This is a genomic window from Pseudomonas sp. BNK-30, from assembly GCF_047456185.1.
Lineage (GTDB): Bacteria > Pseudomonadota > Gammaproteobacteria > Pseudomonadales > Pseudomonadaceae > Aquipseudomonas > Aquipseudomonas putida_E.
This window is the reverse complement of sequence record NZ_CP179904.1, coordinates 5,049,453-5,276,032: the sequence shown is the minus strand read 5'-3', so window position 1 is coordinate 5,276,032 and position 226,580 is coordinate 5,049,453. Positions and strand designations below refer to the sequence as shown.

The following is a 226,580-nucleotide window of genomic DNA, read 5'->3' as shown; positions in this document are numbered from 1 at the left end:
ACCGCGAACCGGCAGACCTTTACGATGACGCAGGCCGCGGTAGCAACCCAGGTCCATCAAGCGCTTGATCTTCATGTTGACGTCACGACGCAGGTCACCTTCGGTGGTGAACTTCGCAACTTCGCCACGCAGGGTTTCGATTTGCTCGTCGCTCAGATCCTTGATCTTAGCGGCTGGATTTACACCAGCATCTGCACAGATCTTCTGTGCAGTTGTGCGACCGACACCATAGATGTAGGTCAGCGAGATAACAGTATGCTTGTTATCTGGAATGTTGACGCCTGCAATACGGGCCATTCAGTGGGACTCCAATTGACAGCTACCTACGCCCCGGAAGCCAAGAAATAGGGCGCGAGATAATATCGCTGTAGAAACGAATAATCAACCCAGCAGCACACTAGCTGCTGGGTTTGAAACGCAGATCACACTCAGCCTTGGCGCTGTTTGTGACGCGGTTCCGAGCTGCAGATCACTCGTACGACGCCTTCGCGACGGATGATCTTGCAGTTGCGGCACAGCTTTTTCACCGATGCACGAACTTTCATTACCGACTCCTCGAACCTTAGGGGCGTATCAGCGCAGCAAACCGCTGCCACCGTAGCCTTTCAGGTTGGCTTTCTTCATCAGGGATTCGTACTGGTGCGAAACGAGGTGCGATTGTACTTGGGACATGAAGTCCATCACAACCACTACCACAATCAGCAACGAGGTCCCGCCAAGGTAGAACGGCACATTTGCTGCCACCACCAGGAACTGGGGCAGAAGGCAGACGGCCATCATGTAAAGAGCACCGAACATGGTCAGACGAGTCAGAACGCCATCAATGTAGCGCGCCGACTGCTCACCAGGACGGATACCCGGAATAAAGGCACCGGACTTCTTCAGGTTTTCCGCTACGTCTTTCGGGTTGAACATCAACGCTGTGTAGAAGAAGCAGAAGAAAATGATCCCTGCACTAAACAGCAGAATGTTCAACGGCTGACCAGGAGCGATCGACTGCGAGATGTCCTGCAGCCAGCCCATACCTTCGGACTGACCGAACCAGGCACCCAGCGAAGCCGGGAACAGCAGAATGCTGCTCGCGAAAATGGCCGGGATAACCCCCGCCATGTTCACTTTAAGCGGCAAGTGGCTGGTCTGCGCTGCAAAGACCTTGCGGCCCTGCTGACGCTTGGCGTAGTGAACGGCGATACGACGCTGACCACGCTCAATGAACACCACGAAACCGATAATCGCTACTGCCAGCAAACCGATAGCGACCAGGGCGAAAATGTTGATATCGCCTGTGCGCGCAGACTCGAAAGACTGCCCGATTGCTCTCGGAAGACCGGCAACGATACCTGCGAAAATCAACATCGAGATACCGTTGCCCACACCGCGCTCGGTGATCTGCTCACCCAGCCACATCATGAACATCGCGCCTGCCACAAACGTGGAAACCGCGACGACATGGAAGCCAAGGCCCGCAGAAAACGCCACGCCCTGGTTGGCCAGGCCAATGGACATGCCAATGGCTTGAACCAGCGCCAGAATAACGGTGCCGTAGCGGGTGTACTGGCTGATCTTGCGACGGCCAGCTTCACCTTCCTTCTTCAACTGCTCCAGTTGCGGGCTGACCGCGGTCATCAGCTGCATGATGATCGATGCCGAGATGTACGGCATGATCCCCAATGCAAAGATGCTCATGCGCTCAAGCGCGCCACCGGAAAACATGTTGAACAAGCTAAGAATGGTCCCCTCATTCTGCCGAAACAGATCCGCCAGACGGTCCGGATTGATGCCTGGAACCGGGATATGCGCACCTATCCGATAGACGATGATCGCCATGAACAGAAAGCGCAGACGAGCCCAGAGTTCCGACATCCCGCCCTTACCGAGCGAAGAGAGAGCACCTTGCTTAGCCATTTATTCCTCGAATTTGCCGCCAGCTGCTTCGATAGCCGCACGCGCACCCTTGGTGGCTGCGATACCCTTGATGGTGACTGCGCGAGTAACTTCGCCAGACAGCATGATTTTCACACGCTGAATGTGCTGGTTGATCACGTTGGCATCCTTCAGGGATTGCACGGAGATCACGTCGCCTTCCACTTTGGCCAGCTCGGACAGACGCACTTCTGCGCGGTCCATGGCCTTCAGGGAAACGAAGCCGAACTTCGGCAGGCGACGGTGCAGCGGCTGTTGACCGCCTTCGAAGCCCGGAGCGATCGAACCACCCGAACGGGAGGTCTGACCTTTGTGGCCACGGCCGCCGGTCTTGCCCAGACCGCTACCGATACCACGACCCGGACGATGCTTTTCGCGACGGGAACCCGGCGCTGGACTCAGATCATTGAGTTTCATCGATTAACCCTCGACGCGCAGCATGTAGTAAGCCTTGTTGATCATCCCGCGGTTCTCGGGAGTATCCTGGACTTCTACAGTGTGACCGATGCGACGCAGACCCAGACCTTTAACGCACAGTTTGTGGTTAGGGATACGGCCCGAGACGCTCTTGATCAGCGTTACTTTTACGGTTGCCATGATCAGAAGATCTCCTCAACGCTCTTGCCGCGCTTGGCAGCAATGGACTCAGGAGATTGCATGGCTTTCAGACCCTTGAAGGTGGCGTAAACCACGTTCACTGGGTTGGTCGAACCGTAGCACTTGGCCAGGACGTTCTGAACACCAGCAACTTCCAGGACAGCACGCATGGCGCCGCCGGCGATGATACCGGTACCTTCCGAAGCAGGCTGCATGTAAACCTTCGAGGCGCCGTGGGCGGCCTTGGTGGCGTACTGCAGGGTGGTGCCCTTCAGGTCAACCTGGATCATGTTGCGACGAGCAGCTTCCATGGCTTTCTGAATCGCGGCAGGTACTTCGCGCGATTTGCCACGGCCGAAGCCGACGCGACCTTTACCATCACCAACCACGGTCAGCGCGGTGAAGGTGAAGATACGGCCGCCTTTAACGGTTTTAGCTACGCGGTTAACTTGAACCAGCTTCTCGATGTAGCCTTCGTCGCGCTTTTGATCGTTATTTGCCATAACTTAGAACTCCAGCCCGCCTTCACGAGCAGCATCAGCCAGCGCTTTGACGCGGCCATGGTACTTGAAGCCGGAACGGTCAAAGGCAACTTGAGATACACCGGCGGCTTTCGCACGCTCAGCTACCAGCTTGCCAACCTTAGTGGCCGCGTCGATGTTGCCAGTGGCGCCATCACGCAGGTCTTTGTCCAAGGTCGAGGCGCTTGCCAAAACCTTGCTGCCGTCGGCCGAAATGACCTGGGCGTAGATGTGCTGCGAGGAGCGGAACACGCACAGGCGCACGACTTCGAGTTCGTGCATCTTGAGACGTGCTTTGCGAGCGCGACGCAGTCGAGTAACTTTTTTGTCGGTCATTTGCTAGGCCCTACTTCTTCTTGGCTTCTTTACGACGGACTACTTCGTCCGCGTAACGCACACCCTTGCCTTTGTAAGGCTCTGGCGGACGGAAGTCGCGGATTTCAGCGGCCACCTGACCTACCAGCTGCTTGTCGATACCCTTGATCAGGATGTCGGTTTGGCTGGGAGTTTCAGCAGTGATACCGGCTGGCAGTTCGTAGTCCACTGGATGCGAGAAGCCCAGAGCCAGGTTCAGGACGGTGCCTTTAGCCTGTGCCTTGTAACCAACACCGACCAGCTGGAGCTTGCGCTCAAAGCCTTGGCTTACGCCCTGGACCATGTTGTTGACCAGAGCACGGGTAGTACCGGCCATGGCGCGAGCTTGCTGATCACCGTTGCGAGCGACGAAACGCAGTTCGCCGGACTCTTCGGTAACTTCAACAGACGAGTGAACGTTCAGTTCGAGAGTGCCTTTGGCACCCTTCACCGAAAGCTGCTGACCGGCGAATTTGACTTCGACACCAGCTGGCAGCTTAACGGGGTTCTTAGCGACGCGAGACATGCCTATCTCCCCTTAGAACACTGTGCACAGAACTTCGCCGCCGACACCGGCAGCGCGCGCAGCGCGGTCAGTCATCACACCTTTGTTGGTGGAGACGATAGACACGCCCAGGCCGCCACGAACTTTCGGCAGGTCTGTGACGGACTTGTACTGGCGCAGGCCAGGACGGCTGGAACGCTTCAGTTCCTCGATGACCGGACGGCCTTCGAAGTACTTGAGTTCGATCGACAGGGACGGCTTGGCCTCACCAGTAACCTGGTAGCCAGCGATGTAACCTTCGTCTTTCAGAACTTTGGCAACCGCGACCTTCAGAGTGGAGGAAGGCATGCTTACGACGGACTTTTCAGCCATCTGGGCATTACGGATGCGAGTTAGCATGTCCGCTAACGGGTCCTGCATACTCATGGGCTAGATGCTCCTGATACAAGAATTATTAGCCTTGCGGCTATCACAACCACCCAAGCAGGCAGGGTAAAAACCCGGGCTCAGGTGAGCCGGTCATTCTAGACACAAGACAGAAACGAAACAAGCCCCATGAAGGGGCTTGTTTGTTGGCGAGAACACCGGCGGTCGGAAGATTACCCCCCTTCCGCCAGGGTCACACCTGCAGCGATTACCAGGAGGCCTTGACCAGACCTGGTACGTCACCGCGCATTGCGGCTTGACGCAGCATGTTACGGCCCAGGCCGAACTTACGGTATACACCGTGAGGACGACCGGTCAGGCGGCAACGGTTGCGCAGACGCGCAGCGCTGGCATCACGTGGCTGCTTCTGCAGAGCGACAACGGCAGCGAAACGCTCTTCAGGAGAGGCGTTCAGGTTGACGATGGTCGCTTTCAGCTCAGCACGCTTTTTGGCGAACTTGGCTACCGTGAGCTGACGCTTCAGCTCGCGGTTTTTCATGCTCTTCTTGGCCATTTTCCTACTCCAATCAGTTGCGGAACGGGAATTTGAATGCACGCAGCAGAGCGCGGCCTTCGTCATCCGAACGAGCAGTGGTGGTCAGGGTGATGTCCAAACCGCGCAGAGCATCGATCTTGTCGTAATCGATTTCCGGGAAGATGATCTGCTCTTTCACGCCCATGCTGTAGTTGCCACGGCCATCGAAGGACTTGGCATTCAGGCCGCGGAAGTCGCGGACCCGAGGCAGGGAGATCGCCAGCAGGCGGTCCAGGAATTCGTACATCTTTTCGCGACGCAGGGTCACCTTGACACCGATCGGCCATCCTTCACGGACTTTGAAGCCCGCGATGGATTTACGAGCGAAAGTCACAACCGGCTTTTGACCGGTGATCTTTTCCAGGTCGGCAACAGCGTGCTCGATGACTTTCTTGTCGCCGATCGCTTCGCCCAGGCCCATGTTCAGGGTGATCTTGGTAACGCGCGGAACTTCCATCACGTTCGACAGCTTAAGTTCTTCCTTAAGCTTAGGAGCGATTTCGTTCCGGTAAATCTCTTTCAGTCGTGCCATGGTCTTCTACCTAGCAGTGTTCAAGCATCAACCGCTTTTTGGGTCGACTTGAAGACACGAATTTTCTTACCGTCTTCTACTTTGAAACCAACGCGGTCAGCCTTGTTGGTTTCGCCATTGAAGATGGCAACGTTGGAAGCGTGCAGAGGCGCTTCTTTTTCGACGATACCGCCCTGAACGCCCGCCATCGGGTTAGGCTTGGTATGACGCTTGACCAGGTTCACACCACCGATGACCAGACGGTCGTCAGCGAGAACCTTCAGCACCTTACCGCGCTTACCTTTGTCTTTGCCGGCGATCACGATGATCTCGTCGTCACGACGAATCTTTTGCATGTCGGATCTCCTTACAGCACTTCAGGGGCGAGCGAGACGATCTTCATGAACTTCTCAGTACGAAGTTCACGGGTCACTGGCCCGAAGATGCGAGTGCCGATCGGCTCTTGCTTGGTGTTCAGCAGAACAGCAGCGTTGCCGTCGAAACGAATGATGGAACCGTCAGCGCGACGTACACCGTGACGGGTACGGACGACAACAGCGGTCATCACCTGGCCTTTTTTGACCTTACCGCGCGGAATTGCTTCCTTGACGGTTACTTTGATGATGTCACCGATGCCGGCGTAACGGCGGTGCGAACCACCGAGCACCTTGATGCACATGACGCGACGAGCGCCGCTGTTATCGGCCACATCGAGCATGGATTGAGTCTGAATCATAAAATTTCTCCGACCCCTAGCCCTTAGACTTCAACAGCGCGTTCGAGGACTTCAACCAGTGCCCAGGACTTGGTCTTGGCCAGCGGACGGGTTTCACGGATGGAAACCTTGTCGCCGATTTTGCACTGGTTGGATTCGTCGTGCGCGTGCAGCTTAGTCGAACGCTTAACGTATTTACCGTAGATCGGGTGCTTGACGCGACGCTCGATCAGAACGGTGATGGTCTTGTCCATTTTGTCGCTGACGACACGGCCAGTCAGCGTACGGACGGTTTTTTCAGCTTCAGCCATGATCACTTACCTGCCTGCTGGTTAAGCACAGTTTTCACGCGAGCGATGTCACGCTTAACTTGCGAGAGCAGGTGCGACTGCCCCAACTGGCCAGTTGCCTTCTGCATACGCAGATTGAACTGGTCGCGCAGCAAGCCGAGCAGTTGCTCATTCAGTTGCTGTGCAGATTTTTCACGAAGTTCATTCGCTTTCATCACATCACCGTCCGCTTAACAAAGGAGGTGGCGAGAGGCAGCTTTGCAGCAGCCAGGGCGAAAGCTTCGCGCGCCAGCTCTTCAGAAACACCCTCGATCTCGTACAGGACTTTGCCTGGCTGGATCTGGGCAACCCAGTATTCCACGGAACCCTTACCTTTACCCATACGAACCTCGAGAGGCTTCTTGGAGATCGGCTTGTCCGGGAAGACACGGATCCAGATCTTGCCGCCACGCTTAACGTGACGGGTCAGAGCACGACGTGCCGACTCGATCTGGCGGGCGGTGAGGCGACCGCGAGCAACAGCTTTCAGGGCGAATTCGCCGAAGCTGACTTTGCTACCGCGCAGTGCCAGACCACGGTTGTGGCCGGTCATCTGCTTGCGGAATTTTGTACGCTTTGGTTGCAACATTTGGCGTACCCCTTACTTAGCAGCTTTTTTACGAGGCGCTGGTGCTTGTGGTTTCAGTTCTTCTTGGCGACCACCAATAACTTCGCCTTTGAAGATCCAAACCTTCACACCGATCACACCGTAAGTGGTGTGAGCTTCGTAGGTGTTGTAGTCGATATCGGCACGCAGGGTGTGCAGAGGCACACGACCTTCGCGATACCACTCGGTACGAGCAATCTCAGCACCGCCGAGACGACCGCTCACCTGGATCTTGATGCCCTTGGCACCAATACGCATGGCGTTCTGTACGGCGCGCTTCATGGCGCGACGGAACATTACGCGGCGTTCCAGCTGCTGAGCTACGCTCTGCGCAACCAGCATAGCGTCGAGTTCCGGCTTGCGGATCTCTTCGATGTTGATGTGCACAGGCACACCCATCTGCTTGGTCAGGTCCTGACGCAGCTTCTCGACATCCTCACCTTTCTTACCGATAACGATACCGGGACGAGCGGTGTGGATGGTGATGCGTGCAGTTTGAGCCGGACGATGAATATCGATACGGCTTACGGACGCGCTTTTTAGTTTGTCTTGGAGGTACTCACGCGTTTTCAGATCCTTCAAGAGGTAATCTGCGTAAGTAGCACCGTCTGCGTACCAGACGGAGGTGTGCTCCTTGACGATTCCCAGGCGAATGCCAGTGGGATGTACTTTCTGACCCATCTGATCGACTCCGTTACTTGTCCGCAACCTTGACAGTGATATGGCAAGACCGCTTGACGATGCGATCAGCACGGCCTTTGGCACGTGGCATGATGCGCTTCAGCGAACGCCCTTCGTTGACGAAGACGGTGGAGACCTTCAGGTCATCAACGTCTGCGCCTTCGTTGTGTTCGGCGTTGGCAACGGCCGACTCGAGGACTTTCTTCATGATTTCAGCGGCTTTTTTGCTGCTGAAGGCCAACAGGTTGAGCGCTTCGCCCACCTTCTTCCCGCGGATCTGGTCGGCGACCAAGCGGGCTTTCTGGGCGGAGATGCGAGCGCCCGACAACTTAGCGGCTACTTCCATTTCCTTACCCCTTAACGCTTGGCTTTCTTGTCAGCCACGTGCCCGCGATAGGTGCGGGTACCGGCGAACTCGCCCAGTTTGTGGCCGACCATGTCTTCGTTCACGAGAACTGGAACATGCTGGCGACCGTTGTGAACCGCGATGGTCAGACCGACCATTTGTGGCAGGATCATCGAACGACGCGACCAGGTTTTAACTGGCTTGCGATCATTCTTCTCCACCGCCACTTCGACCTTCTTCAGCAGGTGAAGATCGATAAAAGGACCTTTTTTCAGAGAACGTGGCACTGTCGTATCCCTCTAGTTACTTGCGACGACGGACGATCATGTTGTCGGTACGCTTATTACCACGGGTTTTAGCACCCTTGGTTGGGAAGCCCCATGGCGATACCGGATGACGACCACCGGAGGTACGACCTTCACCACCACCATGTGGGTGGTCAACCGGGTTCATGGCAACACCACGAACGGTTGGGCGAACGCCGCGCCAGCGTTTGGCACCAGCTTTACCCAGCGAGCGCAGGCTGTGCTCGGAGTTCGAGACTTCGCCCAGGGTCGCACGGCACTCAGCCAGTACTTTACGCATCTCACCGGAACGCAGACGCAGAGTCACGTAGACGCCTTCACGAGCGATCAGCTGAGCCGAGGCACCAGCGGAACGAGCGATCTGAGCACCTTTACCCGGCTTCAGTTCGATGCCGTGAATGGTGCTACCTACTGGGATGTTGCGCAGCTGCAGGGAGTTACCGGCCTTGATTGGGGCCAGAGCACCTGCGATCAGCTGGTCGCCAGCACTCACGCCTTTAGGGGCGATGATGTAGCGACGCTCACCGTCTGCGTAGCACAGCAGGGCGATGTGAGCAGTACGGTTTGGATCGTATTCGATACGCTCGACAGTGGCTGGGATGCCATCTTTGTCGTTGCGACGGAAGTCGACCAGACGGTAATGCTGCTTATGACCACCACCAACGTGACGAGTGGTGATGCGGCCATTGTTGTTACGACCACCAGACTTCGATTTCTTCTCGAGCAGCGGTGCGTGAGGAGCGCCTTTATGCAGCTCCTGGTTGACCACCTTGACCACGAAACGGCGGCCAGGGGAAGTCGGTTTGCATTTAACGATTGCCATGATGCACCCCTTCCTTACTCAGCACTGCTGCTGAAATCGAGATCTTGGCCTGGCTGAAGGGAGACGATCGCCTTCTTCCAGTCATTACGCTTGCCCAGACCACGTGCGGTACGCTTGGTTTTACCCAGAACGTTAACAGTCGACACGTTTTCAACTTTTACGTTGAACAGGCCTTCGACAGCTTTCTTGATTTCCAGCTTGGTTGCGTCAGTAGCAACCTTGAATACGAACTGGCCTTTTTTCTCAGCCAGAACGGTAGCCTTCTCGGAAACGTGCGGGCCAAGGAGGACTTTGAATACGCGTTCCTGGTTCATCCCAGCAGCTCCTCGAATTTCTTCACGGCCGAGACAGTGATCAACACTTTCTCGTATGCGATCAGACTGACCGGGTCGGAACCTTGAACGTCACGTACATCGACGTGCGGCAGGTTACGAGCAGCCAGGTACAGGTTCTGATCAACAGCGTCCGAAACGATCAGAACATCGCTCAGACCCATGCCGTTCAGCTTGTTCAGCAGATCTTTGGTTTTCGGTGCTTCAACAGCGAAGTCCTGAACCACGACCAGACGGTCGCTACGCACCAGCTCAGCGAGGATGGAGCGCAGAGCTGCGCGGTACATCTTCTTGTTGAGCTTCTGCGAGTGATCCTGAGGACGAGCTGCGAAGGTTACACCACCGCCACGCCAGATCGGACCACGAGTGGTACCAGCACGAGCACGGCCAGTACCCTTCTGACGCCATGGGCGCTTACCGCCACCAGCCACGTCGGAACGGGTCTTTTGCTGCTTGGTGCCCTGACGGCCGCCGGCCATATAGGCCACGACTGCTTGGTGTACCAGCGTCTCGTTGAATTCGCCACCGAAAGTCAGTTCGGAAACTTCGATCGCCTGAGCGTCATTTACATTAAGTTGCATGTCAGTTTCCCCTTAACCGCGAGCCTTGACAGCCGGACGTACAACCACGTCGCCGCCAGTAGCGCCAGGAACGGCACCCTTGACCAGCAGCAGGTTGCGCTCAGCGTCTACGCGAACTACTTCCAGGGACTGAACAGTCACGCGCTCGGCGCCCATGTGACCGGACATTTTCTTGCCCTTGAACACACGACCAGGAGTCTGGCACTGGCCGATGGAGCCTGGGACACGGTGCGACACGGAGTTACCGTGGGTGTTGTCCTGGCCACGGAAGTTCCAGCGCTTGATGGTACCGGCAAAGCCTTTACCTTTGGACTGACCAGTAACGTCTACCAGCTGGCCTGCAGTGAAGAGTTCAGCTTTGATCGAGTCGCCAGCCTGGAACTCGCCTTCTTCAAGGCGGAACTCCCAGACACCGCGACCAGCGGCAACGTTGGCCTTGGCGAAGTGACCTGCCTGAGCGGCAGTCACACGCGAAGCACGACGCTCGCCGACAGTGACTTGCACTGCACGGTAGCCATCGGTTTCTTCAGTTTTGAACTGGGTGACGCGATTCGGCTCGATCTCAATGACCGTGACCGGAATGGAGACACCTTCTTCGGTGAAAATGCGGGTCATACCGCACTTGCGACCGACTACACCAATAGTCATGTTGTAAACCTCATGAGTGTACGGGGCTTTCACCCGCTATGGCCGCCCATTTCAGAGCGTTACACGACAAGACCGAAGTCTTAGCCGAGGCTGATCTGCACTTCCACACCTGCCGCCAGATCAAGCTTCATCAGCGCGTCAACGGTTTTATCCGTCGGCTGGACGATGTCCAGAACACGCTTATGAGTGCGGATCTCGTACTGGTCACGCGCGTCTTTGTTGACGTGCGGGGAGACCAGAACGGTGAAACGCTCTTTGCGGGTAGGCAGTGGAATTGGACCACGCACTTGTGCACCAGTACGTTTCGCGGTTTCCACGATTTCCTGGGTGGATTGGTCGATCAGGCGATGGTCGAAAGCCTTCAACCTGATTCGGATTTGCTGATTTTGCATTGGATTTCAGACTCCAGGCTGTTCCCAACGGACGCACTACGCCCGCTAAAAGGAGGCGTGATTCTATAGACGCCCCTATTTAGTGTCAACCCAATAAAAAAAACCCCCGCTGAGCGGGGGTTTTTTTCAATCGGTCGAGTGATTACTCGATGATTTTGGCTACGACGCCGGCGCCGACGGTACGACCGCCTTCACGGATAGCGAAGCGCAGACCGTCTTCCATTGCGATGGTCTTGATCAGGGTAACAGTCATCTGAATGTTGTCACCTGGCATTACCATTTCAACGCCTTCCGGCAGTTCGCAGTTACCGGTCACGTCAGTGGTACGGAAGTAGAACTGAGGACGGTAGCCTTTGAAGAACGGAGTGTGACGGCCGCCTTCTTCCTTCGACAGAACGTAGACTTCTGCGGTGAACTTGGTGTGCGGCTTGACCGAACCTGGCTTGACCAGAACCTGGCCACGCTCAACGTCATCACGCTTGGTACCACGCAGCAGAACGCCGCAGTTCTCGCCAGCACGACCTTCGTCCAGCAGCTTGCGGAACATCTCAACACCGGTGCAGGTGGTGGTGGTGGTGTCACGCAGACCAACGATTTCCAGCGGATCCTGAACGCGGACGATACCACGCTCGATACGACCGGTAACAACGGTACCACGACCCGAGATCGAGAATACGTCTTCGATCGGCATCAGGAACGGCTGGTCGATGGCACGAACTGGCTCAGGAATGTAGCTGTCCAGAGTTTCTACCAGCTTCTTGACAGCGGTAGTGCCCATTTCGTTGTCGTCTTTGCCTTCCAGGGCCATACGAGCAGAACCGATGATGATCGGAGTGTCGTCGCCTGGGAAGTCGTAGGTGGACAGCAGGTCGCGAACTTCCATCTCGACCAGTTCCAGCAGCTCGGCGTCGTCTACCAGGTCAGCCTTGTTCAGGAAGACCACGATGTACGGAACGCCAACCTGACGGGACAGCAGGATGTGCTCACGGGTTTGTGGCATCGGACCATCGGCGGCCGAGCAAACCAGGATCGCGCCGTCCATCTGGGCAGCACCGGTGATCATGTTCTTCACGTAGTCAGCGTGACCTGGGCAGTCAACGTGAGCGTAGTGACGAATGGTCGAGTTGTACTCAACGTGAGCGGTGTTGATGGTGATACCGCGCGCTTTTTCTTCCGGAGCCGAGTCGATCTTGTCGAACTCAACGATTGCCGAACCGAAAACTTCGGAGCAAACGCGAGTCAGAGCTGCGGTCAGAGTGGTCTTACCGTGGTCAACGTGGCCGATGGTGCCAACGTTAACGTGCGGAAGGGAACGATCAAATTTTTCTTTAGCCACGACAGTGAACCTCTTGCCTAAAGGGGATTAGCCTTGTTTTTTAACGAGTGCTTCGACGATGTTCGACGGAGCTTCGGCGTATTTGGAGAATTCCATGGAGTAGCTTGCGCGACCCTGAGACATGGAACGAACGTCGGTCGCATAACCGAACATTTCTCCGAGCGGTACTTCAGCACGGACGACGCGGCCGGAGACCGACTCATCCATACCCTGGACCAGACCACGACGACGGTTCAGGTCACCCATCACGTCACCCAGGTAGTCTTCCGGGGTTACAACTTCGACCTTCATGATCGGCTCGAGGACCACGCCACCGCCCTTCTGGGCCAGCTGCTTGGTTGCCATCGAAGCAGCGATCTTGAACGCCATTTCGTTGGAGTCGACGTCGTGGTACGAACCGTCGAATACCGTGGCCTTCAGGCCGATCAGAGGATAACCGGCAACGACGCCGTTTTTCATCTGCTCTTCGATACCCTTCTGGATCGGGGCGATGAATTCCTTAGGAATCACACCACCAACGACTTCGTTGGAGAACACCAGACCTTCGGTGATGTTGCCTTTCTCGTCCTGATCTGGCTCCGAGAAACGGATCCAGCAGTGACCGAACTGACCACGACCACCCGACTGACGAACGAACTTGCCTTCGATCTCAACGCCGGACTTGGTGATCTTCTCGCGGTACGAAACCTGCGGCTTACCGATGTTGGCTTCGACGTTGAACTCGCGCTTCATGCGGTCAACGAGGATGTCCAGGTGCAGCTCACCCATGCCCGAGATGATGGTCTGGCCAGTCTCTTCGTCGGTCTTGACGCGGAACGACGGGTCTTCCTGGGCCAGCTTGCCCAGAGCAATACCCATCTTCTCCTGGTCAGCCTTGGTTTTCGGCTCGACGGAGAGCGAAATGACCGGCTCAGGGAAGTCCATACGCTCAAGAATGATTGGCTTGTCGGCGTTGCACAGGGTTTCGCCCGTGGTCACGTCCTTCATGCCGATCAGTGCCGCGATGTCGCCAGCGCGCACTTCCTTGATCTCTTCACGCTGGTTGGCGTGCATCTGCACCATACGACCAACGCGCTCTTTCTTGCCCTTGACCGAGTTGATGACCGAGTCACCGGAGCTCAGAACGCCGGAGTAGACGCGAACGAAGGTCAGAGTACCAACGAACGGGTCGGTCGCGATCTTGAACGCCAGAGCAGAGAACGGCTCGTTGTCGTCGGCGTGACGCTCGTCTTTACGAACAGCCGGATCGTCTTTGTCCAGGTCCTTGTCGTCCGGGTTGATACCCTGGATTGCAGGGATCTCGGTCGGAGCAGGCAGGTAGTCGATGACGGCGTCGAGAACCAGGGGAACGCCCTTGTTCTTGAACGACGAACCGCAGACAGCCGGTACGATTTCGCTGGCCAGGGTGCGCGCGCGCAGACCGGCCTTGATCTCTTCGACGGTCAGCTCTTCGCCTTCCAGGTACTTGTTCATCAGCTCTTCGCTGGACTCGGCAGCAGCTTCAACCATGTTGGAGCGCCACTCTTGAGCCAGCTCCAGCATATCGGCAGGAATTTCTTCCTCGCGATAAGTGGTGCCTTTGTCGTCGTCGTTCCAGTAGATAGCCTTCATCTTGATCAGGTCGACCTGACCCTGGAAGTTATCTTCCGAACCGATGGCCAGCTGAACAGGAACCGGGGTGTGACCCAGACGGTTCTTGATCTGACCTACGACGCGCAGGAAGTTTGCACCGGCACGGTCCATCTTGTTCACGTAAACAACACGTGGAACGCCGTACTTGTTGGCCTGACGCCATACGGTTTCGGACTGAGGCTCAACGCCGGAGGTACCGCAGAACACAACGACCGCGCCGTCGAGTACACGCAGCGAACGCTCTACTTCAATGGTGAAGTCAACGTGGCCAGGGGTATCGATGACGTTTACACGGTAGTTGTCGTACTGACCAACGGAACCCTTCCAGAAGGTGGTAACGGCAGCGGAGGTAATGGTGATACCGCGCTCCTGCTCCTGCACCATCCAGTCGGTGGTCGCGGCGCCGTCGTGCACCTCGCCCATCTTGTGGCTCAGACCTGTGTAGAACAGGATCCGCTCGGTAGTGGTAGTCTTGCCCGCGTCAACGTGAGCACAGATACCGATGTTACGGTAGCGGTTAATTGCTGTAGTACGAGCCATAAAGCCCTCGCAAAAATGTTGATGCTTGAATTAGAAGCGGTAGTGCGAGAACGCTTTGTTGGCTTCAGCCATACGGTGCACGTCTTCACGCTTCTTGACTGCAGCACCCTTGCCTTCGGCAGCATCCAGCAGCTCGCCAGCCAGGCGCAGAGCCATCGACTTCTCGCCGCGCTTGCGGGCGTAGTCTACGAGCCAGCGCATTGCCAGAGCGTTACGACGGGATGGACGAACTTCAACCGGAACCTGGTAAGTGGCACCGCCGACACGACGGGACTTTACTTCGACCAGCGGAGCGATGGCGTCGAGAGCTTTCTCGAAGATTTCCAGGGGGTCGCTGTTCTTGCGTGCTTTGACGGTATCCAGGGCACCGTAAACGATGCGCTCGGCTACGGCCTTCTTGCCGCTTTCCATCACGTGGTTCATGAACTTGGCGAGGATCTGGGATCCGTACTTCGGATCGTCAAGGATCTCACGTTTTGCTGCTACACGACGTCTTGGCATGATAAGCCCTCAAACGGTCTTCAGGTTAGCCCGGGACGTGGGTCTTCGACCCCTGCCCGACCTTACTCTTATCGACTCAAAAAAATGGATGTCTGCAAACGGCCGATTACTTCGGACGCTTGGTACCGTACTTCGAACGACCCTGGTTACGGCCTTTGACGCCCGAAGTATCCAGAGAGCCGCGAACGGTGTGGTAACGAACACCTGGCAAGTCTTTTACACGGCCGCCACGGATCAGGACGACGCTGTGCTCTTGCAGGTTGTGGCCTTCACCGCCGATGTACGAGGAAACCTCGAAACCGTTGGTCAGACGCACACGGCATACTTTACGCAGTGCCGAGTTAGGTTTTTTCGGCGTGGTGGTGTACACGCGGGTGCACACGCCACGACGTTGCGGGCAGTTCTGCAGCGCAGGAACGTCGGACTTTTCGACCGAACGCTTACGCGGCTGACGTACCAGCTGGTTGATAGTTGCCATCTACTAGCTCCACTGATTGTCTTGCGACTCTATTGTCTTGCAAGAAAGCCAAAAATTGGCGAGACGGAGCCTCACCAAATTTAAGGGTACAAAAGTCTAAAGAGGATCTTGCACCCAGTCAAGACAAGGCCCCGGCCCTCCCCGCCCGATCATCGGCAACATTTCATGTCTCCGATGACCGTTCGGGGCTTGCCGGGGCCCTGCCCTGTACTTAGTTACCGCTGGAATTCAGCGCTTCGGTCAGTGCGGCTTCCACCTCACTGGCACTTACGCGCAGCGGTTTGTCGGCTTCACGGCGACGCTTACGCTCGCTGTGGTAGGCCAGACCGGTACCGGCCGGGATCAGACGACCCACGACCACGTTCTCTTTCAGGCCGCGCAGGTAATCGCGCTTGCCGGTTACGGCCGCTTCGGTCAGCACGCGGGTGGTTTCCTGGAAGGAAGCCGCGGAGATGAACGACTCGGTCGAAAGCGACGCCTTGGTGATACCCAGCAACACACGGGTGAACTTCGAGACGAACTTGTCATCGGCGGCGAGACGCTCGTTCTCGACCAGCACCTGAGTCAGTTCCATCTGGTCGCCCTTGATGAAGCTGGAATCGCCCGACTCGGAGATCTCGACCTTACGCAGCATCTGACGCAGGATGGTCTCGATGTGCTTGTCGTTGATCTTAACGCCTTGCAGACGGTAAACGTCCTGGATCTCGTTGACGATGTATTTCGCCAGCGCGCTCACACCCAGCAGACGCAGGATGTCGTGCGGATCGCTCGGGCCGTCGGAGATAACTTCACCGCGGTTTACCTGTTCGCCTTCGAAGACGTTCAGGTGACGCCACTTCGGAATCAGCTCTTCGTACGGATCGCTACCGTCGGTCGGGGTAATGACCAGGCGACGCTTGCCTTTGGTCTCCTTGCCGAATGCGATGGTGCCGCTGACCTCAGCCAGAATCGAGGCTTCTTTCGGACGACGCGCTTCGAACAGGTCGGCAACACGCGGCAGACCACCGGTGATGTCACGGGTCTTCGACGTTTCTTGCGGGATACGCGCAATAACGTCACCAACGCCGATCTGCGCACCGTCAGCAACACCAACCAAGGCGTTCGCTGGCAGGAAGTACTGTGCAGGTACGTCGGTACCTGGCAGGTACAGATCCTTGCCATTGGCGTCGACCATCTTGATTGCCGGACGGATTTCCTTGCCTGCGGCAGGGCGATCCTTGACGTCCAGCACTTCAATGTTGGTCAGGCCGGTCAGCTCGTCGGTCTGGCGCTTGATGGTGATGTTTTCTTCCATGCCCACGAAGGTCACGGTACCTTTCAGCTCGGTAACGATCGGGTGGGTGTGCGGATCCCACTTGGCGACGATGGCGCCAGCTTCGACCTTGTCACCTTCCTTGACCGAAATCACCGCACCGTAAGGCAGCTTGTAACGCTCGCGCTCACGGCCGAATTCATCGGCAATGGCCAGCTCACCGGAACGCGATACGGCAACCAGGTTGCCATCGGCACGCTCGACCTGCTTCAGGTTGTGCAGACGCACCATACCGCCGTTCTTCACCTGGACGCTGTCGGCAGCCGAAGTCCGGCTTGCAGCACCACCGATGTGGAACGTACGCATGGTCAGCTGGGTACCAGGCTCACCGATCGACTGGGCAGCGATAACGCCGACAGCTTCACCGATGTTCACCTGATGACCGCGGGCCAGGTCACGACCGTAGCACTTGGCACAGATACCGTAGCGGGTTTCGCAGTTGATCGGCGAACGTACGACAACTTCGTCGATGCTGTTCAGCTCGATGAACTCGACCCACTGCTCGTCGACCAGGGTACCGGCAGGAACGATGACGTCCTCGGTGCCTGGCTTGAACACGTCACGGGCGATGACACGGCCCAGTACACGCTCACCCAACGGCTCCACGACGTCACCGCCTTCGATGTGCGGAGTCATCAGCAGGCCGTGGTCGGTACCGCAATCGATCTCGGTTACAACCAGGTCTTGCGCAACGTCCACCAGACGACGGGTCAGGTAACCGGAGTTCGCAGTCTTCAATGCGGTATCCGCCAGACCTTTACGAGCACCGTGAGTCGAGATGAAGTACTGGAGTACGCTCAGACCTTCACGGAAGTTCGCAGTGATCGGCGTCTCGATGATCGAGCCGTCCGGCTTGGCCATCAGGCCACGCATACCGGCCAGCTGACGGATCTGTGCTGCGGAACCCCGCGCACCGGAGTCAGCCATCATGTACATCGAGTTGAAGGACTCTTGCTCGACTTCTTTGCCCTCGCGGTCAATGACCTTCTCTTTCGAGAGGTTGGCCATCATCGCCTTGGACACTTCGTCGTTCGCCTTGGACCACAAGTCGATGACCTTGTTGTACTTCTCGCCCTGGGTTACCAGGCCGGAGGCGTACTGGCTCTCGATTTCCTTCACTTCATCAGTGGCGCTGCCAATGATGCGTGCTTTTTCATCAGGGATGACGAAGTCATTCACACCGATGGAAACGCCGGAAATGGTCGAGTAGGCGAAACCGGTGTACATCAACTGGTCGGCGAAGATAACGGTCTCTTTCAGACCAACCACGCGGTAGCACTGGTTGATCAGCTTGGAGATCGCCTTTTTCTTCATCGGCTGGTTGACCACATCGTACGGCAGGCCTGCCGGTACAACCTGGAACAGCAGTGCACGGCCGACAGTGGTGTCGACGATGCGGGTGTTCTTGGTGATGCTGCCATCACGGTCTTTCACGGTCTCGTTGATACGGACCTTGATTTTCGCGTGCAGAGCGGCTTCGCCGGCGCGGAATACACGATCGACTTCCTGCAGGTCGGCGAACACGCGACCTTCGCCCTTGGCATTGATGGCTTCACGGGTCATGTAGTACAGACCCAGTACAACGTCCTGCGACGGAACGATGATTGGCTCACCGTTGGCTGGCGACAGAATGTTGTTGGTCGACATCATCAGCGCGCGCGCTTCAAGCTGTGCTTCCAGGGTCAGAGGCACGTGAACGGCCATCTGGTCACCGTCGAAGTCGGCGTTGTACGCAGCACAGACCAGTGGGTGCAGCTGAATGGCCTTGCCTTCGATGAGCACAGGCTCGAACGCCTGGATACCCAGACGGTGAAGGGTCGGTGCACGGTTCAGCAGTACGGGGTGTTCGCGAATCACCTCAGCGAGAACGTCCCATACCTCTGGCAGCTCGCGCTCGACCATCTTCTTGGCAGCCTTGATGGTGGTCGCCAGACCACGCATTTCCAGCTTGCCGAAAATGAACGGCTTGAACAGCTCGAGGGCCATCTTCTTCGGCAGACCGCACTGATGCAGACGCAGGGTCGGGCCTACGGTAATTACCGAACGGCCGGAGTAGTCCACACGCTTGCCGAGCAAGTTCTGACGGAAACGACCTTGCTTACCTTTGATCATGTCGGCCAGGGACTTCAGCGGACGCTTGTTCGAGCCAGTGATGGCGCGACCGCGACGGCCGTTGTCCAGCAGGGCGTCTACCGCTTCCTGCAGCATGCGCTTTTCGTTGCGCACGATGATGTCCGGCGCCGACAGATCGAGCAGGCGCTTCAGACGGTTGTTACGGTTGATCACCCGACGATACAGGTCGTTCAGGTCGGAGGTCGCGAAGCGGCCGCCATCCAGCGGAACCAGCGGACGCAGGTCCGGCGGCAGTACTGGCAGAACGGTCAGGACCATCCACTCAGGCAGGTTGCCCGAGCCCTGGAAAGCTTCCATCAGCTTCAGGCGCTTGGACAGCTTCTTGATCTTGGTTTCCGAGTTGGTCTGCGGAATCTCTTCGCGCAGGCGACCGATCTCGTGCTCCAGGTCGATAGCGTGCAGCAGCTCGCGGACAGCCTCGGCACCCATGCGGGCGTCGAAATCGTCACCGAACTCTTCCAGCGCTTCGAAGTACTGCTCGTCGTTCAGCAGCTGACCCTTCTCGAGGGTAGTCATGCCTGGGTCGATGACGACGTAGCTCTCGAAATAGAGAACGCGCTCGATGTCACGCAGGGTCATGTCCATCAGCAGGCCGATACGGGACGGCAGCGACTTCAGGAACCAGATATGGGCAACCGGCGAGGCCAGCTCGATGTGCGCCATGCGCTCACGACGAACCTTGGCCAAGGCAACTTCAACGCCGCACTTCTCGCAGATCACACCGCGGTGCTTGAGGCGCTTGTACTTGCCGCACAGGCACTCGTAGTCCTTGACCGGGCCAAAGATCTTGGCGCAGAAAAGGCCGTCACGCTCAGGTTTGAACGTACGGTAGTTGATGGTTTCCGGCTTCTTAACTTCACCGAACGACCACGAACGGATCATTTCAGGCGACGCCAGACCGATGCGGATGGCGTCGAACTCTTCGACTTGACCCTGGTTTTTCAGCAAATTCAGTAGGTCTTTCAAGGCCTTTCCTCCTGGCGGAGCAGGAAGCGGGCTGTACCAGCCCCACTCCCCTTCGCGTCACGTGTTATTCGGTTTCCAGATCGATATCGATACCGAGCGAACGGATCTCTTTGATCAACACGTTGAAGGACTCGGGCATGCCCGGCTCCATACGGTGATCGCCATCCACGATGTTCTTGTACATCTTGGTACGGCCGTTCACGTCGTCCGACTTCACTGTGAGCATTTCTTGCAGGGTGTATGCCGCGCCGTATGCTTCCAGCGCCCACACTTCCATCTCCCCGAAACGCTGACCACCGAACTGCGCCTTACCACCCAGCGGCTGCTGGGTAACCAGGCTGTAGGAACCAGTGGAACGCGCGTGCATCTTGTCGTCCACCAAGTGGTTCAGCTTGAGCATGTACATGTAACCAACGGTCACAGGACGCTCGAACTTGTTGCCGGTGCGACCGTCGAACAGCACCATCTGGCCGCTCTCTGGCAGGTCAGCCAGCTTCAGCATGGCCTTGATCTCGCGCTCCTTGGCACCGTCGAAGACCGGAGTAGCCATAGGCACGCCTTTCTTCAGGTTGTGCGCCAGGGCGAGGATCTCTTCGTCGGTGAACTCTTCCAGGTTCTCCTGACGACCACCGATCTCGTTGTAGATCTCGGTGAGGAAGCCACGCAGCTCAGCGGCTTTGCGCTGTTCTTCGATCATGCGGTCGATCTTCTCGCCCAGACCTTTGGCCGCGAGGCCCAAGTGGGTTTCAAGGATCTGACCGACGTTCATACGCGAAGGTACGCCCAGAGGGTTCAGTACGACGTCGACCGGAGTACCGTTGGCATCGTGCGGCATGTCTTCTACCGGCATGATGACCGAGACCACACCTTTGTTACCGTGACGACCGGCCATCTTGTCACCCGGCTGGATGCGACGGCGGATGGCCAGGTAAACCTTGACGATCTTCAGTACGCCCGGTGCCAGGTCATCGCCCTGCTGCAGCTTGCGCTTCTTGTCTTCGAACTTGTCGTCCAGCAGGCGACGGCGATCGACGATGTACTGCTGAGCCTTTTCCAGCTGCTCGTTCAGTGCATCTTCAGCCATGCGCAGCTTGAACCATTGGCCGTGCTCCAGACCGTCCAGAACTTCGTCAGTGATCACGGTGCCTTTCTTCAGGCCCGCACCACCGTCGACCACCTGGCCGTTCAGGGCAGAACGCAGACGCTCGAAGGTTGCACCTTCGACGATACGGAACTCTTCGTTGAGGTCCTTGCGAATCTCGTCCAGCTGCATCTTCTCGATGGCCAGTGCGCGGCTGTCGCGCTCTACGCCATCACGAGTGAAGACTTGTACGTCGATGACGGTACCCTTGGTGCCAGTCGGCACGCGCAGGGAGGTGTCCTTAACGTCGCTGGCCTTCTCACCGAAGATCGCGCGCAGCAGTTTTTCTTCCGGAGTCAGCTGGGTTTCGCCTTTTGGCGTGACCTTGCCGACCAGGATGTCGCCAGCGCCGACTTCAGCACCTACGTAGACGATACCGGCTTCGTCCAGCTTGTTCAGCGCAGCTTCACCCACGTTCGGGATGTCCGCAGTGATTTCCTCTGGGCCAAGCTTGGTGTCACGCGCCACACAGGTGAGTTCCTGAATGTGGATTGTGGTGAAGCGGTCTTCCTGAACCACACGCTCGGACAGGCAGATGGAGTCTTCGAAGTTGAAGCCGTTCCACGCCATGAACGCGATGCGCATGTTCTGACCCAGCGCCAGTTCACCCATGTCGGTGGACGGGCCGTCGGCCATGATGTCGCCGCGCGCAACCTTGTCACCTTTGCTAACCAGCGGACGCTGGTTGATGCAGGTGTTCTGGTTGGAGCGGGTGTACTTGGTCAGGTTGTAGATATCTACACCTGCTTCACCGGTCTCGACTTCGTCGTCAGCTACGCGAACGACGATACGGCTGGCGTCGACGGAGTCGATCACACCACCGCGACGAGCAACCACGCAGACACCGGAGTCACGGGCAACGTTGCGCTCCATGCCGGTACCGACCAGCGGCTTGTCAGCACGCAGGGTTGGTACAGCCTGACGCTGCATGTTCGAACCCATGAGGGCACGGTTGGCGTCGTCGTGCTCGAGGAACGGAATCAGCGAGGCAGCAACGGAAACAACCTGCTTCGGCGATACGTCCATCAGGGTGACGTCTTCCGGCGCCTTGACGGTGAATTCGTTCAGGTGACGAACGGCCACCAGTTCGTCGATCAGTTGCTTCTTGTCGTTCATCGCGGCCGAAGCCTGGGCGATGACGTGATCAGCTTCTTCGATCGCCGACAGGAACACGATGTCATCGCTGACCACGCCTTCCTTCACCACGCGGTACGGGCTTTCCAGGAAGCCGTACTGGTTGGTGCGGGCATAGGCCGCCAGAGAGTTGATCAGACCGATGTTCGGACCTTCAGGGGTCTCGATCGGGCACACGCGGCCGTAGTGGGTCGGGTGTACGTCACGGACTTCGAAGCCAGCGCGCTCACGGGTCAGACCGCCCGGGCCGAGTGCGGAAACACGGCGCTTGTGGGTGATCTCGGAGAGCGGGTTGTTCTGGTCCATGAACTGCGAAAGCTGGCTGGAACCGAAGAACTCTTTCACCGCCGCCGCAACCGGCTTGGCGTTGATCAGGTCCTGCGGCATCAGGCCTTCGCTTTCAGCCATCGACAGGCGTTCCTTGACCGCGCGCTCGACGCGCACCAGGCCAACACGGAACTGGTTCTCGGCCATCTCGCCGACGCAACGTACGCGACGGTTACCGAGGTGGTCGATGTCGTCGACAATGCCTTTACCGTTACGGATATCGACCAGGGTCTTGAGAACCTCGACGATGTCTTCCTTGCTCAGCACGCCCGAACCTTCGATCTCGGTACGACCGATACGACGGTTGAACTTCATGCGGCCTACGGCCGACAGGTCGTAACGCTCAGCGCTGAAGAACAGGTTGTTGAACAGGGTCTCGGCAGCATCCTTGGTTGGCGGCTCGCCTGGGCGCATCATGCGATAGATCTCGACCAGCGCTTCCAGTTGGTTGCTGGTGGTGTCGATCTTCAGGGTGTCCGAGATGAACGGACCGCAGTCGATGTCGTTGGTGTACAGCGTCTCGATGCGAACGACCTGAGCCTTGGCGATCTTGATCAGCAGCTCGGTGGTCAGCTCGGTGTTGCACTCGGCGATGATCTCGCCGGTGGCCGGATGCACGATGGCCTTGGCGGTGGTGCGGCCCAGGACGTATTCCATCGGAACGTCCAGCTGGTTCACACCGGCCTTCTCGAGCTGGTTGACGTGGCGCGCGGTAATACGGCGGCCCTGCTCAACGATGACCTTGCCGGTTTCGTCATGGATGTCCATGACCGCAACTTCACCACGCAGACGCTGAGGCACCAGTTCCAGGCTGAGTTTCTCGCCGGAAATATGGAACACGTTGGTGGTGTAGAAGGTGTTCAGAACCTCTTCGGTGCTGTAACCCAAGGCGCGCAGCAGTACCGAGGCCGGCAGTTTGCGACGACGGTCGATACGGACGAACACGCAGTCTTTCGGGTCGAACTCGAAGTCCAACCAGGAGCCGCGGTACGGAATGATGCGAGCGGAGTACAGCAGCTTGCCGGAGCTGTGCGTCTTGCCACGGTCGTGGTCGAAGAACACACCAGGCGAACGGTGCAGCTGGGAAACGATCACACGCTCGGTACCGTTGATAACGAAGGTACCGTTCTCAGTCATCAGGGGGATTTCACCCATGTAGACTTCTTGCTCTTTGATGTCCTTGATCGCTTTGTTCGACGATTCCTTGTCGAAGATGATCAGGCGCACCTTGACCCGCAGCGGGACCGCGAAGGTCACGCCACGCAGGACACATTCCTTCACATCGAAGGCGGGTTCGCCCAGGCGATAGCCTACGTACTCCAGGGCAGCATTGCCGGAGTAGCTGATGATCGGAAATACCGATTTGAAGGCCGCGTGCAGGCCGACGTCGCGGAACTGATCCTTGGATGCTCCCGCTTGCAGGAATTCGCGATACGAATCCAGCTGGATGGCCAGGAGGTAAGGCACATCCATGACGTCCGGCAACTTGCTAAAGTCCTTGCGGATACGTTTTTTCTCAGTGTATGAGTAAGCCATCAGCGTTCCCCAGCTTGGTCACCTGCTTGTTTGGCTTCTCCCGGCGGGAGCAGCCAGAAAATCGTGCAAACCCCTTGGTTTGCGCCACCCACATGGGTGTCTTGCAGCTTGTTATCGGGGCCGACCTGATCGGCCACCAATAACGGAAAAAGGCCGGTGGCATAAGCCACCAGCCATCAGCCTTTGCTCAACGCTCCGGCTGGAGTCGCAAAGTCGAGATTACTTCAGCTCGACTTTAGCGCCTGCTTCTTCCAGCTTCTTCTTAGCGTCTTCAGCGGCTTCTTTCGAAACGCCTTCAGCTACGACCTGAGGAGCGCCATCGACTTTCTCTTTGGCTTCTTTCAGGCCCAGACCGGTCAGCTCGCGAACGGCTTTGATCACGTTCACTTTCTTGTCGCCGGCTTCAACCAGAACAACGTTGAACTCGGTCTGCTCTTCAACAACGGCAGCAGCAGCAGCTGGGCCAGCAGCGGCAACAGCAGCGGTAACGCCGAAGGTTTCTTCCATAGCTTTGATCAGCTCAACAACTTCCAGAACGGTTTTCTGGCCGATTGCTTCGATGATTTGCTCGTTAGTCAGGGACATGACTTAAATCCTGTATTGGGGTGACAGCCTACGCAGCCATCAAATTAAACATATGATTTTGAAAGAGGTTACGCGGCCTTAGGCAGCAGCAGCTTCTTTCTGGTCGCGAACGGCCGCCAGAGTACGAGCCAGCTTGCTGGTAGCGCCTTGAATAACGCTCATCAGACGTGCGATAGCTTCGTCACGGGTCGGCAAGGTAGCCAGTACATCGATCTGGTTGGCGGCAATGAAATTGCCGTCAAACGCAGCTGCCTTGATCTCGAACTTGTCCTGACCCTTGGCGAACTCTTTGAACAGACGAGCAGCAGCGCCCGGGTGTTCGTTGGAGAAAGCAATCAGGGTCGGGCCTTTGAACGCGTCGTTGAGGATCGAATACTCGGTGCCTTCAACTGCGCGCTTGAGCAGGGTGTTACGTACGACACGTACGTATACGCCAGCTTCGCGGGCCTCTTTACGGAGTCCGGTCATTGCGCTTACAGTCACACCACGGGCATCGGCCACGACAGCGGACAGAGCGACTTTGGCAGCCTCGTTGACTTCAGCGACGATGGCTTTCTTGTCTTCGAGTTTAATTGCCACGGGTTTACTCCTGGTTTTTACCGTTTCATCTGGCCGAAGCCGGATGTCGTTTTGGTGTCTGATTCGGTAACGAATCGGGAGCACCATCTGCGTAGGCTTGAGGTTTAAGGCTTGCGCCGCCTACGGTCTTGGATAGCCCCCGCCAGGCAGGGACCCCAATTTTGCTGATGGCGCGACGGATCGCGCCATCATTGCCTTACGCGTTCAGCGAGCTCTGATCGATGACCAGACCTGGGCCCATAGTGGTGCTCAGGGTAACGCGCTTGACGTAGATACCTTTCGAAGAAGCCGGCTTGATACGCTTCAAATCAGCGATCAGGGCCTCAACGTTTTCCTTCAGCTTGCCAGCTTCGAAGCCGACCTTGCCAACGGAGGTGTGGATGATACCGTTTTTGTCGGTGCGATAGCGAACCTGACCGGCCTTGGCGTTTTTCACAGCCGTGGCAACATCAGGAGTCACAGTACCGACTTTCGGGTTAGGCATCAGGCCGCGAGGACCCAGAACCTGACCCAGCTGACCCACAACGCGCATGGCATCTGGCGATGCGATGACTACGTCATAGTTCAGGTCGCCGCCTTTCATTTCGGCAGCCAGATCGTCCATACCTACACGGTCAGCGCCGGCAGCCAGAGCGGCCTCAGCAGCTGGACCCTGGGTGAAGACAGCAACGCGTACGGTCTTGCCAGTGCCGTGTGGCAGCACAGTAGCGCTACGTACGACCTGGTCGGATTTACGCGGGTCAACACCGAGGTTGACAGCAACGTCGAAAGATTCGCTGAACTTCACGGTGGACAGTTCAGCCAGCAGCGCAGCTGCGTCTTCGAAGTTGTAAACTTTGCCAGCTTCGATTTTCGAAGCAATAGCCTTTTGGCGCTTGGTCAGCTTAGCCATTACACACCCTCCACGTTCAGGCCCATGCTGCGGGCAGAGCCAGCGATGGTGCGTACAGCAGCGTCCAGGTCAGCAGCGGTCAGATCAGCCTGTTTAGCTTTGGCGATATCTTCCAGCTGAGCACGGGTCACGGTACCGACTTTGACGGTGTTCGGGCGAGCCGAACCACTGGTCAGGCCAGCAGCTTTCTTCAGCAGAACCGAGGCAGGGGTGCTCTTGGTTTCGAAAGTGAAGCTACGGTCACTGTAAACAGTGATGATCACAGGAGTCGGCAGGCCGGCTTCTTGACCCTGAGTACGGGCGTTGAAGGCCTTGCAGAATTCCATGATGTTCACACCGTGCTGGCCCAGTGCTGGACCAACGGGTGGGCTTGGGTTGGCCTGGCCGGCCTTAACTTGCAGCTTGATGTAAGCCTGAATCTTCTTAGCCATGAGCTACTCCAATATCGGGTACGAACGCCAGATGGCTCCCCGGATGACTTGCGTTTTATCCCAGTGACGACAAAACCCCGCAGCACACAGGGCTGCGGGGTATGGGATGCTTCGTCCGCCTAGACCTTTTCGACCTGGCTGAACTCGAGCTCTACCGGAGTAGAGCGACCGAAAATGAGCACCGCCACCTGGAGGCGACTCTTTTCGTAGTTAACCTCTTCGACGTTACCATTGAAGTCAGCGAACGGACCGTCAATGACTCGAACCACTTCACCGGGCTCGAACAACGTCTTCGGCTTCGGCTTGTCACTACCATCGGCAACGCGACGCAGGATAGCCTCAGCTTCTTTATCAGTGATCGGTGCAGGCTTATCTGCAGTGCCACCAATAAAGCCCATCACACGAGGGGTGTCCTTGACCAAGTGCCAAGTCCCTTCGTTCATCTCCATCTGGACCAGAACATAGCCAGGGAAGAATTTACGCTCACTTTTGCGCTTCTGGCCGTTGCGCATTTCGACGACTTCTTCGGTCGGGACCAGGATCTCGCCGAAACCGTCTTCCATGCCTGCCAGCTTGACGCGCTCTATCAGGGAGCGCATAACATGCTTCTCGTAACCCGAGTAAGCATGCACAACATACCAACGCTTAGCCACGGGACACCTTTAGCCAACGATCAGGGAGACCGCCCAGCCGAGCAGGGAATCAAGACCCCACAGCAGCAGTGCCATAACCAGCACGACAGCCACGACAATCAGCGTGGTCTGGGTGGTTTCCTGGCGGGTCGGCCACACGACTTTACGGATCTCAGTACGAGCTTCCTTCGCAAGCGCAAAGAACGACTTACCCTTCGCAGTCTGCAGAGCTACAAAGCCTGCAACAGCAGCCAGGGCGAGAAGCGCAAGAACGCGGTACAGGATTGGGGAGGCGGAGTAATACTGATTACCCACTACACCAACAACCACCAAAGCCACTACAGCCAGCCACTTGAACAGATCAAAACGCGATTCTTGGGCTTCAGTTTTGGGAGTCATCGGGGAGGATCCTGTAAGAAGAAAGCCAATCACACTGAGGTGAATGGCAGGTCAGGAGGGAATCGAACCCCCAACCTACGGTTTTGGAGACCGTCGCTCTGCCAATTGAGCTACTGACCTGTAACGCTGTATCAGGCCGGCCATTATACCGGCCTGATCAAGTAAATCAACTACTTATTCGATAATTTTTGCTACGACGCCGGCGCCGACGGTACGACCGCCTTCACGGATAGCGAAGCGCAGACCGTCTTCCATTGCGATGGTCTTGATCAGGGTAACAGTCATCTGAATGTTGTCACCTGGCATTACCATTTCAACGCCTTCCGGCAGTTCGCAGTTACCGGTCACGTCAGTGGTACGGAAGTAGAACTGAGGACGGTAGCCTTTGAAGAACGGAGTGTGACGGCCGCCTTCTTCCTTCGACAGAACGTAGACTTCTGCGGTGAACTTGGTGTGCGGCTTGACCGAACCTGGCTTGACCAGAACCTGGCCACGCTCAACGTCATCACGCTTGGTACCACGCAGCAGAACGCCGCAGTTCTCGCCAGCACGACCTTCGTCCAGCAGCTTGCGGAACATCTCAACACCGGTGCAGGTGGTGGTGGTGGTGTCACGCAGACCAACGATTTCCAGCGGATCCTGAACGCGGACGATACCACGCTCGATACGACCGGTAACAACGGTACCACGACCCGAGATCGAGAATACGTCTTCGATCGGCATCAGGAACGGCTGGTCGATGGCACGAACTGGCTCAGGAATGTAGCTGTCCAGAGTTTCTACCAGCTTCTTGACAGCGGTAGTGCCCATTTCGTTGTCGTCTTTGCCTTCCAGGGCCATACGAGCAGAACCGATGATGATCGGAGTGTCGTCGCCTGGGAAGTCGTAGGTGGACAGCAGGTCGCGAACTTCCATCTCGACCAGTTCCAGCAGCTCGGCGTCGTCTACCAGGTCAGCCTTGTTCAGGAAGACCACGATGTACGGAACGCCAACCTGACGGGACAGCAGGATGTGCTCACGGGTTTGTGGCATCGGACCATCGGCGGCCGAGCAAACCAGGATCGCGCCGTCCATCTGGGCAGCACCGGTGATCATGTTCTTCACGTAGTCAGCGTGACCTGGGCAGTCAACGTGAGCGTAGTGACGAATGGTCGAGTTGTACTCAACGTGAGCGGTGTTGATGGTGATACCGCGCGCTTTTTCTTCCGGAGCCGAGTCGATCTTGTCGAACTCAACGATTGCCGAACCGAAAACTTCGGAGCAAACGCGAGTCAGAGCTGCGGTCAGAGTGGTCTTACCGTGGTCAACGTGGCCGATAGTGCCGACGTTAACGTGGGGAAGGGAACGATCAAACTTTTCCTTAGCCATCGATACAATCCTCCGCAGAAGAAATAGTCTTACGCTGATAAAACAAAGGCAGATATTTTCATATCTGCCTTGTTTATATGGAGCTCTTGAGCGGACTTGAACCGCTGACCTCACCCTTACCAAGGGTGTGCTCTACCAACTGAGCTACAAGAGCGAAACACATTGTGCAAAATCCGGCAAACTTGGAGCGGGTAGCGGGAATCGAACCCGCATCATCAGCTTGGAAGGCTGAGGTTCTACCACTAAACTATACCCGCGGAGCTTGCGGCTCTCGCTAAAACTGGTGGAGGGAGAAGGATTCGAACCTTCGAAGCTCTCGCAACGGATTTACAGTCCGTCCCCTTTGACCGCTCGGGAATCCCTCCAGATGTGGCCGGCATTCTATTTGTCTGCCGCCCTAGTGTCAAGCTTATTTTCAAATTTTTTCAATCAAATCTGAAGCTTAGCAACTTTGACACTGCCTCCAGCTCTACCACCTCAGTGGTGTTCCCTGTGAAGCGGGCGCCATTCTATCAAGCTATTCGCCAGTTGCAATACCCTGGCAGAAAATAATTTTATGTTTTAAGTCTTTGAAATCGTTGGAAAGAGTGGCGAGGACCGTTTGATCCAGCAAACGCTCGCTTTCCGGGGAAATCTTGAGCCAGAGGCCATCAGCGCCGGGCAGCTGCCCAGATACCGGCAATGCACTGATATCCAAGCTCAACAAGCGCTGGCGCAGGGCATCGATTTGATCTCGCCCTGCCAGGCCGCCCACCACCAGACATTCGTCGCGGCGACGGGGCGGCGTGGCCACACCCGTTTCACGCAAGAGACGAATCTCCTGCTGATTGCCTTTGTACAACGAGAGCGGGGCGACATCCTTGGCTTTTAGCGGGGCTTCCTGTTGGTGCCAGACGTAATAGAAGACGTTGAGCACCAGCAATAGCAGAAACAACCAACGCATAAACACCTCAGCTCAAAGGGCAGGCCATTGCCAAGCCAACGAATACCAAGTCGGGAACCACGCGCGCCTGCGGTACTGCTTCACGCACCAATGGTGCATCCCCCCCAGTGAGGAATACAGTAAAGTCCTCCCCCCACAGCGAGCGTGCTTGCTCCAGCTGCGTACGAGCAAAGCCCTGCAGCATCAACACGCAGCCACGCTCGACCGCCTCGACGGTCGAGCGCCCAGGAGCAAGGCTGGTCAAGGCACGCTCCGCAGATGCGTCGTCGTAGCGGATGCGTCGAGTGTGCGTGCGCAACTGGCTGCGCATCAGTGGCATACCTGGGCAGATGTACCCCCCAAGATGCTCGCCATCAGCGCCAATGAAGTCGGCCTTGGCAGCTGTACCCAGGTCGATCACCAAGCACGCACCCTTGGCCAAGTGGAAAGCGCCCAACGCCGCGAGCCAGCGATCCATGCCCAGGCGCTGGAAATCTTCATATCCATTGCGCACCCCGGCCATCTCACGAGCCGGTTCCGCGACACGCGGCAACACAGAAAACGCCTGAGCGATCAGCGTACAGAGCGCTGCCGTTTCTTCCTCGCTGCGCACACTGACGATACGACAACCCGACAAACGCAGCGAAGCCAAAGTACCGACCTCGGCCACAAGCGCCTGATCCGAATCCACAATGCCGCCACCCACGATAGTAGCGTCGACAGCATGAATGACTCGCCATTTGATGAAGCTGTTACCGCAATCGAGCTCAAGAATCATCACGCAACCTCAAACTGAGCTCACCACCACTGAAGCTCTTCTCCACGCCATCGATCTCCAGGCGCAAGCCACCCTGCCCATCCACTCCAAGCACTACTCCATCGATCTGGGTACTGCCGGCAACAAGCGATACGTTACGCCCCTGCCATAGATGTGCTTGCTCCCATTCCTCCTGAAAAGCGGCAAAACCATAACGTCGGTGACGCGCCAGCTCGTGCTGCAGTTGCTGGCTGAGCATTGCCACCAGGCGATTACGATCGATGGGAGAGCCAACCTCACGCCGTATGGATGTCCACTGCTGATCGACCTGGACGTTTACCTGCATGTTCACATTGACGCCAATGCCAAGAACAACGTGACAGACGTCCGCCGGATCACCGACCAACTCAAGCAGGATGCCGGCGATTTTCTGCCCACGCACAAGAACATCATTAGGCCACTTGAGCCCAACTTCCTTAACACCGAAGCCTTCCAAGGTGCGCATTACCGCCAAGCCGACCACCAGACTCAGCCCTTCGAGCTGTCGCATGCCGCCTTCGACACGTAACACCAGGCTGTAGTAAAGGTTTTCCGCGAAAGGACTTACCCACTGACGACCGCGACGGCCACGCCCAGCGCTCTGTCGCTCGGCAAGCACCAGAAAGGGAGCTGCCAGCCCCTCCCCCACGAGCCGCAACCCTTCAGCGTTAGTCGAGCCGATGGTTTCGTGGATGAACATTGGCCATTGCTCACCACCAGCAAATTCGGCAATTGCCTTTGCTTCGAGCAAGGCCAAGGGCGCCGCTAGCTGATAGCCACGCCCACGAACCTTGTGAATGGTGAGATTCAGCTCACTCTCCAGATGCTGCAGCTGCTTCCAAACGGCGCTGCGGCTCACCCCGAGGGCTGCCCCCAAGGCTTCTCCGGAATGGAACCGGCCATCCTTGAGGAGATTCAACAACTTCAGCATGCCAGTCTCGACTTGGAATAAGGCTGGCATGATAGCTATGGGTAGTGGGCTTGCATAGGAAAAGGGCCGCCCGAAACGAGCCAAATCCCGTGTATAAAGCCAGAAAAGACAAAACCCCTACCTGCTTGCGCAGATAGGGGTTTTGCGAAATGAATCTTGACGATGACCTACTCTCACATGGGGAAACCCCACACTACCATCGGCGATGCATCGTTTCACTACTGAGTTCGGGATGGGATCAGGTGGTTCCAATGCTCTATGGTCGTCAAGAAATTCTGTAGCCAGAATGTCCAGATGGACAGCCCAGCGAATTCGGATATGCGATATTTGTGATGTTACGAACTTTCGGTTCTTTCGTCTTCACCACCACAATCTGCAGCAGCAAATTGCTTGGGTGTTATATGGTCAAGCCTCACGGGCAATTAGTATTGGTTAGCTCAACGCCTCACAGCGCTTACACACCCAACCTATCAACGTCGTAGTCTTCGACGGCCCTTTAGGGGATTCAAGATCCCAGTGAGATCTCATCTTGAGGCAAGTTTCCCGCTTAGATGCTTTCAGCGGTTATCTCTTCCGAACATAGCTACCCGGCAATGCCACTGGCGTGACAACCGGAACACCAGAGGTTCGTCCACTCCGGTCCTCTCGTACTAGGAGCAGCCCCTCTCAAATCTCAAACGTCCACGGCAGATAGGGACCGAACTGTCTCACGACGTTCTAAACCCAGCTCGCGTACCACTTTAAATGGCGAACAGCCATACCCTTGGGACCGGCTTCAGCCCCAGGATGTGATGAGCCGACATCGAGGTGCCAAACACCGCCGTCGATATGAACTCTTGGGCGGTATCAGCCTGTTATCCCCGGAGTACCTTTTATCCGTTGAGCGATGGCCCTTCCATACAGAACCACCGGATCACTAAGACCTACTTTCGTACCTGCTCGACGTGTTTGTCTCGCAGTCAAGCGCGCTTTTGCCTTTATACTCTACGACCGATTTCCGACCGGTCTGAGCGCACCTTCGTACTCCTCCGTTACTCTTTGGGAGGAGACCGCCCCAGTCAAACTACCCACCATACACTGTCCTCGATCCGGATAACGGACCTGAGTTAGAACCTCAAAGTTGCCAGGGTGGTATTTCAAGGATGGCTCCATGAGAACTGGCGTCCCCACTTCAAAGCCTCCCACCTATCCTACACAAGCAAATTCAAAGTCCAGTGCAAAGCTATAGTAAAGGTTCACGGGGTCTTTCCGTCTAGCCGCGGATACACTGCATCTTCACAGCGATTTCAATTTCACTGAGTCTCGGGTGGAGACAGCGCCGCCATCGTTACGCCATTCGTGCAGGTCGGAACTTACCCGACAAGGAATTTCGCTACCTTAGGACCGTTATAGTTACGGCCGCCGTTTACCGGGGCTTCGATCAAGAGCTTCGCTTGCGCTAACCCCATCAATTAACCTTCCGGCACCGGGCAGGCGTCACACCCTATACGTCCACTTTCGTGTTTGCAGAGTGCTGTGTTTTTAATAAACAGTCGCAGCGGCCTGGTATCTTCGACCGGCATGAGCTTACGGAGCAAGTCCTTCACCCTCACCGGCGCACCTTCTCCCGAAGTTACGGTGCCATTTTGCCTAGTTCCTTCACCCGAGTTCTCTCAAGCGCCTTGGTATTCTCTACCTAACCACCTGTGTCGGTTTGGGGTACGGTTCCCAGTTATCTGAAGCTTAGGAGCTTTTCTTGGAAGCATGGCATCAACCACTTCGTCGCCTAAAGGCAACTCGTCATCAGCTCTCGGCTTTGAGATCCCGGATTTGCCTAAGATCTCAGCCTACCACCTTAAACTTGGACAACCAACGCCAAGCTGGCCTAGCCTTCTCCGTCCCTCCATCGCAATAACTGGAAGTACAGGAATATTAACCTGTTTTCCATCGACTACGCTTTTCAGCCTCGCCTTAGGGACCGACTAACCCTGCGTCGATTAACGTTGCGCAGGAAACCTTGGTCTTTCGGCGTGCGAGTTTTTCACTCGCATTGTCGTTACTCATGTCAGCATTCGCACTTCTGATACCTCCAGCAAGCTTCTCAACTCACCTTCACAGGCTTACAGAACGCTCCTCTACCGCATCACCAAAGGTGATACCCGTAGCTTCGGTGCATGGTTTGAGCCCCGTTACATCTTCCGCGCAGGCCGACTCGACTAGTGAGCTATTACGCTTTCTTTAAAGGGTGGCTGCTTCTAAGCCAACCTCCTAGCTGTCTAAGCCTTCCCACATCGTTTCCCACTTAACCATGACTTTGGGACCTTAGCTGACGGTCTGGGTTGTTTCCCTTTTCACGACGGACGTTAGCACCCGCCGTGTGTCTCCCATGCTCGGCACTTGTAGGTATTCGGAGTTTGCATCGGTTTGGTAAGTCGGGATGACCCCCTAGCCGAAACAGTGCTCTACCCCCTACAGTGATACATGAGGCGCTACCTAAATAGCTTTCGAGGAGAACCAGCTATCTCCGAGCTTGATTAGCCTTTCACTCCGATCCACAGGTCATCCGCTAACTTTTCAACGGTAGTCGGTTCGGTCCTCCAGTCAGTGTTACCTAACCTTCAACCTGCCCATGGATAGATCGCCCGGTTTCGGGTCTATACCCAGCGACTAAACGCCCTATTAAGACTCGCTTTCGCTACGCCTCCCCTATTCGGTTAAGCTCGCCACTGAATATAAGTCGCTGACCCATTATACAAAAGGTACGCAGTCACCTAACAAAGTAGGCTCCCACTGCTTGTACGCATACGGTTTCAGGATCTATTTCACTCCCCTCTCCGGGGTTCTTTTCGCCTTTCCCTCACGGTACTGGTTCACTATCGGTCAGTCAGTAGTATTTAGCCTTGGAGGATGGTCCCCCCATGTTCAGACAAAGTTTCTCGTGCTCCGTCCTACTCGATTTCATTGATAAGAGATTTTCGTGTACGGGGCTATCACCCACTATGGCCGCACTTTCCAGAGCGTTCCACTAATCTCAAACCAACTTAAGGGCTGGTCCCCGTTCGCTCGCCACTACTAAGGGAATCTCGGTTGATTTCTTTTCCTCAGGGTACTTAGATGTTTCAGTTCCCCTGGTTCGCCTCTTGCACCTATGTATTCAGTACAAGATACTCAGCTTATGCTGAGTGGGTTCCCCCATTCAGAGATCTCTGGATCACAGTCTGTTTGCCGACTCCCCAAAGCTTATCGCAGGCTACCACGTCTTTCATCGCCTCTGACTGCCAAGGCATCCACCGTATGCGCTTCTTCACTTGACCATATAACCCCAAGCAATCTGGTTATACTGTGAAGACGACATTCGCCGAAAATTCGCATGTTGCTCTTTCGAGCAGAACTCACAAATTTTACCTTAGCCTGATCCACCAGCAGTGAAACTGGTGTTCAGTCTATTTCTATCACATATCCGAATTTTTAAAGAACGATCTGACAAAAGTCAGAAATCAACATTCAAGCCAAATGTTCATTTCTGAGTTCTGATCAGGAACAGCGCTGGACCTATATTTAGGTCCTGATCGCCTTTTACAAAGAATCAAGCAATTCGTGTGGGAGCTCATCAGCAGGCTGATGTCGTCGATTAAGGAGGTGATCCAGCCGCAGGTTCCCCTACGGCTACCTTGTTACGACTTCACCCCAGTCATGAATCACACCGTGGTAACCGTCCTCCCGAAGGTTAGACTAGCTACTTCTGGTGCAACCCACTCCCATGGTGTGACGGGCGGTGTGTACAAGGCCCGGGAACGTATTCACCGCGACATTCTGATTCGCGATTACTAGCGATTCCGACTTCACGCAGTCGAGTTGCAGACTGCGATCCGGACTACGATCGGTTTTGTGAGATTAGCTCCACCTCGCGGCTTGGCAACCCTCTGTACCGACCATTGTAGCACGTGTGTAGCCCAGGCCGTAAGGGCCATGATGACTTGACGTCATCCCCACCTTCCTCCGGTTTGTCACCGGCAGTCTCCTTAGAGTGCCCACCATAACGTGCTGGTAACTAAGGACAAGGGTTGCGCTCGTTACGGGACTTAACCCAACATCTCACGACACGAGCTGACGACAGCCATGCAGCACCTGTGTCAGAGTTCCCGAAGGCACCAATCCATCTCTGGAAAGTTCTCTGCATGTCAAGGCCTGGTAAGGTTCTTCGCGTTGCTTCGAATTAAACCACATGCTCCACCGCTTGTGCGGGCCCCCGTCAATTCATTTGAGTTTTAACCTTGCGGCCGTACTCCCCAGGCGGTCAACTTAATGCGTTAGCTGCGCCACTAAAATCTCAAGGATTCCAACGGCTAGTTGACATCGTTTACGGCGTGGACTACCAGGGTATCTAATCCTGTTTGCTCCCCACGCTTTCGCACCTCAGTGTCAGTATCAGTCCAGGTGGTCGCCTTCGCCACTGGTGTTCCTTCCTATATCTACGCATTTCACCGCTACACAGGAAATTCCACCACCCTCTACCGTACTCTAGCTTGCCAGTTTTGGATGCAGTTCCCAGGTTGAGCCCGGGGCTTTCACATCCAACTTAACAAACCACCTACGCGCGCTTTACGCCCAGTAATTCCGATTAACGCTTGCACCCTCTGTATTACCGCGGCTGCTGGCACAGAGTTAGCCGGTGCTTATTCTGTCGGTAACGTCAAAACACTAACGTATTAGGTTAATGCCCTTCCTCCCAACTTAAAGTGCTTTACAATCCGAAGACCTTCTTCACACACGCGGCATGGCTGGATCAGGCTTTCGCCCATTGTCCAATATTCCCCACTGCTGCCTCCCGTAGGAGTCTGGACCGTGTCTCAGTTCCAGTGTGACTGATCATCCTCTCAGACCAGTTACGGATCGTCGCCTTGGTGAGCCATTACCCCACCAACTAGCTAATCCGACCTAGGCTCATCTGATAGCGCAAGGCCCGAAGGTCCCCTGCTTTCTCCCGTAGGACGTATGCGGTATTAGCGTTCCTTTCGAAACGTTGTCCCCCACTACCAGGCAGATTCCTAGGCATTACTCACCCGTCCGCCGCTAAATCAAGGAGCAAGCTCCCGTCATCCGCTCGACTTGCATGTGTTAGGCCTGCCGCCAGCGTTCAATCTGAGCCATGATCAAACTCTTCAGTTCAATACTGCTTGGGTTTTTAAGAAACCCTAAACTTGGCTCAGCAATCTCAAATGACTATGTGATTTCTCGCATGGTCACTTGTGATGCTGATAATCTTTCTGACTATCAGTCCGTACTCACAAGCACCCACACGAATTGCTTGATTCGATTTGTTAAAGAGCGTTTGGTTAAGAGCTTTTCGTCTCAACCGAGGCGCGCATTCTACGCTTTCCTCAGAGCCTGTCAAGCGTTTATTTTGAAGTTTTTTGCGAGAAACTCGTTCAACTTCAAACACTTGGCTCGCTGCGATCTCTCGTAGCGGGAGGCGAATCATACAGCGTTTAGAAGCGCTGTCAACCACCATTTCAACCGCTATCGATCAGGCGATCGAAGCACCACCAGTACTACCTGGATTAAGCAACTCTTTGAATTTCAAGGAGTTTCTCGTTCCGACTACGCTGGAAGTGGGGCGCATTATAAGGGGATTAGAACCCCCGTCAAGGCTTAATTTCAATAAACTTTGATATCGCCTAAAACAAAGCGGGGAGGCCTGTCGGCCTCCCCGCTTCTATATATAGCTACGCCACCAGACACTCACTCCGCCTTGAGCGTAACCCGGGCAAACGCCTTCTTGCCCGCCTGACACACATGAGTGGCGCCAATCGCAAACAAGAAGTCACGCTCGACCACCACACCATCAACCTTGACCGCACCACCATTGAGCAGATCGCGCGCCATCGCCGAGTTCTTCACCAGGCCAGCACGGTTCAGCACAGCAGCGATCGGCAAGTCTTCAGCCGCGGCCACTTCAATCTCGGGCAGATCTTCCGGCAACTCTCCCTCTTTCATGCGATTACCCGCCGCACGGTGGGCGTTGGCAGCCGCCTCTTCACCATGGAAACGCGCAACGAGCTCTTCCGCCAGCTTGATCTTGATGTCGCGCGGGTTCGCACCATTGGCGACATCAGCACGGTACTGCTCGATCTCCTCCATGGAGCGGAAGCTCAGCAATTCGAAGTAACGCCACATCAGCGTGTCCGGGATCGACACCAGCTTGCTGTACATCACCCCAGGCGCTTCCTGGATACCTACATAGTTGCCCAGCGACTTGGACATTTTCTTAACGCCGTCCAGCCCTTCGAGCAGCGGCATGGTCACGATGCTCTGCGCTTCCTGGCCGTAGGCGCGCTGCAGCTCGCGCCCCATCAGCAAGTTGAACTTCTGGTCGGTACCACCCAGCTCCACATCAGCCTTGAGGGCTACCGAGTCGTACCCCTGCACCAGCGGGTAAAGGAACTCATGGATGGCGATCGGCTGATTGGTGGTATAGCGCTTGTCGAAGTCGTCGCGCTCAAGCATGCGCGCCACCGTGTACTGCGACGCCAGGCGAATGAAGTCCGCCGGTGTCAGCTTGTCCATCCAGGTGGAGTTGAACGCGACCTCGGTCTTGGCCGGGTCGAGAATCTTGAACACCTGCTGCTTGTAGGTCTCGGCATTATCCAGCACCTGCTCACGGGTCAACGGCGGGCGCGTCGCGCTTTTGCCACTCGGATCACCGATCATTCCAGTGAAGTCGCCGATCAGGAAGACGACCTGATGACCCAGCTCCTGGAACTGGCGCAGCTTGTTGATCAGCACGGTGTGCCCCAAGTGCAGGTCGGGCGCAGTCGGATCGAAACCTGCTTTGATACGCAGAGGCTGGCCGCGCTTGAGCTTCTCGACCAGTTCCGACTCGACCAACACTTCTTCCGCACCGCGCTTGATAAGCGCCAGCTGCTCTTCAACCGACTTCATAGACAGACCCGCAAGGCTCAGATTCAAGGGGAGCCAACCATACAAGATCGGCCATCAAATACAAGTTTCGCAACGGGATGTGACCTGACCGCAGCCTCGCGGCGTCTACGCGCCCTTGCGTGAAATTGGATTTGGTTATATTTTATACAGTTATTTCATCTTCATCATGTCATTCATCTTTTCCATATTCACTTTTCTTCAAAAAGCCACCTTACCTATGACCGACGAAACGCCTAAAGCGCCACCGCTTTATCCGAAAAGCCATCTGCTGGCCGCCAGCGGCATCGCCGCCCTGCTCAGCCTGGCTCTGCTGGTATTTCCGTCCAGCGAAGTCGAAGCCAAGAAGACCACCCTCAGCCTCGAGCTGGAAAGCCCGGCAGAGCAACTGAAGGGCGAGCCCGGTGCCGCGCCACTGGTGCAGAGCGAAGCAGATCAAGGCTCACCGTTCGCACAAATCGAAGGTGCCGACTCCAAAACCGAGCAAGCTACTCAAGAACTCCCAGCCCTAGAACAGAAACCAGAGGCCAAGGAGCCTGGGCATCGCGAAGTCACCGTGGCGCGTGGCGATACACTGTCCACCCTGTTCGAAAAAGTCGGCCTGCCAGCCAATGCGGTGCACGACCTGCTGGCCAGCAATAAGCAGGCCAAGCAGTTCAGCCAGCTCAAGCATGGCCAGGTGCTGCAATTCGAACTCGACAAGGACGGCCAACTGGCCAGCCTGCAAAGCAAGGTCAGTACCCTCGAGACCATCCGCCTGACAAAGACCGCCAAGGGCTACAGCTTCGACCGCGAAATCAGCAAGCCGTTGGTACGTACTGCCTACGCCCACGGCGTGATCAAAAGTTCGTTGTCGGCCTCGGCCCAGCGTGCCGGCCTGTCGCACAGCCTGACCATGGACATGGCCAAAGTACTGGGCTACGACATCGATTTCGCTCAGGACATCCGCCAGGGTGACGAATTCGACGTCGTCTACGAGCAGAAAGTCATGGATGGCAAGGTGATCGGTACAGGCAACATCCTGTCCGCCCGCTTCACCAACCGCGGCAAGACCTACACTGCGGTGCGCTACACCAACAAGCAGGGCAACACCAGCTACTACACAGCCGACGGCAACAGCTTGCGCAAGGCGTTCATCCGTACCCCCGTGGACTTTGCCCGTATCAGCTCGCGGTTTTCCGCTGGCCGCAAGCACCCGATTCTGAACAAGATCCGCGCACACAAGGGCGTCGACTATGCCGCGCCACGCGGCACACCAATCAAGGCAGCCGGTGACGGTCGCATCGAGCTGGCCGGCCGTCGCGGTGGGTACGGCAACACAGTGATCATCGCCCACGGCAACCGGTACAAAACTCTCTACGGGCACATGCAGGGCTTTGCCAAAGGCATCAAGACCGGCAGCAGTGTGAAGCAGGGGCAGATCATCGGTTATATCGGTACCACCGGCCTGTCTACAGGGCCGCACCTGCACTATGAGTTCCAGGTCAATGGCGTCCACGTCGACCCGCTGAGCCAGAAGGTACCGATGTCCGATCCGATCGCCAAGGCCGAACGTCAGCGGTTCTTGCAGCAGAGCAAGCCACTGATCGCGCGCATGGATCAGGAAAAGGCCACCATGCTCGCAGCGAACAAGCGCTGAGCTATGGCGCTCTACCTGGGAGTAATGTCTGGCACCAGCCTCGACGGCCTGGACATTGCACTGATCGAGCAAGGCGAGCAGCTGAAGCTGCTCGCCACCCACTACCTGCCAATGCCCGCCGACCTGCGTCAGCAACTGCTAGCCCTGTGCGCCAGCGGCCCTGACGAAATCGCACGTGCAGCGTTGGCGGAAAACCGCTGGGCCAGCCTGGCCGCGGAAGGTATACAGCAGCTACTGAAAACACAGGGGCTGCAGCCTGACGCCATCCGCGCCATCGGCAGCCATGGCCAGACCATCCGCCACGAGCCTGCCCGTGGCTTTACCGTGCAGATCGGCAACCCGGCATTACTCGCCGAGCTGACCGGGATCACAGTGGTAGCCGACTTCCGCCGGCGCGATGTGGCTGCTGGCGGCCAAGGCGCTCCGTTGGTGCCCGCGTTTCATGAAACCCTGTTCGGCCGTCTTGGCCAGCGGCTGGCAGTGCTCAACGTAGGCGGTTTCAGCAACCTCAGCCTGATCGAGCACGACAAGCCGGTCCACGGTTTCGACTGCGGCCCCGGCAATGTATTGCTGGATGCCTGGGTCGAGCGTAAACGCGGCCAGGCTTATGACGCAGACGGCGCCTGGGCAGCTACTGGAGTGGTCCAGACCGATTTGCTGGACGCGTTGCTGAGCGACCCTTTCTTCGCCGGCAGCGGCCCTAAGAGTACTGGCCGCGAAGTGTTCAACCTGCCTTGGCTGGATGGCCATCTCGCTCGCATGCCGCATTATCGTGACGAAGATGTTCAGGCCACGCTGCTTGAGCTGACGGCGCGCAGCATCATCGAGTCCTTGCGCGATGCACAGCAAGGCACAGAAGCGCTGCTTGTATGTGGCGGCGGTGCACGCAACGGTGCATTGATGGCTCGCCTTGACGCGCTGCTACCCGATGCCCGGGTCACCAGCACCCAGGCATATGGCGTAGACCCCGACTGGGTCGAGGGCATGGCATTTGCCTGGCTGGCCCACTGCTGCCTGGAAGGCATCGCCGCCAACCGCCCCAGCGTGACGGCAGCCAAGGGGCTGCGGGTTCTCGGCGCGATCTACCCGGCCTGACCTTGCGATCGCAACGAAAACGCCGCGCAAATGCGCGGCGTTTTTTGTACCACCGGGCTTCAGATCGAGAAGGAAGAGCCGCAGCCACAAGTGGTAGCGGCATTCGGGTTCTTGATCACGAAGCGCGAGCCCTCAAGGCCTTCCTGGTAATCCACCTCCGCGCCCGCCAGATACTGGAAGCTCATAGGATCTACCACCAGAGATACACCTTCGCGCTCGACGATGGTGTCATCTTCGGCCACATCTTCATCGAAGGTGAAGCCGTACTGGAAACCCGAGCAGCCGCCACCGGTCACGAAAACCCTCAGCTTCAGACGATCATTGCCTTCCTCGCAAACCAGGGTCTTCACCTTTTGCGCGGCGCCGTGAGTAAATTCCAAAGCCGTGGGGGTGAAGGTTTCGACGCTCATGTTGATTCTCCCGGCGCAGTAGCCGCCATAAAACTCGATGACGCGCATTATCCGCTTCTCCGAGAAAATCGGTCAACAATACGTAAGCAGCAAGTGACAAGCTCCAAGCTGAACGCAATACGCTCACTTGCAGCTTAGAGCTTGCCGCTTGCCGCTTGTGGCTGCTGTCAGGGCAGCAGGCCCGCATGGGACAGGCCCATGCGCTCGTCCAGGCCGAACAGGATGTTCAGGTTCTGCACCGCCTGGCCTGACGCGCCCTTGACCAGGTTATCGATGACCGACAGCACTACCACCAGGTCACCACCTTGCGGGCGATGAACGGCGATACGGCAGACGTTGGCACCGCGCACGCTACGGGTTTCCGGGTGGCTGCCCGCTGGCATCACGTCGACGAACGGCTCGTCTGCGTAGCGCTTCTCGAACAGTGCCTGCAAGTCGACCGACTTATCGGCCACTGTCGCGTACAGGGTCGAGTGAATGCCGCGGATCATCGGGGTCAGATGCGGCACGAAGGTCAGGCCGATGTCCGTGCCTGCAGCCAGGCGTAGGCCTTGGCTGATTTCCGGCAAGTGACGGTGGCCCTTGACCGCGTAGGCCTTCATGCTCTCGCCAGCTTCGCAGAACAGCGAACCCACGGCGGCGCCACGACCGGCGCCGCTGACACCCGACTTGCAGTCGGCGATCAGGCGCAACGGGTCGGCCAGGCCAGCTTCAAGCAGCGGCAGGAAGCCCAACTGGGTAGCGGTCGGGTAGCAGCCCGGCACAGCGATCAGGCGCGCCTGGCGAATTTTCTCACGGTTGACTTCAGGCAGGCCGTAGACCGCATCCTTGAGCAACTCCGGCGCGCCGTGCGGCTGCCCGTACCATTTTGCCCACTCGGCAGCGTCCTGCAGGCGGAAGTCGGCGGACAGGTCAATGACCTTGGTCCCGGCAGCCAGCAACTCACCGGCCAAAGCGTGGGCGACACCGTGCGGGGTGGCGAAGAAGACCACGTCGCAGGCTGACAGAGCCTTGCTGTCCGGCACGCTGAAAGCCAGGCCGTCATAGTGGCCGCGCAGGTTCGGATACATGTCGGCGACCGCTACGCCCGCCTCGGAGCGCGAAGTGATGACCGCCACCTCGGCCTGTGGATGCTGTGCCAGCAGACGCAACAGTTCGACGCCGGTGTAACCCGTGCCGCCGACGATACCGACCTTGATCATAACGCTTGCCCCTTATCAACGAGCCGTCTGGAAAGCGCACGATGATAGGGGCGCAAGGCGCCTGTAACAACTCTTCGGGTGACCCTTCGGGCGCTTGGCCTCTACTATCTGACGACCGTGAATACCTGAAGGAACTCTCTCCATGCTTTACCTATGGATAAAAGCGCTGCACATCGTCAGCGTCGTCTGCTGGTTCGCCGGTCTGTTCTACCTGCCCCGGCTGTTCGTCTACCACGCCCAAAGCCAGGACAGCATCAGCCAGGACCGCTTCGTGACCATGGAGCGCAAGCTGTACCGCGGCATCATGAACCCGGCGATGATTGCCACCTACGTGTTCGGCGCCTGGATGCTCTATCTCACGCCAGGCTGGCTGAGCCAGGGCTGGCTGCACGCCAAGCTGACACTGGTGCTCCTGCTCACCGGCTACCATCACATGTGCGGCGCCCAGCGCAAACGCTTTGCCACCGGTGCCAACACCCGCAGCCACGTTTACTACCGCTGGTTCAACGAGGTACCCGTGCTGTTCCTGCTGGCCATCGTGATTCTTGTGGTGGTCAAACCGTTCTGACGACAATCGCACTGTACAGGAGCCCCGCCCATGTCATTGCCTGCTTCGCTCGAACAACGCCTGCGCTTGCCCGTGGTGGCGGCGCCGATGTTCCTGATCTCCAACCCCCAGCTGGTCCTGGCCTGCTGCGGCAACGGCGTGGTCGGCAGTTTCCCCGCCCTGAACCAGCGCGACAGTGCCGGTTTCAAGGGCTGGCTCGAGGAGATCGAAGCGGGCCTTGGGCAGCTGCAGGCGCCAGCCCCTTATGCGGTCAATCTGATCGTCCACCCATCCAACCCGCGCCTGCAGGCTGACCTTGCCCTGTGTGTCGAGCATCAGGTGCCTATAGTCATCACCAGTCTTGGCGCGGTGAAGGAAGTCGTCGATGCCGTACACGGCTATGGCGGCCTGGTGTTCCATGATGTGACCACCCGGCGTCACGCTGAGAAAGCTGCACAGGCCGGCGTCGATGGCCTGATCGCGGTGGCGGCAGGTGCAGGCGGGCATGCTGGCACCTGGAGCCCGTTCGCCCTTGCGGCCGAAATCCGCCAGTTTTTCGACAAGACCCTGCTATTGGCCGGCTGCATCAACCACGGCCATGAAATACTCGCCGCCCAGTTGCTTGGCGCGGACCTGGCCTACATGGGGACTCGCTTCATTGCCACCCAGGAGAGCCATGCCCAAGAGGCGTATAAACAGATGCTGCTCGGCGCCCATGCAGCGGACATCGTCCATACCTCAGCGGTTTCCGGCATACCGGCAAGCTTTTTGCGCCAGAGCCTTGAACAGGCTGGGTTTGACATGGCCGCACTGAAGGCCGGCCAGGAACAGGGCAAACTCAAGCCAATCGATGATGAAGCCAAGGCCTGGAAGACAGTATGGTCTGCCGGGCAAGGCGTCGGAGATATCCATGACCTGCCCGGCGCCGCAGCACTGATCGAGCGCCTGCACGGCGAATACAGAGCAGCCCTGGAGCGCAGCCAGGCGTTACGCGCCAAGGCCTTGTAGCAAAAGGCAACACCTGGCCTGGCCACGCTGTACACTAGGCGCCCTCTTTAGCCCTCAGGAGCCTTGCATGACCCGTTACGCCATGATCACTGGTGCTTCCAGCGGCCTGGGCTTGGCCCTGGCGGAAGCTCTGGCGCGGCGCGGGCGCAATCTGATCCTGGTGGCACGCCACCGTGAAACCCTTGAGCCGGTAGCCATCGAGCTGACCCAGCGCTTCGGCGTCGAAGTACTGCTACGCGCCTGCGACCTCAGCCAACCGCTGCGCCTGTCCGGTTTCGTACTCGAGCTGGAAGAGGGCGAGCGGCGCATCGACCTGTTGGTCAACTGCGCCGGCCAACGTACCTATGGCCCGTTTCTCGCCCACGAGTGGGCAGACGAGCAGGACCTGCTGGAGGTGAACATTCTCGCCATGAGCCGCCTGTGCCATGCCATCGGCAACCTCATGGCAGTACAGGGTGGTGGGCAGATCCTCAATGTCGCCGGCCTGGCCGCCGTAGCGCCAGGCCCCTGGATGGCCACCTATGCCGCCAGCAAGGCCTATGTGCTGCATTTCACCGAAGCCCTGCGCGAAGAGCTCAAGCCCACGGGCATCAAGGTTTCGGTCCTTTGCCCCGGCCCGGTGCGCTCTTCGCGCCGGCGTATTCCCAGGCTCGAAGGCAGCAGCCGCTGCCTCAGCCCCGAAGAGGTGGCGCTGTACACCGTGCGCGCATTGGCGAAAAACCGGGCGCTGATCATTCCGGTTCGCCGCAACCGCTGGCTGGCATTCGCCCCGCGCCTGTTGCCCCGCTGGTTGGCGCGCAAGCTTGCAGGCTTCATCCACCGCCGTTACTGCCCGGTCGGAATGGAATAGCCCACTGGGCGAGCGGCGCCTGGCTAAGTACACTCGGCCAGGACACTCACCTTGGAGCAAGTGCTGTGGACGATTTATTCATCAAGATCATCAACCGGGAAATCCCGGCGAAGATCATCTACGAGGACGACCAGGTTCTGGCCTTCCACGACATCGCGCCCCAGGCGCCGGTGCACTTTCTGGTCATCCCGAAAAAACACATCCGTACGCTCAATGACCTGACCGAAGAGGACAAGGGCCTGGCCGGCCACATCCTGTTCACCGCCCAGCGCCTGGCCAAGGAGCTTGGCTGCGACGATGGCTTCCGCGTGGTCATGAACTGCAACGAGCAAGGCGGCCAGACCGTCTACCACATCCACATGCACGTGCTCGGCCAGCGCCAGATGCACTGGCCACCGGGCTGACCCAAGGCAAGCCCACCCCGGGCGATTGAGGTAAACTGTCGGGCATCACTTCAGCGGAGGTGCCCGATGGCTACCGAACGTCACTATTCGCCGCTCGACCGCTTGTTGCTGCAGGCCGATACCGCCATGCGCACCTTGCTGCCCTTCAGCGGCCAACCCTCCCGGCCGTCTCCGGCCATTGTCCAGCCCGACGTCGAGCTCGACGAAAGCCAGACCCGCCACATCGCCGGGCTCATGCGCATCAACCATACCGGCGAAGTCTGCGCCCAGGCGCTGTACCAAGGCCAGGCCCTGACCGCCAAGCTGCCCCAGGTGCGCAAGGCAATGGAGCATGCAGCCGAGGAAGAAATCGACCACCTGGCCTGGTGCGAACAGCGCATCCGTCAATTGGGCAGCCACCCCAGCGTGCTCAATCCGCTGTTCTACGGCATGTCGTTCGGCATCGGCGCGCTCGCCGGCATGGTCAGCGACAAGGTCAGCCTGGGCTTCGTCGCTGCCACCGAGCATCAGGTGTGCAAACACCTGGACGAACACCTGGAGCAGATCCCCCATGAGGACGAAAAGTCCCGTGCCATTCTCGAGCAGATGCGCGTCGACGAAGAGCAACACGCCGATTCGGCCCTTGAAGCAGGTGGCTATCGCTTCCCCGCGCCCGTACGTTTCGGTATGAGCATGCTGGCCAAGGTCATGACCAAAAGCACTTACCGCATCTAAGGGCACGCCAATGACGGACCGTATCGACGCCAAGGACCTGGCGCGCGCCGTACAAGCAGGAGTTCTCCAGCCGGGCCAGGACAAGGCCCTGCTGGACTTTCTGCGCCAGCAGCCAGCAGCTCGTGGCAGTTTCCAGCTGGCACACGTCGCCTTCTATTTCGGCGCCCTACTGATCATGGGGGCGATGGGCTGGCTGCTGACCGAAGCCTGGATGCGAATCGGTGATTGGGCGCTGCTGGCCATCGCCGTTCTTTACATCGGTCTTCTCACCCTGTTCGCCCTCAACCTGCAAAAACGCCAGCAACCCATCGCAGCTGGCGTCTTGGCGGCGGTCGCGGTAAGCATCGTGCCCCTGGCTGTCTTTGCCATCGAACGCCTGGCCGGGTGGTGGCCACTGGACGATCGGCAAACGGACTATCACCAGTACTACACCTATGTGCAGGGCGGATGGCTGATGATGGAGGCGGCCACGGTGGTCGCCGGTTTGTTGATGCTGCGCCTGATCCCCTACCCGTTTATCGTGATGCCGATTGCCGTGGCCTTATGGTTCATGTCGATGGACCTTAGCGAGTGGGTGTTCGGCTCGCCGTTCAGCTGGGAACAGCGGCGCACGGTTTCGCTGTGGTTCGGGCTCGGGCTGCTCATGGTGTTTCTGGTGGTCGACGGGCGCACGCATGAGGATTACGCCCACTGGGGTTACCTGGCAGGGCTGGCAGCGTTCTGGGGTGGGCTGACGATGATCGAAAGCGACAGCGAGCTGGGTAAGGCGCTGTACTGTCTGATCAACCTGGGTCTGATGGCAATGGCGGTGCTGCTGCGCCGGCCGGTGTTCATGGTGTTCGGGGCGCTGGGGGTGGCGGCTTATCTTGGCTACCTGTCTTACGAGGTATTTGCCGAGTCGCTGCTGTTCCCGGTGGTGCTGACCTTGATCGGGTTGGGGGTGATCGGGCTGGGGCTGGGTTATCAAAAGCGCCGGGAGCACCTCAGCCAGTCATTGAGGCGTTGCGTACCTCGTTGGCTGGTAGTGGCTCTCCCAGCCTTGCGCAACTGAAGAGCGCCGGGGCCGCCTTGCGGCCCTTTCGCGACGCAAGGCCGCGCCCACAGACCGCGAACCTTCGAGCGGCCTTGTGTCGCGAAAGGGCTGCGCAGCAGCCCACAAGTCTCAACCCAGCTCAACGATCTCGTAGCCGTGGGTGATTTCCACGCCCGCGCGCTCCAGCATGATCGACGCCGAGCAATATTTCTCTGCCGACAGCTCCACCGCACGCTTGACCTGAGCCTCTTTCAGCCCGCGCCCTTTGACCACGAAGTTCATATGAATCTTGGTAAACACCTTCGGGTCTTCGCTGGCGCGCTCGGCCTCCAGGAAGGCTTCGCAGCTTTCCACCGCTTGGCGCGATTTCTTCAGGATACTCACTACGTCGAAGCTGCTGCAGCCACCCAGGCCGAGCAGGAGCATTTCCATCGGGCGCACGCCCAGATTGCGGCCCCCAGCCTCGGGTGGGCCGTCCATCACCACGACGTGCCCGCTCCCCGATTCGCCAAGGAACATCGCTTCACCGGCCCATTGGATGCGTGCCTTCATCTGTCCGTACTCCTGAATCTCGCAAAAGGGTGTCAGCTTAAGCCTTGTGTGGCTGTCGGAAAAGCTCCACACGTTTGGCATTTGTGCCGAAACATCCTGCAGTGTCTGATAAGCTGGCGCCAATTGACTGACGCGTCGCGTTAGCCGACTCCCCACCAGAGCCTATGGGTCGTATCGAACAGGATTTCGTGATGGTTGCCTCAGCCCTACCCGCCAAGATCAAGAACATCGACAAGCTGCTGATGCACTGCCAGCGCCGCCGCTACACCGCCAAGAGCAACATCATCTGCGCGGGTGACCGGGCCGAAACGCTGTCGTTCATCATCAAGGGTTCAGTCACCATCCTCATTGAGGATGACGAAGGCCACGAGATGATCATCGCCTACCTCAACAGTGGCGATTTCTTCGGCGAACTGGGTTTGTTCGAACCCGCCGGCAGCGATCAGCAGCGCAGCGCCTGGGTGCGCGCCAAGACCGAGTGCGAGGTGGCGGAGATCAGCTATGACAAGTTTCGCGACCTGGCCCGCCAGGACCCGGAGATTCTCTACGCCCTCGGCAGCCAGATGGCCCAGCGCCTGCGCAACACCACGCGCAAGGTGGGCGACCTGGCCTTCTTCGACGTTACCGGCCGGGTCGCCCGTTGCCTGCTGGACCTGTGCAAGCAGCCAGACGCCATGACCCACCCGGACGGCATGCAAATCAAGATCACCCGCCAGGAAATTGGCCGTATCGTCGGGTGCTCGCGAGAAATGGTCGGCCGCGTGCTCAAGGACCTCGAGGAACGCAGCCTGGTCCAGGTCAAGGGCAAGACCATGGTGGTTTACGGTACCCGTTAGTCCTTGGGCAGCGCTGCAAGCACTTCGCTGTAAGCCTTCGACAGGCGCTCGAACCAGGGTACAGCGGGCGCCACTTCGTGCAGGGCAATATGACTATCGGCCCGGCAACGCTGCTCGAGCCCGCAACATTCATTGAAACGGTTGACCGCCGCGACCATCGACTCGCGCTCGTTATCCAGCAACAACGCACCATGCACCAGCACCACCGGCCGTTTTCCACCCAGCCCCTGGCGCCAGCGCTGGGCAGTCCCCACCAGCTTGCGGCCATTGAGGTTGACGTTATAGCGGCCGTCGCAGAAGGCCCCGTCGATCTCGCCCACCGAAGCCACACCGCCCCATTCGCGCAGTACATCGCACAACGGCAGGCAGAGGCGTTCATACGCGTTCTCGATACGGCCATGGTCGCCTTCGCTGCGTGGAGCGACATACACCAGCGCCACATTCACTGTCGAATGCGACTGAGGGACCGGCTCCCCACCGGTTTCACGCAACAGCACTGGCCAGCCAGCGATCGCCAACTCCGAGCAGGCTGCCTCGAAGTTGTCCAGGCGGCTCATGCGCCGAGGCATGACCAGCGCATGATCCGTCGGGCGCCAGAACAGCACACCACTTTCGGTTTCGCCACGGCAGACCGCAGCCAAAAGATCTTGCTCGGCGTGCAGGCCCTGCTCGACGGTGAGGGCCAGGGGTTGATCGGTCATTGATCCACCTTCGATAAAGCCGGCGATTGCCGGCTTCAACGTTGCTTAGTCCAGTTGCTGCACAGTCTTCTTCACCTGTTCAGGGAAGAACAACCGCTGCAGTTCCAACCCCGGCTGCTCGGCCCGCATGAACGCCTCACCCACCAGGAACGAGTAAACGTCATTGATTTCCATCAACTCGACATCGGCACGGTTGAGAATGCCACTCTCGGTGATGGCCAGGCGATCCCGGGGGATGCGTGGCAGCAGGTCAAGAGTGGTCTCCAGGCTGACTTCGAAAGTATGCAGGTTACGGTTGTTGACCCCCACCAGCGGGGTATCAAGCGTTTTCAACGCACGCTCCAGCTCGTCACCGTCATGTACTTCGACCAGCACGTCGAGACCGACGTCCTTGGCGGTAGCGGCCAACTCGGCCATCTTGACGTCATCGAGCGCCGACACGATCAGCAGCACGCAGTCTGCGCCCAAGGCGCGTGCTTCGATGATCTGATAAGGGTCGACCATGAAATCTTTGCGGATCACCGGCAGCGAAACAGCGGCGCGCGCCTGCTGCAGGTACTCATCGGCACCCTGGAAATAGTCCACATCGGTCAACACCGACAGGCAAGTCGCCCCGCCCTTTTCGTAACTGACGGCAATTTCCGACGGCACGAAGTTTTCGCGGATCACGCCCTTGCTCGGCGAGGCCTTCTTGATTTCGGCAATCACCGCTGGCTGCTTGCGCTTGGCTTGCTCGATCAGGGCATTGGCAAACCCGCGCGGGCCATCCGCCGCCTTGGCCAGGCGCTCCATTTCGGCGAGGCTGACGCGCGCGCTGCGCTCTGCCACTTCCTGGAACTTGCGGGCAATGATCCTTTCCAGCACCGTCGGGACACTCATGCTTCGTTCTCCACCTTGAATACCGCTGTAAAGGCACCCAGCTCCTGCAGCTTTTCCCAGGCCAGCCCGGTGTGCAGCACATCGTGGGCCAGATCCACACCAGCCTTCAGGCTCATGGCGTGGTCAGCGGCGTACAACGCAGCGCCCGCATTGAGCACTATCATCTCGGCAGCCTTCTGGCCATTCTCGGTCTTGCGCCGGCCCAGTGCATCACGGATCAACTCCAACGACGCCTGTGGGTTCTCGACTGCCAGGCCATGCAGGCTCTGGCTCTTGATGCCAAGGTCTTCAGGCTCGACCCAGTATTCGCTGATCTGGTCGTTCTTCAGTTCGGCGACAAAGGTAGGCGCGGCCAGGCTGAACTCATCCAGGCCATCCTTGGAATGCACGACCAGCACATGCTTGCTACCCAGGCGTTGCAGCACTTGCGCCAGCGGGCGGCACAAGGCCTGGCTAAATACACCAACCACCTGGTGTTTCACCCCAGCCGGATTCGTAAGCGGGCCGAGCATGTTGAACAGGGTACGCAGGCCCAGGTCGCGGCGCGGGCCTGCGGCATGTTTCATGGCCGAGTGATGGCTCTGGGCGAACATGAAGCCGATACCGAGGCTGTCAATGCAGCGCCCCACTTGGATAGGTGTCAGGTTCAGGTAGATGCCGGCAGCTTCCAGCAGGTCAGCGCTGCCGCTCTTACCGGAAACTGCGCGATTGCCATGTTTGGCCACGGTGCAGCCTGCCGCCGCCAGGACGAACGAGGAGGCGGTGGAAACGTTGAAGATGTTGGCGCCATCACCGCCCGTACCGACGATGTCGACTACGCCATCAAGGCTTTTCAGCTCGACCTTGTCAGCCAGCTCACGCATGACCGAAACCGCGCCAACGATCTCGTCGATGCTCTCGCTCTTCATGCGCATGCCCATCAGGAAGGCGCCGATCTGCGCCTCACTGCATTGGCCGGTCATGATCTGGCGCATCACATCGCGCATTTCTTCGGTGGAAAGGTCCAGGTGGCCGACAATACGGCTCAACGCGCTTTTGATATCCATGCTCGGTCCTTAGCGGCGGCCGCCGGTCTGCTTGAGGAAGTTGGCGAACAGCTCGTGGCCCTGCTCGGTCAGGATGGACTCGGGATGGAACTGCACCCCTTCAATGTTCAGTGTCTTGTGGCGCAGGCCCATGATCTCGTCGACCGAACCATCGTCATGTGCAGTCCAGGCAGTCACTTCCAGGCACTCTGGCAGGGTCTGGCGCTTGACCACCAGGGAATGGTAGCGGGTTACGGTGAGCGGGTTGTTGAGCCCGGCGAACACGCCCAGGTCGCGGTGATATACCGGGCTGGTCTTGCCGTGCATGACCTGGCGGGCACGCACTACATCGCCGCCAAACGCCTGGCCGATTGATTGGTGGCCCAGGCAGACCCCAAGGATCGGCAGCTTGCCGGCGAAATGCATAATGGCCTCGATGGACACACCGGCTTCGCTCGGCGTGCAAGGGCCAGGGGAGACGACGATGCGCTCAGGGTTGAGGGCTTCTATCTCGGCAACGGTGATTTCGTCGTTGCGAATGACTTTGACCTCGGCACCCAACTCGCCAAGGTATTGAACGACGTTGTAAGTGAATGAGTCGTAATTGTCGATCATCAGTAACATCGGGCTAAACCTCTAGAATCTACTGACTTTAAAAGTCGAACCTTCCTACACCAAAAACAGACACGGCGTTGCCACTAGGGGCGCTCGGAAACGGACAGGAAGGCAAACGGGGGCGGGCCGGACAGGCCGGCAAGAGATAAAGTCAGGCGCGCCAACGCCAACGGGCGTGGGCCTTGATAACGCGCATCAAGAGTTTGCTGACGATCAACACGGGATAGGTCTCGCTCATACTTGCAGGCACAGTAGCCTACCGGCGCGGCGGGCGCAATATGCCCGTAAATACGGGAAACGAATGGACTTGGAAGGCATGCCCCGCGATTTGCTAAGGTCGATCGGGTTGTCCTCATAAAAACAATGAAAAGGATGTTCCCAGATGCGAAAAGCACCTTTGCTACGTTTCACCTTGGCTACGTTGGCGCTCGCCTGCAGCCAGGCTTTCGCAGCCCCCTCGCCTTACTCGACAATGATCGTCTTCGGCGACAGCCTCAGCGATGCCGGGCAATTTCCTGACCTGACCGGCGGTACTGCCGGTATGCGTTTTACCAACCGTGATGAGAATGGCAACTTTGCACCTGTCTCGCCGATGATCCTCGGCGCACGCCTGGGTGTGAGCGCGGAAGATCTCAATCCGTCCACGTCCCTCGGCATACGCCCCGACGGCAACAACTGGGCCGTTGGCGGCTACACCACGCAGCAGATCCTGGATTCGATCACCACCACTTCCGAGACAGTCATTCCGCCAGGCCAACCTTTTGCCGGCCTGGTACTACGCGACAAGCCCGGGTATCTGGCCAATGGCTTGCGCGCAGACCCCAATGCCCTCTACTACCTGACCGGTGGCGGCAACGACTTTCTGCAAGGCCTGGTGAGCAGCCCTGCCGATGCCGCCGTCGCAGGATCGCGCCTGGCCGCCAGCGCCCAGGCCCTGCAACAAGGCGGTGCCCGCTACATCATGGTCTGGCTGCTACCCGACCTCGGCCAAACGCCGAATTTCAGCGGCACGCCGCAGCAAAACGCCCTGTCGCAACTGTCCAGCGTGTTCAACCAGTCACTGGTCAGCCAACTGGGCCAGATCGATGCCGAAATCATTCCACTGAACATTCCCGTACTGCTGAACGAAGCACTGGCCAGCCCGACGCAATTCGGCCTGGCCAGCGGGCAGAATCTGGTCGGCACCTGCTACAGCGGCAACAGTTGCGTGGAAAACCCGCTGTACGGCATCAATGGCACCACGCCCGACCCCACCAAGCTGCTGTTCAACGACTCGGTACACCCAACCATCGCCGGCCAGCAACTGATTGCCGACTACGGCTACTCGATCCTTTCCGCACCCTGGGAGCTGACGCTGCTGCCGGAAATGGCCCACGCCAGCCTGCGCGCGCATCAGGACGAACTACGTAATCAATGGCAGGCGCCCTGGCAGGCGGCTGGCCAATGGCAGGCCTTTGTTGCCACTGGCGCGCAAGATCTGGACTTCGACGGCGAGCGCAGTTCTGCCAACGCTGACGGGCGCGGCTACAACCTCACCCTGGGTGGCAGCTACCGGCTGAACGACGCTTGGCGCTTAGGGCTTGCCGGCGGGGTCTATCGCCAGAAACTGGAGGCAGGCGAACAAGACTCGGACTACAAGCTCGACAGCTACCTGGCCAGTGCCTTCGCCCAGTTTCGTGAGGACCGCTGGTGGGCCGACGCAGTGCTGAGCGCAGGGCACCTGGACTATCACGACCTCAAACGCACCTTCGCCCTAGGCGTGAATGACCGAAGCGAGAAAGGTGATACCGACGGCGAAGCCTGGGCTGTGACCGGTCGACTGGGATACAACCTGGCAGCCGATAGCAGTGACTGGCAGCTGGCGCCGTTCATCAGCGCCGACTACGCGCGAGTGAAGGTGGATGGTTATGACGAGAAGAGCGGACGTTCGACGGCCCTGGGCTTCGATGACCAGGAACGCACTTCGCGTCGCCTGGGCGTAGGGTTGCTGGGCAGCGTGCAAGTACTGGCCAGCACCAGGCTGTTTGCCGAGGTGGCGCAAGAACATGAGTTCGAGGATGACCAGCAGGATGTGACGATGCACCTGACGACACTGCGAGCCAATGACTTCACGCTGACCGGGTACACACCGCAGAGCGACCTGACTCGTGCCAGCCTTGGGGTCAGCCATGAGCTGGTGGCGGGGGTGCACCTGCGCGGGAGCTACAACTGGCGCAAGAGCGACGAGTTGACCCAGCAAGGAATAAGCTTGGGCGTCAGCGTCGACTTTTAACCGGATGGGGCCGCCATGCGGCCCCACGCCTGAGAATTACTCGGCAGGACGTTGCTCAGCCAACGCCACCGCACGGAACATCGCCCGGCGCTTGTTGATGGTTTCTTCCCACTCCAGCGCCGGCACCGAGTCGGCGACAATGCCGCCACCTGCCTGCACATGCAGTTCGCCGTCCTTGATCACGGCCGTGCGAATGGCAATCGCGGTATCCATGTTGCCATTCCAGGCAAAGTAGCCCACCGCACCGCCGTAGACGCCACGCTTGACCGGCTCCAGTTCGTCGATGATCTCCATCGCGCGGATCTTCGGTGCACCCGACAAGGTACCCGCCGGCAGAATCGCCCGCAGTGCATCCATCGCGGTCAAGCCTTCGGCCAGTTGCCCGGTAACGTTGGAAACGATGTGCATGACATTGGAGTAGCGCTCGATCACCATCTTTTCGGTCAAGCGCACGCTACCGGTGGAGGACACACGGCCCACATCGTTGCGGCCCAGGTCGATGAGCATCAGGTGCTCGGCGATCTCCTTGTCGTCCGAAAGCAGGTCATCTTCCAGCGCTCGGTCGGCCTCCTCGTTGGCCCCCCTTGGACGGGTACCGGCAATCGGGCGTACGGTGACCAGATTGTCTTCCACCCGCACCAGCACTTCCGGCGAACTGCCAACAACGTGGAAGTCCCCGAAGTTGAAGAAGTACATGTATGGCGTCGGGTTGAAGCAGCGCAGCGCACGGTACAAGTCTATGGGCGCTGCCTTGAAGTCGATCGACATGCGCTGGGACGGCACCACTTGCATGCAGTCACCGGCCAGGATGTACTCCTTCACGGTGTCCACAGCGCGCTCGTAATCCTCTTGGGTGAAGGAGGAGCGGAACGCCGGCTCTGCCGCCATGGGGCCGCTCAGGTCCAGGCCGCGTCGCGGCGTGATAGGTTCGCGCAGCTTGGCCAGCAGCCCTTGCAGGCGCGCCTGGCCTTGCTCGAAAGCCTGCTCTTCGGACGGATCGACCAGTACGATCGCATGCATCTTGCCGGCCAGGTTGTCGAACACCACCACGGCATCCGAAACCATCAGCAGGATATCCGGCACGCCCAGAGGGTCAGGGTTGGGGCAAGCGCCCAGGCGCTTTTCCACGTAGCGAACGCAGTCATAGCCAAAGTAGCCGACCAGGCCACCGTTGAAACGCGGCAGGCCGGCAATGTCAGCGACCTTGTAGCGGTCCTTGAAGGTTTCGACGAATGCCAGCGGGTCTTCGACATCATGGCTTTCGACCTGCACGCCATCGTGCAGAATGCTCACGTGATAGCCATGCACACGCATCACCGTGCGCGACGGCAGGCCGATCATCGAATAACGGCCCCACTTCTCACCGCCCTGCACCGACTCGAGCAGGTACGAGTTGGCCTGGTCTGCCAGCTTCAGGTAGATAGAAAGCGGGGTATCGAAGTCGGCCAGGGTTTCACAGGCCAAGGGGATGCGGTTGTAGCCGGCAGCGGCCAGGCGCAGGAATTCTTCGCGGGTCATGAGTAGCCTCGGAGCAACAATGAGAGTCGGGCAAACGGACGGGCCGGCAAAGGCCGGCGGGCAGAAGTCAGGCGCGCCAACGCCAACGGGCCAGGGCCTTGATGACTTTCATCCACAATTTGCCGGTAACCACCACGGTGGGCTCTCTGTCTTGTGAGGCTTGAAGGTCCGCCAACGTTATCCCAGTGTCGGTGACTACGCAACCAGGCAGCAGCAGGCGCAGGTCGCCTATGACCAGGCTGGGCGCTTCCTCATCGATCGGCCGGCCGTGGTTATAGCCATAGCTCAGCCCAACGCACTGCACGCCGGCGGCCTTGGCCGCCAGCACATCACTGCGCGAGTCCCCCACAAACAGCGCCTGGCCGGGCTTCACGCCGGCCATTTTCATGACGAACAGCAACGCAGCAGGGTCGGGCTTCTTCTGTGGCAGGGTATCGCCGCCAATGATCCAGCGGAAATAACGGCCGATCTTCATCTGGTCGAGCAACGGTGCGACGAAGCGTTCAGGCTTGTTGGTGATCAGCGCCATCTCCACGCCCTGCTTGCGCAGCCAGCGCAAGGTGTCGTGCACACCAGGGTATACAACCGTCAGATCATGGCTTTCGGCGTACGCCTCCATGAACAGTGCAAGGCCGCGCTCGGCCAGCTCATCGTCTACGGTCGCGTGGTCCAGGCCGCCGGCAAGTGCGCGGCGCACCAGCACCGGTGCGCCGTTGCCTACCCAGTGCCGCACGGCGTCAAGGCCGGCGGCCGGACGGCCAAGTTCGAGCAGCATGCGGTCAACGGCTGCGGCCAGGTCGGGGACTGAATCGATCAGGGTACCGTCCAGATCGAACATCACCAGCCTGGGCAGCGTCCCGGGGAACAGCTGCTCGAAGCCGCTCATGGGCGGGCCTGAGCCAGTTCGGCGCGCATCTTGGCGATCACTTCCTGATAATCCGGCGCGTTGAAGATCGCCGAGCCGGCGACGAAGGTATCTGCGCCAGCGGCAGCGATTTCGCGGATGTTGTTGACGTTCACCCCACCGTCGATTTCCAGGCGAATATCACGGCCACTGGCGTCGATCAGCGCACGGGCTTCGCGCAGCTTGTCCAAGGTGCCGGGGATGAATTTCTGCCCGCCAAAGCCTGGGTTGACGCTCATCAGCAGCACCATGTCGACCTTGTCCATCACGTACTTCAGCGCGTCCAGGCTGGTAGCCGGGTTGAACACCAGGCCGGCCTTGCAGCCACCGTCACGGATCAGCTGCAGCGAGCGGTCGATGTGCTGCGAGGCTTCCGGGTGGAAGGTGATGTAGCTGGCACCGGCTTCGATGAAGTCACCGATGATGCGGTCTACCGGGCTGACCATCAGATGCACATCGATCGGCGCGGTCACACCGTACTTGCGCAAGGCGGTGCAGACCATCGGGCCAATGGTCAGGTTGGGTACGTAGTGGTTGTCCATCACGTCGAAGTGGACGATGTCGGCACCCGCGGCCAGTACCTTGTCGACATCCTCGCCCAGACGGGCGAAATCGGCGGAGAGAATGGAGGGGGCAATAGCGTAGGGCTGCATGGCGCACCTGTTGGCAGAATCTAGGTGGCGCGCATTGTAACTCAGCGAACTGGATAGGGGCTGATTGGCATCAATCCGTGTGAAGGGGTCACTGCGACGCCAGCATCGGCCTTTTCGCAGGCAGTCCTGCGAAAAGGCCGATCAATCACGCAGGCTGCTGAGTCCTCAGCTTCTCACTGCGCCCGCGCAACCACTCCAGGGTCAGCAGCAGCACCACCGAAAAACCGATCAGCAAGGTCGCCGCCGCTGCAATCGTCGGGCTCAAGTTCTCGCGAATGCCGCTGAACATCTGCCGCGGCAGGGTGGCCTGTTCTGGCCCGGCGAGGAACAGCGTCACCACCACCTCATCGAACGAGGTCGCGAAGGCGAACAGCGCCCCAGAGATCACTCCGGGGGCGATCAGCGGCAAGGTGACCCTGCGAAACGCAACCACCGGTGAGGCCCCCAGGCTGGCAGCCGCACGCACCAGGTTGTAATTGAAGCCTTGCAAGGTCGCCGACACGGTAATGATGACGAACGGCACACCCAGCACCGCGTGCACCAGGATCAGCGAAATGAAGCTGTTACCCATCCCCAACGGGGCAAAGAACAGGTAGCTGGCTACACCAATGATCACCACCGGCACCACCATCGGCGAAATCACCAGCGCCATGACCAGCGACTTGCCCGGAAAATCGGCGCGGGTAAGCCCGATCGCTGCCAGCGTACCGAACACCATGGCCAGCAGCGTGGCCGCCGGGGCGACGATGACGCTGTTCCTCAGGGCGCGCATCCACTCGGCCGAGGCGAAGAAATCGTGATACCACTGCAGGGAAAAGCCTTGCAGTGGGTACACCAGGAAGCTGCCACTGTTGAACGACAGCGGCACGATCACCAGTACCGGCAACACCAGAAACAGCAATATCAGGCCACAAAGGATACGCAGGCTGTAGAACCACACCCGTTCCACGGGCGACATGTATGGGCTAAGCATCACTAGGCTCCTCAGCTCAGGCGCAGGCGGCTGGCACCGACCAGCCAGCTATAGATCAGGTACAGCAGCACGGTCGCCAGCAGCAACAGCCCGCCCAGCGCGGTAGCCATGCCCCAGTTGATGCTGGTGTTGGTATAGAAGGCCACGAAGTAGCTGACCATCTGGTCGTTCGGGCTGCCGAGCAGCGCCGGGGTGATGTAGTAACCGATGGCCAGGATGAACACCAGCAGGCAACCGGCGCCCACGCCCGCGTAGGTCTGCGGGAAGTACACCCGCCAGAAGCTGGCGAACGGGTGGCAACCCAAGGAGATCGCTGCACGCATGTAGCTCGGCGAAATGCCCTTCATCACGCTGTATAGCGGCAGGATCATGAACGGCAAGAGGATGTGGACCATCGAGATGTACACGCCGGTGCGGTTGAACACCAGCTCCAGCGGCTGATCGATGATGCCCATGGCCATCAATGCACTGTTGATCAGGCCGCCTGACTGCAGCAGTACGATCCACGCTGCCACCCGCACCAGAATCGACGTCCAGAACGGCAGCAACACCAATATCATCAACAGGTTGCCCTGGCGGGTCGGCAGGTTGGCCAGCAGGTAAGCCAGCGGATACGCCAGCACCAGGCAGATGGCCGTGATCACCACACCCATCCACAGGGTGCGGGCAAAGATGTCCAGGTAGATGGACTGGTCGGGGGTGGCCTTGGCCAACTCGCCGAGGTCATCGATACGGTGGTCGACCGATGCCAGCAGGTAATAAGAAGTCACGCTGCTGGTGTTGCGGCGGATCGCCTGCCAGTAAGCCGGGTCGCCCCAACGTTCATCGAGGGCCTGCAAGGCCTCTTTGTAAGAGGCAGGTTCGGCCTTGAACGGCAGCGCCCGAGCGGTCTTGGAGAGCAGGCTGCGGTAGCCGGCCAGCTCCATGTTCAGGCGTTTGGACAGGTCGCCCAAGGTCTGGTTCTTGCGCGATTCGGCCAGGTCCTGGCTCAGGGCCTTGTAAACCTCCTCGCCAGGCAGGCTCTTGCCATCCCACTGCGACACAGCCTGGACCGTGCGCGGCAGGCCGCCGACCACTTCCGGGTTGTCGACGCTCTTGAACAGCAGCGCCGCGATGGGCACCAGGAACACCAGCAGGAGAAACAGCGCCAGCGGCGCGATGAGCGCCTGCGCCTTCCAGCGGTTGACCCGCTCGGCGTGCTTGAGGCGCTGCTTGAGACTTGGACCTGCGCCTTCGTTGAGGGGCACTGCAATGGCCATGGCGAACTCCGCAAAAACAGGGGAACAGGGAGCGCCAGCCAACGGGCCGGCGCTCCTTCGAGGCGCCTTACTTCTTCGCCGCCCAGGCGTTGAAGCGTTGCTCCAGTTGCTCGCTGTTGTCGGCCCAGAAGGCCACATCGATCTGCACCTGGTTGGCGATGTTTTCAGGCGTGGTCGGCATGTCCTTCTTCACCGCGTCCGCCAGCAGCGGCACGGCTTTGGAGTTGGCCGGGCCGTAGGCGATGTTCTCGGAGTAGGTCTTCTGCTGCTCGGGCTGAACGGTATAAGCGATGAATTGCTTCGCTTCCTCGACATTCTTGGCCCCTTTCGGGATGGCCCAAGCGTCGAAGTCGTAGATGCCACCGTTCCACACCACCTTGAGGTTGCTCTCTTTCTGCACCGCAGCAATGCGCCCGTTGTAGGCCGAGCTCATGACCACATCACCCGAGGCCAGGTACTGCGGCGGCTGGGCGCCCGCTTCCCACCACTGGATGCTCGGCTTGAGTTCGTCGAGTTTCTTGAAGGCGCGGTCCACGCCGCCCTTGGTGGCCAGCACCTGGTACACATCCTTGGGCGCAACGCCGTCGGCCATCAGGGCGAACTCGAGCGTGTACTTCGCGCCCTTGCGCAGGCCGCGCTTGCCCGGGAATTTCTTCGTGTCCCAGAAATCGGCCCAGCTGGTCGGGGCTGTCTTGAGCTTGTCAGCGTTGTAGGCCAGCACCGTGGACCAAACGAAGAAGCCCACGCCGCACGGCTGGATGGCGCCCTTCACATAATCGCTTTCGTTGCCGAACAGAGCCGGGTCGAGCTCCTCGAACATGCCTTCATCGCAACCACGGGCCAGTTCTGGCGACTCCACCTCCACCAGGTTCCAGGACACGCTGTTGGTGTCGACCATGGCTTTGATCTTGGCCATTTCACCGTTGTACTCGCCAGCGACGATCTTGCCCTTGCCGGCCTTCTCCCATGGCTCGTAGAACGCCTTGACCTGGGCCGCCTTGTTGGCGCCGCCGAAGGACACTACGGTCAGGTCTGCCGCCATGGCCTGGCCGGCGGCGAACAGGCCAAGGGCCAGGGCGGTCAGTTTCAGCTGCTTGCGCATTATTATTCTCTCCACAGTACAGGGTTGGTGAAGCAATCCATCAGTGGGCTTCGGCAATCGGATCGAGCGCGCGCGCGTGCTCCACCTCCCAGCCCAGCGGTACCACATCGCCCACGGCCAAGGCCGGGTCGAGCTCGGCAATCGGCTGTTTCACGAAAAAGTCAGCCTTGCCACAGACTTCCAGACGTACCCGTACATGGTCGCCCAGGTAGATGAACTCGGCCACGCGGCCGGAGAAGCGATTGACGCAGCTTTGGCTGTGGCCATTGAGGCGCACGCGCTCCGGGCGTACCGACAGGGTCACCGGCTCCCCAGCCTGGCCGACGTTCACCGCCAGCGCCTCGACCCGCTCGCCGCGGGCCAGCTGCACCTGGCAACGATGACCGTCACTGGCCAGCAGCGTGCCGTTGATGCGGTTGTTCTCGCCGATGAAGTTGGCGACGAAGGTGTTGCGCGGCTCCTCATAAAGAGTGCGCGGGTCGGCGATCTGCTGGATCTCGCCCTCATGGAACACGGCCACACGGTCGGACATGGTCAACGCCTCGCCCTGGTCGTGGGTTACGTAGACCACGGTTACACCCAGGCGCTGGTGGATATGCTTGATCTCCATCTGCATGTGTTCACGCAGCTGCTTGTCCAGCGCGCCGAGCGGCTCGTCCATCAGCACCAGCTGCGGCTCGAACACCAACGCCCTGGCCAAGGCCACGCGCTGCTGCTGGCCACCGGAAAGCTGGCCAGGGTAGCGTTTGGCGAAGGCATCGAGCTGCACCATGTTCAGTACCCGCTTGACCCGCTCACTGATGTCGGTCTTGCTCAGGTTGCGCACGCTCAGCGGAAAAGCGAGGTTTTCCGCCACGGTCATGTGGGGGAACAGTGCGTAGTTCTGGAACACCATGCCAATGTCACGTTTGTGCGGCGGCACGTTATTGATGGAGCGCCCGGCCAACTGGATTTCACCGGCGGTCGGGGTCTCGAAACCCGCCAGCATCATCAGGCTGGTGGTCTTGCCCGAGCCGGAAGGGCCGAGCAAGGTGAGGAATTCACCCTTGCGAATGTCCAGGTTGAGGTCTTTGACGATCAGCGATTCGCCGTCGTAGCTCTTCTGCACACCACGGAAACTGACCAGCGTCTCACCGGTGGTCGCGTTCGAATTCGCCTCGCTCATGCCTGCACCTTCTTGTTGGAATGACTGCGTAGGCAAAGACTAAAGAAGACGCAAGCGCCCGGAAATCGGGGGCGCTGAGAGAATGCCATCATCCGGTTGGAAGAGTTTGTGTAGGGATTGCCCTACACCGATGGCGGGATTGGAATGCAAGTCTCAGCCAGCCAGCGGGAAAGCGGTGCCTGGCAGATAACCTATGTCGCAAACAGAACGGTCATACCAGCTTGTGCTCCATGGCGTACTTCACCAGTTCAGCCAGCGAGTTGACCTTGAGTTTCTGCATCAGCCTCGCCTTGTGGGTGCTGATGGTCTTGCTGGAGAGCGCCAGCTGCTGAGCGATATCGTTGACGTTGGCACCTTGAGCCAAGCGTTCGAACACCGAGAACTCGCGCTCCGACAGCAGAGTATGCAGCGGCCGAGTTTCGGTCAGGCCAACCTCGAAGACCATGCGGTCGGCCAACGCCGGATCGATGTAGCGCCCGCCGCCGGCCACTCGGCGGATTGCGGTCAGCAGCAAAGCAGGGTCACTGTCCTTGGTGGCATAGCCGGCAGCGCCGGCCTTGAGCGCGCGCGCGGCCATCTGCGCTTCGTCGTGCATCGACAGCATCAGGATCGCCGGCGGGTTGTGCAGCGCGCGGATCCGCGCAATCGCCTCCAACCCACTGACACCGGGCATCGAGATATCCAGCAACACCACTTCGCAGGCGGTGTGGCGCAGGGTTTCCAGCAGCTGTTCACCATTACCGGCCTCCCCCACCACCTGCATGTCCTTGGCCAGGCCGATCAACTGCTTGATACCTTCGCGGACAATGGTGTGGTCTTCGGCCACCAGCACTCGAATCACGATCGTTCTCCTAATCCAACGCTATGGTCACGCTCAGGCTGGTACCTTCACCTGGCTCGCTATTCAACACCATGCTGCCACCGAGCATCAGTACCCGCTCACGCAGCCCCACAAGGCCGAACGAGGTTGGCCGTGGCTGGTCCAGGCAGAACCCGCTACCGTCATCACTGACCGTCATACGCAGTTTTTCGCCCTCGCGCACCAGCTCTACCTCGACACTGTGCGCCTGGGCGTGGCGCATTACGTTGGTCAGAGCCTCCTGCAGGATACGGAACAAGCCGATAGCTTTTGCATCGCTCAATGCTGGCAGATTATCCGGTACCTGCACCAGGCAAGGGATCTGCGTGCGCGCTTCGAAGCGCCGTGCCTGCCATTCGATGGCCGAGGCGATACCGGCGTCCAGGATCGGCGGGCGCAGCGCCGTTGCCACATCGCGCACCAGTTGGAACAGCTGAGCGATCAGGCGCTTCATGCTGGCCAGGCGCTCGTTCAGCGCAGGGTCAAGCTCGGCAAAAGCCAGTTCGCACATCGACACTTCAAGCTTGAGCACGGTCAGCATCTGCCCCAGTTCATCGTGCACTTCGCGGGCGATACGGGCCTTTTCTTCCTCGCGCACGCTCTCCAGGTGTGCCGACAGTTCACGCAGTTGCTCCTGGGACCTCGCAAGCGCCAGCTCCGCGCGCTTGCTCTGGGTAATGTCCCAGACAATACCGTCCCAGACCACCCGGCCGTTGGCCAGGCGGCGGGTACTGGCCTTGATGTCGGCCCACCGCTGCTCACCTTCACGGGTGAGGATTCGCCCTTGCCAGGACCAGTCCTGATCGCTGGCAATGGCCAAGTCCTGCACCTGGTGGTAGTCAGCACGATCTTGCGGGTGGACCAGATTGCGCAAGCCCATCTGCGGGTGCTGGATCTGCGCGGGCGTATAACCCACCAACGCCTCACTGCCCTCGCTGATGTAGGGGAACTCCGGGTCCCCTTCCGCTGGTGCGGGTTCCAGACGGAACACCAGCCCCGGCACATTGCCAGCAATACCCTTGAGCCGCGCCTCGCTTTCACGCAGCGCCGCCAGGGCGCGGTGGCGTTCGGTGACATCGGCAAGGTACACCACCAGGTACTCGGCATCGCGAAAGCGCAGGAAGCTCAACGACAACTCAACAGGCAACAGACTGCCGTCGGCGCACAGGCATTGGGTTTCGAACTGCCGAGCCCCGGCCTCCCCGGCTCGCGCGGCCCGCCACAACTGCAGCCAGCGGTCCATGCTCAGGTTCGGCTCGAAGTCGCTCAGCGGACGCTCCAGCAACGCCGCCTCGGCATAACCCAGCATGCGCCCCACCGCGTGGTTGGCGTAACGCACGTGGCTGTCCCAGTTGACCCAGAGGATGCCCACCGTACTCTGGTCGATGGCGAACTGGCTCAGGCGCAGTGCCTCCTCGCGCACCTGCCGCTCAGCCAGGTGCTCCCGCGCCGCCAGCAGGCTACGCTCGAGCTGGCGCTGCTGGCGGCGCTGCCACACCAGGGTGGCCCCGGCACACAGCAGCAACATGCCGAACAGCAACGCAAGGTTTTGCCAGAAACCGGTGGAGTCGCTCAGACGCGGGTATTTGGGCTGCAACCAACGCTGATGCAGTTGCTCCAGCTCTTTGGCGGGCATGGCCTGCAGGCCCCGTTCAAGCACATCGGCCAGCAACGGCCAGTCACGCCGCGAACCCACGCGCAATAATTGCGGCAGGCCGATATCGCCGAGCACTGCCAGGTCACCGAACTCGCTTTCACGGGACAACCGGCTGAGCTGGGCTTCATCCAGCACCGCGTAGCTGGCCTGGCCCCCTACCACCAGTTGCAAGGCCTGGCGCTCGTTGGGCACACCTTGCAGGTTGAGATTGGCGTAATTGCCCCGCAGGTAATCGGCCAGCACGCTGGGCATGCGTACCGCCACACGCTCGTTGGCTTCAAGCTTTTCCAGCTCGACGGCCAACGCACCGGTCCGCGGCCCCACCACAAGTTGCGGCACACGCATATAGGGGTCGCTGAACAACCACAGACGCAAGCTGGCCGGTGTTTGTGTAAGGCCCGGGGCAAAGTCGATTTCACCCGCCTGCAGGGCGTGTTCGAGGCTGGCCTGGTCAGTGAAGTTACGCCAGGTGAGGTCCAGCTTGAGCGCCTGCGCCAGCCAGTTCACCAGCTCGACATTGGCCCCGTAGAGTTGCTGCAGACGGCGGTCGAATTGGGCATAGGGCGCCTGCAGCACCAGGCCGACCCGCAGGCTGCGATGGGTGTCCAGCCATTGCTGCTGGGCAGGTTCGAGTACCACCGCAGGTGCTGCCTCAGGCCTTGCCAAGGCAATCAAGGGTAGCCACAAGCAGCCGATAACCAACAGGCGACGCAATCGCTTCATCTACACGCTCGTCTTGGCAAGGGCGGCCATGCAGCATGGCCGTCGCGGGCAAATACTATTAGGCTGCCGGTATCATTCTGGCCTTGGGTTGATTCATGTTCACACTTTATCGCACGACGCTGGCAATGTGCTGCCTTGCCTCGCTCCTACCACTTGGTGCCCTGGCCGCCGACGCCGAAAAACCAGCAACCGAAGAGGCTGCCGCCGCACCTGCGCCACGCCCACCGCTGCTGGAGCGTAGCCAGGAAGATGCGCAGGCCCTTGAACGCCTGTTGCCCAAAGCCGAGCAGCAAACGCTGGAAGCCGGGTCCGACAGCTTCCTGGCCCTGTGGAAACCAGCCAACGACAGCGACCCGCAAGGCACGGTGATCATCGTCCCTGGCGCCGGAGAAACCGCCGACTGGCCCAATGCGGTCGGCCCGTTGCGACGCAAGTTCCCTGACGCCGGCTGGAACAGCCTCAGCGTGAGCCTGCCCGACCTGCTCGCCGATAGCCCACAGGCACGGGTCCAGGCCACGCCAGCTGCCGCACCGCAGCCAGAGCAGGGCGAGAGCGCACCGGCAAAGGAAACCCCCGTCGATGCCAACGCCAACGTGGCCCAGGCTACTGCGGCGGATGCCGACACGGCAGAAAGCACCGATGCCGAACAGGCCAGCGAACAGAACGATCAGGCTGATGCCGAACGCATCTTCGCGCGCCTGGATGCTGCGGTGGCGTACGCTCAGCAACAGAACTCACGCAGCATCGTGCTGATCGGCCATGGCAGCGGCGCCTACTGGGCAGCCCGCTACCTGGGCGAGAAGCAACCACCGCAGGTACAGAAGCTGGTGATGATCGCCGCGCAGACCCCGGCAAGGGTCGAGCACGATCTGGAAAGCCTGACACCTACCCTCAAAGTGCCGACTGCCGATATCTACTACGCAACCCGCACCGGCGACCGCAATGCCGCCATGCAACGCCTGCAGGCCAGCAAGCGCCAGAAAGACAGCCAGTACAAGCAGCTTTCGCTGATTGCGATGCCGGGGAACAAGAGCGCGGAACAGGAACAGTTGTTCCGCCGGGCCAGGGGGTGGATGAGCCCGCAGGAATGAAGTGACGGGCCAGCTCCGGCCGTTGCACCAGCAGGCTGGCTGCCACAGGTACAGCGCCGCTCGCCGGTGACAGGGGCCTTAGAGCCCCCGCCGTTTACGGATCAACGCATAAGCCTGGTGCAGCTCTCGAGTGCGTTCGGTCGCCTCTCTGAGCTGCGCTTCACTGGCACCGCTCCCGGCCAGCTTGTCCGGATGGTGCCGGCTGACCAGCCGGCGATAGGCCTGCTTGACCCGGTCGCCTTCCGTATCGGCATCTATCCCCAGCAAGCGCAGCGCAGCCGCATAGGTCATGACGCTACTGGCCGTGCTCATTTTGCGTGGCTCATATTCCAGCGACATGGCCTGCACCTGGCGCCGGCTGAGCCCCAGCTTCTGCCCCCAGTCCAGCAGCAGTTCCCGCTCATGATCCCCGGCCTTGCCGTCAGCCCAAGCCATACGCCAACACGCCCGCAACGTGCCCTCGGCCGCATGTGGCTGCAAGCGAATGCGACGCAGGTGGTGGGCCAAGCGGTCCTTGCCCGCCTTGCCGCGGTTGAAGGCGGCAATCGCGCGCATCCTGGCGGCCTCGGCCAGCCCCAGCCGGACCATCTCCTGGCGCGCCTGCTGAATATGCTGTTCGCCCACTCGCCCATCGCTTTTGGCCAGCCGCCCAAGCAGGACGAACAACAACTCTTCGTCACGCAGGGCCGGCCGGCCTCCCAACCGTTCGCGCATGTCTTCCCAACCCTGCACACGCAGGCGCCGATCCATGGCTTGGCCAAGCAATGCCCCCAGCAGCGCGCCAGGGATGCTGGCGACAGCGAAACCCGCGCCTAGCCCGATTACCGTGCCTGGCCACCACATCTCAGGCACGCTCGCGTATAAGGCGTTCGGCCTCGGCCAGGCGCTCCTGGGTACCGACATCGACCCAGGCGCCACGGTAGTGCTCGCCGGTCACCTTGCCTGCCGACATGGCTTGGCGCAGAAGTGGCGCCAGTTTGAAGGCCCCCGCCTGGCAACCTGCGAACAAGGCTGGATGCAGCACTGAAAGGCCGCTGAAGGTCAGGGTGCCAGGGGGCTCGTCACCGTCCACCACCTGCCCACCTTGCAGGCGGAAGTCGCCCCGCCCGTGATGGCCAGGGTTATCGACCAGCACCAGATGCGCCAGGCCCTGCAGCGGTGCACGCAAGCGCGCGAACGGGTAATCGGTCCAGACATCGCCATTGACCAGCAGGAACGGGGCGTCGCCCAGCAAAGGCAATGCCTGGAATATCCCGCCCCCCGTCTCCAGCGGCTCGCCCTCAGGGGAGTAGCGAATGCTCAGGCCGAAGCGGCTGCCATCGCCGAGGTGATCCTCGATCTGCTGGCCAAGCCAGGCATGGTTGATCACCACGTCGGTAAAACCGGCCGCCGCCAGGGCACGCAGGTGGTATTCGATCAACGGCTGGCCGGCCACGGGCAGCAACGGCTTTGGCGTGTGCAGGGTCAGCGGGCGCATGCGCTCGCCCTTGCCTGCGGCGAGAATCATCGCTTTCATGCACGCGCTCCGGCCTTGAGTTCGGCGATCAGCTGGCCGAGCTCGGCCAGTTCAGGGCGACGGCCGACCACTTCGTCTATATAGGCGAAGAAACGCGGCACATCAGCCAGGTAGCGCGGCTTGCCGTCACGGTGGCAGATACGCGCGAAGATACCGATCACCTTCAGATGGCGCTGCACACCCATCAGGTCGCTGGCGCGCTGGAAATCTTCGAACGACGGCTGAACCGGGATCCCGGCGGCTTGCGCTTTGTCCCAGTAGTTGCGCAACCAGCCTTCGACTCGCGCTTGTGGCCAACTGAGGAAAGCGTCCTTGAACAGGCAGGTAATGTCATAGGTGACCGGACCGTACACCGCGTCCTGGAAGTCGAGCACGCCCGGGTTCGGTTCGCTCTGCATCAGGTTGCGCGGCATGTAGTCGCGGTGCACCAGCACCTTGGGTTGGGCAAGGGCACTGTCGATCAGCAACTGGCTGATGCGCTGCCAACTGGCCTGCTGCGCCTCGTTGAAGGCCAGGCCGAGCTCACGCCCGACATACCACTCGGGGAACAGCTCGACCTCACGGCGCAGCAAGGCGTCGTCATAGCTCGGCAACGGCGCTTCCATCGGCAGGCGCTGGAACGCCAGCAGGGCGTCGATCGCGTCGGCAAACAATGCATCGGCGTTATCCGGGTTAATGATGTCGAGGTATGTCTGATGGCCCAGATCCCCCAGCAACAGGAAACCACGGTCCAGATCTTGGGCATGAATCACCGGTACATGCACGCCCGCACTGGCCAGCAGATGGTCGATGGCAACGAACGGGCGGCAGTTTTCCTGTGGCGGCGGCGCATCCATGATCACAAAACTGTGGCCTGCGCCCTGCCAGCGGAAGTAACGGCGAAAGCTCGCATCGCTGCTGGCGGCGGTCAGGCTGCCTTCGGGCACCTCGCCCCAGGCGTTGTTGCGGAAAAGAACATTGAGCTGCTCGGCGAGCCAGACAGTCAGTTGTTGCAGGCGTACATCGTGGTCAGGCATTACAAGGGTCTCCGACGGCCCTAGCCGTCAAGCGGGTCATGCTTTATTATCCAGCATCTTTTTCAGACCATCGAGAGGCGTGCGGCCCCACACGCGGGCAGATGGCACGCAGGAAGCCCGGACTAATAAGATGGCATTGAAATCCCCCGCGTTTCGTAGAAAGTTTCCGTTGCTGGTCACCGGCGGTCTGCTGGCCCTGCAACCTTTTGCCACCTCGTACGTGGTAGCAGCCGAGCAGTTCGACTGCCAAGTGTCCGCCTCCGGTGGTTGGGACTGCAAGCCCAAGAGCCCAGTCAACAACTTGCCACCGCGCCCAGTGCATGACGGCGCTGCGCTCACTTCCGGCACCGAGGCCCCATCGGCCGAGGCCGAAAGTGCTGACAAGCCGGTGCTGGTCACCGAGAGCAAAGGCCGTGGCCTGAAGTCGCGCAGCGAGGATTACAGCCATCTCGATTGGGTCCCGCGCGAAAAGCTCACCGCTGCCCAGCTGGCCGAAACCGGCCCGTACTGCGGTGGCGCGTACATCGAGCCGACTCGCCCTGGCATGGCCGACACCACGCCCAAGGACGAATCGCCGACCTACATCAACGCCAAGGTCTCCAAGTACCAGCAGGAGCAGCAGATCGCTACCCTCGCCGGTGACGTGGTCATGCGCCAAGGCAGCATGCAGGCCGAAGCCGATGAGGCCAACCTGTACCAGGCCGAGAACCGTGGCGAGCTCAAGGGCAACGTCAGGATTCGCGACAACGGCTCGCTGGTCGTGGGCGACGAGGCGCAGATCCAGCTCGACACGGGCGAAGCCCAGGTCGACAACGCCGAATACGTGATGCACAAGTCGCACATCCGCGGCAACGCCCTGTACGCCAAGCGTAGCGAGAACGCCATCATCCGCCTCAAGGATGGTACCTACACCACGTGCGAACCGGGCAGCAACGCCTGGCAGCTCAAGGGCAACAACATCACCCTGAACCCGGCCACCGGCTTCGGTACCGCGACCAACGTCACCCTGCGGGTCAAGGATTTCCCGGTGTTCTACACACCGTACATCTATTTCCCGATCGACGACCGTCGCCAATCCGGCTTCCTGCCACCGTCGTTCAGCAGCACCAGCGACACCGGCTTCATGCTGGTCACGCCGTACTACTTCAACCTGGCGCCCAACTACGACGCCACGTTGTACCCGCGTTACATGACCAAGCGTGGCTTGCTGATGGAAGGCGAATTCCGCTACCTGACCAAGTCCAGCGAAGGCCAGCTCGGCGGCGCGTACCTGAATGACAAGAACGACGATCGCAAAGAGCAGACTGATTACGAAGATCAGCGCTGGATGGTCAACTGGCAGCACAAAGGTGGCCTGGACGAGCGCCTGTTGGCCGAGGTGGACTACACCGACATCAGCGACCCGTTCTACTTCCAGGACCTGGAGTCTGACCAGATCGGCGTCGAGAGCAAAGATGCGCTGAACCAGCAAGGCGCACTGACCTATCGCGGCGACAGCTACCAGGCTCGCCTGAACTTGCAGGCCTACGAGATGGCCACCATCTCGAAGATCACCCCATATAACAAGCTGCCTCAAATCACCCTGAACGGCATGCTGCCGTACCACCCAGGTGGCTTCGACTTCAGCTACAATACCGAAGCCGTGCGCTTTGATCGCGACCTGAAGAACGGCCCCGTCTTCAACGAAGATGGCCAGCTGGACACTACTGCCGGTGCCAACGGCCAGCGTCTTGACGAGAACATCTTCGGCCTGGCAAGGGCCAACGGTAACCGCCTGAACATCGCGCCGGCCATCAGCCTGCCGATGGAGGCCAGCTACGGCTACGTGAAGCCGAAGCTGACCTACATGTACACCAACTACGATCTGGACCTGGACAGCGAAGGCAAATCTGACCTGGCCAGTGCCTCGCAAGCCACACGCGACCTGCGCGGTGACTTCTCGAGCAGCCAGAGCCGCGACATCCCGATTTTCAGCGTAGACAGCGGCCTGTACTTCGACCGCGACACCTCGCTGTTCGGCACCAACTACCGTCAAACCCTCGAACCGCGCCTGTTCTATCTCTACGTCCCGTACAAAGACCAGATGGACATCCCGCTGTTCGACACGGGTGAAACGCTGTTCAGTTACGACTCCCTGTTCCGTGAAAACCGCTTCAGCGGCACCGACCGCATCGGTGACGAGAACAAGCTGTCGCTGGGGCTGACCACGCGGTGGATCGAAGAAAACGGCTTCGAGCGCCAGTTCCTGAGCATTGGCCAGGCTTACTACTTCAAGGATCGCAAGGTCCAGCTGCCAGGCATCGACTATCGCACCCGCACCGACTCGCAGGCAGATGTGTCGCCTTACGCCCTGCTGTACGGCTACCGCTTCAACCGCGACTGGCGCTTCAACGCCAACTACAACTGGGACCCGGAAACCAGCAGCCCACGCTCGGGTGCCGCGATGTTCCATTACCAGCCGGAAGACAACCCGAACAAGGTCGTCAACCTGGGCTATCGCTACCGCAACGACACCATCGCCTACGACTCCACCACCGGTACCTGGAAAGTGGGCGGCGGCGACTATGGCACGCCGGGCAGCGCGAACTACATCAAGGATTACTACAAGATCCAGCAGCACGACTTCTCGGTCATCTGGCCGATCGTGCCGCAATGGAGCGTGATCGCCCGCTGGCAGCACGATTACAACCGCAACCGCACCCTGGAAGCCATGGGCGGTTTCGAGTATGACAACTGCTGCTGGAAACTGCGTCTGATCAACCGCTACTGGATCGACTACGACGACTTCAGCCAGGCTACCCCACAGAACGAGAAAGGCGACCACGGCATCTTCCTTCAGATCGTGCTCAAAGGTCTCGGTGGTGTGGTAGGCAACAAGGTCGAATCGTTCCTCGACGAAGGCATTCAAGGTTACCGTACACGTGAAGACCAAGCTTATTGATCGTCTGCGCCCAGTGTTGCTGGGCGCTGTATTGCTGAGTGGCGCGGTGCATGCCGCGGTGCAACCCCTGGATCGTGTGGTGGCCATCGTCGACAACGACGTGGTCATGCAAAGCCAACTGGACCAGCGCGTCCAGGAGGTTCAGCAAACCATCGCCAAGCGCGGCGGCGGCGTACCGCCGACCAGCGCGCTGGAGCAGCAGGTACTGGAACGCCTGATCGTCGAGAACCTGCAGCTGCAGATCGGTGAACGTTCGGGCATCCGCATCACCGACGAGGAACTCAACCAGGCCATCGGCACCATTGCCCAGCGCAATGGCATGTCGCTGGACCAGTTCCGCGCCGCGCTGGCCCGCGACGGCCTGTCGTTCGACGACGCCCGCGAGCAGGTCAAACGCGAGATGATCATCAGCCGCGTGCGCCAGCGCCGTGTGGCCGAGCGCATCCAGGTTTCCGAGCAGGAAGTGAAAAACTTCCTCGCCTCGGACCTGGGCAAGATGCAGATGTCCGAAGACTACCGTCTGGCCAACATCCTCATCCCAACCCCGGAAGGCGCCAACTCGGACGACATCCAGAAGGCTGCGCGCAAGGTCGGTGACGTGTACCAGCAACTGCGCCAGGGCGCTGACTTTGGCCAGATGGCGATTGCCAACTCGGCCAGCGAGAACGCCCTTGAAGGTGGCGAGATGGGCTGGCGTAAAGCTGGCCAGTTGCCGCCTGAATTTGCCAAGCTGCTCAGCAGCATGGCCACGGGCGACATCACCCAGCCACTGCGCATCCCTAGCGGCTTCATCATCATCAAGCTCGAAGAGAAGCGCGGCGGCAGCGAAAACGTGCTGCGTGACGAAGTGCATGTACGCCACATCCTGATCAAGCCAAGCGAAATCCGCAGCGAAGCCGCCACCGAGCAGCTGGCTGAGCGCCTGTACGAACGGATCAAGGACGGCGAAGACTTCGCCGAGCTGGCGAAAAGCTTCTCGGAAGACCCGGGTTCAGCGCTTAACGGCGGTGACCTCAACTGGGTCGATCCGAACAGCCTGGTACCGGAGTTCCGCGAGCAGATGGCCAACGCCCAGCAGGGTGTCGTGACCAAACCGTTCAAGACCCAGTACGGCTGGCATGTCCTGGAAGTGCTGGGCCGTCGTGCCACCGACAGCACCGAACAGGCACGCGAGCAGCAGGCAATGAACGTACTGCGTAACCGCAAGTACGACGAAGAGCTGCAGACCTGGCTGCGCCAGATCCGCGACGAAGCCTACGTTGAAATCAAGCTGCCTGGCGCTGACCAGGCCGCACAGTGAAGCCCCTGCGCTTCGCCGTCACTCCCGGCGAACCGGCCGGCATAGGCCCCGACCTGTGCCTGCTGCTCGCCGCCGAGCCCCAGCCTCACCCCCTGATCGCCATCACCAGCCGTGACCTGCTCGCCGAGCGGGCCACGCAGCTGGGGCTGGCCGTCAACCTGCTTGCGGTAGCGCCGGGCCACTGGCCTGACCAGCCGGCGCCGGCAGGTAGCCTCTACGTCTGGGATACTCCCCTGGCCGCCCCCGTGGTGCCGGGCATGCTGGACAAGGCCAACGCGGCTTTTGTCCTGCAGACCCTGACGCGGGCCGGGCAAGGCTGCCTTGAAGGGCATTTCGCCGGTATGATCACGGCCCCTGTGCACAAGGGCGTGATCAACGAAAGCGGCATCGCCTTTTCCGGGCATACCGAATTCCTGGCAGAGCTGACCCACACCGCCCAGGTCGTGATGATGCTGGCGACCCATGGCCTGCGCGTGGCGCTGGTAACCACGCACCTGCCACTGCGCGACATCGCGGACGCTATCACCCCTGAGCGCCTGGAGCGGGTTACCCGCATCCTGCACGCCGACATGCGCGACAAGTTCGGCATCGCCAACCCACGCATCCTGGTCTGCGGGCTCAACCCGCATGCCGGCGAAGGCGGCCACCTGGGCCGCGAAGAAATCGACATCATCGAACCGGCACTGGCCCGCCTGCGCACCGAAGGCATGGACCTGCGCGGCCCGCTGCCGGCCGATACCCTGTTTACCCCCAAATATCTGGAGCACTGCGACGCGGTGCTGGCGATGTACCACGACCAAGGCCTGCCTGTACTCAAGTACAAAGGTTTCGGCGCTGCAGTCAACGTGACCCTGGGCCTGCCGATCATCCGCACGTCGGTCGATCACGGCACCGCCCTGGACCTTGCCGGTACCGGCAACGTCGACACCGGCAGCCTGCGCGTCGCCCTGGAAACCGCCTACCAGATGGCCGAGAACCGACCATGAACGAGCATTATCAACACCGGGCGCGTAAGCGCTTCGGTCAGAACTTCCTGCATGACGCTGGCATCATCGACCGCATCCTGCGCGCCATCAATGCCAAAGCCGGCGAACACCTGCTGGAGATCGGCCCGGGCCAGGGCGCCCTGACCGAGGGCCTGCTGGGCAGCGGCGCACAGCTGGACGTCGTGGAGCTGGACAAAGACCTGGTGCCGATCCTGCAGCACAAGTTTGCCGGGCGCGACAACTTCCGCCTGCACCAGGGCGATGCCCTGAAGTTCGATTTCAACCAGCTGGGCGTGCCGGCACGCAGCCTCAAAGTCGTAGGTAACCTGCCCTACAACATCTCCACGCCGTTGATTTTTCACCTGCTCAGCCACGCCGGGCTGATTCGCGACATGCACTTCATGCTGCAGAAGGAAGTGGTCGAGCGCATGGCCGCAGGGCCTGGCGGCGGTGACTGGGGCCGGCTGTCGATCATGGTGCAGTACCACTGCCGGGTCGAGCACCTGTTCAACGTAGGCCCAGGTGCGTTCAACCCGCCGCCGAAGGTGGACTCGGCCATCGTACGCCTGGTACCGCATGAGGTGCTGCCGCACCCGGCCAAGGACCACCTGCTGCTGGAACGCGTCGTGCGCGAAGCCTTCAACCAGCGCCGCAAGACGCTGCGCAATACCCTCAAAGGCCTACTCGACAGCCAGGCCATCGAGGCCGCTGGCGTGGATGGCAGCCTGCGCCCCGAGCAGCTGGACCTGGCCGCATTCGTACGCCTGGCAGACCAGCTGGCAGACCAGCAAGCCTGACAGCGCTGGCACCGGCGTCTTCGCGGGCAACCTGCGAAGACGCTGCCACAGCCCAAGACTTTAAAGCCCCCTCCCTCCCCGACACCACTGGCCCTCCCCCCCGCCAATGGCCTAGACTGCATGTATCGCCGTATTCGCTTGTTTGACCAAGGCCCATGCATGTCCGATCCCCGTTACCAGATCGACGTCAGCGTCGTGACCCGCTATCTGAAAGACCAATCCGACCCCGAAAGCGATCGCTTTGCATTCGCGTACACCATAACAGTGCAGAACAATGGCTCGATCAAAGCCAAGCTGATGTCTCGACACTGGCTGATCACCAACGGTGATGGTGAAGTGGAGGAGGTACGCGGCGCAGGTGTGATCGGCCAACAACCGACCATCGAGCCGGGCCAGAGCCACACGTACAGCAGCGGTGCAGTGATCAGCACCCGCGTGGGCACCATGCAGGGCAGCTACCAGATGTTCGCCGAGGACGGCAAACGCTTCGAGGCCGACATTGCCCCCTTCCGCCTGGCGGTGCCGGGGGCCCTGCACTGATGGCTACCTACGCCGTCGGTGACCTGCAAGGCTGCCTGCAACCCCTCAAGTGCCTGCTGGAGCGCGTCAAGTTCGACCCGGCTGTCGATCGCCTGTGGCTGGTCGGTGACCTGGTCAACCGCGGGCCTGAATCGCTGCAGACACTGCGCTACCTCTACTCGATCCGCCACTCGCTGACCTGCGTGCTGGGCAACCATGACCTGCACCTGCTGGCTGCATGGCAAAATGTCGAACGCCTGAAGAAAAGCGATACCCTGCGCGAAATCATCGAGGCGCCAGATGCCGATCAACTGCTCGACTGGCTGCGCCAACAGAAACTGCTCCACTATGACGAGCCGCGCGGCATTGCCTTGGTGCACGCTGGCATCCCCCCCCAGTGGACACTGGGCAAAGCCCTGGAGCTGGCTGGCGAAGTCGAGGAGGTGCTGCGCGATGACGAGCGCCTGAAGCTGTACCTCGATGGCATGTACGGCAACGAGCCGAACAAGTGGAGCAAGAACCTCAGCGGCGTCGAGCGCCTTCGGGTGATCACCAACTACCTGACCCGCATGCGCTTCTGCACTGGCACAGGCAAGCTCGACCTCAAGAGCAAGGAAGGGCTGGGCACGGCACCGAAAGGTTACAAGCCCTGGTTCGCGCACAAGGACCGCCGCTCGCGGCATGTGAAGATCATCTTTGGCCACTGGGCCGCACTCGAAGGGCGCGTCGAGGAGCCCGGCATCATCGCCCTCGATACGGGCTGTGTATGGGGTGGCACCATGACCCTCTACAATGTCGACAGCGGTGAATACCTGCGCTGCGACTGCGCCGACGACGGCACCCTGCGCCCGCCGGCACAACCGACTAAACTTAACGATCAGCCCTGAAGGAAAGCCCTACCCATGAGCGAATTCAAACGCATCCCTCCCGAGCAGGCCCTGGCCTTGCGCGCGCAAGGTGCGGTCGTCGTCGACATTCGCGACCCGCAGGCCTATGCCGCCGGCCACATCGCCGGCGCCCGGCACCTGGACAATCATTCGGTTGCCGACTTCATCCGCAATGCCGACCTGGATGCCCCGACCCTTGTGGTCTGCTACCACGGCAACTCCAGCCAGAGCGCGGCCGCGTACCTGGTTGGCCAAGGTTTTTCCGACGTTTACAGCGTCGATGGCGGCTTCGAGCTGTGGCGCACCACCTACCCGGACGAGACCGCGCAAGGCACCCCTGAATAATTTTTTAATTCCACTCCAGCCCGCGCCCCACGCGGGCTCGCGCCTCACCTGACGAACGGTCGCCGACAACTTCTGCGCCGCTTGCCCTTGACCTTGCGGATAACCAACTATTCTTAAGCGCAGGCCATCCAAAAAAGGGGAGAGCCGGTACACCGGCGTGCGGGTCATCGGTAGCGTTACAGGGTGTTCTGGGGGGTATACAGCAATCGGCAAGCCCGGTTGCATGCCAGCATCAGCTGACTGATCCGGCGTCGTCTCCACGTATCGAGCGAGGTGACGTCATGAGTATTTTTAGCCACTTCCAACAACGTTTCGAGTCTACGCGCCAGGAAGAACTCTCGCTGCAGGAGTACCTCGAGCTGTGCAAAGAGGATCGCAGTGCCTACGCATCGGCGGCTGAACGGCTGTTGCTGGCCATCGGCGAGCCGGAACTGATCGACACCTCAAGCAACTCCAGACTGTCGCGCATTTTCTCCAACAAGGTGATCCGCCGGTATCCGGCCTTTGCCGACTTCCATGGCATGGAAGAGTGCATCGACCAGATCGTTTCCTACTTCCGCCACGCCGCCCAAGGCCTTGAAGAGAAGAAACAGATCCTCTATCTGCTGGGCCCGGTGGGTGGCGGCAAATCGTCGCTGGCCGAAAAGCTCAAGCAGCTGATGGAAAAGGTCCCTTTCTACGCGATCAAGGACTCGCCGGTTTTCGAGTCGCCGCTGGGCCTGTTCAACGCCACTGAAGATGGCGCCATCCTCGAAGAAGAGTACGGCATCTCGCGGCGCTACCTGAACACCATCATGTCGCCATGGGCCACCAAGCGCCTGCAGGAGTTCGGTGGCGACATCAGCAAGTTCAGGGTGGTCAAGCTGTACCCCTCGATCCTCAACCAGATCGCTATCGCCAAGACCGAACCAGGCGACGAAAACAACCAGGACATCTCGGCCCTGGTCGGCAAGGTGGATATCCGCAAGCTCGAGGAATTCCCGCAGAACGATGCCGACGCCTACAGTTACTCGGGCGCGCTTTGCCGGGCCAACCAGGGCCTGATGGAATTCGTCGAGATGTTCAAGGCGCCCATCAAAGTCCTGCACCCGCTGCTGACCGCCACCCAGGAAGGCAACTACAACAGTACCGAAGGCCTGGGCGCGATCCCTTATTCCGGGATCCTGCTGGCCCACTCCAACGAATCGGAGTGGCACACCTTCCGCAACAACAAGAACAACGAGGCGTTCATCGACCGGATCTACATCGTCAAGGTGCCGTACTGCCTGCGCGTCAGCGACGAGATCAAGATCTACGACAAACTGCTGGTCAACAGTTCGCTGGCCAAGGCCCATTGCGCACCCGATACGCTCAAGATGCTCGCCCAGTTCACGGTGCTCTCACGCCTGAAGGAGCCGGAAAACTCCAACATCTACTCCAAGATGCGTGTCTACGATGGCGAAAACCTCAAGGATACCGACCCGAAAGCCAAATCGATCCAGGAGTACCGCGATTCTGCGGGTGTCGATGAAGGCATGAACGGCCTGTCCACGCGTTTTGCCTTCAAGATTCTCTCCAAGGTGTTCAACTTCGACCCGCACGAAGTGGCGGCCAACCCCGTGCACCTGCTCTATGTGCTGGAACAGCAGATCGAACAGGAGCAATTCCCGGCGGAAGTGCGTGAACGCTACCTGCGCTACCTGAAGGAATACCTGGCGCCACGCTACATCGAGTTCATCGGCAAGGAAATCCAGACCGCCTACCTCGAGTCCTACAGCGAATACGGTCAGAACATCTTCGACCGCTACGTGCTGTACGCCGACTTCTGGATCCAGGATCAGGAATACCGCGACCCGGAAACTGGCGAGATCCTCAACCGCATTGCCCTGAACGAAGAGCTGGAAAAGATCGAAAAACCGGCTGGCATCAGCAATCCGAAGGATTTCCGCAACGAGATCGTCAACTTCGTACTGCGTGCCCGTGCCAACAACAACGGCAAGAACCCAAGCTGGCTCAGCTACGAGAAGCTGCGGGTGGTGATCGAGAAGAAAATGTTCTCCAACACCGAAGACTTGCTGCCAGTCATCAGCTTCAACGCCAAGGCCAGCAAAGAAGATCAACAGAAACACAACGACTTCGTCACGCGGATGGTGGAGCGTGGCTACACCGATAAACAGGTGCGCCTGCTGTCGGAATGGTACCTGCGGGTCAGGAAATCGCAATAAAGCGGCAAGCTGCCCCTGCAGCAAGCTCCAAGCCGCCAGCAGCAAGCTGCAAGTTGTGCGCGCTCGGTTCAAACCCGACGCCACAGCCTGCAGCAGCGCTGGCTGCTCTTTCTTGAAGCTTGTGGCTTGAAGCTTGTGGCTTGCAGTTGCAGCTGCATCCAGTCACCGGAGGGACCATGAGCTACGTTATCGACCGACGCCTGAACGGCAAGAACAAGAGCACGGTCAACCGCCAGCGTTTCTTGCGGCGCTACCGTGAACACATCAAGAAAGCCGTCGAAGAGGCCGTAAGCCGTCGCTCCATCATGGACATGGAGCACGGCGAGCAGATCAGCATCCCGGGACGTGATATCGACGAACCGGTGCTGCACCATGGCCGCGGCGGCAAGCAGACCATCGTGCATCCGGGCAACAAGGAATTCACTGCTGGCGAACATATCGCCCGGCCGCAGGGCGGTGGCGGCGGTGGTGGCCGCGGCAAGGCAGGCAACTCCGGCGAGGGCATGGACGACTTCGTCTTCCAGATCACCCAGGAAGAGTTCCTCGAGTTCATGTTCGAAGACCTCGAGCTGCCCAACCTGGTCAAACGCCACCTGACCGGTGCCGACACCTTCAAGACCGTGCGCGCCGGTATCGCCAACGAAGGCAACCCGTCGCGCATCAATATCGTGCGCACCCTGCGCTCGGCCCATGCCCGGCGTATCGCCTTGACCGGCAGCAGCCGCGCACTGCTGCGCGAGGCGCAGAAGGAACTGGCCCGGTTGAAAGTCGAGGAGCCCGACAACTTCACCGACATCCAGGAGGTCGAGCAAGAGATCGAGCGGCTCAAGGCCCGTATCAACCGCCTGCCGTTCCTGGATACCTTCGACCTCAAGTACAACCTGCTGGTCAAGCAGCCCAACCCCAGTTCCAAGGCCGTGATGTTCTGCCTGATGGACGTGTCCGGCTCGATGACCCAGGCCACCAAGGACATCGCCAAGCGGTTCTTCATCCTGTTGTACCTGTTCCTCAAGCGCAACTATGACCGCATCGAGGTGGTGTTCATCCGCCACCACACCAGTGCCCGCGAAGTGGACGAAGAAGAGTTCTTCTATTCCCGCGAGACCGGCGGCACCATCGTTTCCAGTGCACTCAAGATGATGCAGGAGATCATGGCCGAACGTTACCCGGCCAGTGACTGGAACATTTATGCCGCCCAGGCTTCCGACGGCGACAACTGGAACGACGACTCGCCCATCTGCCGTGAGATCCTTTCCAAACAGATCATGCCGCACGTGCAGTACTACACTTACGTGGAGATCACCCCCCGCGAGCATCAGGCGCTGTGGTACGAATACGAGCGTATCGGCGAGGCTTTCCCCGACACGTTCGCCCAGCAGCAGTTGGTTTCGGCCGGTGACATTTACCCGGTCTTCCGTGAACTCTTCCAGCGCAGGTTAGCCACATGAGCGCCAGAGAACAGAGACGCCAACCCATTTCCACCGGGTCCGAGTGGACGTTCGAGCTGATCCAGACCTACGATCGGGAAATCAGCCGTTTGGCCGAACGTTATGCCCTGGACACCTACCCCAATCAGATCGAAGTGATCACAGCCGAGCAGATGATGGACGCGTATGCCTCCGTCGGCATGCCGCTGGGCTATCACCACTGGTCCTACGGTAAACAGTTCCTCAGCACCGAGAAGTCCTATAGCCGCGGCCAGATGGGCCTGGCCTACGAGATCGTGATCAACTCCGACCCCTGCATCGCCTACCTGATGGAAGAAAACACCATGTGCATGCAGGCACTGGTGATTGCCCACGCCTGCTATGGCCACAACAGTTTCTTCAAAGGCAATTACCTGTTCCGCACATGGACCGATGCCAGTTCGATCATCGACTACCTGGTGTTCGCCAAGCAGTACATCGCCCAGTGCGAAGAGCGCCACGGCATCGATGCTGTCGAAGACCTGATCGACTCCTGCCACGCCTTGATGAACTACGGCGTGGACCGCTACAAACGTCCCTACCCGATCTCCGCCGAGGAGGAGCGGCGCCGCCAGAAGGAGCGCGAGGAGCACCTGCAACGCCAGATCAACGACCTGTGGCGCACCATTCCCAAAGGCGCAGAGAAAGGCGGCGACCGCGATGATGCGCGCTTCCCCGCCGAACCGCAGGAAAACATCCTTTACTTCATCGAAAAACACGCCCCGCTACTCGAGCCTTGGCAGCGCGAAGTGGTGCGTATCGTGCGTAAGATCGCGCAGTACTTCTACCCTCAACGCCAGACGCAGGTCATGAACGAAGGCTGGGCGACCTTCTGGCACTACACCCTGATGAACGACCTGTACGACGAGGGCCTGGTAACCGACGGTTTCATCATGGAATTTCTTCAGTCGCACACCAGTGTGGTGTTCCAGCCCGGCTTCGACAGCCCTTATTACAGCGGCATCAACCCTTATGCCCTGGGTTTCGCCATGTACACCGACATCCGCCGCATGTGCGAAAACCCTACCGAGGAAGATCGCCGCTGGTTCCCGGACATTGCCGGCAGTGATTGGTTGTCGACCATCAAGTTCGCCATGAGCAGCTTCAAGGATGAGAGCTTCATCCTGCAGTACCTGTCTCCCAAGGTGATCCGCGACCTCAAGCTGTTCAGCATCCTGGATGACGACCAGCGCGACGACCTGCTGGTGCCTGCGATCCATGACGAAGCTGGCTACCGGGCGATACGCGAGCAACTCGCGGCCCAGTACAACCTGGGCAACCGCGAACCCAACGTACAGATCTGGAGCATCGACCGCCGCGGCGACCGCTCCCTGACCTTGCGCCACCAGCAACACAACCGCAAACCGCTGGGTGACTCCACCGAGGAGGTGCTCAAGCACCTGCACCGCCTTTGGGGCTTCGACATCCACCTGGAAACCGTGCAAGGCGATCAAGTGGTCAAGACCCACCACATGCCACCGCGTGGCGAGCATGGCGAAGCCGGCGACTACGGCCGCATGGACCTGGCCGTCATCCATCACCTCTAGCCTGCACACCACCATTGCTGCCGACAGGGTATCCTGTGGGCAGTAATGGAGGCTGCACATGCAAATCTACAAAGTCGGCGGCGCCGTACGCGACCGCCTGCTCGGGCGCCCGGTCAGTGACATCGATTGGCTGGTGGTGGGTGCCAGCGTCGAAGAAATGCACGCCAAGGGCTTTCGCCCAGTTGGCGCTGACTTCCCGGTTTTCCTGCACCCCAAGACGGGCGAGGAATATGCCCTGGCGCGTACCGAGCGCAAGAGCGGGCGCGGGTATGGCGGTTTCACCTTCCACGCCAGCCCCGAGGTGACCCTCGAAGAAGACCTGATCCGTCGCGACCTCACCATCAATGCCATGGCCGAGGATGATCAGGGGAACGTTCTGGACCCCTTTCACGGTCGGGCCGATCTTGAGCAACGCCTTCTGCGCCATGTGTCCCCGGCATTCGCCGAAGACCCCTTGCGCGTACTGCGTGTTGCCCGCTTTGCCGCACGCTATGCCCCGCTAGGGTTCAGGGTCGCCGATGAAACACTGGAGCTGATGAAGCAGATCGCGACTTCTGGCGAACTGCAGGCGCTGACGGCTGAACGCAGCTGGAAAGAGATCGAGCGAGCGCTGATGGAAGATGAGCCACAGGTGTTCATCAACGTACTGAGCGACTGTGCAGCACTGAAACAACTGATGCCTGAGCTTGAGGGAGATGCGGCTGCGCTGGCGGCACTCACGCAAGCAGCCAAACATCATCAGCCACTGCACATTCGCTGGGCCTGCCTGCTGCATAGCCTGGAGCCAGCCTCGATCAAAGCGCTCAACCAGCGCTTCAAGGCGCCGCGTGAATGCCAGGAACTGGCCATGCTGGTGGGTGAATGCGCCAGCAACGGCCACAGGGCCTTGCAGCTGGAGCCAGAAGACATGCTGGCATTGCTTCAGAAGTTCGACGTGTATCGGCGACCACAACGCTTCGAGGATTTCATTTCCGTGTGCCAGATGGTTGCCCAAGGAAGCGCACAGGCTTATCCACAGGCTGATTACCTGCGCGCAGCGGCAGCGGCCGCCAGGGCGGTAGAGGCGAAGCCCCTGGTGGAAGCAGGGCTGACCGGGCAGGCATTGGGGGAGGCGCTGAAGCATCAGCGCCTGGAGGCACTGAAGGCCTACAAGGCCAATGCCGAAAACTGATCCAACTGCTCGTACCTACCCGTGAAGGGGCCAGTACGAGCAGCGATCACCCCGGCTCAGACGCTGGTAAGCTGCAAACCGCGCCATTCAAACGCGACCGGCGCCAACACCTGGTCGATATTAGCCTCCTGCCACAACCGGGCCATGCTCTTACCCTCTCCCGGATGCACCAGCTCAGGCGCCAGCAGCGCCAACGGCCATAGCACGAAAGCGTTCTTCAGAATCTCGGCCCTGGGCAACACCAGCCCATCGAACGTGCCATGCAGATCGTCATACATCAGCACATCGATATCCAGCGGCAGGCCCTTGCGGTCGGGCGCGTAGCGGCCATTGTCAGCCTCGATGAACTTGAGCCGGCGGTCCAGCTCCATCAACCCAAGGTCGGTCTTGCCCGTCACCACGAAATTGATGAATGGGCCGCTCTTGATCCCCACAGCCTGGCTTTCGAACGCCGGAGAACAACGCATGTCACAGAGGATCGCCGCCAATGCATCGAGCCCTGCGCACAGGTGCGCATGGCGATCGATGTTGCTGCCCAGGCCCAGGTAAACCGTGCTCAGAGACATCCGCGCTCGATCTCCACGCCAACACCGCCTCGGGCCGCAGGGACCGCACCCGGCTTGGTCAGCTTGAGCCGCACCCAAGGGATGTGGAACTCTTCCATCAGGGCCGCGACCAGCCGTTCGGCGAACGTCTCCACCAGTTCGAAACGCGCCTGCTCGGCAAAGGCCTGGATACGCGCCGAAACACTGGCATAGTCCAACGCCAGGTTCAGATCATCGCCAGCCGCTGCCGGGCGATTGTCCCAGGCGAAACTCAGGTCCAGGCGCAGGCACTGGCGAATATCCCGTTCCCAGTCATAGGCACCGATGACGGTATCGACTTCCAGGCCTTCGATGAACACTCTGTCCAAGCACTTCTCTCCACAGCACGACAAGGGCGACTGGCGCCGTTAGAATCAAGGCGTCCTCGCCCGGAATAGTTAGCATGTTTTGGTTACTGGCGCTGCTCGCCTACCTGCTCGGCTCGCTGTCCTTCGCCATCGTCCTCAGCCGCCTTTCGGGCAGCCCGGACCCGCGCTCCTGCGGTTCGGGCAATGCCGGCGCCACCAACATGCTACGCCTGGCGGGCCGCAAAATGGCGATCCTGACCCTGCTTGGCGACCTGTGCAAGGGCTTGCTGCCCGTAATGCTGGCACGCCTGGCCGGGCTCGACCTGCAAGAGCAGGCCTGGGTAGGCGTCTGCGCGGTGCTCGGCCACCTGTTCCCAGTGTACTTCCGTTTCCAGGGCGGCAAGGGCGTGGCCACGGCGGCCGGCATGCTCATGGGCCTGTACTTCCCCGCCGCGCTACTGGCCATCGCCGCCTGGCTGCTGACGTTCTACCTCACCCGCACCAGCTCGCTGGCCGCGCTGATCGCCACACCGCTGACCCTGCCACTGCTGGCCTGGCGCGAGCCAGCGGCCCTGCTGCCGATCAGCGTGCTGACCGTGATGATCGTCTGGCGCCACCGCAATAACCTGCGCGACCTGTTCGCCGGGCGCGAACGCCACTTCTGACGCACACGCAAGCGGCTTACAACGGTGGCAACTGCTCCATCGGCCAGCGCGCCTGCACGCTGATCGCCAGGTCCTGCTGCTGCCCGGCCAACAGCCGCTGGCAACCGGCATAGGCGATCATCGCGCCGTTGTCGGTACAGAATTGGGGACGCGCGTAGTACACGTTGCCTTTGATACTGCCGAGCATGTCCTCGAGGGAGGCACGCAATGCCTTGTTGGCGCTCACGCCACCGGCAATCACCAGACGCTTGAGGCCGGCCTGCTTCAGTGCGCGCTTGCACTTGATGGTCAGAGTCTCCACCACAGCCTGCTGGAACGCCAGGGACACGTCGCAACGGGTTTGCTCGTTGTCGTCACCAGCATCGCGGCACTGCTGCCAAGTGTTCAGGGCAAAGGTCTTCAGGCCACTGAAGCTGAACGCCAGGCCCGGACGGTCGGTCATCGGCCGCGGGAACACAAAACGCCCCGGTACGCCCCGTTCTGCCAGGCGAGCGATTTCCGGGCCACCCGGGTAATTGAGGCCGATCAGCTTGGCAGTCTTGTCGAACGCTTCGCCAGCAGCATCATCCAGGCTCTCGCCCAGCAACTCGTACTGGCCGATGCCATCGACCCGAACCAGCTGGGTATGCCCCCCAGACACCAACAAAGCGACGAACGGAAACTGCGGAGGATTTTCCTCAAGCATGGGCGCCAACAGATGGCCTTCCATATGGTGCACGCCGATCGCCGGAATATCCCATGCGAAAGCCAGAGCCTGGGCGCAGGACGCACCCACCAGCAGCGCTCCGACCAGGCCAGGGCCTGCGGTGTAGGCAATGGCGTCGATCTCGGTGGCCACGCAGCCCGCCTCGTCCAGCACCTGGCGGATCAGGGGCAGCATGCGCTTGACGTGGTCCCGTGAGGCAAGCTCGGGTACCACCCCGCCAAACACGCGGTGCAGGTCGATCTGGCTGAACAGCGCGTCGGCCAACAAACCGCGTTCGCTGTCGTATAATGCGACGCCGGTTTCGTCGCAGGATGTTTCCAATCCCAGTACTAGCATGGGCTCGTCCCTTGTGGGGGCTGATTTCGAAGCCGCGCATGATAGTCCCCGTGCCGGGTGCCGACCAGCGGTTTTCGATCAGAGGCTTTGCATTCCGGCTTGCTAAGGGTTAACATCCGCAACCCTTGAAAACCGACGTTCTCCAGCACACCTTTGTTTTGCCAGGAGCACGTCTACCCCGGTAATGAATTAAGGTAGCCCTGGATGCCAGCCGTCAAAGTTAAAGAGAACGAACCCTTCGACGTAGCTCTGCGTCGTTTCAAGCGCTCCTGCGAAAAAGCCGGTGTACTGGCTGAAGTTCGTAGCCGCGAGTTTTACGAGAAGCCGACCGCCGAGCGTAAGCGTAAAGCAGCTGCTGCTGTTAAGCGTCACGCCAAGAAAGTTCAGCGCGAACAGCGCCGCGCCGTTCGTCTGTACTAATACAGTACAGCCGTTCTACGCAAAGCTTCTGCCCTGCCCGGCTCACCGCCGGGCCGATGGCAGCGGTTTGTTTCAACCTTGAGCAGCTAGTTCAAGGCGTCCATCGCAACCTGCAATGGGCAAAGCGCATCAAAACGTCAGAGCTGGTTTCGACCAGTCGTGCACGTCCTCACTGACGAGCCCCTGGTTACCTGGAGGCTACCGACGAGCACACATTCCCTCGCACATCCCCTAGCAGCTCTTGCCCCTAACGGCGCGCTAGCGTTTAGACTTGCCAGTTGCCAGATGACGAGACTGCCATGGCCGGGCTGATTCCCCAAAGCTTCATTGACGACCTGATCAACCGCCTCGACATCGTCGACGTGGTGAGTTCGCGCGTCCAGCTGAAAAAGGCCGGCAAGAACTACTCTGCCTGTTGCCCGTTCCACAAAGAGAAAACCCCGTCCTTCACGGTCAGCCCGGACAAGCAGTTCTATTACTGCTTCGGTTGCGGCGCAGGCGGCAACGCCCTGGGCTTCGTCATGGACCACGACAACCTGGACTTCCCCCAGGCCGTCGAGGAACTGGCCCGTGCCGCAGGCATGGAAGTGCCCCGCGAGGAAGGCCGTCGCGGCCAGAAGCCGCGACAGCCTACAGACTCGCCGCTTTACCCGCTGCTGGATGCAGCCTCGGAATTCTACCGCCAGGCCCTGCGCAGCCACCCGACCCGAAAAGCCGCAGTGGACTACCTCAAGGGCCGCGGCCTGTCGGGCGAAATTGCCCGCGACTTCGGCCTTGGGTTCGCACCACCCGGCTGGGACAACCTGCTCAAGCACCTCGGCGCGGACACCCTGCAACAGAAGGTGATGATCGACGCCGGCCTGCTGATCGAAAACGCCGAAAGCGGCAAACGCTACGACCGCTTCCGCGACCGGGTGATGTTCCCGATACGCGACAGCCGCGGGCGCATCATCGCCTTTGGCGGCCGCGTTCTGGGCGACGACAAGCCCAAGTACCTCAACTCCCCGGAGACCCCGGTATTCCATAAGGGCCAGGAACTTTACGGGCTGTATGAGGCACGCAAGCACAACCGCAACCTCGACGAGATCATCGTCGTCGAGGGTTACATGGATGTCATCGCCCTGGCCCAGCAGGGCCTGCGTAATGCCGTAGCGACACTCGGCACCGCCACCAGCGAAGAACACCTCAAGCGTCTGTTTCGCGTGGTGCCCAGCGTACTGTTCTGCTTCGACGGCGACCAGGCCGGGCGCAAGGCCGCCTGGCGCGCCCTGGAGTCGACCCTCTCGGCACTGCAGGACGGGCGCCGTGCGCGCTTCCTGTTCCTGCCCGAAGGCGAAGACCCGGACAGCCTGGTACGCGCAGAGGGCACCGATGCCTTCATGGCGCGCATCAACCAGCACGCCCAGCCGCTGGCCGACTATTTCTTCGAGCAACTGAGCGTCGAGGCCGACCCGCGCTCGCTTGAAGGCAAGGCGCACATGGCGACCCTGGCTGCACCGTTGATCGAAAAAATCCCCGGCGCCAACCTGCGCCAGCTGATGCGCAATCGCCTGAAGGAAATTACCGGCCTCGATCCACAGCAGGTCGAGCAGTTGGCCCAGCAGGCGCCTGCCGCCAACAGCGTGCCGGACTATGACCCTGGCTACGACTACGACGCCATGGCCAGTTACACCCCCGACTATGGCGACATGCCGCAACACGACTACGCCCCGGCGCAGCAGGAGCAGCAGTGGAAGCCGAACAAGGGGGGCGGCAAGAAGCCGTGGAGCGACAAGCCCTGGGACAAGAACCGCAAGGGAGGCAAGCCGTGGCAGCAGCGCGATGAAGCGCCGCCACGCACGCCGGCACCGGTGGAACCCCCGACCCTGGCGGCCTTGCGCACGCTGCTGCACCACCCGTTGCTGGCCGGCAAAGTCGAGGACGCCAGCCACTTTGCCGACGAAGAGCATCTCTACAGCCAGTTGCTGGTGGCGCTGATCGAGGCCGCGCAGAAAAATCCTGGGCTAAGCTCAATGCAGCTGATCGCACGCTGGCACGGCACTGAACAGGGCCGCTTGCTGCGGGCCCTGGCAGAAAAGGAATGGCTGATCGTGGCCGACAACCTTGAACAACAGTTTTTCGACACTATAACTAGCTTGTCCGCCCGCCAACGCGAGCGCAGCCTGGAACATCTGCTCAGGAAAGCACGTCAAAGCGAGTTGAGCAGCGAGGAAAAATCTCAGCTTCTCGCCCTGCTGAGCCGGAATGTTCCCGCACAAACGCCGACCTCATCTGGCGCGTGAGGCCCATGCTCGGGTATAATCCTCGGCTTGTTTTTTGCCCGCCAAGACCTTCAGTGGATAGGGTGTTATGTCCGGAAAAGCGCAACAGCAGTCTCGTATCAAAGAATTGATCACCCGCGGTCGTGAGCAGGGCTACCTGACTTACGCGGAGGTCAACGACCACCTGCCTGAGGATATTTCAGATCCTGAACAGGTGGAAGACATCATCCGCATGATCAACGACATGGGGATCAACGTATTCGAGAGTGCTCCGGATGCGGATGCCCTTCTGTTGGCGGAAGCCGACACCGACGAAGCCGCGGCCGAAGAAGCCGCTGCTGCGTTGGCGGCCGTTGAAACCGATATCGGCCGCACGACCGACCCAGTGCGCATGTACATGCGCGAAATGGGTACGGTCGAGCTCCTGACCCGCGAAGGCGAAATCGAAATCGCCAAGCGTATCGAGGAAGGCATCCGTGAAGTGATGGGCGCTATTGCCCACTTCCCGGGCACAGTTGACTACATCCTCGGTGAATACGACCGCGTCACCACCGAAGGTGGCCGTCTGTCCGATGTTCTCAGCGGTTACATCGACCCTGACGACAATATCGCCGCTCCGACCGAAGAAGTGCCGATCCCTGGCGCCAAGGCCGCTGCCACGAAGGAAGAGGCCGAGGACGAGGAAGAAAGCGACGATAGCAGTGACGATGAGGAAGAGACCGAGAGCGGTCCGGACCCAGTCGTTGCAGCCCAGCGTTTCGGCGCGGTATCGGATCAGCTCGCCATCACCCTCAAGGTGCTGAAAAAGCATGGCCGCAGCCACGCCGAGAGCATCGGTGCAATGCAGGCCCTGGCCGATCTGTTCATGCCGATCAAGCTGGTGCCCAAGCAGTTCGAGGTACTGGTCGAGCGCGTTCGTGATGCCCTGGCCCGCCTGCGCCAGCAAGAGCGTGCCATCATGCAACTGTGCGTACGTGATGCGCGCATGCCGCGTGCCGACTTCCTGCGCCTGTTCCCGAGCAACGAGACCGACCAGACCTGGAGCGGTGACCTGGCCAAGCGCAACACCAAATGGGCTGCTGCCCTGGGTGAAAAGGACGCCGCCATCGTCGCCTGTCAGCAAAAGTTGATCGACCTTGAGACCGAGACCGGCCTGACCGTTGCCGAGATCAAGGACATCAACCGCCGCATGTCCATCGGTGAGGCCAAGGCTCGCCGCGCCAAGAAAGAAATGGTCGAGGCGAACCTGCGTCTGGTGATTTCCATCGCCAAGAAGTACACCAACCGCGGCCTGCAGTTCCTCGACCTGATTCAGGAAGGCAACATCGGCCTGATGAAAGCGGTGGACAAGTTCGAATACCGTCGCGGTTACAAGTTCTCGACCTACGCCACCTGGTGGATTCGTCAGGCGATTACCCGCTCGATCGCCGACCAGGCACGCACCATCCGTATCCCGGTGCACATGATCGAGACGATCAACAAGCTCAACCGTATTTCCCGGCAGATGCTGCAGGAAATGGGTCGCGAACCGACCCCGGAAGAGCTCGGTGAGCGCATGGAGATGCCTGAGGACAAGATCCGCAAGGTCTTGAAGATCGCCAAAGAGCCGATCTCCATGGAAACCCCGATCGGTGACGATGAAGATTCGCACCTGGGCGACTTCATCGAGGACTCGACCATGCAGTCCCCGATCGACGTGGCCACGGTCGAAAGCCTCAAGGAAGCGACTCGCGACGTGCTTTCGGGCCTGACCGCACGCGAAGCCAAGGTGCTGCGCATGCGTTTCGGTATCGACATGAACACCGACCACACCCTCGAAGAAGTGGGCAAGCAGTTCGACGTGACCCGTGAACGGATCCGTCAGATCGAAGCGAAGGCGTTGCGCAAATTGCGCCACCCGACGCGCAGCGAGCACCTGCGATCCTTCCTCGACGAGTGATGACGAACCCCGGCCCAGGCCGGGGTTTTTCTTATGTGACAAAAGGTCGTGGCAAGTAGCTACCCTTCGCGGCGATTGCCCGTCTACACTCGAATTCAGACCACCTGAATGCGAGGCTGCCATGCCGCCAATGCCGGCCATTCTGTTGCTGCTCCTGATCCTGTGGAACACAACGGCCGGCGCCCTGACCCTGACAGACGAGGAAAAAACCTGGCTCGCTGCCCACCCGCAGTTGAAGCTGGGCGTCGACGCCTCCTGGCCACCGTTCGAATTTCGTGACCAGCAAGGCCGGTACCAGGGATTGGCCGCCGATTACATCGCCATGCTCCAGGACCGTCTGGGCGTGGCATTCAAGCCGGTCGAACCCAGCACCTGGACCGAGGTACTTGAACAGGCGCGCGAAAGCCGCATCGACCTTTTACCCGGCGTCATGTCAACCCCCGAACGCCAGGGCTTCCTGGCTTTCACACGCCCTTATCTGGATTTCCCCATCGTCATCCTGGCCCATGAAGGCGGCCAGCAACCCCGCACACTGAAGGACCTGTACGGCCTGAAAATCGCTGTGGTGGAGAATTACGCTCCACACGAACTGCTGCGTACCCACCATCCAGATCTCAACCTGGTCGCCATGCCCAATGTCAGCTCGACCTTGCAGGCACTGGCCACCGATGAGGTGGATGCTGTGGTCGGTGACCTCGCCTCGAGCATCTGGAGCCTGCGTCAGCTCAAGCTGGACGGCCTTTATGTCAGCGGCGAAACGCCCTATCGCTATCAGCTGGCCATGGCCGCACCGCGCGACAAGAAGGTCCTGGTCGGCATCCTCGACAAGGTCATGGCCGACATGTCGAGTGACGAGATCAGGCAGATCCAGCAACGCTGGGTCGGCAATGTGGTCGATCAACGCACGTTCTGGAATGACATGCTCATGTACGGACTGCCCGGCGTCCTTTTGCTGATCGCCATCCTGGCCGTGGTGATCCGCATCAACCGCCGCCTCAGCTCGGAAATATCCAGGCGCATTGCCCTGGAACAGGAACTGCGCAGCAGCGAGTACCACTACCGCGGGCTGATCGAAAGCCTCTCAGCCATCGCCTGGGAAGCTGACGCCAATGACTTCACCTATAGCTACGTCTCACCCCATGCCGAAGACCTGCTTGGCTACCCTTTGCATGAATGGCTCAAACCAGGCTTCTGGCGCAGCATCCTGCACCCGGAGGACGCACTCTGGGCCCAGGCCTACTGCGAAAGTGAAACAGCAGCCGGGCGCGACCACAGCCTCGATTACAGGGTGATGCGTGCCGATGGCCATTCACTCTGGGTGCGCAACATCGTCAGCATGATCGAGCACGGCCACCGGCCTGTGATGCGCGGGCTGATGATCGACATCAGCGAAACCAAGCGCACTGAAGACGCCCTGCGCCTGTCGGAGCAGAAGTTCGCTTCGGTATTCCAGCAATGCCCCGACATCCTGTTGATTGCGCGCCACAGTGATGGGTGCCTGCTGGAGGTCAACGAAGCTTTCGAGGAGCAGATCGGCCTGACCCCAGGTCAGGTGGTCGGCCGCACCGCTACAGAGCTGAACCTGTGGGGTGCGCAAGGTGCCGGGCCATTGCTGCTCGAGCGCCTGCACCAGGGAGGTATCCGCAACCTGGAAATGAGCTTCCGTCGCAGCAATGGCCAATTGTTCACGGGCCTGACCTCTGCCGAAACCTTCGAGCTGGATGGCACCCTGGCTTTCGTCGTGGCGGTTCGCGACATCAGCCAACTGAAAGAAACCCAGCAGCAACTGCAAACCTCCGAAGAGAAATTCGCCAAGGCCTTCCACGCGTCTCCGGACGGCCTGCTGCTGTCGCGCCAGAGCGATGGCCTGCTGATCGAGGTCAACGAGGGCTTCTGCCGGCTGACCGGCTATGACCTCGATCCTGCCCTGGACCAGACGTCTTTCGACCTGGGCATCTGGGTCGACCTCAACGAACGTAAACGCCTGATCGCTCAACTCTCCCACGATGGTTTTGTGCGCGATTTCAGCTGCCATATCCGCCGCAGCGACGGGCAGATACGCCTTTGCGAGCTGTCCGCACGGCCACTACCGATTGCCGGCGTCGACTGCATGCTGACCATCGCCCGTGACATCACCGAGCGCCACCTGATGCAGGAAAAACTGCAACTGGCCGCCACCGTGTTCGAAAACACCGCCGAAGGCGTGCTGATCACCGATATCGACCAGCGCATCAGCGCGGTAAACCGTGCGTTCAGCGAAATCACCGGCTACAACGAGACCGAAGCCCTGGGCCAGACTCCGCGCCTGCTTGCCTCCGGTCAGCATGACAGCGCCTTTTACGCCGCCATGTGGCATCAGCTCACAGCCGAAGGCCATTGGCAGGGCGAGATCTACAACAAACGCAAAAATGGCGAACTTTACCCGGGCTGGCTGACCATCAGCGCGGTGCGCAATAGCGACCGCGAGATCACCCACTTTGTCGCCGTGTTCGCCGACATCTCCAGCCTCAAGCACGCTCAGGCCAAGCTCGACTACCAGGCTCACCACGACCCGCTCACCGGCCTGCCCAACCGCGCGCTGTTCGAAAACCGCCTGCAGGCCGCGCTCACCTGCCCGCAAGCCTCCAACCGCCAGGGCGCGGTGCTGTTCCTTGACCTTGATCGCTTCAAGCACATCAACGACAGCCTCGGCCATCCGGTCGGCGACCTGCTGCTCAAGGGCATCGCCCAGCGTCTCAAGGAGCAAGTGCGCGACGTCGACACCGTGGCGCGCCTGGGTGGCGACGAGTTCATCATCCTGCTGCCCGGCCTGCACAAACCCAGTGACGCCAGTGCCATCGCCAACAAACTGCTGTCCTGCTTCAGCGCCCCCTTCCAGGCCGGCGAACACGAGTTTTTCACCAGCGCGAGTATCGGCATCAGCCTCTATCCCCAGGACGGCACCGACGTTGCCACACTGATCCGCAACGCCGACGCCGCCATGTACCGCTCCAAGGCCAAAGGCCGCAACCGTGTCGAAGCCTACACCCGTGACCTCACAGCCCAGGCCAGCGAACGTATTGCCCTGGAGCACGAGCTGCGCCGCGCCATAGAACGCAACGAAATGAGCCTGTGCTACCAGCCCAAGTTCAGCCTCAAGACCCAGACCCTGGTTGGCGCCGAAGCGCTGATCCGCTGGAGCCACCCCAGCTTCGGCGAGGTGCCGCCAGAGCACTTCATCCACCTCGCCGAAGAGAATGGCACCATCCTGCAGCTCGGCGACTGGGTGCTGGAGCAGGCCTGCCGGCAGATGCACCATTGGAAGAAGCACTACCAGGCCTTCGGCCCGCTTTCGATAAACCTCGCCGGGGCGCAGCTGCGCCACCATGGCCTGGCCAAGCGCATCGAGCAGTTGCTCAAGACCTACCAACTGAAGGCAGGCGACCTGCAGCTGGAAATTACCGAAAACTTCATCATGAGCCAGGCCGAAGAAGCCCTGGCCGTGCTGCACCAGCTAAAGCAGCTGGGTGTGCAATTGGCAATCGATGATTTCGGCACCGGTTACTCATCCCTGAGCTACCTCAAGCGCCTGCCACTGGACATCCTCAAGATCGACAAGTCGTTCATCCGCGGCTTGCCGGACGACCCGCACGATGCAGCCATCGCCCGCGCCATCATCGCGCTGGGGCGTAGCATGCAGTTGACCATCATTGCCGAAGGCGTGGAGAACCAGGCGCAGCAACGGTTCCTGGCCGCCGAAGGTTGTGAACAGATCCAGGGCTATATCGTCAGCCTGCCGCTGCCACCAGATGATTTTGCAGCGGCGTTTCTTCGCATAGCACTAACCGATCTTTCGGATGGCACGCTTTCGAAACCCTCGTTATAATCCGGGCACTTACTGAGGGCCTATAGCTCAGTTGGTTAGAGCAGAGGACTCATAATCCTTTGGTCCACGGTTCGAGTCCGTGTGGGCCCACCAAACTCAAAGCCGCGCATTGCGCGGCTTTTTCATGTCCGCTGTGCGCAGAAGGAAATAGCACGCCAGGGCTGTGAGGTAGGGCGCGCAAAAGCTAACAGCACCGGAAACCGATGCAGATGCTGAGCAATACCTGTGTCCTTGTAGCCCCTGAGCCACAAAATCACGCTGACCCACGCACTATGTAGCCTATGAGCTACAAAATTTGTCCCGGCGACACTTGTTCGAATGTAGCTTACGGGCTACATTTTACAGCATTACACCTATTTTTGATGCCCAAGGGCTACAAATGACTTCTCTCTACGATGTCTCCGAAATGCTGAAACAGGCGCGTGGTGAGGCGAAGCTGAGCCAGGAAGCGCTGGCCGGACGTGCCGGCGTCTCGCGCACGACCGTGGCACGTATGGAAACACTGGCCAAAGGCGATATGAGTGTTTCAGTGCTGGTTCGCCTGCTGGAAGCGGCCGGCTACGACCTGAAGCTAGTCAAAGCCGGACACCAGCGCACTGTTGAAGACATCCTCAGCGAGCAGCGGTCAGGGAGCGCGTGAGCATGATTCTCGATGTCCACGTCAGCTCAAGGCTGGTGGCCAAGCTCTATCGGGAGCGCGATGAATACGTGCTGAAATACCTGCCAGGCAGCGCAGCGGAAGACTTCGTCAGCCTGACTATGCCGGTTCGCGAAGAAGCATGGCGCTGGCCCCGTGACCTGTTCCCGTTTTTCCGCCAGAACCTGCCCGAAGGGTATTTACTGGGCGTTATCCGCGAAGAGTTCGGCCCGCTGCTTGATGGCACCGACCTGTCGCTGCTGGGCGTCGTGGGTGGCACCGGCATCGGCAGAGTCTCAGTGACGCCTGAAGGCGTCCAGCCTGGCGTCGAGATCGCCCCGCTCGAGATAGAACACCTACTCAAGGCAGAAAACACCAACGAACGCTTTGCCGCACTGGTGCGGCAATACGCGCGGGTAGCCGTGTCGGGGGTCGTGCCAAAGTTCATCTCCAGCGACGCCGCCGAACCTCGGGAGCCGCTGGGTAAACCGACACTGCGCACCGGTTCGCACATCATCAAGGGATCCGACGACACGACCCCTTTTCTAGGCTTCAACGAGTTCTACACCATGCGCGTACTGGCCCGGCTGAATGTCGTGCCTGTCACCACCTGTCGTATGTCAGAAGACGGCAAAGTCCTGGTAGTGGATCGCTTCGACGTGGACGCGCACGGCATCCCCCGCTACGGAGTCGAAGACGCCTGTGGGCTGCTTGGTTTACCACCACATGAAAAGTACGCCCCCACCACCGAGCGGGTGTGGAAGGCCACGCGGGCCTATATCCCCGCTGATCGTCTGCAGACGCAACGCGAGCATCTAGGCTGGCAGCTGCTGACCAACTACGTGGTACGCAATGCTGATTGCCACGCGAAGAACATCGCGCTGTTTTACACCTCGCGTGCTGACGTGGCCTTTACTCCGGCCTATGACCTGGTGACCACTCAGGCCTACCCGCGCTTCGCCAGCAACCCACCTGGCCTGTCCGTAAGCGGCAGACAAACCTGGACACCGGGCCGTTCGCTGGAAACCTTTTTCAAAGCCGTCCTAGGTATTCCACCGCGCCAGTATGCCACCATGGTCGAGCAACTCTGCGAGTCCGCCGTAGCGGTCGGTAGAGAAGTGATCGAAGCCGCGAAAAACGAGCCTGCCTGGCGCGATGTGGCCAAACACATGGTGCATGCCTGGAACGAGGGAATGGAGACATTGCGCAGCCCCAACGCCGCCCCGCACTTTCGCGGCTTGGATACCGCCATTGAAGACGCCGGCTTCTCCGGGCCGCGCAAACCACAATGCAGCCGAGAGGTGATTGGCCGCTCTGAGTTGCTGGCAAAGAAGCGCTGAATTCATGGCGCAGGGCCAATGGCTGCAGATCCCCCCGAAGCTGTGCGCTAAGACGCCACAGTGAGCTGATTGGCCTTAACTATTCGACTCACGAAATGAGCCGAATACAGCCAATAAATATCATCGCGCCTTTACGCCAGATTTCGGTACTATTTGGTTAACTCAGGATTGCTGAAGGTTGGAAAATGGAATTCACCCCCGTCATTGCGCAAGTCTAAAGCATGCTGATCTGGTTTACTCCAGCAGCACTGTTGATCGGTCTACTTAAATCGCCCTGGAACAAGGGCCATATTGGCGAACTCCTGGTGCGACTGTTTACCCATTGGCAGCTGGATCAGCAGACCCACCGCCGCCTGCACAACGTCACCCTGAGCACACCCGACGGCACCACGCAGATCGACCACATATTCCTTTCGCCCTACGGCATCTCGTGCTGGAAACGAAGAACATGAGCGGCTGGATTGCGGATTCCACGCCATTCGGACACTCAGCCCACGAACATCCGGACACTCGTTCCACGCTCATTCGGACAGGCAGTCGGAGCGCAGGGACGCAGGTTTGCATTGTTAGTCTGAAGCCCCTGTCGTCGTCAATTTCGTTGCGCGCCTGCGCATCGATTCGCCCTTCAGTTCGATCCGGTAAGCGTTGTGCACCAGCCGGTCGAGGATCGCGTCGCCCAAGGTCGGATCGCCGATCAGTGCGTGCCATTTGTCTACCGGCATCTGGCTGGTCACCAGCGTCGAGCGGTTGCCGTAGCGGTCGTCCAGCAGTTCGAGCATGTCGCGCCGTTGTGCGGCGGTAAACGGCGCCAGGCCCCAGTCATCCAGGATCAGCAAGTCGGTCTTGGCATAACCCGCCATCTGGCCTTCTCGGCGGTACGTCGGGGTTCGAGGAAGCCAGGAAAGTAGCTGCCTTGGCGCAGCTTCGGGATCTTCAGGTCAACGTCGCCGGCGCGGGTTTGCCAAAGGCGATCACGGTAGCCATTACGGCTATTTGTCCGGTCTGGGCTTTTGACATCGAAGCCAGCACCGCACAGGCCTTCGACGTCGAACTCCATCATGCGCTGGGCAACGAACTGGATCATTTGCTTGAGCAGATCAGCATCTGCCCCTTTCTCAACCAACTCGGTCAATGCGATAGTGGGCTTGGTCATCGTGGTTTCTCTGGTGAATGTTAAGTCCGCAAACTCAACGTTAGCCAAGAACCACGATGACCATCCTCTTTCGCCCGCAGGGCGCCTTCGGCTGGTTCAGTTACACCACTTCCCGGGACACGATCGATATTGCGCACGGACAGGCCGGCGTCGAACTTTAGGCGTAGTACCTCTCGGATTTTACGCATGGATAAACGCTCCACGACGACCACTTCGCTTCGATAAAAGAGGCCGATGGTAGTGAATAATCCTGCGTTGCTGCCTGCCTGAAAGTGTCCGGATGGCCGTGGAATCGGTGTCCGGATACTTGTGGAATGAGTGTCCGGATCAACGTGGAATCAGTGTCCGGATGTTGGTGGAATGGGTGTCCGGATGGTCATGGAATCCCCAGTTCGCCACCTGGTTCAAGCTTGCGCGCAGGTCGGCACGCCTTGCGACGCAGGCGCATTTGTTGCTGAGCCTGGCTGGCAGAATAGGGCGAGGTACTGGCGGCGTTACGGCGAAGCTCACGACTAACGGTCGAGGGGCTGCGATCAAGCATCCGGGCGATCGCTCTTTGGCTCAGGCCCTGAAGCTGGCCGAACTGGATCGTGATGCGTTCTTTTATCGATTCAAGAGTGTTTCTGAATTGCTGGAAGCAGTCGCGTGAGCTGGCTCAACACCCACAAATCAGGTGCACTCATTAAGTCAGCCAACCTGGCTTTAAAATTAGACAGGGAGCCGAATAGCCGGCATTATCGGCTCACCAAATGAGCCGAATAAGCTCGTTAATCGGCTCAAAAAAGAGCACCCCTCCATGAATGAACCGCTCTGGATCTGGCAGCAGCCCAACTGGGCGCACTTTAGCTGGCAAGCCGATGCACTTGCCCCGCTGCTGCGCGCTTGCGGCCAGGCTCAAGGCCGCTTGCTCGGGATGCTGGGAGCTGTAAGTAGTGACACGCAAGTGCAGAGCAGCCTGGATGCCCTACTGCAGAATATCGTCACTTCATCCGCCATCGAGTGTGAGCAGCTGAATGTCGGCTCGGTGCGCTCGTCGCTGGCACGGCGCCTGGGGCTGAACGAGGAAGGTCGCACCACCTCTCGATCCGAAGGCCTGGCGCAACTGCTGCTCGATGCCACCCGCGCCTATCAGCAGCCGCTCGTTCTGCAGCGGCTGTTCGCCTGGCATGCTTGGCTGTTCCCCAGCGATGACCACTTGATGGCCCGCCCGCTACGCGTCGGCATGCTGCGCGGCGAAGAGCCCATGCAGGTAGTTTCCGGTCGTCTCGCGCGCCCTACCGTACATTTCCAGGCCCCACCTCGCGCCGGGCTGGAAGCGCAACTGGACGACTTCTTTGCCTGGTTCCAGAGCAGCCGCAGCGATGCGAGCCTCGACCCATTCTTGCGTGCCGGCATTGCGCACTTCTGGTTCGTTACCCTGCACCCATTCGATGACGGCAATGGTCGTCTTACACGCGCCATCACCGACTTGGCTTTGGCTCAGGGCGAACAGCAGGCTATCCGCTTTTACGCCATGTCGGCTAGCATCCTCGACGATCGTGCCGGCTATTACCGCATCCTGGAGGCCAGCCAGAAGGGCACGCTGGATATCACCGCCTGGCTGCAATGGTTCCTCGCAACGCTGCTCAAGAGTCTGGAGCAAGCCCTTGCTCGTATAGACCGCGTGCTGGCCAAGGCGCGCTTCTGGCAGGCTCACCGCAGCCAAGCTTTATCTGCCGAGCAGGTCAAAGTGCTTAACCGCCTGCTCGATGGCGGCGAGAGAGGTTTCGAGAACGGCATCAGCGCCGCGCAATACCAGGCCGTGGCCAAGGTCTCGAAAGCCACCGCCACGCGCCACCTGAGCGATCTTGTCGAGAAGGGCTGCCTTGCCCGACTGCCCGGCGGCGGGCGCAGCACGCGCTACCAGCTACAGCACCCGGAAAACGCTCAAGGCTGACCTCGCAGCGACAAAACAGCGCAACGCGACACGATCCTGCCATTACGCCAATTCGAGTCCGTGTGGACACCCGATACAAGAAAGCCGCGCGATTGCGCGGCTTTCTTCATTTTCAGGCTCTCAAGAATCCTGCCGTGGCTGTAGGTTCCGCTGGCGCGGGTTGTAGAAGGTGCTATCGGGAGGAATGTCTCGGGTCACCAGAGACATGGCCCCAATGACCACGTTGTTGCCGATGCTGATGTGGTCAGCAACGATGCAGCTATTGGCACCGAGGCTGACGTTCTCGCCTATGCACAGCGAGTAATGGTCCAGGCCAAGGGTCTTGATCCCGACCGAGCAATTCTGCCGTATGAAAAAATTACGCCCGATGCTTGCGTGGCGAGTGATCACCACGCCTGGCAGATGGGCGATACGAAGGCCGGGAGCTATTTGCGCGCCGATGTCGATGTCCACGGCGTACTTGAGATTGAGCCGCTGCTGCATGCTGCGGGCATACCGCCTGCTCAGGCCGCCGCGGGCATCAAGGTACTGCGCCAGGCGGTAGGCGAAAAGAAAGCGCAGCTTGTTGTCCTTGCGCGCACGTCGCAGCACGTTGAAGAACAGGCTGGTACGGCGCCCGGGCTTTTTCTTGTTGGAGACTTCCTGCCGCCAGCATTCCAGCAAAGTTTCGAAGTTCACACGGTGGGTCCACTAAAGTCTGCCAATTATCATGCCGCAATTAAGTCAGCCACGCAGCAGCACTTTGCCTTGCCCTGATTGGCGCTGCGTGGCTAGGCTACCAAGCCCACTGTAGAGACTCGCCATGTCGAATCCCCGCCCAATCGCCCTCGATGAAATCGATCACCAACTGATCGCCCTGCTGCAGATCAATGCCCGCGAAAGCGTCGCCACCCTTGCCCGCCATCTGGGTATCGCTCGCACCACCGTCAACTCGCGCCTGGCGCGGCTGGAGAAGGGAAAAGTCATCACCGGGTACGGCGTGCGACTGGGCCAGCGCCTGGTCGATGGCGGCCTGCAAGCCTATGTCGGGATCAAGGTGCAACCGCGCTCCGGCAAGGACGTGGTGCGGCGCCTGGCTGCCATGGGGCAAGTGCAGCAATTGTGCGCGGTCAGCGGTGAGTTCGATTACGTAGCGTGGCTGCGCAGCGATTCGCCAGAACAACTGGACCAACTGCTGGACCAGATCGGTAGCGTCGAGGGCGTGGAGAAGACCACCACCTCGATCATCCTCAGCAGCAAAGTGGACCGCGGCCAGCCCTTCTAGATGACAGCGGTACAGTTGCCGAGCAAAAATCGTCACAAGTATTTATAGCCATGTCGTTATGACGAAAAAAAAGCCAATACGACGGCATTTTGCATCTTAATTACGAACACCCCGCTCCCTAAAATGACCACCAGGCATCTCCTATACTCAGGCTCCGCCCCTGCGCAGCCGCTCTGGCAAGGTCACAGCAATGAACAAGAAAAACCGCCACCCGGCCGACGGCAAGAAACCCATCACCATCTTCGGCCCGGACTTCCCGTTCGGCTTCGACGACTGGCTGGAGCACCCGGCTGGGCTGGGCAGTATTCCGGCTGATCGCCACGGTGCGGAAGTCGCTATCGTCGGTGCCGGCATCGCAGGCCTGGTGGCGGCCTACGAGCTGATGAAGCTGGGGCTCAAGCCTGTGGTGTATGAGGCCTCGAAAATGGGTGGCCGACTGCGCTCGCAGGCCTTCAACGGCACCGACGGGGTCATCGCCGAGCTCGGCGGCATGCGCTTTCCGGTGTCCTCCACCGCCTTCTACCACTATGTGGACAAGCTGGGCCTGGAAACCAAGCCCTTCCCCAACCCGCTGACACCGGCATCCGGCAGCACGGTGATCGACCTGGAAGGCCAGACCTACTACGCCGAAAAAGTCAGCGATTTGCCCAAACTGTTCCACGAGGTAGCCGATGCCTGGGCCGACGCACTGGAAAGCGGCGCGCAGTTCGCCGATATCCAGCAGGCGATCCGCGATCGCGATGTTCCGCGCCTCAAAGCGCTGTGGAACAAGCTGGTGCCGCTGTGGGACGACCGCACCTTCTACGACTTCGTCGCCACCTCGCGCTCGTTCGCCCAACTGAGCTTCCAGCACCGTGAGGTGTTCGGCCAGGTCGGCTTCGGCACAGGCGGCTGGGACTCGGACTTCCCCAACTCGATGCTGGAAATCTTCCGTGTGGTGATGACCAACTGCGACGACCACCAGCACCTGATCGTCGGCGGTGTGGAGCAGGTACCGCAGGGCATCTGGCGCCATGTACCTGAGCGCTGCGCCCACTGGCCCGAGGGCACCAGCCTGAGCGCGCTGCATGGCGGCGCACCACGCACCGGGGTAAAGCGCATCGCCCGCGCAGCCGACGGGCGCCTGGCCGTCACCGACAACTGGGGCGACACCCGCCACTACGGCGCCGTGCTCGCCACCTGCCAGAGCTGGCTGCTGACCACCCAGATCGATTGTGAAGAATCACTGTTCTCGCAAAAGATGTGGATGGCCCTGGACCGTACCCGCTACATGCAGTCGTCGAAAACCTTCGTCATGGTCGATCGCCCGTTCTGGAAGGACAAAGACCCGCAAACCGGCCGCGACCTGATGAGCATGACCCTCACTGATCGGCTGACCCGCGGCACCTACCTGTTCGATAACGGCGACGACAAGCCCGGCGTGATCTGCCTGTCCTACGCCTGGATGAGCGACGCCCTGAAGATGCTCCCGCACCCCGTGGAAAAACGCGTGCAACTGGCCCTGGATGCACTGAAGAAGATCTACCCCAAGACCGATATCGCCGGGCATATCATCGGCGACCCGATCACCATTTCCTGGGAGGCCGACCCGCACTTCCTCGGTGCCTTCAAGGGCGCACTGCCTGGCCACTATCGCTACAACCAACGGATGTACGCGCACTTCATGCAGCAGGACATGCCAATGGAGCAGCGCGGGATGTTCATTGCCGGCGATGACGTGTCGTGGACCCCGGCCTGGGTCGAGGGGGCAGTGCAGACTTCGCTGAATGCGGTGTGGGGTATCATGAACCACTTCGGTGGCCAGACCCATCCGGACAATCCAGGCCCAGGCGACGTGTTCGACGAGATCGGGCCGATCGCCCTGGCAGACTGAGACAAGGAGGCAGCATGCGCATCGCTCTGTTCCAGGGCACGCCCAACCCGCTGGACGTGCCCGGCAACCTGCAACGGCTGCGCCACCAGGCGCAGTTGGCGGCCGAGCGCGGCGCGCAGTTGCTGGTGTGTCCGGAGATGTTCCTGAGCGGCTACAACATCGGGTTGGCACAGGTAGAACGCCTGGCAGAGGCCGATGATGGCCCGTCGGCCATGGAGGTGGTGGAGATCGCCCAGGCGCATCGCATCGCCATCGTCTACGGCTACCCCGAGCGCACTGACGATGGCGCGATCTACAACAGCGTGCAACTGATCGACGCCCATGGCCGCAGCCTGTGCAATTACCGCAAGACGCACCTGTTCGGTGAGCTGGACCGCGCCCTGTTCAGCCCCGGTGCCGACCACTTTCCGGTGGTCGAGCTGGAGGGCTGGAAGGTGGGGCTGCTGATCTGCTACGACATCGAGTTTCCGGAGAATGCCCGGCGCCTGGCGCTGGATGGCGCTGAGCTGATCCTGGTGCCGACCGCAAACATGACCCCGTATGATTTTGTCTGTCAGGTGACCGTGCGCTCCCGGGCCCAGGAAAATCAGTGCTACCTGGTGTATGCCAACTATTGCGGGGCCGAGGGCGAGATCCAGTACTGCGGCCAGAGCAGCATCATCGGGCCGGATGGCAGCCTGCTGGCCATGGCCGGTCGGGATGAGTGCCAGTTGCTGGCACAACTGGAACATGAACAGGTGGTGCAGGGGCGCAAAGCGTTTCCTTACCTCGCAGATCTGCGCCAGGAATTGCATCTGCGGCGGGGCTGAGAACAGCCTTTGCCGGCGGTCAGGCCAACTTATTTGTTAGCATGAGTGCTTACCCCGGAGCCCCCATGCCTGATGCCACTCGCCACCTCGTATTAGCCAACGGCCTGCAGCTCACCCTGCGCCATGCCCCGCGGCTCAAGCGCTCGGCTGCTGCGCTGAGGGTCCACGCGGGCAGCCACGATGCCCCGGCAAAATGGCCTGGGCTCGCGCACTTTCTCGAGCATCTGTTCTTCCTCGGCACTCCTCGATTCGCCTTGGATGACGGCCTGATGCGCTACGTCCAGACCCTCGGCGGGCAGGTCAACGCCAGCACCCGCGAACGCACCACAGATTTCTTCTTTGAAGTCCCGCCCGCAGCCTTGGCCGGCGGGCTGGAGCGCCTTTGCCAGATGCTCGCCGAACCCGACCTGGGTAGCGAACGCCAGCGCCGCGAGCGTGAAGTGATCCATGCCGAATTCATCGCCTGGTCGCGCAACCCTAAGGCCCAGAAGGATTTTGCCCTGCTGCAATCAGTGTCGGCTGGCCATCCGCTAGGCGGTTTTCATGCAGGCAACCGGTATACCCTGGCGTTGCAGGATCCTGCCTTTCAGCGGGCCCTCACAGATTTCCATCAACGCTACTACCACGGTGGCCAGATCACCTTGAGCCTGTGTGGGCCGCAACCGCTGGATGAGCTCGAACAGCTTGGCAGGCACTACGCTGGTTTGTTTGCCTTCGGCGAACGCACGCCACAAACACCGCCACCTGCCCTGTCGAACACGAACACAGCCCTGGTATTCACCCATGAAAACCTGCCCCCTGGTGGCGAACGAGCATTGGAGTTGCTGATTGCCGGTTTGAGCGACAGCAGGCCGGGCACCTGGCTGGATGCACTGCGCCAGCGCAGCTGGCTGCAAACTTTCAAGGCAGAAATGCTGTACGCCTTCGCCGGGCAGATGCTCTGGCACATCGAGCTCGAACTCAGCGCAGACGCCTGTGCAGAGGAAGTACACGCCCTGCTGCACGGATGGTTCGGCTTTATCCGGCAATCCGGCCCGGCGCACCTGAACGCCGAATTCGGCCTTCTGCAACAGAGCCGCGAACGCAACGCCAGCCCCCTCGAGTTGGCCCGCCGTGACAGCGCAGGCCAGCCATTGGCGGCACTTGATGCACAAGCACTCTGCGCACTTCAGGCACTGCTCGAAGGCCTGCCATCGCGCAAGCATGGGCAATGGCAGCTGCCAGCACCCGAGCCTTTGCTGTTTACCGGCTTGCCCCCCACGCAGGCGCCTCAATTGCCTGCAGCGCTGACGGTCAGTGAGCAACTGCCGGCGGCACGCCAATACGGGGCATTTCACCTGCGCTGGCAAGTGCCTTCGGCCCTGCGCCAGGGCTTGCACGCCGTGCTCGAACGCGCCCTGCAGCCGCTACAGGCGCGGTGCGAGCGTGCCGCGTTGCAACTGCAGTTCAGTGCCGCAGGCGAAAATTGGCAGCTGCGTTGCACTGGCCTGCCCGCAGCGGTCACGAGGGCCGTCGAACTCGCGATGGCGTGCTTGCGTTCGCCCGCTGACTGGGAGCCTGCGACACAACAGCCCCCCTTGCTGATCCCGATCAGGGCCCTGCTCAACCAACTGCCAGATGCACTCACCGGCGCAGCACCAAAGCCCGAACCAACCCGCGCGCTCAATCAACAGGCACTCGACGATGCATGGCAGCACAGCCGATGGCATGGCCTGGCTGTGGGGTTCGACGCAACCGCCCTGCAGGCCCTGAGCGCAGCATTGCAAGGCTGCCCCGGGCAGTTTGGCATGCCGGTACCTCCGCCCGACTGGCACGGCCGCCGCTGGCATCACGCCAAGGTGCCGGGCAGCGAACCCGCACTGTTGCTTTTTTGCCCCGTGCCTGACCATCAGCAAGCCTGCGGCCGGCTTCTCGCCCAGTTGCTGCAAGGGCCCGTGTACCAAAGGCTACGGGTGGAATTGCAGCTGGGTTACGCCGTATTCAGTACCTTTCGTCAGGTCGAGGGCATCGGCGGGCTGCTGTTCGGCGTGCAATCGCCCCGTGCCACCCACGCCGAGATCCTCGGTCACCTGCTCACCCTCCTGCGCCAAGGTGTATGTCTCGACGCTGCTGCACGGCAAAGGTTGGCGGCGCAGTTCGACGAGCCAGCCATGGCCAACGCGGAGCTTGCCGATTGGGCATGGCAGACACACTTGGCTACACTACCCGACGATCTGCCCGCGTTACGCGTGGCTATCCTGAAGACGCAACAGGCGCATCTGGACGATTTGCTGGGCCGCTTGCTCGCAGCCGATTCACCCTTGCTCTGCCTGGCCAATGGGCCTGCGCCAGCGGGGGCCTGGCACTGATCCGGGGTCAATTGTTACGTATACCGCAAGGGCGCTTTTCGAAGAATTAACCTTTCGGTACAAGATTTTCTTGTAAGATAACGCTATCTCAGCCGCCGGAACCTTCGGCGCGAGGCGACGCCAAACAAATAGCTGAACCCTCTACCCTAACCCGGAAGGAGCAAAAACCATGTGGACCAAACCTGCATACACTGACCTGCGTATCGGCTTCGAAGTGACCATGTACTTCGCAAGCCGCTAAGCACTGCCTGCGTTTCAACGCCTCGGCCAGCCGGGGCGTTGTCGTTTTTTCGGCTACGGTTCTTCGGACAGTTCGGATAGAGAGCAACCATGTACATCCAGATTCTCGGTTCCGCCGCCGGCGGTGGCTTCCCGCAGTGGAACTGCAACTGCGCCAACTGCAAGGGCTATCGCGATGGCAGCCTGCGCGCCACGGCACGCACCCAGTCGTCGATTGCCCTGTCCGACGACGGTGTGCACTGGATCCTGTGCAACGCCTCACCCGACATCCGTGCCCAACTGCAGGCCTTCGCGCCAATGCAGCCGGCCCGTGCCCTGCGCGACACCGGCATCAATGCCATCGTCCTGCTCGACAGCCAGATCGACCACACCACCGGCCTGCTCAGCCTGCGCGAAGGCTGCCCGCATCAGGTCTGGTGCACCGACATGGTCCATCAGGACCTGACCACCGGCTTCCCGCTGTTCAACATGCTCAGCCACTGGAACGGTGGCCTGCAGTGGAACCGCATCGAGCTCGAGGGCAGCTTTGTCATCCCGGCCTGCCCCAACCTCAGGTTCACTCCGTTCCCGCTGCGCAGCGCCGCACCGCCTTACTCCCCGCACCGCTTCGACCCACATCCGGGCGACAACCTGGGGCTGCTGGTGGAAGACACCCGCACCGGCGGCAAGCTGTTCTACGCGCCCGGCCTGGGCCAGGTCGACGACAAGCTGCTGGCAATGATGCACGGCGCTGACTGCCTGCTGGTCGACGGCACGCTGTGGGAGGATGATGAAATGCAGCGCCGCGGCGTCGGCACCCGCACTGGCCGCGAAATGGGTCACCTGGCGCAGAACGGCCCCGGCGGCATGCTCGAGGTGCTGGACGGTTTCCCACGCCAGCGCAAGGTACTTATCCACATCAACAACACCAACCCGATTCTGGACGAAGACTCCCCCGAACGCGCCGAGGTCCAGCGCCGCGGTGTGGAAGTCGCCTTCGACGGCATGAGCATCGAGTTGTAAGGAGGCCCGATGAGCGAGGCACTGCCACTGTCGCCTGCCGAATTCGAGCAGGCCCTGCGCGCCAAGGGCGCCTACTACCACATTCATCACCCCTATCACGTGGCGATGTACGAAGGGCGCGCTACCCGCGAACAGATTCAGGGCTGGGTAGCCAACCGCTTCTACTACCAGGTGAACATCCCGATGAAGGATGCCGCGATCCTGGCCAACTGCCCGGACCGCGAAGTGCGCCGCGAGTGGATCCAGCGCCTGCTCGACCACGACGGAGCCCCGGGCGAAGACGGTGGTATCGAAGCCTGGCTGCGCCTGGGCCAGGCCGTGGGGCTCGACCCGGACCAGCTGCGTTCCCAAGAGCTGGTGCTGCCAGGTGTGCGCTTCGCCGTCGATGCCTACGTGAACTTCGCCCGCCGTGCCAGCTGGCAGGAAGCGGCCAGCAGCTCGCTGACCGAACTGTTCGCCCCACAGATCCACCAGTCGCGCCTGGACAGCTGGCCGCAACACTACCCGTGGATCGATCCTGCCGGCTACGAGTACTTCCGCACCCGCCTGGGCCAGGCCCGGCGCGATGTCGAGCACGGCCTGACGATCACCTTGCAGCACTACACCACCCGGGCGGGCCAGGAGCGTATGCTGGAAATCCTGCAGTTCAAGCTGGATATCCTCTGGAGCATGCTCGACGCCATGAGCATGGCCTACGAGCTGCACCGCCCGCCGTATCACACCGTCACCCAGCAACGGGTATGGCACAAGGGGATTGCCCTATGAGTTTCGACCGCAAGCAAGTGCCGAACTGGCGCCCCGGTTACCGGTTCCAGTACGAACCGGCGCAGAAAGGCCACGTGCTGCTCTACCCTGAGGGCATGATCAAGCTCAACGACAGCGCCTCCCTCATAGGCGGCCTGATCGACGGCAAACGTGATGTGAACGCGATCATCACCGAGCTCGAACAGCAATTCCCTGGTGTGCCCGAAGTCGCTGATGACATCGAGCAATTCATGGAGGTGGCCCGTGGCGAACACTGGATCACACTCGCCTGAGGTACCGGTCGGCCTGCCGCTGTGGCTGCTGGCCGAACTGACCTATCGCTGCCCGCTGCAGTGCCCGTACTGCTCCAACCCCCTCGACTTCGCCGAACAGGGCAAGGAGCTGTCGACCGCGCAGTGGTTCAAGGTAATGGCCGAGGCCCGTGAAATGGGTGCCGCGCAGATCGGCTTTTCCGGCGGTGAGCCGCTGGTGCGCCAGGACCTCGCCGAGCTGATCGGCGAAGCGCGCCGGTTGGGTTACTACACCAACCTGATCACCTCCGGCATCGGCCTGACCGAGGCACGTATCGCCAACTTCAAGGAAGCCGGGCTGGACCACATCCAGATCAGTTTCCAGGCCAGCGACGAGCAGGTGAACAACCTGCTGGCGGGGTCGAAAAAGGCCTTCGCACAAAAGCTGGAGATGGCTCGGGCAGTGAAAGCCCATGGCTACCCGATGGTGCTCAACTTCGTCACTCACCGGCACAACATCGACAAGATCGACCGCATCATCGAGCTGTGCGTGGCACTGGAGGCCGACTTCGTCGAGCTCGCCACCTGCCAGTTCTATGGCTGGGCGCACCTCAACCGCCTGGGCCTGTTGCCGACCCGTGCGCAGCTTGAACGCGCTGAACGCATCACCAACGAGTACCGTGCAAAGCTCAAGGCCGAAGGCAACCCGTGCAAGCTGATCTTCGTCACGCCGGACTACTACGAAGAGCGCCCCAAGGCCTGCATGAATGGCTGGGGCAGCCTGTTTTTGACCATCACGCCGGACGGCACTGCCCTGCCTTGCCATGGCGCACGCCAGCTGCCGGTGCAGTTCCCGAATGTCCGCGATCACGACCTCAAGCACATCTGGTACGACTCGTTCGGCTTCAACCGTTTCCGTGGTTATGACTGGATGCCCGAGCCCTGCCGCTCGTGCGACGAGAAAGAAAAGGACTTCGGCGGCTGCCGCTGCCAGGCCTTCATGCTCACCGGCGATGCCAGCAACGCCGACCCGGTGTGCGCCAAGTCGAGCGACCACGGCATCATCCTCAAGGCCCGCGAGGAGGCAGAAACAGCCGACCTCGCCATTGAACAGATGACCTTCCGTAATGAGCGCAACTCACGTGTCATTGCCCGCGGGTGAATTCAGTGCCGCGCAGGCTGTCGCCGCCGGCACCGATTTCGCCGAACTCAAAGCCAGCCCCCAAGGCCTGTTCTGGAATGAATTTCGCCCGGCCGACGGTGCTTGCCGCATCTGGTGCTGGCGTGACCAGCAGGCACGCTGCCTCACGCCTGACGGCTTCAGCGTGCGCAGCCGGGTCTATGAATACGGTGGAGGCAGTTTCTGCCTGAGCGATGACGCAGTGGTGTTCGTCAACGAGAAGGACCAGCAGATCTATCACCAGGGACTTGATGGCGCGCCACCGCATGCGTTGACCCAGAATGCCCAATGCCGTTACGGCGACCTGCAATGGCACGACGGCCAAGTGCTGGCGGTCGAGGAGTGCCATGGCGAGAGTGTGGAACATCGCCTGGTGGCATTGGGTGAGACCGCCGTTGAAGAGCTCGGCGCAGGCGCTGATTTCTATGCATCCCCCACGATCAGCGCCGATGGCACACGCCTGGCCTGGATCGAATGGGACCGGCCGGCGCAGCCATGGACAGTCACACGGCTGATGTGTCGCGAACGGCAAAGTGACGGTAGCTGGGGCGCGGCGCGCTGCATCGCGGCGAATGACGAGTCCCTCCAGCAACCTCGCTTCGACGCGCAAGGGCGCTTGTACTGCCTGTCCGACCGTAATGGTTTCTGGCAGCCCTGGGGCGAGTTGGGCGGGCTATGGCAAGCCTTGCCCGCCGAGCCTGCAGACCACGCTGCCGCACCCTGGCAACTGGGCAACAGCACCTGGCTGGCAATCGGACCACAAAGCTACCTGGCCAGCTGGTTCGAAGGTGGCGTTGGGCAACTCGGGCTACGCACCGTCGACGGCCAGATGGAGCGTTTCGCCAGTGCCTATAGCCGTTTTCGTAGCCTGGCCATCGACGCCGGGCATCTCTACGCAATCGCTGCCTCGCCGATCAGCCCGCCAGCCGTCATTGCCATTGACCGGGCAAGCCACGAAGTACGGGTTCTGGCAGGCGGCGCCGAGTTACTGCCAGCCGAGTGCATCAGCCAGCCGCAATCCATCCTCTACGACAGTGGCGGCGAGGTTTCCCATGGTTTCTTTTACCCGGCAGCCGGCGCCAAAGGGCCTTCCCCGCTGGTGGTGTTCATCCATGGTGGGCCAACCTCAGCCTGCTATCCGGTGCTGGACCCACGGGTTCAGTACTGGACCCAGCGTGGCTTCGCCGTTGCCGACCTGAACTATCGGGGCAGTACTGGTTATGGTCGCGAATATCGCCAGGCCCTGCACTTGCGCTGGGGCCAGAGCGATGTACAGGATGCCTGCGCGGCAGTCGAACACCTGGCCGAACGCGGTTTGATCGACCACCGCAAAGCCTTCATACGTGGTGGCAGTGCCGGCGGTTATACCACCCTGTGCGCCCTGGCGTTCCATGACGTATTCCGTGCCGGTGCCAGCCTCTACGGGGTAAGTGACCCGGTTGCGCTGGGCCGCGCCACGCACAAGTTCGAAGGCGATTACCTCGACTGGCTGATCGGTGACCCGCAACAGGATGCCGAGCGCTATCGCCAACGCACCCCACTGTTGCATGCCGAGCAGATCAATGTACCGGTGATTTTCTTTCAGGGTGAACTGGATGCTGTGGTGGTGCCGGAGCAGACGCGCTCGATGCTTGAGGCGTTGAAGGCCAATGGCATCGAGGCCGAGGGGCACTTCTACGCGGGCGAACGGCATGGCTTTCGAAAGGCCGAAAACCTTGCACATGCCCTCGAGGAGGAATGGAAGTTCTATTGTCGGGTGCTGGCCCAGTGAAACCTGGGGCCGCCCTGCGGCCCCGGCAGATTCAGCGCTTGGCGATGATGTACACCGCATGCACGATACCCGGAATGTACCCCAGCAAGGTCAGCAGGATATTCAGCCAGAACGCCCCGCCGAACCCGACCTGCAGAAACACACCCAGCGGCGGCAGGATGATGGCGATGATGATGCGAATGATGTCCATGCAAGTTTCTCCTCAATGGGTCTAAACAGAGACTAGCTGGGCATCGCAGAGGTTCCACCGGTGCATGCCGTGGTTTTTTTGCAGCGCTCAGGCACCTTGCCAAGGGCCTGCCCCCCACAAAAAAAACGCCCCGGGCCAAATGAATCAGGCCAGGGGCGATGCGCAGAAACGCCAGACGGTTCGTAGAATTCGTATCAGGCCGAGACTTCACGGCGGGCATGCTGCTGCGCGTGCAGGCGGGCGAAGGCCCGGGCCAGGCGCAGGAGCATTTCATCGATGTTGCCTTTGCTCACCGTCAACGCCGGTGTAAAACGCACCACATCGGCCTGCGGGGCATTCAAAAGCAGGCCCTCGTGCAAGGCCGCCTGCACCAGGTCCTTGGCCAGGTGTTCCTGTAGCTGAAGCGCCCAGAGCAGGCCTTGGCCGCGTACTTCGCCCTGGCCATAGCGGCCGGCCAGGCGGCTCAGGCCATCGCGCAGATGGCGGCCACTGTCCTGGACATGCTCGAAAAAGCCCGGCTCCAGTACGGTATCCAGTACCGCAAGGCCTGCAGCGCACATCAGCGCATTACCATGGTGGCTGCCCTCCAGCTCGCCGGGGGCCGCGCAGCAAGCGGTACCACGAGCAAGCAAGGCCGCCAGCGGCACGCCGGCTCCCAGGCCTTTGCCCAAGGTAATGATGTCAGCGCGCACCCCGTAGGTTTCCTCGGCCAGCAATGCTCCGCAGCGGCCAATGCCGGTCTGCACCTCGTCAAGGATCAGCAGGATGCCCAGCTCACGGCACAACCGCTCGACGCCTTTGAGGTATTCCCTTGTCGCGGGAATCACGCCTGCCTCGCCCTGGACCGGCTCGAGCATGATTGCCACAGTTCGCGAGTCGACTTCTGCATGCAGCGCCGCCAAGTCATTGAATGGCACTTTGCTGAAACCCGGCAGGCCGGGTTCACAGCGGTTGCACGGCAGCGGATCGGATGCCGACAGGGCCCCCAGGCTGCGGCCATGGCAGCCCTGGCTGGCAGTGATGATGTGATAAGCGCCGTTGCGGTGCAGCTGGCCCCATTTGCGCGCCAGCTTGATCGCCCCCTCGCAGGCCTCGGCGCCACTGTTGAGCAGGTACGCCTGATCGCTACCGGTGCTCTGGCACAAGCGGTTGGCCAGCGTCAGCAAACCACGGCTATGGAAACCGGCCCCTGGGTTGATCAACGCCTGGGCCTGATTGCCCAGCGCCTTGACCAACACGCTGGGGCTGTGGCCCAGGCTGTTTACCGCGCCGCCCTGGGTAAAATCCAGGTAAGCATGCCCTTGGTTGTCCCACAACCAGGAGCCTTGGCCACGCACGAACACTTGTGGCGCACGTTCGGCGCCGGGCATCAGGCGCTCGCGGGACAACGCCGATGCGTCTGGCACGCTTACCGGCGCACGCTTGGGCACGACAGCCGCGGCGGGGGCCGATCGGCGCAGGTTGAACAGGTTCATCGGGGGCTCCGGCCAGTCACGGCAAAGGGCAACGTCCGGTCTTGGCGCCGGCGCTTGATAATTTTGCCTTTCCTATCAAAAGTGTTTCTCAAACGGGGTAACAATGCGCGAATTGATCGCTGTAACCCGCTGGAATACGGCGATAGACTAGGCCTCGGCGGCGCTTGCGGCCATTCCGTTTTTTCAGCTTTTTCGATAAGTAATACTTATGGATTTTCGCCAACTGCGTTATTTCGTCGCGGTGTATGAAGAAGGCCATGTCGGCCGCGCTGCTGAACGCCTGTCACTGTCTCAGCCGGCCCTCTCGCAGCAGATCCGCCAGCTTGAGCACAGCCTTGACCTGAGCCTGTTCGAGCGCAGCAACAAGCGCCTGCTGCCGACCTTGGCGGCCCATACCCTTTACAACCACGCCCTGCCCCTGCTCGATGGGCTGCAGCGCGCCCACGAAGCGATGCGCAACTTCAAGGGCCAGTCCTTGCGCACGCTGGCCATCGGCGTACTACAGACGGTTCGGCCGAGCCTGGTGCCGCAGTTGCTTGAGCGGTTGCGCAAGGCCCAACCGCATCTTGTGGTACAGATCTATGAGCTGTCGGGGCTGGAAATCGAACGACGCCTGCTCAACGGCAACCTGGATATCGGTATCAGCTACCTGCCGCCACGCCAACCTGGGCTACACGGCTTGCTACTGTACGAAGATGAACTGCAGCTGGTGATCCCTGATACCCATCCGTTGAAGGACTTCAAGAAAGTCTCTATCAGACAAGCTGCAGAACTGCCGATGCTGATGCTTGGCGAGGAGTTCCAGATCCGCCAGATCTGGAAGCAACAGTTGGCCAGCCTGGGGCGCAGGCCGCAGGTTCAGGCGGAGATGAACAACATGGGCGGCATTCTCGACAGCCTGGCCCACACCGCACTGGCCACTATCCTGCCTGGCCGCGCCAAGGAGGCTGCCGACGATGACCAAGGGTTGCTGTGGAAACCATTGAGCGAGCCGCGGGTGCCGTTGAAGGTTGGCCTGGTATTTCGCGATGCCCAGCGCCAGCAGGCATCGGTCGAGTTGCTGCGCACGCTGCTCGAGGAAGAAGCCGACACACGGCAACTGGGGGCTTCACCCCTGGATGTGCTTGGCTGAAATACACGCGCGCAAAGAAAACCCCGCCGAAGCGGGGTTTTCCCAGACTTTTTCCCTGTGACATCCCTATCGCCCCACCGTCCTGGCAGGAAATCCTTCGTTTGTCCCTGTTCTGTCCTTTGCGCTTCCTGCGCAACGTCCATGTAGCAAGATTAGCCGTGGATCCAATCTGACACCAGTGGCGAAAAGTCACCGCGTGATGTAGGAAAATGCTTACAAACAACGTTCATCAACAAACGGCGGGCGTGTATCCCAGTCGTCAGAACTGCTCGGCATCCAGCAAGTACAACGACTCGCTCCCCGCCTTGACCGAAGCCACCAGCGAATCCACCCGCGGCAGCAGCCTGGCGAAGTAGAACCGCGCCGTCCCCAGCTTGGCCGAGTAGAACGCCTCATCGCCCTCGCCCGCCTTGGCCGCCCGCGCCATCAACGCCCACATGTAGGCATAGGCGACATAGCCAAAGGCATGCAGGTACTCGACCGACGCAGCACCAATCTCATTCGGGTTGCCCTTGGCCTGCTCCAGTACCCACTCGGTAAGGCCGTCGAGTTGATCGAGGTAGGCACCCAGCGGTTTGGCGAACTCATCCAGGTCGCCACCCGCGCTGGCAATGAACTGGCGAATCTCCTCAGAGAACAGCTTGTAGTAGGCACCACCACTGGCCACCACCTTGCGGCCCATCAGGTCCAGGGCCTGAATACCGTTGGTGCCTTCATAGATCTGGGTAATGCGCACATCGCGTACCAGTTGCTCCTGGCCCCACTCGCGAATGTAGCCATGGCCACCGAACACCTGCTGGCCATGCACCGCACACTCAAGGCCCAGGTCGGTGAGGAACGCCTTGGCTACCGGCGTCAACAGCGCCACCAGCTCTTCACTGCGCTTGCGCGTACCCGGCTCTTCGCTGTACTTGGCGCTGTCCAGCTGCATTGCCACGTACGTGGAGAAGGCGCGGCCACCTTCGATCAGCGCTTTCATGGTCAGCAGCATGCGGCGCACATCCGGGTGGACGATGATCGGGTCGGCCGCCTTTTCCTTGGCCTGCGGGCCGGTGGGCGCACGGCTCTGCAAACGGTCGCGGGCATACTCGACGGCATTCTGGTAGGAGCGTTCGGCCGTGGCCAACCCCTGAATGCCCACGCCCAGGCGCTCGTAGTTCATCATGGTGAACATCGCCGCCAGGCCCTTGTTCGGCTCGCCAACGATGTAACCTACAGCTTCATCGAAGTTCATCACACACGTTGCCGAAGCCTGGATACCCATCTTGTGCTCGATCGAGCCACAGGTAGCCGGGTTACGCGCCCCAAGGCTGCCGTCATCGTTGACCAGGAACTTGGGCACCAGGAACAGCGAGATGCCCTTTGGCCCGGCCGGTGCGTCCGGCAGCTTGGCCAGCACCAGGTGGATGATGTTTTCGGTCAGGTCGTGTTCGCCGCCAGTGATGAAAATCTTGGTGCCGCTGACCTTGTAGCTGCCATCGGCCTGGGGCTCGGCCTTGGTCCGGATGATGCCAAGGTCGGTACCGGCATGCGGCTCGGTCAGGCACATGGAACCTGCCCACACGCCGGAATACATGTTCGGCAGGTACTTTTCCCTGAGCGCTTCGCTGGCGTGGGCGTTGATCGACAGGCAGGCACCCGCAGTCAGCATCGGGTACAGGCCGAACGCCAGGCTCGACGCGTTGACCATTTCTTCAACCTGGGCCGAAATCGCCTTGGGCATGCCCATGCCACCGTACTGGGGATCGCCGCCCACACCCACCCAGCCGCCCTCGGCGTAAGTGTTGTAGGCCTCGATGAAGCCAGCCGGGGTGCTTACCGCACCGTTTTCCCAGTGACAGCCCTCTTCGTCAGCCGCTCGGCTGAGCGGGGCGATGGACTTGCTGGTGACCTTGCCTGCTTCTTCCAGCACGGCAAGTGCGGTTTGCGCATCGACCGTTTCGGCCAGCTCAGGCAATTGCGCCCACAGCTCTGCCACGTTGAAGACTTCATTCAGAACGAAGCGCATGTCGCGCAGCGGCGCTTTATATTCAGCCATGACAACCTCTCGCTGGTGGGGTCGGGGCGGTCTCGAAGGACCGCAGCACGGGGTTGAATCCAGTGTAACCGAACAACTTTTGCGAGACATAGGGTCATCACGCGACCATATAGTCAATTATGGTCACGCAGTGCGAACGGCTCCGCGCCGTGATTGTTGGCCGTAAACCATGACACAGTTACGGCCGGCACCTTTGGCGCTGTAAAGCGCCTGGTCGGCTGACTTGAGCACTTCTTCGGGGTTGCGGTGTTCGATAAGGCGTTCAGCGACGCCGATACTGATGGTCACCGATACCGTGCCAGCACCACTGCCGCTGCGGCGCTGGCGCCCGGCGGAATCGTCCTGTGGCCGGTTGTTCTGGTCACGCAGTTGCATCGTGTAGTTGGCGATCATCTCGCGCACGGCTTCCACATGCGGCACGCATTCCTCGGCGGTCTTGCCGGCGAAGACCAGGGCAAATTCCTCGCCACCGTAGCGGTAGGCGCGCCCACCACCGGTGACCTTCGACAGCCGGCTGGCGACCAGGCGCAATACCTGGTCACCGACATCGTGGCCATGGGTGTCGTTGAATTTCTTGAAGTGATCGACGTCGGTCATGGCAATCACGTAGTTGCGCCCCAGGCGCTGCATGCGTTCGTTCAACGCGCGCCGCCCAGGCAGGCCGGTCAGTTCGTCACGGAAGGCCATCTGGTAGGCCTCGTGAGAGACCGCCGCAGCGATCATCAGCATTACCTGGCTGCACATGATGTTCAGCGTGAACGGCAGGATGAACGTCTTGGGCAGCATCCAGAAGATACCGATCAGCCCGATGATCTGGGCCGCATGCAAGGGCCTTGGCTCACGCAGGTACTGCACCACCAGCAGCATGAAGACACCGATGAACAACGGGTAGACCATCTGGATCAGGCTCATCCACTGCCCATGCAGCGACGGCCAACGGATTTCAGCCAACCAGCCCAGCAGTGCCTGGGGAAAACTTTGCTCCAGTGCCACTGCCACGCTACCCACAGCGAACAGCACAGCAAACCGGGCAAGCAGGTCCTGGGCCAGGTGGGTGCGCTCCTGCCAGGCGCCAAATAGCCCGAACAATGCAGGCAGCAGCAGGCACACCAGATGGAAAATCACCGCTGCGTCCTCGCGCACACGCCCATGGTCACGGTAGTAGTCGGTCTGGGTATCGAGCAGAAAGTAGGCGATGTACACCGTGACCATCAAGAACAGCTCACGCTGGCGACGGTAGACCGCGCAGTAGGCGCCACCCAGCAGCAGGACCAAGGTGGGCAGGACATTGAACAGTGATGTGAAGAAGACGCTGAGGTCTCTCACGTATGCCGCCGCAAGCCCTGCCAGCAAGAGGAACAGCGAAGGCAGGAAGTGGCTTGCGCGTACAGCGTTTAAACGAAACAAGGGTAATCTCCGACCCGGCAGATCAATAATGGCATTGTGCCTTTACTTCATCGGCAGCGCACATGAATAGATGAATGCACGGGGGGTTAACGGCAGCAGGGGCGGAGGGCTTGAGCTTTTCTTGTAACCGGATCTTGGGGCGTAGCGGCCCCAAAAATACGAAAACCCGCCTGCCGGTGAAGGCAAGCGGGTTTCAGTGACGCCTTGCGGCTTAGTAGGACAGGCCGAAGTGCTCTTCGTCCATCGCCATCAGGTTGCTGGCACCGGACAGCATGGTCGCCACGTGCGTGCGGGTACGCGGCAGGATACGCTGGAAGTAGAAGCGCGCCGTCTGCAGCTTGGCGGTGTAGAAGGCTTCTTCCGAAGTGCCGGCAGCCAGCTTCTCGGCAGCCAGGCGTGCCATGTCGGCCCAGAAGTACGCCAGGCACGCATAACCGGAGTACATCAGGTAATCCACCGATGCAGCGCCTACTTCTTCGCGGTCCTTCATGGCGGCCATGCCCACTTTCATGGTCAGTTCGCCCCATTCCTTGTTGATCGCAGCCAGCGGCTCGACGAACTCCCTGACCGCCTCATTGCCTTCCTGCGCCTGGCAGAACTTGTGCACGATCTTGGTGAAGCCCTTGAGCGCTTCGCCCTGGGTCATCAGCACTTTGCGGCCCAGCAGGTCGAGGGCCTGAATGCCGGTAGTGCCCTCGTACAACATGGAGATACGGCTGTCGCGCACGTTCTGCTCCATGCCCCACTCGGCGATGAAGCCGTGGCCGCCGTAGATCTGCACGCCGTGGTTGGCCGCCTCGAAGCCGACTTCGGTCATGAAGGCCTTGGCGATCGGGGTCAGGAAGGCCAGCAGGGCGTCGGCCTTCTTGCGCTCTTCCTCGTCCTGGCTGTATTTGACGATGTCCACCTGCTTGGCGGTGAAGTAGACCATGGCGCGGTTGCCTTCGGCGAAGGCCTTCATGGTCAGCAGCATGCGGCGAACGTCCGGGTGCACGATGATCGGGTCAGCAGCCTTGTCAGGCGCTTTGGGGCCGGTCAGCGAACGCATCTGCAGGCGGTCACGGGCGTACTTCAGGCCACCCTGGAAGGCCACCTCGGCATGTGCCAGGCCCTGCAGCGCGGTGCCCAGGCGGGCGGTGTTCATGAACGTGAACATGCAGTTCAGGCCCTTGTTGGCTGGGCCGATCAGGTAGCCGGTGGCGCTGTCGAAGTTCATCACGCAGGTAGCGTTGCCGTGGATGCCCATCTTGTGCTCGAGCGAGCCGCAGCTCACGCCGTTGCGCTCACCCACGCCGCCTTCGGCGTTGGGCAGGAACTTCGGCACGATGAACAGCGAGATACCTTTGGTGCCGGCCGGGGCATCCGGCAGGCGGGCCAGCACGATGTGGACGATGTTATCGGCCATGTCGTGTTCGCCGGCAGAAATGAAGATCTTGGTGCCGGAAATGCGGTAGGAGCCGTCAGCTTGCGGCTCGGCCTTGGTGCGCAGCATGCCCAGGTCGGTGCCGCAGTGCGGTTCGGTCAGGCACATGGTGCCTGTCCATTCGCCCGATACCAGTTTGGTCAGGTAGGTTTCCTGCTGCTCTTCAGTACCGTGCGCAGAAATGGTGTTCATCGCACCATGGGACAGGCCCGGGTACATGCCCCACGACCAGTTCGACTCACCCACCATCTCGCTCAACGCCAGGCCCAGCGACTCTGGCAGGCCCTGGCCGCCATGGGCGACATCATGGGCAAGGCTTGGCCAGCCGCCTTCGACGAACTGCTCGTAGGCCTGCTTGAAACCGGTCGGGGTCTTCACGCCGGACTCGCTCCAGGTGCAGCCTTCCAGGTCACCGACACGGTTCAGCGGGGCCAGCACCTGCTCACAGAATTTCGCGCCTTCTTCGAGGATCGCGTCGACCATGTCGGGCGTTGCGTCCTGGCAACCCGGCAGGCTCTGATAGTGCGCCTCATAGCCAAGCAGCTCGTCGCGAACGAAGCGAATATCACGCAAGGGGGCTTTGTAATCAGGCATTGCGATGAACCTCTGTGATGAGTCCGGTAGGGAGACCGCTGATACCGACCAGCTCTTGCCGGCTTTCGGTCAAACAGTTGTTTGAAACTTACGTTTAGGACTGACCGATGTCAAGGAGGGACTATGGTGCCATTTATGCCGCGAAACATGGCGTTTATGCCATCGCCTGAAAAGACGCCCACGACAATGGCAGCGGGCCTGCCCACGAAGGCGTTGGCTCAGGCAAAAAATCTAGCCTGATCAAACGCATCCGCAGGCGGGCCCGCTTCCACAGAGCACTGTGCAGGTTTGTGAAAGTGCCGCGCCTTCAGGCGTAGGTATCGATGAACCGACCGAGCATTTCGTCGGAAGCCTTGGCGACTTTCGCGCCCAGTTCGACCTCGGTTTTGCCCAGCGCCAGCTGTACAGTGCTGGTGGCAAGGTCCATCTGCTGGCTGCGGTCAACCGCACGCAGGCGCTCGGCCTGAAAATCGCTGGACTGGCTGGTGGCGGCGCGTTCGACAGTGTTGCTGGCGATCTGGCTGGCCGCCTGGTCGACGCGGTTCTGCCCGCTCTGGATGGCGCTGAGGCCCGCGTAGTAGGCGGAGCTACCGGTGATTTCCATGTCAAAACTCCAATGACGCTGGATGTGAACAGGCCTGATTAAAACAGGCCCGGGCCATAAAGGCCCGTTTAAATCGCTAATGGCCCCGTGCTATCTGATAGACGTGAGGCATGGCGCTTCAGTCCAGCAAGTCCAGCTGCAGATGTTCCGCGACTGCATCGGCAGTCGCTTGCTTGAGCTTGGGCACCCGCCCCAGGCAAGGCGCTGGCAAGCGCTCGGCCAGGCTGGCGAGGTTCTCCTCCAACCGCGACGTACGCGGGTCGATGACATTGGCCACCCAGCCTGCCAGTTGCAACCCGTCCCTGGCGATCGCTTCGGCGCTGAGCAATGCGTGGTTGATGCAGCCAAGACGCACCCCTACCACCAGAATCACTGGCAACTTGAGGGCGATTGCCAGGTCGGACAGGTTGGCATGACCAGACAGCGGCACGCGCCAGCCACCGGCACCTTCGACCAGGGTGAAATCCGCGCCCTGATCCAACACGTGACGCATGGCCTGGAGCAGGGCCGGCACCTCCAACGTCACACCCGCTTCACGCGCCGCCACGTGCGGCGCGATGGCAGGTTCAAATGCAAAAGGGTTGATCGCTGCATAAGGCAGTTTGAGCGTGCTCTCGTCGATCAATGCCTGGGCGTCAGCGTTGCGCAGCCCCTTTGTGGTAACTGTGCAGCCGGACGCCACCGGCTTTGCACCCAGCGTACTCAGGCCCTGCAGACGTGCGGCATGCAACAGCCCGGCTGCGATGGTGGTCTTGCCGACATCGGTATCGGTACCCGCGATGAAATAGGCCTGGCTCATTTCGCTCCTCTCACGCCTTTGGCTTGCGCAACACACCATAGACCACCTGATAGGTGGCGGGCAGCCCTTGCGGCTGGCGGAATGCTTCATACGCCTGCAGCAGCCCCTGCATGCGGGCACGGCCAGTCAGGCCCGACGGCCGCCCAGGGTTGAGGTTGTGAGCGCCAAGTGCCTTGAGCTCATGGGTCAGGCCGCGCACATGCGGGTAGTGCAGCACATGCGCCTGCTGACTCAGGCCAAGCTGCTCCAGGCCACTCGCCAAGCACAGTCGCTGATAGTCCTCGAACCGGCGGAAGCGGTTGACATGCACCATGCCATCCACGGCCTGCCAACTGGCGCGCAATTCATCCAGGGTACCGACACACAGGCTGCTGAAGGCCAGCACACCGCCCGGACGCAATACCCGCCGTGCTTCTTCAAGCACGCTGGAGAACTGCGCGCACCATTGCACCGCCAGGCTGGAGAAAACCAGGTCGACGCTGTGATCGCGCAGCGGCAGCCGCTCGGCGTCGCCTGCCACATGGTAGCGGGCCCCGCCCTGCTCGCCTCGGGCATGGCGCAACATGCCTTCGGCGATGTCCACGGCCACGCCCGTCGCCGGCGTGAAGCGCTCGGCCAGCACCCGGCTGAAATGCCCCGTGCCACTGCCCAGGTCGAGCCAGCGCGATGGCGTCAGTGCGTCCGGCAACTGCTCCAGCAGGGTCACGCCCACCGCGCGCTGCAAGGCCGCCACGCTGTCGTAGCTGGCTGCTGCGCGGGAGAACGAGGCCGCTACCTGGCGCTTGTCCGGCAGCGCGCCGGGCAGGGTTGGACGGGAAAGGTCAGTCATCGCCACTCTCATGCAGGAAACTCTTGATGCCCGCCGCCAGCTCCTGCGGGTACTCCAGCAGGAAAGCGTGGGAACTCTCTTCAACCAGGCCGACTTCAACGTCGGGCAACAACTCGCTCAGCGCTTTGGCCGCCTCGGGGGGCACCAACGCATCACTGCCGGCGAACAGGTGCAGTTGCGGACCGCCGTACGCCTGCAGCGCTTCGCGGGTATCCAGCTGAGCCAGCACCTCAAGCCCGGTGGCCAGGTACAGCGGGTCGGTCTCCGGTACCCCCACGCCCAGCTGGCGCAGCAACGTGCGCGGCTGCAGGGCGCCGTCACTGCACAAGGTACGGAAACGCTTGAGGGTAACGCAGGTGTGGCTGCGGCAACCGTCGAGGAAGGTCCCGAAGGTGTCATCGGCCATGCCATGCGGCCAATCCGCCCGTGCCACGAAGCAGGGGTTGCTGGCCAAGGTCAACAGCCCGCAACAGTGGTCGCCACGCTTGCGGGCCAGCTCACTGGCGAGCATGCCGCCGAGCGACCAGCCGCCCAGCCAGGTATCACTGGGCAGTTTGCGGTCAAGGTAGTCGACCCACGCCTGGACATCGGCGTCGGCCAGCTCCGGCAGGGGCGCCAGCTCGACCTGCAGACGCGCGTCCTGGGCACGCAGGCTGGCGGCCAGCGGCTCCAGGGCCGCAGTACCCAGGCCCCAGCCGGGAAGAAGGATCAGTCGGTTACGCATCGGCGGCCTCCAGCTGTGGATAACAATCGGCCAATGCATTCAACAATAGCTGTACCTGCGCCTCACTGTGCGCAGCGCTCAAGGTTACCCTTAGCCGTGCACTGCCAGCAGGTACGGTAGGCGGGCGGATGGCGGTGACCAACAGGCCTCGTTCGCGCAGCATCTGCGACAGGCGCAGTGCCTGTGCGCTGTCGCCGATCAGGATCGGCTGGATCGGAGTCGGGCTGTCCATCAGCTGCAGGCCGATCTGCACGGCACCCTCGCGGAACTGCCGGATCAACCCGGCCAGGTGCTCACGGCGCCAGGTTTCGCGGCGCAGCAGCTCCAGGCTCTTGAGCGTGGCGCAGGCCAGTGCCGGCGGCTGGCTGGTGGTATAGATGTACGGCCGGGCGAACTGCACCAGTGCCTCGATCAAATCATCGCTGCCCGCAACGAAGGCGCCCGCGGTGCCGCAAGCCTTGCCCAGCGTACCGATCAGCACGGGCACGTCATCGATGCCCAGGCCGAAGTGTTCGACGACACCGCCGCCCTGGGCACCCAAGGTACCCAGGCCGTGAGCGTCGTCGACCATCAACCAGGCACCACGCGCACGCGCGACCTCAGCCAGTGCAGGCAGGTCGGCCAGGTCACCGTCCATGCTGAACACACCGTCGGTGACCACCAAGGTATTGCCGCAGGCCTTGCCCAGGCGGTTGGCCAGGCTGACTGCATCGTTGTGCAGGTAACGGTTGAAGCGGGCACCACTGAGCAAACCGCCATCGAGCAGCGAGGCATGGTTGAGGCGGTCCTGCAACACCGTATCGCCCTGCCCCACCAGCGCGGTAATGGCCCCGAGGTTGGCCATGTAGCCGGTAGAAAACAGCAAGGCACGCGGGCGACCGGTCAATTCGGCCAGCGCCTCTTCGACCTGATGGTGCGGCGTGCTGTGGCCGACCACCAGGTGCGAGGCTCCGCCACCGACACCCCAACGCTCGGCGCCGGCTTGCCAGGCGGCGATCACCTCGGGGTGGTTGGCCAGGCCCAGGTAGTCATTGCTGCAGAAAGCCAGCAACGGCTGGCCGTCGACCACTACGTTCGGCCCTTGCGGGCTCTGTAGCAGCGGCCGCTGCCGATACAGGTCTGCAGCGCGCCGTTCGGCAAGACGCGCTGCAAGATCGAAGGCCATCTCAGGCAGACGCGGCGTTATAGAACAGCTCGCTGCTGCGTTGCTCGACCAGCGCCTGTTCGATGGCGGCCTGGTGCACTTCGTCGGCATGCTCTTCACGCGCTTCAGGCTTGATGCCCAGGCGGGCGAACAGCTGCATGTCCTTGTCGGCCTGTGGGTTGGCAGTGGTCAGCAGCTTCTCGCCATAGAAGATCGAATTGGCGCCGGCCATGAAGGCCAGCGCTTGCATCTGCTCGTTCATCTGCTCGCGCCCGGCGGACAGGCGCACGTGCGACTTGGGCATCAGCAGCCGCGCGACCGCCAGCATGCGGATGAAGTCGAACGGGTCGACATCTTCTTCTTCGGCCAGGGGGGTGCCGGCCACTTTCACCAGCATGTTGATCGGCACCGACTCGGGATGCTCGGGGAGGTTGGCCAACTGGATCAGCAGGCCTGCACGATCGTCGAGCGACTCGCCCATCCCAAGGATGCCACCGGAGCAGATCTTCATCCCGGCATCGCGTACGTAGGCCAAGGTCTGCAGACGCTCGCTGTAAGTGCGGGTGGTGATGATGCTGGCGTAGAACTCCGGCGAGGTATCGAGGTTGTGGTTGTAGTAGTCCAGGCCTGCCTGGGCCAGCGCCTGGGTCTGGTCCTGATCGAGCTTGCCCAGGGTCATGCAGGTTTCCAGCCCCATGGCCTTGACCCCTTTGACCATTTCCAGCACGTAGGGCATGTCCTTGGCCGAGGGGTGCTTCCAGGCGGCGCCCATGCAGAAGCGGGTAGAACCGATGGCCTTGGCCCGCGCCGCTTCTTCCAGCACCTTCTGCACTTCCATCAGCTTCTGTTTTTCCAGCCCGGTGTTGTAGTGGCCGGACTGTGGACAATATTTGCAATCTTCCGGGCAGGCGCCGGTCTTGATCGACAGCAGCGTGGAAACCTGTACGCGGTTAGGGTCGAAATGCGCCCGATGCACGGTTTGCGCCTGGAACAGCAGGTCGTTGAACGGTTGCTGGAACAGGGCCTTCACCTCGGCCAGGGACCAGTCGTGACGTGTTGTTGCAGTTGTGCTGGCGCTCATCGGCGTTTCCTTGTTTAGGCTGTAGCTGGCGCCGGGACAGGACTGCCCGCCAGCGCATCACGGATAGCTCGCATAGTCATGGAAGGCCTATGAACTGTCAACCTTGGTTAAAAGCACTGGTTTACAAGTGTATAAATATTGATCATACCTGTTTGCTGTGCGGCACTCCTGCCGAGCAGCCCCACCCCATCTGTATTGCGTGCGAGGAGGACCTGCCCTGGCTGAGTGAGTACTGCATGCATTGCGCGCTACCGCTGCCAATGGCCGGCCTGACCTGCGCCCAGTGCAGTCGGCGTGCCCCGGCCTTCGAAGAAGTGGTGGCGCCGTGGCATTACGGCTTTCCCGTGGACACACTGATCAGCCGCTTCAAACACAATCGCCAGTGGCCATTAGGGCGCTTGATGGCCGAAATGCTCAGCCTGGATTTGCGCCACCGCTTTGCCGATGGCCTGGCCAGGCCATCGCTGCTGTTGCCTGTGCCACTGGCAAAGCGTCGACAGCGCGAGCGTGGCTTCAACCAGGCAGGCATGCTGGCAAAGTGGTTGGCCAAGGCCCTGGCAATCGACTGCAACGAGCGATTGCTGCGGCGCACCCGCGAAACTCCGGCGCAGCAAAGCCTGGATGCCAAGGCCAGACGGCGTAATCTGCAGCAGGCCTTTGCGGTGGTTGATGAAGGCGCATTGCACGGCCTGCATGTGGCCGTGGTCGATGACGTGCTGACCACCGGTGCCACGGCGCAAAGCATCGCCGCCCTGCTGCGCGGCGCCGGCGCACGCCGCGTTGATGTGTATTGCCTGGCACGCACGGCAAAACCGGGGCAAGCTTGACCGGTCAGTCCCAGATAGGCGCCATCATGACCCTGCCCGCCCTGCTCACCCAGCACATCGCTCGCCGCCCACAGCGCATCGCTTTGCTTCAGCATATCGCTGAGCAAGGTTCGATCACCCGCGCAGCCAAGGCCGCAGGCATAAGCTACAAAGCCGCATGGGACGCCATAGACGAACTCAACAACCTGGCCAGCCAGCCGTTGGTCGAGCGTAGCACCGGCGGGCGCGGTGGCGGTGGCGCCCGCCTGTCGGGCGAAGGCGAGCGGGTACTGCGCCTGTACCAGCGCCTACAGGCCTTGCAGGCGCAGATTCTTGAGGCTGCCGAAGATTCCAGCGACCTTGACCTTCTTGGGCGCCTGATGTTGCGCACCAGTGCCCGCAACCAGCTGCAAGGTCAGGTCAGCGGCTTGCGCCGCGAGGGGCGGCACGACCGCGTGAGCCTGGCGCTGGGTGGCGGGCTGGAAATCGAGGCACTGATCACACACGACAGCACTTCACGCCTGGAGCTGACGCTCGGAACCATGGTGGTGGCGTTGCTCAAGGCCGGGTGGGTGCGGTTATCGAGCGCCGCAGATGAAGCCGAAGCGGGCAGCAATGTGCTCAAGGCCACCGTGGAAGAGGTGATAGCGGATGGGCATGACACCAGTGAAGTGAGGCTGGCGCTGGGTAATGGCCAGACACTCTGCGCGTTTGCCGATGCGCACTGGCTGGCACAAGAGGCAGTGACAACAGGTAGCCAGGTCCGGGTGCAGTTTCATCCCTCCCATGTATTGCTGGGGGTACCGGTGTAGGTTGGTCGCGCCACCCCGCCAGAGGGCCGGCACTGATACCATGAGCCCTTGCAGCCCACCCCGGAGCCACCATGTCTCACCCCTTCGCGACCCTCACCCCCGACCTGGTACTGGACGCCGTGGAGAGCCTCGGCTTTCTCAGCGACGCCCGCGTACTGGCCTTGAACAGCTACGAGAACCGCGTCTACCAAGTGGGTATCGAAGGCGAGCAACCACTGATCGCCAAGTTCTATCGACCCGGCCGGTGGAGCAATGAAGCGATTCTTGAAGAACACCGCTTCACCGCCGAGCTTGCTGAGTGCGAAGTGCCGGTGGTCGCCCCGCTGCAACACAATGAACAGACCCTGTTCGAGCACCAGGGCTTTCGCTTCACACTATTTCCCCGCCGCGGCGGCCACGCACCGGAGCCGGGCAACCTCGACCAGCTCTACCGTCTGGGCCAGTTGCTGGGCCGCCTGCATGCCGTGGCGGCAACACGCCCGTTCGAGCATCGCGAAGCCTTGACTGTGGATAACTTTGGCCACGCCTCCCTGCAAACCCTGCTTGATGGCAACTTCGTACCTCGGGAATTGCTGCCCGCGTTCGAGTCTGTAGCGCGCGAGCTGCTCAAACGGGTCGAAGACATCTACGCACGCACCCCACATCAGGTCATGCGCCTGCACGGCGACTTGCACCCCGGCAACCTGATGCATCGCGACGACGTCTACCACGTCGTCGACCTCGATGACTGCAGGATGGGCCCGGCCGTGCAAGACCTGTGGATGATGCTGGCCGGCAGCCGTGAAGAACGCCTGGGCCAACTGGCAGAGCTGATCGACGGCTACAACGAGTTTCACGATTTCGACCCGCGCGAGCTGCCCCTGATCGAACCGCTGCGCGCCTTGCGCCAGCTGCACCATAGCGCCTGGCTGGCACGGCGCTGGGACGACCCGGCATTCCCACGCAGCTTCCCCTGGTTTGGCCAACCGCGTTACTGGGGCGATCAGATCCTGGCCCTGCGCGAGCAAACAGCGGCACTCGACGAGCAACCCCTGAAATTGTTCTAAATGCCTGCAAAGGTCTGTCTACAATAGGCGTCGCTGTATTTAGCTACCTAAGCAAGGATTCTGCATGCACGCCGCAAACCCGCGTCGCGGGTACATTCTTGGCCTCTCGGCCTACATCATCTGGGGCTTGTTCCCCCTCTATTTCAAAGCCATACAAAGTGTCCCGGCGGTTGAGATCATCGTGCACCGGGTGCTCTGGTCCGCTTTGTTCGGCTCGCTGCTGCTGTTGGTGTGGAAGCACCCAGGGTGGTGGCGCGAGCTGCGCGACAACCCCCGCCGCCTGGCCATTCTTGCCCTCAGTGGCGCCCTGATCGCCGGCAACTGGCTGACCTACGTATGGTCGGTCAACAACGGGCGCATGCTCGAGGCCAGCCTGGGCTACTACATCAACCCGCTGGTGAACGTGCTGCTGGGCATGCTTTTGCTGGGTGAGCGCCTGCGCCGCCTGCAGTGGCTGGCAGTGGGCATGGCCGCAGTAGGTGTGGCGCAACAGGTGTGGCAAGTCGGTAGCCTGCCTTGGGTGTCATTGGTACTGGCGCTGACGTTTGGCTTCTACGGCCTGATCCGCAAGCAGGCACCGGTGGCGGCGCTGCCCGGCCTAGTGGTGGAAACCTGGATGCTGGTGCCCCTGGCGCTTGGCTGGCTGCTGCTGCACCCTGCCGCGATGAGTGCACAAGGCAGTTTCTATACCAGCAGCGAAGCGCTATGGCTGATCGCAGCCGGGCCGGTAACGCTGATACCACTGGTGTGCTTCAACGCCGCTGCGCGGCACTTGCCCTACACCACCCTGGGCTTCCTGCAGTATCTGGCGCCGACCTTGGTACTGCTGCAAGCGGTACTGCTATTTGACGAGCACCTGTCTTCCAGCAGCCTGATGGCTTTCTTGTGCATCTGGGCTGGCCTGGCGCTCTACAGCGTCGATGCCTGGCTGAACCTGCGCAAGCGCGCCTGATCAAAAAACGATCAAAACTCTGCAGGCCACGCCGGCCGTGGCCTGGCAGAACATCTCCAGAGGTTATCCACACCCTCGTCCCCGTGCTTTGTGCACAAGCCATTGATTAGTGGCTGTTTTTTGACCAAACAGCGGGAGAGCTCGCCATCCCTGGGCTAGCAAGGAGCGCCCCCAGGTTATCCACAGGGCCGTCCCCGGTTAATCGGGATAACCCGCTACCGCCTCGGCTCAATCCTGGGGCCGCAATTTCAACTCCACCATCAAGTCATCCGCCAGGCTCTCCAGCTTCTGCTGCAGATCATCCAGCGACAAAGTCAATGGCAGCGCCAGCAAGGCATCGGCATGGAACAACGGCTCGCTGCTCATCGGCGCCGGGCGCACTTCGGTGGTGAAGCGCTCAAGGTTCACCCCTTGGTCAGCGAGCAAGCGGGTGATATCACGTACGATGCCGGGGCGATCATTACCCACCAACTCCATCGCGATCGGCTTCCAGGTACAGGAAGGCTCGATGCCGCTTTCTGCGATCAGCACACGGATATCGTACTGCCCCAGGGCCTGAAGCGATTTCACCAGCTCATCGTAGCTCTCTGCCGGCACCGCGACCCGCAGGATGCCGGCGAACTGCCCGGCCATACGCGACATACGGCTCTCCAGCCAGTTACCGTTGTGGTCGGCGATGCACTGGGCAATCCGTTCGACCTGGCCGGCCTTGTCAGGAGCAATCACGGTCAGTACAAGATGATCCACAGGGCTTCCTCTGCGTCGTGCCGCCTGCAGCGGCGAGAATACGGGGGGATTGGTTCAGTATAGGCAAGGCGCGGCAACCTGCCGCAGGACGGTCTGCCGAACTAATCGTGTACTGTTTCAAGATTTATCTGGAACAATCCACCGGTTTTTTGCGAACATAGCCACTCCCAGCGTGACCCTCCGCGACCAATCGGTCGCGGAGCGACGCTTTTAGTCTGATGTTCACCGGCCTGCTGCTTCATGTAGTATGCCTCGGCGCGGACTACAAAACGTCGTTACGATGTCTGCCAAGGCGCCTGTGAAAATACGCCAACCGCCCGCCAGCCTTTCTGGCGAGCCGCACCCAGCCGCTCTCGTGAGTGGTGAGAGCATGTACTGGTGCCGTGTTTAGAGAAGCGCTACAGGCTTAATACAGAAGAGCGAAAGCGAAATAGCTGAGCAAAGGTGAGGCAAGCAATGACTGGATACGTTCAAGTCGGTGGCCTTCAGGTCGCCAAGGCCCTGTACGACTTCGTCAACAACGAAGCGATCCCTGGAACCGGCGTCAAGGCCGATGCGTTCTGGGCCGGGGCAGAAAAGATCATCAACGACCTCGCCCCAAAGAACAAAGCCCTGCTCGCCAAGCGCGACGAGCTGCAAGCCAAGATCGACGCCTGGCACCAGGCACGCAAAGGCCAGGCACACGACGCCGTCGCCTATAAAAGCTTCCTTCAGGAAATCGGCTATCTGCTGCCACAAGCCGACGATTTCCAGGCCACCACCCAGAACGTGGACGAAGAGATCGCCCACATGGCCGGCCCACAGCTGGTCGTGCCGGTGATGAACGCCCGCTTTGCCCTGAACGCCGCCAACGCCCGCTGGGGCTCGCTGTACGACGCACTGTACGGCACCGATGCCATCAGCGATGAAGGCGGCGCCGAAAAAGGCCAGGGCTACAACAAGGTCCGTGGCAACAAGGTCATCGCCTTCGCCCGCGCCTTCCTCGACGAAGCCGCGCCGCTGGCCGCTGGCTCGCACGTCGACTCCACCGCTTACCGCATCGAAGGCGGCAAGCTGGTCGTTGCCCTCAAGGGCGGCAGCAACAGCGGCCTGCGTGACGACGCCCAGCTGATCGGCTTCCACGGCGATGCCGCCGCGCCAACCGCCGTGCTGCTCAAGCACAATGGCCTGCACTTCGAAATCCAGGTCGATGCCAGCACCCCGGTCGGCAGCACCGACGCCGCCGGTGTCAAAGACATCCTGATGGAATCGGCGCTGACCACCATCATGGACTGTGAAGACTCGGTCGCTGCCGTCGATGCCGACGACAAGGTCATCGTCTACCGCAACTGGCTGGGCCTGATGAAAGGCGACCTGGCCGAGAGCGTCAGCAAAGGCGGCAAGACTTTCACCCGCACCATGAACCCGGACCGCGAGTACGCAGCGCCCAATGGCGGCACCGTGACCCTTCACGGTCGTTCGCTGCTGTTCGTGCGCAACGTGGGCCACCTGATGACCAACCCGGCTATTCTCGATGCCCAAGGCAACGAGATTCCCGAAGGCATCCAGGACGGGCTGTTCACCAACCTGATCGCCCTGCACAACCTCAACGGCAACACCAGCCGCAAGAACACCCGTACCGGTAGCGTCTACATCGTCAAACCGAAGATGCACGGCCCTGAAGAAGTGGCGTTCGCCGCCGAGATCTTCAGCCGCGTCGAAGACCTGCTGGGCATGCCGCGCAACACCGTCAAGGTCGGCATCATGGACGAGGAGCGCCGTACCACGGTCAACCTCAAGGCCTGCATCAAGTCGGCAGCCGAGCGTGTGGTGTTCATCAACACTGGCTTCCTCGACCGTACCGGTGACGAAATCCACACCTCGATGGAGGCCGGCGCCGTGGTGCGCAAGGGCGCCATGAAGAACGAAAAGTGGATCGGTGCCTACGAGAACAACAACGTCGACGTCGGCCTTGCCACCGGCCTGCAAGGGCGTGCGCAGATCGGCAAAGGCATGTGGGCCATGCCGGACCTGATGGCTGCCATGCTCGAGCAGAAGATCGCTCACCCGCTGGCCGGTGCCAACACCGCCTGGGTACCGTCGCCGACCGCCGCCACCCTGCACGCCCTGCACTACCATAAAGTCGACGTGCAGGCGCGTCAGCGCGAGCTGGCCAGCCGCGCCCCGGCCTCGGTCGACGACATCCTGACCATCCCGCTGGCAGCTGACACCAACTGGTCGGCCGAAGAGATCCGCAACGAGCTGGACAACAACGCCCAGGGCATCCTCGGCTATGTGGTTCGCTGGATCGACCAGGGCGTGGGTTGCTCCAAAGTGCCGGACATCAACGATGTGGGCCTGATGGAAGACCGCGCTACCCTGCGTATCTCGGCCCAGCTGCTGGCCAACTGGCTGCGCCATGGCGTGGTTACCCAGGAGCAGGTGCTGGAAAGCCTCCAGCGCATGGCCGCCGTGGTCGACAAGCAGAACGCCGGTGACGCCCTGTACCGCCCGATGGCGCCGAACTTCGACGACAACGTGGCATTCCAGGCTGCAGTGGAACTGGTAATCGAGGGTGCCAAGCAACCGAACGGTTATACCGAGCCGGTACTGCACCGTCGCCGCCGCGAGTTCAAGGCGCGTAACGGGCTGTAAGACACCGGGGCCGCTCCATCAGTTACAGGAGGATCGCATTCCCCTGTAGGAGCGGCCTTGTGTCGCGAAAGGGCTGCAAAGCAGCCCCAATCCCGCTCACTCAAGCTTCAATTCTTTCTTCACCAACCCCAGCAGTTTCCCCAGATCCACCGGCTTCAGCAAAAAATCCACCACCCCCAGGTGCATCACATCCACCGCCTCCTTCACATCGGTGTCGCCTGACACCACGATGATCGACAACGCCGCCCGTTCCGACTCACGAATCTGCCGGATAAGCTCCAGGCCATCCTTGGGCTGCATGCGCAGGTCGGTGATCATCAGGGCGATGCGCGGTTCGTAATGCAGTTTGAACATCGCCTCCTGAGCACCATCGGCCTGCATGCAGTCGATCCCCCTGCTCTTCAGGTAAAGGCACAGGGCCTCACTGTTCACCGGGTTGTCATCAACCACCAATACCACCGGCCTGGGCGCAACAGGTGCACTCAACCCGGCCAGTGCCTCACGTTCGGCGTCACTCAGGATGTCGTCATGCTCAACCATGGTCGTCTCATCAAATAGTCTTGCTCACCGGTAAGACCGCAGCTTGCGATATTGATCACACTACGCTCATAGACTTACGTCCAATGGGCACCGCACGGCCGTCAGCCGACCATGGGGACCGAGAACAACAAGGCCGCACCTATATATAGATATATATAGTTCGGCGTAGCGATACGGTCAGTGTCATGAGCAAAAACGACGCCTACAGCCAGGCGGGCAGAACTGCCGTTCTGCAGAACATTCAGGGCACCCTGCAGTTTTTGCAGCGTTTCCCGCCGTTCAACCAAATGGAACACAGCCACCTGGCGTTCCTGGTGGAACAGTGCCAGTTGCGTTTCTACGCCAGCGGGGAAAGCATCATCAAACCCGCTGACGGCCCGGTGGAGCACTTCTACATCGTCAAACAGGGGCGCGTGATCGGTGAGCGCCAGCACCTGGTCAAGCCCGGCGTGGAAACCACCTTCGAGATCACCAGCGGCGAGTGCTTCCCGCTGGCCGCCCTGCTCGGCGAGCGCGCTACCCGCACCGAGCACCTGGCGGGCGAGGACACGTTCTGCCTGCAATTGAACAAAGCCGCCTTCATCCGTGTGTTTTCCCTGTCGGATGTGTTTCGGGATTTTGCGCTGCGCGGTGTCAGCAGCCTGCTTGACCAGGTCAACCAGCAGGTGCGCCAACGAGCGGTGGAAACACTCGGCACCCAATACTCACTGAACACCCCGCTGGGTGAACTGGCCATGCGTCACCCGGTGGTCTGCACCCCGGACACGCCGCTGCGCGACGCCGTGCGGTCGATGCACGACCAGCAGGTCGGCAGCATCGTGGTGGTCGATGCGCAGCGTTACCCGGTGGGCATCTTCACCCTGCGTGACCTGCGCCAAGTGGTGGCTACTGTCGATGCCGACCTCGGTGCCGCCATCGAACGGCACATGACCGTCAAACCCTTCTACCTCAGCCCGCAGGCCAGCGCCTTCGACGCGGCCATGGCCATGACCGAGCGACACATTGCCCATGTTTGCCTGGTGGACAACCAGCGCCTGTGCGGCGTGGTCTCGGAGCGCGACCTGTTTTCCCTGCAACGGGTCGACCTCGTGCACCTGGCCCGTACCATCCGCCATGCACCGCGCCTGGACTCGCTGGTGGCGCTGCGTGGCGAGATCGGCCAGCTGGTGGAGCGCATGCTCGCCCACGGCGCCTCCTCGACCCAGATTACCCAGATCATCACCCTGCTCAACGACCACACTGTCTGCCGGGTAATCGAACTGGCTCTGGCCGAACGCGGCGACCCTGGGGTGCCGTTCAGCTGGCTGTGCTTTGGCAGCGAAGGGCGCCGTGAACAGACCCTGCATACCGACCAGGACAACGGCATCCTGTTCGAGGCAGCTGACAGCAGCGAAGCCGAAGCCATTCGCGCCCGCCTGCTACCTCTGGCCCACTACATCAACCAATGCCTGGCCCAATGCGGCTTCACCCTGTGCAAGGGTAACGTCATGGCAGGCAACCCCGAGCTGTGCCTGTCGCGCACTGAATGGGCACGGCGCTTCGCCGGCTTCATCCGTGAAGCCAGCCCAGAGAACCTGCTCGGCTCGAGCATCTATTTCGACCTGCGTGTGGTCTGGGGCGACGAACAGGGTTGCGAACAGCTGCGCCAAAGCATGCTGGAACAAGTAGCCGAGAACCGCATTTTCCAGCGCATGATGGCCGATAACGCCTTGCGTCAGCGGCCTCCGGTAGGCCGCCTGCGCGAATTCGTCCTGACCCGCCAAGGCAACGACAAGGCCGCTACCCTGGACCTCAAGGTCCAGGGCCTGACACCCTTCGTCGATGGTGCGCGGCTGCTGGCCCTGGCCAATGGCATCGGCGCCTGCAACACCTTGGAGCGCCTGCGCCAGCTGGTCGACAAAGGCGTTATCGAGGCGCTCGACGGCGCGGCCTACGAAGAGGCCTACCATTTCATCCAGCAAACGCGCATGCAGCAGCACCAGCGCCAGACCCGCGACAATCAGCCGTACTCCAACCGCCTCGATCCGGACAGCCTCAACCATCTGGACCGGCGCATCCTGCGTGAGTCCCTGCGCCAGGCGCAGCGCCTGCAAAGCAGCCTGGCCCTGCGGTACCAGCTATGAGCCTGTTCGCCTGGCTGCGCCCTGCCGCGCCGGCCCTGGACGGTGCACTGCATCAACGCCTGTCGCGCCTGCCAAAACCCGCACCGCTGGGCGTGTGCTCGCTGCGTGAGCAGCGCTGGGTGGTGCTGGACCTTGAGACCAGCGGCCTGAACCCCAACCGCGACCAGGTGCTGTCGATCGGTGCCGTAGCCATCGAAGACGGCGCCATCGACTTCTCCCAGCAGTTCGAGCGTACCCTGCACCGCCCGGCCCAGAAAACCAACGCCAGTGTACTCATCCATGGCCTGGGCCCGAGCGCCCTGGCCGCAGGCAGCGACCCGGCCGAGGCGTTGCTCGACCTGCTCGAGTTCATCGGTGACAGCCCGGTGCTGGCGTTCCATGCACCGTTCGACCAGCGCATGCTGGCTCGGGCATTGAAAGAAACCCTTGGGCATCGCCTGCAACAGCCCTTCCTCGATGTTGCTGAACTGGCGCCCATGCTCAACCCTGACACGGTACTGCGCGAAGCAGGGCTGGATGACTGGGTGGCGCGCTTCGGGCTGCAGGTGGATGAGCGCCACCACGCCAGCGCTGATGCCCAAGTCACCGCTGAACTGGCGTTGATCCTGTTCAGCCAGGCCCGTCGCCAGCAGCTGGACAGCCCATTGCAGCTGGAGCAGCGCTTGCGCGGGTGGCGGCGGCGCAATGTGCAGGGGCATGGGCTTTAGAAACATACCCTTTGAAGGGGCTGCACCTGTGATATCGGGCACCGCGCCCACCATGACAGTGGCAACCCGATAAGCGTCCATTGCGCCGCGCCCCCCGCCTCTGCAACAATCGCGAATAATTATCGTTAGTTAACGCATTCGTTCCGGGGGGGACACTGCTTGTCTTCTGCTCAGAGCCCACACGCCGAACTGGTCGGTGCGCTGTACCGCGACCATCGCAGCTGGCTGCTTGCCTGGCTGCAACGCAGCATGGCCTGCCGCCAGCGTGCCGAAGACCTGAGCCAGGACACCTTCGTGCGCCTGCTCGGGCGCGAACAACTGGACACCCCCCGTGAGCCGCGCGCTTTCCTGGCCGCAGTGGCCAAGGGGCTGATGTTCGACCACTTTCGCCGCGCAGCCCTGGAGCAGGCCTACCTGGCCGAACTGGCCCGCTTGCCGGAAGCCGAGCAGCCCTCCCCGGAACTCCAGCACCTGATCCTCGAAGACCTCAAGGCCATCGACCGCCTGCTCGGCAAGCTGTCGAGCAAGGCACGCACGGCGTTCCTGCACAATCGCCTGGACGGCATGAGCCACGCCGAAATCGCCGAGCGCCTGGGCGTATCGGTATCGCGGGTGCGCCAGTACATCGCCCAAGGCATGCGCCAGTGCTATGTGGCCCTGTATGGGGAGCCGACGTGAACAACTCACCGGTTTCTGCCGGGGTCCTTGAAGCTGCCATCGCCTGGAAACTGAGCCTGGACGACGGTACCGGTACGCCCGACGAACGCAGCGAGTTCATGCGCTGGCATGCCGCCAGCGAGGAACACGCTCGCGCCTGGCGCCAGTTGGGCACCCTCGATCAGCGGGTCAGTGCCGCAGCCGGCCCCGCGCGCCAGGCCCTGCAGCAATCGCGCGCAGGGTTGCGCCGGCGGGTGGCCAAGGTGGGCGGCGGCCTGGCTGGCATGTTCCTGCTCGGCTCACTGTTGGCCTGGGTTGGCGCGCCATCGCTATCGGCAAGCTACTGGCTGGCCGATCAGCGCACCGCCACCGGCGAACTGCGGACCCTGCGCCTGGAGGACGGCACGCTGCTGAGCCTGAACACTCATACCGCGGTCGACATCGACTACGAAGGCGAGCAGCGTGTACTGGTGCTGCACCAGGGTGAAATCTCGGTGGAGACCGGCCACCAGGACCCTCGCCCGTTGCTGGTGCGCACCGACGATGGCCGCCTGCGCCCCTTGGGCACGCGCTTTCTGGTGCGTCGCGAAAATAACGGTACCCGCCTGGAGGTGTTGCAGTCCTCGGTCGCAGCGCAGCCGCTCAACAGTGGCGACGAGCAGGTACTGCGCGAGGGTCAGCAGGTGCTCATGAACGCCAATGGCCTGGGCCGCATCGCACCCGTGCAAGCCGGTGCGGATGCCTGGACCCGCGGCATGCTGGTGGTGGACAACATCCGCCTGGCCGACCTGGTAGCGCAGCTGGGCCAATACCGTAGCGGCCACCTGGGCGTGGCCGATGAAGTGGCCGACCTGCGCGTGACGGGGAGCTTCCCGCTGACCGATACCGACCTGGCCCTCGCTTCGCTGGTCCCCGCGTTGCCGGTGAAGATCGAGCGACATACCCAGTGGTGGTTGAGCGTGGTGCCCAAGTAGCACCAAAGCGCCCCCGTGGGGCCGGCTTGCCGGCGATGAGGCCTAAGCTGGCTGCGTACAAATACAAACCATTTCCACTTTTTTTCCAGATACCCCTGTCACTTCTGAAATCTCGCTCGGCAAGGAAGCAATTAGCACTTATCCGTCGAGGAACCGCTGCATGTCCCGTGCCGTTGATCGTATCCTGCGCCCCAGCCTGATGGCCTTGGCCATCGCCCTGGCTGCCCCGTTGGCCAGCCCTGCCCTGTTCGCCGCCGAGCAGTCCGCACAGCGTGCCTACGACCTGCCCAGCGCCCCGCTGGCCACCACCCTGAACCAGATCGCCAGCCAGTCGGGCATCGCCCTGGCCATTGACCCGGCACTGGTCAGCGGCCGAAACTCGGCGCCGGTAAACGGCCAGTACGACGGCCTCGGCGCCCTGCAGGCCGCCCTGCTCGGTACCGGCCTGCAGCTGCAGCAGAGCACTGTCGGCAGCTACAGCCTGGTGGCTGTTCCTGATGGCACTCTGGCGTTGCCCGAGACCGCGATCAATGCCAATGCATCGTACGAAAGCGCCTGGGGCCCGGTTGAGGGCTACCTGGCCAAACGCAGCGCCGCGGGCACCAAGACAGATACCGCGCTGGTCGAAATTCCTCGGTCGATCTCCGTCGCCACCCGTCAGCAGATGAGCGACCGCGGCGTCCACAGCCTGGATGATGCGGTGCGCTACATGCCCGGCATCGTTTCGGCCAGTTTCGGCAGCGACACGCGCTATGACTGGATGCGCGTGAGGGGCTTCGAACCGACTCAGTTCCTCGACGGCCTGCCGCTGCCCCGTGGCGTTTACGCTAACCCGAAAGCCGAAACCTGGAACCTGGACCGCCTCGCATTACTGCGTGGCCCGGCATCCTCACTCTATGGCCAGACCCCACCCGGCGGCCTGCTGGACATGGTCAGCCGCCGTCCGCAGGCCGAAAGCGCTAACGAAATCGAAGTGCAGTACGGCAGCGACAACCACCGCCAGATCAACTTCGCCAGCACCGGCAAAATCGATGACCAAGGGCAGTTCCTGTACGGCGTCAGTGGCGTGATTCGCGATGGCGGAACGCAGATCGACCATATAGACGACAAACGCTACAACATTGCCCCAAGCCTGACCTGGAACATCGACGACGACACGTCACTGACCCTGCTGACCCAGTTCACCCGCGACGATACAGGCGCTACCAGCCAGTTCCGCCCCATCCAGGGCACCAAGATCGACATGCCATTCGGTAAGATCTCCCACCACAAGAACCTGGGGGATCCGGACTACGAGTTCTACGACCGTACCTACTACGCGCTGGGCTACGCCTTCGAGCACCGGATCAACGATGTGTGGCAGTTCCGCCAGAACCTTCGCTATACCAAGACTGACCTGTCCTTTCAGACCATCACCCCTGGCAGCTACAACACAACCAATCCTCCGGTGCAGGACGACGGTACCGTCAGCCGTATGTCCACCAACACCGATGAAGACATCAGCCAATTCGCAGTGGATAACAACTTTCAGGCTGACTTCACCACTGGGGACATCAGCCACACCCTGCTGATCGGCCTGGACCACCAACGCGTCAACACCAACTACCTGTCGATCTTCGGCTTCAACGTGCCTGACAGCAACGTCATCAACCCGGTCTACGGGCTGCCAATCACACGCCCGGATCGCTCCACGGCGTTCTATGACTACAACCAGAAAACCCGCCAGACCGGCCTGTATGTTCAGGACCAGATGGCGTTGGGCAACTGGCGCCTGACGCTGGGCGGTCGTGAAGACTGGGTGCATACCAGCACCAGGTTCCTGAACCAGGGCGATGCCACCAACACCCAGAGAGACAAGAAATTCAGCGGCAACGCGGCCATCAGCTACGTCTTCGACTCGGGCTTCGTGCCTTACCTTTCGTATGCCGAGTCGTTCCAGCCGGTCAGCAATGCTGCCGCATCCGCCACGGAGTCTTTCAAGCCGACCGAAGGCAAGCAGTGGGAGCTGGGCATCAAATACCAGCCACCGGGCTCCAACACCCTGTTGTCCGCAGCCGTGTATGACCTGACCCAGAAAAACGTCTCGGTCACCAACAACGAGGGCGGTGTGACCGTCACTAGCCAGACCGGCGAAGTGAAGGTTCGTGGCCTGGAGTTGGAAGCCGTCTCCGACGTCACCGAAAACCTGAAGGTGACTGCGGCCTACACCTTGGCCAAATCCGAAGTGCAGGACGGCATCTACAAAGGTAACCGCCTGCAGCTGATGCCTAACCAGCAGGCCTCGCTGTGGGCCGATTACACCTGGCACACCGGCGTGCTCGACGGCTTCGGCATCGGCGCCGGCGCGCGCTACACCGGAAATACCTATGGCGACCAGGGCAACACCTGGCTGGGCAAGGCCGATGCGTACACCGTGTTCGATGCCTCCGTGCACTACGACCTGGGGCGCCTGAGCACCAGCTTGAAGGGCGCATCGGTAGCGGTCAACGCGACCAACGTGTTCAACAAGGACTACATCTCCACCTGTGACAGTTTCTACTGCTACTACGGTGACGAGCGCAGCGTCGTCGCCAGCGCCAGCTACAAGTTCTGAGTACCCAGGGGCCGCTAAGCGGCCCCCATGAGAAATTTCGGTACCGTGATGAAAAGCCAAACCATCCGCCGCTGGTCCGTGATTCACACCTGGAGCAGCCTGGTCTGCACCCTGTTCCTGCTGTTGCTGGCCCTCACCGGCCTGCCGCTGATCTTCCACCACGAAATCGAACACCTGCTCGGTGACGCACCAAAGCTGCGCGAGATGCCTGCAGGCACCCCACACCTGGACCTGCAACAGCTGGTGCTCAAGGCCGAGCAGCATCGTCCCGGCGAGGTGATGCAGTACTTCGGCTATGACGAAGACGAACGCAACGGCGTGGTGGCGATCACCGCTGCCACTGCCGGCACCGAACCCAATTCGTCACACACCTTCATGCTCGACGCCCGCACCGGCGAAGCCGTCGCCATGCCGGCCGCCAACGGCGGTTTCATGATGATCATGCTGCGCCTGCACGTCGACATGTTCGCCGGGCTGCCCGGCAAGCTGCTGCTGGCGTTCATGGGTGTGCTGTTCGTTATCGCGATCATCTCCGGCACAGTGCTCTACGCACCGTTCATGCGCCGCCTGCAATTCGCCACAGTGCGCCACGAAAAATCCCGCCGCCTGCGCTGGCTCGACCTGCACAACCTGATCGGGGTGGTGACACTGGCCTGGGCGCTGACCGTCGGTGTAACCGGGGTCATCAGCGCCCTGTCCGACCTGGTCATCGCCGCCTGGCGCAACGACAGCCTGGCCGCAATGGTCGCGCCCTACCGTGACGCCCCGCCACTCACCGAGCGTGCACCGGCCAGCCGCCTGCTGGACATCGCCGAGCAGGCCGCACCCGGCATGCGCCCGGACTTCATCGCCTTCCCCGGCACGCGGTTCTCCAGCGAGCACCACTACGCCGTGTTCATGAAAGGCGCCACCCACCTGACATCGCACCTGCTCACGCCCGTGCTGATCGATGCGCGCAGCCTGCAGGTGACGGCAGTGGGCGAACGCCCCTGGTACATGGACGCCATGGGCCTCTCGCAGCCACTGCACTTTGGCGATTACGGCGGGCGCCCGATGCAGATCCTCTGGGCAGTGCTCGATGTGTTGACCATCATCGTGCTCGGCAGTGGCCTTTACCTATGGTGGGGCAAACAGCGCAAACCCCGGGAGGCGCGGGCATGAGCCACAAATCGCAACCGACCCTGCGCATCTTTACCTGGCCGGCCGCCATCGGCCTGCTCGGTGCCGCCGGCCTGTTTGCCGCCTTGCTGGGTGACGGTGCGTGGGATGCCCTGGCCTGGCTGGGCCTGGGCGTGCCCGTCATCCTCAGCCTGCGCGGGTTGTGCCGGCGATAACCGGCTACCGCTTCGGTCCTTGCCCTGGGCCCTACCGTTGCGCCTCCCTGACCGAAGGAGCGCAACATGCTACCGCTGGAACGTATCGAATTCGTCGACCAACAGATCATCGCCCTGCTGGCACAATTGCCAAGCCCCGACCGGCCGGGGCTCACCCGTCAGCAGCTACAAGGCGAACTGGCTGAATACTGGGCAGCCTGCGACCCCCAGGGCCGCTCGCGCAGGGTCCGCCTGTGCGATCTGCGCCGCGCCCTGATGCATGCCGAGTTGACCCTGCGCCAGGGCGACCGGACCTTGCCCGCCCCCCAGGCCGATGCCCTGAGCCTGTGCCTGGACCTGCCCAACGCCTGGCAACGCCGGCCCCAAGCGATGGCCACACGTGCCCAGGTGTACCGCCTGGTCCTCAGCCGTAGCCAGCCCCACAGCCGAGCGGTGCTGCCAGGCATGTTCGTGGTCATCACCGGTAACGACGAGGCTGCCGAACTCACCCCGGAGCATGCCCGCGGGCCAGCGTTGCTGTGCGGCCTGACCCAAGGCATCGAAGCCTACGCCTCGCTGGCCGGCTTGCACCTTGAGCTGTGCGAGCGCCTCGACGACCCGCTGCAGGGCCCGCCACTGCTGCGCCTGCTGGTCGATGCCGAACGTATAGAGAACGCCGCCAAGGCCGACCGCCTGCGCTACGAATGGTATGCCGATGACCCGGTGCAAGCCCAGGTCGACACCCTGATCGAAGCGCAGCGCCTGCGTGTCAACCACGCCTGGGCAAGCGCCCATGGCGCCCTGGCACCCGCCGCCGAGGCGCTGCACAATGCCCTGTCACTGGAAGCCGAAGTCGGCAAACAAGCGTTGCTCGACACGCGCTACGGCCTGCTGCTGGAAAAAAACCTGCCCAACTGGTTGAGCACGGCAGGGCCCCAGGCGCTTACGCACATCATGCAGACCATGCAACAACTGGTCGCCGCCGGCAATCGCATCGCCGCGCCAGGCATCCTCACCCTGGCGCAGTTCCGCGAGCAGCGCAGCTTGCAGGGCTGGGCCCGCGCGCGCGTAGAGGAACGCCTGCGCCACGATCATGGCCTGCGCTACGCAGCCGCCGACATCATGGTACATGTAGTGCACAGCCGTCAGGCAGGTCCGCAGCTGAACCCCTTCAACCCATCGAGCTACGTCACCTGGCGAGGTTTCGAGCGCGTCGGTGGGCAGTTGGTCGAGCTGACCCGGGAGAGCTACCCGCTGCACGAGCTGGCATTGCGCAACCTGAACTGGTTCGACTACGACTATTGGCTCACCGCCCGTGTAACACACGGTCACGACAAGCCATTACCCGAAACGCTGAACCCGGCCTACATCAAAGCGATGATCAGGCACCTGAATGTCGGCGGCAGCTATCATGCCTACCTGAAAACCCAGTTGATCGACTCCCCGGTCGGGGGCTGGAGGCTCAATGCCCATGCCCTGATCAACCGAGCCCGCATGCGCGCCGAGGCAGCCAAGGCGCGTTATGCCGGGCACCTTCGCGCCTTGGGTGAACAAGGCTACCGTTGGGTACGGCAGGTACTGGACTACCCGCACAACGCGCTCCGCCCGCCGGTGGACAACCAGCGCATCACCGTGCGCCAATTGACAATCCATGGCCATACCCTGCAAGGCGTTCTGCTGATCAATGCCGAAGGCTCCGGCACAGGCGCTTTCATCCTGTACACACCGGACGCACCCGACCGCCGCGCCTGGCGCGGGCTGAGCAATGCCCGCGAACTGATGCGGTTGCTGCGCAAACAACCCGCCCTGCGCGCCTACGTGGCGAGCCGCCTGCCCCTGCTGGCACCTGTACGCATCGATAAACTACTCAGCAAGGGCCGGCTCGGCACCGCACTGCGCACCCCGGCAATTGAGGAAGAGCTGTTCTTCGCCTACTACATGGCAGAGGTGCGAGGCTGGTTGGCAGTGGTCGATGCCCAGAGCCGCACCACCGGGGAGGCAGATCTTCAGCAGGGCATCGATCTGGTATGGCGCCTGCTCGACCTGATCAGCCTGGGGCTGCCTGCCCCTGTACAGGTTCCCCTGGCCCTGGGACGAATGGTGATCGAAACCTGGGATGGTCTGGAAGCCTTCAGCGAGGATGATATCAACGGCGTGCTGACCCATACCTACAACGCCCTGAGCTATGCCAACGACGCCGGTACCAGCGTCGTCAGCACCGGCCTGATGCGCCGGATAATGCGTGGCATGCCAACGCAACCACCGTTGCCACTGCCCTCGCGCTACAGCATCACGCCTGCGCTAGAACACCTGCGCTACGCCATTGACGGTGTACACGGCGAAGGCGTGTTCGAGAAAGCATCAACGTTCGAAGGGCTGACTCAGTATTTCATCCAGGACGCCCACGGCCGGTATTACAAGGTCGCATTCGACGGCCACCGTTGGCGGGTCATCGACCCGACCCAACCGGACGCTTACCTGCAGCAGCCGGTCAAACGCCTGGCCAATGGCAACTGGGTCATCGACTCACCGGTGCTGTGGTACGACGGCTTGCCCGATCTGCCGCAGTTGTTGGCCAGCTGCCGCCTGCAGCCGCCGTTGGCGGGTGAGGCGGTGGGCACGCTGGCAGGGCTGTGTCGGGCAGACGACCAGCTTTATCTGCAAACCCCTGCCGGGCAACTGCCAGTTCGCGCGCACCTGCTCGCCGGGCGCTACCACCTGTTGATTCCGCACGCCCGGGAAGCCGGCGTGGTGCCGTGGGCGATCCTGCGCTGGCAAGACCGGCAGTGGCGCATCCGCGTGCGCCAGGCAGGGCGCAGCAGCGATTGGCTGGCGCTGCCGGATGACTACTCGCCGAGCCGTGGCAACAACCGGTCGAGCCGCTGATGCAAGGCACTGCTGCTCGGCCAGTTGCGCAGCAGCCGCGCCCGATCACGGGCGTAGGCCGGGGCAAAGCTGAGCCCGGTGGCGTGCTGGCACATGGCGTCGAGGTCGATCAATGACCATTGGCCGTCGTGCCAGAACAGGTTGTGGCCCTTGAAGTCGCCATGGCTGATACGCTCGCGGATCAGTTGCTGCATCAGCTCCACCAAGGCATCGACTTGCTCTTCAGGCACCTCGCCGCTTTCCACATAAGGCGCGAAGCACGCGGTCAGGTCCGGGCCATCGACATGTTCAGTGACCAGGTACGCCCGGCTGCGCAGGCCCATGACGCGCTGCTCCAGCACCGCCAACGGGCGCGGCGTGGCGATGCCCAGGAACTCCAGGCGGTGGCCTTCAATCCAGGAGTGCCAGGCCCGGCTCGGGCGCCAGAACCGCTTGAACCAGTGCGCGGTGTTCTTGATGTTGTAGCGCTTGAGTACCAGTGAGCGCCCACCCACCTCGACACGCGCCACGCTGGCCGCGCCCCCTGTCTTGTACAGGTGGCCCTGGTCGATCAGCGTATCGGCCTGTTCCAGTACCGGCAGCATGGCCTGGACTTCGCCACGGCGAATCGCCCGCAAGCCCGAAAGGCTGCGCTCGACGCTGAACAGCGTGCACTCGCGGCCGGCCTTCTCCAGGTAATCCTTGAGGCGCCAGGTGCGCACCTTGTCCACCTGTTTCTGCAACGCTTCCATCGGCAACGCGTGCTCGGCATTGGCCAACAGGTAATGCACCAGCAGCTCTTCGATGAATGGCTCCAGGCGCTTGGGCAACTGAGCGAAGAACACCCCGAGGTTTTCCAGCACACGCGGGCGCGACAGTTGCTGGCCCGGCGTTTCGGCCTTGATGCCGGCGCCATCGATCAGGTACAGCTTGCCGCCGTGGCGCAACAGGTTGTCCAGGTGCAAATCTTCCTGCCAGAGGCCCTTGGCGTGCATCTGCGCCACTGCGGTCAGGGCTTCGCCCAGCACCAGGTGCTGTTCGTCGGCCAGCACCGGCAGGTTCGCCACCTTGTCCCAGGCATCGGCCAGGCTTTCGGCGCCGTCGAGGAACTCGAACAGCAGCCAGCCACCCTCACCTTCCTTGAGCCCGTCGGCAAGCAGCTTTGGCGTTGTCAGGCCCTGTTCGGCCAGCAACTTCACACCCTCCAGCTCACGCTGAAAATGGCGCGCAGCATTGCCGCCTACCAGCAACTTGGCCAACACCGGCGTACCTCGCCATACACCGGCACCGACATAGCGCTGGCCCGGCAATACGCGCAGCAGGCTGAGCAACTGCAGTTCGGCGTCGCCAGCGGCGTCGGCCAAGCTGACCGAGAGCGGCAGTAAAGGGCTGCGCCCGGCATCTTTCAATTCAGACAAACGCATCAGCGGGCCTCTTTTTCACGACGGCGTTGCGTCAGGCGTTGCAACCAGGTGCCAACCAGCACGCTGTCGGCCGGCTGGGCAAGATAGGTGGCAAGCAGCGCGCGCACGTTCACCTCGTTCCAGGCGCGGGCACGGCGCAGCAGCGGCTCCAGATCCTTCAGGCGGTCACGCATGCCGAACAACAGCGGCCGGGTCTTCTCCAGGTCGATCAATTGCGCGTCCCAGCCCTCGCGGCGTTGGCGCAGGAAGATGTGCTTGGGGTAGAAGCAGCCGTGCACCTGGCCGGCGCAGTGCAGGGTGCGCGCCAGCTGGCCACAGGCCTGGAGGATGCCGTTGCGCTCGGGGTCACTGAGCTGCGGCCACTGGCCCAGCAGGCTTTCCAGGTCGCTCCAGTCATCCAGGGCACGTGTCAGCAGTATCGCCCGATGCTGGCCTGCGTGCTTGCGCTCACCGTAGAACACCGCCTGCAGGGCCGGGATATGCAGCTTCTGGTAACGGCTGATGTTGCGGAACTCACGGGCGAAGGTCGGCTCGCCAAATGGGCGATGCAAGGTGCGGGTCAGGTAGTCGCTCTGGCGCTTGAGGTAATACCCTTTGCCCTCGAGCTCCAGGCGATAGACGCTGCTCCAGCCGCCACGGCCGGTATTGGGTTCGTCCACGGCATCGAGTTGCAGCGCCCACAGCGCTTCGAAGTCATTCAGGCCATGGCGTTTGAGCAGCGCGAGGTCCGCGCTGGCCAGGTAATCGGTCATTCCCTTCCCTCGAAGAAGCTCAGTACCTGACGGACCCGGCGCTTGTCGCGCGCATTCAGGCGCTGGCGCCCGCGGTACTGTAAATAGAAGCGCAGGCGCTGGGTCGCCGTCAGGTGGTATTTGGCGACCTTGTCCAGGCATGCCAGGTCCTTGATCAGCCGGTGGCGCCACATGAAGCCGCGCCAGAAGTCACCGGTCGGGCAGTCGATGAAGAATAGCGTGCCCTGGTCATCGACCAACAGGTTGCGCCACTTGAGGTCGTTGTGGGCGAAACGGTGTTCGTGCATGACGCGGGTATGGCGCGCCAGCTGTCGGCTGATGTGGTCGACCCAGGCACGATCAGCCAGGCGCGGATCATTGCGCTCAGCCAGCACCGACAGGTCTTCGGTGCGCGGTAGCTCGCGGGTGATCATCGCGCCGCGGCCAAATGCCAGGCCATTGCGCTCCAGGCCCCAGGCCACAACTTCAGCGGTCGGGATGTCCCATTTGGCGAACTGCTTGAGGTTCTGCCATTCGGCCTTGATGCGCGGCCGGCCCAGGTAACGGCGCATGTGCTTGCCGGCACCGGTGTACCGCTTGACGTAATAGTTGACCCCGCCACGCTCGACGCGGACCACCTCGCTGAGCGGGTCACGGGTCAGGCGTTCACCCTGCAGGGCAAACACCGCATCAAGGCTGCCGAAGTCCGCCGCCAGGTGTTCGTAGCCTGGCGCCAGTGTCCAGCCCGCCATCAGAGTGCGTCCCCATAGCGTTGTTTGCGATCGTAGAGTTTCTGCGCCTTGCGATCGAGCCAGGCCAGCAGCGCGGCCTCCTCGCTGAGGATCTGACGCAGCGGGCGTTGGAAGTAACCGCGCAGGAAACGCAGCTTGTCGCGCCGGGTCAAGCCGATATCCAGCGCCGAGAAGTACAGCGCGGCCAGGTCCTTGTCCCGCCAGCGGCGGCTGATTGTCGCCCGGGTCTGGGCGCGGTGCAGGTCGATTACCGACAATTTGAAGTCTTGCGCCGTCACCGGGCGGTCGGTGTGCAGCAGAAAGTGGCAGATGTAACAGTCACGGTGGTTGACCCCGGCGCGGTGCATGCCGCCGGTCATCTTCGCCACTTCGGCGATCAGCGCGCGCTTGAGCGCCGGCTCAGGCGGCTGCTTGACCCAGTCAATGCTGAAGTCTTCCAGGCTGATGGTCGGCGCCAGTTCTTCGGTGACGATGAACGAGTGCTGCTTGGCCGGGTTGCTGCCACGCTCGCCATAGGCCACTGCAGTCATGGTCGGCACGCCGACTTCATGCAGGCGCTCGATGGCCCGCCATTCCTGCCCGGCACCCAGCACCGGAAGCTTGGCGGTGAGCAGGTTCTTGAAGATTTCGCCCCAGCCGATGCCACGGTGGATCTTGACGAAGAAACCTTCGCCATCGACCTCGGTGCGCAGCGTGCGGCGGCCTTCCAGCTCTCGGTACACCTCGCCTTGCAGGGCTTCCACGGCATCAAAGGCATCACGCCCGGCCCACAGGCGCTTGAACGGTTCGGCCAGGATCAGCTTCATGCGCTCTCCTGCCCCAGAATCACGTCGGCAGCGTGCTGCGGCATGCTGTAAAGGTCGGCGGTTTCGGCAAAGGCCAGCCCGTTGCGCGACCACTCGGCACGCGCCTCTGGCGCTTCGAGCATGCGCTGCAGGTAGCCGTTGAGCTGTTCCTGCTCGAACGGCTCGTCCAGCACCAGGCCGCTGTCGGCCTCGGCAATGTAATGGGCGTAGCCGCAAACTTTGGAAACCAGCACCGGCAAGCCAGCCACCAGCGCCTCGAGCAACACCGTACCGGTGTTCTCGTTGTAGGCCGGGTGGATCAGCAGGTCGGCACCCAACAGGAAGCGCGGGATATCACTGCGGCCCTTGAGGAACTGCACCTGTTCGCCCAGGCCCAAGGCTGCGCTCTGCAGCTGGAACACCTTGGGGTCGTCCTGGCCGATGACCATCAGCCGGGTGCGCTTGCGCAGAGACGCTGGCAGCGCGGCCAGGGCCTTGAGGCTACGGTCGACGCCCTTGGTCTTGAAGCCCGAGCCGATCTGTACCAGCAGCAGGTCATCATCGCCCAGGTTGAACTCCTTGCGAAACTCCGCGCGGATCTCGGCGGCATTGGCCGGTGCGCGGCGGTCCTGGGAAATGCCGGGCGGCAACAGGTGGAAGCGTTCAACGGGGGTGCCGTAATGCTTGACGAACAGCGGTTGCTGCACCTCTGAAATCATCAATATCTCAGTGCGCGCATCCTTGGCGAACACAGCCCGCTCGTACTCGGCAAAGTGCCGGTAGCGGCCCCAGCGGCGGTAAAGGCCGCCACGCAAGGTCTGGGCCTTGTCCTCGAAACAGGCGTCGGCCGCGTAATACACGTCCAGGCCCGGCATCTTGTTGAAGCCGATCAACCGGTCTACCGGGCGCTTGGCCAGATCGGCTTCCATCCAGGCAGTGAGTTTTTCGTTGCGACGGTGATTGAACAGCGCTTTGACCGGCGCCACCAGCACTTCGAAACCGGGCGGAATATCGCCTTCCCAGATCAGCGTGTAGACACGGATCTGGTGGCCCCGCTTCTGGCATTCCAGGGCAATGCGCATGAAATCGCGCTGCAGCCCGCCGAAGGGGAAATATTTGTAAAGCACGAAAGCCAGTTGCATCAACGGACATCCTCAGCCAGCAGCAACGCGCTCAAGCGGCTCGCCACATGCTCTGGATTCAGGCGAGTGAAGCACAATGGCCACTCGCGTTTGAGATCGAACCGGCGCAGGTCGTCGGCGCTCGGTTTGTAGGTGCACTTTTTCTGCAGGCACGGTGCACAGGGAAAATCGCTGGCCTGGTGGACCTGCACACGGCCATAGGCGCCAGTCAGGCCCGGGTTGGTCGGGCCGAACAACGAAATGGTCGGCACATCCAGCGCAGCGGCCAAGTGGCCCAGCCCAGTGTCCACCGCCACACAGGCCTTTGCCGCCGCCAGCACGCGGGCAACGCCGGCAAGGTTCAATCTGGGGAGCACCTGGCAGTTGTTCAAGCCTTGGGCTATACGCTCGGCGCGGTCTTTCTCGGCCTGGTTGCCCCATGGCAGGCATACCTGCAGCCTGCTGCGGCCCAGCCGCTCAGCCAGCTCTCGCCAGTAGGCCTCGGGCCAGTGCTTGGTCGCCCAGGTAGTGCCGTGCAGAAACACCACATACGGCGCCGCCGGGGGCAGTTGCAGGCGGTCCAGGTCCAGGCCGTAGTTGCCGATGCCTTCGGGCAGGTCATAGGCCAGCGCCATGGCGAACAGCTGGCGCACGCGCTCTACCGCATGCTGGCCGACGGCGACCGAAAGGCGCCGGTCATAGAAGCGGCTGGCCAAGCCTTCACGCGCCGAGTAACGGTCCAGGCCGGCCACCGGCGCCTTGACGTAGCGGGTCAGCCAGGCCGACTTGACCAACCCCTGGGCATCGATCACCAGGTCGTACTTGCGCTCGCGCACGCGTTGCTTGAACGCCTTCCACTCGCCGCTCTTGATGGTCTGCCAGACATTCTTGCGCCAGCGCCGAATGGCCACCGGTATCACCTGGTCGACCGCCGGGTGCCAGCTGGGGATCTCGGCGAAGCCTTCTTCCACCACCCAGTCGAAGCGGATGCCCGGGATCGCATGGGCGGCATCGGTGAGCGCCGGCAGGGTGTGGATCACATCACCCAGCGACGAGGTCTTGATGATCAGTACCCGCACTTACTCGACCTCGGCCACGGTATCGATCAGGTTCGGCCCACCCAGGCTGTGCAGGGCGGCGATGACTTTGCCAGGCTCCAGCAGACGCAGGCAGTTGTAGTGGCCGAAGCGGCAGGTGCGGTCGAAGCATGGGCTGCACTCGATGCCGGTGCGCACGATCTCGACCTGCTCGGCCAACGGCGGGGTAAAGCCCGGCGAAGTCGAACCATAGACGGCAACCAGCGGGCGGTTCAACGCCGCCGCCACGTGCATCAGCCCGGAGTCGTTGGACACCACCGCGTTGGCACAGGACATGAGGTCGATCGCCTCGGCCAACGAGGTTTCGCCCGCCAGGTTATAAGATTCTTCACGCAGACCCGGGATCAGCCGGTCGCGGATCTGCTCGCCGACCGGGTGATCGTTCTTCGAGCCGAACAGCCACACCTGCCAGCCCTGGCGAATCATGGCGTCGGCAACGCTGGCGTAGTGCTCTGCCGGCCAGCGCTTGGCTTCACCGAACTCGGCACCTGGGCACAGCGCAAGCACCGGGCGGTCCAGCTCCAGGCCGAACTTGGCCAGCGCGGCCTCACGGCTCGGCGCCTGGATCTGCAGCTCAGGCCGCGGATAAGGCTGCGGCAGCTCGGCACCCGGCGCATAGGCCAGTGCCATGAAGCGCTCGACCATCAGCGGGTAACGTACCTTGTCCAGCTTGCGCACATCGTTGAGCAGGCCGAAGCGCATTTCGCCACGCCAGCCGGTGCGTTTGGGAATGCCGGCAAAGAACGGCACCAGCGCCGACTTCAGCGAGTTGGGCAGCAGGATCGCCTGGTCGTACTGGCCGGCCAGGGACTTGCCGATGCGCCGGCGCGTAGCCAGCTCCAGCGCGCCATGGCCGAGCGGGAAGCTCAAGGCCTGACGCACTTGGGGCATGCGCTCAAGGATCGGCCGGCTCCACTCGGGTGCCAGCACATCGATCACGCAGTCGGGGTGCTGCTGTTTCAGGCACTGGAACAAGGTTTGCGCCATCACCATGTCGCCGACCCAGCTGGGGCCAATGATCAGTATTCTCATGCTTAGTCCAGAAAAACTCGGGGAGGCTGCAGGCTGCGGTACAGCCTGGCCTCCCCTCTTTATATTCAGGCTATGTGGCGGACAGTGTAACACCGGTGGTGGAACATCGGCCTTTAGGCCCCTGTGGAGCGGCCTTGCGCCGCGAAAGGGCCGCAAAGCGGCCCCAACAATCTCATGCCAATCCCAATTCACCCCAGATCCGCCGCACCTCGCGACGCTCATCGGCAAACTGCGCCGCATCGATCACCCCGGCCTGCTTCTGCAGGGCCTGGCGGTGCGAGGCTGAGCGAAACGCCTTGTACACTTCACGCAACAACACCGCATCGCTGGCCGGCATCAAGCCCGCCTGCTCCAGCTCTTCCAGAATGCGAATGTTATCGGTCCAGCGCAGTATGGCCGGATGGTCGTGGGACCAGGCCAAAGCGGCGTATTGCACCATAAATTCGATATCGACGATACCGCCGGCATCCTGCTTGATATCGAACGCCACGCCTGCATCGAAGGCATTGGCCGCAGTGCCCGCGGCGGTGGCCTTGGTGCCGAGGTTGTCACGCATCTTGGCGCGCATTTCGCTGACCTCGCTGCGCAGCTTGTCCAGGTCACGGGCCTGGCCCAGAACCTTGGCGCGCACACCCTCGAACGCTGTCGCCACCTGCTTGCAGCCCACCAGCACGCGGGCGCGCACCAGGGCCTGATGCTCCCAGGTCCAGGCTTCGTTCTGCTGGTAGCGCTCGAACGCGCCCAGCGAGCTGACCAGCAGCCCCGCCGCGCCCGATGGCCGCAGGCGCATGTCGACGTCATAAAGCTGGCCGGAGTTGGTTTGCGTGGTCAGCAAATGGATGATGCGCTGGCCCAGGCGCGTGAAGAACTGCGCGCTGTCGATCGGCTTGGCGCCATCGGTTTCCGCCTGCGGGTCGCCGTCGTGGATGAACACCAGGTCCAGGTCCGAGCCATGGCCCAGTTCCAGGCCACCCACCTTGCCGTAGCCGAGGATGATGAAGCCCGGGTCGCACAGGCTGCCGTCGCTGCGCTTGGGCTGGCCGTGGCGCGCCACGGTCTGGCGCCAGGCCAGGGCCAGCACCTGGTCGAGAATGGCTTCGGCCAGCCAGGTCAGGTAATCACTGACTTTCATCAACGGCAGGTTGCCGCTGATTTCGGAGGCTGCCACGCGCAGGCTGTGGGCCAGCTTGAAGTGGCGCAAGGCCTCCATCTGTTGTTCAAGATCGTCCTCGGGGATGCGCGTCAGCCGCTCGCGCAGCTCGGCGGCCAGCTCCGGCGCCAGCGGCGGGCTGAACAGGCGGCCTTCATTGAGCAACTCATCGAGCAGCAATGGGTAACGGGCGATCTGCTCGGCGATCCACGGGCTGGCGGCACACAGGGTCAGCAGGCGGCGCAAGGCCCCCGGGTTTTCAGTCAGCAGCACCAGGTAGGCCGACCGCCGCGCCACAGCTTCGACCAGCGGCAGTACACGTTCCAGCACCAGGTCCGGGTTGTCATGTTCCACCGCCTGGGCCAGCAGGCGTGGGATGAAGGCATCCAGGCGCTCACGGCCGATACGCTGCATCGAGCGCAACTGGGGGCTGGCACGCAGCCCCGCCAATCTGCGCAAGGCTTCGGCGGGTTGCTTGAAACCGGCCTCTTCCAGCTGGCGGCCGGCGGCTTCCTCATCCTGCGCCTGCTCCCACAAGGGCGACCACTCGCCGCCAACCACCAGGTCACCCTCGCCCTCATCTTCATCCGGGTCGGCGATGACCTGGCGGAAGTGCCAATCGACACGGCCGCGCCAGTGCATCAACTGGTCGTGGAAGCTCTGCCAGCCGCTAAAGCCGAGCATATAGGCCACGCGCTCACGGTCGGTCTCGTCATCAGGCAGCATCTGTGTCTGGCGGTCGGCAATGGCCTGGATGGCATGCTCGGTATAGCGCAGGAACTCATACCCTTCACGCAGCTCCGCCACCACCGCCGGCGGCAGGTAGCCTTGGCCCTCCAGGGTCGCCAGCACTTTCAGCAATGGCCGCTGCTGCAGGCTCAGGTCACGCCCGCCATGGATCAGCTGGAAGGCCTGGGCGATGAACTCCACTTCACGAATACCACCGGCGCCAAGCTTGATGTTCTCGGACATGCCCTTGCGCCGCACCTCCTGCTGGATCAGCTGCTTCATGGTACGCAGCGCTTCGATCGCCGAGAAGTCCAGGTAACGCCGGTACACGAACGGGCGCAGCATCTCCTGCAGTTGCGCGCCTGCCGCCTGGTCGCCGGCCACCACCCGCGCCTTGATCATCGCGTAGCGTTCCCAGTCGCGGCCTTGGTCCTGGTAGTACTGCTCCAGGGCATTGAAGCTGAGCACCAGCGAACCGGCCGAGCCGTAGGGGCGCAGGCGCATGTCGACGCGGAACACGAAGCCATCGACGGTGACCGGGTCGAGCGCCTTGATCAGGCGCTGACCCAGGCGGGTGAAGAACTCCTGATTGTCCAGCGAGCGCTTGACCCCTTCGGTCTCACCGCCTTCAGGGAAGGCGAAGATCAGGTCGATATCCGATGACAGGTTGAGCTCGACCGCCCCCAGCTTGCCCATGCCCAGCACCACCATATGCTGCGGTTCACCGCTGCGGTTGCCGATAGGCGTACCGAACTGCTGGCAGTGGCGCGGGTACAGCCATTGATAAGCTTCGTCGATCGCCGCGTCAGCAAGGTCGGACAGGTCGCGACAGGTCTCGCCCAGTTCGGCCTGGCGGGTGATATCACGCCAGATGATGCGCAACTGCTGGCGGTTGCGCTCGCGGCGCAGGTTGCGTGCCAGCTCTTCTTCACTCGACGCCGCCTGGGCCGCTGCCGCGATCTGCCCACGCAGCTCGCCCGGCGCATACCGGCGGTCCATCTCGCCGCTGGCCAGCAGGGCAAACAGCATCGCCGGCTCACGCTGGGCCAGGCCGAGCACGAAGTCGCTGGCGGCGGCCACCTGGTCGAACTGGTGCTGGTGAGCCGGGCTCCAGGCGGTCGGATCGAGTGCCGGGTGGCTGCTCAGGGCATCGAGCAGAAACTGCCGATTACGGGCGACCAGCGGTTGCAGGGAGGCAGGCAGTTCGAGCGGCAAAGGCAGGCGCATGGTCTATCCTTGATCGGCGTGAAAGTGAGAGTAAAAAGCGGCCACGAGGAAACCGGACCCCGGTTGGACTGTCGTACAAAAGTTGGAAATAGCTGAAAAAAACGAATCATTGGCATGAAACATCAAGAATCACCCGCTCGCAGCACAACGCCAACCAACATGAACGTTTTTCCTCACAAGCCAAGGTGCGACCAAACGTCGCATTTGTGTAGTTTTACTACTACCCCGACCGTGCAAAAGCATGAAATGCGAAAGCAAATGTAGTAAAACTACACGCCGCCGGGTCACACTCCGGTAATCCAAGAATTCACGACGTCTGCCCATAAGGCCAGTCGCAAACTCAGGCCCCCGATTCTGGTGGCCTTTCCGCCCTGGAGCAAGCCATGCAAGACCTCGATCCAATCGAAACCCAGGAATGGCTGGATGCCCTGGAGTCGGTCCTCGACAAAGAAGGCGAAGACCGCGCTCATTACCTGATGACCCGCATGGGCGAGCTGGCCACCCGCAGTGGCTCCCAGCTGCCATACGCGATCACCACGCCATACCGCAACACCATCCCTGTCACCCACGAAGCACGCATGCCTGGCGACCTGTTCATGGAACGCCGCATTCGCTCGATGGTGCGTTGGAACGCGCTGGCCATGGTGATGCGCACCAACCTGAAGGATTCGGACCTGGGCGGCCACATCTCCAGCTTCGCCTCCAGTGCCACCCTGTATGACATCGGCTTCAACTACTTCTTCCAGGCACCGACCGAAGAACACGGCGGCGACCTGATCTTCTTCCAGGGCCACGCTTCGCCAGGCGTTTACGCCCGTGCCTTCATGGAAGGCCGCATCAACGAAGAGCAGATGAACAACTTCCGCCAGGAAGTGGACGGCAAAGGCCTGTCTTCGTACCCGCACCCATGGCTGATGCCTGACTTCTGGCAGTTCCCGACCGTTTCCATGGGCCTGGGCCCGATCCAGGCGATCTACCAGGCGCGCTTCATGAAGTACCTGGAAGCCCGTGGTTTCATTCCGGCCGGCAAGCAAAAAGTCTGGTGCTTCATGGGCGACGGCGAGTGCGACGAGCCGGAATCCCTCGGTGCCATCGCCCTGGCAGGCCGCGAGAAGCTGGACAACCTGATCTTCGTCATCAACTGCAACCTGCAGCGCCTCGACGGCCCGGTTCGCGGCAACGGCAAGATCATCCAGGAACTCGAAGGCGTGTTCCGTGGCGGCGGCTGGAACGTCAACAAAGTCGTCTGGGGCCGCTTCTGGGACCCACTGCTGGCCAAAGACACCAACGGTGCCCTGCAGCGCCGCATGGACGAAGTCATCGACGGCGAGTATCAGAACTACAAAGCCAAAGACGGCGCGTACGTTCGTGAGAACTTCTTCAACACGCCAGAGCTCAAGGCCATGGTCGAAGACCTGTCCGACGACGAGATCTGGAAGCTCAACCGTGGCGGTCACGACCCGTACAAGGTCTATGCGGCCTACCATCAGGCGGTCAACCACAAAGAGCAACCGACTGTCATCCTGGCCAAGACCATCAAGGGTTACGGCACCGGTGCTGGCGAAGCCAAGAACACCGCGCACAACACCAAGAAGGTCGACGTCGACAGCCTGCGCCACTTCCGTGACCGCTTCGACATCCCGGTCAAGGATGCCGACCTTGAAAGCCTGCCGTTCTACAAGCCCGAAGAAGGTTCGGCCGAAGCCAAGTACCTGGCCGAGCGCCGCGCAGCCCTGGGTGGCTTCGTACCGCAGCGCCGTGCCAAGAGCTTCAGCGTGCCGACCCCGCCTCTGGAAACGCTGAAAGCGATCCTGGACGGCTCGGGCGACCGCGAAATCTCCACCACCATGGCCTTCGTGCGTATCCTCGCGCAGCTGGTCAAGGACAAGGACATCGGCCAGCGCATCGTGCCGATCATCCCGGACGAAGCCCGTACCTTCGGTATGGAAGGCATGTTCCGCCAGCTGGGTATCTACTCGTCGGTCGGCCAGCTCTACGAGCCAGTCGATAAAGACCAGGTGATGTTCTACCGCGAAGACAAGAAGGGCCAGATCCTCGAGGAAGGCATCAACGAAGCCGGCGCCATGTCGTCGTTCATCGCTGCCGGTACCTCGTACAGCTGCCACAACCAGCCGATGCTGCCGTTCTACATCTTCTACTCGATGTTCGGCTTCCAGCGTATCGGCGACCTGGCCTGGGCCGCTGGCGACAGCCGCACCCGTGGCTTCCTGATCGGCGGTACCGCCGGCCGTACCACCCTCAACGGTGAAGGCCTGCAGCACGAAGACGGTCACAGCCACATGATGGCGGGCACCATCCCGAACTGCCGCACCTATGATCCGACCTACGGCTACGAGCTGGCGGTGATCATCCAGGACGGCATGAAGAAGATGACCGAAGAACAACAGGACATCTTCTACTACATCACCGTGATGAACGAATCCTACCAGCAGCCAGCCATGCCGGCCGGTGTCGAGGAAGGCATCATCAAGGGCATGTACCTGCTCGAAGAAGACACCCGCGAAGCCGCGCACCACGTTCAGCTGATGGGCTCCGGCACCATCCTGCGCGAAGTCCGCGAGGCCGCGAAGATCCTGCGTGAAGAGTTCAACGTCGGTGCCGACGTGTGGAGCGTCACCAGCTTCAACGAACTGCGTCGCGACGGCCTGGCCGTGGAACGCGCCAACCGCCTCAAGCCTGGCCAGAAGCCTCAGCAGACTTACGTCGAAGAGTGCCTGGCCGGTCGCAAAGGCCCGGTCATCGCCTCCACCGACTACATGAAGCTGTTCGCCGAACAGATTCGCCAGTGGGTGCCGAGCAAAGAGTTCAAAGTCCTGGGTACCGATGGCTACGGTCGCAGCGACAGCCGCAAGAAGCTGCGTCACTTCTTCGAAGTCGACCGTCACTTCGTGGTGCTGGCTGCCCTGGAAGCCTTGGCTGACCGTGGCGAGATCGAACCGAAGGTGGTGGCCGACGCCATCGTCAAGTTCGGCATCGATCCGGACAAGCGCAACCCACTGGACTGCTGAGGAGTATTTTTAAGTGAGCGAACTCATTCGCGTACCTGACATCGGCAGCGGTGAAGGTGAAATCATCGAGCTGTTCGTCAAGGTCGGTGACCGTATCGAGGCTGACCAGAGCCTGCTGACCCTGGAGTCCGACAAGGCCTCCATGGAAATCCCGGCCCCCAAGGCCGGTGTCATCAAGGAACTGAAGGTCAAGCTGGGCGATCGCCTGAAAGAAGGCGACGAGTTGCTGGTCCTGGAAGCTGAGGGCGCCGCTGCGGCGCCCGAGGCGCCAGCCGCCGCACCTGCCCCGGCCGCAGCTGCGGCTGCTGCCGAAAAGCCGGCTGCCGAAGCCGCCCCTGCGCCGGCTGCAGCCCCTGCTGCCGCCAGCGTGCAGGACATCCACGTGCCGGACATCGGCTCGTCGGGCAAGGCCAAGATCATCGAAGTACTGGTCAAGGTCGGCGACACCGTCGAAGCCGACCAGTCGCTGATTACCCTGGAGTCTGACAAGGCCTCCATGGAGATCCCTTCGCCCGCCGCTGGCGTGGTCAAGGAAGTGATCGCCAAGCTGGACGACGAAGTTGGCACCGGTGACCTGATCATCAAACTGGAAGTCGCCGGCGCCGCCCCGGCTGCTGCGCCAGCGCCTGCCGCTGCTGCTGCACCGGCCAAGGCTGAGGCGGCTCCGGCCGCTGCGCCTGCTGCCGCTGCCCCAGCTGCTGCCCCTGCACCGGTCGCTACCGCACCGGCTGCCGGCAGCAACGCCAAGGTTCACGCAGGCCCTGCTGTTCGCCAGCTGGCCCGCGAGTTCGGCGTAGACCTGGGCGCGGTGACCGCGACCGGTCCGCACGGCCGCATTCTGAAAGAAGACGTGCAAGTCTACGTCAAGTCGGTCATGCAGAAGGCCAAGGACGCACCGGCAGCTGCTGGCGCAACCGGCGGCGCCGGCATCCCGCCGATCCCGGTGGTGGACTTCAGCAAGTTCGGTGAAGTGGAAGAAGTGGCAATGACCCGCCTGATGCAGGTCGGTGCCGCCAACCTGCACCGCAGCTGGCTGAACGTGCCGCACGTAACCCAGTTCGACTCCGCCGACATCACCGAGCTGGAAGCCTTCCGCGTTGCGCAGAAGGCCGTGGCCGAGAAGGCTGGCGTCAAGCTGACCGTGCTGCCACTGCTGCTCAAGGCCTGCGCCTTCCTGCTCAAGGAACTGCCGGACTTCAACAGCTCGCTGGCGCCAAGCGGCAAAGCCGTGATCCGCAAGAAGTACGTGCACATCGGCTTTGCCGTGGACACCCCGGACGGCCTGCTGGTCCCTGTGATCAAGAACGTCGACCAGAAGAGCCTGCTGCAACTGGCTGCCGAAGCCGCGGCCCTGGCCGAGAAGGCGCGTACCAAGAAGCTGTCGGCTGACGACATGCAGGGCGCCTGCTTCACCATCTCCAGCCTCGGCCACATTGGCGGTACCGGCTTCACGCCGATCGTCAACGCGCCCGAAGTGGCGATCCTCGGTGTGTCCAAGGCAACCATGCAGCCCGTCTGGGATGGCAAAGCCTTCCAGCCCAAGCTGATGTTGCCGCTGTCGCTGTCCTACGATCACCGTGTGATCAACGGCGCAGCCGCCGCGCGCTTCACCAAGCGCCTGGGCGACGTGCTGGCGGATATCCGCACCATGCTGCTGTAACACGCAGCCAGCCTGCCCTCCTTCAAGGGGGCAGGTACCCTTTTCGAGCTGCCACGCTCGTACCTCAACCCCGCCATCTGGCGGGGCTTTTTTTTGCCTGCAGGGGCCCAATCGCCGGCAAGCCGGCTCCCACAGAGACCCCACAAAGCCTGAGGTCAACGCTGTACCTGTGGGAGCCGGCTTGCCGGCGATTGGGCCGCAAAGCGGCCACCGTTTTTCCGCAGCCCTAAGGATTCCCGCCCCGCCGCCGAAAACATATACATGACATCCCTCATGGCCGCTTGCCAGCCTCCGGGACATGATGCAACCTTGCCAGATGCGCCGCCGCCCAGGCCGCGTCACCCTCTTCAAGCGAGTCTTCGATGAAAAGCCAACCCGATGCCGCCAGCCGTGTGGCGGCCGAGGTCGTCACGCAGCTTCCCGTGCCTTCACGGCTCGGCATGCTGCGTTTCGAAAGGCTCAACGAAGCCACCTGGGCAATGCTTTACCTGGACCCGGCCTGCGAACGCCAGTTCGGGCTGGCGGCCTCCCAGCTGTGCGCGCTGATCGATTCGCCGTACGCCAGCCTGATGGAGCCTGAAGCCCGCTACCGGCTGCACGACGAGATCCAGCGGCAACTGAGCACTCGCGGCTACTATCGTGTGCGCTACACCCTGCACGCCCAGCCGCGCTCGCTGCGTCTGCTCGAAGCGGGTGAAGCCTACAAGCAGCACAATCGCCAGCTGTTACGCGGCTTTCTGACGGTACTGGACGACCAGCCTGAAGACGCTGTCGAAGTGGACGCCGACGACCTCGAATCGCGCAACAGCCGCCTGCAACTTGCCCTGCAACTCAACCAGCGCGCCCAGCAGGAGCAGTTGGAACACCTTGAGCGCGTACGCAGCCAGCAGGACCTGATCCTGCGCCTCGCCCGCCAGCGCTACAGCGCGGAAAACTCGCTGCTCGAAGCCGCCCAACTGATTACCCGCAGCGCCTGCGAGATCTACAAGGTGGACTGCGCCAGCATCTGGCATCTGGAAGACCAACGCCTGGAGCCGATCAGCGCCTGGTTGCGCAATGAGCAAGTGCATCGCCTGCCCGAAGCGATCGATGCCAGCCGCTTCCCCGATTACCTCGACGCCCTGCACGCCAGCCGCGCCATCGATGCCCACAACGCCAACCACGACCCGCGCACCCGTGAACTGGCCGAGAGCCTGTACGCCGACAACAATGCCATGCTCGATGCCAGTATCCGCGTCGATGGCCAGGTGGTTGGTGTGCTGTGCCTGGAGCAGACTGGCCAGCCGCGGGCCTGGCAGTCGGACGAAATCGCCTTTGCCGGTGAGTTGGCCGACCAGTTCGCCCAGGTCATCACCAACCATAACCGGCGTACCGCCGCCAGCGCCCTGCACCTGTTCCAGCGTGCAGTGGAGCAAAGCGCCAGCGCCTTCCTGCTGGTCAACCGCGACGGCGTGGTGGAGTACGTCAACCCCAGCTTCACCGCGATCACCCAGTACAGCACCGATGAGGTGCAAGGCCACCACCTGGCAGAGTTGCCGGCGCTGGAGAACCTCAGCGAACTGCTGTTCGATACCCCGTCGAGCCTGGCCATGGGCAACAGCTGGCAGGGCGAATTCAAAAGCCGGCGCAAGAACCTTGAGCCCTACTGGGGCCAGCTGTCGATTTCCAAGGTGTATGGCGACAACCGTGAGCTGACCCATTACATCGGCATCTACGAAGACGTCACCCAGACCAAGTTGGCCCAGCAACGCATCGAGCGCCTGGCCTACACCGACAACCTGACCAACCTGGGCAACCGCCCGGCGTTCATCCGCAGCCTTGACGAGCGCTTCGCCCGCGATGCCCAGAGCCCGATCTGCCTGCTGCTGGTGGACATCGACAACTTCAAGCGGATCAACGACAGCCTTGGCCACCAGACCGGTGACAAGCTGCTGATCAGCCTGGCCCGGCGCCTGCGCAACAGCCTCAGCGTTGGCGGCGTGCTGGCCCGCTTTGCCAGTAATGAATTCGCCGTGCTGCTCGACGACACCAGCCTGGAAGACGGCCAGGGCGTCGCCCAGCAACTGCTGCGCACCCTCGACAAGCCGATGTTCGTCGACAACCAGCTGATCAACGTCACCGCCTCGGTTGGCCTGGCCTGTGCGCCGCTGCACGGCAGTGACCCGACCACCCTGATGAAGAATGCCGGCCTGGCCCTGCACAAGGCCAAGGCCAACGGCAAGCATCAGGTGCAGGTATTCACCGAAGTGCTCAATGCCGAAGCCAGCTACAAGCTGTTCGTCGAGAACAACCTGCGCCGCGCCTTGACCCAGAACGAGCTGGAGGTGTTCTACCAGCCCAAGCTGTGCCTGCGCAGCGGCCGCCTGCTGGGGCTGGAAGCACTGCTGCGCTGGAACCACCCCGAGCGCGGCATGATCCGCCCGGACCAGTTCATCAGCGTGGCCGAAGAAACCGGCCTGATCATCCCCATCGGCAAGTGGGTGGTGCGCCAGTCGTGCCGCATGAGCCAGCAACTGCGCGAGGCCGGCATGGGCAACCTGCACGTGGCCATCAACCTGTCGCCCAAGCAGTTCTCCGACCCCGACCTGGTGGCTTCGATCGCCTCGATCCTCCACGAGGAAGCCCTGCCTGCGCACCTGCTGGAGCTGGAGCTGACCGAGGGCCTGCTGCTGGAAGCGACCGAGGACACCCACCGTCAGCTCGACGAACTGAAAGCATTGGGCCTGACCCTGGCCATGGATGACTTCGGCACCGGTTATTCGTCGCTGAGCTACCTGAAGAAATTCCCGATCGACATCATCAAGATCGACCGCAGCTTCATCAACGAAATCCCCGACAACCAGGACGACATGGAGATCACCTCGGCGGTGGTGGCCATGGCCCACAACCTCAAGCTCAAGGTGGTGGCAGAAGGGATCGAGACGCCCGAGCAGCTGGCCTTCCTGCGCCGGCACCGTTGCGATGTGGGCCAGGGGTATCTGTTCGACCGGCCGATCCCGGGCCGGGAGCTGGCCGAAAGACTCAAGCGCTATCCGCGCGGTCCGATGGCCTGACAGCTGCGTAATCCTCGGGCACTATAGAGCCCATTCGGGCCTCATCGCCGGCAAGCCGGCGATGAGGCCAACACCTGTCCAACTGAAAAACACAGAGGAACGGCCATGGTCCTGCGTTCGGAAATCCTGGTGAACAAAAACGTCATGCCAACCGCGGAGCAGGCCCTGCCTGGCCGCGAAACGCCAATGTCCCTGCCCGAGTTCCACTACGTATTCAAAGACACTCCACTGCTCGGCCCGTTCTTTGAAGGCAGCATCGACTTCGCCATCTTCGGCCTGGGTTGCTTCTGGGGCGCCGAGCGCCGCTTCTGGCAGCGTGAAGGCGTGGTCAGCACCGTGGTCGGCTATGCGGGCGGCTTCACCCCGAACCCCACCTACGAAGAAGTCTGCTCGGGCCTGACCGGCCACACTGAAGTGGTACTCGTGGTGTTCGACAAGGACAAGGTCAGCTACCGCGAGTTGCTGGCGATGTTCTGGGAACTGCACAACCCGACCCAGGGCATGCGCCAGGGCAACGACGTCGGCACCCAGTACCGCTCGGCCATCTACTGCACCTCGCCACAACAGCTCGAAGAAGCCAACGCCAGCCGCGACGCCTTCCAGGCCGAGCTGAATAAGGCCGGTTACGGCGAGATCACCACCGAAATCGACCAGGCGCCGACCGTGTACTTCGCCGAGGCCTACCACCAGCAGTACCTGGCCAAGAACCCGGACGGCTACTGCGGTATCGGCGGCACCGGCGTGTGCCTGCCACCCAGCCTGCAAGGCAACTGAGCCATGAGCACGATGACCCTGTTCCACTCACCGCTGTCGCCATTCGTGCGCAAGGTGATGGTCGTGCTGCACGAAACCGGGCAGCTTGAGCGCGTTGCGCTGCAGGGGGTGAACATCACCCCGGTCAGCGGCGACGACCAACTCAACCACGGCAACCCGATCGGCAAGATCCCGGCCCTGCGCCTGGAAGACGGCACTGTGCTGCATGACAGCCGGGTCATCTGCGAATACCTCGACCTGCAGCATGTCGGCCTGCCGTTGCTGCCGCGCGAGGGCTCGGCACGCTGGCGGCGCATGACGCTGGTATCGCAGGCGGATGCGATCATGGATGCGGCGGTTTCCTGCCGCTATGAGAGCGTCCTGCGGCCTGAGGACAAGCGCTGGGACGGCTGGCTTGAAGCGCAGAGCGAGAAAATCCGCCGCAGCCTGGCCAACCTGGAGCAGGAGCACCTGGCAGAGCTGATATCCGGCTTTGATCTGGCCGCAATTGGCGTGGCCTGTGCGCTTGGGTACCTGGACCTGCGTCAGCCTGGTTTTGGCTGGCGTGAGCGCCAGCCCGGGTTGGCAGCGTGGTATGCCGAGGTGGCCAAGCGGCCGTCGATGGTCGCCACAGCACCCGACACCTGATACACCGCAATCGCCGGCAAGCCGGTCCCCACAAGGAGGGAGCCGGCTTCCCGGCGATTGGGCCGCAAGGCAACCCTCGGCCTCAGCGGGGTATCACAGGAAACAACTGCCCAATCCTGCGAGCCAGCCACCGCCCGATCTCTCTGTCCTCCCTCATGCCGCCCTCCCCACCCGCGCCCAGTCCAGGCGACGGGTCAGCACCATGAACACACCCAGCAAGCCAAAGCACAGCAGCGACCCCATCAACAGCGCATAGTCCTCGGCACTGAGCAGCCCATAGAGCATCGCGTACAACACCGCCAACCCCGCCGCAAAACCCACCCCACGCACCAGGCTGCGCAATACGTGGCTCAGGTAGAAGCCGAGCAGCAACACGCAGGCCGAGGCCGACAGGCCATATGCCAGGCCAAACCCGATGTGCTCGGACAACGAAAGCAGCAGCAGGTAGAAGAACGCCAGGGCCACCCCCACCAGGATGTACTGCACCGGGTGCACACTGAGGTTCTTCAGCACCTCGAACAGGAAGAAACCGGCAAAGGTCAGGGCGATGAACAACAACGCGTATTTGATCGCCCGCTCACTCTTGAGGTACTGGTCCACCGGGTCGATGAAGCTTACCCCGAAGGTCCGCTCGCTGAACTGCGCACACTGCCCGCCGCTGGCACATTGGCGCAGGGCATCTTCGAGGTTGGTGGCGAAGAATGACGTCTGCCAGTGCGCGCTGAAGCCTTTGTCGTCGATTTCGCGGCGGTTGGGCAGGTAACTGCCAACGAAGCTGGGGTGCGGCCAGTTGGCGCGCATGTCCACGCTGCTGGTGCGGCCCACTGGCAACAGGTGCAGTTGCCCGGTGCCTTGCAGTGCCAGATCGAAACCGTAGTTGAACCCGCGGGCCTGCTGGCCATCCAGTTGCGGCAGCGCGACGTGCACGCCGCTGCGCAGCCAGTCCAGCCCGGTACCGGCTTCAAACGCCAGGCGCTGGTTATCGATGTTGAGTTCCAGGGCATTTTCAATGCCGCGGATGTCGCTGATGCCAACCACCAGAAACGGCTTGTCGAAGCGGTAGTCATCGAAGTCCTTGTCGATGCCCCAGCGCTCCGGCAGCTGGAAACGCCCCGAAAGACGCCCTTGGGCATGGAACAGCCGCGCCTGGTAGATACCCCGCTTACGCAGTTCGGTGTCCACCCCTAGGTCTGCATCGAAGGTTTCCGGGAGGAAGTACAAGTGGCCGGCGATAGTGCTGGTTTCCTGCACGCTCTGGCCGTCCTTGTCGATCCAGCGGCGCTGCACCTTGCGGTACGGCACCACCAGCAGCGGGCCACTGATCTGCTGGTCGAAACTGGCGCTACGGGCGATGTCGTGCAACACACCGTCGCGCAGGTTCTGGCGCTCGTCGATCAGGTTGTCGATCATCAACAGGGGAATCAGCAACAGCAAAATCAGCAGGGCAATGGTGCCGAGCTTGAAACCGAGGGTCTTGTTCATGGGGCCTCCTGTGGCAGTGGGCGCAGTGTCTGCGCCCTGCGTGGAGGCCTTGGGGAGATTGTGTGGAGATTCGGTGTTTTTTGGGGCAACGCAGCGGCCCCGACAACCTCAGCTGATGCGCCGCTCCGGCAGCCAAAGCCTGACGCGTACCCCGCCATCGACGTTGTTCACCGCCAGCGCCCCGCCATGCAGTTGCATCACCTCGGCCACGAAGTTCAGCCCCAGCCCGGTACTCTTGCGCCCACTCCCCGGCCGCGGCAGCGAATAGAAACGCTCGGCAACCCGGCCGATGGCGTAGGCGGGTATCGCCTCCCCCTGATTGAACAGGCTCAGCGCCACACGCTCGCCATCGCGCTCCAGCTCGAACAGCAGCGCGCCGCCCGGCGGGGTGAAATCCAGCGCATTGTCGAGCAGGTTGGCCAGCGCCTGGCGCATGAGAAACGGATCGCACAGCAGCCACAACCCCGCTGGCACCCGCTGGCGCACCTGCAAGCCGCTTGCGTCGATGCGGGCGGCATGCGCCAGCAGCAGCTCATCGACCAACGCCGCCAAGGCAACCTGCTGCTCATCTTCCAGCGCCTGCATCTGCTCGACCCGCGCCAGGTTGAGCAACCGCTCGATCATCTGCTGCAGCCGCTCGCTTTCGCGCTCGATGTTGCCGGCAAAACGCGCCCGCTGCTCGGCCGGCATATCACCCTGGAGCAATTCAGACGCACCGCGGATAGCCGCCAAAGGGCTCTTCAACTCGTGGGTCAGGGTATGCACGTAGCGTTCGACATACGCCTTGCCCTCAAGCTGTGTGCGCATGCGCTCCACCGCATTGGCCAGGTGCGCCAGCTCACCGCCCTTGTAGTAAGGCAGCGCGGCGCGCTGGCCTTCGCTGACCGCCTGCGCATAGCGGGCCAGCCTGCGCAGGGAGCGGGCCAGCCACCAGGACAGCGCGGCGCCGACCAACAGGCCCATGCCGATCAGCCCCAACCCCAGGCCAAGCAAACGCTGTTCGGAACGGTCGATGTACGGCTGCAGTGAACTGTTGGGCTTGGCCACGGTGACCACGCCGATAACCTTGCCCTGGTCAACGATCGGCGCGGCCACGTGCATCACCGAGGTGCTTTCATCCTCTTCGACGCTGCGGGTGGAACGGGCACCGTACTGGCCGCGCAGCGTCAGGTACACGTCGTTCCAGCGCGAATAGTCCTTGCCCAGGTCCTGGCCGCTGGAATCGAGCAGCACGATGCCTTGGGCATCGGTAACGTAGATGCGGTGGCTGACCTGGTTTTTGGCCAGGCCCCAGATCTGCGCGCCGGGGCTGCGCAAGCCATACGCCTTGAGCACCTCAGGCAGGCGGCTCTGGGCAAGGGTGCCGGCCTTGACGTCATCGTGAAGGATCTCGGCCAGCAGGTTGGCAGTGTCTACCAGGGTTTCCTCGGAAGACTGGCGTACCACGGGGCGAATCTGCTCGCGCACCGTATTGAGCAGGAAGTAACCCGCCAAGCCGACGAACAGGAAGTACACCAGAAAGATCCGAATGCCCAGGCGCATCAGGCGTGTTCCGGGCTGTAGCTGTAACCCAGCCCACGGTGGGTCTGGATCGGTTCGGCATGGGCAGCCACCTGCCGCAGCTTGGCGCGCAGGCTCTTGATATGGCTGTCGATGGTGCGCTCGTAACCCACGTCGGAGGCCACTCCCAGCGCATCGAGCAACTGTTCGCGGCTGAATACACGCTGCGGTTGCTCCAGCAGGCATTGCAGCAAACGGAATTCGTGGCGGGTCAGGCTCAGCGGCTGGCTACGGTAGCTGATCAGCATGCGCAGGGTGTCGAGCTGGAACACTGCCGTTTCGGCGGGTGGCTCGGCCCGTGGCGCCATGCGCTTGAGGATCGCCCGCACCCGAGCCGCCACTTCCCGCGGGCTGAAGGGTTTGACCACGTAGTCGTCGGCGCCTATTTCCAGGCCTACCACCCGGTCGATTTCACCGTCCCGGGCGCTGAGGAACATGACCGGCACCTCGGTGAACCGGCGTAGCTGGCGGCAGGTATCAAAACCACTGATGTCGGGCAGCCCGATATCGAGGATCACCAGGTCGGCCGGCCGCTGGCGCTGCTGCTCCAGGGCCGCGGTGCCCAGGGTCACCCACGCGGTGCTGTGGCCGTCGGCCTGCAGGGCGTAGATCAGGGTATCGGCGATGGCGGCTTCGTCTTCGACGATGAGAATGTGGGGCATGGCATCCGGCCTTGCTGAGAGCGAAGCTGGACATATAGGCAAGTTTCAATGAAGACGCAATCCTCTGTAGGAGCGGCCTTGTGTCGCGAAGGGGCGCGCAGCGGCCCCAATATCTGTGCTGCTGTGGATATTTTGGGGCCGCTGCGCGCCCCTTCGCGACACAAGGCCGCTCCTACATGAAGAGCGCGTCGCCCTGCGGATCAGCAGTCAGGCTTGCCCGCAGTGAAACGTTTGGCCGGGTTTACCGCAGCCTTGAACTCGCGCAACGCCTTGGCCCCCACCAGCAACGGATAGTTGAAGCTGCTGCGGTCGACCAGGTTCACTTCTACGGTGCGCTTCTCATCCCCCAGGCACAACTCAAGGTCGATTACCGGCCTGCGCGAAAGCTCGGGCGCATCGCCTTCATCGTCTTCGTCGGCGCGGTTCTTGATCTTGCTGATGCGCGAAACCTTATGCTCGTACACCTTGCCGTCGGACTCCTTGGTCGCCAGGCGGAAGCGCACCCAGTCCTCGCCATCGCGCGTGAAGCGCTCGATGTCCTTGGCCGACAGCGAAGCGGTGTAGGCCCCGGTGTCCATCTTGGCCTTCAGGGTTTCGCCGAGTTCAGGCAGGGAGATGTTCTCATAACGGCCGTAAAGCGTAGGTTCTGCGGCCATTACCGGCAGCGCCAACAGCGACAACAGGGCTAGCATTGGTTTCACAGGCAGGCTTCCTTGAATGGGGTCAGTGCTTAGACTGTGCAAGCAGGATAGGTTCGCTGTCACAAGGGTAAACAACATAATGTGAAACATTTGTCCGCGCCGCTGGGCATTGGACATTTGGCGTAGGCTGCGGCGCTGCTTATCATTGCCGCCCGTTCAAATCCCACAACAAGAGTTTCCCTATGCGTCGCCTGCTGACCGGCATTCTTACGACCATCCTGCTGCTGCTCAACACCGTGGTGCTGATCTGCCCGCTGCTGGTCTTCGCCCTGCTCAAACTGGTGCTGCCGGGCCGGTGGCGTGATTATGCCTCCGCTGCCGTAATGTGGGTCGCTGAAGCCTGGTCGGAAATCGACAAGGCCATTTTCGCCCTGTGCATCCCTACCCAATGGGACATCCGCGGCGTCGAGAGCCTGCGCAAGGACACCTCCTACCTGGCCGTGAGCAACCACCAGACCTGGGTAGACATCCCTGCACTGATCGAAAGCCTCAACCGCCGCACGCCGTTCTTCAAGTTTTTCCTCAAGAAGGAGCTGATCTGGGTACCGCTGCTGGGCCTGGCCTGGTGGGGCCTGGATTACCCGTTCATGAAGCGCTACAGCAAGGCGTTTCTGGAGAAGCACCCCGAGCTCAAGGGCAAGGACCTGGAAATCACTAAAGCCGCCTGCGAGCTGTTCAAGCGCCAGCCGGTGACTGTGGTCAACTACCTGGAAGGCACCCGCTTCACCGAGGCCAAACGCCAGGCACAGCAGTCGCCATACCGTTACCTGCTCAAGCCCAAGGCCGGCGGCGTGGCGTTCGTGCTGGCGGCGCTGGGCGAGCAGCTGGATGCGCTGCTGGACGTGACCATCGTTTACCCCGGCAACAAGGCTCCGGGGTTTTGGGACCTGCTCAACGGCAGCATCAGCCGGGTGATCATCGACATTCAGGTGCGTGAATTGGACCCTGCCCTGTGGGCAGGGGATTACGAGAATGATCCGGCGTTCCGCCAGGCAGTACAGGCCTGGGTGAATCAGCTGTGGATTGAGAAGGACCAGCGGATCGAGCAGTTGCGCGGGGAGATGGGCTGACCGCGGCCCTATAAGGCCCTCACACCGACGGCTGAGCCAAAGGCGCCGGGGTAGTCCACAGGCTGCCCAGATTCTGCAGCAATGAACCGGCAATCCCCTGCTGGCCCAGGTACTGCAAAATCAACGGCGCGAACTGCCCGATCATGCCCGTATCCATACCCAGCGCCTTGAAGGCATTGTCCAGGTCGCTGCGGTTCTCAACGTTGTTACCCAATGCATTGCTCAATGCCGACTGGTTTTGGCTGTTCTTGCCCAGCATTTCGCCCAGCCCACTCAACCCGCCCAACATGGCGGCGCCAGACAGCAAGTCCAGCCCCGGCACAGCCTGGGTCAGCTGACCGTAGTCGTCACTGCTCAGGTTGTTGCGCGCCAGCCCCAGCATCGCCCCTGCCCCACCCACGGCCTGTTCCGGGGTGATGTTAAGTTCGCTGCCCAGGGTGTTGAGCAGATTGGCCTGGGCCTCAGGCGCCTGCACCTGGGCTTGCTGATTCTGGTTTTGCACGGCCGACACAGCATTGGCGGCATCGCTGAGGTTGAAGGCGAACACCGGGCTTGCGGCCAGGGTCATCAGGGTTGCCAGGGTGAATGCTTTCATCGGGGGGACCTCGTAGGCCGGAATGGCCTGGGAAACGAGGCATTCGACTGAGTGTTCAGAGGTTTGTTCCGGGCCGCGCATCGGGCAGGCCCGCATCAGCCACCGTTCAGCTGCAGGAGCGGCCTCGTGTCGCAAAAGGGCCGCAAAGCGGCCCCAGCAGCCTGACTGCCAGCCTCAGGTAATCAACGCACCCTGTTCCGGGCAATTTCGATGTCATCCATGATTGCCTTGGCAAACGCACTCAGGTAATCCGCCGCACCGAGCAGCTTGTGGTCATCCTCCATATCACCTTCGCGCACCAGGTGCTTGATGTACCCCAGCAGCACCGACACCTGTTCATAGGCGTGCTCGAACGGCACGCCCGGCATCACCCGGAAAATATGGCAGGGCTTGTCACCGGCCTCGCAGAACGTCTCGACGCCAACGGTCATGTTTGCGTGTGTGTCTTCACTCATCGTATTGCCCCCAAACCTTCACATGCGCTCAAGCGCATGCTCGATCAACGCATGTGCGGTATCGGCGCTGTGCACGGCATTGGTGAGCATGTGCACGCCCGGCTCGCCGGTATGCGCGCGGCAATACTCGCCGACGACTTCCGAAATACCCAGCAGCATCTCGCTGGCGACCGCCAAGGCCTCGGGTGGGATCAGCTCGGGGTGGATGGAGGAATAGAGGGTGTTGAACAGTTTGAGGCGAGGTGGATCGGGGACTATTTTTTTCATGGTTCAACTCGATGTGATGGGAAAGCCACCACCATCGTTTCCACACGAATGGAGGCAGCTGAACGCGGGGTGGAAAACCGGTCATCGAGCAACCCGGTAGGCCAAACGGCCTCCCGCGCACAGCTGCCATAACGGCATGTCGATCGATGACCACCGGGGTTTCCACACCCCCATCGCTGAACCTTTCAGCGACCCGATGAGGCTACGGGCCAGGGTTATCAAGGGCAATCAGACGCGATTCGACAGACTGCGTAGGGTATTTCCTACTACCTCAACGAGTAAGTAGGAAATTACCCATCGCTACGTGGGCAGTTTCCGCATACCTATCATTTTTGCCAGTAGCCGCCGATCTCGCTCGCGACCAATATCCTGCTGTAGTACCAATCAGCACTAGTGATGGTCCCGGGAGGTCCTTAATGAAAAGGCAGGCGGATACTGCACAATTTTTCTACCAGAATGGAAAGCTCATCACCATCAAACAAGCTGCGCAACAGCACGCGATCTTTCGTACTGGCGAGGCTCCACTAGCAGAAAGTGATATCAAACTGGCGGGAGGCCCTGCCCTTCTAGCTATAGACCAAAGTGGCTCTGTACTGGGTAGAAGTTGCAACGGAGAACGAGAACCACTGGTGTATACCGCTTATGGGCACGACGCTGCCAACGCTAGCGCGCGCGCTATATTACGGTTCAACGGCCAGCATCCGACACCATATGGACACTACGTGCTAGGTAATGGATATCGCACCTATGACCCTGCTCTGATGCGTTTCTATGCTCCTGACGGCCTTAGCCCCTTCGCGGAGGGCGGCTTGAATTCTTACATGTATTGTAACGGTGACCCTGTAGGGAAAGTTGACCCCTCCGGCCACGTACCTGTTTTTCTCAAGCCGTTCAGAAGTTTCTACAAGGGCATCAAAAACAAATTTTTTGGTCGCACGCCCAAATCGCAGCGCATTCCGGTTGAACAAGAAACATCACGAAAAAATAGCCCAGCGGAAACGGCAAGAAAACAAACAGAACCTTCAACAAATCCACATATACAGCAGATAGCTCGCTCTGAGCGTCAAGGCCTATTGCAACTGCAGCAATCCGACCTCCGAGATTTTAACACATACGACCTCTCAACTGTACCCGCTAAGTTATTCTCAGAAAGACTTGAAATTTTTAATAAAAGAAAACAGCGTATCCAAGATTTAACTACCAAACACAGGCTAGAGCCAGCACCACAATTTACTTCGGCTCCGCCCAATCAAGACGTATGGCCGTCCCAAACTGCCCGCGACATTCGCCACGAATAACAGCACTCGTACAATATGGCTTGCCTGCCACGCTCACCAAATCAACCATCATTACAACTCAGACCAGCGCCAGAACCAAAATCGACAATTAGATCAACAGGTGACCGAATCATGAATCAGTCCGCGAACAGCTCACTTTTTTTCTACCAAAACGGGAAGCTCGTCACCGTAAAACAGGGCAACCAGCAACGCTCCATCTTGCGCAATGACGACATGCCCTTGGCTGAGGTTCAAACCGGCGAAACAGTTGGCACTGGGTTGCTGGCAACCGATGACAAGGGTTCCGTTCTCAACGTTCAAGATACGGAGGACCTGGAAGGCCACAACTTTTCAGCCTACGGGCATGATCCGAACTTGCCCTCGATGCGAATAACGCTTGGATTCAATGGCGAAGCTTACGTGCCAGGTGCGGCCTCCTACCTACTTGGGCTTGGATACCGCAGCTATTCTCCGCGCCTGAGACGTTTCCTGGCTGCAGACAGCTGGAGCCCATTCGGGCAGGGTGGGTTGAATGCTTACTGCTATTGCGAAGGCGACCCGGTCAACAGCAGCGACCCAAGCGGCCATGTACGTCTGTATCTGCGCAATGGCCAAATCCTGCAGACGAAGAAGAACATGGCGAGTTCAGCGGGTACTTGGATGAGACCCCCAGGGTTCGACAAATCAGCTCACCGTAAGGCGCTGATCGACTCGACACTGCAAAAGCCACGCAGGGTCCTGGCAGACAACCCTGTCAAGGAAGGCTCTACGCACGTCAGCGTGTTGGAGGTATTCCGCAACCCTGGCAGCTCAATTGAAAAAGTCCACATCAAAGCTACGGACCTAGGGACTTTCAAACGCAATCGCGCGGAAATTGGAGTGTTGATCAGGCTGCATGAAGAAGGCAACAAAGCGCCAAGCTTGGATTATCGCAGCAAGGCTGCCGAACTCATGAACCAAAACGAAGCGATTGCCAACGCCGGAGAAGCACTATGGCGAAAAAGCATGGCATCACAATCACCCGATACGGCGTGGCTAAATGATAAGAGTGTCAGTATCAGAGTGCCGCGCCCCCAATAAAGAGATGCCCTCAATAGAGGGCATCCTTATCAGAGTCAAGCCGCACTAAACGTCTTATGCGGATCAATCACAAACTTCTTCGGCACCCCGGCATCGAACTCGCCATACCCTTCTGGCGCCTGATCCAGGCTGATCACCTGCACGCCTACGACCTCGGCGATATTGATGCGATCCCACATGATCGCCTGCATCAATTGGCGGTTGTATTTCATGGTCGGGGTCTGGCCGGTGTGGAAGCTGTGCGACTTCGCCCAGCCCAGGCCAAAGCGGATGCTCAGCGCGCCGATCTTGGCGGCAGCATCCACCGCGCCCGGGTCTTCGGTCACGTACAGGCCAGGAATACCGATGTTGCCGGCAACGCGGGTCACCTGCATCAGCGAGTTCAGCACGGTAGCCGGGGCCTCGTGCTTGGCGCCTTCATGACCATGGCCACGGGCTTCGAAGCCTACGGCATCGACGGCGCAATCCACTTCAGGCTCACCGAGGATATCGATGATCTGCTCGTGCAGCGGGGTGTCCTTGGACAGGTCGACCACTTCGAAGCCCTGGGACTTGGCGTGTGCCAGGCGCAATGGGTTGAGGTCGCCGACGATGACGCAGGCAGCGCCCAGCAGGCGGGCAGAGGCGGCGGCAGCCAGGCCGACCGGGCCAGCACCTGCGACGTAAACGGTGCTGCCTGGGCCTACGCCAGCAGTCACGGCACCGTGATAGCCGGTGGGCAGAATGTCGGACAGGCAGGTCAGGTCACGGATTTTCTCCATGGCCTTGTCGCGATCGGGCAGTTTCAGCAGGTTGAAGTCGGCATACGGTACCAGCACGTATTCAGCCTGGCCGCCGGTCCAGTCGCCCATGTCGACATAACCGTAGGCACCGCCGGCACGGGCCGGGTTGACGGTGAGGCAGACACCGGTGTGCATCTCTTTGCAGGAGCGGCAGCGGCCGCAGGCGACGTTGAACGGCACCGACACCAGGTCGCCGATTTTCAGGCGTTCGACGTCACGCCCCATCTCGACGATTTCACCGGTGATTTCGTGGCCCAGGACCAGGCCGACCTGGGCAGTGGTGCGGCCGCGGACCATGTGCTGGTCGGAGCCACAGATGTTGGTGGAGACCACCTTGAGGATGACGCCGTGCTCGATCTTCTTGCCGCGCGGGTCCTGCATCTTCGGGTAGTCGATCTTCTGCACCTCGACCTTGCCAGCGCCCAGGTACACCACTCCACGATTGCCAGACATGCTCTTACCTCGCTTGATTTGTATTTATGCAGCGTTGGTTGAAGCGCCGCCGTCCATGGGCGACATGTGTTGCTGGAATGCAGGGAATTGTGGGCTTGATGGGGCGCAAGGCACTGACTGAAAACGACAGGGGGATGCCTTTTTACGGCAGGCCAAAGGCGGGGGCCGCTTTGCGGCCCTTTCGCGACACAAGGCCGCTCCTACAGGCGCCTGTAGGAGCGGCCTTGTGTCGCGAAAGGGCTGCGCAGCAGCCCCAGAATTGTTCAGAGAACGACAGTACGGTTGGCGTTGAGAAACACCCGCCGCTCGATGTGATACCCGACCGCCCGCGCCAGGGTCAGGCATTCGATGTCACGCCCCTTGGCAATCAGGTCCTCAGGGTAATGGCTGTGATCCACCACCTCAACGCCCTGGGCGATGATCGGCCCTTCATCGAGGTCGTTGTTGATGTAGTGCGCCGTAGCGCCGACCATCTTCACACCCTTGTTGTACGCTTGGTGATACGGCTTGGCACCCTTGAACCCAGGCAGCAACGAGTGATGAATGTTGATCGCCCAGCCATCCAGGCGACGGCACAGCTCAGGCGACAGCACCTGCATGTACCGGGCAAGAATCACCAGCTCTGCACCACTTTCTTCGATCACCTGCAGCACCTTGCGCTCTTGCGCAGGCTTGTCCTTGGGGTCGAGGGCGAAGTGGTAATACGGGATCTTGTGCCAATGCGCCAATGGCTCGAGATCGGGGTGATTAGAGATCACCGCGACCACGTCCATCGCCAACTGACCAATGCGCTGGCGGTACAACAGGTCGTTCAGGCAGTGGTCAGCCTTGGACACCATGATCACCACCTTGGGGCGGTGATTCGGTGCGGTCAGCTCGAACGCCATGCCGAACGCATCACCGCGCTCGGCGAGGCCGGCACGGAAACCGACCTCGTCAAAATCGTCCGGCTGGCGGAACTCGACGCGGATGAAAAAGCGCCCCGACTGCCGGTCATCGAAGGAGTGGTGCTCGGTGACGTAGCAGCGCTGCTCGAAGAGGTAACGCGTCACCACGTCGACGGTGCCGAGCATGCTCGGGCAGTCGGCGGTGAGAATCCAGGTATCCGGTGCCCGACTCATGTTGCTCTCCTTAGGCTTCGATGCTCAGGCCGTATTCGGCAGAAGCGTCCTGCAGCCACAGCCACCAGTAATCGGCGAAGCTGCGGCGAATCACCAGCTCCCAGGTGTCCTCGGCCGTGCGGCGAATCACCAGTTGCGACTTGGCGAACACGGTACCCACCGCCTTGCCGACCGGGAAGTTGTTCGGGTGAACATCATAGCTGGTGGACTTCATCAGCACTTCGCGCACGTGCGGGCCGCGCAGCTCCAGCAGGCTTTGCCCGCCGCTGACGTTGACCACCTGGATGTGCTGGCCTTCAAGGGCCGCGCGCAGCTTTTGCTCGACGGCGAACTCCTGGCCGCCAGGGACGATCAGCAGCCACTCATCAGGGCCGAGCCACTGCAGCGACATGTCGCTGTTGGCGACCACGGTCAGGGCCACTGGCAGCTCCAGGCCAAGGGCCTTGTGCACGCCTGCGGCGAACTCCGGGTCGTGGCCATTGCCACGAAGGGTCAGGTGGCCGAGGAATTTCTTTTCACGCAGGGTTACGCCTGCGTTCTTGCGGCCCTTGCCAACCAGGCTGGCCAGGTCGGCGTGGTGCAGCGGCGACTGAGCTTTGGCGTCGGCGCCGGGGTTTTGCTGGAAGACGTTGATAGCGCTCATTTCTTACCTGCCTTGAATTCTTGGTCGTCGATACGACGCAGCTTGCAGGGTGTGTTTGCCGGTTCCCACAGGGACCGCACCTACCTTCACAACTGCATCGATCCTGTGGGAGCCGGCTTGCCGGCGATTGGGCCAGCCGGCTCGTCACAGGGCCCGGAGTCAAACGTTCTGCCGCTCACCCTTCGGGTCGAAGAACACCGAAGACACGATTTCTGCCTCGATCACGCTGCCATCGGCTTGCGGCGAATAAACGCGCTCGCCCATGCGTTTCAGGCCGCCTTTGACCACACCCATGGCAAACGAATAACCCAGGGAGTTGGCCGCGTAGCTGGAGGTGACGTGGCCGACCATGTCCATCGGGATCGGCTGCTTGGGGTCGAATACCAACTGGGCGCCTTCGGGCAGCCACTTGGTCGGGTCCACAGGCTTGAGGCCCACCAGTTGCTTGCGGTTTTCCCGCACACAGTCCTCGCGGTTCATGCCACGCAGGCCGATCCACGAAAACGGTTTATTGCGGCCCACGCACCAGCTCATGTTGAGGTCGTCCGGGGTCATCGAGCCGTCGGTGTCCTGGCCAACGATGATGAAGCCCTTCTCGGCACGCAGTACGTGCATGGTTTCGGTGCCGTACGGGGTCAGGTTGTACTTCTTGCCGGCTTCGATGACTTTTTCCAGCACGCCCATGGCGTAGTTGGCCTGCACGTTGACTTCGTACGACAGCTCACCGGTGAACGAAATACGGAACACACGGGCAGGTACGCCACCGACAATGCCTTCCTTCCAGGTCATGAACGGGAAGGCGTCCTTGTCCAGGTCGATGTCGTCGGTCAGCTCGCTGAGCAGCTTGCGGCTGTTGGGGCCGGACAGGGTCAGCGTGGCCCAGTGGTCGGTAACCGAGGTGAAATACACCTTCATCTCTGGCCATTCGGTCTGGTGGTACAGCTCCAGCCACTGCAGCACGCGTGCGGCGCCGCCGGTAGTGGTGGTCATGTAGAAGTGGTTGTCGCCGACACAGGCGGTCACGCCGTCGTCGAAGACCATGCCGTCTTCTTTGCACATCAGGCCATAACGGGCCTTGCCCACATCGAGCTTGGTCCAGGCGTTGCTGTAGATGCGGTTGAGGAACTCGCGGGCATCCGGGCCCTGGATATCGATCTTGCCCAGGGTCGAGGCGTCGAGCAGGCCCACGCTGTCGCGCACGGCCTTGCACTCACGGGCCACGGCGGCGTGGATGTCTTCACCGGCCTTGGGGAAGTACCAAGGGCGCTTCCATTGGCCGACGTCTTCGAACTCGGCGCCGTTCTTCACGTGCCAGGCATGCAGGGCAGTGAAGCGCACGGGCTCGAACAGGTGGCCACAGTGACGGCCCGCTACCGCACCGAAAGTCACCGGCGTGTAGTTGGGGCGGAACATGGTGGTGCCCATTTCCGGAATGGTGATACCGATCGAACGGGCGGCGATGGCCAGGCCGTTGATGTTGCCCAGTTTGCCTTGGTCGGTACCGAAGCCCAGCGCGGTATAGCGCTTGACGTGCTCGACCGACTCGAAGCCTTCGCGGGTGGCCAGTTCGATACCGGCGGCGGTCACATCGTTCTGCTGGTCGACGAACTGCTTCGGCCCCTTGCTGCCCTTGTCGTGCGGCACCTGGAACAGCGCCACGGTGGCCTCTTCCTTGCGTGCAACGGTCTTTGGCAGCGTGCCGGTGGTAGCCTTGAAGCCGGCTTCGGTGGCGGCGCGCACGCCGCCTTCGAAACCATCGGCAATCACATCGCCCAGTGCATACACGCCGTTGATGCCACCCACGCACACGCGCTTCTGCGGCGCATCACCGGGCACGAAGCCAAGGATATCGTCACGCCATACCGGGCGACCGCCCAAGTGCGAGGCCAGGTGGACGATCGGGCTGTAGCCGCCGGAGGTTGCGATCAGGTCGCATTCGAGGGTTTCGCCTGGGCTGGTGACCTTGTGTGCCTGCACATCGATGGCCGCCACGCGGGCACCGGTGACATGCTTGCTGCCTTTGGCCTCGATCACAGCGCTGGAAGTGAGGATGCGGATGCCTTTGGCACGGGCTTCCTCAACCAGCGAACCACGGGGGTTGTGGCGGGCGTCGGCGATGGCGACGACCTGCAGGCCAGCGTCATGCCAGTCCAGCGCAGCGCGGTAGGCATGGTCGTTGTTGGTCGACAGCACCAGCTTGCGGCCCGGCGCCACGCCGTAGCGGCGCACATAAGTGGAGACAGCACCGGCCAGCATGTTGCCCGGCACGTCGTTGTTGCCGTACACCAGCGGGCGCTCGTGGGCGCCGGCGGCCAGTACAACGCGCTTGGCACGTACACGGTGCACACGGTGGCGAACCTGGCCGATCGGCGCGCGGTCACCGAGGTGGTCGGTAAGGCGCTCGTGAATGGTCAGGAAGTTGTGGTCGTGGTAACCGTTGACCGTGGCGCGTGGCAGCAGGGTCACTTCCGGCAGGCTTTCCAGCTCTTTGACCACGGCGTTGACCCAGTCAGCGGCCGGTTTGCCGTCGAGGGTCTCGCGGCTGTCGAGCAGGCTGCCGCCGAACTCTTCCTGTTCGTCGGCCAGGATCACCCGGGCACCGCTGCGCGCAGCGGCCAGGGCTGCGGCCAGGCCTGCAGGGCCGGCACCGACGATCAGCACGTCGCAGTGCTGGTTCATGTAGTCGTAGCTGTCCGGGTCGTTCTGCAGCGGCGCACGGCCAAGGCCAGCCGCCTTACGGATGTACTTCTCGTAAGTCATCCAGAACGATTTCGGGTACATGAAGGTTTTGTAGTAGAAGCCCGGCGGCATCATGCTGCCGCCGACCTTGCCGAGGATGCCCATGACGTCGTTGTTGACGTTCGGCCAGCCGTTGGTGCTGGTGGCGACAAGGCCTGCGTACAGCGCCTGCTGGGTGGCGCGCACGTTGGGGATCTGCGTGGCTTCGCTGGAGCCGATCTGCAAGATGGCGTTCGGCTCTTCGGTACCGGCGGCGATGATGCCGCGTGGGCGCGAGTACTTGAAGCTACGGCCAACGATGTCGACGCCGTTGGCCAGCAGCGCGGCGGCCAGGCTGTCACCGGCATAACCCTGGTAGGTCTTGCCGTTGAAGGTGAAGTTCAGGACCTTGCTGCGGTCGATACGGCCGCCGCTGGCGAGGCGATAGGTCTGGCTCATACTTTTTCCCCTTGGCCTTTGGCGGTCGACGGTGCGCTGCTTTGCTTGCCGCCTGCGGTCACCTGCGGCTTCTCGCCGATCTTGTAGGTTTCCAGAATTTCGTAGGTCACGGTGTCGCGGGTGACGTTGAAGTACTGACGGCAGCCGGCAACGTGGTCCCACAGTTCATGGTGAATACCGCGCGGGTTGTCGCGGAAGAACATGTAGGTGCCCCACTCCTCGTCGGAGCAGGCGTTGGGGTCCAGCGGGCGGGCGATGTGCGCCTGGCCAGAGGCGTGGAACTCTTCTTCGGAGCGCAGCTCGCCGCAGTGGGGACAGAAAATATGCAACATGACGGTGTCTCCGGTTAGTGGGCGACGGCGGCGGCGCCGTGTTCGTCGATCAGTGCGCCGTTGTAGAAACGGTCCATGGAGAACGGCGCAGCCAGCGGGTGCATCTCGCCTTTGGCCAGGCTTGCGGCGAAGACGTTGCCCGAGCCCGGGGTCGCCTTGAAGCCGCCGGTGCCCCAGCCGCAGTTGAAGAACATGTTCTTGACCGGGGTTTTGGAGATGATCGGGCAGGCGTCCGGCGAGGTATCGACGATGCCGCCCCACTGGCGGTTCATGCGTACGCGCGAGAGGTTGGGGAACATCTCGACGATGGCCTGCAGGGTGTGCTCGATCACCGGGTACGAACCGCGCTGGCCGTAGCCGACCCAGCCGTCGATACCGGCGCCGATCACCAGGTCGCCCTTGTCGGACTGGCTGATGTAGCCGTGCACGGCGTTGGACATGATCACGCTGTCGATGATCGGCTTGATCGGCTCGGACACCAGTGCTTGCAGCGGGTGCGATTCCAGCGGCAGGCGGAAGCCGGCCAGCCTGGCCATGTGCCCGGAGTTACCGGCAGTGACCACGCCGACGCGCTTGGCGCCGATGAAACCTTTGTTGGTTTCCACACCGATCACTGCACCGTTTTCCTTACGGAAACCGATCACTTCGGTCTGCTGGATCAGGTCCACGCCCAGGGCGTCGGCGGCACGGGCGTAACCCCAGGCCACGGCGTCGTGACGGGCGACGCCACCACGGCGCTGAACGGTAGCGCCGAGGATCGGGTAACGGGTGTTCTTCGAGCAGTCCAGGTACGGGATCTCGGCCGCGACCTGGGCAGTGTTGAGCAGTTCGCCATCGACGCCGTTGAGGCGGTTGGCGCTGACGCGGCGCTCGGAGTCACGAATGTCCTGCAGGGTGTGGCACAGGTTGTAGACGCCGCGCTGGGAGAACATCACGTTGTAGTTGATGTCCTGGGACAGGCCCTCCCACAGCTTCATGGCGTGCTCGTACAGCTGCGCCGACTCGTCCCACAGGTAGTTGGAACGCACGATGGTGGTGTTACGGGCGGTGTTGCCGCCGCCCAGGTAACCTTTCTCGACCACCGCGACATTGGTGATGCCGTGTTCCTTGGCCAGGTAGTAGGCCGTGGCCAGGCCATGGCCGCCACCGCCGACGATGACCACGTCGTAGACCTTTTTAGGGGTCGGCGTGCGCCACATGCGCTGCCAGTTCTCGTGGTGGCTGAGGGAGTGTTTGAAGAGGCCGAAGCCCGAGTAGCGTTGCATGGTCGTTTACTCCACTCAGCGGTAAACAGGGAAGTCGGCGCACAGGGCCGCAACGTTCTTCGCCACATCGGCTTCGACGTCAGCGTCACCGAGGTTGTCGAGGATGTCGCAGATCCAGCCGGCCAGGGCCACACACTGGGCGACCTTGAAGCCGCGGGTGGTGACAGCCGGGGTGCCGATGCGCAGGCCGGAAGTGACGAACGGCGACTGCGGGTCGTTCGGCACGGCGTTCTTGTTGACGGTGATGTGCGCGCGGCCCAGGGCAGCGTCGGCATCTTTGCCGGTCAGGCCCTGGCGGATCAGGCTGACCAGGAACAGGTGGTTGTCGGTACCGCCGGAGACCACGTCGTAGCCGCGGTCGATGAACACCTGGGCCATGGCCTGGGCGTTGTCGATGACCTGCTTCTGGTAGCTCTTGAACTCAGGCTCCTGAGCTTCCTTGAAGCACACAGCCTTGGCGGCGATGACGTGCATCAGCGGGCCGCCCTGGGCGCCGGGGAATACTGCGGCGTTGAGCTTTTTCTCGATCTCTTCGTTCGACTTGGCCAGGATCAGGCCGCCACGTGGGCCGCGCAGGGTCTTGTGGGTGGTGGTGGTCACCACGTCGGCGAACGGGATCGGGTTCGGGTACAGGCCAGCGGCAACCAGGCCGGCAACGTGGGCCATGTCGACGAACAGCAGCGCACCGACCTTGTCGGCGATGGCGCGAAAACGCGGGAAGTCGAGGGTCTTGGAATAGGCCGAGAAGCCGGCAACGATCATCTTCGGCTTGTGCTCGACGGCCAGGCGCTCGACTTCGTCGTAGTCGATCAGGCCAGTGTCGGTGTTGATGCCGTACTGCACGGCGTTGTAGAGCTTGCCCGAGGACGACACTTTGGCGCCGTGGGTCAGGTGGCCGCCGTGGGCCAGGCTCATGCCCAGGATGGTGTCACCGGCCTGCAGCAGAGCCAGGTACACGGCGCTGTTGGCCGAAGAGCCGGAGTGTGGCTGAACGTTGGCGTAGTCGGCGCCGAACAGCTGCTTGGCGCGCTCGATGGCCAGCGCCTCGACCTTGTCTACGTGCTCGCAGCCACCGTAGTAGCGCTTGCCCGGGTAGCCTTCGGCGTACTTGTTGGTCAGGCCGCTGCCTTGGGCCTGCATGACGCGCTTGCTGGTGTAGTTCTCCGAGGCGATCAGCTCGATGTGATCTTCCTGGCGCTGTTCTTCGGCATTCATCGCCGCCAGCAGTGCGTCGTCGTAACCCTGGATCTGGTCTTGCTTGCTGAACATCGTGGTTCTCCCGGCAGCGATCGTTTCTTGTCTGTAAGGCACTGTGGCCCTTTATGGCGATGGTATGACTGGCCGGGGTGGGTCAGATGCCTGCGCACGCCTTGCAATGGCGCGTTTACGACATTCGCCCGTCGGTTGCTCAAATCCCTGTAAGAGCGGCCTTGCGTCGCGAACGGGTCGCGCATCGGCCCCAAGCTTCAGCAGCGCTTAAGCAATGGCTGGGGTCGCATCGCGACCCGTTCGCGACGCAAGGCCGCTCCTACATAGGCAACCGCTGAATCGATGGTTTAGAGTGCTGTTCTGCGTTGTTCACAGGACCGTGTCATGACAGATAAAAGCCAACAATTCGCCAGCGACAATTATTCCGGTATCTGCCCCGAAGCCTGGGCAGCGATGGAAAAGGCCAACATGGGCCACGACCGCGCCTACGGCGACGACCAGTGGACCGAGCGTGCCGCCCAGTACTTCCGCGAGCTGTTCGAAACCGACTGCGAAGTGTTTTTCGCCTTCAACGGCACCGCCGCCAATTCGCTGGCCCTGGCCTCGCTGTGCCAGAGCTACCACAGCGTGATCTGCTCCGAGACCGCCCACGTCGAGACCGACGAATGCGGCGCGCCGGAGTTTTTCTCCAACGGCTCCAAGCTGCTCACCGCGCCTAGCGTCAACGGCAAGCTGACGCCGCAATCGATCCGTGAAGTGGCGCTCAAGCGCCAGGACATCCACTACCCCAAGCCGCGTGTGGTGACCCTCACCCAGGCCACCGAAGTGGGCACCGTGTACCGCCCCGATGAGCTCAAGGCGATCAGCGCCACCTGCAAGGAGCTGGGCCTGAACCTGCACATGGACGGCGCGCGGTTCACCAATGCCTGCGCATTCCTAGGCTGCAGCCCGGCCGAGCTGACCTGGAAGGCGGGCGTGGATGTGCTGTGCTTTGGCGGCACCAAGAACGGCATGGCGGTGGGTGAAGCGATCCTGTTCTTCAACCGCGACCTGGCCGAAGACTTCGACTACCGCTGCAAGCAGGCCGGGCAACTGGCCTCGAAGATGCGCTTTTTGTCGGCGCCCTGGGTCGGGCTGCTGGAAGACGGCGCCTGGCTGCGCCATGGCAACCACGCCAACCATTGCGCGCAGTTGCTGGCGTCGTTGGTGAGTGACCTGCCGGGGGTGGAGCTGATGTTCCCGGTGGAGGCCAACGGGGTGTTCCTGCAGATGCCGGAGCCGGCGCTGGAAGCACTGCGTGGCAAGGGCTGGCGGTTCTACACCTTCATTGGCAGTGGCGGGGCGCGGTTCATGTGCTCATGGGATACCGAAGAGGCACGCGTGCGCGAGTTGGCGGCGGATATCCGCAACATCATCGGCGCCTGACAGCTTGCCGGGAGGGCTTTGCCCTCCTTTCGCGACGCAAGGCCGCTCCAATCGTCTGTAGGAGCGGCCTTGTGTCGCGAATGGGCCGCAAAGCGGCCCCAGCGATCTAAAGTTTGAACCCACCCATCTGCCGCGCAAGATCATCGGCCAGCCCACGCAACGCCTGGCACTCCTCGCGACACCCCTGCACTTCCGCCGCCGTTTCCCTGGCCAGGTCAGAAATCCCCTGCACCGTCCGGTTGATCTCCTCGGTCACCGCCGACTGCTCTTCCGTCGCCGTTGCCACCTGATGGTTCATGTCGCTGATGTGCTCGACCTGGTCGGTAATCGCCCCCAACGAGGCGCCGGTTCGCTGGCTCGACTCCACGCCACTGCCCGTCGCCTGCTGCCCCGCCTGCATCGACGTTACCGCCGAACCTGCCCCGTGCTTGAGGCGCTGGATCATCTGCTGGACTTCATCCGTCGACACCTGGGTACGGCGTGCCAGCGTCCGCACCTCATCTGCCACCACGGCAAAGCCACGCCCCATCTCCCCTGCCCGCGCCGCCTCGATGGCAGCGTTGAGCGCCAGCAGGTTGGTCTGCTCGGAAATGCTGCGGATCACCGCCAATACTTCATCGATAGAGGCGACTTCGTCGGCCAATTGCGCCACCGCATCCGCAGCCTTGCCGATGTCACCTGACATGCCCTCAATACCCTGGATCGACCGTCGCACCACTTCACGCGCCTGCAAGGCTTCGTCCCGCGCTGACTGCGAAGCCTGCGCAGCATCGCCGGCGTTGCGCGCAATGTCCTGCACGGTCAGCCCCATTTCGTGCACGGCGGTGGCAACCATTTCGGTCATTTCCTGCTGCCGCCCGGAACGTTCGGCCGTGTTGTCCACTACCTGAGTCACCTGTTCGACCGCCCGATGCAAGCGCTCGGTGGTGCGCAGCACCTCGCCGATCAGCCCGCGCTGGCTGTCGAGAAAACGGTTGAAGCCGCGTGCCAGATCGCCCAGTTCGTCCTGCCGCGAATCGTCCAGGCGATGGCTGAGGTCACCGGCACCGCTGCCAATCTGCACCAATGCGGCGGTCACACGGCGAATAGGCCGCACCAGCCCCCGCGCCAGCAGCACCACCAGCAACAACGAGAGCAGCGCCACACCCCCACCGATCAACGTGGTAAGCCACAGCGCCTGACGCATCTGCGCATAGATCTCTGCCTCCGGCACCTCGGCAACCAAGGTCCAGTTCAGGTCGCGCAAGGGCAAGCCCAAGGCCAGATAGTCTTCGCCATCACGCTGGAACCGGCTGGTGCGCAAACCCGGCTCACCACTGATCACCGCCGTGGCGGCCTTTTCATCAAGCTGCTGCGCGAGCTGTCGCTTGCCGCTGAAGGCATTGTCCGGATGCACCTGGATCAAGCCATCGTTGCGTACCAGAAACACCTTGCCGTGCTCGCCAAAGCTGAAGTCGTGGATCAGTTTCGACAGCTCGGTCATGCGCAGGCCCATGCCGGCCACACCGACCAGCTTGCCGTCCTTTTCCACGCGGTAGTCGATGAACAGCGCCAGCTCGCCGGTAGCGCCGTCGATATCGATATTGATCAGGCGCTCGGCGCCACTGTCGATGTAGCCGTAAAACCACTTGTCTTTGGGGTTGTCGCGGCTGAGGGTGCGGTCCAGGCCATTCTCGTTGTAGTAGTGGCCGGTCTCGGTCGAGGCGAAGAGTGTGGTGAAGGCCTGGTTGCGCTGCTTGGCGGCCTGCAGGTATTCGACAAAGCGCGGCAGTTCGCCAGCGTCTTCACCATCTGCCAGCCAATCACGCAGCAGCGTGTTGCCGGCAATGTCGGCTGCGGCCACCAGCGGCTGGCCAAGCATTCGCTCGATATCGTTGCGGATGGCTTCGATGCTGGCCGGCAGCGCCGTGTCCACCAGGTAGCGATCGGTGAGGCGGTTGAGCGCCACGGTGAAAATGATCACAACCACCAGGATGCTCGCCAGCAGGGCCGCGCCCATGCTCGCGATCAACTGCCACTGGATACTTCGACGCCAGATACCCATGCCCCTTCCTCCCCAGGAATTTTTGTTTGGGGGAAAGTGTATACACTCAGGTATCCAGTTGTACCAGTGATCTGCAACAAGGATGAAGACGCTGTGGGGCAGGCAAGCCCGTCCCCACAGCGTTCAAGGTGGCTCTTACTGTTCGGCGATGGTCCGAACGATCGCGTCCACCGTGGCGTCGATCTGCGCCTGGGTACGCTCCAGGGTCTGCTGATGTTCCTTCTGCAGTTCAACCTGCTTGGAACACAGATTCAGGGCGGCCAGCACCAGCAGCTTGTCGCCGATCAGGGTCGGGTACGAACGTTTGGTTTCGGCAAGGGCGGTGTTGAGCATGCGTACCGCCTGCGCCAGGGTTTCTTCCTGGCCTTCGGGCGCCTTGATCGAATAGTCGTTGCCGAGGATCGACACGACATTGACCGGCTGCGCTTGCAGTCTCATGCGCCGACGACACCTGCACTGGCGCGCTCAACCAACGCCTGGATGCGCGCGGCGGTGGCGCCTTGCTTCTCTTCCTGCTCCATCAGCGACAGCTGCAGGGTTTCGTTCTCTTCCTTGGCCTGGGCCAGTTCCTGGCCAAGGGTGGTGTTGTGCTCGGTGAGTTGAGCGTTTTTCTGCATCAGGTCGCTGACCAGTTGCTCGAGTTGATTCAGGGAGGCTTCCAGCATGGGTCTATCTCGGGTTGTTGCAAAGGGCGCACACGATAAAGAAAAGTGTGAGCCATCGCCATTAAATATCGGATTCTCAAGGTTTCTAACCCGCAGATTGACAGGGTATCGGGCCCCTTGTTCCGACCTGGGTCAACCGCCGGTCAGGTAAATGGATAGCTGGCTCACAACTTTCCCCTTTCACACTCAAGACTGGCCGGTCACGACCGATAGCCAGGCAAGTCATATTTCGTCGCATGGAACGCGTCCACTTCTCTGTCTGGATTCCTCCTTCCATGTCCCTACGCAACATGAATATCGCCCCGCGCGCCTTGCTCGGGTTCGCCCTGATCGGCTTGCTCATGCTCGGCCTTGGTGTCTTCTCGCTCATGCAGATGGGCAACATCCGCCAGGCGGGCCTTGCCATCGAAAACATCAGCGTGCCCAGTATCAAGACCCTGGACGAACTGACCTCGCTCAACCTGCGCCTGCGCACCCTCTCCTACCGCTTGCTGCTCAACCGCGAACCGGAAGTCCAGCGCGACACCTTCAACCTGCTGGACCAGCGCAACGCCGAGATCGACCGTGCTCGCCAGGCCTACCTGCCACTGATCAGCGCGGCTGACGAACAGGCCGCCTTCGACCAGTACACCGAACTGCTCAACCAGTACCGCCAACTGGAAGCACGCATGCGCAGCATGAGCCAGGCCAACCGCACCGATGAACTGCGTGGCCTGCTCAACCGCGACCTGTTGGCCAACTCCGAGCAGATCAACAAGGTCATGAACACCTTGGTGCGCATCAACACAGAACAGACGCGCGCAACCAACGAAACCGCTGCCAATCAGTATGCCGCGGCCTTCGCGTTGGTGATCGGCCTGCTGATTGCCGCAGCCGTGCTGACCTTCCTCTGCGCGTTGCTGCTGACCCGCAGCATCGTCAAGCCCATCGACGAAGCCCTCAAAGCCGCCGAGCAGATTGCCGACGGTGACCTGACCCATACCATCCGCGCCGAAGGCACCGATGAGGCCGCGCGCCTGCTGCGCGCGATGGCGCGCATGCAGGAAAAATTGCGCGACACCCTGCAGCTGATTGCTGGCTCCGCTACCCAGCTGGCGTCGGCCGCAGAAGAGCTGAACGCCGTTACCGACGAGAGCGCGCGTGGCCTGCAACAGCAGAACAACGAAATCGAGCAGGCCGCCACGGCGGTGACCGAAATGACCAGCGCCGTCGAGGAAGTGGCACGTAACGCGGTAAGCACCTCAGAAGCCTCCAGCGAAGCCAGCCGCTCGACCGGCGACGGCCGTGACCTGGTGCTGGAAACCGTGGGTGCCATCGAGCGGATGAGCGGTGATGTGCAGGCTACCGCCAAACTGATCACCCACCTGGCCGAACAGTCGCGCGACATCGGCAAGGTACTGGATGTCATCCGTGGCTTGGCCGACCAGACCAACCTGCTGGCGCTCAACGCCGCGATCGAGGCAGCCCGCGCGGGTGAAGCAGGCCGTGGCTTTGCCGTGGTGGCAGACGAGGTGCGCGCACTGGCCCACCGCACCCAGCAGTCGACCAGCGAAATCGAACGGATGATCGGCAGCATCCAAGGCGGCACCGAACAGGCGGTCGAATCGATGCGCACCAGCACCGAACGCGCCGAGTCGACGCTGAACATCGCCAAGGGTGCCGGCATGGCGCTGGACACCATTGCCGGGGCAGTGGCGCAGATCAATGAACGCAACCTGGTAATCGCCAGCGCGGCGGAAGAACAGGCCCAAGTGGCGCGCGAAGTGGACCGCAACCTGGTGAATATCAATGACCTGTCGGTGCAGAGCGCAACCGGGGCGCACCAGACCAGCGCGGCGAGTGCCGAGCTGTCGCGCCTGGCTGTGGATTTGAATGGGCTGGTGGCACGTTTTCGTACCTGAAATCGCCGGGGCCGCTTTGCGGCCCAATCGCCGGCAAGCCGGCTCCCACAAAGATCTGTGCCAGCTGTGCCATTGACAGCAGCGCTGCCGAACCTCCCACAAAGATCTGTGCCAGCTGTGCCATTGACAGCAGCGCTGCCGAACCTTGTGGGAGCCGGCTTGCCGGCGATTGGGCTGCAAGGCAGCCCCAGCAATTTCCGGATCAGTAATCGATCCGCACATCCCCTTTCGGTACGCTGCAGCAAGACAGAATGTAGCCCTCGGCCTCGTCTTCTTCGGTAATCCCGCCGTTGTGCTCCATCTCCACTTCCCCGCCCAGCTTGAGCACCTTGCACGTCCCGCAAATGCCCATGCCGCAGGCTTTGGGAATCATCAGCCCAACCTTGGCCGCCGCCGCATGCACGGTCTCGCCCGGGGCAACCCGGATGCTCTTGTCGCTGCCGATGAACTCCACCAGGTTGAGCTCGGACACGTCCACTTCCGGCGCATCGGCCGCCTGCTCGGCATGCTCCACAGCATCGGCCTTGGCCTCTGCCGGCGTCGCGCCGAACGACTCCTCGTGGTAGTTCTTCATGTCAAAGCCGACAGCCTCGAGCATGCGCTTGACCGCGGTCATGTATGGCGTCGGGCCGCAGCAGAACACCGTGCGCTCCATGTAGTCAGGCGCGATCAACTCCATCAGCCGCTGGTTCAGATAGCCGCGATAACCCGCCCAAGGCTCACCCAGGCCGTGCTTCTCGCAAATGATGTGCAGGCTGAAGTTGGGGATGCGTGACGCCATCTGCTCCAGTTCGCGGTGGTAGATGATGTCTTTGGGCGAGCGGGCGCTGTGCACGAAGACCATGTCGACATTGGCGTTGGTGTCGTAGAACCAGCGCGCCATGGACATCACCGGCGTGATACCGACACCGCCGGAGAGGTACAGCACCTTGCCCGCCGGGAAGTCGATGGCGTTGAACAGCCCCACAGGGCCATGCACCGGCACTTCAAAGCCCTCGTGCATGGTGTCGTGCAGGTAGTTGGACACATGCCCGCCTGGCACCCGCTTGACCGTGATCGAGAAGCTGTAGGGCACCGACGGCGAACTGGAGATGGTATAGGAACGCATCACCGGCTTGCCTTCGATCTCCAGCTCCAGGGTGACGAACTGCCCAGGCTTGAAGAAGAACATGATCGGCTGGTCGGCCATGAAGCAGAAGGTGCGCACGTCCCAGGTCTCCTGGATGACCTTGACGCAGCGCACGATGTGGCGGCCATTGGCCCAGGTCTGGGTGGTGACCGGATTGAGGAAAGTATCGGACATGTTCATCTCCAGCGGCCGACAATTGGCCCTTTTCATGGCTGCGATAATGCGCAAGCTGAAGGCGCCGCACATTCCTGCCTGCGACATCGGCGTGCTTATCGCGACCAGCCCCGTGCTACAAGGGCTGGGGCGTCGTAATTCAAATCGGCCATGTCGCCCATGGATACGGTTCGCGGCGTCTTCGGACGCACACTCCACGGCAAAAGAACCTGCTGTTTTTTGACAGATGCTCTTGCGGCACCACAACAACGATTAGCCACCTTTTGCCGGCCGCATACGGCCCCGAGGATTACACGATGGACGTCACCGCAACCCTGAGCCTGGGCGATCCACTGGAACCTGCACGCAAGGCCACCGCCGAGATGCTGCAGACCCGCGAGCGCACCTACTCGCTGCCCCAGCCGTTCTACACCGACGAGCGTCTGTTCCAGATCGACATGCAGGAGATCTTCCACAAGGAATGGCTGATTGCCGGCATGACGTGCGAAATCCCGGCCAAGGGCAACTACATCACCCTGCAGATCGGCAAGAACCCGATCATCGTGGTGCGCGGTAGCGAAGGTAAGGTGCATGCCTTCCACAACGTCTGCCGCCATCGCGGCTCGCGCCTGTGCGTCAGCGAGAAAGGCAAAGTGGCGAAGCTGGTCTGCCATTACCACCAGTGGACGTATGAACTGGACGGCCGCCTGCTGTTCGCAGGTACTGAAATGGGCGCCGACTTCGACATGAAGGAATACGGCCTGAAACCTGTGAACGTAAAGGTCGCCGGTGGCTACATCTTCATCAGCCTGGCGGAAAACCCACCTGCTATCGACGAGTTCCTGGCCACCCTGGACCACTACATGGAACCGTATGACATGGAGAACACCAAGGTGGCAGTGCAAACCACCTTGATGGAAAAGGCCAACTGGAAGCTGGTGCTGGAAAACAACCGCGAGTGCTACCACTGCTCCGGCTCACACCCGGAGCTGCTGCAAACCCTGCTGGAGTGGGACGACACCAACGACCCGCGCGCCAGCCAGGAATTCAAGGACCACGTGGCCGCCTCCGCCGCCGCCTGGGAAGCCGAGAAGATCCCGTACCTGCACAAGAGCCATGGCCTGCGTAACCGCATCGTGCGCATGCCGCTGCTAAAGGGCACCGTATCGATGACCATGGACGGCAAGCAGGCCTGCCAGAAGCTGATGGGCCGTATCAAGAACCCGGACCTGGGCTCGATGCGCATCCTGCACCTGCCGCACTCTTGGAACCACTGCATGGGCGACCACATGATCGTCTTCACCGTGTGGCCGATCAGCGCTCAGGAGACCATGGTCACCACCAAGTGGCTGGTGCACAAGGATGCCGTCGAAGGTGTCGATTACGACCCTGAACGTATGCGCAAGGTGTGGGATGCCACCAATGACCAGGACCGCCGTTTGGCGGAAGAGAACCAGCGGGGCATCAACTCCACGGCTTACCAGCCAGGGCCGTACTCGAAGACTTATGAGTTTGGTGTGGTGAACTTCATCGATTGGTACAGCCAGCGCGTGCTGGAAAACCTTGGTGCAGAGCCGGCTGCGTACCTCAAGGAAGTGCAGGCTCAGTAAGTAGCCGTTCACCTTCGGCCAGTGGCGCCCGCCACTGGCTCAAGCCCGCTCCAAGATTGCCTTATGACGTTTACAGCCGCGCTGTTCCGCCTAACGGCCGAAGGCATCGGGCTTGCTGAACCTGCCCGGTTGGTGCCGTACCACCGAGCGGTAATGGGATATCGCTCCCACGACCTGGCCTGGGCCAACGACCACACCTCTTTGACCGATGTGCCCAGCGATATGACGGTCAGGGTCGCCAACGCCCATGTCTGCCAGTCTTCTCCTGGCTCCACGGTTCGGCTGATGCCCAGGGTAATGCCTGCAACGGCACTGACACCACTTATCCCTGTGAGCGCCCAATCGACCGATGACGGCGGTGATGTATGACTTTCCACGGTGCCATAGGTCATAACGCCACCACGGCTGGCAGGATAGGATCCCGTTGCTTGATGCATATGGCGGGTTCGCCACATCGATCGCAGCCGTAGACCACTGGTGAACGCACCCGCAAGGTTGGAAAGGATGCTCAGGATGGGAAACAGATAGTCTGCGGCCTCCTGCCCCGTCGGATCGCGATGGTTGATCGGGTCCCCAAGGCAATAAGCGTAAGCATTTAGCCCACCCCGAGCGAATGGGCTGAGTCGGTCAGGCGAACCAAAGCGCATCAGTGCCGGGCTAAAGGCACGGTGCCCGTTACCCAGCAAGTAGCAGCCACTGGCGTGATCAAGGTGGGCGTCTGAAAACCCCAACCAAGCGCCATCATCCGGCCTGAACCCGCCATAGGGGGTATAGCGTCGATACAGGGTATGCCCGCTGCGCAGCACGGTGCGCTGGAGATCAGTCGCCAGCAGTGTGGTCGTGCCCATGGCAACGCTCCAGACCATTTGTGCCTTAACGTTAACAAGGGCTGTATGGAACGTTAACTGGCAGAAATGACAGTTACAGCTGGACCGGAGCGAAGGTCAGCCTCGTCAGATCATTTTTTGATCAAAACCCTGCAAGCCTTTGAAAGCAATGGCTGTAGCACTTACCAAACAACTTGCCCACAGGTTGACTAACAGACATTGTGGGCAAGTCATAGGGATATTGATAACTGCTGTGGATAACAGAGCAAAACCTTAGGGGCCGTGGTGTTTAGACCCAGGTTTGCAGTAATTGGCGATTATTTGATCATATCCTTCAAGACGGCGTCCTTGCTGGCTTGCAGCGTTTGACAAACACTTTATCCACACCTTGGCGAACAGATTCCGTGGGTAACCTCAGCGCAATACGCCCTCCTCCACCAGCAACTTGAGAATCGCCTCGGCGCCTTCTTGTGGAGAAACGTCTTTCAAGACCTTACCGCCACCACCACTGGCCTTGGCCGTCGCGGCCTTCATCCGGTCGGCGCCGCTTTTGGCCTTGATCACCTTCAGGCGCTTGGGCCTTGGGCGGGCTGGTTGCAACTGCGCTTCGCCCAGCAGTTCATCCTCGACGATGGCGACATTGCGCGCCGCCAACACACCGCGCCGGGCCGGACCGAACGCGCTCTGCCGCGGTTTGGCCGCCGCGTTATCCACAGTTGCCAGCAACGGAAGACGTACCTTCAGCCTGCGCCGCTGCCCACGGGGCAGCGCCTGCAGGACCTGAGCGGTGCCGTTGTCGATCGATTCCACTTCGGCCAGGCCGACTATCAGCGGCCAACCCAGTTTCTCGGCCAGCAGGAACGGCAACATGCCCGAACCCTCGCCGGTTTCAGCCTGGCTACCCGTTAGCACAAGCTGCGCACCGGCATCACGCAGGTAATCCCCAAGCACGCCCAGCACATCGGCTCCTGCGGGCTGCTCTAGCACATCGAGGTGGTCCAGGCCCATGCCCAGGTAAGCACGCAATGCCTCTTCATGCGGGTCGCCAGCATGCACCACCTGCAAGTTATCCCCAGCCAGCTGCAAGCCCAGCTCCACCGCACGGGCATCCTGCTCGGCGCGGCGGGCGCGGCCGGAGCTCGGGTGGGCACCGACGGAAACCAGGCTGATGACTTTAGTACTCATGCTCATGCCCCTATGCTGCGTCGCGCTGGCCGCCGCTGCGGAAGTTGTCCACAGCCTCGATCAAAGCCTTCAGAATCGCCGAGCTGTCGCCAATCACCGACAGGTCGGCCCGTTTGATCATGTCGCAGCCCGGGTCCATGTTGATCGCCACCACTTTGTCGCAGGCACCGATGCCTTGCAGGTGCTGGATCGCACCAGAGATACCCACAGCCACATAGACCCGTGCGGTAACCCAGGTGCCGGTTGCGCCCACCTGGCGGTTACGCGGCATGAAGCCATCGTCCACCGCCACCCGCGAAGCACCCTCGGTTGCCCCCAGGGCAGCAGTCGCCTGGTGGTAGAGGTCCCAATCCTTGACGCCGTTGCCCCCCGAGACGATGAATTCGGCCTCGGCCATGGCGATGGTCGCCGGGTCGACGGCCACCGAACCAAGGTCCTCGATGCGTGGCAGGCTGCGCACCACGCCTGTGGACAACTCCACCGGCAATGCTTCGTGCCTGGTTTCGCTGACCGGTTCGGCGCATTCGGCGGCGCCCAGGATCAGGCGCGGCACCGCGCGTTGCAGGTCCTGCTGACCCGCACCAGCACGGCCGATGCACTGGCCGTCCTTGACCTGCCAGACGCGCGTTGCCGGGCGTTCGCCCAAGGCCGCAGCCCAGCGCCGGCCCAGTTCGCCACCGCCGGTGCGGCTATCGGGCAACAACCAATGGCGTGGCGTGAACTGGTTATCCACAGCGCGCAGGCCCTGCACCCGTTGCTCCGGTGCATAACCTTCGAACTGTTCGCCGTCGATGACCAGCAAGCGGTCGACACCCGCTGTGGAAAACTTGCTTTCCTTGTGCTCACCAAACACCACGGCCACTACCGCGCCGTCACTGCCGGCCAGGCTGTGGGCGAGGCCGAGCAGGTCACGGTCATGGCTACTGAGGCGGCCGCCCACCATGTCGGGCACCACGGCGATGTAGAACGCAGGCGCTGGCACCTGATGCAGCGGCAATTGCACTTCGGCCGCCGCGCTACGCCGCCCGCCGCCAGCGGTGCCCTGTTGAGCACCGCTACGGTCGATGCGCTTGAGGCCATTGGGGCCGATGAAACCGGCGGCAATGGCATGCGGGTTCTTGCGCATCAGGCCATTGGGCCCCAGCCAGCGGGTTTGTTGCGTCTGCAGCGCCGCATGCAGCGGATGCAGGCGGTTACGGGCGATCCACTCGGCGCGTGGGTCGCGGCGGATGATGTCGCTCATCAGTGCACCTCCGCAGGTTCACGTTCTACCGTTGGCGACTTTGGGGCCGCGGGCGTTTCCTCTTCGATCAGCACATCGGCTACCAACTCGGCGAGGTCCTTGATCTGTGGGCGCGGTTCGACCACCCCTTCGAGCATCGCAGTGCACTGCGGGCATCCCACCGCCACCAGCTCGGCCTGGGTCTGGCGAATGTCATCCATGCGCATGTCGGGGATACGTTGCTTGCCCGGGATGTCGGTGATCGGCGCACCTCCGCCACCGCCGCAGCAGCGGGAACGGAACCCCGAGCGCTGCATTTCGCGCACTTCGATACCCAGCGCCTTCAACACTTGCCGCGGGGCCTCGTATTCGCCGTTGTAGCGGCCCAGGTAGCACGGGTCGTGATAGGTGACGCTGCCGCCCTTGTGCTGCCCGAGGTTGAGCTTGCTGGCTGCGATCAGTTCGGCGATGTAGGTGCTGTGGTGCTGCACCTGGTAGTCGCCGCCCAACGCGCCGTATTCGTTCTTCAGCACATGGAAGCTGTGCGGGTCGCAAGTGACGATGCGCTGGAACTTGTACTTGGCCAGGGTCTGGATATTGCGTTTGGCCAACTGCTGGAAGGTCGCTTCGTCACCCAGGCGGCGCGCCACATCGCCGCTGTCACGCTCTTCCAGGCCGAGCACGGCGAAGTCCACGCCCGAGGCCTTGAGTACTTTGACGAACGACCGCAGGGTGCGCTGGTTGCGCATGTCGAACGCGCCGTCACCGACCCAGAACAGCACTTCGGTGGTTTTCACGTCAGACAGCAGGTTCAGGTTAAGGTCAGCGGCCCAGTTCATCCGCCCGCCTGGAGCAAAGCCGCCCGGGTTGTCGGTCGCGATCAGGTTATCCAGCACCTCGGCGCCCTTGTTCGGGGTCGCGCCCTTTTCTAGGGTGAGGTGGCGGCGCATGTCGACGATGGCATCGACATGCTCGATCATCATCGGGCATTCCTCGACGCAGGCACGGCAGGTGGTGCACGACCACAATGTTTCGGCGTCGACCAGGCCGTTGACGATCGGTTGGTGTGGATTACCGCCGTGTTCACCGATCGGCTTGCCAGGGTACGGGCTACCGGCGAACTTGGCATCGGTGCCACCGGCCAGGCCGATGACCATGTCCTGAATGAGTTTTTTCGGGTTCAGCGGCTGGCCCGCAGCGAACGCCGGGCACACCGCCTCACATTTGCCGCACTGCACGCAGGCGTCGAAGCCCAACAGCTGGTTCCAGGTGAAGTCCACCGGCTTTTCCACCCCCAGCGGGGCGTTCGGGTCTTCCAGGTCCAGCGGTTTCAGGCCGGTTGAACGGCCACCGCCGAAGCGTTCGGCGCGGCGGTGCCAGGCCAGGTGCAGGGCCCCGGCGAAGGCATGTTTCATCGGGCCGCCCCAGGTCATGCCGAAGAACAGCTCCGACACGCCCCACAGCACGCCCAGGCCAAGTACCGCGACCATCACCCAGCCGCCGGTGTTGGCGGGCAGGATGCCGGCCACCGGCAAGGTGGCGATGAAGAAGCTTGCGGCGAACACCAGCAGGCTTTTCGGCAGGCGCATCCATGGGCCTTTGGACAGGCGCGATGGCGGGTTGAGCCGGCGCTTGAAGACGAAGATGGCACCGGTGAACATGATTACAGTCGCCACCAGCAAGGCGTAGCCAAGGATCTTGCTCTGCAGGCCGAAGCCGTGCACCAGGATTGCCAGCACCGCCGACAGTACAAAGCCGCCCGCAGTGGCCACGTGGGTCTTGGACATGTACTTGTCGCGCTCGACCACGTGGTGCAGGTCCACCAGGTAGCGCCGCGGCATGGCCAGCAGGCCGCCGATCAGGTCGACGTGGGAGGCTCGGCCACGCCGCCACATGCGCACCCGGCGCAGGGCGCCGAGCACCGCCATGCCAAGGGCAGCGAACAGCAGGATGGGTAACAGGGTGTTCAACATGGGGGGCTCCCACAACAGCTGGATTCTTGCGCTGCCCCGAAGGCCAGCGCGGACCCCATGTAGGAGCGGCCTTGTGTCGCGAAAGGGTCGCGAAGCGGCCCCAAAATCTATAGTGCTGTGAAGATCTTGGGGCCGCTTCGCGACCCTTTCGCGACACAAGGCCGCTCCTACACGGGGGGCCGGTCCCGCCCCTAGAGAGGCGGTGCGATCAGAAATCCTTGCACAGGCGCAAGGCGTCGTAGATCGCCGCATGTACGTTGCGCTGGGCCACGCAGTCGCCGATGCGGTACAGCAGGTAGCCTTCGCCCGGCTGGCTGAGGATCGGCTGTGGCTTGATGGCGAACAGCGCCTCCACGTCGATCTGGCCCTTGTTGCGCGAGCCTTCCTTGAGCGCGTAGTACAGCGCTTCGTCAGGGCGCACACCGTTCTCGACCACCACCTGGTCGACCACGCGCTCTTCCTTGGCGCCGGTGTATTCGTTCTCCAGCACCGCCACCAGCTTCTCGCCTTCGCGGTAGACCTTTTCCAGCATCATGTCGCCGGTCATGATCACTTCTTTGGGGTACATGCTGCGGTAATAGGTCGGGAAGCTGGTACCGCCCATGGCAACGCCCGGCTTGATGTCGTCGGTGACGATTTCGACCTGGCTGCCCTTGTCGGCGATGAAGTCGGCTACCGACATGCCGGTGAATTCGCAGATGGTGTCGTACACCAGCACGTTCTTGCCCGGCGCGACCTTGCCGTCGAGCACGTCCCAGCTGCTGACCACCAAGCCTTCGGCAGCGCCCCAGTGCTCGTTCTGTTCCAGGAACGAGTGCCCGCCTACTGCCAGCACGATGACGTCCGGGCGCAGGTCTTCAATGGTCGCCACGTCAGCGGCAGTACCCAGGCGCAGGTCGACCTTCAGGCGTGCCAGCTCCAGCTGGTACCAGCGGGTGATACCGGCAATCTGGTCACGCTGCGGCGCCTTGGCGGCGATGGTGATCTGCCCGCCGATCTGGTCCTTCTTCTCGAACAGGGTCACGTCGTGGCCGCGTTCGGCAGCAACGCGCGCCGCTTCCATGCCGGCAGGGCCAGCACCGACCACCACCACCTTGCGCTTGACGCCGGTGGTCTTCTCGATGATGTGCGGCACGCCCATGTATTCACGGGAGGTCGCGGCGTTCTGGATGCACAGCACATCAAGGCCCTGGTACTGGCGGTCGATGCAATAGTTGGCACCAACACACTGCTTGATCTGGTCGATCTGGCCCATCTTGATCTTGGCGATCAGGTGCGGGTCGGCGATGTGCGCACGGGTCATGCCGACCATGTCCACGTAGCCGCCTTCGAGGATACGCGTGGCCTGGTTCGGGTCTTTGATGTTCTGCGCGTGCAGCACCGGGACCTTGACCACTTCCTTGATGCCGGCTGCCAGGTGCAGGAACGGCTCTGGCGGGTAGCTCATGTTGGGAATGACGTTGGCCAGGGTGTTGTGGGTATCGCAACCCGAGCCGACCACGCCGATGAAGTCGATCATGCCGGTAGCATCGTAGTAGGCGGCGATCTGCTTCATGTCCTCGTGGCTGAGGCCATCGGGGTGGAACTCGTCACCACAGATACGCATGCCCACGCAGAAGTCGTCGCCGACTTCGGCGCGCACCGCCTTGAGCACTTCCATGCCGAACTTCATGCGGCCTTCGAAGGTGCCGCCCCACTCGTCAGTACGTTTGTTGACCCGCGGGCTCCAGAACTGGTCGATCATGTGCTGGTGCACAGCCGAAAGCTCGACACCGTCCAGGCCGCCCTCTTTTGCGCGCCGCGCAGCCTGCGCGTAATTGCCGATCACCCGCCAGATCTCCTCCACCTCGATGGTCTTGCAGGTGGCGCGGTGCACGGGTTCACGGATGCCGGAAGGCGACATCAGGGTCGGCCAGTTGAAACCGTCCCAGCGCGAGCGGCGGCCCATGTGAGTAATCTGGATCATGATCTTGGCGCCATGCTTGTGCATGGCGTCGGCCAGGTTCTGGAAGTGCGGGATGATGCGGTCGGTCGACAGGTTGACCGACGACCACCATTCCTGCGGGCTGTCGATGGCCACCACGGACGAGCCGCCGCAGATCGCCAGGCCGATGCCACCCTTGGCCTTCTCTTCGTAGTACTTCACATAGCGGTCGGTGGTCATGCCGCCGTCAGTGGCGTAGACCTCGGCGTGCGCGGTGCTGAGCACGCGGTTGCGGATGGTCAGTTTGCCGATCTGGATCGGCTGGAACATTGCTTCGAATGCCATGACGCTATCTCCGGCTTACAACGGCTTTGTAACGAACAGGCCATCTTCGTGGCCTTCTTCCGACCCGCCATAGACCTGCTCGGCCACGGTGCGGATCGAGCTGCCACGGGCAGCGAGAATCTGGTCCATTGCGCCGGCGAACCAGCCGGTGAACATGTAGTCGACCTTGCGGCCGCACTTGCCATACACGTACACGAACGCCGAGTGCTTGAGCTTGACGCTGCAGGTGCCTTTGTCCAGGTCGATGTCCTGGATCTCGAACAGGCCCCAGCCACGCTGGGACAGGCGCTTCATGTAGTGCTCGAAAACCGCCACGCCTTCCAGGCCATGGCACTCGGCTTCCTTCTCGCACCAGTGCCAGGCCGACTTGTAGCCTGCCTTGTAGAGGATCTCGGCATAGGCGTCGGCGCCCAGCACTTCCTCGATGCCCATGTGGTTGTTGACGAAGAAATGACGCGGCACATACAGCATCGGCAAGGCGTCGCTGGTCCAGACACCGGTTTCGCTGTCGACTTCGATTGGCAATTGCGGGGCGATCTTGGCCATGGAAACTCAACTCCATAAAAATTTGTTTTTGGCTGCCCCGACGTTGCTGGCCGGGGCCTTAAGGCTTGGAGAGCGGCTTACTCGCCCCAGACGTCCTTGAGAACGTTTACCCAGTTCTCGCCCATGATCTTGCGCACCACACGCTCGGAATGGCCGCGCTTGAGCAAGGTCTCGGTGAGGTTGGGGAACTCGCCGACGGTGCGGATGCCCAGCGGGTTGATGATCTTGCCGAAATTGGTCAGGCGACGGGCGTAACCCTTGTCGTGGGTCAGGTACTCGAAGAAGTCCTGGCCGTGGCCCTGGGTGAAGTCGGTGCCGATGCCGATGGCGTCTTCACCGACGATGTTCATGGTGTACTCGATGGCTTCGGCGTAGTCGTCGATGGTGGAGTCGATGCCCTTGGCCAGGAACGGCGCGAACATGGTCACGCCGACGAAGCCGCCATGGTCGGCGATGAACTTCAGCTCTTCATCCGACTTGTTGCGCGGGTGTTCTTTGAGGCCCGAGGGCAGGCAGTGGGAGTAGCAGACCGGTTTTTTCGATTCCAGGATGACCTCTTCGGAGGTCTTGGAGCCAACGTGGGACAGGTCGCACATGATGCCCACGCGGTTCATCTCGGCGACGATCTCGCGGCCGAAACCGGACAGCCCGCCATCACGCTCGTAGCAGCCTGTGCCGACCAGGTTCTGGGTGTTGTAGCACATCTGCACGATGCCCACGCCCAGCTGCTTGAACACATCCACGTAGGCAATCTGGTCTTCGAAGGCGTGGGCGTTCTGGAAGCCGAAGAGGATACCGGTCTTGCCCAGTTCCTTGGCCTTGCGGATGTCGGCGGTGGTACGTACTGGCATCACCAGGTCGCTGTTGTCGCGGATCAGCTTCTGGCTGGCAGCGATGTTGTCGACGGTGGCCTTGAAGCCTTCCCAGACCGACACCGTGCAGTTGGCTGCGGTCAGCCCGCCTTTGCGCATGTCCTCGAACAGTTCGCGGTTCCACTTGGCGATGATCAAACCGTCGATAACGATGCTGTCGGCGTGAAGCTCGGCTGGGCTCATCAGGCTGTCCCCTTTTATTGAGTGGGTTCGTGCCGAACATTGTGCCGGCGCTTTGGGGCCAGCATATGCCTGTGCCCAAGGGCGCCCCGATGCAAAAACGACAGGGGGTTTGCCGAAAGCGTCAATGCGCGACATGACCGCGTCTGGCATGCCGTTCGGGGATGCGAGACAGTCTCGATAACGACCCTTTGCCGCCCTTAAATGAACATTTGGTCAGGGACCTATCGCGCGGGCTCTGGCTGAGCGAGAATCCCAGCGATTCGACAGCCTGTTGAGGAGAAAACGGATGAAATCAATGGCATGGCTGGTGCTGCTGGCCGTCGTGAGCGGGGCCCAGGCCGGTGAGGAAGAAAGCACGCCTTGCGACAATGTCGAGAACGACCAGCAGACGTTCGAGTGTGCGGCATTCAACAAGCAGACCGCCGAGCGTGAGCTGAAGTCGACCTACGACGACCTGCTTCAACGCATGCGCGAGCAGTATGACGACGAAGCTGGCCTGCAGTCGCGGATCGAATCCGCCGAAAAGCTCTGGAGCCAACTGCGCGATGCCGACTGCAAAGTCGAAACCCATGCCGAACAGCCAGGCAGCAAGGCCTACCAGACGGCATGGAACAGCTGCGTCGCCCAACGCAGCGATGAGCGATCGGAGTATTTGCGCAGCCTGGGCTCGCAGAACAGTGATGAGCCGGCACCGGAAGATTGATCCAGGCAGTGATTGAAAGATCTTCTCCAGAGGAACAACCTGCTGCTGATAGTCACTGCGCCATTTCTCGATAGTGCGCCAAGGCCACGTGCTTGCAACGTGCGCCTTGGAATCCTCAACTATCAAGGAACACCGAAATGGCTGACATCAAAGTTGAAATGGAAAAAATCCGCAAAGAAGGCCAAGAGCGCGTAGCCGCTACCGGCCAGACGATCTGCGTATTCGCTGAAAATGTGCCTGCGGGCATTGCCGAAGACATTCTGGCAGGTATGCGGTTGATGACCGAACTGGCCAACAAAAAGTTCGACAAGGAAACCCAGCAGCGCGAGTGGTACAACTTCTACAACGATGGCCTGATCAAGTTCGGCTGGACCATGACGGGTGCGGCACATGCCGAAGATGCGATTGATGAAGACAACCTGACCCTGGCAGAGCTGATGACCAAATCCATCACCATCAGCGTGGCCCGCGATCCTCGTCGCATGGCCTGTGCCAAGCGTGTTCTGCAAATCGTCGTGCAGAAGCCGGAAGTCAAGGCCCACCTGGAAAAGCACAGCCATAGCGAATCCGGCAAATCGAGCAACTTCGTAGTGGCCCAATGCGAAATGACGCCACAAGGTTTGCCTGTGATGCACATGACCAGCTTCCAGGCCAGCTACGACTCGAAAATCGAGCGTGAAGGCGCCCTGACCCGCAAAATCGACAAGACGTCGACCCGTGTCTATCGCGCGTCGCAACAGGGTACGTTCAGCGTTCGTCACTTCGATGCTGCGCGTGATCTTGTGAATGAAAAGATCAAAGGCGACATCGCCGCCTTCCTCGCTATCTAAATAGCGAGGCCGGGTATCAGGACTTCCGGGTACCCGGTTCCCATCATGTGCATTCATCAAGGAGCGATGCCGCATGAGCGATGCAAGCCTGGACACCCGAATATTCGAAGAGCGGCTGAACATCAAGCCCGCGCCATGGCTGACACTGGAAACATGGGAAGACTTGCAGCTGTGTCTTCGTTATTCACAGGCCGTGGCCAATGAAAAGTACTCGATGGAGACCCAGCCTGAGCAATGGTTCACGGTCGTTATCGCCACCTTGCAATCGTTGAAATTCACGTTGTTCGAACATACGCATCAAGCCATTTCATACGAGCCGCACCTGCACGCATTGAGCGATGTGTACAGTGGCTATATACCCCCGCTGCGCGAAAAAGGGCCTTGGTTCAAGAGCCTTGAAGAAAACGTCAAAGCCGCTATGCAATCTGCGGGAATGCACACCTTTAACGTAATGAACGCTTCTTCACATCTGAGCATTGAAATGGATCATGAAGGGGACGAAATTCCCGTTGCCATCCTGTTCTATGTCTACTGCAAGACCGACCCTGTCGAACCCACCCAGAAGTTGAACCTGATATTTGACCATCTGGGCGCACGCTTCAACCTGGGCGAATTCGCGCCATTGCGCAAAGACCTGCAGGCCAGAAACCGCGAAAAGCTGTTAGCCGTTCTCAAACGCAAACTGGAATGAAGCTATTTTGAACGCGCAGGTTGGCGCTCCTCCCGTGGGCACTTTCCAAACCTCAGCTTGTAGCGCCGCGTGAAATACGATGGCAGTTCAAAGCCGCACGCAAGGCTGACCTCGGTCACCGACATGTCAGTCTGGGTCAACAGCTGTCGCGCCTTGTCCAGCCGTAGAGCAAGGTAAAAACTACTGGGTGTTTCATTTAGGTACATACGAAACAAGCGCTCCAGTTGGCGCCGTGTCACTTTGATCGCAGCGGCCAGGTCCAGCGTGCTCAGGGGTGGCTCGGTATGTTTTTCCATTTCGCCAATGGCATGGACCAACTTCTTGTTGCTGATACCGTAACGCGCACCGATCTGCATGCGCTGGTGGTCCTGACGCTGACGAATACGACCCAGCACGAACTGCTCGGAAACCTTCACCGCCAGGTCGCTGCCGTGAGACTGGGCAATCAGGTGCAGCATCAAATCGATCGAAGCGGTGCCGCCGGCACAGGTGATGCGGCTGCGGTCAATCTCGAACAGCTCCTGCGTCGCCTGAAGGCCCGGGTAGCGTTCCTTGAACGCCTCGAGCGCTTCCCAGTGCAATGTCGCCCGGTAGCCGTCCAGCAAGCCCGCCTCGGCAAGTACCATCGCCCCCGTATCGATGCCCCCCAGCATGACCGCGTCATGGTGCAGCCGACGCAGCGCATGCAGCAGCTTCGGCGCGACATTGGCCAATGGCTCGAAGCCCGCTACCACGAGCAGGATATTGGCGGGCTCACCCTCCCCCAGCGCGGCATCGGCATTGACCGACATGCCGTTGCTCGCCAGCACCGCCTCGCCGTCCAGGCTGAGCACCTGCCACCGGTACAACGGCCCGCCAAAACGATTGGCCACCCGCAATGGTTCCACCGCCGAAATGAACCCCATGGCGGAAAAACCCGACACCAACAGAAAGGCAATCGTCTCCATCATCCCCTACTCCACAGAAACTGGTCGCCCAGGTGCTAATTCCTGTCGCCAGCGTGCGCTTGGCCAAGGTGCGGCCAGCGTAGCGTATTCACACGGTCCGCAGAGGCCGCCCTCAATAACAATATGCACTGCCGATGGAGAGCCACCATGCACAGCTTGATCCGCCGCAGCCTGTTGTCACTTGCCCTGAGCAGCATCGTTGCCACACCGCTTTTCGCCGCCGAACCCGCGGCCTGCAAGAACGTACGCCTTGGCGTGGTCAACTGGACCGACGTCATCGCTACCAGCGCCATGGCGCAAGTGTTGCTCGACGGCCTGGGTTACCAGACCAAACAGACCAGCGCCTCGCAGCAGATCATCTTTGCCGGCATCCGCGACAAGCGCCTGGACATGTTCCTGGGTTACTGGAACCCGATCATGACCCAGACCATAACGCCGTTCATCGATGCCCAGCAGGTCAAGGTGCTCGACGCACCCAGCCTGGAAGATGCCCGGGCCACCTTGGCCGTACCCAAGTACCTGGCCGACAAAGGCCTGAAGAGCTTCGCAGATATCCACAAGTTCGAGAAAGAGCTGGGCGGCAAGATCTACGGCATCGAGCCCGGGTCCGGCGCCAACACCCAGATCAAGGCGATGATCGCCAAGAACCAGTTCGGCCTGGGCAAGTTCCAGCTGGTCGAGTCCAGCGAGGCCGGCATGCTCGCCGCAGTCGACCGCGCCGTGCGCCGCAAGCAGGCCGTGGTGTTCTTCGGCTGGGCGCCGCACCCGATGAACGTGAACATCGACATGGTCTATCTGGGTGACAGCCAGGACGCCCTGGGCCCTGACGAAGGCCGCGCCACGGTGTGGACCGTCACCGCACCGGACTACGCCCAACGCTGCCCCAACGCCCATCGCCTGCTGGCCAACCTGAAATTCAGCGCCGAAGACGAGAGCCGCATGATGCAGCCGCTGCTCGACCACAAGGACGCGCTGGAGTCGGCCCGCCAGTGGCTCAAGGACCACCCCGAGGACAAGGCGCGCTGGCTTGAAGGGGTAACCACCTTCGATGGCAAGCCTGCAGCGGACAACCTCAAGCTCACCGCCAACTGACAGGGCCTCATCGCCTGTAGGAGCGGCCTTGCGTCGCGAAAGGGCCGCAACGCGGCCCCAGGATCTGTGCGCGCTGCACAAACCCAAGGGCCGCTATGCGCCCCCTTCGCGACACAAGGCCGCTCCTACGCCGATTGGGCCACCACAACCCTGACAAGGAACCACCATGAACCACGACGTCATCATCACCTGCGCCCTCACCGGCGCCGGCGACACGGTCGCCAAGAGCCACCTGGTCCCGGTCACCCCCAAGCAGATCGCCGAGTCCGCCGTAGAGGCCGCCAAAGCCGGCGCCACCGTGGTCCACTGCCACGTCCGCGACCCGCAAACCGGCCGTTTCAGCCGCGACGTGAACCTGTACCGCGAGGTCATGGAACGCATCCGCGAAGCCGACGTGGACATCATCGTCAACCTCACCGCCGGCATGGGCGGCGACCTGGAAATCGGCCCGGGCGAGTCGCCCATGGAATTTGGCCCGGGCACCGACCTGATCGGCCCGCTGGAGCGCCTGGCCCACATCGAAGCACTGCTGCCGGAAATCTGCACGCTCGATTGCGGCACCCTCAACTTCGGCGACGGCAACGCCATCTACGTCTCCACACCGGCGCAATTGCGCGCCGGCGCCAAACGCATCACCGAACTGGGCGTGAAAGCCGAACTGGAAATCTTCGACACCGGCCACCTGTGGTTCGCCAAGCAGATGATCAAGGAAGGCCTGCTGCATGACCCGCTGTTCCAGCTGTGCCTGGGCATACCGTGGGGCGCGCCGGCCGACACCACCACCATGAAAGCCATGGTCGACAACCTGCCTGCCGACGTCACCTGGGCCGGCTTCGGCATCGGCCGCATGCAGATGCCCATGGCGGCACAGGCGGTGCTGCTGGGCGGCAACGTACGGGTGGGCCTTGAAGACAACCTGTACCTGGACAAAGGCGTGTTGGCCAGCAATGGCCAACTGGTGGAGCGCGCGAGCGAAATCATCACCCGCATGGGTGGCCGCATCCTCACACCGGCAGAAGGCCGGGAAAAAATGAACCTCAAACGCCGCTGATCCCCCGGAGTCCGATATGCCCTTCATCACCGAAATCAAGACCTTCGCCGCCCTGGGTAGTGGCGTGATCGGCAGCGGCTGGGTTGCCCGCGCGCTGGCCCATGGCCTGGATGTGGTCGCCTGGGACCCGGCTCCCGGCGCCGAGCAGGCGCTGCGCAAGCGTATCGCCAACGCCTGGCCGGCACTGGAAAAACAGGGACTGGCACCTGGCGCGGCGCAGGACCGCTTGAAGTTCGTCGCCACCATCGAGGAATGCGTGCGCGACGCTGACTTCATCCAGGAAAGCGCGCCGGAGCGCCTGGACCTCAAGCTCGACCTGCATGCAAAGATCAGCGCCGCAGCCAAGCCGAACGCGATCATCGGCTCCAGTACCTCGGGGCTGTTGCCCAGCGAGTTCTATGAGTCCTCCACTCACCCAGAACGCTGCGTGGTCGGCCACCCGTTCAACCCGGTCTACCTGCTGCCATTGGTGGAAATCGTCGGCGGTAACCGTACTTCGCCTGAGGCGATCGACGCCGCAAAAACCATCTACACCGCGCTCGGCATGCGCCCGCTACATGTGCGCAAAGAAGTCCCCGGCTTCATTGCCGACCGCCTGCTCGAAGCGCTGTGGCGCGAGGCGCTGCACCTGGTCAACGACGGTGTGGCCACCACGGGCGAAATCGATGATGCCATCCGCTTCGGCGCTGGCCTGCGCTGGTCGTTCATGGGCACGTTCCTGACCTACACCCTGGCCGGCGGCGATGCCGGCATGCGCCACTTCATGTCGCAGTTCGGCCCGGCGCTGAAACTGCCCTGGACCTACCTGCCGGCACCGGAGCTTACCGACAAGCTGATCGACGATGTGGTGGACGGCACCGCCGAGCAACTGGGCGAGCGCAGCATCGCCGCGCTGGAGCGCTATCGTGATGACACCCTGCTGGCGGTGCTGGAAGCGGTGAAGACCAGCAAGGCCAGCCACGGCATGTCGTTCAGCGACTGAGGAGACCACGATGCCCGCACTGATCACCTACCGCACCCCAGTCCAGGAGGACTGGGTCGACTACAACGGGCACCTGCGCGATGCCTATTACCTGCTGATCTTCAGCTACGCCACCGATGCGCTGATGGAGCGCATCGGCCTGGATGCCGATAGCCGTGGGCAGAGTGGGCACTCGCTGTTCACCCTGGAGGCGCACATCAACTATTTGCATGAAGTGAAGCTTGGCACTGATGTGTGGGTGCAGACGCAGATCATCGGGTTCGACAAGAAGCGCCTGCACGTTTACCACAGCCTGCACCGCGCAGGGTTCGACGAAGCGCTGGCAGCCAGCGAGCAGATGCTGCTGCATGTGGACCTGGCAGGGCCGAAGGCGGCGCCGTTCAGCGAGGGCAGCGTGGCATTGCTGCAGGGCCTGGTGGATGAACAGCGTCATCTTCCAGCGCCAGCCTATGTGGGACGTGTGATTGGCCTGCCCAAAAAATAACCCCGCAAAGCCGTGAGCCAGCGGGGCCAAGAGCGAGCAACATCCACTGTGCATGTGTGAGGGTGACCAAACCCTGCGGTACCGTGAATGAGGCCAGTGTGCGATCTTCCCGGCACTGGGAATTAGCCGGGAACGACCTGTTCTTAGCCAAAGCAGTCATGCCGGCATTCTGTGGTTGCGGCCGTGTCGCTGGGGACACAGAATCGGTCGTAAATCACAGCAGCACTCTTTTCGCGATAAAAGGGACAACAGCCATGATGCATGCGGATTTGATTGATCAGGACGACCTCGCCGGCCAACTGCGCGCGCGCGGCTTCGACATCCCTGCCGGGGCCAGTGCCGAGCAGGCCTGCGAGGCGGTGGTGCGTGGGCTGACCGAGCCTAACGCGCGGGCGCTCAAGGGCATGGTCGAGCAAATGTACACGGGCAGTGCGACGATTCTGCCGGCGGTGCGCCAGGCGATCGACAAGCAGTTGCTGCCAGCGCTTGCAAGTTTCAACAAGCGCGCCTGATCGCGTATTTCTGTACTGGCCTCATCGCCGGCAAGCCGGCTCCCACAGATTCACACCAATCTCAGGCTTGGTGGTGAACCTGTGGGAGCCGGCTTGCCGGCGATTGGGCTGCAAAGCAGCCCCGGGACGTCAGAGCCTCACACTGGCAAAGGTCGACTCGTTGCGCGCCTGGCTCAATGCAGCCATCGGCCCGCTGTGCGGGGACAGAGTCATGGCCTGCGGAATCGGCATCATCGCTACCTGTTGTGCAGTATTCGAACCTACTCGTTCATCACGCGGCGGTATGCCGAAGTACTCGCGGTAGCACTTGGAGAAGTGCGGGGTGGACACGAAGCCGCACACCGAGGCCACTTCAATGATCGACATCGGCGTCTGCTTGAGCAGCTGCCGCGCGCGAATCAGGCGCAGCTTGAGGTAATAGCGCGACGGCGAACAATGCAGGTACTTCTGGAACAGGCGCTCAAGCTGGCGACGTGACACGGCCACGTACACGGCCAGTTCGTCGAGGTCGATCGGCTCTTCCAGGTTGGCCTCCATCAGCGCGACGATTTCCTGCAGCTTCGGCTGGTTGGTGCCCAGCATGTGCTTGAGCGGCACGCGCTGGTGGTCCTGTTCGTTGCGAATGCGCTCGTAGACGAACATCTCCGAAATGGCCGCCGACAGTTCGCGACCATGATCGCGGCTGATCAGGTGCAGCATCATGTCCAGCGGCGCGGTGCCGCCAGAGCTGGTGAAGCGGTTGCGGTCGAGGGTGAACAGGCGAGTGCTCATGTTGACCCGCGGGAATGCCTCCTGCATCGACGCCAGGCATTCCCAATGCACGCTGCAGTCGAAACCGTCGAGCAGGCCGGCACAGGCCAGCGCCCAGCTGCCGGTACACACAGCGCCCAAACGGCGCGACTGACGGGCCTGGGCCTGCAGCCAGGTGACATGCTCACGGGTGACCGAACGCTGGATACCGACGCCACCGCAGACGATCACGGTGTCGATGGGAGGGGCGTTGGCGATGGCGGCGTCCGGGGTGATCTGCAAGCCATCGCTGGCCCAGACCTGGCCGCCATCGACGGTCAGCGTGTGCCAGCGATACAGCTCACGGCCCGAAAGCTGGTTGGCCATGCGCAGCGGCTCGACGGCCGATGCCAGGGAAATCAGGGTGAAGTTGTCCAGTAGGAGAAACCCGATGGACTGGGGTGCTGTGCGGTTCTGGGTTGGATTCCCGGAGGTGTACGACGTCATCGCGATTTCTCCTCACACAAATACAGGGTGTGCCTCAGGCGGGCACTATTTTTTTGTCATGGCCCCGGTTCATGTGCGGGGGCTTTACCAATCTCAACGCAAGGGCCGTGCCTGAAATTGAACGGCCATCCAAAAAAACCCAAAAACGACGCCTTTTTTCAGCAATTCCGGCTCGGCGGTCGGGTTGTGTAAAAAACCCAAACCGGCGGGCCAGCGCCTTTGCGTGTCACTTATGAGCAAATTGGTGACACGCTCAAGGCAGGTTGCCCAGAAACGACACTGTTTAGTGTCACCGACAATGGCAACACTGATCGCGACACCCGACGATCGGCTGATGCGAAGACGCCCCAAAACGGGGCGTCCTGACGAGCGTAGCGCACAGTCAGCGCATCAACATTCGATGACGCTGACCGCCAGGCCGCCGCGCGAGGTCTCTTTGTACTTGTCATGCATGTCGGCGCCGGTGTCACGCATGGTGCGGATCACCTGGTCCAGGGAGATGAAGTGCTCGCCGTCACCGCGCAGGGCCATCTGCACAGCGTTGATGGCTTTTACAGCCGCAATGGCGTTGCGCTCGATGCAGGGCACCTGCACCAGGCCACCGACCGGGTCGCAGGTCAGGCCAAGGTTGTGCTCCAGGGCGATCTCGGCGGCGTTCTCCACCTGCGGCGGGGTCGCCCCCAGCACCTCGGCAAGGCCCGCTGCCGCCATGGCGCACGCTGAACCGACTTCACCCTGGCACCCCACCTCGGCACCTGAAATCGATGCGTTCTTTTTGCAAAGGATGCCCACTGCGGCGGCGGCCAGGAAGAAGTCGACCACGTTGGACTCGTCGACCTCATCGCTGAAGCGCATGTAGTAGTGCAGCACCGCCGGGATGATGCCAGCCGCGCCATTGGTGGGCGCAGTGACCATGCGCCCGCCCGCGGCGTTCTCTTCGTTGACCGCCAGGGCGAACAGGTTGACCCACTCCATGGCACTCATTGTCGAGCCGATCACATTGGGCTTGCCGATCTCCTGCAGGCTGCGGTGCAGCCTGGCCGCGCGGCGGCGCACGTTCAGCCCGCCGGGCAGCGTGCCTTCATGCTTGAGGCCGTTGTGCACGCATTCCTGCATGGCTTGCCAGAGCGTGTGCAGGCCGGCGCGGATCTCTTGCTCGCTGCGCCAGACCTTCTCGTTGGCCATCATCAATTGCGACACGCTGAGGTCGTTTTGCTTGCACAGGCGCAGCAGCTCTGCGGCACTGTTGAAATCGTACGGCAACACCGTCTGGTCGGCATCCAGCACACCACTGGCGGCCTGGGCGGCGTCGACCACGAAACCACCTCCCACCGAGTAGTAGGTATTACGGTGCAGCTCGCCCTGCTCGCCTTCGGCGATCAGGGTCATGGCATTGGGGTGGTACGGCAGGTTCTCGTCCAGCAGCAGCATGTCACGGGCCCAGACGAATTCGATGGGCAACCGGTTATCCAGCTTCAGGGTGTTGGTTTCGCGCAGGTCGGCGATGCGTGGGACGATCTGGGCCGGGTCGATGGCGTCCGGCCATTCGCCCATCAGGCCCATGATGGTGGCGTGGTCGGAGCCGTGGCCAATACCGGTGGCCGACAGCGAACCGTACAACCGCACCTGCACCCTTTTCACCTGCTCAAGCTCGCCGCGCTCACGCAGCCCCTGAACAAACAGGGCACCTGCACGCATGGGGCCGACGGTATGGGAGCTGGAGGGCCCGACTCCGATCTTGAACAGGTCGAACACGCTGATGGCCATTGTCGCTACACCTCTTGCTGGGCTTGTCTCTGCGCGCCATGCGCAGGGCGGGGCAACTGCTAGGCTGAAGCTGCGAGCCGCCACGAATGCACGCATCATCGGGCTTTTACGCCCCCCTTCGCCGTCTGCAACCGACGTACTTTTGTCCAGCAGCGCCGCGCTGTTTGAGCTGTATGTGCGCCGCTTTCGGGCGCTCTGATGACGGAAAAATACGCAGGCAGGGGAGGAAAAAGCCATATGCGACATCGCCAGTACTCAAAGCGACCCGTTCCGTACTGGTTACGACCCCACCAGTAGGCGATTGCCCGGCGCTGGTGGATTATCAAAAGCGACTCGTATTGCACGGCCTCGCATCCTGCCCTCTGCAGGCCTGGTTGACCGGACCCTGAGAAAGCCCGGCAGCCCTCGCGAACCCGAAGATAAAATCACAGGAGTCCATCCATGAAAGGTTCACCCTCGCTGTTGCTGGCCGCGTTGCTGTCCGCCCCCTTGCTGGCCCAGGCCGCAGAACCCGAGCAGTGTCAGACGGTACGTTTTTCTGATGTCGGCTGGACCGACATCACGGTAACCACCGCGACCACCAGCGTTGTGCTCGAAGCACTGGGCTACAAGACCCACACCACCATGATTTCGGTACCGGTGACCTACAAGTCGCTGGCCACCGGCAAGGACCTGGACGTGTTTCTCGGCAACTGGATGCCGACCATGGAAAACGACATCAAGCAGTACCGTGATGCCGGTACTGTCGAAACCGTGCGCGCCAACCTGGAAAACGCCAAGTACACCTTGGCCGTGCCCCAGTCGCTGTACGACAAGGGCCTCAAGGACTTTGCCGACATTCCCAAGTTCAAGAAGGAACTGGACGGCAAGATCTACGGCATCGAACCGGGCAACGACGGCAACCGCACCATCCAGAGCATGATCGACAAGAACGCCTTCGGCCTGAAGGACGCCGGTTTCAAGATCGTGCAGTCCAGTGAGGCCGGCATGCTGTCCCAGGTCGACAGGTCGCAGAAGCGCGGGGAGGCGATCGTGTTCCTAGGCTGGGAACCTCACCCGATGAACACCCGCTTCAAGATGCAGTACCTGACCGGCGGGGACGACTTTTTCGGCCCTGAATTGGGCAAGGCAACCGTGCTGACCAATACCCGCAAGGGCTATGTGCAGGAGTGCAGCAACGTAGGGCAACTGCTCAAGAACCTGTCGTTCGAGCTCAAGGATGAAAGCACCATGATGGGCTATGTCCTGGACGACAAGATGAAACCCGAGGCAGCTGCCAAGAAGTGGCTCAAGGACAACCCAGGCAAGCTGGACGCCTGGCTCGCCGGGGTGACCACCGTGGACGGCAAACCCGGCCTTGAGGCGGCCAAAGCCAAACTGACGCAATAACGCAAGACGCCAAGGCAACACCGCGGGGCGGGACCGTGCTCGCCCCGGACTGATTTCAATCTTTGCAGGTGGAAGCTCGCTATCATGCTTATCGATCAGAAAATACCCCTGGGTCAGTACATCGCGTCATTCGTCGAATGGCTGACCCAGAATGGCGCCGATTACTTCGACGCCATCGCCCAAGGCCTGGAATTCATGATCCATGGCGTCACCAGCACCCTGACCTGGTTCAACCCGTTCGTCCTCATCGCCCTGTTCGCCGCCCTCGCGCACCTGATCCAGCGTAAATGGGCACTGACGGTGTTCGTCGCCCTCTCCTTTCTGCTGATCCTCAACCTGGGGTACTGGCAGGAGACCATGGAAACCCTGGCACAAGTCACCTTTGCCACCGTGGTCTGTGTGGCCATCGGCGTGCCGCTGGGTATCGTCGCTGCGCATAAACCGATGTTCTACACCGTGATGCGCCCGGTGCTCGACCTGATGCAGACAGTGCCGACCTTCGTTTACCTGATCCCTACCCTGACCCTGTTCGGCCTGGGTGTGGTGCCTGGGCTGATCTCCACGGTGGTGTTCGCCATCGCCGCGCCGATTCGCCTGACCTACCTGGGCATCTGTGACGTCCCGCAGGAGCTGCTGGACGCCGGCAAGGCCTTCGGCTGCTCGCGGCGCCAGTTGCTGACCCGCATCGAACTGCCCCACGCGATGCCCAGCATCGCCGCCGGTGTCACCCAGTGCATCATGCTGTCGCTGTCGATGGTGGTGATCGCCGCCCTGGTGGGTGCCGACGGCCTGGGCAAACCCGTGGTCAACGCACTGAACACCGCCGATATTTCCCTGGGCTTCGAAGCGGGCCTGGCGATCGTACTGCTGGCCATCATGCTCGACCGTATCTGCAAGCAACCGGAAGTCACGGCAAGGGGTGAAGCATGAGCATCATTCGTTTCGAAGACGTCGACGTCATCTTCTCCAACAAGCCGCGCGAGGCCCTGGCACTACTCGACCAGGGCAAGACCCGCGAGCAGATCCTCAAGCAGACCGGCCTTGTGGTCGGCGTCGAAAAGGCCAACCTGGACATCAACAAGGGCGAGATCTGTGTGCTGATGGGCTTGTCCGGTTCGGGCAAGTCGAGCCTGCTGCGCTGCATCAACGGCCTGAACACCGTCAGCCGCGGCAAGCTGTTCGTCGAGCACGAAGGCCAGCACATCGACATTGCCCACTGCACCCCGGCGGAGCTCAAGATGATGCGCACCAAGCGCATCGCCATGGTGTTCCAGAAGTTCGCCCTGATGCCCTGGCTGACGGTGCGCGAGAACATCAGCTTTGGCCTGGAAATGCAGGGCCGCCCTGAAAAGGAACGGCGCAAGCTGGTCGACGAGAAGCTCGAGCTGGTGGGGTTGACCCAGTGGCGCAACAAGAAGCCGGACGAACTCTCCGGCGGCATGCAGCAGCGCGTGGGCCTGGCCCGGGCGCTGGCCATGGACGCCGACATCCTGCTGATGGACGAACCGTTCTCTGCCCTCGACCCGCTGATCCGCCAGGGCCTGCAGGACGAGCTGCTGGAGCTGCAGCGCAAGCTCAACAAGACCATCGTGTTCGTCAGCCACGACCTGGACGAAGCGCTCAAGCTGGGCAGCCGCATCGCCATCATGAAGGACGGGCGGATCATCCAGTACAGCAAGCCCGAGGAGATCGTGCTCAACCCGGCGGACGAGTATGTGCGCACCTTCGTGGCCCACACCAACCCGCTGAACGTGCTGTGCGGCCGCAGCCTGATGCGCACCCTGGACAACTGCAAGCGGATCAACGGTTCGGTGTGCCTGGACCCAGGCATCGACTCGTGGCTGGACCTGGGCGAAGGCGGCTCGCTCAAGCGTGCACGCCAGGGGCAGAACGGGCTGGACCTGCAGAACTGGGCGCCAGGGGAGGATGTCGAGTTGCTGGAACGCCGGCCTACGCTGGTCAATGCCGATATCGGCATGCGCGAAGCGCTGCAGATCCGTTACCAGACCGGCAACAAGCTGGTGCTGCAGGATAACGACAAGGTGGTGGGGATACTTGGGGATACCGAGCTTTACCACGCGCTGCTTGGGAAGAACCACGGGTGATGCAACTGGGGCCGCTGTGCGGCCCTTTCGCGACACAAGGCCGCTCCTACAAAAGGCGTATCTGTAGGCGCGGCCTTGTGTCGCGAAAGGAGGGCAAAGCCCTCCCAACAATCCATCAGCGAACGACGATACCGCGTGCAGCCATGTAGGCCTTGGCCTCCGGCACCGTGTACTCACCGAAGTGGAAGATGCTCGCCGCCAGCACCGCGCTGGCATGCCCTTCCAGAATCCCGTCAGCCAGGTGCTGCAGGTTACCCACACCACCCGATGCGATCACCGGAATGCCCAGCGCATCGCTGATGGCGCGGGTCACACCCAGGTCAAAACCGTTCTTCATGCCGTCCTGGTCCATGCTGGTCAGCAGGATCTCACCGGCCCCCAGGCCTTCCATCTTCTTCGCCCACTCGACGGCGTCCAGCCCGGTCGGCTTGCGCCCGCCATGGGTGAAGATTTCCCAGCGCGGCGCTTCACCGGGCGCTGACACCTTCTTGGCATCGATGGCCACCACGATGCACTGCGAACCGAAACGGTCGGCAGCCTCACCCACGAACTCTGGGTTGAACACCGCAGCGGTGTTGATCGAAACCTTGTCGGCACCGGCATTGAGCAGGTTGCGGATGTCCTGCACGGTACGCACGCCACCGCCCACGGTCAGCGGGATGAACACCTGGCTGGCCATGCGCTCGACGGTATGCAGGGTGGTGTCGCGGCCATCGACGCTGGCGGTGATGTCGAGGAAGGTGATTTCGTCGGCACCCTGCTCGTTGTAGCGACGGGCAATTTCCACCGGGTCGCCGGCATCACGAATGTTCTCGAACTTGACGCCCTTGACCACCCGGCCGTTGTCCACGTCCAGGCAAGGGATGATGCGCTTGGCCAGTGCCATGGTTCAGTCCTCAGCCTTTATAGTTGTCGCAGAAGGCCTGGGCCTCGGCGACATCGAGGGTGCCTTCGTAGATGGCACGGCCAGTGATGGCACCGACGATGCCTGGGGCCTTGGCGTCCAGCAGGGTCTTGATGTCACCCAGGTTGTGGATGCCGCCCGAGGCGATCACCGGGATCGAGGTGGCCGCTGCCAGCGCTGCGGTGAATGGCACGTTGCAACCCTGCATCATGCCGTCCTTGGCGATGTCGGTGTAGACGATCGCCGAGACGCCATCGGCCTCGAAACGCTTGGCCAGGTCGATGACCTGCACCGAGCTCACTTCAGCCCAGCCGTCGGTGGCGACGAAACCGTCCTTGGCGTCCAGGCCGACGATGACCTTGCCGGGGAAGGCCTTGCACGCTTCGGCGACGAACTCTGGCTGCTTGACTGCCTTGGTGCCGATGATCACATAGCTGACGCCAGCCTTGACGTAGTGCTCGATGGTTTCCAGCGAACGGATGCCGCCGCCGATCTGGATCGGCAGGTTCGGGTAACGTTTGGCGATGGCAGTGACCACCTCACCGTTGACCGGCTGGCCTTCGAAGGCGCCGTTGAGGTCGACCAGGTGCAGGCGGCGGCAACCACCCTCGACCCACTTGGCGGCCATGCTCACCGGGTCGTCGGAAAATACCGTGGAGTCTTCCATGCGGCCCTGGCGCAGGCGCACGCAGGCACCGTCCTTCAGATCGATAGCGGGGATAATCAGCATGCTCTTTCCTTCGTCAATTCAAGCGGCAAGCTGCAAGCGACAAGCTGCAAGCATGCGCGTCGTGTTTTCGATGGCGGTCCAGCTTTGGCTTGCAGCTTGAGGCTTGAAGCTTTCAGCTTTTTTCCAACGCCCACAGGTCGCTCTCGATGCTCTCGAACCGCTCCTTGAGGTGCAGCTGAACATCGGCAATCGCCCTGTTGTAGTAATGGGGTGCAATCTCTTTGCTGAACACGTCGAGGACCTCGGCCACCTCGAACGACCCCAGCTGCAGCTCGAAGCGGTCTTCGAGGAAGCGCTTGAGGGTGTCGAGCGCTTCGCGCTCCTGCTCGGGGGCCAGGGTGATGACGGGGGCCTTGATCTTCGACCTGCTCATTTACCAGCGCCCGTCCCAGGCGACGAAGTTCTGCAGCAGCTGCAGGCCATGGGTATGGCTCTTCTCCGGGTGGAACTGCACGGCAAAGCGCGAACCCTCGGCCAGCGCGGCAGCGAAGTCGACGCCATAATGGCCGCGACCGACCACCTGGCCCGGCTTGCCGGCATTGATGTAGTAGCTGTGCACAAAATAGAAGCGCGCACGATCAGAGATGTCGTGCCACAGCGGGTGGTCGACCGCCTGGGTGACTTCGTTCCAGCCCATGTGCGGCACTTTCAGGTGCTCACCACCTTCCTGCAGGTCTTTACCGAAGAAGCGCACCTGGCCAGGGAACAGGCCGATGCAGTCGACACCGTCGTTTTCTTCGCTGTGGTCCAGCAGCGCCTGCATGCCGACACAGATGCCCAGGAACGGCCGGTCCTGGCTGACTTCACGCACCAGGCTGTCGAAACCCAGGCGGCGGATTTCGGCCATGCAGTCGCGAATCGCGCCCACGCCCGGGAACACCACACGGTCAGCCTCGCGAATCACCGCAGCATCGCTGGTGACCAGCACCTTGCCGGCGCCGACGTGCTCGAGCGCCTTGGCCACCGAGTGCAGGTTGCCCATGCCATAGTCGATTACGGCTACCGTCTGCATTTACAGGCATCCCTTGGTCGATGGCATCTGCCCGGCCATGCGCTCGTCCTGGGTCACGGCCATGCGCAGGGCACGACCAAAGGCCTTGAACACGGTTTCGATCTGGTGGTGGGTGTTGTGGCCACGCAGGTTGTCGATGTGCAGGGTAACCAAGGCATGGTTGACGAAGCCCTGGAAGAACTCCTGGAACAGGTCGACATCGAAGCCGCCAACGGTGGCGCGGGTGTACGGCACGTGCATCTGCAGGCCTGGGCGGCCGGAGAAGTCGATGACCACACGCGACAGCGCTTCGTCCAGCGGCACATAGGCATGGCCGTAACGGAAGATGCCTTTCTTGTCACCGATGGCCTGGGCGAATGCCTGGCCCAGCGTGATACCGACGTCTTCGACGGTATGGTGATCGTCGATATGCAGGTCACCCTTGCACTCGATATCCAGATCGATCAGCCCGTGTCGGGCAATCTGGTCGAGCATGTGTTCAAGGAAAGGCACGCCGATATCGAATCGGGCCTTGCCACTGCCATCGAGGTTGATCGAGCACTTGACCTGGGTTTCCAGGGTATTGCGCTCGACGGAAGCCTTACGTTCGACCATCACCAGCTCCGCAAAATCATTGGGCGAAAAGGGCTCCATTATAGGCCCAGAACGCTCAAGCTTGGAACGCGGATGACATATGGCATTGCAAGGGGCTGCTCTGCAGCCCGATCGCCGGCAAGCCGGCCCCCAGATGCCCCCCACAACTCATGCTTGGTGGAGCAACCTGCAGGAGCCAGCTTGCCGGCGATAAGGCCATCACAGCCAGCCAGTCAGCTGGCTGTCATGCACCTCAGTGGAACAACACCGCCGTCTTCTGCAGGGTAATCCACACCCCCCAGGCCAGCGGAATCACCACCACCGCCCAAGCGATCAGCACCAGCGGCAGGCTGCCAGGCGCAGCATGCCACTCCAGCGAACGCGCGCCGTCGGCGCCTTTGTCGTGGCTCAGGGCACGCTCGGCCGCAAGCTCGGCATCGCTCATGAAGTGCTTGTCGGCCACCGGGCGCACCAGCAGGTTGCAGACAAAGCCCAGCACCAGCAGGCCAGCGAGGATGTACAGGGTCATGTCATAAGCCGCCGCACGCTCCACACCCGCCGCCAACTGGTACTCACGCAGGTAAGTGATCAGCACCGGGCCCAGCACGCCGGCAGCGGCCCAGGCCGTCAACAGGCGACCGTGGATGGCACCGACCATCTGCGTACCGAACAGGTCGGCCAGGTAGGCCGGCACCGTGGCGAAACCACCGCCGTACATGGACAGGATGATGCAGAACGCCGCTACGAACAGTGCCACGTTGCCCAGGTGGCCCATGTTCGGCACCAGGCTGTAGAGGCCCACACCCAAGGCGAAGAAGGCGAAGTAGGTGTTCTTGCGGCCGATGTAGTCCGAGAACGATGCCCAGAAGAACCGCCCGCCGATGTTGAACAGGCTGAGCAGGCCGGTGAAGCCAGCGGCAATGGCGGCAATCTGCGCCAATTGTGCAGCGTTCAGCTCGCTGAAGCGCAGCTCGTTGCCCAGCAGTTTGCCGGCAAACACTTCCTGCAGCAGTGGCGACGCCATGCCCAGGATGCCGATGCCCGCAGAAACGTTCAGGCACAGCACCAGCCAGATCAGCGCGAACTGCGGGGTTTTCCAGGCAACGCTGACGTGCACGTGACGGTCGGTGACCATCGCATTGGCTTTCTTCACCGGCGCGGTCCAGCCTTCAGGCTTCCAGCCGGTCGGCGGCACGCGGTACGCCAGGGCGCCTGCGGTCATGAACACAAAGTAGATCGCCGCCATCACCACGAAGCTCTGCCACACACCCACTTCATGCTCATTGCCGAAGTGCCCCATCAGCGCAGTGGCCAACGGCGCACCGACCATGGCGCCGCCGCCAAAGCCCATGATCGCCATGCCAGTGGCCATGCCGCGCTTGTCCGGGAACCACTTGATCAGGGTCGAAACCGGCGAGATGTAGCCCAGGCCCAGGCCAATACCGCCGATCACGCCGGAGCCCAGCCACATCAGCCATAACTGGTGGGTCTTCACGCCAATTGCCGAAATCAGCATGCCGCCGCACCAGCACAGGGCCGACACCAGGCCAGCCTTGCGCGGCCCGGCGTGTTCCAGCCAACCGCCCAGCACCGCTGCCGAGCAACCGAGGAACACGAAGAACAGGGTGTAGATCCAGCTCAGCATGGAAATGGGCCAGTCGCACTCGGCGCTGAACATGCGGGCAATGAAGCCCATGTCCGCCGAGCACGCTACCGGGGCCGTGATGCCGATGGCCTGGGACAGCGGCAGCCAGAAGACGGAAAAACCGTAGGCCATGCCGATGCACAGGTGGATGGCCAACGCGGCCGGGGGTACCAACCAGCGGTTGAAGCCCGGGCGGGCGATGATGCGCTCCTTCGACAGGAAGCTTGGCGCGCTGGCCACTGCTCCTGCCGTGATACTGCTGTTCATGGATGTGATCCTTATGTAGGTAGACGATGCGTGCGCATTGAATGCCCGGCTCTTCTGGTTGCACGTAAGGCTCGGCCGTTTCAGGGCAACGTCCCGCGACAATACGTCGCGGCCGCTTCGCAGGCGGCGAAAGAGTACCAGTTCGCCTATGACATGAAAGCAATCTGATATCGTTATTTTTTGCCCGGCTGAATCGGTATTGCTGCCAAGCCAGCAAAAAGGAACTGCCCAAACCACAACTGTCGAAAGCCACAACACCTGATCAATTGGTAGGAAATGCTCTGTATCTCTTGTCGAATACTCTGGGCATACCACTGCGGCGCTATACTCTGGCGCTTGAAAATCAAATACGGACTACAAGGACTCGCCCATGAAAGCGTTCGGCAAACTCCTGGGACTGGGGCTTCTCGGGTTGCTGCTGATCATCGTGGCGCTGGGCTTCGCCCTGACCCACCTCTTCGATCCCAACGACTATAAAGACGAGATCCGCCAGTTGGCGCGCGACAAGGCCCACGTCGAGCTGACCCTCAATGGCGACATCGGCTGGAGCCTGTTCCCGTGGCTGGGCCTGGAGCTTCACGAAGCCAGCATCGCCACCCTGAACAAGCCCAAGGAACCGTTCGCCGACCTGCAGATGCTTGGCCTGTCGGTACGCGTGCTGCCCTTGCTGCGCCGTGAAGTGCAGATGAGCGATGTGCGCGTCGAAGGCCTGAACCTGACCCTGAACCGTGATGAACAGGGCCATGGCAACTGGGAAGACATCGGCAAGCCGCTGCCTGCGCAAACCGACCCAACCGCCAGTGCACCTGCGCCTGCCGAGCAGCCCGGCGCACCTGCAGAGGGCAGCAGCGAACGTACGGTCAAGCTCGACATCGACAGCCTGACCGTGAACAACGCCCGTGTGCACTTCAGCGATGCCAAGACCGGCCAGAGCTACAGCGCCGAAAGCATCCAGCTGAGCACCGGCCCGATTCACGAGGGCGCGAACATCCCGCTCAAGGCCAGCGCCTTCCTCAGCGCCAGCCAGCCGAACATGAAGGCACGCACCGAACTTGCCGGCGAGCTGCGCTTTGACCGCAAGCTCAAGCGCTACAACTTCGAGGACATGCGCCTGTCTGGCGAAACCTCGGGCGAGCCTCTGGCCGGCAAGACCATGACCTTCGCGGCCCAAGGCCAGCTGTTGGTCGACATGGCGGCCAACGTCGCCTCCTGGAATGGCCTGAAAATCTCGGCCAACCAGCTGCGCGCCCTTGGCGAGCTGAACCTGCGCGACCTGGACAAGACGCCGCAGCTCAGCGGTGGGCTGTCCATCGCCCAGTTCGACCTGCGCACCTTCCTCGATGGCGTCGGCCATCCGCTGCCGGCCACCAACGACCCCGCCGCCTTCAGCAAGCTGGAGCTGGTCACCCGCCTGCAGGGCACGCCAAGCAGCCTGGCCCTGGAAGACCTCGCCGTAAAACTCGACGACAGCACCTTCAGCGGCCGCGTTGCCGTCGAGGACGTTGCCAAGCAAGCCCTGCGCGTGCAGCTCAAGGCCGACAAGTTCGACGCCGACCGCTACATGCCGGCCAAGAGCGAAGCAGCCAAGGGTGCCACCGCAGCGCGCCAGAACGAGGTCAAGCAACAGGAAGCCAGCGCCATCGCCGGTGCCGGCAGTTCGCCGCTGCCAAACGCGCCCACCCAGGTTGCCTGGAGCAACGACAAGCTGCTGCCGGTGGACCGACTTCGCACCCTCGACCTGCAGGCCGACCTGGCCTTCGGCTCGTTGACCCTGGACAAGCTGCCGATCAGCGACGCGCAGCTGCAAGCGAACGGCCAGGGCGGCCTGATCACCTTGCAAACCTTGCGCGGTGGCCTTTACGACGGCAGTTTCGAAGCCAAGGGCACCGTCGATGTACGCCCAGCCGTGCCGCAGATCGGCGTCAATACCAAGATCAACCGCGTGCCGGTGGAGCACTTCATCAAGGCTGAAGACAAAGACCAGGCCCCGCCGGTCAAAGGCCTGCTGACCCTGACCAGCGACCTGACAGCCACCGGTAACAGCCAGAAGGCACTGGTGGACACCCTCAACGGCAATGCAAACTTCACCATCAACGACGGCGTGCTGGTCAACGCCAACCTGGAACAGCAGCTCTGCCAGGCCATCGCCACCCTCAACCGCAAGACGCTCAGCGGCGAACCACGCGGCAAGGACACGCCGTTCGAAGAACTGCGCGGCAGTCTGGTGGTGCGCAACGGCGTGGCCAGCAACCCGGACCTCAAGGCGCGCATCCCAGGCCTTACCGTCAACGGCCACGGCGACCTTGACCTGCGCGTGCTGGGCATGGACTACAACGTCGGCGTGATCGTCGAAGGTGATCAGCGTGCCATGCCCGACCCGGCCTGCCAGGTCAACGAGCGTTACGTCGGCGTCGAACTGCCGCTGCGTTGCCGTGGCCCGCTGGAGCTTGGCGCCAAGGCCTGCCGCCTGGACCAGGACGGCCTGGGCAAGGTTGCCGCCAAACTGGCCGGCAACCGCCTCAAAGACAAGATCGATGAAAAGCTCGATGAAAAACTCGGAGACAAAGTGAGCCCAGAATTGAAAGACGCGCTCAAGGGGCTGTTCAAGCGATGAGCCCTGCGCAGTTCTCCAGCGCCGTGCTGGACTGGTACGACCAGCACGGCCGACACGACCTGCCCTGGCAACAGGGCATCAACCCTTACCGGGTGTGGGTGTCGGAAATCATGCTGCAACAGACCCAGGTCAGCACCGTGCTGAACTACTTCGACCGCTTCATGCAGGCCCTGCCCACCGTGCAGGCGCTGGCCGACGCCCCGGAAGACGAGGTGCTGCACCTGTGGACCGGCCTGGGTTACTACACCCGTGCACGCAACCTGCAGAAGGCCGCCAGGATCGTCGTCGAGCAACACGGCGGCGAGTTCCCGCGCAGTGTCGAACAGCTTACCGAGCTACCAGGTATCGGCCGCTCCACCGCCGGTGCCATTGCCAGCATCAGCATGGGTATCCGTGCGCCGATCCTGGACGGCAATGTCAAACGCGTGCTGGCCCGCTTTACCGCCCAGGCCGGCTACCCGGGCGAGCCGAAGGTGGCCAATGCCCTGTGGGCCACTGCCGAGCGCTTTACCCCGCAACAGCGCGCCAACCACTACACCCAGGCGATGATGGACCTGGGCGCCACGCTGTGCACCCGCAGCAAGCCGAGTTGCCTGTTGTGCCCCGTGCGCAGCAGCTGCGAAGCGCACTTGCACGGCGAGGAAACGCGCTACCCCGAGCCCAAACCGCGCAAGGCCCTGCCCCAGCGGCGCACCCTGATGCCGCTGTTGGCCAACCATGAAGGCGCCATCCTGCTTTACCGCCGCCCGTCCAGCGGCCTCTGGGGTGGCCTGTGGAGCCTGCCCGAGCTGGACGCCATCGAGCAGCTCGATGACCTGGCCTACCAGCATGGCCTGCGCCTGGCCGAAAGCCGCGCGCTGGACGGCCTGACCCATACCTTCAGCCATTTCCAGCTGGCGATCGAGCCTTGGCTGGTGCGTGTCGACCCGGTCGGCCAGCACGTGGCCGAGGCCGACTGGCTCTGGTATAACCTCGCCACCCCGCCGCGCCTGGGCCTCGCCGCCCCGGTCAAAAAGCTGCTCAAACGCGCGGCCGACGAACTGATTGCAGGAGATGCCCGATGACCCGCACCGTGATGTGCCGCAAATACAAGGAACAACTGCCAGGCCTGGAGCGCCCGCCTTACCCCGGCGCCAAGGGCCAGGACATCTTCGAGCACATCTCGCAGCAAGCCTGGGCCGACTGGCAGAAGCACCAGACCATGCTGATCAACGAGAAGCGCCTGAACATGATGAACGCCGAGGACCGCAAGTACCTTCAGGGCGAGATGGACAAGTTTTTCGCCGGCGAAGATTACGCGCAGGCGGAAGGTTACGTTCCACCGGCCGAATGACCCCAAAAATCGTAAGCGACGGAATTAATTTAAAATTTTTTCAAAAAGTCGTTGACGAGCGGTCTGGATATCTATTTAATTCACCTCGTCGCCCAGATAGCTCAGTCGGTAGAGCAGAGGATTGAAAATCCTCGTGTCGGCGGTTCGACTCCGTCTCTGGGCACCACCTTCAGCTTCTGGTGGTTGCAAAGTTACCCGAAGCGACAACAAGAAACCCGCCTAGTGCGGGTTTCTTGTTGTCTGGGATTTCTCATCCTGTTATGCCTACCCCGTATAGTTGACCCGCATCAACTAACCCCCTCTCGCTCAAACCCACAATTGCAGGCGAACATTCGAATCGACCTCGCAAGGACCTCCATGAGCGAAGAATCCCCCCTACTGCTCCCCGCCCCCGCCGAACCGACGCCCAGCACCACACCAAAGCCTCGGGCCCGCCGCGCCCGTCAGCGCAAACCTGAGCCATCCATCACCCAGGTCAGCCAGGAACCCGCAGCACTGGAAGTGGCCAGCGCGCCGAAAGGCAGCAACGAGGACAGCACCTCTGCCCGCCTGCCGGCGAGCTACCCCTACCCGACCCGCATGCGCCGCCAGGAATACGAGAAGGCCAAGCACGCGCTGCAGATCGAGCTGCTGAAGGTACAAAGCTGGGTCAAGGACACCGGCCAGCGCGTGGTAGTGCTGTTCGAAGGGCGGGATGCGGCAGGCAAGGGCGGCACCATCAAGCGCTTCATGGAGCACCTGAACCCGCGGGGTGCGCGCATCGTCGCGCTGGAGAAGCCTTCCGAGCAGGAAAAGGGCCAGTGGTATTTCCAGCGCTATATCCAGCACCTGCCCACGGCCGGTGAAATGGTGTTCTTCGACCGCTCCTGGTACAACCGCGCCGGGGTCGAGAAGGTGATGGAGTTCTGCACACCGCTGCAGTACCTGGAGTTCATGCGCCAGGCGCCAGACCTGGAGCGCATGCTGTGCAACAGCGGCATCCTGCTGTTCAAGTACTGGTTCTCGGTGAACCGTGAAGAGCAGTTGCGCCGCTTCATCTCGCGCCGGGACGACCCGCTCAAGCACTGGAAGCTCTCGCCCATCGACATCAAGTCGCTGGATAAATGGGAGGACTACACCGCCGCCAAGGAGGCAATGTTCTTCCACACCGACACTGGCGACGCACCGTGGACGGTGATCAAGTCCGATGACAAGAAGCGCGCACGGATCAACTGCATCCGGCATTTCCTGCATTCGCTGGATTACCCGGGCAAGGACCCCAGCGTGGCGTACGCGCCGGATGACTTGCTGGTTGGCCGGGCTTCGCGCGGGTTCGAGGAGGATGAAGGGCCTGCGCTCGACAGTTGAAGGCCGGGGCCTGCAAGGGGTGCTCCGGTCTGCCGGGCGCTAGCAACGCTTGGGTTTGCTCGGCAAGTACGATTCAATACGCACATTTTCGCCCCCAAGGATTTCCAGCCCCATGGCCACCAATACCAAGCAACAGAAACGCGCCAAACGCGCCGCCAGCAAAGCCAAGCAAAACCGCATGGTACGCAGTGGCCAGGCAGTGAAAGCCAGCGCCGGTGACAGCACCAGCATCGAGCAGGTGTTCAACAAGGCAATGGAGACCGACAGCTATAAAGAGCTGTTCGTGAAGATGAAGGCCGCCCAGGAGACCAGCCTGGTCTCGATGATCTCGGTGTTCCTGGTCGACCCGCTGCTGGCACTGGTGCTCAAGGGCCACAAGGAAGAGCACGCCACCGACTACATCGTGCTGGTGTTCAACGCCTACCGCACCTGGCTCGATGGCGCCGACGAAGACACCACCATGGCCTGGCTGGAAAGCGACGAGTTCCAGGAAGCCTATATCGCTGCTTCCGAACTGGTGGCCAAGCAGCAACAGCAGCAGAAACAGTTCGGCTGAATGCTCACCGGCCCTATCGCCGGCAAGCCGGCTCCCACTGGGTTTGCGCTGAGCTTGAGAGCAACGGGGTACCTGTGGGCCGGCTTGCCGGCGATAGGGCCAGACCAGGCAAACAAAAAAAGGCCGCACCCTACACAGGACGCGGCCTTTTCATTACAGCCAGCGCGGATCAGTTATCCAGCGCCACCCGCCCGGCAGCCTGGCGCTTGCGGTGCACCAGCAAGCCAGCCGCAACCACCCCAATGCTCAGCAGCGCAGTCGCGATGATCTGCGCACGGTGATCCTCACGCAGCGCCATCACCACCAGCACGGCCACGATGAAAGCAATGCTCGCCCAGGTCAGGCCCGGGAACAGCCACATCTTGAAGTCGATCGTTTCACCGCGCGCCTTTGCACTGTTGCAAGGCATCAAAGTGCAACCCTGTGGTACAACCCTCCACTTGGCTAGGCCTGTTGTCGGGTAACCCCGAATACTCGCCAGCGACAGCGCCTTTAGCCGCAAATAGCCCAAAAGCGCTTCCCAGTGCTGCCCAAAGCTGGCACCATCGCGCCTTTTTTCATCAAGGCTATGGAGCTGGGCGAGACCCTTGCGGACATCTGCGCGACGTTGCGCTGCAGCGATGCGACAAACTGCCCCAGCATTGACCAAAGCCCCTTGCGACCCTGTTGGCCGCCCTGATGCCGCTATGCTAGCTTGGCGCACGCCAGGAAGGCCGCCAACAGCTGGGAACGCACCCGAACACATGAGGACCGCACATGGCCCAGGCCACGCCCGCGCTGGAAATCCGCAACCTGCACAAACGCTACGGCGACCAGGAAATTCTCAAGGGCATTTCGCTGACCGCGCGTGACGGTGACGTGATCTCCATTCTGGGATCGTCCGGCTCCGGCAAGTCCACCCTGCTGCGCTGCATCAACCTGTTGGAAAACCCGCACCAGGGCGAAATCCTGGTTGCCGGTGAGGCTCTCAAGCTCAAGGCCGCCAAGAACGGCGACCTGATCGCTGCCGACAACCGCCAGATCAATCGCCTGCGCAGCGAGATCGGCTTCGTCTTCCAGAATTTCAACCTGTGGCCGCACATGTCGATCCTCGACAACATCATCGAGGCGCCACGCCGCGTGCTCGGCCAGAGCAAGGCCGAAGCCACCGAAGCCGCCGAAGCGCTGCTGAACAAGGTCGGCATCTACGACAAGCGCCACAGCTACCCCGCCCAGCTTTCCGGTGGCCAGCAGCAGCGTGCTGCCATCGCCCGCACCCTGGCCATGCGGCCTAAAGTCATCCTGTTCGATGAGCCAACCTCGGCGCTCGATCCGGAAATGGTCCAGGAAGTGCTTAACGTTATCCGCGCACTGGCCGAAGAAGGCCGTACCATGCTGCTGGTGACGCACGAGATGAACTTTGCCCGCCAGGTGTCCAGTGAAGTGGTTTTCCTGCACCAGGGCCTGGTTGAAGAGCAAGGATCGCCGCAGCAGGTCTTCGAAAACCCGACCTCGGCGCGTTGCAAGCAATTCATGTCCAGCCACCGCTAACGGAGCAACACATGCAGACTTACAAGAAATTCCTCCTGGCAGCTGCCGCCACGCTGGTGTTTTCGGCCAACGCCATGGCTGCAGAAAAACTGCGCATGGGTATCGAGGCGGCCTACCCGCCGTTCAACAACAAGGACGCCAGCGGTAACGTGGTCGGCTTTGACAAAGACATCGGTGACGCCCTGTGCGCCAAGATGAAAGTCGAGTGCTCGGTCGTCACCTCCGACTGGGACGGCATCATCCCGGCCCTCAATGCCAAGAAGTTCGACTTCCTGGTGTCGTCGCTGTCGATCACCGACGAGCGCAAGCAGGCCGTCGACTTCACCGACCCGTACTACTCCAACAAGCTGCAGTTCATCGCGCCGAAGAACGTCGACTTCAAGACCGACGCGAGCTACCTCAAAGGCAAGATCATCGGCACCCAGCGCGCCACCCTGGCCGGTACCTGGCTGGAAGACACCTACGGCAGCGACATCGACATCAAGCTGTACGACACCCAGGAAAACGCCTACCTCGACCTGATCTCTGGCCGAGTGGACGGCATCCTGGCCGACAAGTACGTGCAGTACGAGTGGCTCAAGAGCAAGGACGGCATGAACTTCGAGTTCAAAGGCGAACCTGTGGTCGACAGCGACAAGATCGGCATCGCCGTACGCAAGGGTGACCCGCTGCGCGAGAAGCTGAACAAAGCCCTGGCAGAAATCAAGGCTGACGGAACGTACAAGAAGATCAACGACAAGTACTTCCCATTCAGCATCGAATGATTCGCCCCGACCAGCGCGCCCTTGCGGCGCGCCGGTCCCTAGAACGACCCTGCCCATGAATATCGACCTGCACGGATTCGGTCCGGCCCTGGCGGCTGGCACCCTGATGACCGTAAAACTGGCGCTTTGCGCCTTGCTGCTGGGGCTGGTCCTGGGCCTGCTCGGCGCCCTGGCCAAAACCTCCCCGCTCAAGCCACTGCAATGGCTTGGCGGCTTCTACTCGACCCTGGTTCGCGGCGTGCCCGAACTGCTCTGGGTTCTGCTTATCTATTTCGGCACCGTCGGCCTGATGAACAGCCTCGGCGAAGCCCTCAACATGCCTGGCCTGGAACTCAGCGCCTTCGCCGCCGGCGTGATCGCCCTGGGCCTGTGCTTCGGCGCCTACGCCACTGAAGTATTCCGTGGCGCCATCCTGGCGATCCCCAAGGGCCACCGTGAAGCCGGCCTGGCGCTGGGCCTGTCCAAAGCGCGCATCCTGTCGCGGATCATCCTCCCGCAAATGTGGCGCATCGCCCTGCCGGGCCTTGGCAACCTGTTCATGATCCTGATGAAGGACACCGCCCTGGTGTCGGTGATCGGCCTGGAAGAAATCATGCGCCACGCGCAGATCGGCGTGACCGTGACCAAAGAGCCGTTCACCTTCTACATGGTCGCGGCCTGCATCTACCTGGGCCTGACCGTCGTCGCCATGACCGGCATGCACTTCATGGAAAAACGCGCCGCTCGCGGCTTTGCGAGGGCCGAACAATGAACTGGGAAGTGATCATCAAGTGGCTACCGCGCCTGGCCCAGGGTGCCACCCTGACCCTGGAACTGGTAGCCATCGCGGTCGTGGCCGGGCTGATCCTGGCGATCCCGCTGGGTATCGCCCGCTCGTCGCGGCACTGGTACGTGCGCGCCCTGCCCTTCAGCTACATCTTCTTCTTCCGCGGCACACCGCTGCTGGTGCAGCTGTTCCTGGTCTACTACGGCCTGGCGCAGTTCGATGCAGTGCGTTCGAGCAGCCTCTGGCCCTACCTGCGCGATCCGTTCTGGTGCACGGTGCTGACCATGACCCTGCACACCGCAGCCTACATCGCCGAGATCCTGCGCGGCGCGCTGCAGTCGATCCCCAAGGGTGAAATTGAAGCGGCGCGAGCGCTGGGCATGTCCCGTGGCAAGACGCTGTTCTACATCATGCTGCCCCGCGCTGCGCGCATCGGCCTGCCGGCCTACAGCAACGAAGTGATCCTGATGCTCAAGGCCAGCGCCCTGGCCAGTACGGTGACCCTGCTGGAGCTGACCGGCATGGCACGGACCATCATTGCCCGTACCTACCTGCCGGTGGAGATCTTCTTTGCTGCCGGGG

The 226,580-nt window shown here is 61.3% G+C and carries 205 protein-coding genes, 6 tRNA genes, 3 rRNA genes and 8 pseudogenes (2 of these 222 cut by a window edge); 90 read left to right on the top strand and 132 right to left on the bottom strand.

All coding sequences use genetic code 11. From position 1 onward, the window contains the following. The 49 genes from rpsM to tyrS all read right to left on the bottom strand — a co-directional run. Nucleotides 1-297: the 5' portion of a 30S ribosomal protein S13 gene (gene rpsM / locus ACMGGN_RS24485; protein WP_012316515.1), read on the bottom strand. Its footprint begins 60 nt before the window's first position; 297 of the gene's 357 nt are visible here — the first part of the coding sequence; its start codon is at nt 295-297; its stop codon lies beyond the left edge, outside the window. A gap of 131 nt (nt 298-428) precedes the next feature. Then, entirely contained in the window at nt 429-545 is a 117-nt protein-coding gene (gene rpmJ, locus ACMGGN_RS24480; RefSeq protein ID WP_046788135.1) for a 50S ribosomal protein L36, read from the bottom strand. Nucleotides 546-573: 28 nt separating this feature from the next. Continuing rightward, nucleotides 574-1,905: a preprotein translocase subunit SecY gene (gene secY, locus ACMGGN_RS24475; protein WP_003255459.1), complete on the bottom strand. Its 1,332-nt coding sequence runs from the start codon at nt 1,903-1,905 to the stop codon at nt 574-576. Continuing rightward, complete coding sequence (gene rplO / locus ACMGGN_RS24470) at nt 1,906-2,340, bottom strand: 50S ribosomal protein L15 (RefSeq protein WP_003255461.1); 435 nt, start codon at nt 2,338-2,340, stop codon at nt 1,906-1,908. A 3-nt stretch (nt 2,341-2,343) separates the two neighbouring features. After that, nucleotides 2,344-2,520: a 50S ribosomal protein L30 gene (gene rpmD, locus ACMGGN_RS24465; protein ID WP_008089798.1), complete on the bottom strand. Its 177-nt coding sequence runs from the start codon at nt 2,518-2,520 to the stop codon at nt 2,344-2,346. 2 nt (nt 2,521-2,522) lie between these two features. Then, nucleotides 2,523-3,023: a 30S ribosomal protein S5 gene (gene rpsE, locus ACMGGN_RS24460; RefSeq protein ID WP_003255465.1), complete on the bottom strand. Its 501-nt coding sequence runs from the start codon at nt 3,021-3,023 to the stop codon at nt 2,523-2,525. A 3-nt stretch (nt 3,024-3,026) separates the two neighbouring features. Then, nucleotides 3,027-3,377 (bottom strand): 50S ribosomal protein L18, encoded by a 351-nt coding sequence (rplR, locus tag ACMGGN_RS24455; RefSeq protein WP_008089801.1) that lies wholly within the window; start codon nt 3,375-3,377, stop codon nt 3,027-3,029. 10 nt (nt 3,378-3,387) lie between these two features. Beyond that, nucleotides 3,388-3,921 (bottom strand): 50S ribosomal protein L6, encoded by a 534-nt coding sequence (gene rplF / locus ACMGGN_RS24450; protein ID WP_009681972.1) that lies wholly within the window; start codon nt 3,919-3,921, stop codon nt 3,388-3,390. Between the two features lie 12 nt (nt 3,922-3,933). Continuing rightward, nucleotides 3,934-4,326 (bottom strand): 30S ribosomal protein S8, encoded by a 393-nt coding sequence (rpsH, locus tag ACMGGN_RS24445; RefSeq protein ID WP_008089805.1) that lies wholly within the window; start codon nt 4,324-4,326, stop codon nt 3,934-3,936. 208 nt (nt 4,327-4,534) lie between these two features. Then, nucleotides 4,535-4,840, bottom strand: coding sequence for a 30S ribosomal protein S14 (rpsN, locus tag ACMGGN_RS24440; RefSeq protein ID WP_012316516.1), 306 nt, complete (start codon nt 4,838-4,840; stop codon nt 4,535-4,537). Between the two features lie 13 nt (nt 4,841-4,853). Beyond that, a complete protein-coding gene (gene rplE, locus ACMGGN_RS24435; RefSeq protein WP_012316517.1) occupies nt 4,854-5,393 on the bottom strand; it encodes a 50S ribosomal protein L5 in 540 nt (179 codons plus the stop codon). A 20-nt stretch (nt 5,394-5,413) separates the two neighbouring features. Next, nucleotides 5,414-5,728: a 50S ribosomal protein L24 gene (gene rplX, locus ACMGGN_RS24430; RefSeq protein WP_003255476.1), complete on the bottom strand. Its 315-nt coding sequence runs from the start codon at nt 5,726-5,728 to the stop codon at nt 5,414-5,416. An 11-nt stretch (nt 5,729-5,739) separates the two neighbouring features. Further along, the gene (rplN, locus tag ACMGGN_RS24425) at nt 5,740-6,108 is read right to left on the bottom strand and encodes a 50S ribosomal protein L14 (RefSeq protein ID WP_008089810.1); all 369 of its coding nucleotides are present in this window, start codon (nt 6,106-6,108) and stop codon (nt 5,740-5,742) included. A gap of 23 nt (nt 6,109-6,131) precedes the next feature. Beyond that, nucleotides 6,132-6,398 carry a 30S ribosomal protein S17 gene (gene rpsQ, locus ACMGGN_RS24420; RefSeq protein ID WP_008089812.1) on the bottom strand — a complete coding sequence of 89 codons (267 nt, stop codon included), beginning with the start codon at nt 6,396-6,398 and terminating at the stop codon, nt 6,132-6,134. 2 nt (nt 6,399-6,400) lie between these two features. Next, on the bottom strand, nt 6,401-6,592 hold the full coding sequence (gene rpmC, locus ACMGGN_RS24415) for a 50S ribosomal protein L29 (RefSeq protein WP_002555481.1): 192 nt from the start codon (nt 6,590-6,592) through the stop codon (nt 6,401-6,403). Next, a complete protein-coding gene (gene rplP, locus ACMGGN_RS24410; protein WP_003255479.1) occupies nt 6,592-7,005 on the bottom strand; it encodes a 50S ribosomal protein L16 in 414 nt (137 codons plus the stop codon). The genes rpmC and rplP overlap by 1 nt, the downstream gene beginning before the upstream one ends. Nucleotides 7,006-7,017: 12 nt before the next feature. Continuing rightward, nucleotides 7,018-7,704: a 30S ribosomal protein S3 gene (rpsC, locus tag ACMGGN_RS24405; protein ID WP_003255481.1), complete on the bottom strand. Its 687-nt coding sequence runs from the start codon at nt 7,702-7,704 to the stop codon at nt 7,018-7,020. 13 nt (nt 7,705-7,717) lie between these two features. Next, a complete protein-coding gene (rplV, locus tag ACMGGN_RS24400) occupies nt 7,718-8,050 on the bottom strand; it encodes a 50S ribosomal protein L22 (RefSeq protein ID WP_003103908.1) in 333 nt (110 codons plus the stop codon). A gap of 11 nt (nt 8,051-8,061) precedes the next feature. Further along, on the bottom strand, nt 8,062-8,337 hold the full coding sequence (rpsS, locus tag ACMGGN_RS24395) for a 30S ribosomal protein S19 (protein WP_003255482.1): 276 nt from the start codon (nt 8,335-8,337) through the stop codon (nt 8,062-8,064). A 16-nt stretch (nt 8,338-8,353) separates the two neighbouring features. Next, nucleotides 8,354-9,178: a 50S ribosomal protein L2 gene (rplB, locus tag ACMGGN_RS24390; protein ID WP_012316518.1), complete on the bottom strand. Its 825-nt coding sequence runs from the start codon at nt 9,176-9,178 to the stop codon at nt 8,354-8,356. A gap of 14 nt (nt 9,179-9,192) precedes the next feature. Beyond that, a complete protein-coding gene (gene rplW / locus ACMGGN_RS24385) occupies nt 9,193-9,492 on the bottom strand; it encodes a 50S ribosomal protein L23 (RefSeq protein WP_003255484.1) in 300 nt (99 codons plus the stop codon). After that, a complete protein-coding gene (rplD, locus tag ACMGGN_RS24380) occupies nt 9,489-10,091 on the bottom strand; it encodes a 50S ribosomal protein L4 (protein WP_003255485.1) in 603 nt (200 codons plus the stop codon). The genes rplW and rplD overlap by 4 nt, the downstream gene beginning before the upstream one ends. Nucleotides 10,092-10,103: 12 nt before the next feature. Continuing rightward, nucleotides 10,104-10,739 carry a 50S ribosomal protein L3 gene (gene rplC / locus ACMGGN_RS24375; protein ID WP_012316519.1) on the bottom strand — a complete coding sequence of 212 codons (636 nt, stop codon included), beginning with the start codon at nt 10,737-10,739 and terminating at the stop codon, nt 10,104-10,106. Nucleotides 10,740-10,819: 80 nt separating this feature from the next. After that, complete coding sequence (gene rpsJ / locus ACMGGN_RS24370) at nt 10,820-11,131, bottom strand: 30S ribosomal protein S10 (RefSeq protein ID WP_003186070.1); 312 nt, start codon at nt 11,129-11,131, stop codon at nt 10,820-10,822. A gap of 142 nt (nt 11,132-11,273) precedes the next feature. Then, nucleotides 11,274-12,467 carry an elongation factor Tu gene (gene tuf / locus ACMGGN_RS24365; protein WP_003255489.1) on the bottom strand — a complete coding sequence of 398 codons (1,194 nt, stop codon included), beginning with the start codon at nt 12,465-12,467 and terminating at the stop codon, nt 11,274-11,276. Between the two features lie 27 nt (nt 12,468-12,494). Further along, entirely contained in the window at nt 12,495-14,639 is a 2,145-nt protein-coding gene (gene fusA, locus ACMGGN_RS24360) for an elongation factor G (RefSeq protein WP_046788136.1), read from the bottom strand. Between the two features lie 30 nt (nt 14,640-14,669). Beyond that, nucleotides 14,670-15,140 (bottom strand): 30S ribosomal protein S7, encoded by a 471-nt coding sequence (rpsG, locus tag ACMGGN_RS24355; RefSeq protein WP_003246741.1) that lies wholly within the window; start codon nt 15,138-15,140, stop codon nt 14,670-14,672. Nucleotides 15,141-15,246: 106 nt separating this feature from the next. Continuing rightward, nucleotides 15,247-15,618 carry a 30S ribosomal protein S12 gene (gene rpsL, locus ACMGGN_RS24350; RefSeq protein WP_003255492.1) on the bottom strand — a complete coding sequence of 124 codons (372 nt, stop codon included), beginning with the start codon at nt 15,616-15,618 and terminating at the stop codon, nt 15,247-15,249. A 211-nt stretch (nt 15,619-15,829) separates the two neighbouring features. Further along, nucleotides 15,830-20,029, bottom strand: coding sequence for a DNA-directed RNA polymerase subunit beta' (gene rpoC, locus ACMGGN_RS24345; RefSeq protein WP_039601744.1), 4,200 nt, complete (start codon nt 20,027-20,029; stop codon nt 15,830-15,832). A gap of 64 nt (nt 20,030-20,093) precedes the next feature. Then, nucleotides 20,094-24,167 carry a DNA-directed RNA polymerase subunit beta gene (rpoB, locus tag ACMGGN_RS24340; RefSeq protein WP_012316522.1) on the bottom strand — a complete coding sequence of 1,358 codons (4,074 nt, stop codon included), beginning with the start codon at nt 24,165-24,167 and terminating at the stop codon, nt 20,094-20,096. After that, nucleotides 24,167-24,337 carry a hypothetical protein gene (locus ACMGGN_RS24335; RefSeq protein WP_155294789.1) on the bottom strand — a complete coding sequence of 57 codons (171 nt, stop codon included), beginning with the start codon at nt 24,335-24,337 and terminating at the stop codon, nt 24,167-24,169. The genes rpoB and ACMGGN_RS24335 overlap by 1 nt, the downstream gene beginning before the upstream one ends. 49 nt (nt 24,338-24,386) lie before the next feature. Then, nucleotides 24,387-24,752 (bottom strand): 50S ribosomal protein L7/L12, encoded by a 366-nt coding sequence (gene rplL / locus ACMGGN_RS24330; RefSeq protein ID WP_003255496.1) that lies wholly within the window; start codon nt 24,750-24,752, stop codon nt 24,387-24,389. A gap of 78 nt (nt 24,753-24,830) precedes the next feature. Further along, the gene (gene rplJ, locus ACMGGN_RS24325) at nt 24,831-25,331 is read right to left on the bottom strand and encodes a 50S ribosomal protein L10 (protein ID WP_012316523.1); all 501 of its coding nucleotides are present in this window, start codon (nt 25,329-25,331) and stop codon (nt 24,831-24,833) included. Between the two features lie 196 nt (nt 25,332-25,527). Beyond that, complete coding sequence (gene rplA / locus ACMGGN_RS24320) at nt 25,528-26,223, bottom strand: 50S ribosomal protein L1 (protein WP_008089131.1); 696 nt, start codon at nt 26,221-26,223, stop codon at nt 25,528-25,530. After that, entirely contained in the window at nt 26,223-26,654 is a 432-nt protein-coding gene (rplK, locus tag ACMGGN_RS24315) for a 50S ribosomal protein L11 (RefSeq protein WP_003255500.1), read from the bottom strand. Before rplK ends, rplA begins: the two co-directional genes overlap by 1 nt. A 119-nt stretch (nt 26,655-26,773) precedes the next feature. Continuing rightward, complete coding sequence (gene nusG, locus ACMGGN_RS24310) at nt 26,774-27,307, bottom strand: transcription termination/antitermination protein NusG (RefSeq protein WP_012316525.1); 534 nt, start codon at nt 27,305-27,307, stop codon at nt 26,774-26,776. Between the two features lie 9 nt (nt 27,308-27,316). Beyond that, complete coding sequence (gene secE, locus ACMGGN_RS24305) at nt 27,317-27,685, bottom strand: preprotein translocase subunit SecE (RefSeq protein WP_008089117.1); 369 nt, start codon at nt 27,683-27,685, stop codon at nt 27,317-27,319. Nucleotides 27,686-27,729: 44 nt separating this feature from the next. After that, nucleotides 27,730-27,805, bottom strand: a tRNA-Trp gene (locus tag ACMGGN_RS24300). Between the two features lie 54 nt (nt 27,806-27,859). Next, nucleotides 27,860-29,053 carry an elongation factor Tu gene (gene tuf / locus ACMGGN_RS24295; RefSeq protein ID WP_003255489.1) on the bottom strand — a complete coding sequence of 398 codons (1,194 nt, stop codon included), beginning with the start codon at nt 29,051-29,053 and terminating at the stop codon, nt 27,860-27,862. 78 nt (nt 29,054-29,131) lie between these two features. Further along, nucleotides 29,132-29,207 (bottom strand) — tRNA-Thr (locus tag ACMGGN_RS24290). A 29-nt stretch (nt 29,208-29,236) separates the two neighbouring features. Then, nucleotides 29,237-29,310 (bottom strand) — tRNA-Gly (locus ACMGGN_RS24285). Nucleotides 29,311-29,334: 24 nt separating this feature from the next. After that, nucleotides 29,335-29,418, bottom strand: a tRNA-Tyr gene (locus ACMGGN_RS24280). Between the two features lie 152 nt (nt 29,419-29,570). After that, the gene (locus tag ACMGGN_RS24275; protein WP_046788138.1) at nt 29,571-29,996 is read right to left on the bottom strand and encodes a hypothetical protein; all 426 of its coding nucleotides are present in this window, start codon (nt 29,994-29,996) and stop codon (nt 29,571-29,573) included. 7 nt (nt 29,997-30,003) lie between these two features. Beyond that, the gene (locus ACMGGN_RS24270) at nt 30,004-30,753 is read right to left on the bottom strand and encodes a pantothenate kinase (RefSeq protein ID WP_115273747.1); all 750 of its coding nucleotides are present in this window, start codon (nt 30,751-30,753) and stop codon (nt 30,004-30,006) included. After that, complete coding sequence (gene birA / locus ACMGGN_RS24265; protein ID WP_115273746.1) at nt 30,743-31,702, bottom strand: bifunctional biotin--[acetyl-CoA-carboxylase] ligase/biotin operon repressor BirA; 960 nt, start codon at nt 31,700-31,702, stop codon at nt 30,743-30,745. The genes ACMGGN_RS24270 and birA overlap by 11 nt, the downstream gene beginning before the upstream one ends. A gap of 154 nt (nt 31,703-31,856) precedes the next feature. Further along, nucleotides 31,857-31,972, bottom strand: a 5S ribosomal RNA gene (gene rrf / locus ACMGGN_RS24260). 131 nt (nt 31,973-32,103) lie between these two features. Beyond that, a 23S ribosomal RNA gene (locus tag ACMGGN_RS24255) occupies nt 32,104-34,995 on the bottom strand. Nucleotides 34,996-35,313: 318 nt separating this feature from the next. Next, nucleotides 35,314-36,850: ribosomal RNA gene (locus tag ACMGGN_RS24250) — 16S ribosomal RNA — on the bottom strand. The 16S, 23S and 5S rRNA genes sit together here, the layout of an rRNA operon. A gap of 573 nt (nt 36,851-37,423) precedes the next feature. Continuing rightward, a complete protein-coding gene (gene tyrS, locus ACMGGN_RS24245; protein WP_046787598.1) occupies nt 37,424-38,623 on the bottom strand; it encodes a tyrosine--tRNA ligase in 1,200 nt (399 codons plus the stop codon). A 217-nt stretch (nt 38,624-38,840) separates the two neighbouring features. Here tyrS and ACMGGN_RS24240 point away from each other — a divergent pair, with 217 nt between their 5' ends. Beyond that, on the top strand, nt 38,841-40,259 hold the full coding sequence (locus ACMGGN_RS24240; protein WP_115273015.1) for a peptidoglycan DD-metalloendopeptidase family protein: 1,419 nt from the start codon (nt 38,841-38,843) through the stop codon (nt 40,257-40,259). A 3-nt stretch (nt 40,260-40,262) separates the two neighbouring features. Next, nucleotides 40,263-41,354, top strand: coding sequence for an anhydro-N-acetylmuramic acid kinase (locus ACMGGN_RS24235; protein WP_115273016.1), 1,092 nt, complete (start codon nt 40,263-40,265; stop codon nt 41,352-41,354). 59 nt (nt 41,355-41,413) lie between these two features. On the opposite strand, the gene erpA is transcribed toward ACMGGN_RS24235, so the two are convergent. Together erpA and argC are read right to left on the bottom strand one after the other, a co-directional pair. Further along, nucleotides 41,414-41,764 carry an iron-sulfur cluster insertion protein ErpA gene (gene erpA, locus ACMGGN_RS24230; protein WP_046787605.1) on the bottom strand — a complete coding sequence of 117 codons (351 nt, stop codon included), beginning with the start codon at nt 41,762-41,764 and terminating at the stop codon, nt 41,414-41,416. Nucleotides 41,765-41,931: 167 nt separating this feature from the next. Next, a complete protein-coding gene (gene argC / locus ACMGGN_RS24225; protein ID WP_046787595.1) occupies nt 41,932-42,966 on the bottom strand; it encodes an N-acetyl-gamma-glutamyl-phosphate reductase in 1,035 nt (344 codons plus the stop codon). 142 nt (nt 42,967-43,108) lie between these two features. Here argC and hemJ point away from each other — a divergent pair, with 142 nt between their 5' ends. From hemJ to ACMGGN_RS24195, 6 genes are all read left to right on the top strand, one after another. After that, nucleotides 43,109-43,534: a protoporphyrinogen oxidase HemJ gene (gene hemJ / locus ACMGGN_RS24220; protein WP_046787594.1), complete on the top strand. Its 426-nt coding sequence runs from the start codon at nt 43,109-43,111 to the stop codon at nt 43,532-43,534. Nucleotides 43,535-43,564: 30 nt separating this feature from the next. Continuing rightward, on the top strand, nt 43,565-44,521 hold the full coding sequence (locus ACMGGN_RS24215; protein ID WP_115273017.1) for an NAD(P)H-dependent flavin oxidoreductase: 957 nt from the start codon (nt 43,565-43,567) through the stop codon (nt 44,519-44,521). Nucleotides 44,522-44,588: 67 nt separating this feature from the next. After that, nucleotides 44,589-45,371: an SDR family NAD(P)-dependent oxidoreductase gene (locus tag ACMGGN_RS24210; protein WP_115273018.1), complete on the top strand. Its 783-nt coding sequence runs from the start codon at nt 44,589-44,591 to the stop codon at nt 45,369-45,371. Between the two features lie 65 nt (nt 45,372-45,436). Next, nucleotides 45,437-45,775 carry a histidine triad nucleotide-binding protein gene (locus ACMGGN_RS24205; protein ID WP_115273019.1) on the top strand — a complete coding sequence of 113 codons (339 nt, stop codon included), beginning with the start codon at nt 45,437-45,439 and terminating at the stop codon, nt 45,773-45,775. Nucleotides 45,776-45,841: 66 nt separating this feature from the next. Then, complete coding sequence (gene coq7, locus ACMGGN_RS24200) at nt 45,842-46,489, top strand: 2-polyprenyl-3-methyl-6-methoxy-1,4-benzoquinone monooxygenase (RefSeq protein ID WP_012316538.1); 648 nt, start codon at nt 45,842-45,844, stop codon at nt 46,487-46,489. Nucleotides 46,490-46,499: 10 nt separating this feature from the next. Then, complete coding sequence (locus tag ACMGGN_RS24195; protein ID WP_115273020.1) at nt 46,500-47,540, top strand: DUF2157 domain-containing protein; 1,041 nt, start codon at nt 46,500-46,502, stop codon at nt 47,538-47,540. A 111-nt stretch (nt 47,541-47,651) separates the two neighbouring features. On the opposite strand, the gene ACMGGN_RS24190 is transcribed toward ACMGGN_RS24195, so the two are convergent. Continuing rightward, on the bottom strand, nt 47,652-48,074 hold the full coding sequence (locus ACMGGN_RS24190) for an OsmC family protein (protein ID WP_004376171.1): 423 nt from the start codon (nt 48,072-48,074) through the stop codon (nt 47,652-47,654). A 191-nt stretch (nt 48,075-48,265) separates the two neighbouring features. Here ACMGGN_RS24190 and crp point away from each other — a divergent pair, with 191 nt between their 5' ends. Next, nucleotides 48,266-48,910: a cAMP-activated global transcriptional regulator CRP gene (gene crp, locus ACMGGN_RS24185; protein ID WP_046787604.1), complete on the top strand. Its 645-nt coding sequence runs from the start codon at nt 48,266-48,268 to the stop codon at nt 48,908-48,910. Here crp and ACMGGN_RS24180 read toward each other — a convergent pair. From ACMGGN_RS24180 to ACMGGN_RS24165, 4 genes are read right to left on the bottom strand one after another with little or no spacing between them, the layout of a single operon-like run. Further along, nucleotides 48,907-49,611 carry a biotin/lipoate A/B protein ligase family protein gene (locus ACMGGN_RS24180; RefSeq protein WP_125924639.1) on the bottom strand — a complete coding sequence of 235 codons (705 nt, stop codon included), beginning with the start codon at nt 49,609-49,611 and terminating at the stop codon, nt 48,907-48,909. The two genes, crp and ACMGGN_RS24180, sit on opposite strands and share 4 nt — an antisense overlap. 45 nt (nt 49,612-49,656) lie before the next feature. After that, entirely contained in the window at nt 49,657-50,490 is an 834-nt protein-coding gene (gene trpC / locus ACMGGN_RS24175) for an indole-3-glycerol phosphate synthase TrpC (protein WP_115273022.1), read from the bottom strand. Next, nucleotides 50,487-51,536 (bottom strand): anthranilate phosphoribosyltransferase, encoded by a 1,050-nt coding sequence (gene trpD, locus ACMGGN_RS24170; protein WP_251962688.1) that lies wholly within the window; start codon nt 51,534-51,536, stop codon nt 50,487-50,489. The genes trpC and trpD overlap by 4 nt, the downstream gene beginning before the upstream one ends. A gap of 9 nt (nt 51,537-51,545) precedes the next feature. After that, nucleotides 51,546-52,139 carry an aminodeoxychorismate/anthranilate synthase component II gene (locus ACMGGN_RS24165; protein ID WP_046787586.1) on the bottom strand — a complete coding sequence of 198 codons (594 nt, stop codon included), beginning with the start codon at nt 52,137-52,139 and terminating at the stop codon, nt 51,546-51,548. Between the two features lie 373 nt (nt 52,140-52,512). On the opposite strand from ACMGGN_RS24165, the gene estP reads away from it, so the two are divergent. Further along, entirely contained in the window at nt 52,513-54,402 is a 1,890-nt protein-coding gene (estP, locus tag ACMGGN_RS24160) for an esterase EstP (protein WP_414156337.1), read from the top strand. A gap of 36 nt (nt 54,403-54,438) precedes the next feature. Here estP and trpE read toward each other — a convergent pair whose 3' ends face one another. The 9 genes from trpE to ACMGGN_RS24115 form a co-directional block, all read right to left on the bottom strand. Then, nucleotides 54,439-55,920: an anthranilate synthase component I gene (gene trpE / locus ACMGGN_RS24155; protein ID WP_046787584.1), complete on the bottom strand. Its 1,482-nt coding sequence runs from the start codon at nt 55,918-55,920 to the stop codon at nt 54,439-54,441. Nucleotides 55,921-55,987: 67 nt separating this feature from the next. Beyond that, complete coding sequence (locus ACMGGN_RS24150) at nt 55,988-56,806, bottom strand: phosphoglycolate phosphatase (RefSeq protein WP_251962687.1); 819 nt, start codon at nt 56,804-56,806, stop codon at nt 55,988-55,990. Beyond that, nucleotides 56,803-57,477, bottom strand: a complete 675-nt coding sequence (gene rpe / locus ACMGGN_RS24145) for a ribulose-phosphate 3-epimerase (protein WP_012316548.1) — start codon at nt 57,475-57,477, stop codon at nt 56,803-56,805. The genes ACMGGN_RS24150 and rpe overlap by 4 nt, the downstream gene beginning before the upstream one ends. A 145-nt stretch (nt 57,478-57,622) precedes the next feature. Beyond that, nucleotides 57,623-58,450, bottom strand: a complete 828-nt coding sequence (locus ACMGGN_RS24140; protein ID WP_012316549.1) for an ABC transporter permease — start codon at nt 58,448-58,450, stop codon at nt 57,623-57,625. 11 nt (nt 58,451-58,461) lie between these two features. Further along, complete coding sequence (locus ACMGGN_RS24135; RefSeq protein ID WP_046787582.1) at nt 58,462-59,709, bottom strand: ABC transporter permease; 1,248 nt, start codon at nt 59,707-59,709, stop codon at nt 58,462-58,464. A 67-nt stretch (nt 59,710-59,776) separates the two neighbouring features. Beyond that, nucleotides 59,777-60,811 (bottom strand): ABC transporter substrate-binding protein, encoded by a 1,035-nt coding sequence (locus ACMGGN_RS24130; RefSeq protein WP_115273027.1) that lies wholly within the window; start codon nt 60,809-60,811, stop codon nt 59,777-59,779. Nucleotides 60,812-60,851: 40 nt separating this feature from the next. Beyond that, on the bottom strand, nt 60,852-61,976 hold the full coding sequence (locus ACMGGN_RS24125; protein WP_039601666.1) for an ABC transporter ATP-binding protein: 1,125 nt from the start codon (nt 61,974-61,976) through the stop codon (nt 60,852-60,854). Nucleotides 61,977-62,187: 211 nt separating this feature from the next. Beyond that, the gene (locus tag ACMGGN_RS24120) at nt 62,188-62,820 is read right to left on the bottom strand and encodes a response regulator transcription factor (RefSeq protein ID WP_174142587.1); all 633 of its coding nucleotides are present in this window, start codon (nt 62,818-62,820) and stop codon (nt 62,188-62,190) included. Nucleotides 62,821-62,827: 7 nt separating this feature from the next. Further along, entirely contained in the window at nt 62,828-65,215 is a 2,388-nt protein-coding gene (locus ACMGGN_RS24115) for a PAS domain S-box protein (protein ID WP_119687862.1), read from the bottom strand. A gap of 95 nt (nt 65,216-65,310) precedes the next feature. On the opposite strand from ACMGGN_RS24115, the gene ACMGGN_RS24110 reads away from it, so the two are divergent. Beyond that, nucleotides 65,311-66,306, top strand: a complete 996-nt coding sequence (locus ACMGGN_RS24110) for an alpha/beta hydrolase family protein (RefSeq protein ID WP_115273029.1) — start codon at nt 65,311-65,313, stop codon at nt 66,304-66,306. Between the two features lie 78 nt (nt 66,307-66,384). Here the strand turns inward: ACMGGN_RS24110 and ACMGGN_RS24105 are convergent, their stop codons facing one another. Genes ACMGGN_RS24105 through ACMGGN_RS24095 form a run of 3 tightly spaced genes read right to left on the bottom strand, consistent with a single transcriptional unit; the run spans nt 66,385 to nt 68,838 of the window. Continuing rightward, nucleotides 66,385-67,149, bottom strand: coding sequence for a TerB family tellurite resistance protein (locus ACMGGN_RS24105; protein WP_046787603.1), 765 nt, complete (start codon nt 67,147-67,149; stop codon nt 66,385-66,387). A 1-nt stretch (nt 67,150) separates the two neighbouring features. Next, nucleotides 67,151-67,822: an N-acetylmuramate alpha-1-phosphate uridylyltransferase MurU gene (gene murU, locus ACMGGN_RS24100; protein ID WP_251962686.1), complete on the bottom strand. Its 672-nt coding sequence runs from the start codon at nt 67,820-67,822 to the stop codon at nt 67,151-67,153. Next, entirely contained in the window at nt 67,819-68,838 is a 1,020-nt protein-coding gene (locus ACMGGN_RS24095) for an aminoglycoside phosphotransferase family protein (protein ID WP_414156336.1), read from the bottom strand. Before ACMGGN_RS24095 ends, murU begins: the two co-directional genes overlap by 4 nt. A 130-nt stretch (nt 68,839-68,968) precedes the next feature. On the opposite strand from ACMGGN_RS24095, the gene ACMGGN_RS24090 reads away from it, so the two are divergent. From ACMGGN_RS24090 to ACMGGN_RS24040, 11 genes are all read left to right on the top strand, one after another. Continuing rightward, nucleotides 68,969-71,779 (top strand): LPS-assembly protein LptD, encoded by a 2,811-nt coding sequence (locus ACMGGN_RS24090; protein ID WP_251962684.1) that lies wholly within the window; start codon nt 68,969-68,971, stop codon nt 71,777-71,779. After that, on the top strand, nt 71,760-73,079 hold the full coding sequence (gene surA / locus ACMGGN_RS24085) for a peptidylprolyl isomerase SurA (protein WP_046787602.1): 1,320 nt from the start codon (nt 71,760-71,762) through the stop codon (nt 73,077-73,079). The genes ACMGGN_RS24090 and surA overlap by 20 nt, the downstream gene beginning before the upstream one ends. Beyond that, complete coding sequence (pdxA, locus tag ACMGGN_RS24080) at nt 73,076-74,065, top strand: 4-hydroxythreonine-4-phosphate dehydrogenase PdxA (RefSeq protein ID WP_161872218.1); 990 nt, start codon at nt 73,076-73,078, stop codon at nt 74,063-74,065. Before surA ends, pdxA begins: the two co-directional genes overlap by 4 nt. Beyond that, a complete protein-coding gene (gene rsmA, locus ACMGGN_RS24075) occupies nt 74,062-74,862 on the top strand; it encodes a 16S rRNA (adenine(1518)-N(6)/adenine(1519)-N(6))-dimethyltransferase RsmA (RefSeq protein ID WP_046787573.1) in 801 nt (266 codons plus the stop codon). Before pdxA ends, rsmA begins: the two co-directional genes overlap by 4 nt. 159 nt (nt 74,863-75,021) lie before the next feature. Next, nucleotides 75,022-75,402, top strand: coding sequence for a Co2+/Mg2+ efflux protein ApaG (gene apaG, locus ACMGGN_RS24070; RefSeq protein ID WP_012316563.1), 381 nt, complete (start codon nt 75,022-75,024; stop codon nt 75,400-75,402). Continuing rightward, a complete protein-coding gene (locus ACMGGN_RS24065; protein WP_115273034.1) occupies nt 75,402-76,268 on the top strand; it encodes a symmetrical bis(5'-nucleosyl)-tetraphosphatase in 867 nt (288 codons plus the stop codon). Before apaG ends, ACMGGN_RS24065 begins: the two co-directional genes overlap by 1 nt. Before the next feature lie 15 nt (nt 76,269-76,283). Beyond that, entirely contained in the window at nt 76,284-76,613 is a 330-nt protein-coding gene (gene glpE, locus ACMGGN_RS24060) for a thiosulfate sulfurtransferase GlpE (protein ID WP_046787571.1), read from the top strand. 281 nt (nt 76,614-76,894) lie between these two features. Further along, the gene (locus ACMGGN_RS24055) at nt 76,895-78,817 is read left to right on the top strand and encodes a PrkA family serine protein kinase (RefSeq protein WP_012316566.1); all 1,923 of its coding nucleotides are present in this window, start codon (nt 76,895-76,897) and stop codon (nt 78,815-78,817) included. 176 nt (nt 78,818-78,993) lie between these two features. Beyond that, entirely contained in the window at nt 78,994-80,265 is a 1,272-nt protein-coding gene (locus ACMGGN_RS24050) for a YeaH/YhbH family protein (protein WP_012316567.1), read from the top strand. Next, nucleotides 80,262-81,830: a SpoVR family protein gene (locus ACMGGN_RS24045; RefSeq protein ID WP_046787570.1), complete on the top strand. Its 1,569-nt coding sequence runs from the start codon at nt 80,262-80,264 to the stop codon at nt 81,828-81,830. The genes ACMGGN_RS24050 and ACMGGN_RS24045 overlap by 4 nt, the downstream gene beginning before the upstream one ends. A gap of 58 nt (nt 81,831-81,888) precedes the next feature. Next, on the top strand, nt 81,889-83,001 hold the full coding sequence (locus ACMGGN_RS24040; RefSeq protein WP_204919034.1) for a multifunctional CCA addition/repair protein: 1,113 nt from the start codon (nt 81,889-81,891) through the stop codon (nt 82,999-83,001). A gap of 56 nt (nt 83,002-83,057) precedes the next feature. Here the strand turns inward: ACMGGN_RS24040 and folK are convergent, their stop codons facing one another. Both folK and folB read right to left on the bottom strand, forming a co-directional pair. After that, complete coding sequence (gene folK / locus ACMGGN_RS24035) at nt 83,058-83,567, bottom strand: 2-amino-4-hydroxy-6-hydroxymethyldihydropteridine diphosphokinase (RefSeq protein ID WP_039602169.1); 510 nt, start codon at nt 83,565-83,567, stop codon at nt 83,058-83,060. After that, nucleotides 83,558-83,914, bottom strand: coding sequence for a dihydroneopterin aldolase (gene folB, locus ACMGGN_RS24030; protein ID WP_009682799.1), 357 nt, complete (start codon nt 83,912-83,914; stop codon nt 83,558-83,560). The genes folK and folB overlap by 10 nt, the downstream gene beginning before the upstream one ends. 74 nt (nt 83,915-83,988) lie before the next feature. Here folB and plsY point away from each other — a divergent pair, with 74 nt between their 5' ends. Next, nucleotides 83,989-84,558: a glycerol-3-phosphate 1-O-acyltransferase PlsY gene (gene plsY, locus ACMGGN_RS24025; RefSeq protein WP_012316571.1), complete on the top strand. Its 570-nt coding sequence runs from the start codon at nt 83,989-83,991 to the stop codon at nt 84,556-84,558. Between the two features lie 16 nt (nt 84,559-84,574). On the opposite strand, the gene tsaD is transcribed toward plsY, so the two are convergent. Then, nucleotides 84,575-85,600, bottom strand: coding sequence for a tRNA (adenosine(37)-N6)-threonylcarbamoyltransferase complex transferase subunit TsaD (gene tsaD, locus ACMGGN_RS24020; protein WP_251962683.1), 1,026 nt, complete (start codon nt 85,598-85,600; stop codon nt 84,575-84,577). 204 nt (nt 85,601-85,804) lie between these two features. Here tsaD and rpsU point away from each other — a divergent pair, with 204 nt between their 5' ends. From rpsU to ACMGGN_RS23980, 8 genes and pseudogenes are all read left to right on the top strand, one after another. Next, nucleotides 85,805-86,020, top strand: a complete 216-nt coding sequence (gene rpsU / locus ACMGGN_RS24015) for a 30S ribosomal protein S21 (RefSeq protein ID WP_003255575.1) — start codon at nt 85,805-85,807, stop codon at nt 86,018-86,020. Nucleotides 86,021-86,319: 299 nt separating this feature from the next. Then, nucleotides 86,320-88,302, top strand: coding sequence for a DNA primase (gene dnaG / locus ACMGGN_RS24010; RefSeq protein WP_046787567.1), 1,983 nt, complete (start codon nt 86,320-86,322; stop codon nt 88,300-88,302). Nucleotides 88,303-88,369: 67 nt separating this feature from the next. Beyond that, the gene (gene rpoD, locus ACMGGN_RS24005) at nt 88,370-90,220 is read left to right on the top strand and encodes an RNA polymerase sigma factor RpoD (protein ID WP_119687869.1); all 1,851 of its coding nucleotides are present in this window, start codon (nt 88,370-88,372) and stop codon (nt 90,218-90,220) included. A gap of 121 nt (nt 90,221-90,341) precedes the next feature. After that, entirely contained in the window at nt 90,342-94,085 is a 3,744-nt protein-coding gene (locus ACMGGN_RS24000; protein WP_046787565.1) for an EAL domain-containing protein, read from the top strand. Nucleotides 94,086-94,101: 16 nt separating this feature from the next. Then, nucleotides 94,102-94,178: transfer RNA gene (locus ACMGGN_RS23995), tRNA-Ile, on the top strand. 286 nt (nt 94,179-94,464) lie between these two features. Further along, nucleotides 94,465-94,725 carry a helix-turn-helix transcriptional regulator gene (locus tag ACMGGN_RS23990; RefSeq protein ID WP_115273038.1) on the top strand — a complete coding sequence of 87 codons (261 nt, stop codon included), beginning with the start codon at nt 94,465-94,467 and terminating at the stop codon, nt 94,723-94,725. A 2-nt stretch (nt 94,726-94,727) separates the two neighbouring features. After that, entirely contained in the window at nt 94,728-96,062 is a 1,335-nt protein-coding gene (locus ACMGGN_RS23985) for a type II toxin-antitoxin system HipA family toxin (protein WP_115273039.1), read from the top strand. A 221-nt stretch (nt 96,063-96,283) separates the two neighbouring features. Further along, nucleotides 96,284-96,534: pseudogene (locus ACMGGN_RS23980) on the top strand (nuclease-related domain-containing protein); the annotation flags it as partial. A gap of 94 nt (nt 96,535-96,628) precedes the next feature. Here the strand turns inward: ACMGGN_RS23980 and istB are convergent. The 3 pseudogenes from istB to ACMGGN_RS23965 form a co-directional block, all read right to left on the bottom strand. Further along, a pseudogene (gene istB / locus ACMGGN_RS23975) lies at nt 96,629-96,922 on the bottom strand (IS21-like element ISPre4 family helper ATPase IstB); the annotation flags it as partial. Nucleotides 96,923-96,924: 2 nt separating this feature from the next. Then, nucleotides 96,925-97,215, bottom strand: a pseudogene (locus ACMGGN_RS23970) (transposase); the annotation flags it as partial. A 391-nt stretch (nt 97,216-97,606) separates the two neighbouring features. Then, nucleotides 97,607-97,822: pseudogene (locus tag ACMGGN_RS23965) on the bottom strand (helix-turn-helix domain-containing protein); the annotation flags it as partial. A 189-nt stretch (nt 97,823-98,011) separates the two neighbouring features. On the opposite strand from ACMGGN_RS23965, the gene ACMGGN_RS23960 reads away from it, so the two are divergent. After that, a complete protein-coding gene (locus ACMGGN_RS23960; RefSeq protein ID WP_174141938.1) occupies nt 98,012-99,151 on the top strand; it encodes a Fic family protein in 1,140 nt (379 codons plus the stop codon). A 120-nt stretch (nt 99,152-99,271) separates the two neighbouring features. Here ACMGGN_RS23960 and ACMGGN_RS23955 read toward each other — a convergent pair whose 3' ends face one another. Then, nucleotides 99,272-99,829 carry a serine acetyltransferase gene (locus ACMGGN_RS23955; RefSeq protein ID WP_174141939.1) on the bottom strand — a complete coding sequence of 186 codons (558 nt, stop codon included), beginning with the start codon at nt 99,827-99,829 and terminating at the stop codon, nt 99,272-99,274. Nucleotides 99,830-99,953: 124 nt separating this feature from the next. On the opposite strand from ACMGGN_RS23955, the gene ACMGGN_RS23950 reads away from it, so the two are divergent. The 10 genes from ACMGGN_RS23950 (at nt 99,954) to ACMGGN_RS23905 (ending at nt 110,633) form a co-directional block, all read left to right on the top strand. Beyond that, nucleotides 99,954-100,415 (top strand): Lrp/AsnC family transcriptional regulator, encoded by a 462-nt coding sequence (locus ACMGGN_RS23950; RefSeq protein WP_115273044.1) that lies wholly within the window; start codon nt 99,954-99,956, stop codon nt 100,413-100,415. A gap of 190 nt (nt 100,416-100,605) precedes the next feature. Further along, nucleotides 100,606-102,288 (top strand): flavin monoamine oxidase family protein, encoded by a 1,683-nt coding sequence (locus ACMGGN_RS23945; RefSeq protein WP_125924622.1) that lies wholly within the window; start codon nt 100,606-100,608, stop codon nt 102,286-102,288. 14 nt (nt 102,289-102,302) lie between these two features. Beyond that, the gene (locus ACMGGN_RS23940) at nt 102,303-103,097 is read left to right on the top strand and encodes a carbon-nitrogen hydrolase family protein (RefSeq protein ID WP_251962680.1); all 795 of its coding nucleotides are present in this window, start codon (nt 102,303-102,305) and stop codon (nt 103,095-103,097) included. Nucleotides 103,098-103,162: 65 nt separating this feature from the next. Then, on the top strand, nt 103,163-105,445 hold the full coding sequence (gene pqqF, locus ACMGGN_RS23935; RefSeq protein ID WP_115273045.1) for a pyrroloquinoline quinone biosynthesis protein PqqF: 2,283 nt from the start codon (nt 103,163-103,165) through the stop codon (nt 105,443-105,445). Between the two features lie 169 nt (nt 105,446-105,614). Further along, a complete protein-coding gene (gene pqqA, locus ACMGGN_RS23930) occupies nt 105,615-105,686 on the top strand; it encodes a pyrroloquinoline quinone precursor peptide PqqA (protein WP_008365141.1) in 72 nt (23 codons plus the stop codon). 89 nt (nt 105,687-105,775) lie between these two features. Further along, nucleotides 105,776-106,687 (top strand): pyrroloquinoline quinone biosynthesis protein PqqB, encoded by a 912-nt coding sequence (pqqB, locus tag ACMGGN_RS23925; protein ID WP_046787559.1) that lies wholly within the window; start codon nt 105,776-105,778, stop codon nt 106,685-106,687. Between the two features lie 9 nt (nt 106,688-106,696). Continuing rightward, nucleotides 106,697-107,452, top strand: coding sequence for a pyrroloquinoline-quinone synthase PqqC (pqqC, locus tag ACMGGN_RS23920; protein WP_046787558.1), 756 nt, complete (start codon nt 106,697-106,699; stop codon nt 107,450-107,452). Beyond that, the gene (gene pqqD / locus ACMGGN_RS23915; RefSeq protein WP_012316584.1) at nt 107,449-107,724 is read left to right on the top strand and encodes a pyrroloquinoline quinone biosynthesis peptide chaperone PqqD; all 276 of its coding nucleotides are present in this window, start codon (nt 107,449-107,451) and stop codon (nt 107,722-107,724) included. The genes pqqC and pqqD overlap by 4 nt, the downstream gene beginning before the upstream one ends. After that, complete coding sequence (pqqE, locus tag ACMGGN_RS23910; protein ID WP_414156335.1) at nt 107,696-108,844, top strand: pyrroloquinoline quinone biosynthesis protein PqqE; 1,149 nt, start codon at nt 107,696-107,698, stop codon at nt 108,842-108,844. Before pqqD ends, pqqE begins: the two co-directional genes overlap by 29 nt. Then, nucleotides 108,810-110,633 carry a prolyl oligopeptidase family serine peptidase gene (locus tag ACMGGN_RS23905; protein WP_414156334.1) on the top strand — a complete coding sequence of 608 codons (1,824 nt, stop codon included), beginning with the start codon at nt 108,810-108,812 and terminating at the stop codon, nt 110,631-110,633. The genes pqqE and ACMGGN_RS23905 overlap by 35 nt, the downstream gene beginning before the upstream one ends. A gap of 31 nt (nt 110,634-110,664) precedes the next feature. On the opposite strand, the gene ACMGGN_RS23900 is transcribed toward ACMGGN_RS23905, so the two are convergent. Next, complete coding sequence (locus ACMGGN_RS23900; protein WP_012316587.1) at nt 110,665-110,823, bottom strand: YqaE/Pmp3 family membrane protein; 159 nt, start codon at nt 110,821-110,823, stop codon at nt 110,665-110,667. Between the two features lie 194 nt (nt 110,824-111,017). Then, on the bottom strand, nt 111,018-112,298 hold the full coding sequence (locus tag ACMGGN_RS23895) for an aspartate aminotransferase family protein (RefSeq protein WP_115273048.1): 1,281 nt from the start codon (nt 112,296-112,298) through the stop codon (nt 111,018-111,020). A 208-nt stretch (nt 112,299-112,506) separates the two neighbouring features. On the opposite strand from ACMGGN_RS23895, the gene ACMGGN_RS23890 reads away from it, so the two are divergent. Then, the gene (locus ACMGGN_RS23890) at nt 112,507-113,430 is read left to right on the top strand and encodes a LysR family transcriptional regulator (protein WP_119687879.1); all 924 of its coding nucleotides are present in this window, start codon (nt 112,507-112,509) and stop codon (nt 113,428-113,430) included. A 259-nt stretch (nt 113,431-113,689) separates the two neighbouring features. Here ACMGGN_RS23890 and ACMGGN_RS23885 read toward each other — a convergent pair whose 3' ends face one another. The 9 genes from ACMGGN_RS23885 to bioB all read right to left on the bottom strand — a co-directional run bounded on the left by ACMGGN_RS23885 (nt 113,690) and on the right by bioB (nt 124,073). Continuing rightward, nucleotides 113,690-115,468: an acyl-CoA dehydrogenase C-terminal domain-containing protein gene (locus ACMGGN_RS23885; protein WP_046787553.1), complete on the bottom strand. Its 1,779-nt coding sequence runs from the start codon at nt 115,466-115,468 to the stop codon at nt 113,690-113,692. A 123-nt stretch (nt 115,469-115,591) separates the two neighbouring features. After that, the gene (locus tag ACMGGN_RS23880) at nt 115,592-116,875 is read right to left on the bottom strand and encodes a GGDEF domain-containing protein (protein WP_046787552.1); all 1,284 of its coding nucleotides are present in this window, start codon (nt 116,873-116,875) and stop codon (nt 115,592-115,594) included. 211 nt (nt 116,876-117,086) lie between these two features. Beyond that, complete coding sequence (locus ACMGGN_RS23875; protein WP_414156333.1) at nt 117,087-118,892, bottom strand: phenylacyl-CoA dehydrogenase; 1,806 nt, start codon at nt 118,890-118,892, stop codon at nt 117,087-117,089. A 307-nt stretch (nt 118,893-119,199) separates the two neighbouring features. Further along, nucleotides 119,200-119,496 carry a hypothetical protein gene (locus tag ACMGGN_RS23870; RefSeq protein ID WP_012316593.1) on the bottom strand — a complete coding sequence of 99 codons (297 nt, stop codon included), beginning with the start codon at nt 119,494-119,496 and terminating at the stop codon, nt 119,200-119,202. 118 nt (nt 119,497-119,614) lie between these two features. Continuing rightward, entirely contained in the window at nt 119,615-120,295 is a 681-nt protein-coding gene (bioD, locus tag ACMGGN_RS23865; RefSeq protein WP_115273051.1) for a dethiobiotin synthase, read from the bottom strand. Between the two features lie 10 nt (nt 120,296-120,305). After that, on the bottom strand, nt 120,306-121,124 hold the full coding sequence (gene bioC / locus ACMGGN_RS23860) for a malonyl-ACP O-methyltransferase BioC (RefSeq protein ID WP_115273052.1): 819 nt from the start codon (nt 121,122-121,124) through the stop codon (nt 120,306-120,308). Beyond that, the gene (locus ACMGGN_RS23855; protein WP_125924616.1) at nt 121,117-121,848 is read right to left on the bottom strand and encodes an alpha/beta fold hydrolase; all 732 of its coding nucleotides are present in this window, start codon (nt 121,846-121,848) and stop codon (nt 121,117-121,119) included. Before ACMGGN_RS23855 ends, bioC begins: the two co-directional genes overlap by 8 nt. Continuing rightward, a complete protein-coding gene (gene bioF / locus ACMGGN_RS23850; RefSeq protein ID WP_115273054.1) occupies nt 121,841-123,013 on the bottom strand; it encodes an 8-amino-7-oxononanoate synthase in 1,173 nt (390 codons plus the stop codon). Before bioF ends, ACMGGN_RS23855 begins: the two co-directional genes overlap by 8 nt. 1 nt (nt 123,014) lies before the next feature. Continuing rightward, nucleotides 123,015-124,073 carry a biotin synthase BioB gene (gene bioB, locus ACMGGN_RS23845; RefSeq protein ID WP_046787546.1) on the bottom strand — a complete coding sequence of 353 codons (1,059 nt, stop codon included), beginning with the start codon at nt 124,071-124,073 and terminating at the stop codon, nt 123,015-123,017. An 89-nt stretch (nt 124,074-124,162) separates the two neighbouring features. Between bioB and ACMGGN_RS23840 the strand changes: the two genes are divergently transcribed. The 4 genes from ACMGGN_RS23840 (at nt 124,163) to rarD (ending at nt 127,689) form a co-directional block, all read left to right on the top strand. Further along, on the top strand, nt 124,163-124,900 hold the full coding sequence (locus ACMGGN_RS23840) for a double zinc ribbon domain-containing protein (RefSeq protein ID WP_414156332.1): 738 nt from the start codon (nt 124,163-124,165) through the stop codon (nt 124,898-124,900). A gap of 26 nt (nt 124,901-124,926) precedes the next feature. Beyond that, nucleotides 124,927-125,691 (top strand): TOBE domain-containing protein, encoded by a 765-nt coding sequence (locus ACMGGN_RS23835; RefSeq protein WP_115273056.1) that lies wholly within the window; start codon nt 124,927-124,929, stop codon nt 125,689-125,691. Between the two features lie 71 nt (nt 125,692-125,762). Further along, nucleotides 125,763-126,737: a serine/threonine protein kinase gene (locus ACMGGN_RS23830; protein ID WP_039602860.1), complete on the top strand. Its 975-nt coding sequence runs from the start codon at nt 125,763-125,765 to the stop codon at nt 126,735-126,737. A gap of 64 nt (nt 126,738-126,801) precedes the next feature. Next, nucleotides 126,802-127,689: an EamA family transporter RarD gene (gene rarD, locus ACMGGN_RS23825; protein WP_046787543.1), complete on the top strand. Its 888-nt coding sequence runs from the start codon at nt 126,802-126,804 to the stop codon at nt 127,687-127,689. Between the two features lie 228 nt (nt 127,690-127,917). On the opposite strand, the gene ACMGGN_RS23820 is transcribed toward rarD, so the two are convergent. Further along, nucleotides 127,918-128,436 (bottom strand): glycine cleavage system protein R, encoded by a 519-nt coding sequence (locus ACMGGN_RS23820; RefSeq protein WP_012316603.1) that lies wholly within the window; start codon nt 128,434-128,436, stop codon nt 127,918-127,920. Nucleotides 128,437-128,892: 456 nt separating this feature from the next. On the opposite strand from ACMGGN_RS23820, the gene ACMGGN_RS23815 reads away from it, so the two are divergent. Continuing rightward, the gene (locus ACMGGN_RS23815; protein WP_115273057.1) at nt 128,893-131,070 is read left to right on the top strand and encodes a malate synthase G; all 2,178 of its coding nucleotides are present in this window, start codon (nt 128,893-128,895) and stop codon (nt 131,068-131,070) included. A gap of 96 nt (nt 131,071-131,166) precedes the next feature. Here ACMGGN_RS23815 and ACMGGN_RS23810 read toward each other — a convergent pair whose 3' ends face one another. Beyond that, on the bottom strand, nt 131,167-131,610 hold the full coding sequence (locus ACMGGN_RS23810; protein WP_012316605.1) for a response regulator: 444 nt from the start codon (nt 131,608-131,610) through the stop codon (nt 131,167-131,169). A 185-nt stretch (nt 131,611-131,795) separates the two neighbouring features. On the opposite strand from ACMGGN_RS23810, the gene ACMGGN_RS23805 reads away from it, so the two are divergent. The 8 genes from ACMGGN_RS23805 to ACMGGN_RS23770 all read left to right on the top strand — a co-directional run bounded on the left by ACMGGN_RS23805 (nt 131,796) and on the right by ACMGGN_RS23770 (nt 142,863). Next, nucleotides 131,796-133,733, top strand: a complete 1,938-nt coding sequence (locus ACMGGN_RS23805; RefSeq protein ID WP_204919093.1) for a putative nucleotidyltransferase substrate binding domain-containing protein — start codon at nt 131,796-131,798, stop codon at nt 133,731-133,733. Next, nucleotides 133,730-134,440, top strand: coding sequence for a PolC-type DNA polymerase III (locus tag ACMGGN_RS23800; RefSeq protein WP_119687886.1), 711 nt, complete (start codon nt 133,730-133,732; stop codon nt 134,438-134,440). Before ACMGGN_RS23805 ends, ACMGGN_RS23800 begins: the two co-directional genes overlap by 4 nt. A gap of 159 nt (nt 134,441-134,599) precedes the next feature. Next, nucleotides 134,600-135,118 (top strand): RNA polymerase sigma factor, encoded by a 519-nt coding sequence (locus ACMGGN_RS23795; protein WP_115273059.1) that lies wholly within the window; start codon nt 134,600-134,602, stop codon nt 135,116-135,118. Further along, nucleotides 135,115-136,071, top strand: coding sequence for a FecR domain-containing protein (locus tag ACMGGN_RS23790; protein WP_119687887.1), 957 nt, complete (start codon nt 135,115-135,117; stop codon nt 136,069-136,071). The genes ACMGGN_RS23795 and ACMGGN_RS23790 overlap by 4 nt, the downstream gene beginning before the upstream one ends. Nucleotides 136,072-136,231: 160 nt before the next feature. Then, on the top strand, nt 136,232-138,664 hold the full coding sequence (locus tag ACMGGN_RS23785) for a TonB-dependent siderophore receptor (RefSeq protein ID WP_119687888.1): 2,433 nt from the start codon (nt 136,232-136,234) through the stop codon (nt 138,662-138,664). A 48-nt stretch (nt 138,665-138,712) separates the two neighbouring features. After that, nucleotides 138,713-139,825: a PepSY-associated TM helix domain-containing protein gene (locus tag ACMGGN_RS23780; RefSeq protein WP_174141950.1), complete on the top strand. Its 1,113-nt coding sequence runs from the start codon at nt 138,713-138,715 to the stop codon at nt 139,823-139,825. Further along, nucleotides 139,822-139,998: a hypothetical protein gene (locus ACMGGN_RS23775; protein WP_174141951.1), complete on the top strand. Its 177-nt coding sequence runs from the start codon at nt 139,822-139,824 to the stop codon at nt 139,996-139,998. The genes ACMGGN_RS23780 and ACMGGN_RS23775 overlap by 4 nt, the downstream gene beginning before the upstream one ends. A gap of 66 nt (nt 139,999-140,064) precedes the next feature. Then, on the top strand, nt 140,065-142,863 hold the full coding sequence (locus ACMGGN_RS23770) for a dermonecrotic toxin domain-containing protein (protein WP_174141952.1): 2,799 nt from the start codon (nt 140,065-140,067) through the stop codon (nt 142,861-142,863). Here the strand turns inward: ACMGGN_RS23770 and ACMGGN_RS23765 are convergent. The 8 genes from ACMGGN_RS23765 to glnE all read right to left on the bottom strand — a co-directional run bounded on the left by ACMGGN_RS23765 (nt 142,824) and on the right by glnE (nt 152,890). Beyond that, complete coding sequence (locus tag ACMGGN_RS23765; protein WP_115273064.1) at nt 142,824-144,266, bottom strand: lipopolysaccharide kinase InaA family protein; 1,443 nt, start codon at nt 144,264-144,266, stop codon at nt 142,824-142,826. The two genes, ACMGGN_RS23770 and ACMGGN_RS23765, sit on opposite strands and share 40 nt — an antisense overlap. After that, on the bottom strand, nt 144,266-145,018 hold the full coding sequence (locus ACMGGN_RS23760) for a lipopolysaccharide kinase InaA family protein (protein WP_125924605.1): 753 nt from the start codon (nt 145,016-145,018) through the stop codon (nt 144,266-144,268). Before ACMGGN_RS23760 ends, ACMGGN_RS23765 begins: the two co-directional genes overlap by 1 nt. Beyond that, a complete protein-coding gene (locus tag ACMGGN_RS23755; protein ID WP_046787532.1) occupies nt 145,015-145,749 on the bottom strand; it encodes a lipopolysaccharide kinase InaA family protein in 735 nt (244 codons plus the stop codon). The genes ACMGGN_RS23760 and ACMGGN_RS23755 overlap by 4 nt, the downstream gene beginning before the upstream one ends. Further along, nucleotides 145,749-146,555: a lipopolysaccharide core heptose(I) kinase RfaP gene (gene rfaP, locus ACMGGN_RS23750; protein ID WP_237860739.1), complete on the bottom strand. Its 807-nt coding sequence runs from the start codon at nt 146,553-146,555 to the stop codon at nt 145,749-145,751. The genes ACMGGN_RS23755 and rfaP overlap by 1 nt, the downstream gene beginning before the upstream one ends. Continuing rightward, complete coding sequence (locus ACMGGN_RS23745; protein WP_115273068.1) at nt 146,552-147,676, bottom strand: glycosyltransferase family 4 protein; 1,125 nt, start codon at nt 147,674-147,676, stop codon at nt 146,552-146,554. Before ACMGGN_RS23745 ends, rfaP begins: the two co-directional genes overlap by 4 nt. Continuing rightward, entirely contained in the window at nt 147,676-148,734 is a 1,059-nt protein-coding gene (gene waaC, locus ACMGGN_RS23740) for a lipopolysaccharide heptosyltransferase I (protein WP_119687894.1), read from the bottom strand. The genes ACMGGN_RS23745 and waaC overlap by 1 nt, the downstream gene beginning before the upstream one ends. After that, complete coding sequence (gene waaF / locus ACMGGN_RS23735) at nt 148,735-149,784, bottom strand: lipopolysaccharide heptosyltransferase II (RefSeq protein WP_414156331.1); 1,050 nt, start codon at nt 149,782-149,784, stop codon at nt 148,735-148,737. Nucleotides 149,785-149,956: 172 nt separating this feature from the next. Beyond that, entirely contained in the window at nt 149,957-152,890 is a 2,934-nt protein-coding gene (gene glnE, locus ACMGGN_RS23730) for a bifunctional [glutamate--ammonia ligase]-adenylyl-L-tyrosine phosphorylase/[glutamate--ammonia-ligase] adenylyltransferase (protein WP_115273071.1), read from the bottom strand. A 383-nt stretch (nt 152,891-153,273) separates the two neighbouring features. Between glnE and aceE the strand changes: the two genes are divergently transcribed. The 5 genes from aceE (at nt 153,274) to ACMGGN_RS23705 (ending at nt 162,033) form a co-directional block, all read left to right on the top strand. Beyond that, a complete protein-coding gene (gene aceE / locus ACMGGN_RS23725) occupies nt 153,274-155,919 on the top strand; it encodes a pyruvate dehydrogenase (acetyl-transferring), homodimeric type (RefSeq protein ID WP_012316622.1) in 2,646 nt (881 codons plus the stop codon). A 13-nt stretch (nt 155,920-155,932) separates the two neighbouring features. Next, entirely contained in the window at nt 155,933-157,579 is a 1,647-nt protein-coding gene (aceF, locus tag ACMGGN_RS23720; protein ID WP_414156330.1) for a dihydrolipoyllysine-residue acetyltransferase, read from the top strand. A gap of 362 nt (nt 157,580-157,941) precedes the next feature. Then, nucleotides 157,942-160,632, top strand: a complete 2,691-nt coding sequence (locus ACMGGN_RS23715) for a putative bifunctional diguanylate cyclase/phosphodiesterase (protein WP_046787526.1) — start codon at nt 157,942-157,944, stop codon at nt 160,630-160,632. A gap of 105 nt (nt 160,633-160,737) precedes the next feature. Further along, complete coding sequence (gene msrA, locus ACMGGN_RS23710) at nt 160,738-161,406, top strand: peptide-methionine (S)-S-oxide reductase MsrA (protein WP_046787525.1); 669 nt, start codon at nt 160,738-160,740, stop codon at nt 161,404-161,406. A 3-nt stretch (nt 161,407-161,409) separates the two neighbouring features. Then, complete coding sequence (locus tag ACMGGN_RS23705) at nt 161,410-162,033, top strand: glutathione S-transferase (RefSeq protein ID WP_237860745.1); 624 nt, start codon at nt 161,410-161,412, stop codon at nt 162,031-162,033. Nucleotides 162,034-162,186: 153 nt separating this feature from the next. Here ACMGGN_RS23705 and creD read toward each other — a convergent pair whose 3' ends face one another. The 4 genes from creD to ACMGGN_RS23685 form a co-directional block, all read right to left on the bottom strand. After that, nucleotides 162,187-163,515, bottom strand: coding sequence for a cell envelope integrity protein CreD (gene creD, locus ACMGGN_RS23700; RefSeq protein ID WP_119687900.1), 1,329 nt, complete (start codon nt 163,513-163,515; stop codon nt 162,187-162,189). Nucleotides 163,516-163,623: 108 nt separating this feature from the next. Continuing rightward, nucleotides 163,624-165,057 (bottom strand): two-component system sensor histidine kinase CreC, encoded by a 1,434-nt coding sequence (creC, locus tag ACMGGN_RS23695; protein ID WP_115273074.1) that lies wholly within the window; start codon nt 165,055-165,057, stop codon nt 163,624-163,626. Further along, nucleotides 165,057-165,737 carry a two-component system response regulator CreB gene (gene creB / locus ACMGGN_RS23690; RefSeq protein ID WP_115273075.1) on the bottom strand — a complete coding sequence of 227 codons (681 nt, stop codon included), beginning with the start codon at nt 165,735-165,737 and terminating at the stop codon, nt 165,057-165,059. The genes creC and creB overlap by 1 nt, the downstream gene beginning before the upstream one ends. A gap of 200 nt (nt 165,738-165,937) precedes the next feature. Beyond that, nucleotides 165,938-166,438 (bottom strand): ATP-dependent zinc protease, encoded by a 501-nt coding sequence (locus tag ACMGGN_RS23685; RefSeq protein WP_012316630.1) that lies wholly within the window; start codon nt 166,436-166,438, stop codon nt 165,938-165,940. Between the two features lie 182 nt (nt 166,439-166,620). Here ACMGGN_RS23685 and ACMGGN_RS23680 point away from each other — a divergent pair, with 182 nt between their 5' ends. Further along, entirely contained in the window at nt 166,621-167,508 is an 888-nt protein-coding gene (locus ACMGGN_RS23680; RefSeq protein ID WP_281868240.1) for an acyltransferase, read from the top strand. Nucleotides 167,509-167,527: 19 nt separating this feature from the next. On the opposite strand, the gene ACMGGN_RS23675 is transcribed toward ACMGGN_RS23680, so the two are convergent. The 3 genes from ACMGGN_RS23675 to ACMGGN_RS23665 form a co-directional block, all read right to left on the bottom strand. After that, nucleotides 167,528-168,103: a DUF2780 domain-containing protein gene (locus tag ACMGGN_RS23675; RefSeq protein ID WP_115273077.1), complete on the bottom strand. Its 576-nt coding sequence runs from the start codon at nt 168,101-168,103 to the stop codon at nt 167,528-167,530. Nucleotides 168,104-168,285: 182 nt separating this feature from the next. Next, a complete protein-coding gene (locus tag ACMGGN_RS23670; protein WP_012316633.1) occupies nt 168,286-168,558 on the bottom strand; it encodes a DUF3077 domain-containing protein in 273 nt (90 codons plus the stop codon). An 18-nt stretch (nt 168,559-168,576) separates the two neighbouring features. Next, a complete protein-coding gene (locus tag ACMGGN_RS23665) occupies nt 168,577-168,825 on the bottom strand; it encodes a hypothetical protein (protein WP_046787518.1) in 249 nt (82 codons plus the stop codon). A gap of 416 nt (nt 168,826-169,241) precedes the next feature. Between ACMGGN_RS23665 and ACMGGN_RS23660 the strand changes: the two genes are divergently transcribed. Next, entirely contained in the window at nt 169,242-170,123 is an 882-nt protein-coding gene (locus ACMGGN_RS23660; protein ID WP_414156329.1) for an RHS repeat-associated core domain-containing protein, read from the top strand. Between the two features lie 111 nt (nt 170,124-170,234). Beyond that, on the top strand, nt 170,235-171,182 hold the full coding sequence (locus ACMGGN_RS23655; RefSeq protein ID WP_187306313.1) for an RHS repeat-associated core domain-containing protein: 948 nt from the start codon (nt 170,235-170,237) through the stop codon (nt 171,180-171,182). Between the two features lie 35 nt (nt 171,183-171,217). Here ACMGGN_RS23655 and fdhA read toward each other — a convergent pair whose 3' ends face one another. From fdhA to ACMGGN_RS23620, 7 genes are all read right to left on the bottom strand, one after another. After that, nucleotides 171,218-172,417 carry a formaldehyde dehydrogenase, glutathione-independent gene (gene fdhA / locus ACMGGN_RS23650; RefSeq protein WP_008095899.1) on the bottom strand — a complete coding sequence of 400 codons (1,200 nt, stop codon included), beginning with the start codon at nt 172,415-172,417 and terminating at the stop codon, nt 171,218-171,220. A gap of 263 nt (nt 172,418-172,680) precedes the next feature. Further along, nucleotides 172,681-173,538 (bottom strand): formyltetrahydrofolate deformylase, encoded by an 858-nt coding sequence (purU, locus tag ACMGGN_RS23645; RefSeq protein WP_196997155.1) that lies wholly within the window; start codon nt 173,536-173,538, stop codon nt 172,681-172,683. A gap of 10 nt (nt 173,539-173,548) precedes the next feature. After that, nucleotides 173,549-174,181, bottom strand: coding sequence for a sarcosine oxidase subunit gamma (locus tag ACMGGN_RS23640; RefSeq protein ID WP_046787515.1), 633 nt, complete (start codon nt 174,179-174,181; stop codon nt 173,549-173,551). A 159-nt stretch (nt 174,182-174,340) separates the two neighbouring features. Continuing rightward, nucleotides 174,341-177,358 carry a sarcosine oxidase subunit alpha gene (locus ACMGGN_RS23635; RefSeq protein WP_414156328.1) on the bottom strand — a complete coding sequence of 1,006 codons (3,018 nt, stop codon included), beginning with the start codon at nt 177,356-177,358 and terminating at the stop codon, nt 174,341-174,343. Beyond that, entirely contained in the window at nt 177,355-177,690 is a 336-nt protein-coding gene (locus ACMGGN_RS23630; protein WP_046787513.1) for a sarcosine oxidase subunit delta, read from the bottom strand. The genes ACMGGN_RS23635 and ACMGGN_RS23630 overlap by 4 nt, the downstream gene beginning before the upstream one ends. A gap of 14 nt (nt 177,691-177,704) precedes the next feature. Beyond that, nucleotides 177,705-178,955, bottom strand: coding sequence for a sarcosine oxidase subunit beta family protein (locus ACMGGN_RS23625; protein ID WP_012316642.1), 1,251 nt, complete (start codon nt 178,953-178,955; stop codon nt 177,705-177,707). 15 nt (nt 178,956-178,970) lie between these two features. Next, on the bottom strand, nt 178,971-180,224 hold the full coding sequence (locus ACMGGN_RS23620; RefSeq protein ID WP_046787512.1) for a serine hydroxymethyltransferase: 1,254 nt from the start codon (nt 180,222-180,224) through the stop codon (nt 178,971-178,973). A 324-nt stretch (nt 180,225-180,548) separates the two neighbouring features. Between ACMGGN_RS23620 and ACMGGN_RS23615 the strand changes: the two genes are divergently transcribed. Next, nucleotides 180,549-181,589 (top strand): low specificity L-threonine aldolase, encoded by a 1,041-nt coding sequence (locus ACMGGN_RS23615; RefSeq protein ID WP_046787511.1) that lies wholly within the window; start codon nt 180,549-180,551, stop codon nt 181,587-181,589. Nucleotides 181,590-181,695: 106 nt separating this feature from the next. Here ACMGGN_RS23615 and ACMGGN_RS23610 read toward each other — a convergent pair whose 3' ends face one another. The 4 genes and pseudogenes from ACMGGN_RS23610 to ACMGGN_RS23595 form a co-directional block, all read right to left on the bottom strand. After that, nucleotides 181,696-182,424, bottom strand: coding sequence for a methyl-accepting chemotaxis protein (locus ACMGGN_RS23610; RefSeq protein WP_404601989.1), 729 nt, complete (start codon nt 182,422-182,424; stop codon nt 181,696-181,698). Between the two features lie 135 nt (nt 182,425-182,559). Further along, nucleotides 182,560-183,588: pseudogene (locus ACMGGN_RS23605) on the bottom strand (cache domain-containing protein); the annotation flags it as partial. Nucleotides 183,589-183,768: 180 nt separating this feature from the next. Beyond that, nucleotides 183,769-184,071, bottom strand: a complete 303-nt coding sequence (locus tag ACMGGN_RS23600) for a cell division protein ZapA (RefSeq protein ID WP_012316646.1) — start codon at nt 184,069-184,071, stop codon at nt 183,769-183,771. After that, nucleotides 184,068-184,298, bottom strand: coding sequence for a hypothetical protein (locus ACMGGN_RS23595; protein ID WP_174141956.1), 231 nt, complete (start codon nt 184,296-184,298; stop codon nt 184,068-184,070). The genes ACMGGN_RS23600 and ACMGGN_RS23595 overlap by 4 nt, the downstream gene beginning before the upstream one ends. Nucleotides 184,299-184,534: 236 nt before the next feature. On the opposite strand from ACMGGN_RS23595, the pseudogene ACMGGN_RS23590 reads away from it, so the two are divergent. Then, nucleotides 184,535-185,344, top strand: a pseudogene (locus tag ACMGGN_RS23590) (MCP four helix bundle domain-containing protein); the annotation flags it as partial. Then, nucleotides 185,327-186,199, top strand: a complete 873-nt coding sequence (locus ACMGGN_RS23585; protein ID WP_411269048.1) for a methyl-accepting chemotaxis protein — start codon at nt 185,327-185,329, stop codon at nt 186,197-186,199. The pseudogene ACMGGN_RS23590 and the gene ACMGGN_RS23585, both read left to right, overlap by 18 nt. A 202-nt stretch (nt 186,200-186,401) precedes the next feature. Here the strand turns inward: ACMGGN_RS23585 and gbcB are convergent, their stop codons facing one another. After that, the gene (gbcB, locus tag ACMGGN_RS23580) at nt 186,402-187,502 is read right to left on the bottom strand and encodes a glycine-betaine demethylase subunit GbcB (RefSeq protein ID WP_046787600.1); all 1,101 of its coding nucleotides are present in this window, start codon (nt 187,500-187,502) and stop codon (nt 186,402-186,404) included. 296 nt (nt 187,503-187,798) lie between these two features. Here gbcB and gbcA point away from each other — a divergent pair, with 296 nt between their 5' ends. Together gbcA and ACMGGN_RS23570 are read left to right on the top strand one after the other, a co-directional pair. Beyond that, complete coding sequence (gene gbcA, locus ACMGGN_RS23575) at nt 187,799-189,091, top strand: glycine-betaine demethylase subunit GbcA (protein ID WP_012316650.1); 1,293 nt, start codon at nt 187,799-187,801, stop codon at nt 189,089-189,091. A gap of 63 nt (nt 189,092-189,154) precedes the next feature. Then, nucleotides 189,155-189,460 carry a hypothetical protein gene (locus ACMGGN_RS23570; protein ID WP_251962695.1) on the top strand — a complete coding sequence of 102 codons (306 nt, stop codon included), beginning with the start codon at nt 189,155-189,157 and terminating at the stop codon, nt 189,458-189,460. A gap of 182 nt (nt 189,461-189,642) precedes the next feature. On the opposite strand, the pseudogene ACMGGN_RS23565 reads toward ACMGGN_RS23570, so the two are convergent. The 7 genes and pseudogenes from ACMGGN_RS23565 to ACMGGN_RS23535 form a co-directional block, all read right to left on the bottom strand. Further along, nucleotides 189,643-189,939: pseudogene (locus ACMGGN_RS23565) on the bottom strand (RHS repeat-associated core domain-containing protein); the annotation flags it as partial. A gap of 393 nt (nt 189,940-190,332) precedes the next feature. Next, nucleotides 190,333-191,103, bottom strand: a complete 771-nt coding sequence (locus ACMGGN_RS23560; protein WP_119687907.1) for an electron transfer flavoprotein subunit beta — start codon at nt 191,101-191,103, stop codon at nt 190,333-190,335. Nucleotides 191,104-191,113: 10 nt separating this feature from the next. Continuing rightward, nucleotides 191,114-192,346: an electron transfer flavoprotein subunit alpha/FixB family protein gene (locus ACMGGN_RS23555; RefSeq protein WP_115273086.1), complete on the bottom strand. Its 1,233-nt coding sequence runs from the start codon at nt 192,344-192,346 to the stop codon at nt 191,114-191,116. Then, nucleotides 192,346-194,298: a dimethylglycine demethylation protein DgcB gene (gene dgcB / locus ACMGGN_RS23550; protein WP_414156327.1), complete on the bottom strand. Its 1,953-nt coding sequence runs from the start codon at nt 194,296-194,298 to the stop codon at nt 192,346-192,348. Before dgcB ends, ACMGGN_RS23555 begins: the two co-directional genes overlap by 1 nt. Nucleotides 194,299-194,506: 208 nt before the next feature. After that, complete coding sequence (dgcA, locus tag ACMGGN_RS23545) at nt 194,507-196,567, bottom strand: dimethylglycine demethylation protein DgcA (RefSeq protein ID WP_115273088.1); 2,061 nt, start codon at nt 196,565-196,567, stop codon at nt 194,507-194,509. A gap of 15 nt (nt 196,568-196,582) precedes the next feature. Next, complete coding sequence (locus ACMGGN_RS23540; protein WP_012316656.1) at nt 196,583-197,113, bottom strand: DUF5943 domain-containing protein; 531 nt, start codon at nt 197,111-197,113, stop codon at nt 196,583-196,585. 77 nt (nt 197,114-197,190) lie between these two features. Continuing rightward, the gene (locus ACMGGN_RS23535; protein ID WP_003257506.1) at nt 197,191-198,168 is read right to left on the bottom strand and encodes a dipeptidase; all 978 of its coding nucleotides are present in this window, start codon (nt 198,166-198,168) and stop codon (nt 197,191-197,193) included. A gap of 286 nt (nt 198,169-198,454) precedes the next feature. On the opposite strand from ACMGGN_RS23535, the gene ACMGGN_RS23530 reads away from it, so the two are divergent. The 3 genes from ACMGGN_RS23530 to ACMGGN_RS23520 all read left to right on the top strand — a co-directional run bounded on the left by ACMGGN_RS23530 (nt 198,455) and on the right by ACMGGN_RS23520 (nt 200,392). Further along, complete coding sequence (locus ACMGGN_RS23530) at nt 198,455-198,871, top strand: lysozyme inhibitor LprI family protein (RefSeq protein WP_115273090.1); 417 nt, start codon at nt 198,455-198,457, stop codon at nt 198,869-198,871. Nucleotides 198,872-199,008: 137 nt separating this feature from the next. After that, nucleotides 199,009-199,701, top strand: a complete 693-nt coding sequence (locus ACMGGN_RS23525) for a hypothetical protein (RefSeq protein WP_115273091.1) — start codon at nt 199,009-199,011, stop codon at nt 199,699-199,701. 73 nt (nt 199,702-199,774) lie between these two features. Beyond that, on the top strand, nt 199,775-200,392 hold the full coding sequence (locus ACMGGN_RS23520; RefSeq protein ID WP_414156326.1) for a hypothetical protein: 618 nt from the start codon (nt 199,775-199,777) through the stop codon (nt 200,390-200,392). Between the two features lie 2 nt (nt 200,393-200,394). Here the strand turns inward: ACMGGN_RS23520 and ACMGGN_RS23515 are convergent, their stop codons facing one another. Beyond that, nucleotides 200,395-201,342: a GlxA family transcriptional regulator gene (locus ACMGGN_RS23515; RefSeq protein ID WP_204919124.1), complete on the bottom strand. Its 948-nt coding sequence runs from the start codon at nt 201,340-201,342 to the stop codon at nt 200,395-200,397. Nucleotides 201,343-201,486: 144 nt separating this feature from the next. Here ACMGGN_RS23515 and choX point away from each other — a divergent pair, with 144 nt between their 5' ends. The 5 genes from choX to ACMGGN_RS23490 all read left to right on the top strand — a co-directional run bounded on the left by choX (nt 201,487) and on the right by ACMGGN_RS23490 (nt 205,460). Then, nucleotides 201,487-202,431 carry a choline ABC transporter substrate-binding protein gene (gene choX / locus ACMGGN_RS23510; RefSeq protein ID WP_046787502.1) on the top strand — a complete coding sequence of 315 codons (945 nt, stop codon included), beginning with the start codon at nt 201,487-201,489 and terminating at the stop codon, nt 202,429-202,431. A 166-nt stretch (nt 202,432-202,597) separates the two neighbouring features. Then, on the top strand, nt 202,598-203,482 hold the full coding sequence (locus ACMGGN_RS23505; protein ID WP_046787501.1) for a 3-keto-5-aminohexanoate cleavage protein: 885 nt from the start codon (nt 202,598-202,600) through the stop codon (nt 203,480-203,482). 16 nt (nt 203,483-203,498) lie between these two features. Continuing rightward, nucleotides 203,499-204,464: an L-carnitine dehydrogenase gene (locus tag ACMGGN_RS23500; protein ID WP_237860325.1), complete on the top strand. Its 966-nt coding sequence runs from the start codon at nt 203,499-203,501 to the stop codon at nt 204,462-204,464. Between the two features lie 10 nt (nt 204,465-204,474). Then, nucleotides 204,475-204,948 (top strand): thioesterase family protein, encoded by a 474-nt coding sequence (locus tag ACMGGN_RS23495; protein ID WP_119687912.1) that lies wholly within the window; start codon nt 204,475-204,477, stop codon nt 204,946-204,948. Between the two features lie 254 nt (nt 204,949-205,202). Further along, a complete protein-coding gene (locus ACMGGN_RS23490; protein WP_039604371.1) occupies nt 205,203-205,460 on the top strand; it encodes a hypothetical protein in 258 nt (85 codons plus the stop codon). Between the two features lie 129 nt (nt 205,461-205,589). Here ACMGGN_RS23490 and ACMGGN_RS23485 read toward each other — a convergent pair whose 3' ends face one another. Together ACMGGN_RS23485 and ACMGGN_RS23480 are read right to left on the bottom strand one after the other, a co-directional pair. Then, nucleotides 205,590-206,696, bottom strand: coding sequence for a GlxA family transcriptional regulator (locus ACMGGN_RS23485; RefSeq protein WP_115273096.1), 1,107 nt, complete (start codon nt 206,694-206,696; stop codon nt 205,590-205,592). A gap of 390 nt (nt 206,697-207,086) precedes the next feature. Continuing rightward, nucleotides 207,087-208,463 carry an L-serine ammonia-lyase gene (locus ACMGGN_RS23480; RefSeq protein WP_414156325.1) on the bottom strand — a complete coding sequence of 459 codons (1,377 nt, stop codon included), beginning with the start codon at nt 208,461-208,463 and terminating at the stop codon, nt 207,087-207,089. 441 nt (nt 208,464-208,904) lie between these two features. On the opposite strand from ACMGGN_RS23480, the gene ACMGGN_RS23475 reads away from it, so the two are divergent. The 3 genes from ACMGGN_RS23475 to choV all read left to right on the top strand — a co-directional run bounded on the left by ACMGGN_RS23475 (nt 208,905) and on the right by choV (nt 211,957). After that, entirely contained in the window at nt 208,905-209,852 is a 948-nt protein-coding gene (locus ACMGGN_RS23475; protein WP_046788304.1) for a choline ABC transporter substrate-binding protein, read from the top strand. A gap of 81 nt (nt 209,853-209,933) precedes the next feature. Continuing rightward, nucleotides 209,934-210,782, top strand: coding sequence for a choline ABC transporter permease subunit (choW, locus tag ACMGGN_RS23470; RefSeq protein WP_177010808.1), 849 nt, complete (start codon nt 209,934-209,936; stop codon nt 210,780-210,782). Continuing rightward, nucleotides 210,779-211,957 (top strand): choline ABC transporter ATP-binding protein, encoded by a 1,179-nt coding sequence (choV, locus tag ACMGGN_RS23465; RefSeq protein ID WP_046788302.1) that lies wholly within the window; start codon nt 210,779-210,781, stop codon nt 211,955-211,957. The genes choW and choV overlap by 4 nt, the downstream gene beginning before the upstream one ends. A gap of 115 nt (nt 211,958-212,072) precedes the next feature. Here choV and hisF read toward each other — a convergent pair whose 3' ends face one another. The 6 genes from hisF to ACMGGN_RS23435 form a co-directional block, all read right to left on the bottom strand. Continuing rightward, nucleotides 212,073-212,843, bottom strand: a complete 771-nt coding sequence (gene hisF / locus ACMGGN_RS23460) for an imidazole glycerol phosphate synthase subunit HisF (protein ID WP_012316672.1) — start codon at nt 212,841-212,843, stop codon at nt 212,073-212,075. A 10-nt stretch (nt 212,844-212,853) separates the two neighbouring features. Further along, nucleotides 212,854-213,591: a 1-(5-phosphoribosyl)-5-[(5-phosphoribosylamino)methylideneamino]imidazole-4-carboxamide isomerase gene (hisA, locus tag ACMGGN_RS23455; RefSeq protein ID WP_012316673.1), complete on the bottom strand. Its 738-nt coding sequence runs from the start codon at nt 213,589-213,591 to the stop codon at nt 212,854-212,856. A gap of 112 nt (nt 213,592-213,703) precedes the next feature. Continuing rightward, complete coding sequence (locus tag ACMGGN_RS23450; RefSeq protein ID WP_119687914.1) at nt 213,704-213,964, bottom strand: DUF2164 domain-containing protein; 261 nt, start codon at nt 213,962-213,964, stop codon at nt 213,704-213,706. After that, nucleotides 213,965-214,603 carry an imidazole glycerol phosphate synthase subunit HisH gene (gene hisH, locus ACMGGN_RS23445; protein WP_012316675.1) on the bottom strand — a complete coding sequence of 213 codons (639 nt, stop codon included), beginning with the start codon at nt 214,601-214,603 and terminating at the stop codon, nt 213,965-213,967. Continuing rightward, complete coding sequence (gene hisB / locus ACMGGN_RS23440) at nt 214,604-215,197, bottom strand: imidazoleglycerol-phosphate dehydratase HisB (protein WP_012316676.1); 594 nt, start codon at nt 215,195-215,197, stop codon at nt 214,604-214,606. A 232-nt stretch (nt 215,198-215,429) separates the two neighbouring features. Further along, nucleotides 215,430-217,088, bottom strand: coding sequence for an OFA family MFS transporter (locus ACMGGN_RS23435; RefSeq protein WP_046788301.1), 1,659 nt, complete (start codon nt 217,086-217,088; stop codon nt 215,430-215,432). Nucleotides 217,089-217,458: 370 nt separating this feature from the next. Between ACMGGN_RS23435 and ACMGGN_RS23430 the strand changes: the two genes are divergently transcribed. The 6 genes from ACMGGN_RS23430 to ACMGGN_RS23405 all read left to right on the top strand — a co-directional run bounded on the left by ACMGGN_RS23430 (nt 217,459) and on the right by ACMGGN_RS23405 (nt 222,938). Next, nucleotides 217,459-219,702, top strand: coding sequence for an AsmA family protein (locus tag ACMGGN_RS23430; RefSeq protein ID WP_237860322.1), 2,244 nt, complete (start codon nt 217,459-217,461; stop codon nt 219,700-219,702). After that, nucleotides 219,699-220,766, top strand: coding sequence for an A/G-specific adenine glycosylase (gene mutY, locus ACMGGN_RS23425; RefSeq protein WP_204919131.1), 1,068 nt, complete (start codon nt 219,699-219,701; stop codon nt 220,764-220,766). The genes ACMGGN_RS23430 and mutY overlap by 4 nt, the downstream gene beginning before the upstream one ends. Further along, nucleotides 220,763-221,035, top strand: coding sequence for an oxidative damage protection protein (locus ACMGGN_RS23420; RefSeq protein WP_012316680.1), 273 nt, complete (start codon nt 220,763-220,765; stop codon nt 221,033-221,035). The genes mutY and ACMGGN_RS23420 overlap by 4 nt, the downstream gene beginning before the upstream one ends. 90 nt (nt 221,036-221,125) lie before the next feature. Then, nucleotides 221,126-221,201, top strand: a tRNA-Phe gene (locus tag ACMGGN_RS23415). A gap of 191 nt (nt 221,202-221,392) precedes the next feature. Then, entirely contained in the window at nt 221,393-222,382 is a 990-nt protein-coding gene (ppk2, locus tag ACMGGN_RS23410; RefSeq protein WP_046788297.1) for a polyphosphate kinase 2, read from the top strand. A 112-nt stretch (nt 222,383-222,494) separates the two neighbouring features. Further along, nucleotides 222,495-222,938, top strand: coding sequence for a hypothetical protein (locus tag ACMGGN_RS23405; protein ID WP_174141962.1), 444 nt, complete (start codon nt 222,495-222,497; stop codon nt 222,936-222,938). A gap of 169 nt (nt 222,939-223,107) precedes the next feature. Here the strand turns inward: ACMGGN_RS23405 and ACMGGN_RS23400 are convergent. Beyond that, nucleotides 223,108-223,329 (bottom strand): annotated as a pseudogene (locus ACMGGN_RS23400) (GABA permease); the annotation flags it as partial. 365 nt (nt 223,330-223,694) lie between these two features. Here ACMGGN_RS23400 and ACMGGN_RS23395 point away from each other — a divergent pair. The 4 genes in view from ACMGGN_RS23395 to ACMGGN_RS23380 are tightly spaced (at most 55 nt apart) and all read left to right on the top strand, a layout consistent with a single transcriptional unit that may run on beyond the window. Then, nucleotides 223,695-224,468, top strand: coding sequence for an ABC transporter ATP-binding protein (locus ACMGGN_RS23395; protein ID WP_012316684.1), 774 nt, complete (start codon nt 223,695-223,697; stop codon nt 224,466-224,468). 11 nt (nt 224,469-224,479) lie between these two features. Next, nucleotides 224,480-225,232 (top strand): ABC transporter substrate-binding protein, encoded by a 753-nt coding sequence (locus ACMGGN_RS23390; protein WP_115273105.1) that lies wholly within the window; start codon nt 224,480-224,482, stop codon nt 225,230-225,232. Between the two features lie 55 nt (nt 225,233-225,287). After that, the gene (locus ACMGGN_RS23385; protein ID WP_012316686.1) at nt 225,288-225,983 is read left to right on the top strand and encodes an ABC transporter permease; all 696 of its coding nucleotides are present in this window, start codon (nt 225,288-225,290) and stop codon (nt 225,981-225,983) included. Further along, a protein-coding gene (locus tag ACMGGN_RS23380; protein WP_046788295.1) for an ABC transporter permease crosses the window boundary here: on the top strand, nt 225,980-226,580 show its 5' portion. Its footprint extends 89 nt past the window's final position; the window shows 601 of its 690 coding nt (coding positions 1-601); it begins with the start codon at nt 225,980-225,982; its stop codon lies off the right edge, out of view. The genes ACMGGN_RS23385 and ACMGGN_RS23380 overlap by 4 nt, the downstream gene beginning before the upstream one ends.

What these genes read in the sequence shown, in the direction of transcription:
- gbcB (WP_046787600.1), bottom strand. Translation starts at nt 187,502, where the DNA reads ATGTCCGATACTTTCCTCAATCCGGTCACCACCCAGACCTGGGCCAAT.
- ACMGGN_RS23625 (WP_012316642.1), bottom strand. Translation starts at nt 178,955, where the DNA reads ATGCAACGCTACTCGGGCTTCGGCCTCTTCAAACACTCCCTCAGCCAC.
- ACMGGN_RS23660 (WP_414156329.1), top strand. Translation starts at nt 169,242, where the DNA reads ATGAAAAGGCAGGCGGATACTGCACAATTTTTCTACCAGAATGGAAAG.
- ACMGGN_RS23570 (WP_251962695.1), top strand. Translation starts at nt 189,155, where the DNA reads ATGACGTTTACAGCCGCGCTGTTCCGCCTAACGGCCGAAGGCATCGGG.
- ACMGGN_RS24110 (WP_115273029.1), top strand. Translation starts at nt 65,311, where the DNA reads ATGTTCACACTTTATCGCACGACGCTGGCAATGTGCTGCCTTGCCTCG.
- choX (WP_046787502.1), top strand. Translation starts at nt 201,487, where the DNA reads ATGCACAGCTTGATCCGCCGCAGCCTGTTGTCACTTGCCCTGAGCAGC.
- ACMGGN_RS23785 (WP_119687888.1), top strand. Translation starts at nt 136,232, where the DNA reads ATGTCCCGTGCCGTTGATCGTATCCTGCGCCCCAGCCTGATGGCCTTG.
- rpsC (WP_003255481.1), bottom strand. Translation starts at nt 7,704, where the DNA reads ATGGGTCAGAAAGTACATCCCACTGGCATTCGCCTGGGAATCGTCAAG.
- ACMGGN_RS24095 (WP_414156336.1), bottom strand. Translation starts at nt 68,838, where the DNA reads ATGCCTGACCACGATGTACGCCTGCAACAACTGACTGTCTGGCTCGCC.
- ACMGGN_RS23405 (WP_174141962.1), top strand. Translation starts at nt 222,495, where the DNA reads ATGGCCACCAATACCAAGCAACAGAAACGCGCCAAACGCGCCGCCAGC.
- ACMGGN_RS23680 (WP_281868240.1), top strand. Translation starts at nt 166,621, where the DNA reads ATGCGTCGCCTGCTGACCGGCATTCTTACGACCATCCTGCTGCTGCTC.
- ACMGGN_RS23525 (WP_115273091.1), top strand. Translation starts at nt 199,009, where the DNA reads ATGGCTGACATCAAAGTTGAAATGGAAAAAATCCGCAAAGAAGGCCAA.
- secY (WP_003255459.1), bottom strand. Translation starts at nt 1,905, where the DNA reads ATGGCTAAGCAAGGTGCTCTCTCTTCGCTCGGTAAGGGCGGGATGTCG.
- ACMGGN_RS23635 (WP_414156328.1), bottom strand. Translation starts at nt 177,358, where the DNA reads ATGAGCCAGACCTATCGCCTCGCCAGCGGCGGCCGTATCGACCGCAGC.
- rpe (WP_012316548.1), bottom strand. Translation starts at nt 57,477, where the DNA reads ATGCAGCCCTACGCTATTGCCCCCTCCATTCTCTCCGCCGATTTCGCC.
- ACMGGN_RS23780 (WP_174141950.1), top strand. Translation starts at nt 138,713, where the DNA reads ATGAAAAGCCAAACCATCCGCCGCTGGTCCGTGATTCACACCTGGAGC.
- rsmA (WP_046787573.1), top strand. Translation starts at nt 74,062, where the DNA reads ATGAACGAGCATTATCAACACCGGGCGCGTAAGCGCTTCGGTCAGAAC.
- trpE (WP_046787584.1), bottom strand. Translation starts at nt 55,920, where the DNA reads ATGACCCGCGAAGAATTCCTGCGCCTGGCCGCTGCCGGCTACAACCGC.
- rplV (WP_003103908.1), bottom strand. Translation starts at nt 8,050, where the DNA reads ATGGAAGTAGCCGCTAAGTTGTCGGGCGCTCGCATCTCCGCCCAGAAA.
- dgcB (WP_414156327.1), bottom strand. Translation starts at nt 194,298, where the DNA reads ATGTTGAACACCCTGTTACCCATCCTGCTGTTCGCTGCCCTTGGCATG.
- ACMGGN_RS23480 (WP_414156325.1), bottom strand. Translation starts at nt 208,463, where the DNA reads ATGGCCATCAGCGTGTTCGACCTGTTCAAGATCGGAGTCGGGCCCTCC.
- ACMGGN_RS23610 (WP_404601989.1), bottom strand. Translation starts at nt 182,424, where the DNA reads ATGGTTGCCACCGCCGTGCACGAAATGGGGCTGACCGTGCAGGACATT.
- glnE (WP_115273071.1), bottom strand. Translation starts at nt 152,890, where the DNA reads ATGCGCCTGCCTTTGCCGCTCGAACTGCCTGCCTCCCTGCAACCGCTG.
- aceE (WP_012316622.1), top strand. Translation starts at nt 153,274, where the DNA reads ATGCAAGACCTCGATCCAATCGAAACCCAGGAATGGCTGGATGCCCTG.
- ACMGGN_RS23715 (WP_046787526.1), top strand. Translation starts at nt 157,942, where the DNA reads ATGAAAAGCCAACCCGATGCCGCCAGCCGTGTGGCGGCCGAGGTCGTC.
- ACMGGN_RS23475 (WP_046788304.1), top strand. Translation starts at nt 208,905, where the DNA reads ATGAAAGGTTCACCCTCGCTGTTGCTGGCCGCGTTGCTGTCCGCCCCC.
- apaG (WP_012316563.1), top strand. Translation starts at nt 75,022, where the DNA reads ATGTCCGATCCCCGTTACCAGATCGACGTCAGCGTCGTGACCCGCTAT.
- ACMGGN_RS23870 (WP_012316593.1), bottom strand. Translation starts at nt 119,496, where the DNA reads ATGGAAATCACCGGTAGCTCCGCCTACTACGCGGGCCTCAGCGCCATC.
- ACMGGN_RS23420 (WP_012316680.1), top strand. Translation starts at nt 220,763, where the DNA reads ATGACCCGCACCGTGATGTGCCGCAAATACAAGGAACAACTGCCAGGC.
- folK (WP_039602169.1), bottom strand. Translation starts at nt 83,567, where the DNA reads ATGTCTCTGAGCACGGTTTACCTGGGCCTGGGCAGCAACATCGATCGC.
- ACMGGN_RS23755 (WP_046787532.1), bottom strand. Translation starts at nt 145,749, where the DNA reads ATGGCGGGCTGGACACTGGCGCCAGGCTACGAACACCTGGCGGCGGAC.
- rpmC (WP_002555481.1), bottom strand. Translation starts at nt 6,592, where the DNA reads ATGAAAGCGAATGAACTTCGTGAAAAATCTGCACAGCAACTGAATGAG.
- rplB (WP_012316518.1), bottom strand. Translation starts at nt 9,178, where the DNA reads ATGGCAATCGTTAAATGCAAACCGACTTCCCCTGGCCGCCGTTTCGTG.
- ACMGGN_RS23615 (WP_046787511.1), top strand. Translation starts at nt 180,549, where the DNA reads ATGACAGATAAAAGCCAACAATTCGCCAGCGACAATTATTCCGGTATC.
- ACMGGN_RS23810 (WP_012316605.1), bottom strand. Translation starts at nt 131,610, where the DNA reads ATGGTTGAGCATGACGACATCCTGAGTGACGCCGAACGTGAGGCACTG.
- ACMGGN_RS24140 (WP_012316549.1), bottom strand. Translation starts at nt 58,450, where the DNA reads ATGCTTAGCCCATACATGTCGCCCGTGGAACGGGTGTGGTTCTACAGC.
- rplC (WP_012316519.1), bottom strand. Translation starts at nt 10,739, where the DNA reads ATGACTATTGGTGTAGTCGGTCGCAAGTGCGGTATGACCCGCATTTTC.
- ACMGGN_RS23805 (WP_204919093.1), top strand. Translation starts at nt 131,796, where the DNA reads ATGAGCAAAAACGACGCCTACAGCCAGGCGGGCAGAACTGCCGTTCTG.
- rpsH (WP_008089805.1), bottom strand. Translation starts at nt 4,326, where the DNA reads ATGAGTATGCAGGACCCGTTAGCGGACATGCTAACTCGCATCCGTAAT.
- ACMGGN_RS23515 (WP_204919124.1), bottom strand. Translation starts at nt 201,342, where the DNA reads ATGATGGAGACGATTGCCTTTCTGTTGGTGTCGGGTTTTTCCGCCATG.
- purU (WP_196997155.1), bottom strand. Translation starts at nt 173,538, where the DNA reads ATGAGTCGGGCACCGGATACCTGGATTCTCACCGCCGACTGCCCGAGC.
- ACMGGN_RS23900 (WP_012316587.1), bottom strand. Translation starts at nt 110,823, where the DNA reads ATGGACATCATTCGCATCATCATCGCCATCATCCTGCCGCCGCTGGGT.
- rpsQ (WP_008089812.1), bottom strand. Translation starts at nt 6,398, where the DNA reads ATGGCTGAAGCTGAAAAAACCGTCCGTACGCTGACTGGCCGTGTCGTC.
- rpoD (WP_119687869.1), top strand. Translation starts at nt 88,370, where the DNA reads ATGTCCGGAAAAGCGCAACAGCAGTCTCGTATCAAAGAATTGATCACC.
- trpD (WP_251962688.1), bottom strand. Translation starts at nt 51,536, where the DNA reads ATGGATATCAAAAGCGCGTTGAGCCGTATTGTCGGCCACCTGGACCTT.
- rplA (WP_008089131.1), bottom strand. Translation starts at nt 26,223, where the DNA reads ATGGCTAAGCTGACCAAGCGCCAAAAGGCTATTGCTTCGAAAATCGAA.
- ACMGGN_RS24105 (WP_046787603.1), bottom strand. Translation starts at nt 67,149, where the DNA reads ATGTGGTGGCCAGGCACGGTAATCGGGCTAGGCGCGGGTTTCGCTGTC.
- pqqF (WP_115273045.1), top strand. Translation starts at nt 103,163, where the DNA reads ATGCCTGATGCCACTCGCCACCTCGTATTAGCCAACGGCCTGCAGCTC.
- estP (WP_414156337.1), top strand. Translation starts at nt 52,513, where the DNA reads ATGCGAAAAGCACCTTTGCTACGTTTCACCTTGGCTACGTTGGCGCTC.
- ACMGGN_RS24040 (WP_204919034.1), top strand. Translation starts at nt 81,889, where the DNA reads ATGCAAATCTACAAAGTCGGCGGCGCCGTACGCGACCGCCTGCTCGGG.
- fdhA (WP_008095899.1), bottom strand. Translation starts at nt 172,417, where the DNA reads ATGTCTGGCAATCGTGGAGTGGTGTACCTGGGCGCTGGCAAGGTCGAG.
- rarD (WP_046787543.1), top strand. Translation starts at nt 126,802, where the DNA reads ATGCACGCCGCAAACCCGCGTCGCGGGTACATTCTTGGCCTCTCGGCC.
- ACMGGN_RS23855 (WP_125924616.1), bottom strand. Translation starts at nt 121,848, where the DNA reads ATGCGTAACCGACTGATCCTTCTTCCCGGCTGGGGCCTGGGTACTGCG.
- rplL (WP_003255496.1), bottom strand. Translation starts at nt 24,752, where the DNA reads ATGTCCCTGACTAACGAGCAAATCATCGAAGCAATCGGCCAGAAAACC.
- tsaD (WP_251962683.1), bottom strand. Translation starts at nt 85,600, where the DNA reads ATGCTAGTACTGGGATTGGAAACATCCTGCGACGAAACCGGCGTCGCA.
- ACMGGN_RS24090 (WP_251962684.1), top strand. Translation starts at nt 68,969, where the DNA reads ATGGCATTGAAATCCCCCGCGTTTCGTAGAAAGTTTCCGTTGCTGGTC.
- ACMGGN_RS23895 (WP_115273048.1), bottom strand. Translation starts at nt 112,298, where the DNA reads ATGAACCTGTTCAACCTGCGCCGATCGGCCCCCGCCGCGGCTGTCGTG.
- ACMGGN_RS23670 (WP_012316633.1), bottom strand. Translation starts at nt 168,558, where the DNA reads ATGAGTGAAGACACACACGCAAACATGACCGTTGGCGTCGAGACGTTC.
- ppk2 (WP_046788297.1), top strand. Translation starts at nt 221,393, where the DNA reads ATGAGCGAAGAATCCCCCCTACTGCTCCCCGCCCCCGCCGAACCGACG.
- ACMGGN_RS23500 (WP_237860325.1), top strand. Translation starts at nt 203,499, where the DNA reads ATGCCCTTCATCACCGAAATCAAGACCTTCGCCGCCCTGGGTAGTGGC.
- ACMGGN_RS23840 (WP_414156332.1), top strand. Translation starts at nt 124,163, where the DNA reads ATGAACTGTCAACCTTGGTTAAAAGCACTGGTTTACAAGTGTATAAAT.
- ACMGGN_RS23430 (WP_237860322.1), top strand. Translation starts at nt 217,459, where the DNA reads ATGAAAGCGTTCGGCAAACTCCTGGGACTGGGGCTTCTCGGGTTGCTG.
- ACMGGN_RS23655 (WP_187306313.1), top strand. Translation starts at nt 170,235, where the DNA reads ATGAATCAGTCCGCGAACAGCTCACTTTTTTTCTACCAAAACGGGAAG.
- creD (WP_119687900.1), bottom strand. Translation starts at nt 163,515, where the DNA reads ATGAACAAGACCCTCGGTTTCAAGCTCGGCACCATTGCCCTGCTGATT.
- ACMGGN_RS23490 (WP_039604371.1), top strand. Translation starts at nt 205,203, where the DNA reads ATGATGCATGCGGATTTGATTGATCAGGACGACCTCGCCGGCCAACTG.
- ACMGGN_RS23530 (WP_115273090.1), top strand. Translation starts at nt 198,455, where the DNA reads ATGAAATCAATGGCATGGCTGGTGCTGCTGGCCGTCGTGAGCGGGGCC.
- hisB (WP_012316676.1), bottom strand. Translation starts at nt 215,197, where the DNA reads ATGGTCGAACGTAAGGCTTCCGTCGAGCGCAATACCCTGGAAACCCAG.
- rpsL (WP_003255492.1), bottom strand. Translation starts at nt 15,618, where the DNA reads ATGGCAACTATCAACCAGCTGGTACGTCAGCCGCGTAAGCGTTCGGTC.
- bioB (WP_046787546.1), bottom strand. Translation starts at nt 124,073, where the DNA reads ATGAGCGCCAGCACAACTGCAACAACACGTCACGACTGGTCCCTGGCC.
- pqqD (WP_012316584.1), top strand. Translation starts at nt 107,449, where the DNA reads ATGAGTTTCGACCGCAAGCAAGTGCCGAACTGGCGCCCCGGTTACCGG.
- rplO (WP_003255461.1), bottom strand. Translation starts at nt 2,340, where the DNA reads ATGAAACTCAATGATCTGAGTCCAGCGCCGGGTTCCCGTCGCGAAAAG.
- rplX (WP_003255476.1), bottom strand. Translation starts at nt 5,728, where the DNA reads ATGCAAAAGATTCGTCGTGACGACGAGATCATCGTGATCGCCGGCAAA.
- ACMGGN_RS23520 (WP_414156326.1), top strand. Translation starts at nt 199,775, where the DNA reads ATGAGCGATGCAAGCCTGGACACCCGAATATTCGAAGAGCGGCTGAAC.
- hisH (WP_012316675.1), bottom strand. Translation starts at nt 214,603, where the DNA reads ATGCAGACGGTAGCCGTAATCGACTATGGCATGGGCAACCTGCACTCG.
- ACMGGN_RS23985 (WP_115273039.1), top strand. Translation starts at nt 94,728, where the DNA reads ATGATTCTCGATGTCCACGTCAGCTCAAGGCTGGTGGCCAAGCTCTAT.
- rpmD (WP_008089798.1), bottom strand. Translation starts at nt 2,520, where the DNA reads ATGGCAACCGTAAAAGTAACGCTGATCAAGAGCGTCTCGGGCCGTATC.
- ACMGGN_RS24210 (WP_115273018.1), top strand. Translation starts at nt 44,589, where the DNA reads ATGACCCGTTACGCCATGATCACTGGTGCTTCCAGCGGCCTGGGCTTG.
- rplP (WP_003255479.1), bottom strand. Translation starts at nt 7,005, where the DNA reads ATGTTGCAACCAAAGCGTACAAAATTCCGCAAGCAGATGACCGGCCAC.
- rpsJ (WP_003186070.1), bottom strand. Translation starts at nt 11,131, where the DNA reads ATGCAAAATCAGCAAATCCGAATCAGGTTGAAGGCTTTCGACCATCGC.
- rplF (WP_009681972.1), bottom strand. Translation starts at nt 3,921, where the DNA reads ATGTCTCGCGTCGCTAAGAACCCCGTTAAGCTGCCAGCTGGTGTCGAA.
- creB (WP_115273075.1), bottom strand. Translation starts at nt 165,737, where the DNA reads ATGCCCCACATTCTCATCGTCGAAGACGAAGCCGCCATCGCCGATACC.
- rpmJ (WP_046788135.1), bottom strand. Translation starts at nt 545, where the DNA reads ATGAAAGTTCGTGCATCGGTGAAAAAGCTGTGCCGCAACTGCAAGATC.
- rplR (WP_008089801.1), bottom strand. Translation starts at nt 3,377, where the DNA reads ATGACCGACAAAAAAGTTACTCGACTGCGTCGCGCTCGCAAAGCACGT.
- bioF (WP_115273054.1), bottom strand. Translation starts at nt 123,013, where the DNA reads ATGGCCTTCGATCTTGCAGCGCGTCTTGCCGAACGGCGCGCTGCAGAC.
- ACMGGN_RS23395 (WP_012316684.1), top strand. Translation starts at nt 223,695, where the DNA reads ATGGCCCAGGCCACGCCCGCGCTGGAAATCCGCAACCTGCACAAACGC.
- ACMGGN_RS24045 (WP_046787570.1), top strand. Translation starts at nt 80,262, where the DNA reads ATGAGCGCCAGAGAACAGAGACGCCAACCCATTTCCACCGGGTCCGAG.
- ACMGGN_RS24115 (WP_119687862.1), bottom strand. Translation starts at nt 65,215, where the DNA reads ATGAAGCGATTGCGTCGCCTGTTGGTTATCGGCTGCTTGTGGCTACCC.
- erpA (WP_046787605.1), bottom strand. Translation starts at nt 41,764, where the DNA reads ATGAGCGTCGAAACCTTCACCCCCACGGCTTTGGAATTTACTCACGGC.
- murU (WP_251962686.1), bottom strand. Translation starts at nt 67,822, where the DNA reads ATGAAAGCGATGATTCTCGCCGCAGGCAAGGGCGAGCGCATGCGCCCG.
- secE (WP_008089117.1), bottom strand. Translation starts at nt 27,685, where the DNA reads ATGACTCCCAAAACTGAAGCCCAAGAATCGCGTTTTGATCTGTTCAAG.
- rplK (WP_003255500.1), bottom strand. Translation starts at nt 26,654, where the DNA reads ATGGCTAAGAAGATTCAGGCTTACATCAAGCTGCAAGTTAAGGCCGGC.
- birA (WP_115273746.1), bottom strand. Translation starts at nt 31,702, where the DNA reads ATGCTGAAGTTGTTGAATCTCCTCAAGGATGGCCGGTTCCATTCCGGA.
- ACMGGN_RS23835 (WP_115273056.1), top strand. Translation starts at nt 124,927, where the DNA reads ATGACCCTGCCCGCCCTGCTCACCCAGCACATCGCTCGCCGCCCACAG.
- ACMGGN_RS23760 (WP_125924605.1), bottom strand. Translation starts at nt 145,018, where the DNA reads ATGACCGATTACCTGGCCAGCGCGGACCTCGCGCTGCTCAAACGCCAT.
- ACMGGN_RS23535 (WP_003257506.1), bottom strand. Translation starts at nt 198,168, where the DNA reads ATGAGCCCAGCCGAGCTTCACGCCGACAGCATCGTTATCGACGGTTTG.
- ACMGGN_RS23770 (WP_174141952.1), top strand. Translation starts at nt 140,065, where the DNA reads ATGCTACCGCTGGAACGTATCGAATTCGTCGACCAACAGATCATCGCC.
- ACMGGN_RS24190 (WP_004376171.1), bottom strand. Translation starts at nt 48,074, where the DNA reads ATGAAGGCACGCATCCAATGGGCCGGTGAAGCGATGTTCCTTGGCGAA.
- ACMGGN_RS23800 (WP_119687886.1), top strand. Translation starts at nt 133,730, where the DNA reads ATGAGCCTGTTCGCCTGGCTGCGCCCTGCCGCGCCGGCCCTGGACGGT.
- dnaG (WP_046787567.1), top strand. Translation starts at nt 86,320, where the DNA reads ATGGCCGGGCTGATTCCCCAAAGCTTCATTGACGACCTGATCAACCGC.
- rplN (WP_008089810.1), bottom strand. Translation starts at nt 6,108, where the DNA reads ATGATTCAGACTCAATCCATGCTCGATGTGGCCGATAACAGCGGCGCT.
- coq7 (WP_012316538.1), top strand. Translation starts at nt 45,842, where the DNA reads ATGGCTACCGAACGTCACTATTCGCCGCTCGACCGCTTGTTGCTGCAG.
- hemJ (WP_046787594.1), top strand. Translation starts at nt 43,109, where the DNA reads ATGCTTTACCTATGGATAAAAGCGCTGCACATCGTCAGCGTCGTCTGC.
- dgcA (WP_115273088.1), bottom strand. Translation starts at nt 196,567, where the DNA reads ATGGCATTCGAAGCAATGTTCCAGCCGATCCAGATCGGCAAACTGACC.
- ACMGGN_RS24130 (WP_115273027.1), bottom strand. Translation starts at nt 60,811, where the DNA reads ATGCGCAAGCAGCTGAAACTGACCGCCCTGGCCCTTGGCCTGTTCGCC.
- ACMGGN_RS24125 (WP_039601666.1), bottom strand. Translation starts at nt 61,976, where the DNA reads ATGAGCGAGGCGAATTCGAACGCGACCACCGGTGAGACGCTGGTCAGT.
- bioD (WP_115273051.1), bottom strand. Translation starts at nt 120,295, where the DNA reads ATGAGCCAGGCCTATTTCATCGCGGGTACCGATACCGATGTCGGCAAG.
- pqqB (WP_046787559.1), top strand. Translation starts at nt 105,776, where the DNA reads ATGTACATCCAGATTCTCGGTTCCGCCGCCGGCGGTGGCTTCCCGCAG.
- ACMGGN_RS24150 (WP_251962687.1), bottom strand. Translation starts at nt 56,806, where the DNA reads ATGAGCGGCTTCGAGCAGCTGTTCCCCGGGACGCTGCCCAGGCTGGTG.
- rplW (WP_003255484.1), bottom strand. Translation starts at nt 9,492, where the DNA reads ATGAACCAGGAACGCGTATTCAAAGTCCTCCTTGGCCCGCACGTTTCC.
- ACMGGN_RS23705 (WP_237860745.1), top strand. Translation starts at nt 161,410, where the DNA reads ATGAGCACGATGACCCTGTTCCACTCACCGCTGTCGCCATTCGTGCGC.
- pqqC (WP_046787558.1), top strand. Translation starts at nt 106,697, where the DNA reads ATGAGCGAGGCACTGCCACTGTCGCCTGCCGAATTCGAGCAGGCCCTG.
- ACMGGN_RS23990 (WP_115273038.1), top strand. Translation starts at nt 94,465, where the DNA reads ATGACTTCTCTCTACGATGTCTCCGAAATGCTGAAACAGGCGCGTGGT.
- waaF (WP_414156331.1), bottom strand. Translation starts at nt 149,784, where the DNA reads ATGAGAATACTGATCATTGGCCCCAGCTGGGTCGGCGACATGGTGATG.
- gbcA (WP_012316650.1), top strand. Translation starts at nt 187,799, where the DNA reads ATGGACGTCACCGCAACCCTGAGCCTGGGCGATCCACTGGAACCTGCA.
- ACMGGN_RS24065 (WP_115273034.1), top strand. Translation starts at nt 75,402, where the DNA reads ATGGCTACCTACGCCGTCGGTGACCTGCAAGGCTGCCTGCAACCCCTC.
- ACMGGN_RS23385 (WP_012316686.1), top strand. Translation starts at nt 225,288, where the DNA reads ATGAATATCGACCTGCACGGATTCGGTCCGGCCCTGGCGGCTGGCACC.
- ACMGGN_RS23940 (WP_251962680.1), top strand. Translation starts at nt 102,303, where the DNA reads ATGCGCATCGCTCTGTTCCAGGGCACGCCCAACCCGCTGGACGTGCCC.
- argC (WP_046787595.1), bottom strand. Translation starts at nt 42,966, where the DNA reads ATGATCAAGGTCGGTATCGTCGGCGGCACGGGTTACACCGGCGTCGAA.
- tyrS (WP_046787598.1), bottom strand. Translation starts at nt 38,623, where the DNA reads ATGAAGTCGGTTGAAGAGCAGCTGGCGCTTATCAAGCGCGGTGCGGAA.
- ACMGGN_RS23600 (WP_012316646.1), bottom strand. Translation starts at nt 184,071, where the DNA reads ATGAGACTGCAAGCGCAGCCGGTCAATGTCGTGTCGATCCTCGGCAAC.
- choV (WP_046788302.1), top strand. Translation starts at nt 210,779, where the DNA reads ATGAGCATCATTCGTTTCGAAGACGTCGACGTCATCTTCTCCAACAAG.
- ACMGGN_RS23595 (WP_174141956.1), bottom strand. Translation starts at nt 184,298, where the DNA reads ATGCTGGAAGCCTCCCTGAATCAACTCGAGCAACTGGTCAGCGACCTG.
- ACMGGN_RS24000 (WP_046787565.1), top strand. Translation starts at nt 90,342, where the DNA reads ATGCCGCCAATGCCGGCCATTCTGTTGCTGCTCCTGATCCTGTGGAAC.
- ACMGGN_RS23485 (WP_115273096.1), bottom strand. Translation starts at nt 206,696, where the DNA reads ATGACGTCGTACACCTCCGGGAATCCAACCCAGAACCGCACAGCACCC.
- plsY (WP_012316571.1), top strand. Translation starts at nt 83,989, where the DNA reads ATGTTTTGGTTACTGGCGCTGCTCGCCTACCTGCTCGGCTCGCTGTCC.
- rpsN (WP_012316516.1), bottom strand. Translation starts at nt 4,840, where the DNA reads ATGGCCAAGAAGAGCATGAAAAACCGCGAGCTGAAGCGTCAGCTCACG.
- ACMGGN_RS23555 (WP_115273086.1), bottom strand. Translation starts at nt 192,346, where the DNA reads ATGAGCGACATCATCCGCCGCGACCCACGCGCCGAGTGGATCGCCCGT.
- ACMGGN_RS23945 (WP_125924622.1), top strand. Translation starts at nt 100,606, where the DNA reads ATGAACAAGAAAAACCGCCACCCGGCCGACGGCAAGAAACCCATCACC.
- rpsG (WP_003246741.1), bottom strand. Translation starts at nt 15,140, where the DNA reads ATGCCAAGACGTCGTGTAGCAGCAAAACGTGAGATCCTTGACGATCCG.
- trpC (WP_115273022.1), bottom strand. Translation starts at nt 50,490, where the DNA reads ATGAGTGTCCCGACGGTGCTGGAAAGGATCATTGCCCGCAAGTTCCAG.
- ACMGGN_RS23815 (WP_115273057.1), top strand. Translation starts at nt 128,893, where the DNA reads ATGACTGGATACGTTCAAGTCGGTGGCCTTCAGGTCGCCAAGGCCCTG.
- ACMGGN_RS24270 (WP_115273747.1), bottom strand. Translation starts at nt 30,753, where the DNA reads ATGATTCTTGAGCTCGATTGCGGTAACAGCTTCATCAAATGGCGAGTC.
- ACMGGN_RS23745 (WP_115273068.1), bottom strand. Translation starts at nt 147,676, where the DNA reads ATGCAACTGGCTTTCGTGCTTTACAAATATTTCCCCTTCGGCGGGCTG.
- ACMGGN_RS23540 (WP_012316656.1), bottom strand. Translation starts at nt 197,113, where the DNA reads ATGGCCAAGATCGCCCCGCAATTGCCAATCGAAGTCGACAGCGAAACC.
- glpE (WP_046787571.1), top strand. Translation starts at nt 76,284, where the DNA reads ATGAGCGAATTCAAACGCATCCCTCCCGAGCAGGCCCTGGCCTTGCGC.
- fusA (WP_046788136.1), bottom strand. Translation starts at nt 14,639, where the DNA reads ATGGCTCGTACTACAGCAATTAACCGCTACCGTAACATCGGTATCTGT.
- rfaP (WP_237860739.1), bottom strand. Translation starts at nt 146,555, where the DNA reads ATGAAGCTGATCCTGGCCGAACCGTTCAAGCGCCTGTGGGCCGGGCGT.
- rplD (WP_003255485.1), bottom strand. Translation starts at nt 10,091, where the DNA reads ATGCAACTTAATGTAAATGACGCTCAGGCGATCGAAGTTTCCGAACTG.
- rpsU (WP_003255575.1), top strand. Translation starts at nt 85,805, where the DNA reads ATGCCAGCCGTCAAAGTTAAAGAGAACGAACCCTTCGACGTAGCTCTG.
- rplE (WP_012316517.1), bottom strand. Translation starts at nt 5,393, where the DNA reads ATGGCACGACTGAAAGAGATTTACCGGAACGAAATCGCTCCTAAGCTT.
- ACMGGN_RS23775 (WP_174141951.1), top strand. Translation starts at nt 139,822, where the DNA reads ATGAGCCACAAATCGCAACCGACCCTGCGCATCTTTACCTGGCCGGCC.
- rpoB (WP_012316522.1), bottom strand. Translation starts at nt 24,167, where the DNA reads ATGGCTTACTCATACACTGAGAAAAAACGTATCCGCAAGGACTTTAGC.
- ACMGGN_RS23390 (WP_115273105.1), top strand. Translation starts at nt 224,480, where the DNA reads ATGCAGACTTACAAGAAATTCCTCCTGGCAGCTGCCGCCACGCTGGTG.
- tuf (WP_003255489.1), bottom strand. Translation starts at nt 29,053, where the DNA reads ATGGCTAAGGAAAAGTTTGATCGTTCCCTTCCCCACGTTAACGTCGGC.
- ACMGGN_RS23890 (WP_119687879.1), top strand. Translation starts at nt 112,507, where the DNA reads ATGGATTTTCGCCAACTGCGTTATTTCGTCGCGGTGTATGAAGAAGGC.
- mutY (WP_204919131.1), top strand. Translation starts at nt 219,699, where the DNA reads ATGAGCCCTGCGCAGTTCTCCAGCGCCGTGCTGGACTGGTACGACCAG.
- bioC (WP_115273052.1), bottom strand. Translation starts at nt 121,124, where the DNA reads ATGACTGACCTTTCCCGTCCAACCCTGCCCGGCGCGCTGCCGGACAAG.
- hisA (WP_012316673.1), bottom strand. Translation starts at nt 213,591, where the DNA reads ATGCTGATTATCCCCGCTATCGATCTGAAGGACGGTGCCTGCGTGCGC.
- ACMGGN_RS23950 (WP_115273044.1), top strand. Translation starts at nt 99,954, where the DNA reads ATGTCGAATCCCCGCCCAATCGCCCTCGATGAAATCGATCACCAACTG.
- ACMGGN_RS23630 (WP_046787513.1), bottom strand. Translation starts at nt 177,690, where the DNA reads ATGTTGCATATTTTCTGTCCCCACTGCGGCGAGCTGCGCTCCGAAGAA.
- ACMGGN_RS23560 (WP_119687907.1), bottom strand. Translation starts at nt 191,103, where the DNA reads ATGAGTACTAAAGTCATCAGCCTGGTTTCCGTCGGTGCCCACCCGAGC.
- ACMGGN_RS23620 (WP_046787512.1), bottom strand. Translation starts at nt 180,224, where the DNA reads ATGTTCAGCAAGCAAGACCAGATCCAGGGTTACGACGACGCACTGCTG.
- ACMGGN_RS23495 (WP_119687912.1), top strand. Translation starts at nt 204,475, where the DNA reads ATGCCCGCACTGATCACCTACCGCACCCCAGTCCAGGAGGACTGGGTC.
- msrA (WP_046787525.1), top strand. Translation starts at nt 160,738, where the DNA reads ATGGTCCTGCGTTCGGAAATCCTGGTGAACAAAAACGTCATGCCAACC.
- ACMGGN_RS23905 (WP_414156334.1), top strand. Translation starts at nt 108,810, where the DNA reads ATGAGCGCAACTCACGTGTCATTGCCCGCGGGTGAATTCAGTGCCGCG.
- ACMGGN_RS24050 (WP_012316567.1), top strand. Translation starts at nt 78,994, where the DNA reads ATGAGCTACGTTATCGACCGACGCCTGAACGGCAAGAACAAGAGCACG.
- ACMGGN_RS23885 (WP_046787553.1), bottom strand. Translation starts at nt 115,468, where the DNA reads ATGGCTGAATATAAAGCGCCGCTGCGCGACATGCGCTTCGTTCTGAAT.
- ACMGGN_RS23875 (WP_414156333.1), bottom strand. Translation starts at nt 118,892, where the DNA reads ATGCCTGATTACAAAGCCCCCTTGCGTGATATTCGCTTCGTTCGCGAC.
- ACMGGN_RS24055 (WP_012316566.1), top strand. Translation starts at nt 76,895, where the DNA reads ATGAGTATTTTTAGCCACTTCCAACAACGTTTCGAGTCTACGCGCCAG.
- ACMGGN_RS24135 (WP_046787582.1), bottom strand. Translation starts at nt 59,709, where the DNA reads ATGGCCATTGCAGTGCCCCTCAACGAAGGCGCAGGTCCAAGTCTCAAG.
- ACMGGN_RS24180 (WP_125924639.1), bottom strand. Translation starts at nt 49,611, where the DNA reads ATGACCGATCAACCCCTGGCCCTCACCGTCGAGCAGGGCCTGCACGCC.
- ACMGGN_RS24195 (WP_115273020.1), top strand. Translation starts at nt 46,500, where the DNA reads ATGACGGACCGTATCGACGCCAAGGACCTGGCGCGCGCCGTACAAGCA.
- hisF (WP_012316672.1), bottom strand. Translation starts at nt 212,843, where the DNA reads ATGGCACTGGCCAAGCGCATCATCCCTTGCCTGGACGTGGACAACGGC.
- ACMGGN_RS23505 (WP_046787501.1), top strand. Translation starts at nt 202,598, where the DNA reads ATGAACCACGACGTCATCATCACCTGCGCCCTCACCGGCGCCGGCGAC.
- ACMGGN_RS23435 (WP_046788301.1), bottom strand. Translation starts at nt 217,088, where the DNA reads ATGAACAGCAGTATCACGGCAGGAGCAGTGGCCAGCGCGCCAAGCTTC.
- ACMGGN_RS24240 (WP_115273015.1), top strand. Translation starts at nt 38,841, where the DNA reads ATGACCGACGAAACGCCTAAAGCGCCACCGCTTTATCCGAAAAGCCAT.
- creC (WP_115273074.1), bottom strand. Translation starts at nt 165,057, where the DNA reads ATGCGCCTGGGCATTCGGATCTTTCTGGTGTACTTCCTGTTCGTCGGC.
- ACMGGN_RS23765 (WP_115273064.1), bottom strand. Translation starts at nt 144,266, where the DNA reads ATGCGTTTGTCTGAATTGAAAGATGCCGGGCGCAGCCCTTTACTGCCG.
- ACMGGN_RS24275 (WP_046788138.1), bottom strand. Translation starts at nt 29,996, where the DNA reads ATGCGTTGGTTGTTTCTGCTATTGCTGGTGCTCAACGTCTTCTATTAC.
- ACMGGN_RS23450 (WP_119687914.1), bottom strand. Translation starts at nt 213,964, where the DNA reads ATGAGCAGGTCGAAGATCAAGGCCCCCGTCATCACCCTGGCCCCCGAG.
- rpsE (WP_003255465.1), bottom strand. Translation starts at nt 3,023, where the DNA reads ATGGCAAATAACGATCAAAAGCGCGACGAAGGCTACATCGAGAAGCTG.
- ACMGGN_RS23640 (WP_046787515.1), bottom strand. Translation starts at nt 174,181, where the DNA reads ATGAGCGCTATCAACGTCTTCCAGCAAAACCCCGGCGCCGACGCCAAA.
- ACMGGN_RS23675 (WP_115273077.1), bottom strand. Translation starts at nt 168,103, where the DNA reads ATGAAAGCATTCACCCTGGCAACCCTGATGACCCTGGCCGCAAGCCCG.
- ACMGGN_RS23585 (WP_411269048.1), top strand. Translation starts at nt 185,327, where the DNA reads ATGGCGCGCATGCAGGAAAAATTGCGCGACACCCTGCAGCTGATTGCT.
- ACMGGN_RS24165 (WP_046787586.1), bottom strand. Translation starts at nt 52,139, where the DNA reads ATGTTACTGATGATCGACAATTACGACTCATTCACTTACAACGTCGTT.
- ACMGGN_RS23665 (WP_046787518.1), bottom strand. Translation starts at nt 168,825, where the DNA reads ATGAAAAAAATAGTCCCCGATCCACCTCGCCTCAAACTGTTCAACACC.
- crp (WP_046787604.1), top strand. Translation starts at nt 48,266, where the DNA reads ATGGTTGCCTCAGCCCTACCCGCCAAGATCAAGAACATCGACAAGCTG.
- ACMGGN_RS23830 (WP_039602860.1), top strand. Translation starts at nt 125,763, where the DNA reads ATGTCTCACCCCTTCGCGACCCTCACCCCCGACCTGGTACTGGACGCC.
- ACMGGN_RS24215 (WP_115273017.1), top strand. Translation starts at nt 43,565, where the DNA reads ATGTCATTGCCTGCTTCGCTCGAACAACGCCTGCGCTTGCCCGTGGTG.
- ACMGGN_RS23960 (WP_174141938.1), top strand. Translation starts at nt 98,012, where the DNA reads ATGAATGAACCGCTCTGGATCTGGCAGCAGCCCAACTGGGCGCACTTT.
- ACMGGN_RS24235 (WP_115273016.1), top strand. Translation starts at nt 40,263, where the DNA reads ATGGCGCTCTACCTGGGAGTAATGTCTGGCACCAGCCTCGACGGCCTG.